The organism is Arthrobacter sp. M71 S08, from assembly GCF_059089725.1.
In genome coordinates this window covers 566,523-737,834 of record NZ_JBNHEY010000002.1, presented here as the reverse complement: position 1 = coordinate 737,834, position 171,312 = coordinate 566,523, and the positions used below count along the sequence as shown (strand labels likewise).

Sequence of the window (171,312 nt, the reverse complement as noted above, 5' to 3'; positions counted from 1 at the left end):
CCACCGGAACCCTCACCTACTACCCCTTCACCACCAACGGCTTCGGAACCGCCACCACCATCGGCACCGGCTGGACCACCTACACCCTCGCCGGAACGCCGTTCATCAGGTGACGATGTTCCGGTCGAGCGTTCACACACTGAAGCGCCGGATGCTTCGTCTTCGAGGCAACCCGGCTGGGGCGAAACGCCTTGGACTAACCCTGCTCTCTGCCGACAACCCGTCCATACAACTCCAGCAGCGATCGCACGCCGACCTTTACGTCGTGATGCTCGGCGATGAACTTCTTGCCTTCCTGCCGTCGGGAGCCCTGGCTCGGGTCGGCGAGGATGCGACCGACAGCTTGGGCCACCGATACGGGAGTCGGGTCGCTCAAGGAAACGAGGTCCGGGTAGAACTCGTGTGAAGCGCTGCTGACCAGCGGTACGCCGATCGACAGCGCTTCAAGCTCGCTTGTTGCAAGGATGGTTGTCATCTGGCCGACGACGACGGCGGCGCTTGCAAGCCACGCTTTGTACTCCACGTAGGGCATTTTGGGGAGCAGATCTACCCCTGCGCTGCGTGCCGCTTCCGCGTCCTTCCCCCAGTCCAGACCAAGCAGCTCAGCTCCGGGGCATTTGGTGCGAATCCGCCGCGCGACCTCGATCTGGGCTTCGCCGCCCTTCACCTCCTCCCAGCGGGAAGCAAAAATTACCCGGTTGGGGACCGGTGACCAGCGTGGCGCCCGGTCCAGCCGGACCGGAATCGGAAAGTAGCTGGCTTCCGAGCGCGGGTTGAGGTTACGAACGTGCGGCAGCAGGTCGGGTGTGGCATAAAGGATCGCAGCCGCGTGTTCGGCGCCAAAGCGCAGCCGTGGCGCCCATCCGTCGTACTGCCGGCTTCGGACATCGGAGCCATGCAGATGCAGTACCCACGGCCGCCGCACCCAGCGCATGTGGGGAGATAGCCCCCCGGTATGAAGGTGAATCACATCGGTCTGCATACTCTTCGCTGCCAGCGTGCCGTCCCACAGCACCGGGCGCGCCCGGATGGCAGGATGCTTCAAGGGGCCGGTCCATACCTTCCGGTAATACCAGGGTATGTCTGTGGTGCTCCAGTTTTGCCCGGTCTCGTTGGCATAGTCGACAAGATTACGCCCGACGCTCGCAGCATCGTGGACGTGAAGGGCGCGGATGCGGGGCATCGACTCAACCATTACTGACACCAGCAATCTTCCGGACGGCGTCGGGCCACGCACTGCTCGTCGATTCGGCGCTCAGTTCCCTTGCCGCCGCGTGCGAAGCTTCCTTCATCCGCGTCACTTCAGCTGCTGTCATACCGGTGAGTGCGACTGCGGCGGACTCACCGTCGAACCTCTCCGTTACGAGCCCAAGTCCGTGGCGCTCCACCAGGGCCTTCATTTCCGGGGAGGGGCCTATGAGGAGGGCAAGCCGCGCCTGAATGAATTCAAACAGCTTGTTGGGCAGCGCGTGTTCCATATTGAAGTTACTGGGCGGGCAAAGGTAAAACCCTATGTCGTAAGCCTGCAGCATAGGGACGATCTGCTCGAAAGGGACTGGAGCCTTCATACGCACGGCGCCGTCAGGCACGGTGGCAGCCTTCTGCGCCAATTCGTCAATGTACCGTTGTTCCCCCGGCACAAGGACCAGGTCCAGCGTCGCTGTGCCGGGACGTAGTTCGTTGGCGCGGCGGACGGCTTCTATCATCACTTCGATTCTACGTACACGACCCGCCGCGCCAGTGTGCACCACCCTGAGAGGTGATTGAACAGGAGTGGGGCCGGAACGATCCTCATAAGCGGAAGCATTCGGCACAACCGAGGGCTTCGGGATCCCGTATACGGAGGCGTATTCGTCCGCGATGCCGTCGGCCACTGTGGACACCGAATCCGCTTTCGTGACGTATTGCCGGCACGCCCAGTCCATGAACGGGCCCATCACCAGACGCCATTTCAGGTCCTCCTCCCCTTGTCTGGGCGCATACTCGTGAAGATCGGCGTGCACTCCCCTGCGCGGTTTCAGGGAAACAGCCAATGGGACAGACAGGACGTCATTCGCGACGACGACGTCCACACTGCCTGCAGGGATATGGTCCTGCACCAACCTGACCTTGTCGGCGCCGAAATAAAGGCGGTGATATCGGCGCGCGCCCAGGTAGAACCCGACACGGGATTTACTGGAGTGCCACGCGGGGAGGTTCTCGGGGATCTCAACGTGCCGGATCACACCACCAGGCGAGGGCCCGTAACCGCAGGAGATAACATCAGCGAACTCCTGGAATAGACGTATCTGCCGGAGCACGCGGGGGTCACGGGCTATCCGTGAAAACGAGAGGACAAGTACCAGGGGGCGGGTTGGGCCAGGAGCTTCATCGTGCGGCATATTTTTCACTCTATCGACGTCGGTGCAAGTCCACGCTGAATCGGACATTTCCACGACGCTAGCCCATAGCAGCTAGCTTTCGAACCGCGTGGATCCATGGGCGGGTCAGCTGTTCTGAGCTCAGTCGACTCGCAGCCCTGTGGGCGTTCTCCTTCAACTCGGCCACCCGCTCGTCCGTGAGGGACAGGAGGACCTGTGCCGTCGCCTCCGCGTCAAATCCCGCGGCTACGCATCCCACACCGTATTCGTGGATCAATCGGGCCATTTCCGGGGAGGGACCGATAACAATCGCGAGCCGGGCCTGAATGAATTCGAAGAACTTGTTCGGCAGTGTGTGTTCCAGGTTGAACGTGCTCGGTGGGCAGACGAAGACCCCGACATCGTAGCCCTGCAGCATAGGCACAATTTGTTCGAACGGTACTGGAGGTTTCATGCGGACTGCGCCGCCGGGCACGGAAGCTGCCCGGACTGTCAGCTCATCGATATATCGTTGCTCACCCGGCACGAGTACCAGGTCCATTGTCGCCGTCCCGGGACGGAGCTGGTTGACCCGCTGGACGGCGTCTATCATTACTTCAATTTTCCGTCCGCGGCCTGCTGCACCCGTGTGGACCAGACGCAGTGGTGACTGAACGGGGGTAGGCGCAAACCTGTCGTCGTACCCTGAGGCGTTAGGCACCACGGAAGGCTCGGGGATGCCGTATACCGAGGCATACTCCTCGGCAATCCGCTTGCCCACGGTTGATACCGAATCTGCTTTTGTCACGTACTCACGGCAGGCCCAGTCCATCAGGGGGCCCACAAGGAGCCGCCATTTCAGATCGTTTTCTCCCTGCCGTGGAGCGTACTCATGCAGGTCGGCATGCACGCCCATGCTCGGCCGTAGCGATAACGCCAGAGGGACGGCAAGCACGTCGTTCGCGACCACCACGTCCATGCTGCCCTCGGGGATTCGGTCCTGCACAAACCGGACGCGCTCCGCCCCGAAGTAGAGCCGCTTATGCCTGCGGGCGGCCAGGAGTGCCGCCACCTTCTTGTAACTGACGCGCCAGGATTTGAAACGCACCGGTATCTGGATGTGCTCGACGACTCCTTCTGGCGCCTCCCCGTAACCGCAGGAAATGACGTCGGCGAACTCACGGAAGAGACCGATCTGGCGCAACACCCGCGGGTCCCGAATAATGGGCGAGAACGACAGAACCAGTACACGCGGTCGAGATGAGTCACGCCGATCTTCAGTCATCATTTCCAAATCTCTGGTTCCGAGAGCAAGCCGTCAATGTTCAGACCAGTCCCACCAGTGCGGCCTTGGGCCGCCGGCTGCCCATCAGTGAAAAAGAAACACAACGTCGCTGTCCTTGATCGTGGACAACCGGCGAGCGACGGTGATCGTAGATATTCTACCGGCCAGTTTGAAAGTTCCAGGGAATGCGGATGTTCCCGAGCTCAGTGTTCGGCAGCAGCCCTGTAGATGGCGGCAAGCTGCGGAACGAGTGCCTCCGGCCCGTGGTTCCGGCGGACCCAGGAAGCACCGTTCGAAGATGTTGACGCTGATATGGAGTCCTCGAGAACCTCTCGGACGCGTTGTGTGATCCCTTCCGGATCCCCCTCGATCGGGAAGGGGCTTCCGGGATAGTACCCCGGCCGTACGCTCGTCACCGTGGGCGCCCCCATGGCTACCGCCTGAAGCTCGCTCGTTGCCAGGATTCCTGTGGTTTGCCCCACCACACAATGGGCTCCTGCCATCCACTGTAGGAATCTATCTTTGGGCATCCGGGGAACGAGCTGAACGCCCAGGTCACGAGCCTCCTCGGCTCGGTCACCCCAGTCCAGACCTTCGAAGAGAACGGTCTTGTCCAGACCCGATCTCAACTCGCGGAGGAGTGCCAGTTGGGTATCGCCGCCCTTTGACTCGTCCCACCGCGACGAGAACACGAGTTTGGGGGACCCGACCGGCTTCCACGACGGAAGTACCGAGAAATCAATCGGTATCGGCAGGTAAGTTGCGTCAGGTCGCGCTTTCACGGCGTGCTCACGCAGGTCGGGGGTCGCATAGAGCACATGAGCAGCCCTATCGGCCCCCCACTCGATCGCAGGCCTACTTTTCGATTGATAGAAGTAGGTCCGAATGTCTGTTCCGTGCCAGTGCATGACGAATGGGAGAACTGGCCGACTGTTGGCGACCCCCGTCCGAGTCCCGAAATGAATGTGCATGACGTCGCCTCGAACCGCTTCGGCCGTCCGCCGTATTACCCATTCCGCCCTCGCCAGTCGACGGATCCTCAAAGTCTTATCTTCGGGTCGAAGGCTTTCTGGCGCCCATGGCCGGTAGCGCCATCGATAGCCTGCCTCCTGCCCATACTTCACCAAAGTTCTGCCCACGTCAGCGCAGTCGAAGAAGTGAACTACTTTGGGATCGGATTTCCCGCTTGGCATGCACTCAATGTAGCGTCGTTCGGCTCTAGACGTTTGCCGGAGAGGAACTCGTTCCAACGTCGTCTGTGTCAACGCCTGCAATCGCCCCGATGGCCTGAGCCCAAGGCTGCACTGCGCGCTCCGCGGACAATGCCCACGCGGCTGCATGACTATTGGATTTGAATTCCTCGACTTTGGCGACCGTAAGCGACCGGATCGCTTCGCGGAAGGACTCCGCGGTGAAGTCTTCGGAAACAACGCCTAGATCATGTTCCCGAACAATCCGTGCCATTTCGGGCGATGGGCTGATCACCACGGCAAGACGGGCCTGCACGTATTCGAAGAGCTTGTTGGGCAGCGCCATCTCATAGTTGAAATTCGTCGGGGGAAGCAGAAACACGCCCACGTCATATTGCTGCAGCGTTGGTACCAGTTCGTCGAAGGGAACCGGATCACGGAAACGTACGTTCGAAACGGCTTTTGCGTGAGCTCGCAACGCCTCGACGGTTCCAGGTCCGGTCGACATCAGCATGAGATCGAGCGTCGCACCTTCGACACCGCGCATGGCATCGATCATCAATTCAATCTTGCGGGCCGGGTTTGCCCCTCCGCTATGGATCAGTCGAAGCGGTTCCCGCGTATCTGAAGGTTCCAGCTCCGCGTATGAGGATGCGTTCATAACGACGTCGGCGTCAATGGCGTAGTCATGTAGGTAACGGTCCGCGATGCCCCGGCATACGGTTGAAACAGAGCGAGCTGCTCGCACCTTTGTGAGCTGCCACCTCAAGTACGGAAGTCCCATGAGCTTCCAGTTGAAGCCCGATCCTGGAAGCCGGGGCTCCCACTCATGCAGATCCGCATGGAATCCCTTGACCGGTTCGAGCAGGGAAGCAAGTGGAACTGTATTGAGGTCATTCGCGATGACAACGTCGAATGCGCCTTTCGATATGAGGCTCAGAGCCGCCCGCACCCTCGGCTCACGGCGATAGAAGATTTCGAACTGCCGGCCCACGAGGAGAGCACCCGCGAATTTGAGATTAATAGGCCACCAGCCGCTTGCTTCCTCGGGGATCTCGAAGTGATCACTCACGCCGTCCGGAGCGGGCCCGAAGCCGCATGTCGACACCTCATAGGAATCCCTTAGGAGGGAGATCTGCCGGAGCACACGTGGGTCACGTCTCAGGGGTGAGAAGCACAAGATCAGCAAGCGGGGTTTCATGTCAACTAGCCTAGCTTCCCGACTGAGCACGTCCCTGCCACCATCGGTCGAGTATTCTGAACCCGGAATGAAAAACTTATTCACGATTCTTCGGCCGCTTTTGGCAACACTCCCCGCAGGCAGCAGACGCTTTCTACTCGGTTACGGTATCGCAAGTGCTTGCCTGGCTGTGCTCGACATGGTCGCGCTGGGCGCCATTGCTTTGATACTGCCGTCGCTCGTCAGCGGGAGGGCAGTAGTACTTCCGATGCTCGGCGATGTGTCCGATCTGGTCCTTCCGATCCTCATCGCGGTGTGTGCCTTGATCGTCCTCAAAGGCGTGCTTGCGGTGCTCCTCCTGCGAATGGCGACGGCTCGGTTCGCACAACATGAAGTCTCCATCGGGGATCGGCTTTTCGCCTCATATCTTGCTTCTCCCTGGGCGGAGCGCCTCAAGAAAAACTCAAGCGAGTTAGTACGCATGGTTGACGTGGGTGTGGGAATCACCGTCTCCGGCGTGCTTATCCCTGCAATGACCCTGTTCGGTGAATTGGGGACCCTCATCGCCGTCATTGTCGTCCTCTTCGTAGCCGAGCCGATTATTGCGGTGGTGACGCTCGTCTATCTCGGCCTTATCGCTCTCCTGCTCGCCCGCGTCATCTCTCCTCGTGCTGTTCAGGCTGGCCGCGACAACAGGCACTGGTCCGGCAAGACGGTCATGATGCTCACCGAGGCCATGAACACCCTCAAGGAGCTGACACTGGCAGGCCGGGCGCCCGACGTGCAGGAGAGGGTAAACCAGACACGGACCAAGAGTTCGAAGGCGCGCGCACAATCGATCTTCCTCAGCCAGGTCCCGCGTTATGTGCTCGAAACGGCGCTGATCGTCGGTTTCGCTCTGGTCGGCGGCGTCGGACTGGCGATAGGCGGCCCGGAGGGCGCGGTCAGTGCCGTGGGACTCTTCGCCGTAGCCGGGTTCCGGCTTGTCCCTTCATTGACCCGGCTCCAAGCCGTGCAGTCGCAGGCAAACTCCAGCGCATCCTTCGCCAACAATGTCATGAAGGACATTCGCACGGGAGATGAACTACTCGCGGCACGAAAGCGGGACCGACCCCAGCAGAAGCTCGGCGCAGACCGGATCGATATCCTGTTGAAGGACGTCAGCTTCACCTATCCCAACGCCGACTCGCCCGCCCTCGAGCGCGTGAACATCACTATTCCCGCTGGATCACACGTCGCTTTTGTAGGATCCTCGGGAGCCGGCAAATCCACACTCGTGGATCTGCTGCTCGGACTGCTCGAACCCACTGGCGGTTATTTGGAAGTCGGTGGAACGCGTATGGATTTCGTTCTGGATGACTGGCGCAAGCGAATCGGGTACGTCCCTCAGGAGGTGTCCCTTTTCGATGCAACCGTCGGGCAAAATGTAGCGCTGACATGGAACCCGTCGAACGTTGACACGGCTAAGGTGGAGACTGCCCTGCGCCGCGCCCAACTGCTGGAGACCATCAGGAGCCGGCCGGGTGGAATCGACGCCATGGTTGCAGAACGTGGCCTATCTCTCTCAGGCGGCCAGCGGCAGCGACTTGGTATAGCGCGTGCGCTGTACAACAACCCGAATGTCCTCGTGATGGATGAAGCCACAAGCGCATTGGACACCGCCACTGAAGCGGCCGTGACCACTGCGATAAGGGAGCTTCACGGCGAGGTCACTGTCATTACAGTGGCCCACAGACTTTCCACCATCAGGAACGCCGATATCGTCTTCTTCATGAAGGATGGACGCGTTGAGGCCCAGGGGTCATTCAATGAAGTAGTTGCCCAGGTTCCGGACTTCGCCCGGCAGGCCGCGCTAGCGGGACTAAGTTAGTCGCCGATAGATGGACGCGAGCTGATTCACAACATTGTCCGGCGAGTGATACATGTTTATCCATCTCTGAGCTTGAAGCCGGGCGGCCGTTGCCATCGGGTTCTCAAGAACTGAAGCCACTGCGAACGCGAGATCCGCGGTAGTTCCCCCGCCTAGAACGGGGACGGGTTCCGCGTAGTAACCGGGCTCGAGACGCGCGACGAGGGGAATACCGATCGCTATACTCTGCAACTCGCTCATCGCCAAGATCCCTGAAGTCTGGCCTACGACACAGTGAGCGCGGGAAAGCCACTGCAGGTACCGCTCTTTGGACATTTTGGGGACCAGGTCGGCACCCCGCTTCCGGGCCTCCGCCGCACCTTCACCCCAGTCCAGGCCTTCTATCCGGACGCGAGGCCCGAGAACGCGGCGGACCTCCGCCAGCAGTTCGAGTTGCTGCTCTCCGCCCTTCGAGCCGTCCCACCGTGAGGAAAAGACGACGAGAGGCTCATCGGACGGTTCCCACGCCGGCAACTCAGCGAGGTTGACCGGATTGGGCAGGTAGATGGCGTCGCTGCGCGCTGCTTCTGCGTGGGTCTTGAGATCTGGAGTCGAATACAGCACGGCGGCGGCGTTGTCCGCGCCCCACTGAATCTTGTCGCGCTGTGAAGGATCATAGTAAAAAGTTCTGATGTCGGTGCCGTGATAGTGGACGACGAAAGGTCGTCGCGGACGTCGCGTGACAACGTCCAGTCTGGTCCCAAAGTGAATATGAAGGAGATCTGACTCCATGGTTCGAAGCCAGCGCCGCGCAGTCCATTCCGCCACGCCCGCAACGCGCCTGACAGAACCGGAAACGTCGGTTCCATCGCGGTGTGTATTCCGCGCGGGAAGGTATCGCCACGGTCGTCCTGCGGCCTGGCCATACTGAACAAGAGTTGCTCCGACGTCGGCGCAGTCGTAGAGGTGTAGCGCTCGGGATTCTTTGGTGCCGGCAAACATACTTTGAACCTAGCAGAGCCTTTCGCGCCGTCGAACTTTCCCACTGTAGAGTGGCTAGCGGCCTAGCCCAAGGAGAGATTACTGGATGTCCGCTGAGAAACGCCCTCACCTGCTGTACGTCGCGTGGGGCTATCCGCCTTCTCGGGGCGCGGGCGTCTACCGGGCGCTTGCCACCGCAAACGCCTTCGTCCGGAACGGATGGGACGTCACTGTAGTGACAGCCAGTCGTGAGGTTTTTGAGTACCAAACCGGGACTGACACCGAACTGGAAAAGAGCATCGATCCTCGTATCGATGTGGTGCGGGTTCCGTTCAGCTGGATTCGGGGAGAACCTGACCTGTCCCGGTGGTCTCGCATGCGCGTCGCATCCAATCTTCTTTGGACATACCTGCGCGCTCAGAAAGACCGGATCCAGTTTCCGGAGCCGGTGTACGGCGGGTGGCGGCCGGCTCTTATCGCAACCACGGATCGCATCCATCAGGAGAAGCCCGTCGATCTGGTGATCGGCACAGCCAACCCAAACGTCGATTTTGTCCCAGGCTGGCACCTGTACAAAAAGGCGCGGGTCCCATATGTCATGGACTATCGGGACACGTGGCACTTGGATGTTTACGAAGACAAGCGGATCGGGTCCCCGCGCTCCCGCTCAGCTCGCATGGAGCGGCGACTGCTCACCCATGCTGCGGAAGCGTGGTTCGTGAACGCTCCTATCCGGGACTGGCACAAGCAGGAGTACTCGCCGGACACGGACACCTATCACGTTGTCGCGAATGCTTTCGAGGAGGAGTTCGCCGACCGGTTCAGCGGCATGCGGCCTTCACCCCGCGCCGAGAACAAGAGGGCGCTGGTATTCGGTTATCTCGGCACAATTTATGGGCCTATGCCACTGCGGGAGTCGTTGGACGGCTGGCGCGAGGCACGGGCAAAATCCGATCTGCTCCGAGCCTCGAAACTCGTTATCCGGGGGCGCCTGGGGCACTATTCAGAGCCTGATCCAAAGGTGCTCGCCATACTCGATGAGTATCGAAACGACGGTGTCTCGTATGAGGGTCCTGTCAGCAAGACGGACGTCGCATCCGTATACAAAACGTTCGATGCGCTTTTGCTGATCCTCGGTCGAAGCAAGTATGTCACCAGCGGGAAAGTGTTCGAATATGCAGCAACGGGTCTCCCCATAGCATCGCTGCACCACCCCGAAACCGCCGCTAGTGCCGTTCTTGAAGGCCGCCAGGACTGGTTCCCACTCAGCGAGGTCAACGCCGAAGCCGCGTGCGAAGTCTTCCTCCAGACTGCAGATTGCGCGAGCACGATGACGGCACAGGATTACGCCGAAAACCAGAAGTGGGCGTCACACCTTTCCCGGGAAAAACAGTTGCTCCCCCGGATTCATCATCTGCGCTCGCTCATCGGAAAGGACGGCGTGTAGTGAGTCCCTCACTTCGAGTAGTCGCCATCATCGGATCTCCCACTGACCCGGATCAACTGCTCCGTTCGGGGCTGGGCAACGAGTCGCTCGCCGAAGCATTGGGCAGGGCTTCCCTCAGAGAAGTGAACGTTGAGCTCGTCAGTTGGCTACCATCCCTGGATATCCCAGAGGGTGTGGTGGTCGGATCGATGGAACACAGGGCGGCTTTGGACCGAATACTCGCACGGATCGGTGCGAATCGCTTGCAGGGTTTCTTACAGAACTCCCCCGCCGGGCGCCTCATCAACTCGTTGGGGCCATTGGACCAGTCCCGGGTGTTCTGGCGAGCTGTGCGCAAGCATGAGAAAGCGATGCATAGTCTCCGTTCAGCCGACATCCTCCTGGCGGTCGACCTTCCGGCAGTGAGAACCGCTTGGGAGATGCGCCGACGCAGCAAGACAGCCGAAGCCTACTATGGTTTGGCCTCCACCTTGAAGGTTTTTGCCGCTCGGTTCGCTCAGACGACCTCGTCGTAATGGGTAGCAAGCTCAGCGCAGCTTTTGCGCAGGCTCCGCTCTTCCACGGCGAATGTACGCGCCGCTGAACTTAGGGTTGCGTATTCGGTCGGCCGGAGCCGGACCATCTGGTGAATCGCCTCCGCGAGCTCGACCGGTTCTCCTTCTTTAACCAAGATGCCGGTTTGGCCATCGACGACCATTTCACTGAGACCTCCGCAATCACTCGCGATGACCGGGGTACCGCAGGCAGCCGCCTCCAGGGCAACCAGTCCCGCTGCTTCGCGCCACCCGTTATGCGTTCGGCTTGGAACGACCAGTGCGCGTGCACTGCGCATCAGGGAGCGTATCCCGGCGCGGTCCAGCGACCCGACAAGCTCGGTGTGCGGACTGGAACCTGCGAGACCGCGGAGCTCGTCCTTGAGTTCTCCTTCTCCTGCAATAACAAGCCGGTGGGGACTACGAGGTTGCGCAGCCACTGAAGCTCGCAAAAGGTCCCGGATGCCCTTGCGCTCACTCAATCCACCCACGAACAGGATAATCGGCTCACCGTCGGGCTCATTGAGGTTGTCACCCGGCACGGTCGGGGTGAAGTAGTCGGTATCGATCCCCTGGTAATGCACCTCAATTTTTTGTGAGTCCAGTCCAGCAGCCACTGCCGCGCCCGCGAGGAAATTACTGACAGCCAGCAGTTTCCTGCTGTGCTTGTTCGCGGCGCCTATGTTTCGGTGATGCCATCTGGCCATGGCGGTCGACGGCTGACGGCTGAAGACGAAGACGTCCGCGCCGTGCAATGTGGTCACAAGCCCCGTACGGGAGCGCCTCGCGATGTGAGTGGCCGGCACGGACCAGGTGCCGAAATGCTGATGGATGACGTCAGGGTTGAACTTCCTGACGCCCCGCGCCATCAGGGGCATGAACGCTGGCATCGCTAGCTCGCGTCTACGGAATCCAAGGCGTTGCGCCGGCACGTAATCATGGACGGGGATCGATGTGCTGGTGCGGACCTCCGCGACGAGCGAGAACATTTCAAAATGATGCATCGCCCGCATCTGTTCCGCGTGTGCAAGTGCGAAATATGTGGGGGGAATCCGGAGGGTGCCTTTAGTTATCGCGATCTTCACGGTTGCTTCACGTCGTCGTCGGTGTAGCGCCGCTTATGACGGGGCTAGGCATTGGGACGCGTACGGCTGTTCGTAGGCTGACCGCTCTCCCATGGGCGCACCGCTTCATCTAACGCTACGCGGCGAGCCAACTTGGTGATTGATGATTCCATGTGGCGGAACCGCTGATGGGTCGTTGACATGTATACGAGGAAACTCACGATGAACGCGTAGAGGACAAGGTCTGTGCCGCGCCCGATCCCCAGTAGATGAGCCGCAGAGGTAAGCAGAGACGGGAAAAAGATGGAGAGAGCAGCAGTCAAGGCAAAGAGCAGCACCATAATCCGTCTGACAGCCATATGTTTGGCATTCGAACCACCACGGATGAGCACCAGCGAGACAAAAGCGACCGCGAGTACGAGCAGGATCTGTACAACAAATAGCACGTTAGATCACCTAAACAGGAGGTCAGCGATGATGTTGACCGAGTTGAGAAGAGACTGGCCTTTGGACTTTGAATATTCGGTATAAACGATTTGGACCGGGTGTTCAGTCCAACGCGGCTGCAGCACCGCAAGCAATTGCACAAGTTCGGAGGCATGCGCCATCCGGTTTTGTGTCAGATGGATGTTGGATGTCACATTGCGTGAAAAGGCACGAAGCCCATTATGTGCGTCCGTCAGGGGCATTCCAGTTGTTAGCCGGGTCTGGAGTGCTGCTGTGCGTAGGACCAACCGCTTCAGCCATCCGATGTTGGTGCGGCTATCGAGGAATCTCGATCCCAGAACGACGTCGGCTTCACCTGAGTTGAGACGAGCAACCATCGCCATGGCATCGTCGACCCGGTGCTGACCGTCGGCGTCGAACGTCACCACGTTGGTCATATCGGGGTCCGACAGCGCGTACTCAAATCCGGTCTGCAACGCCGCACCCTGGCCCAGGTTTACCGGGTGCTGAACCACTACAGCGCCTGCCTCACGAGCAGCCTCTGCGGATGTATCAGTACTGCCGTCGTCGACGCACACCACGTGCGGGAAGTACGGAAGCAGTCCCCTCACAACATCACCAATAACAGGCGCTTCGTTGTAAAGGGGAATGACGATCCAGGTGCGACTCACCAAGCAAGTATCCCATAGCGAGAGGCTTCGCCCGCTGCGCGACCGCGCCGAGACCATAACCATGCGGCGAGTTCGAGTCCGGGATCAAGGCCGCACGGGACACGAGGGTGACTTGCTATCAGGCGGCGATAAGGCGTGCTGACCCTGAGCTAAGGTCTTTCCTATGAATCGCGGGCCTATCTACCTCATCGGATCTTCGGGCAACCCAAACTTCGGTGACGAGTTCATCACTGCGTCTTGGTTGCGCTTCCTCGCCATTGAAAGGCCAGAAGCTGAGATCTGGCTTGACTGTCCTCGCCCGGGCACAGCACAGACACTCTTCGCTGATCTGCATCCCCGTCTGCACATCACGGATACCCTATGGCGCTGCGCATTCGAAAACCGCGATCTGAGCGGACCGGCACTCAAAGCCCAAATGGAGTCGCTCGTAGAGAACCTGGGCTCTCCTGACTACGACCTTGGATTGCTGAAACTCCGGCAGATGGGCTCGCTTCACCTGATTGGTGGAGGCTACATCAATGGGATGTGGGCCAACCACTCGGCTCTCGTTTATGCGATGCGTGCAGTGCACCGACTGACAGGCGCAGACCTGTTCGCGACGGGTCTTGGCTTGATGCCCGCCGTTGGGGACGAGTCGGTGAATCAGGATCTCTTCGCCGATTTCAATCACGCGACCGCGCGGGACCTCGCAAGCGCGCAAACCTACAGGATTGCACAAGCACCGGACGACGCGTTCCTCGGAGTGAAAGACGAATTGGAGAGAAATCCGCGTGATGGCGTTTTTGTATGCATCCAAAGTGACACTGCTGAACCTGCGCTCGTGGATTCCGCCGTCTCAGCGGCACGAAGCCTCCTGCAACCCATGGCGGATGCCGGACGTACCCTGCACTACGTAGAAGCTGTCCCAGGGGCCGACCGAGTTGCCTATGAGCAACTGGCGGACATCATCCCGGAAGCAAACTTTCTGCCCTTCACGGAGATATGGCGAAGCGGCCTCCCGCTGTCGCGCCGACAAACCTGGATCACAACACGATTTCACTTCCATCTTTTGGCTGCGGCTGCAGGCGCAGACGGTGTCGCTCTCCCGGTGAAGGCCGGTTACTACGATGTCAAGCATCAGTCCCTTCTGGACCTAGGTAGCGGCTGGGCGACCACCACAGCAGACAGTGCTGCGAGTACCGCCGCGGGCGCGGGGAGGCTCTCGGATAAATTAGGGGACCTCTCGGCCCTGAAGGAATCCGAAGCAAAACAGTTATATGGGCAGAAGAAGGCGACCGATCTGGCCCGCTCCCGCCCACTCGCCCGGCTGAGCCGTTCTGCCGGCAGGTCGCTCAACGCCCGACTACGCAAATGAGTACCAGCTTCTGATGCTCTCTGAGTTACCCGCTCTGGTAGCCCTCGTGCCGCTGGGGCTCTCGGCGCTGGCGATCCTCGTAGGACCCGGACTTCTGATACTGCTCCCGCTGCGGACTCCCTTTCCCGCAACTCTTGCACTCGCACCCGCGGTCGGGCTTGTTCCGTTGAGCGTGACGAGCATGGCTTTGTCAGCTTGTGGAATCCCCTGGAACCTTCCCTGGGCGCTGTGCGGAATCGCAATCAGTTCTGCCCTGTTGTGGATGCTCGGCCACCGGTTCAGGCTTAGGTTCCCGCATTCGGAGAAGGCGAAACTCGACCGTCTGTACGTTGTTGGTCTGGCAGGCTCTCTCATCGGGGGATCGCTGTTGACAGTGATCGCTCTCTATCGGGGCATGGGAGGCATTGAAGTTGCATCCCAGGGCTGGGATCCGATCTTCCACATGAATGCAGTCCAGTGGATTCGGGAGTCAGGGAACGCAACCCCCTGGAGCGTATCCCCCATATTCGGTGAGTCCGGCGCCAACTATTACCCCGTCGGATGGCACCTCATCGCTTCTCTCATTCCAGGCGACATCGTGGCGGCATCAAATGTTTTGACTCTGTTGATCGGTGCGGTCGTCTGGCCAATCGGCCTCACCTATCTCGCTTCGGCAGTCTTCCCGAAACGCCCAATCATCTGGTTACTCACACCCGTCCTTGCAGCTTCCTACATCAGCTTTCCCTACGCTCAGTTGGTTCGCAGCGGGCAATGGCCCAACGGCTTCGGGGCTTCCCTCGTTCCCGCTGTTCTTGCAATCCTGATCCTGGTCCTTCGTATGCTTTTCACACGCCGGGCAGGACGCCATCACTCGCGCGGACGAGGTCTTGGGGAGATGTCCTCCGCATTTCTGGTAAGCGCGTTGGCGCTGACGGGCACTGCTATTGCCCATCCCGGCGCCTTGATGGCGCTGGCCGTAGCCGCGATACCGTTTGCCGTCGCATATGGGCTGCCGTGGCTGCGGGAGGTTGTGCAGCGTCGAGAAAAGGCCGGCGTCATATCGTTGTTTGCCGGGGCAGGGCTTCTGACGATCGCTTTGACCGCGCTCTCACGTTCGCCTCTCTTAGAGGGGGTGATGCGCTATGAGCGCGCTGTGCGGGCGGAGCTTCCGGATTCGCTGTATCTAGCAATGTTTGATCTTGCAACCTTTCCTGCACTGCAAGCACCCGAGATGAGTGAATTCAATACCTATGTCGGACTGCTCGCGATAGCGGGCGCGTTGGTTGGGTTGCTTCGTGAAGGGCGCCGCGCGCTCGCAGTCGCGTGGATGTCGTTTGTGCTGCTCCACGTCTTGGCGGCAGGACCCGAAAATCCTGCGCGATGGCTCACCGGGTTCTGGTACAAGGACACCCAGCGCATCGCTCCCATGATCGCAATGACGGGTGTTCTTCTCGCGGGTTGGATGCTTGATACGTGTGCACGGAAGCTCTCTTCCGTGGTCCGTCGAACAATCCACCGCACGCCGGCTTCGAGAGAGTTTTCCCGCACGGCGGCGGTCGTTGCTCTCGCACTCGTGGCTGTTACCTACCTTGCTTCCGACAACTACCGCTCGGCGGAGCGAATCGCTGTCGCGGCAAAGAATTACCGGACCGATTCGGCGGGCACGGGTGTGCTTTCCGCCGGTGAGCAGGAATTCATATCCACGACGGCGGACCTCCTGCCTCAGGACGCTGTTGTGGTCGGTGACCCTTTCAATGGTGAAACTTTCTTCTACACCCTCGCGAAACGACGGGTCGTCTATACCCAACTTGGTTCCGCCACTTCCGGGCAGGAAGCCAAAGAATTCTTGCGGGTGGCCTTTAATCAGATTCACGCCGACCCCGCCGTATGCCAGGCGCTGGGACAGCTGGGCGCGACTCATTTCTACGAGGATCGTCCCGGTCTTTCTCACGCGAGTGACGCGCTTCGGACGTGGCCCGGCTTCTACGGCACGAACACGGAGCAAGGATTTGAAGTTGTGGCTACTAACAGCACTCACAGCCTGTACAGAATCACAGCGTGCTGATACCTGACGGCAGTGTTTCGACGGTTTGTTGAGAATGGAGCGTGATAATGTCGATGGGTTCGCCAGCCTAGGTTTTCTTCCTTGACGCTCGCGCTGACCTTTCTTGTCCGGATTCCGCAGGAGTAATAGATGTCCTGGTGGGCTGCCCTGCCGTCGATCGCGATAGCGATCGCTTTATTTTTGATACCCGGGACCATGTTATCTTTAGCACTCCGTGCTCGGGGTCCTCTGGCTGTGGGCTTGGTACCACTGTTCTCAGTCGGGCTTGCAGGGGTGAGCGGAGCGATAGCTCCATATCTAGGCGTCGACTGGTCGGTCTTTACCTTCTTGGTGTTGAGCCTCGTGCTCTCCGCGGTCGCTTTCGGAGTGAACAAACTGGTTGACTCAAGGTTTGAGCGGACGCCTACGCCAAGACTGGACCGATACTCCGTGGTGGCGGCAGCCGTCGGACTTGCCATCGGTGGCGCAGCGACGGTCTACAACCTCACCCGGGCTCTGGGCGCTCCTGACAATCTCGCGCAACGCTACGACAACGTCTATCACCTGAACGCAGTCAGATATGTGCTTGAAGAGGGTGAAGCTTCAAGTCTCACCCTCGGTCGCATGCTCAACCCAGATGCCGGCCTAGCAATCTATCCGGCCGCCTGGCACAGCTTCGCCTCGATCGTTGCACAGCTGACGGAACAACCGGTCCCGGTCGCAGTCAACGCATTGAACCTCGCTATTTGCGCCGTCGTCTGGCCGGTTAGCGCTGTCCTGCTGACTCGGGTCGTCCTCGGCCCGAAGCCAATCGCGCTTCTTTTTGCCGGAATACTCTCAGCAGCATTCCCGGCGTTCCCACTCGGCTTGCTCGACTTCGGCCCTCTCTACCCCAATCTTCTTTCGTACGCAGTCCTTCCAGCAGTACTGGCCATCGTCGTGTCCAGCCTGAGGATGGTCGTTCGAAGCGGACTCAGTCCCTTAGGTACCCTCATCGCGCTTGTCGCCGGTCTTGCTGCGCTGTTCACTGCTCAGCCGAACGGGTTCTCAGCATTACTGGCTCTCAGTCTGCCGATCATCTCCTGGAAGTGGTGGAGTTGGAGCCGCGAGAGGTACTACCGGACAGGTTCGTTCAAGAAGCTGTTGGTTCCCATTCTTGTCGCTGTCGTCTCAGCCGGCGCCTTTCTTGCGGTATGGCGGGCGCTGCTCATAACCGGATATAACAACTGGCTTCCCTTCAACGACAGCCGCTGGGACGCGATGGGTGAAGCGCTCACGAGTGCGCCACACGGAAGACAAGTGGCAGTGGTTCTCAGCATCGCCACCGCAGCCGGGATAGTCGGGATCGCGAAACGAAGGGCCCCCCGTTGGATGCTCGGCGTGTTCGCCGTCGCTGTTCTGCTCTACATAGTCGCCGCGAGCCAGCCCCGCGGCTTTATCCGGATGGCACTCACTGGATCCTGGTACCAGGACCCTCAACGGCTGGCATCCCTCCTGCCGATTCCCACCATCGTCATTGCGGCCTTCGGAGCCGCGTATCTGGTTGCCGGAAGTCGCCGTCTTCTGCAGCGAGCGTTCAATGCTCTAGGCGTCAATCGCACGACGACGGGAATTCTCGCCGGAGCTCTCACCGTGATCTTCGTGGTGCTGGGCGCTGTGTACAGCCAACGTGGATCGATCGATCAGATGGTAGCGGAAACCCATATAAACCACACTTATGACGGCAACCCCACGATTCTGTCCCCTGCCGAGCGTGAACTTCTCGAGCGTCTGGATGAGACCGTTCCGGGCGATGCCGTAGTAGCAGTCAACCCATGGAATGGCAGCGCTCTCGCCTACGCATTCAGCGGCATCAAGGTTACGCAGTACCACATGGGTTCGCTGTCGCCGGATTTGTCACTCGTCGCGCAGGATCTCAACAACGCCGAGGGCGGTTCGGAAACCTGTACGGTTGCTGCAGAGCTGGGAGTGGAGTACGTCCTGGATTTCGGGGACTACTACCTGCTTGACCGACCGCTGGCCCACTCATACCCGGCGTTCGATGACGTGGACAACCCCAGCAACTACCGACTCGTTGACCAGGAAGGCGACGCCAAGCTGTACGAGGTCACCAACTGCGGCTAAGTTTGGGGGGCCGTCCAGCGCGTCAGGAACCCCGGATGTGCGCTATGGCCTCCGCAACCGGTGCATCGTGGACGATTCGTCCCTTTTCCAGGACAACTCCACGGCGACAGATTTGACCTATCAAGTCCAGGTCATGACTCACCACAATCAACGTCTTTCCCGCATCGGCCAACTCTTTGATTTTGCCGATGCACTTTCGCTGGAACGGTTCGTCACCCACAGCAAGGATCTCGTCGATGAGGAAGACATTGGGATCGGTGTGGACGGCTACCGAAAACGCTAACCGCAGGTACATGCCAGACGAGTAGAACCGTACTTCCGTATCGATAAACTCACCGATTTCAGCAAAGTCGACGATCGAATCGAATTGCCTGTGAATGTCCTTTTCAGACATCCCGAGAATGGCACCGTTGAGGAATACGTTATCCCTGCCGCTGAGGTCAGGGTGAAACCCGGCCCCGACTTCGATGAGGCCTGCGACGCGTCCTCGAGTCCTCACCGTTCCTGAGTCCGGCAGCATGACCCCGGAAATGTGCTTCAGTAGCGTGGACTTTCCGGATCCGTTGAAACCGAGCAGTGCGACAGTCTCTCCCTCGTCTACAAGGAGAGACACATCGTCCAACGCCGGAAACGTGCGGGAAAGATCTCCTTTCCTGCCTTTCAGCAGCCACACGACCGTTTCTTTGAGGGACCGCGTGTGTCGGAGTGCGAAGCGCTTTCGGATTCCGCTGATCTCGATTGCCAGTGCCATCTTTACAACTCCTGTGCGAAGCGGCCCTCAAGGCGGCGGAAAAGGTACTGGCCGAAAATAACTGTCACGGAAGAAATGACCAGGGCGACGGGAAACCATACCGTAAAGAAGCCCGGAGGGAGGTCGAACTCTTGATCCGAAGTCGGCATCCAGAAGGCGTAGTGGAAAGTTTCTACGCTGACGGTCAAAGGGTTCAACATATAAATCGACAGAGCAGTGTCACCCAATTGCCGACGAACCATTTCCCATGAGTAGAGCACGGGCGACGCCCAGGTGGCGACCATCAGCAACATGTCTACGAGGTTCTCGGCGTCACGATAGTAGACGTTGATTGCGCCGAAGATAAGGCCGAGTCCCGTCGCAAGCAGGGCCGCGATGAGGAAGCCCACCACCGCCGCACCGAGCTGCAAGACGGATGGGGACCATCCAGTGATGAGACATGCCGCGGTCAGGATGACAATCTGCGGCAGGAAATGAACGGCCGACACCCATATTGCGGAAACGGGAAAAAGCTCACGGGGAAGATATATCTTCTTGATCAGTCCGCTATTTCCCACGATGGAGCGGGAAGCATTTCCCAGTGCTTCTGAGAAGAAGTTGATCAGGACTATTCCAGCGAAAAGGTAGATAGCGTAGTTTGGCAATCCATCCGGGTTTCGGTCGCTCTGTTCCAGGCCAAGGAAGACCCCGAGTGCTATATAGAACACGATGAATTGCACACCGGGCTTCACGTAGGACCAGATCAGGCCGAGTATGGAGCCCCGATACCGTACCTTGATCTCCTTGTCGACCAGGAGCTTGAGCAGGAAACGATGGCGCGCGACATCCCGTAAACCGGCGCCGCGACCGGGTATCTTCAGTTCCGCGTCCGCGGGCCGCCCGGACTCCCCTGAAACTGCTGTCATTCCGCCTTGTTTCCGGTTGCACCTGCGGCGTGGAACGTCTCGGCCCACGCCGTAGACGACGTGAATTGCGGCATAGCAGACCTGTAGCGCTCGGCAAGCTCATCCCATTGCGCATATAGACGTCGGTGGAGTGTTGCGCTGCGGAGCGCGAGCTCACGGGCCTTGTCGACGTCGCGCTTGTGCCAGGAAACGCCGGCACCGTCTGAGGACGTCACAAGAGCGGAGTCCAGCTGCGAGAGCCGCCACCAACGCGCGTCCATGGCAGCGATGTGCGCTTCGGGATGCTGCTTGGCTTCGGTTGGAACCGGCTTGACCTGATGTAGGACGCCGGTCGCGAGCTTGACGAGAGCGCCAGGGACGCTGCGGGCCGGGGTCGGTCCTTTGCCCTTCCGGGGCGGCTTGCTGGGCTTTACCGCGGGGAAGGAAGAAGGATCAGCTGCGATGCGCGCGTCATCGTGCTCTGCCCTGATCGCCCTGACCTCCGCAAGCTTCGAGCCAAGCGACTCGTGCAAATGGTCGGGGCCCTTCAACAGATCTTCAAGCGCCCGGAGCCGCAACTCGACCGAGGAGTACTGCATCGAGAGAAGATGGCGAACATCCACAGCGAAGCTGTCCCGCGGCATCCGGCCTCCACGCTTATAAGGCGAGTAGAGCAGGGTCGCGAGCCAACGGTTGCGCTGGTGATAGTAAGCCTGCCAGTCGATTGTGTCGTCTTTCTCGGTCCAGGGCATGTGCCAGACGGCCGCGCCCGGCAACGTCACTGTCCGATACCCCTTTGACTGTGCCCGAATCCCGTACTCGACGTCATCCCATTTGATGAAGACGGGAAGTGCCAGCCCGATGTCGTTGATGATCTGAGTGGGGATGAGGCACATCCACCAGCCGTTGTAATCAACGTCGATGCGGCGATGCATCCAGGGCGTATCGCGTAGATTGCTCGCGGCGAAGTCGTGAGCCTCCTCCGTATTCGGGGAGGACCCGTACCGGAAGCGGTATCGATCGACCGACTCTCCGAAGTGGTGCATCACGGAGCGCTCGAACAGGTTGAACATGTGTCCACCAACGATGGTCGGTTCCCTCGTGAAGTCAGCGAACTGCGCTGCCCTGAGGATGCCCTCTGTCTCCATCTCAACATCGTCGTCAAGCAGCATCACATAGCTGCTCTCGGAATCATTCACAGTCTCCAGCATGCCCCGGGCGAAGCCGCCTGAACCACCCAGATTTGGTTGGTTAACGACGGCGAGGCGTCCCTCCAACCTGGCTTCAGCATCCGAGAAACCTTCCTCGGCGGCCACTTTCTGAGTTCCCTGATCCGTCACGATGACACGATGAAGAATCTCCACCAGTTCATCCGAAGATGCGATTGTCGCGAGGTTTCGAACGCAGTAGTCCGGCCGGTTAAAGGTGGTTATCGCGATGGTCAGCTTCCCGGCGGCAAATTGGTCCGGTTCCGGCACGCTCCAGTGAGCATCCTGCAGAGTGACTCGCTCATCATGTGAAGACAGGTCGAACCAGTACCAGCCGCCGTCACCGAAATTGGTGAGTGGAAGCTCGACAGTCAACGAGTGGCCCTCCGCCGCGCTCACCCGGTGACTGCTGACCCTGTTGACGATCCCGCGAGCGGTAGAGCGGTATACAACAATGGTGGCTTCACCATCGAGCAGGACGTTCAGCCGTACCGTCCGTATGGCGGTATGGGCGCGCCAGTAGCTGGCGGGGAAAGCGTTGAAGTAAGTGCCCAGCGACACCCGTTCATGGGGCGGCAGTGCCAGTTGCCGACGATCGAGGACATAATCGGGGTGTAGATCGGCAGCGGGCAACGACACCGGGGCGGATTGATTATTCGGCGAACTGTTCTGATCACGCCGCACGCGCTTGGCGCCATTGAAGTCGACGTAGAGAGGCATAGTGTCGATGTCGCCGCCCTTGGGAAACACCACCCTGTGCACCGTCCGCCAAACAGGGTCCTGGCCGGATCGGCTCATCTGGTCATTCACGACGACAGAGGTACTCATGCGTCGATCCCTCCACTCTCGAGCTTTACGCCACCATTGAAATGAGGCTTGATTTTGTTGTCGAACATCGACAGCGCTGACCCGATGGCCATGTGCATATCGAGGTACTTATAGGTTCCTAGCCGACCGCCGAACAGGACCATTTGTTCGCCCCGAGCGAGATCACGATATGCAAGCAGCTTGGCACGGTCGGCCTCGGTGTTCACCGGGTAATACGGCTCATCGCCCTTCTCAGCGAACCGGGAGAACTCCCGCATGATGACGGTTGCATCCTTCGTGTATTCGCGCTCCGGGTGAAAATGACGGAACTCGTGGATGCGGGTGTATGGGGCATCCGCATCGGGGTAATTCATGACCGGGCAGCCCTGAAAGTCTTCGATCGGCAGTACCTCTTCTTCGAGGTCAATCGTGCGCCAGGACAGGTCTCCCTCGACGTAGTCGAAGTAACGATCGACCGCGCCCGTGTACACCACCGGGACCTGGCCCAGGGTTGCGTTCCGCGAGTAGGGATGTCCGTCGTCGAAAAAGTCGGTGTTCAGTTCCACAGTAATGTTCGGGTGCGCCGCCATGCGTTCGATCCACGCGGTGTATCCATTAACCGGCAAACCCTCGTACTTGTCGTTGAAGTACCGGTTGTCGTAGGTATAACGGACCGGCAGCCGCGAAATAATCTCCGCCGGGAGGTCCTTCGGGTCGGTCTGCCACTGCTTACCGGTGTAGTACTTGATGAAGGCCTCGTAAAGGGGACGCCCGATCAGCTGGATGCCCTTGTCATTGAGATTCTGGGGGTCCGTGCCAGCAAGCTCCCCGGCCTGCTCCTGGATGAGCGCACGCGCCTCGCTTGGGCCCATGGAAGCGCGAAAGAACTGGTTGATTGTTCCCAGGTTGATGGGCATTGGGTACACCTCGCCCTTATGGCTCGTGTATACCTTGTGCTGGTAGCTCGTGAAAGCGGTGAAACGGTTGACGTACTCCCACACTCGTTCGTTCGACGTGTGGAAAAGGTGCGCGCCATAACGGTGGACTTCGATGCCGGTTTGCTGCTCGTTCTCGCTGTAGGCATTGCCACCGATATGGTGTCGGCGATCCAGCACCGCGACCTTGAGTCCAAGCTCTTCGGCGGCCCGCTCTGCAATTGTCAGGCCAAAAAATCCGGAACCTACGACAATGAGGTCAGCGTTCACAAAGTCTCCTGTGTTGGATGGGCGGCAGCACGACGTGTATTCCTGCCCGGTCTAGGTTACCCGACCGATCATCGGCATGCTGACGGGACCCGAGCCGAACTACAGTGGTCCCATGCGCCCCAGGATTCTTTGCATTTCTTTTTCAGACATCCGTGCAGACGCGCGGGTACTGCGCCAGGTCGCGGTTCTCGCCGAGTTCGGTGACGTCACGACCGTCGGTTACGGGACCATACCGGAGGGTGCCTCAAATCACCTCGAGATCGAAGCGTCGCTGCCATCACTACCCCAGACCGTGCTCGGAGTAGCGCTTCTTGCCGCGCGGCGATACGACCGCGTGGAATTCCTCGCTCCTGCGGTCAGCCGTGCACTCGATCTTGTGAAAGGAGACTGGGACCTCGTCGTTGCGAACGAAGCTCGCGCCTTGCCGCTGGCACGCCGGATCGCGGGCACCCAGACACCAGTCTGGGGTGACATGCATGAGTGGGCCCCCGAAGAGCGTGTGCATGTCCTTTCGTGGAAGCTCCTCATCAAACCGTTCATGACCTGGATATGTGCCCGTCACCTTCCTCAGGTGGCGGCAGTATCTGTGGTGAACGACTCAATTGCGGCTCTATATCAGGCTGAGTTCGGGATAGAAACAGTGACCGTCCGAAATGCCCGCCGGCTAGTCGACCTGGAACCGTCCCCAATGCGAGCGCAGACAATCCGGCTCGTCCATAGCGGTGCCGCGGTACCCGGGCGCAACCTGGAAGGGATGATGCAAGCGGCTGGATTGCTTGGACCGAGCTACACGCTCGATCTCTACCTCGTGCCGGCCCGGGACGGTGGAAAATACAAAGATCATCTGGAGAAGCTGGCGCACGAGTTCGGCAATGTCCGGCTGCTGCCGCCGGTACCGCCGGACGATTTGCCACAGGTTCTCAACGATTATGACGTCGGGATCTTCAGTCTTCCCCCGCAAACTCGCAATCACGCTCTCATGCTGCCCAACAAGTTCTTCGATTTCGTCCAGGCCCGGCTTGCAATCGTCTTCAGTCCGTCTCCGGAAACGTCGCGGCTCATTGAGCAGTTCGAACTTGGCGCGATCGCGGCAGACTTTTCTTCCGAAGCGCTGGCTGAGGCGATCGCTTCGATGAGCCGGGAGGACATTGCGAAGTACAAGGAAAACGCACACCGCAGCGCGCGGGTCCTCAGTTCGGAAACTGACGAAGAGGTAGAACGGTCCCTGCTCAAGGCACTGCTGACTCCAGGATCCTGAGGGCAGGAACTAGAGTGGAAACCATGCGAATTCTCAGCGTTGTAGGCGCGCGCCCTCAGTTCGTGAAGCTGGCTCCCATCGCCTCTGCACTGCAGGGCAAGGCCGAGCACCTCATTGCCCATACCGGACAGCATTACGACGAGCTGATGTCCGACGTCTTCTTTCAGGATCTTGGCATCCCGGCCCCGGACTTCAATCTTGCCGTCGGATCCGGGCCCCATGGGCGACAGACGGGTGCAATGCTCGCCGGGATCGAAGAGGTGCTCGAGCAGGCTCGGCCGGACTGGGTGCTCGTCTATGGAGACACGAATTCAACGCTCGCTGCGGCCGTTGCTGCCGTGAAGATGCATATACCGGTAGCACATCTAGAAGCCGGTCTACGGTCATTCAATCGACGGATGCCGGAGGAACACAACCGCGTACTGACTGATCACGCGGCGGATCTCCTTCTTGCTCCGACCGAAGTGGCCATGAAGCATCTGGCAACCGAAGGTCTCGCTGAGCGCAGCGTCCTGGTCGGTGACGTCATGACAGACGTGCTGTATCTGACCAGAGATGCCGTCAGAGCGAAACAGGAGCCACTCCCGGAGGGATTCTCGGCGGGCGGCTACTACGTGAGCACCATTCATCGTCCGGACAATACCGACGATTCGGAACGCCTGTCCGCTATCGTGGCGCAGCTTTCGGCGCTGGACAAGCCGGTTCTCCTGCTGGCTCATCCGCGTCTGCGCTCGTTGGCACGGGAACACGGGATCCCCCTGAACCAGGGGTCCCTCAAATCGATCGACCCCCTTGCTTACCCACAACTCATCAACGCTGTTCAGGGCTCCGCGGGCGTTGTGACGGATTCAGGTGGGTTGCAGAAAGAAGCGTTCCTTCTGAGGGTTCCCTGCACGACTGTTAGACCGGAGACCGAGTGGGTGGAGACGGTCGAACTGGGCTGGAACACGCTCGTATCAACTGACCTGAGCCAACTGGGGGCTGCGGTCACCCGCCCGGCGCCCGCAGCCACTGACGCCGCGCCCTACGGATCGGGCGAGGCAGCACACCAGGTTGTTGCCGCCCTTCTTGACGCCGGAAGGCGTCGCTGAAATTTCCGTAAGCGGCTGCCCGCCCTTAGAGCCGGGCGGACAGGACGGCTGCGGCCGCGCGCTCGCCTGCGCTGCGCAGCGAGGCATTCTCGTTCACCCAGGTGATGCGCCGCTCTCGGTCATCAGCTTTGTCATGAAGGAGCCGGCGCATAGCGCCGGCGACGTGTAGCGGATCATAGGGAACGCTTTCGCCGAGATGATTCTCGCTCACCATGGCCGCGCTGTCCCCGACGCCCGCATAAATGACCGGCGTGCCACATGCTGCTGCCGCATAGATCTTTGTCGGCTTGGCAAAGTCGTAGCCTTTTCCAGGAACGATGCTTACCAGCGCGCCGGCAGCTCCGCGAATCCAGGAAGCAGTTTCTTCCGGTGACTTCACGCCCCCGAAGGTAACGCGACCGGGAACCACCTTCTCGGCCAACCCGCGAAGCTTTGTCTCCGAGGCTCCTTGCCCAAAGAAGTAAAGCCGGACGTTGGCCTCTTCGAGTTCTTTGAGTGCCTCGATGAAGATCTCGGCGCCCTGCCATTCGGACATCGTGCCGGTGTAGACGAAGTACGGGTGTCCGGGCTGTTCCTGCGGCCCGTTCGCGTCAAACGTGTCCGTATCTATGCCATTGCCTACGACGCTCACCCGATCGGGTGAAACTCCGAATTGAGATAGTTGCTGCGCGACGCCGTCAGATATCGCCAGAACCTGCGCAGCATTCCGGAGGGCCACACCTTCAACCCACCGCATGATCGAAATGACTGGTGCAGCGGCACCCATTGCGATCACTGCATCCGTCCAGATATCGGCAGCGTAATAAACGTAGGGGCGTCGTCGCAGCCAGGAAGACGCCGCGACAACGAGCCCTGTGGTGGGCGGAGGCTCCGATACGACCACATCCGCCCGGCTAAGAAGAAGGCGGAAGAAGAGAGGGAGGTCGAAGCTCAGATACTGAACGTACCCCCGAACATTTCCTCCACGATCACGCAGGACCGGCCATCGGGAAATCCCTTGCTCCGGCAAGTGCTGCGTAGGTGGAACGGTAGTCAGTACCTTCACCGACGTTTGCCCACGCTGCAGGGCGCCCACTAGCGCCTTCAGCCGGAAAGCGGCCGCACCTACTTCCGGTGGGAAGAGCCTGGTCGCAAGTATTACCCGCGAATTCACGCGGTGACGTCCACCATCTGCCCGACCTGGGCAGACTCGATCATCGCTTCAGCAACCCGCAGCGTGTTCAGGCCTTCCCGCATGGTCACGACGTCGTTGCGCTCACCACAAACCGCATCGCGGAACGCTTCGTGCTCAGCCTTCAGCGGCTCACGCTTGGTGAGCGCCAACCTAGTGATATTGCCTTCGCTGACACCGCGGAAGTTAGATACAGCTTCCCACTCAGTGTTGACAGTGCCGTTCTCATAGAACGTCAGATCAGCCGTGAGGGTGTCGGCCACGAAAGCGCCCTTCTCCCCCGTCACTACTGTCAACCGCTCCTTCATGGGAGAAAGCCAATTAACGAGGTGGGAAGTGATCACGCCGTTCGCCAACTGGCAGGACGCCGTCACCATATCCTCATGAGGACGCCCCGACCGGGTGCTCGTACGCGCCGAGACAGACTTATAGGGCGACTGCGCCAGCCAGGCTGTGAGATCGATATCGTGGGTACCAAGATCCTTCACCACGCCCACATCAGCGATACGCGAAGGGAACGGTCCCTGACGACGCGTAGCCAACTGGTACACATCACCCAGGTCGCCGTTCTCGATACGGGAACGCAGCGACTGCAGCGCGGGGTTGAACCGTTCGATATGCCCCACCGCCCCGACGAGGCCCGCGGCCTCGAAAGCTTCCGCCAGCTTGACTCCGCCTTCGATCGTCGAGGCGATCGGCTTCTCCACCATCGTGTGAACTCCGGCAGCGGCGAGAGCGAGACCGACTTCCTCGTGAAGACCGGTGGGGACAGCGCAGATGGCCATGTCAATCCCCTGCGAAATCAACTCATCCACGGATCCGCACAACGGCAAGTCCCCGGCGACACCGTGCGGGTCACCGTAGGCATCGGCAACCGCAACCAGCTGAACGCCATCGAGTTCGCGCACCACGCGGGCGTGATGGCGCCCCATCATTCCCAGACCGATCAGCCCTACCCGAAGGTCCCCCATTACGCGCCAGCTCCTGCCAGCTTGTTCACGGCTGTCACGATCCTGTCCAGGTCCTCGTCATCGAGAGACGGGTGCACAGGAAGGGAAAGCACTTCACGCGCGGCGATCTCAGTATTGGGAAGGTCCTCGGTACGGTCGAAGGACGGCAACCGGTGATTCGGGATCGGATAGTACACACCGCTGCCGATGTTGTATTCATCCTTCAGGGCAGCCGCGAAACCATCCCGGTCTCCCGAGATACGGATGGTGTACTGGTGGTACACGTGTTCAGCTCCCTCCGCTACCCCCGGAGTCCCCACGCCTTCAAGGTTGTCGGTCAGGAACTGGGCATTCGACTGGCGCTGCGCCGTCCAGCCGAGCACCTTCGTCAACTGGACGCGTCCGATAGCCGCATGAAGGTTAGTCATTCGCGCGTTGAAGCCCACCAGTTCGTTCTCGTACTGGCGCTCCATGCCCTGGTTCCGCAGGAGGCGAAGATTCCGCTCAACCGTTGCGTCTCCGGTTGACACCATGCCGCCCTCACCCGAGGTCATGTTCTTCGTCGGGTACAGCGAAAACATGGCGAAGTCACCGAACGTGCCGACCTTCTGTCCATTCAGCCCGGCACCATGCGCCTGGGCCGCGTCCTCGAACAATTTGATGCCGCGGGCGTCCGCCAACTCGCGGAACGCAGCCATATTGGCCGGATGACCGTACAGGTGAACCGGCATGATCGCCTTGGTCTTGTCGGAGATCAGCGACTCGACATGGCTGACGTCCAGGCAGTAATGGTCAAGCTCAATGTCGGCGAAGACCGGCGTCGCGCCGGCCAGAGCCACAGAATTCGCTGTCGCAGCGAACGTGAACGACGGGACAATCACTTCATCACCGGGCTTGATCCCGGCAGCCAACAGGCCCAGGTGCAATCCCGACGTACCCGAGTTCACGGCCACAGAGGCCCGACCGTCGAGAAGAACGTCCGAGAACTCCTTCTCGAATTCGGCTACCTCCGCGCCCTGAGCAAGCATGCCGGAGACGAGCACCGCGTCGACAGCGGCACGCTCCTCATCGCCTACGATGGGCTTCGCTGCCGGAATGAATCCTGTGCTCATTTCTGTTCCTCTACTGGTGCCAACGTTCCGTCTGCTTCGCTATACTTCTCACCGGTTTCAGGACACACCCACAACCCGTTCTGCTCCTTGAGCGGATGCCCGGATTTCCCAACCCACCCAAGACGGCGGGCAGGCACTCCCGCCACAAGCCCATAAGCGGGAACATCCTTCGTCACGACGGCGCCGGCTGCGACCGTAGCCCACGCGCCAATGGTGACCGGCGCGACGCAAACAGCCCGTGCGCCGATGGACGCCCCATCCTCGATGGTCACGCCGACGGGCGTCCAGTCGTGCGCGCTTTTCAGTGCGCCGTCCGGTGAGACGGACCGAGGGTAGGTGTCATTCGTCAGGACAACAGCGGGGCCGATGAAGACTCCCTTGCCCAGAGATGCCGGTTCGTAGACCAGGGCATAGTTCTGAACCTTGGTATTCTCCCCCATCGAGACACCCGTTCCGATGTACGCCCCGCGCCCGACGATGCAGTTGGATCCCAGTTTGGCGTTCTCGCGCACCTGCGCGAGATGCCAAACTTTGGTGCCCTCTCCCAGTTCTGCCTGATCGGAGACGTCAGCGCTATCCGCGATGTATGTCATTCGACTACCCTTCCGTTGAATCAGGCCTTGCCGATGACCCGGTAGGTGACTCCGGCCCACTTATCCGGCGTGCTCACCCGACGGCCGTCGATGAACGTCTTCACGCCGGGGAGGTCCGACGGCGTCAGATCTGCATACTTAGCGTGATTCGCCTGGACCACCGCGGCATCCGCCGGATCGCCGAGAGTGTAGGCATCGAAGCCCAGAGACGCGAGTTCTTCATCGGTGTACAGCGGGTCGTGCACCAGTACCTTCGCGCCGCGCTGCTTCAGTGCGTCAACGGTGGCAAAGACGCCGGAGAATGCCGTTTCCTTGACCTCGCCCCGGTAGGCAGCGCCGAGCACGACGACGGTGGCCCCGTCGAGATCCCCATGGGCGCCTTCCAGCAGTCCGACTGTGTACTCGGGCATCCCAGCGTTGGCTTCGCGGGCTGCTCGAACGACCGTCGCAGACGGATCATTCCACAGGTAGAGGCGCGGGTAAACGGGGATGCAGTGACCGCCGACGGCGATACCGGGCTGGTGAATGTGGCTGTAGGGCTGAGAGTTGGACGCCTCGATGACCTGGTAGATATCGATTCCCGCAGTCGCAGCAAAACGTGCGAACTGGTTGGCAAGGCCGATGTTGACATCGCGGTAGGTCGTCTCAGCAAGTTTGGCCAGTTCGGATGCTTCCGCTGATCCGAGGTCCCACACACCATTGCCACGGCCCAGATCGGGACGGTCATCGAAGTCGAGAACGGCCTCGTAGAACTCAATCGCGAGCTTCGCGCCGTCGTCGGACAGACCGCCAACCAGCTTGGGGTACTTGCGGAGATCTTCGAAGACCCGCCCGGTCAGCACGCGCTCCGGGGAGAAGACCAGATGGAAGTCCTTGCCTTCCTCCAGGCCGGAGCCTTCCTCCAGCATCGGCTTCCACCGGTTACGGGTAGTACCAACGGGAAGTGTCGTCTCGTAGGACACCAGTGTCCCCGGGGTGAGGTGCTTGGCAAGCTCCGCCGTCGCTCCGTCCATCCATCCAAAGTCCGGTTTGGCGTCAGCGTCGACGAACAGCGGCACAACCAACACCACGGCATCTGCGTTGGGCACAGCCTGTGCGTAGTCGGTTGTGGCCCGAAGTTTGCCCGAAGGTACCAGTTCGGACAGCTTCTCCTGCAGGTGCGCTTCGCCGGGGAACGGCTCCACCGCGTTGTTGATGGAATCGACAACCTGTGCGTTGACGTCGACGCCCACCACTTCATGACCCTTCGAGGCGAACTGGACCGCGAGGGGCAGGCCGATCTTTCCAAGGGCAATAACAGCAATTTTCACGACGAAGTAGACCTTTTCTGTATGGCTTGTGTTCGACCCAGCGATTCAGTGACCAAGACTATCGGATCACTCGCGGATATCCGCCCATCCGGTCTCTTCCCGGAACATGTTCCGGAACATGTCGTACATCGATTCGACGTAGGTCTCGGTGAGGTGGTTGTCATCAATATAGACGTGCATGTTTCCCACAACCGGGTCACAGGAACGCTCGGAGCAAATCAGGTCTGTTCCGTCGAGGAGGACAGTCCCGGGAGCGACGTCACGAATCTCCGGAAAGGGCGGTTCATCAACGAGCGTCGCACTTCGTTCCCGACCGCATCCTTCGATGTTTCCTCCCGACTGCTCCAGGCACGTCATCATGTTGGTGGAGTACCGCGGATTGTCGCGGATGCCGATCACCTCAATCCCCTGATCCTGTAGTTGAAGGGAGGCTTGGGGGAAACCCGGAACCACTGTGTCGCGCGCCGAATCCGCGTGGGCATTGGTCGCAACAGTGAATATCGCGTCCGGTCCAAGGTCCGTTATATAGGACAGAGCTGCCTCATTGAACGCGCGGCAACCGCCGTCCTGACCCTCGTAAGGTACGCCGAAGTCGCAGCCGCCATGGAGAAGCGCAATCAACGTCCAATTGTTCTCCGCCGCCAGAGGACGCATGACTCCAAGCCACTGCTCGGCGTGCGAGTCACCCACAACAACGAGTGTCCGATCGCTTGCCGAAGGATCGATGCCGTTGTCGCTGCAATGCCCGTCGAGCACGTCTTCGGTGGGAGCAAGTGTCGGGTTGCTGCAACGGGCAGTGAGGGAGGCCCACTCACCGTTGATATCGGCGGCGGAGGGCACGATGGGCGCCTCATAGCGAGAACTCGGAGGGGCAGTCCCTGTCAGGACCCTGGCACCAGGATTGTCGGCTACAGTCTGGGCGCTCAGCCGCTCCTCTTCAACTTTCAGTGCAATCTGCCATCCCGAGAGTGGCAACGCGACGGTGATACATGAGATGGCTACTGCGCCGGCTGCGAATCTACGAGTCGCGTGCGCGGTTCGCCGTATCGGGTTCTCGATGAAGCGGGTAGTCAGGTACGCGAGTACGAGTGACAGGATGATGATTGCCGCTCCGGACAGGGGGCCCGCTTCGGGACGATTCCTGAAAATGAGATAGACGACCAGAATCGGCCAGTGCCACAGATAGAGAGCGTAGGAGAAATCTCCTAGGCGCACGAGCGGTTTCCAGCTCAGGAAAGTGTCCGCCCCGAACCGGCTGCCCGTGTTGCCGGCGACCATTATGGTGCCAGCCGCGAGCAGTGGCCACAGAGCGATATACCCGGGGAATTCCCTCTCCACGTCGAGCAGGAAGCCGCCGCTCATCATCGCCAGCAGGGCAACCCAGCCGGCGATGACGCGTACCACCCTCGGAAGTGATACATAGGGCAGCGCCACGGCAAGAAGCGTGCCCAGGGCGAATTCCCAGAGCCTGGTCCGGGTGTCGAAGTAGGCGTAGGACTGATTGCTGTAGGTCTGTGCTACTGAGTAGGCAAGTGAGGCGCAGAACACGGACCCGAAGATGGCAACCACCACGAAGCGAAATCGCAGCTGCGCTACCTTCGCGAGCACCGCACACACGGAGAAAAGCAATGGCCAAAGAATGAAAATCTGTCCCTGGACCGAGAGGGACCAGAAGTGCTGGAGAGGACTTGCCAGACTGTCATCCGCTGCGTAGTAATCCACTGACCTCTCGGCCAGAAGCCAGTTCTGCACATAGAACAGTGACGCCCATGTTTGATCGAAGACCTCAGACCATCGGGACTGCGGAACGAACAGGAAGGTGGCGGCAAGCGTACCCAGCAGTACTACGACGACCGCGGGTAGAAGCCTTTTGAATAGGTGCAGCCAATAGCGCCCGAGGTTGAAATCCCCGCCTTCCTCGGCTTTCCGGATGAAAGTGAGGGTGAGCAGAAACGACGAGATAAGCAGGAAAACGTCGACGCCGCCGGACACACGATCGAACCAGATATGGTAGACCACGACCATCAGGACGGCGAGCGCGCGGAGCCCCTGAATCTCCGGTCTGTACGACACGGTCCTTGAGCTGCGGGACGATGCCTGATCCGGGCCGGTTAATGCAAGGACAGCCACGAAGCGTCTCCAGGAATCTGTCGGTCGAAAAGGCCTCTCTCCCGAGACCCGACGGCTTACATTACCGTGCATAATGCCGCGCCTTCGCGCACGACACCTCGACGACACGGCGTTATCCACAGGAAAACGACGACGCGATCGCGCTTGGTCTCGGCACCCCTAGGCTCGAACCATGGATCTGCACGTCACCCTCGCCGCAGGTCCCGGAGTGCGGCTCCCCGGAGGTGAAACTACCGAGGAGGTAGTCATTGTGAGGGCGCACCTGGTTACCGGTACACAGCTCCACGACCAGTTGGAAAAGCGAACCGGCGCCCAGCACCACTTCGTCAAGGGGAAACCGCTTCGCGAGCTCGAACCCGGCGTGCCACCCCTGACCTCCGGTGCCGTAATAATCGCTGCGGCGACTGCACACATGACTACGAGCCTGTCCCGTCCGGGGAGCTTATTTTTCCTCGTGCGGTCCGGCCCCGACGCCGGCAAGGCGGTTCCTCTTACCCGCGGAACCTACACGATCGGCCGAAGCGCCGCGGACATCACCATTCATGATCCCGAGCTCTCCCGGGTGCATGCCGTCCTCACGGTGACCAATGATTCCCTGGTCCTTCACGACCGGAACTCAGCCAACGGCGTCTGGGTGAACGGGCACCGGGTTGAGTTGACCCCGGTGACCACGGACTCCGACATCCGCATCGGGACCAGCCGATGCGCCCTCGTCCTTCCCGATACACCAGCCCAGCCGCCCCTCGCCGTCGACCTCAGCGAACCATGCAGCATCAGTGCACCTCCACCGGAGGAAGTCAATCGCTTGTTCTTATTTACGGCATTCCTGCCGCTTGTGCTCGGTGTCGTGTTGGCCGTAACGACCGGCATGTGGTTCTTCCTCGCTTTCAGCGCACTATCCGCTGTCACAGGGCTGGTGCCACTTATCAACGGGCGAAGAAAACGTCGCGCTTTCACGGCAGCGGTCACAGCTGCAGTGAACGCGGACAACGAACGACGACGGCGCGCAGCATCAGATCCGGGCAGGCTTACGCTGGCCACGCTTCGGCCAGGCTCGCCCGCAGCCGTTGGGCCTTGCCCACTGTTCACCGGTGGGAGATACCTGCGGCTCGGCACTGCCGACCAGCCCGCCAACGTCCGGCCCCAACCCGCACCGCCGGAGTGGCAGCCACCGGTAATCGCGGAAGCGCCAGTACTCGTCCCGCTGACTGAGGCGCGAAGTGAAGAGCCTGTCAACCTGCACGTCCGCGGCCCGGAGGAAGTTCTCATGCGTGTCGCCCACCTGCTGCTGCTTCAACTCTCCGCCCTTCTCGAATCCGGCGAGATCCTGTGTTACGGTCGTGCCTCAGAGCTGCCGGCGGCAGCACGGTTCCTGCCGCGGATGACCCTCGTCGCACACCGGGCACGTCTAGTCGAACTTCTCGCAAGCGGTCGGTACTCCTCGATCGTGCTGTTCGGCACAGGTCCCATTCCCGAGACTCCTCGTCTACGCATCTATCGTTTTTCCTCGTCCACAGGGCATGAGGATGAAAAATGGACGGCCGATTACTTCGGGTCGGATCCTGTGCTCCGAACTCCTGACGGCGTCATTTCCTTCCGCCCTGATCACCTGGGCACTGAGACGTTCAATGTGTTGGCCCGGTCAATCGGAGCCCGAGCAGAGCCCGCTGGGGACGGGGTGTCAGATACGTCAGTACCGGAGGCTGTTGCATTGCCGGACCTCCTAGCCTGTGACGTCGTAAGCATTGGTGAGAGGTGGCGTGCGCCCTCGAACGGAGCGCGTCTCGGGACTGTCATCGGCTCATCTGCTGCAGGACCCCTGGTCCTTGATCTCGTGGCGGCGGGGCCTCACGTGCTCATCGCCGGAACAACCGGGTCCGGCAAGTCGGAGTTTCTGCGGACGCTGGTCCTGGGCCTCGCCCTGAACTGCTCCCCCGCAGACCTCAATTTCCTCTTCGTCGATTTCAAAGGCGGCTCGGGGCTCGGTGCCCTATCACGTCTTCCTCATGTCGCTGGCATGCTCACCGACTTGTCTGCTGCCGCGGTCTCACGCGCCCTGATCTCCCTCAGTGCCGAGGTCAAACGGCGCGAAGCGATGTTTGCGGACGTTGGAGCTGCGGACTACCTGGAATACCGTCAGCGCACAGCGGTCCAACTGCCTCGCCTCGTCACCGTCATTGACGAGTTCCGGATGTTGAGCGAGGAGATCCCCGGCTCCGTGCACGAGCTGATGCGGATCGCGACCCTGGGCCGCTCGCTCGGCATGCATCTTGTCCTCGCAACCCAACGTCCGCAGGGTGCGATCACGTCCGAGATCCGCGCGAACATCACTGCAAGCGTCGCCCTCAGAATGCAGTCCGCAATGGAGTCCCAGGACGTCCTCGAATCAACCGCCGCTTCCTCGATTCCAGTCAACCTCCCTGGTCGCGGATATCTGCGCATCGGATCCGGCCCAGCCATCGAATTCCAGACGGCTACGACGGCAAGACACGGCTCGGGACCGGTCTCGGCCTCCATCACCTCCTTTGCTTCCCTACTGACTCGGGGTCCACATTCGGACTCCTCCGGAGGATCAGCAACGGGAGAAGGCGCATCAGACACCACGAACAACATTCAGACGCTTGTTGATTCTGCCAACAGCGCCGCACAGGCACTTCCGTTCCCCGTGTTGCGGGCACCGGTGTGTCCGTCCCTGCCCGCCACGCTGGCTCCGGTGACGGAGGCTCCGGCCGACACCCCACAGCTGGGCCTGCTCGACATCCCGGAGAAACAGGACCAGCGTCCCCTGGAGTGGGACCCCGCAGGCCATTCTCATCTCGCCCTCGTGGGTCAATCCGGAAGCGGGCTTGAGTCCGCCCTTACACACGTGGCGACAGAGCATCTCCGGACGGTGCCCGACCGGCACCTCTACCTTCTTGACGGCGACTCAAGGTTGCGTGCGGTCATGGACGCTCCCCAGGTCGGCGCACATGTGACCGCGTCCGAGGTCAAGCGGGCCGCTCGTGTGCTCGAACGCATCAGTGAGCTCGTGGCAGAGCGCCTCAACAATCCTGCAGGGTTTCGAGGAAGAACTCAGCTCCTCACTGTGTTTATCTCCGGCTGGGGCAGATGGGCGACGGCGTTCAGGAGCGGCCGCTTCGCCTGGGCGGAGGATGCTTTGCAGGATATCGTGCGCGACGGCGAAGCCGCGGGGATCACGCTTGTGATTGCGGGCGACCGGGAGCTCGTCGGGAGCAGGTTTTTCCCCATGGTGCCTAACCGGCTTTACCTGCCTCTGGGAGCCAGTCCTGAAACGCTTCTCAGCTGGCCGAAGCTACCCGCAATGGATGCCATAGCAGGCCGCGCCTACGTCCAGGGCCGCATCAGCGCGGACGCGGATGCCGTTGCACAACTCGTCACGGAAGGCAGCCCCGTACCGTCCATGCAACCCGCACAACGTCCTTTTGTTGTTGCCCGGCTTCCTCAAGCTGTCAGCGCCACCGAACTGAAACCAGCAGAGTCAGGCTCGGGTACGCTTCGGGTTCCCGTGGGATTGGGCGGAGACGATCCTGCCACCGTGCACCTCCCTCTGCCACAAGGCACTGCTGCACTGGTCGTGGGGGCCGCAGGAACAGGTAAGTCTCAAACGCTCGACCTGATCGCGCAGCTGGCCCCGCCACTACTCAAATGCCGCAGACCTCTCAGGGACGAAGATCCGGACGCCTTCTGGAAACGGGCGGCTGCCGAGGGTCCCGGCTCAGATGATCTGCTGCTGGTCGATGATGCCGACATGCTTCCCCGGGATACGCACCAGCGACTCGCTGCGATGCTTGCCGCAGGGGCTCGGGCAGTCTTTGCATCCTCGCCGTCCCCTTCACTTGCGACCAGTCCGGCTCTGGCGACCATGCGGATTAACCCGCTGGGAATCGTTCTCGGCCCACGGGCGGCGACCGACGGCGATATATTCGGCTTGCGCCTTGATGTGGACGGCACACCGCCGCCGGGACGAGGCATCCTGGTCGGTGCACGCCAGACCGTCGAGATTCAGGTAGCCCAGCGCGGAGACACCGCGCCGGTCAGCGACCTACGCGGCGAGACCGCATAGCCACCGGTCAGAGCATCGGGGTACCGTCGCCGACCCTGCTTGTGTACGCCACAACGGGACGGGTGAAAAGTTGGTGCACCACAACCACGGCGGGGACCAACATGAACAGGCCCACCCAGATCACTCCGCCGGTCAGCGTTGGGACGGCCACAACGATTGCGAACAACTGGAAGACGAGGGCAGCTGAACGAGTCCACCGGTAGCCGCGGAAAAAGAAATGAGCTACTGCTAGAAGCCATCCTGCGAAAAGCAGCAGAAGGACCAGCATGAAGACCGCGCCGCCGAGTGAAGTGGGAGTGCTTGTCATAAGCCCGAAAGCGAACCAGCCGGCGACCGCAAGCAGGACCGCGGCCTCACACAACAGGATCACCGCGATGACCGTCACGCCTCCCGGCCGGGTTGTTCCGTTGGGCTGGGGCAGCGGCGAGGGTCTTGACACAGTGGCACCCTACCGGACATAGTCGTTCACATCCACGATCGCTCTGGTGATGTCAACTGTGTGACGCATCCCTCACGTTCTGAGGCAATTACCTATTCGTTACCCCTTGTTTGCGTGTGCGTAACGTGACAGCCTTAATGAAGGAAAATGCGGGGGCCGTTGTGGCCCCCTTTACTATGACACCCCTCGTGAATGTTTTCACAAAGCTCTCACGAGTCGTAAGGAGAAAGTGATCAGCATGGACTGGCGTAGCCGCGCTGCCTGCCTAGACAAGGACCCGGAATTGTTCTTCCCGGTCGGCAATACAGGGCCCGCCCTGCTTCAGATCGAAGAAGCGAAGAGCGTCTGCCGCCGCTGCCAGGTCGTGGACACCTGCCTCCAGTGGGCCATCGAGTCCGGGCAGGACGCCGGGGTGTGGGGCGGCTTGAGTGAAGACGAGCGCCGCGCCCTCAAGCGTCGCGCAGCCCGCGCGAGGCGAGCATCCTGACCTAAACGCGTGTTGCTGAAGGGAGGGCATCTTCGGATGCCCTCCCTTCAGCGTGTCAGGACCGGTTGCGAGGGTCAGCTCCCCTGCGGAGTAGGCCTGGTTGCCCCGGTCTTGCGACGAGCTCCGGGGATGCCCATTTCAATGGTCACCACGGTGCCGCCGCCCTCGCGCGCCGTCCATTCAATTGTTCCGCCGAGTTCGCTCATGACGAGTGTCCTCACGATCTGCAGACCGAGTCCTTCGCTGTAGCCCTCGGCGGGCAGGCCAGCACCGTCATCCATGATGGACACTGTGAGCATTTCGCCGTCGTCATCCACGCTTCGGTTGGCCCTTAGCCACACCGTGCCGGGCTGGTCCGCAAGCCCGTGTTCGACGGCGTTGGTCACCAGCTCGTTGATCACCAGGGCAAGAGGAGTGGCAAAGTCGCTTGGCAGTTCGCCAAACTCGCCTGACCGCTCAGTCCTGACCGCCTGGTTTGGCGATGCGACCTCCGCCGACAGACGGAACTGGCGCGCAATCAGTTCGTCGAAGTCCACGCTCTGGGACAGACCTTGCGAAAGAGTCTCATGAACCAGGGCGATCGTCGCCACACGACGCATCGCCTGCTCAAGTCCCTGCTTCGCTTCATCGCTCACCATGCGCCGTGACTGCATCCTCAGCAGTGCAGCGACGGTCTGCAGATTATTCTTCACCCGGTGGTGAATCTCGCGGATGGTGGCGTCCTTGGAAACCAACTCCATCTCTCTTCGCCTGAGTTCAGAGACATCCCGGCAGAGTACAAGCGCACCGAAACGCTGCTTCTCGTCGCGCAGGGGAATTGCTCGCAATGACAGGCTCACGCTCCGCGACTCAATCTCGGTCCGCCAGGGCATCTTTCCCGTCAGCACCAGGGGAAGCGTCTCGTCGACCATCCTGCGGTCTTTGAGCAGAGACGTCACGATCTCAGCGAGCGGGCGGCCCTCGAGGGTTTCGACATCGCCCAACCTTCGGAACGCCGAGACGCCGTTAGGGCTGGCGTACTGCACGACGCCGTCAACATCGAGCCTGATTAGACCGTCTCCCACACGCGGTGCCCCACGCCTGGAACCGGTGGGAGTGGCAAAGTCGGGCCACAGCCCCAGGGTGCCCATGCGCAGCAGATCGTACGCGCACTGGCGGTAGGTGAGCTCCAGCCGCGAAGGCATGCGCGAACTGGAGAGGTCCATATGCGAAGTGACGACGGCGAGCGTCCGGCCGTTCCGCACCATGGGGACCGCTTCAACCCGCATGGCCATCTCTGTGGTCCAGTTGGTTTCCCCCGACCGTTCAATCTGCTGACTGTCCCAGGCCTTGTCAACCAGCGGCTGAAGGTCGGCTCGAATGCGCTCCCCCACAAAGTCGCTGTGGAAGACGGTATGGGAGGTGGACGGGCGCACGTGCGCCAAGGCGACGTATCCGCCGTCGTGCAGTGGGAACCACAGTGCCAGGTCCGCAAACGCGAGGTCCGCAACCATCTGCCAATCCCCCACCAGCAGGTGCAGCCACTCAGCATCTCCCGGGGCAAACCCTGAGTGTTCCCGGATCGGATCCGTGAAGATTGCCACCAATTACTCCCTTACTGCCGCACGATGGAACGCAGCAAGCGTAGTGCAACCGACAGCGATGCCATATCATCGCGTTCCAACTGGTTAACCTCGGCGAACATTTTCCTTGCCCGATCCAGATATTCAGCGTTGAGCTTCTCCCACTCCTGAAGTCTGCTCGACGCGTCCAACGATTCCAGATGTGACGAACTGTTCATGACTGACACAGTCATTTCCGACACCGTCGCGTAGAGGTCGTCACGCAGGGCTGCGCGTGCCAGCGCCTGCCAGCGGTCTTCCCTGGGCAGCGAGGTAATGCGCTCGAGCAGGTTATCCACGTTGAAGCGGTTGTAGATGGCGAAGTAGACCTCGGCAATGCGCTCCACCGGTTCGTCCACACGCCGCGAAATCAGTGCAACGTCGAGCAACCCGAACGATTCGAACTGCTCCGCCCAGTTTTGCGCGAGTGAATCGGGCAGGCCCCATTCCTCGGCGCGCTTGAACCCGGCCTGCACCCGTTCGAGGTCACCGCCCCGCACATAATTGATAAGCCTTGTGCGCAGCGGATCGATGAGCGGTTTGAAAGCCGCAATGTCTTCCTCCACTGTCGAGCCGCGCCCAACGTGGTTCACGAACCAGCGCACTGCACGGTCCAGCAGCCTTCGAACGTCGAGGTGGACGGTTGTCCAGTGCTCAGTCGGGAAGCTGGGTGGGAGCGCGGCGAGTGCTTCCACGGTCCGCTCTAGTTCGTAGATTTCCCGCAGCGCGACGAACGCACGCGCCACGATCGGCTCGCCGACCGACGTTTCCTCCATGACCCGGAAGACGAAGGTGATACCGCCCAGGTTGATCATGTCGTTCGCAACCACTGTGGAGATGATCTCGCGGCGGAGCGGATGAGTGTCGAGTTCCTGGTCAAACCGCTCGACGACCTGGCGTGGGAAGTAACTCCTCAGTGTGTCCTTAAACCACGGGTCGTCGGCGAGATCGCTCTTGGTGAGCGCCTTTGTCAGCTCAATCTTGGCGTAGGCGGCAATGACGGACAGTTCCGGCGACGTCAGACCCTGACCGCGCTCGGCCCGTGCGCGTAGCTCCTTCGTGGATGGAAGGGCTTCGAGTTCCCGGTTGAGGTCCGCATGTGACTCGAGCCAGTCCATCAGCCTTTCAAAGCTCGGGCTCCACTCCAGGACGCGCTGCCGGTCGTTGAGCAGCAGCATGTTCTGGTCGATGTTGTCCTGAAGCACAAGGTCAGCTACCTCGTCCGTCATCGAGTGCAGGAACTCAGTACGTTCCTCCGCGCGGAGTCGGCCGATGCGCACCATCCGGTCAACGAAAATCTTGATATTGACCTCGTGGTCGGAGCAATCGACGCCTGCTGAGTTGTCGATTGCATCCGTGTTGAGGAGCACTCCGTTCAACGCAGCCTCGATCCGGCCGCGCTGCGTCATTCCCAGATTGCCGCCCTCGCCGATGACGCGGGCCCGCAGCTGGTTCCCGTTGACCCGGATCGCGTCGTTTGCCTTGTCGCCAACATCGCTGTGGGTCTCGGTCGAAGCCTTCACATACGTCCCAATACCGCCGTTGTAGAGCAGGTCAACCGGCGCAGTGAGAATGGCGCGCAGAAGCTCCGGAGGACTCATGCTGGTGACGGACTCGTCGAGACCGAGCGCCGACCGTACCTGCTCACTGAGGGGGATGGACTTCACATGGCGCGCATACACGCCGCCGCCCTCGCTGATCAGCTCCGGGTTGTAATCCGCCCAGCTGGACCGCGGAAGCTCGAAGAGCCGCTTTCGCTCGACGAACGACGTCGCTGCGTCCGGGTTGGGATCAAGGAAGATGTGGCGATGGTCGAAAGCCGCGACGAGGCGGATATGTGTGGAGAGCATCATGCCGTTGCCAAACACATCTCCGCTCATGTCACCGACGCCCGCGACCGTAAAGTCCTCGTTCTGCGTGTCAATGCCGAACTCACTGAAGTGGCTCTTCACTGATTCCCAAGCGCCGCGCGCCGTGATACCCATCGCCTTGTGGTCGTACCCAACCGAGCCGCCCGAGGCGAAGGCATCGCCCAGCCAGAAGCCGTATTCAGCCGACAGTTCGTTGGCGATATCCGAGAAGGAAGCCGTTCCCTTGTCCGCTGCCACGACTAGGTAACTGTCGTCGCCGTCGTGCCGGACCACTCTCTCCGGCGGGACTACCTGCTCGCCGTTCTCTGTGGTCACGAGGTTATCCGTGATGTCCAGAAGCGCCCGGATGAACGTACGGTAACTGGCCTGGCCCTCCGCCATCCACGCGGCGCGGTCCTGCACGGGGTCGGGCAACTGCTTCGCATAGAAGCCACCCTTCGCGCCCGTGGGAACGATGACGGCGTTCTTGACCGTCTGTGCTTTCACAAGACCGAGGATCTCCGTGCGGAAGTCCTCACGCCGATCCGACCACCGCAGACCGCCGCGCGCAATGTCTCCGAAGCGCAGATGGACGCCTTCGATCTGCGGCGAATATACCCAGATCTCGAACTTCGGACGAGGATGCGGTGCGCCCTCGATCGCCGACGTATTCAGTTTGTAACTGATGTGGTGCTTGTCCTGGAAGTAGTTCGTGCGCAGGGTCGCTTCGATGACATTGGTCAACGTGCGCAGCACCCGGTCGGCGTCCAACGTGGGCACCTGCTCCAGAGCGCTATCCAGCTCCTGACGAACCCGGGCAGTCGTCTCTTCCCGCTGGCTGTCACGGAGGTCCGGGTCGAATCGGGCCTCAAAGAGCGCGACGAGCTTGCGCGTAACCGCAGGATTGCCCAGCAGGGTGTCGCTGATGAATCCGTAGGAATTCATGTTGCCCATCTGCCGCATGTACTTCGCATAGCTGCGAAGAACCGCGACCTGCCGCCAGCGGAGGTTCATCCTCAGAACGAGTCGATCGAAGGAATCCGACTCGCTGGCGTTGGCCATCGCAGCAGCGAACGCGTCCTCCAGCAGTTCGCCTGTACCTTCCGGATCGATTCCGTGTGGATAGCGCAGGCCGAGGTCGTAGAGGAAGAAGTCCCTGCCGTCGGAGCGTTCAATCTCAAAGGGCCGCTCGTCGAGCACCTCCAGACCGAGATTGTGCAGGAATGGCAATATCTGGCTGAGACTCTTCGGTTCAGTCAAATACAGCTTGAGACGCGCGTTCTCTTCCAGATGCTCGCCGGCTCCGGTAGGAACGTACACCTGCATGATCGGACCGGCACTATCAGTGCGGTCATAAATCGAGAATCGTTCGATGTCTTCGAGCGCATCCTCAACTTCATAGTCCACCCGGTATGCCGCGGGGAAAGCCTCGGCCCACAGGCGTGAGAACTGTTCGGCATCCTGGCGGCTGAACCTGGTACGGGCTACTTCATCGATGCCCTCTGACCAGGACCGGGCTGCCATGACGAGCCGCTGTTCGAGCTCGGCAACCTCCACCTTCGCCACTTCCGCGCCCTTCGGGAGCCGGATGCGGAAGAAAAGGCGGGCAAGCGCGGATTCGCTCATGCGCGCTTCGTAGTCGATCGACTCTGCATTGAAGGTGCGCCGCAGCTCGTCCTCGATGCGCAAACGCACGCTCGTCGTATAGCGGTCCCGCGGGAGGTAGACCAGCGCGGACATAAAGCGTCCGTAGGTGTCGGGACGGAGGAACAACCGGGTACGGCGCCTCTCCTGCAGCTTCAGGATCCCCATCGCTGTGTTGACCAGATCATCGACGTCTATCTGGAACAGTTCGTCACGGGGATACGTCTCGAGGATGGAGAGCAGGTCCTTGCCCGAGTGCGAATCCGACGGGAACCCGCAGCGGCGCAGGACCTCATTGACCTTCTCCCGAACGATCGGAACATTGCGTACCGACTCGGTGTACGCGCTGGTGGCGAACAGTCCAATGAACCGTTGCTCGCCGCAGACATTCCCCTGCTGATCGAACCGCTTGATGCCGATGTAGTCGAGGTAGGCGGCACGGTGAACCGTCGACCGGGAGTTTGCCTTGGTAATGACCAGAGGCTGCTTTTCCCGTGCTTTGGCGCGTCCTGCCTGGGTCAGATGCTGAATCGGCCGGCCGTCGATCGGGTGGCGAAGCAGGCCCAGCCCGCTGTCGTTGCGGATGCTGAGCACGTCCTCGCCGTCCACTGTCTCAAGGTCGTACTCCTTGTAACCGAGGAAGGTGAAGTTGCCCTGGTCCAGCCAGGACAGCAGGTCCCTGGCCTGCTCCAGCCCAACGACACCGGCGCTTGCCGGCACTGCCTGCAGGGTGTTCGCCACTTCACGCAACTTGGCGCGCATAGCAGCCCAGTCCTCTACTGCGACACGGACGTCGGAAAGAACACGCTGAAGACCGTCGATGATTTCCGTACGCCGCGCCTCATCACCGATCCGGCCGACTTCGACCGCTATCCATGACTCGATGTGAGCGCTGATATCCCCCTCGGCCACTAATTCAGCGAGGTTAGGGAGTGCCGCAGTATCTCCGCTTGATGAACCAGCGGAGGAGGGAACCCGCTGGAGCCTCCTCAGTTCAGCAGACGAACGATCCCGCACCGCAACGAACGTGGGGTGCACAACCAGCCGGATGGCCGCCTGCTGCCGCACGAGTTCCGCAGTAACGGAATCCACAAGAAATGGCATGTCGTCCGTGACGACCATGACGATGCTCGCATCGTCCTGGTCGAAGACTCGAACACGCGCCTCGCCCGTGGGCCGCGTCTCGGCCAGAGCACGGTGCTCCAGCGCCCGTTCGGTCAGCGCGTCCGGTGAGTAAACGCCGGCGTCGTCGTCCGAGAGGTGCTGGTAATAGTGCTGGATGAACTCGGTGAATGAAGTGTCAGAGCTGGACTGTTCCGTGATGCTGGATCCAGACGACATGAACCGCCTCCGTAACGAAATGAAAGGCCGCCCCTTTGCGACCCCCTTACTGTGAGAGCCTAACCCCGTTGGTGGAAAACTTCATTTCGTTGTGTCTTAGCCTAGAAGTTCTTCGTTTGCGTTGTTCATCCGGTGCACCGACCAGCGCGGCAATTGCGTGGCGAAGCGGGGAGGCTAAAGCAACCTCGGGAAGCGCCGAGCCTTTGAGCAAGGCATTATCGGCAGCGTCGAAATCAGCCGGAAGAAATGCCGAAATAGGCACCGACGGACCGAATCTTTCCCACGCCTCGCGAAGCTGACGCTCCGGCGATCGACCCACCGACGCCGCCCTCACCTTATTGAAGATGACGCGCGGCGAAGCGGTCGGCACTGCTTCATCAAGTTCTGCCAGCGTTCGAACCAGTCGTGGAACACCCACTGAGTCAGCCGAGCCGATGGCGTATACCTCATCCGCCAGTTCGAGGCACCGCAGCGTCGCCCCGTTACGGCGCGGTGCCAGGGTGTCGAAGCTCAGTTCCTCGTCGGCTTCGAGACCAAAAGCGCAGTCGATGACGACGGTGTCGAACATTGAGCGCGCTAGCGCAAGGACGCGGGTGAGCGCGGAAGGCCTCACTTCCGCCCACCGATCAGCCCGGGTGACACCGGTCAGTACGTGCAGTAGATGGCCGTCAATGGTGACCTCAGCACAGATGCGCTGCAGTGAAGTGGTGTCCAAAACTCCCTGGTCAGCGAGGCGGCAGGCTTGCGCAATTCCCGCTGATTCATCCAGGAGGCCCAGGAAGGCAGCAACACTGGCGCCGTAGGTGTCAGCGTCCATCAACAGGACCCGTATGCCCATCGCTGTCAATTCGGCCGCAACGTTGACGGCTACTGTGGTGCGGCCTGTTGCACCGGTAGGTCCCCACGCAACCACCACGGTTCCATCGCCCGGAGCCTCACCTTCTTCAGCCGGGGACGGCGCTTTGGGTGTCAGGGCGCGGGAAGTATCAGCAAATGCAGAGCTGGGCTTACCCTTTCGAAGCAACTCGAGGTCCGCCACGGCAGCGGCAACCTCGTCAGCTAGCGCTCCGGCCTCCACGGTGGTGGGTGTGTGCCGTATCTCCAGGGCGCGCAGGCGCTCCCGAGCATCGTCGTCGTCCGTCAACGCGACTACGGCGACATCGGACGCGCGCAAGCGCTCAACTAGAGACGACGTGAGATCGCCGGCGTCGAAAGCAATAATTGCAGCCCTGGCGATTCCGGTCTGGCATGCCACAATCATTTCTGCGAATTCATCGCAGCGGCGAACCACAGTAACCGGCCCGCGGAGTTGTTCCAGGCTAGTGACGCAGTCACTAGCGGCACGCCCGACGGTAACTACGGGAATACTCACTGCGCACCCGCGTTGACGACGACAGCGATCCTTGCCTCGTTCGACAGTGCGTCGAGGAGCGAAGGGAGAGTTTCATCACCGACCAGCACAAAGACCCGAGCGGACTGGGTGGCGCCCAGCGCAGAGTCCTCCTTCGTGTAGTCATAGATTTCCGCGCCTTCGAGGAGCAGCTCCGGCGCGCCGAACTCGTTGCCCTGTCCTCGCGGTGATACCCACACGTCCACCCGATCTCCCGTGGCAGTACCAGCCGGCAGGGGGTCCTCTATTGTGAGGCCCACCGGTTTACGGTCGAGGGCATCGGCTGTTCCCAGCCCGGAGGCGGGAAGTAGCTCCCCGGCGGATATCAGCCTCTGCGCAACTGCATTGTCCGGGACCCCTTCGCTGACTGTTCGGTACGAACCTTCGACCTCACCGAGCCGCACTGGAACGATGTGGAAATCATCTTCGGTGAGCTCAGCGCCTACCGGCAGGTCCTCGCGCGCGGCATAGACGCCGATCGTTTTGTCCGCACTTTCGACTAGGGCGATCACGCCGACAATGGAGACGCACACCAACAGTATGCCTATCAGCAGACGCGGGTCCTTCCACGACGGTTTGCGCAATCGGATCGGCGCATCCGTGCGCACCGGACTGTCGATCTTGAGACTCACGTGCTTTCCCCTGTTCCCCGCTGCTTTGCCCGTCATCTGCGTCGCGCAGTGAGACCTACGCGCCAGAAGCAATTCTCTTCCAGCGAATCGACAAATGGAAACCACTTGCGCGAATCGGCAACGAACTGTGGATATCGAAGCCGAACACCCCTTTGGGATGGCAAGATGGATGAAGCAGTTTCTTGCATGGAACGAAGGGAAAGGCGGCTTTCGTGGCACAGAAACGGTTCATGACGCTTGCCGATGTGGGAGAAGTGCTCAATATTTCCTCATCGCAGACTTATGCGCTGGTGCGCTCCGGTGAGCTACCGGCGATTCAGGTCGGCGGACGCGGACAATGGCGGGTGGAGACTCAGGTCCTCGAGGACTACATTGCCCGCGCCTACCAAAAGACGGCGGCAAGCGTGAAGGAAGGTCTACACGTTGAGCAGGATGTATAGCATCCTGCTTCAACGCTCCTGAGGTCGGTGCCTGCGGAGGTGCCGTCCTTTTGTTGTTTGCAGCCGCAACCGCTCCGATAGCTTCGAATCCTAGCGGGAGGAAACCGCAGCGATTCCTGAGAAGGGAACGGCGTAAACGGCAGACACCTTCGCCGAGCGCCGTGACTCCCCGGGCAACACCGCCGCAATCTCAAGGAAGTCCTTCCCGACGCGGTCGATGATTCCCTCAATCCGCGCTCCGCCTTCCACCCTGTACACGGTGACGGATGCGCGGTCCCTTGCCAGCGTTCGCACAGCAGATCCCAACCCTAGTGCCCCATGAACGCGGGACTTCTCGCTGGCCACGTTTCGACCCAGGCCCTCCACAAGTCGAACGGCAGTCAGCGGGACCACTACTTCCGCCGGCGCTTTGCTGAGCACCAGCCACTCTGATCCCACGTGGGTCAACTCTCCATCGAAAAGTTCGCCGCCGGACGTCCCCACCCTCAGGACGAGTCCAAGTTGCCCCCGAAGACGATCAGCGAGGGTAACGGTCCCCTGCTCCCGACGGACCCGGTCGGCTATTTCGGCATCTCCTGCCACCTGCTCAGCGGCCTCGAGTTGGGCCGCAATGTCCTCGAAAAGAGCTGTCCAGCGCATCGGCTCAGCCTATGATCCGGCGAATCCGGGGTCAACTAGTAGACATCTAGCTCCATTCAAGATAGACAAGTGTCATCAAATAACATCAAACGGGGTCAAAAGAGGTAAATGATGGAATCATGTAGAAAGGAAGCATGGTGGGCTTCTGCGGTGTTTCTGCTGGGAGGCATGCTCATCTTGACGGGCAGAGCCCTCGTAAAGAGTCAGGAACTGTCCTCAGCCGGTACTGGGCTGACGGCGATGGTTGGAGTGGGCGTCTCTGCCCTCGGCACGCTCGTCCTGGCTTGGTGGGGCCTCAGCTTCTGTTTTGCCATTGCCGCGGGGCTGCTCGTTTCGACGTGGTCGCCCGAACGCCGCGCAACGCGTCGGTGCCTTTGCTCCCGTATTCATGCGACGAGCTGCTTGCCTCGCCTTAGGCGTGAATCTGATTGCGGTTCCGTCCGCATACGCCGGAACTGGTGTTGTCGCCTCTTCCTCCCATCCGGAACGGGTTAACACCGGGGAGGAAACGGGCACCCTTAGCCCGCAGTGGATTCCGGTTGAAGCGCAGCGGGTACTCGAGCCGACCTGGCGGCCAACACCGTTGCCTTCCGGCGGAAGTCTGATGGTCAAGGAAACCCGTGAAAGCCGTCCACCGTCTGACACCGCACAGAACGAGGTCGTAGTGCAGCCCGGTGATTCTCTATGGACCATCACCGCACGGCATCTCAACCTGGACGCGTCAGACGCCAAGGTGGCCGAAACCTGGCCGCGATGGTATGAGACGAACAGGGATGTAATCGGGGAAAATCCCGAGTTGCTTCAGCCCGGACAGATACTCAGTCCGCCAGCCGGAACACCGACGGAATCACAATGAAGCGAGGAAATTCTGTGAGCGCTATTTCCCACCTGCCTGCCGCTGCCGATGCCGCTCCCCTGGCTGATGTCAGCGGTGCCCCAAGGCCCGTCCTGCACGGCGCCGCGGCTCATGTTCCGATCCTCAGGCACGAGTACGCCGCGGTACTGCCCCTGACCCGCCAGGCGGTGCCGATGCCGACACCGGAACCGGTCGTTCCGGAAGAACTGGAAGCGGTGGCGCGGAAAGTAGCACGGGGAGCGCTCGAAGTTCTTGGCGGAACAAGGCCCCTGCAGCAAATGGCGAGACTCCTCGACACGCGCAGTTACGAGCGTCTCCAGTTGCGCTCCAATCTGGTTCGCAGCATTGAACACGCCCCTGGATCCGCCTCTGGCGGAGGCGCCGCCGTCAATACCCGTCTCCATCGCAACGTCCTTATTCGAACGGTACGTATCTGCCCGATCACCCCGAGCATCTTCGAAGCTTCGGTGGTGGCGGCAGAACAAAAGCGCGCAAGGGCAATTGCACTCAGGATCGAACGCTGGCGTGGTCAGTGGCGCGTCACCGAACTCCAGATCGGGTGACGCGCTCCTTACGGCGGAGCGATATGACTACTTCCGACGCCGCTTCGCCGCCGCGCGCTGCTCGGCCCGGGTGCCGTTCCCGGCGTTACCGTCAGACTCGCTGCGACGGCGTTCAACCCTGGTCTCCACCCCACCCTGTGCATTGGGAGCTGTGAATGCCAAGCTGGCCGGGCGCTCGGGAGCCTCAAGTCCCGCGGCTTTGATAGTTGAGGTATCCACCAGTCCCCGGCCGTCAGCTACTCCTGGAAGCCCGGCCCGCTGTGCCGGAGCGACCTCAACCTCGAGGTTGAAGATGTAGCCGATACTCTCCTCGCGGATAGCTTCCATCATTGCCTGAAAGAGCACAAAACCCTCGCGCTGGTACTCCACAAGCGGGTCACGCTGTGCCATGGCGCGCAGTCCGATGCCTTCCTTGAGGTAATCCATCTCGTAGAGATGCTCCTGCCACTTGCGGCCGATCACCGACAACACCACGCGACGCTCAAGTTCCCTCATGGATTTCTCGCCGAGCGCCTCCTCACGCTGCTTGTAGGCGACCTTCGCATCCGAGAGGATCTCGGCGTGGAGGAAGTCACGAGTGATTTTCGACTTGCCGCCGGCTTCCTCGATTACCTCGTCGATCGTCAGGCTGATCGGATAAAGGGTTTTCAGATTGGACCACAGCAACTCGTAGTCCCAGTCATCTCCGTGTCCCTGGGCAGTCGCTTCATCCACCATGGCTGTGACCACGTCTTCGAGGAAGTGCTCGACCTTCTCGTGCAGGTCATCACCTTCGAGGATGCGCCGCCGATCGCTGTAGATCGCTTCGCGCTGCCTGTTGAGGACGTCGTCATACTTCAGGACGTTCTTGCGCTGCTCTGCATTGCGGCTCTCCACCTGCCCCTGAGCGTTCTCGATCGCCTTGGAAACCATCTTCGATTCCAGCGCCACGTCATCAGGCATGGAGGAACTGTTCATGATCCGTTCCGCCGCACCGGAATTGAACAGCCGCATGAGGTCGTCGGTGAGAGACAGGTAGAAGCGGGATGCACCCGGGTCCCCCTGACGACCGGAGCGGCCCCTCAACTGGTTGTCGATGCGCCGGGACTCGTGCCTTTCGGTACCCAGCACGTAGAGGCCGCCGAGCTGCCGGACTTCCTCCTGCTCGGTCTCCACTGCTTCCTTCGCCGCCGCAAGGGCATTCGGCCATTCGGCTTCGTATTCCTCGGCGTTTTCTGCCGGGTGAAGGCCTTTCTTCTCCATCGCGGCCACGGCATTGAACTCGGCATTTCCACCGAGCATGATGTCCGTACCACGGCCGGCCATGTTGGTTGCCACAGTGACCGCGCCCCGGCGCCCTGCCTGCGCGACAATCGCAGCCTCACGTGCATGGTTCTTGGCATTCAGCACTTCGTGACGGACGCCCGCCTTTGCGAGCTGCTTCGACAGGTATTCGCTCTTCTCGACCGAGGTGGTGCCCACAAGGACCGGCTGACCCTTTTCGTGCCGTTCCACGATGTCATTGACGACTGCCTCGAACTTGGCAACCTCGTTCTTGTAAATGAGGTCGGAGCGGTCCTCGCGAACCATCGGCCGGTTGGTGGGGATGGGAACGACGCCGAGCTTGTAGGTTCCCATGAACTCCGCCGCTTCCGTCTCAGCGGTACCGGTCATTCCGGACAGTTTCTCGTAGAGGCGGAAGTAGTTCTGGAGCGTGACGGTAGCGAGCGTCTGATTCTCGGCCTTGATCTCGACACCTTCCTTGGCCTCGATCGCCTGGTGCATTCCCTCGTTGTAGCGTCGACCGGCGAGGATGCGGCCCGTGTGCTCGTCGACGATCATCACCTCACCGTTGAGGACGACGTAGTCCTTGTCCCGCTTGAAGAGTTCCTTCGCCTTGATCGCGTTGTTGAGGAAGCCGATCAGCGGCGTGTTCGCGGACTCGTAGAGATTCTGGATGCCGAGATAGTCCTCAACCTTCTCGATGCCGCTCTCCAAAACACCAACGGTGCGCTTCTTCTCGTCGACTTCGTAGTCTGTTTCCCTGGTGAGGCGGGTGACTACCTTGGAGAATTCGGTGTACCAGCGGTTAACGTCACCGGATGCCTGACCGGAGATGATGAGCGGCGTGCGGGCCTCATCGATGAGGATGGAGTCAACCTCATCGACGATGGCGAAGTTGTGTCCGCGCTGTACCAGCTCGGCGGCGCTCCAGGCCATGTTGTCGCGAAGGTAGTCGAAGCCGAACTCGTTGTTTGTGCCGTAGGTGATGTCCGCCGCGTACTGCGCACGGCGTGTGGCCGGGTCCTGCTTCGACAGGATGCAGCCGCAGCTCAGACCGAGGAAGCGGAACACGCGGCCCATCAGGTCCGACTGGTATTCGGCCAGGTAGTCGTTCGTCGTGACAACGTGGACGCCCTTGCCCGTCAGCGCATTCAGGTAGGCCGGCGCGGTTGCGACAAGGGTTTTGCCTTCACCGGTTTTCATCTCAGCGATGTTGCCCAAATGCAGGGCGGCGCCACCCATCAGCTGCACGTCGAAGTGGCGAAGGCCCAGCGTGCGGCTGGCTGCTTCCCTCACCGCGGCGAATGCCTCCGGCAGCAGCGCATCGAGGGTCTCACCGTCCTGATAGCGCTTCTTCAGCTTGTCGGTCTCTCCACGGAGTTCCTCGTCGCTAAGGTCTCGAAACTCGTCCTCGAGCACGTTTATCGCGTCGGCGTAGTTGCGGAGTTGCTTCAGTGTCTTCTTATCGCCGGTACGAAGGACTCGTTCAAGAAGTGATGGCACTGGTTTTTGCTCCCAATCTAGGTACGCCGTTTCCTGGCGAATTCAGTCTACGTGAGAGACGTACTGTCCCCCGATTTAGTTCCCATCCGTACTCCTGCGCCAATTCTTCAGCCAGTTGCGCAGACAGGTTGCCTCGTGGTTCGACGACCACATGGTCAAGCCCCAGCCAACCGGCCATCAGGACCAGCTCCGCCGCAAGTTCGACGGCGGTGTCCGCCGGCATCGAAGGCTCACCGTGCGCAGCTCTTACGACAAGCCGTTTCTGCAATCGGTCCGCCTTGAGATCCACCCTTGCCGCCATGCAGTCGCGGAGGAGGAAAGGCAGTACGTAGTAGCCATAGGTGCGCTTTTCCGCCGGTGTGTAAATTTCGATGCGGTAATGAAAGTCGAACAGGGCTTCCAAGCGCCGGCGTTCGAAGACTACGGAGTCGAAGGGACTCAGCAAAGCACGCCCCTTGGCCGCCCGAGGAAGAACTGAACCGGCATAGCGGTACGCGGGCTGTCGCCATGATTCGACCGAGACAGGAACCAGTGTGCCGCGCTGCACCAGGACGTGAATGGCAGCGGCGGCTGCCTTCATGGGAAGACGGAAATAGTCGGCGATACAGCGCGTGGTTCCTACACCTACCGCTTTGGCTGCCCGTTCCGTGAGGTGCAGATAGGCTTCGGCAGCGGGAACTCGCAGGCGCGCGAGCGCCGGATCAGGAAGGACTTTTTCGGTGAGGGCGTACCGCCGCTCGAATTGTGCAGTCCTGCCCGCGGACGAGATGAGACCATGCTGGAAAAGATCCTCCAGAACTCTCTTCGCCGAGCTCCAGTTCCACCCCCACTGGTCTGTTTTCTTCTGTTCGGTGTGCCCGATCCGATCCTGCACTTGAGCGGCGGTCAGTGGTCGGCTTGTGGCCAGCAGGTCGAGTATGCGGCTCCTGAGGGCATGCCGCACCTCGTCGGGTAACGATGATGCGCTCGCCCACTTCCGGCTTTGAGTGGTGACGAGGTAGGGAAACAGTTCTGGCAGGACCAGGCTTGCCTCATGCGCCCAGTACTCCATCAGGCGGCGCGGCGCCCGCGACGAGAAGCGGTCGAGCAGCGTGCGGTCGTATGAACCCAACCGGGCGAAGAGGGGGAGGTAATGGCTGCGGGAGAGAACGTTCACCGAGTCAATCTGCAGGAGCTGCAGCTGCGCAAGGGTACGGCCCACCTCCCGGGTTCCCGGGGTCCTGGTGGGCCGCTCCCTTGCCAGTCCCTGCGCCTCCAACGCGATTCGGCGTGCCTGGAGGAGAGTCAGGGAATAGGTCATTGCTTGATCATAGGTTCCCGTTCAGGCGCTAGGCAGTCGCCGTTTCGCGGGCGCGGTAGGCAATCAGTTCCTCATGTGGGTCTTCAAGACCTTCCGCACACTTCGCGTCAAGAGTGATGACCCCGTAGGTCCATCCCTGGCGACGGTAAACGACCGACGGCGCCCCGGTCTGTGAATCTACAAAGAGGTAGAAATCGTGTCCGACGAGTTCCATATTGTCGACGGCGTCATCGAGGCTCATCGGGATCCCCGAGAAGACCTTCCTGCGGATCAGCACCGGCGAATCGCCCGCCGGGATCTCACTGTCGACTTCATAGCCGTTTTGATCGGCCGTGTCGGCGCCAGCACTGCCTGTGTGGTTGGAAGAAGCTGCGTAGATCGGTTGTTCCGTACTCGCGGGCTCCAAAGTAGCAGTCGCTTCACGGACTGCCACGGGTGTGTGCCTGCCGTGGTGGACCTTACGGCGGTCCCGGGCCCTGCGGAGCCGCTCCAGCAGCTTGCTGTAGGCCAGGTCGAAGGCTGCGAACTTGTCCGCAGCTGATGCTTCGGCCCGGATGACCGGACCTTTCTGCAACACCGTGAGCTCGACGGTGAGTGCGCTATCTGCCTGACGCGCGTTGGGCTCCTTTGTAACCTTCGCGTCAAGCCTCTGGACCTTGTCCCCCAGTTGTTCGATTTTGTCGATCTTCTCCTCCGCGTACTCCCGGAAGCGGTCAGAAACTGCGAGGTTCCGTCCGTTGATCATAAATTCCATAGTGCCCTCCAAAATCGCTCAGGTGACACAACAGCGGCCGAGGATCTGCTCCTTCCAGCCGCTGTCGATGGGTAACTGTCTTCGTTGTGATACCCATACTTCACGGTAGTTCACCCGCTGTTTGAATTCACCCCTACCCGTCGGTTTTTTTCCGTGTGTTCGCTGGGAGCGCCTTTATTACGTCTGGGAGCGCTACCGTCGTCATCTGCTTCTTCCCGCGCGGGGCGGGCGTGGCGGCAACGACGACGGCGCCGGCCACCACCGCTCCCTCTTCACGGAGTACACGCGCGGTTTCGGCGATGGTTGCTCCTGTGGTCAGGACGTCGTCGACGATGAGACACGGCCGGTTCCGGTCCATTGTGCGCATTGCCGGTGCTGCCTCCATGCTGCCGTGGAGATTGCGGCGCCTGCCCTGTCTACCAAGCGCCTTCTGTGACAACCCACCCGAGACAAGGTTCATGAGTGCAAGCGGCTGGCGGCGGAGCCGGACAACCCCGGCAACAGCTGTTCCTGCCGGCAACTCACCGCGTCGGGCCAATCCGACAAGCAGCAACATCAGAGGATCATAACCACGACGCCTGACCGATGCTCCCCGGGCAGGCACCGGAACCAGCAGTACCTCCGCAGGTTCCTCACAGAGCGTCCACCTGGCCTCATGCAACGCTCCGGCGAGTGCGGCCTGCAGCCAGCGCGTGATGTCGGTATGCCCGTGATTCTTGAACGCCAGAAGAACAGCCGACACGGCATTGGCATACTGGCCCGCCGCGACAACGGGAAGCGGTGACAGAACCTCGTCGTCTGTCAATGGGTGCTCTGTCGGCAACCATTCCTTCCCGGGCAGCCCTTCCGCGCCGTGTTCGGCCCGGAAGGGCCGAACGGTGGAGCGCCTGAAGGCTGCTGCGCAGGCCGAGCAGAGCGAGCTGTCAGCGATTTCGCACACCACGCATTCCGTCGGGAAGATCAGTGACCAAAACTCGCCCAAAGCTTCAGCGGCCCTTCTCCAGAACAAGTGGAGGCGAACCCGATCCAGAACTCGCTCCACGCTTTCCCGCCACATGGCTAAACCGTGTCACAACGGGGCAAAGCGCATCAGCAAGGGAGGCGAAATGTGGATAAGTTGCGTCCGGGAGCAGTTACCCGGCGAACGCCGGGTCGCGGGCAACGACGCCCTGGTCCGTCCAGGTGTTGCCGACAACGCCGTAGATGCTGTTCCCGCTCTGGGCAAACACATTGGAGCTGCCCGTTCCGGCGCTGAGGTGTTGCAGGCCTTTGAGGGGCACGAATTCGTCGGGGTCCGATGCAAAAGGGATCAGTGTGGCGATGACCGCGGCGTCCCGTGAGGTATCCGCCACGACAACGGAGGTTTCCGTGACCCACTTCGCGGTATCTATCGCACCGGCCGGGTTGAGTGATATCGGCTCGCTCAACGTCTGCGGCACACCGTCCTCGCTACGGCTGACCCCGGACAGCAGCAACTGGCTCTGTCCTGACTGCTGGGCCACGACTAGGGCCCTGGCTCCATCGCGGGAAATACGGATCTCGCTGATCGTGCGGTTCCCCAGCCACGGGGCAAGAACCTCAATCGCGTTGCTCGCGCTTCCGCCGGGCGGGATGGCTCGGACGTAGGAACGCCCCTCTGTGGTGCCCGCCGTCCAGATCCAGTTTGCAGGGTCGTAACTGGGAGCGGTCAGGTTTGACCCTGCGGTGACTGTCCGAACGTTTTGTCCCTCTCCCGTTGCCATGAGCTCGGTCCGTTCATCGTTCAGGAAGGCATAGTTTTTTCCGTCGTAGGACATTGCCGGGTCGACGGGGTCGAAATCCGCAATGGACGGCACATCATCGACAGGAGTCAACTGACCGCCTTCAAAGAAGGCCAGCTCATCCTCGCTGATCACGATCTGCCTGCTCGGAACAGCCGGATCCAGCTCCGGGAGCACGAGGTCGGGGTCGATTTCGAAGGGGATCGGCTGACCCGCCCGCAGTTCCACCGAGTTCACCGTGTTGAGTCCTGTCATGGTCACTCTGAGCTGCTGTTGCATCTGTTGACGGCGCAGGTTGTCGGTGCCGGTGAGAATGTCCTGTGTGAAGTCGATGGTCGCCGTCCCCGATTCAATGGGCACCGATTCAACTGCGAGGGCCGCGTTTTCGGGGAAGGCGCTTGTGACTGCACCCTGCAGGTACGGTGCCGGGCCATCGATGAGTGCCTTGACGATGTTCGTGGCGATTCCCTGGCGGGTGACGAACCAGCGAACATCGGGAACCCAGTAACGGTAACTGCTGCTGTAGAAGTAGAGCTCGTGAGATTGCAGGAGGTTCTTCGCGTCGGCGGTGGAGATCATGATCCCGCTCGGTATTTCCGCGACGCGCCACTCCCCCTGCACCTGTTCCATTTTGACCGTCATGGATTCTGTAGTGCCGGGCCCGACGTTACGTCGAATACCTGCGGCGTCAATGTAACCGGCAACCTCCAGCTGGAGCTGCAATTCGCCCTCTGTCGGAGTGGAGCTAATCTTGAAATCAGTCCGGTAGATAGTGATCTCTTCCTCCGGCTCCCACTCCTCCGCCAGCGCTGGAGTGAGATAGGACCGTGCCACACGGTAGTCTTCCGAAACGCCGATGCCCGCGACGAGGAACCCACTGAGAATTTCCCCTGCGCTGGCTCCCTCGCGCGGAGGCGGTGGGTTGTTGACGAATCGGGCACCTGTTTCGGCCTCGGCGGTCGCTTCGATCGTTCCGACCGGCCCGGCCGTGGGAATGGAGGAGCACGCGGTCAGCAGCGTGAGCAAAAGGATCAGGGCAACGACTGCCCGTGAGCGTGCACGCTTCATCAGTCCTCGCTCCCTGGCGCGCCGTGCATCGTGGGCACAGCGTCCGGCGTTGTGCTTGTCCCAGCCGGTCCCGGAGGGAGCGCCTCCTGCCGCGGCGGAAGCGGAAGCGGCGAAACCTTCAACACCGAGTCCCGGCGCTTGGGCAGTGTAAGCCGGAAGCAGGAGCCTTCCCCGGGCGAGCCCCAGGCCTGAAGCCATGCGCCGTGGAGTCGTGCGTCCTCGGTGGCGATCGACAACCCGAGACCGCTGCCGCCGGTGGTGCGCGCACGGGCAGGATCGGCACGCCAGAACCGGTCGAACACCCGGGCAGCCTCGAGTGGAGTCATCCCGATGCCGTGGTCCCGCACGGCTACGGCAACGGCATCCGGGTTGGACGCAATGTAGATGTTGATCGGTTTTCCTTCGCCGTGTTCCAAGGCGTTGACTACAAGGTTGCGGAGGATGCGGTCGATTCGTCGGGGGTCGACGTCAACCACGCACTCGGACTCCTTCGAGATCACCGTGACATCGGATTTGTGGCTCTCTGCCAGCGGACGCGTTCCTTCGATGACGTGGTGGACAAGCTGGAAGATATCGGTCGGCTCGGCATCCAGTACCGCCGCGCCCGCATCGAAGCGTGAGATCTCCAGGAGGTCCGCGAGCAGCGCCTGAAAGCGCTCCACCTGGTTGTACAGGATCTCCGCCGAGCGCCGGTTGACCGGGTCGAAATCCTGGCGCGCGTCGTGCAGGACCTCTGCAGCCATCCGGACAGTTGTCAGCGGCGTTCTCAGTTCGTGGGAGACGTCGGAGACAAAACGCTGCTGCATCTGCGACAGCCGGGCAAGCTGGGTGATCTGATCCTGGAGACTGGCCGCCATGTGATTGAAGGAGGCGCCCAGACGTGCAACCTCGTCTTCGCCCTGAGTCTCCATGCGCTCCTGAAGTTGGCCCGCCGCCAGCTTTTCCGACACCAGTGCGGCGTGGCTCACCGGCCCCACCACGCTCCTCGTGACAAGCCACACGATAGCCCCGATTGTCACCAGGAGAAGTGTTCCGCCTATCAAGGTCACGCCATGGATGTAATCCAGGGTCGCCTGCATGGATGAGAGGTCGTAGATGAGGTAAAGCGAATACTCCGTCTGCTCCGGAGGGAGGGTCACTTTCGTTCCGAAGGCAATACCCGGCACATTGAACTCGGCGCCGGACGCTGACGTCGCAAGGGCGATCGGTGACCAGTACTGATCGTCACCGTTCCGGACTGCTTCCGCGAGCGCTTCCGGAATAGCAGAAGATTCGGTCAAACCCGGACTCGCGAACGGCGAAACAAAGATGCTCTCCTGACCCGGAACACCCTTCAGCATGAACTGCCGCGGGGCGTCGGCTCCTCCGCCCTCCAGACTGGGCAGGGTGTCGCGCACGAGCTGCGCGGTTGACTCACGATCGGTCACCGACGTCTGGGCGAAGATCTGCTTGACCTCGCTCAGACCGGCGCTCGCCTCAGCCTTGAATTGCTCGAGCCTCTCCTGGTAGAGCCCGTTTGCTATCTGGCTGGAAAGAAACGCTCCGACTGCCAACAGCGCGACGGCGGTAAGCACCAGTGTGGAAGTGACAGTCCGAAACAGCAGCGATCGACGCCAATGGCGCGCAGTCTGCGCCATGGTGGACTGGACCCACTGCCACCCCCGCGCGGCGCCCGTGGACGCCGAGCTCAGGGACCGGCTTGCCCGCCTTTCCAAAATTACGCTTGTCCTGCCTTATATCCGACGCCACGAACGGTCAGTACGATTTCGGGGGCTTCAGGATCCCGTTCAATCTTGGATCGCAGCCGCTGTACGTGAACGTTAACGAGCCGGGTGTCGGCTGCGTGCCGGTATCCCCAGACCTGTTCCAGCAGTAGTTCACGCGTGAATACCTGCCACGGCTTCCGTGCCAGGGCAACGAGCAGATCGAATTCGAGCGGCGTCAGAGAGATAGGTTCGCCGGCCCGCGTGACAGAGTGACCCGCAACGTCAATGCTGACCTCGCCAATGCGCAGAGTTTCAGGTGCCTTCTGATCACCGGGGCGCAGTCGCGCCCGAACCCTGGCTACCAACTCTGCGGGCTTGAACGGTTTCGGCACGTAGTCATCGGCGCCGGACTCCAACCCGCGAACGACGTCGGACGTGTCCGACTTGGCGGTGAGCATGACGATGGGAAGGTCCGATTCGTTGCGGATCTGCCGGCAAACCTCGATTCCGTCAATGCCCGGGAGCATGAGGTCCAGGAGGACGAGATCCGGCTTGGTGCTCCTGAAGACATCCACCGCCTGCGCTCCATCGGCGCAGAACACAGGGTCGAAACCATCGTTGCGCAGGACGATACCGATCATCTCAGCCAGTGCTTCGTCGTCGTCTATGACCAGAATGCGTGCCTTCATATCCCCATAATCTCCCATTGCCCCATCAATGTCGCATCGGCGCGCGACCGGCATCTGCGGCCAGCATGCCTCTGTCATCCTAGAGGACGATTTGTCGGCGACTTCGCACGGAACGCCCGCCGGACGACGTGCGATGGAGAACAATGGAGGCATGGCCGCCTCCTCGGCCCCCGACACGGGCGGAAACGTCAGGGCAGGTAACTATAGTTCTAGATGTAGAGCCGGAACAGTCGCCTGTCGGGCGTGCGAAGAGTCGTGTACAGCACAACCAACGGTTCGCGTACAGCGGGCAGCACACCAGGTGTAAGGGGAAAATCATGAGCGGGAACTTCCCGGGAGGGAACCCGGAGGACCGTCCATGGCAGCCTCCTTCCGGACCGCAGCAGTGGGGGCAGAACCAGCAGCCGAAGTGGGGCCAAAACCAGCCCTGGCCTTCTGAGCAGCCGCCCGGCCTCGCGAACCCGGGATGGCCCGCCCCTCCGCCCGGCCAGTTCCACGGCTACCAGGCGCCGCCGAAACCCGGCATCATTCCGCTGCGCCCGCTCGGTCTGGGGGAAATTCTCGACGGCGCTTTCCAGGCCTGCCGCCGGAACCCCCTTGCGACATTCGGAACGGCCATCCTGTTTCAGGTGGTTGTGGCGGTCCTGACCGTTCTCCTGACGATCGGTCTGACCGGATCGCTCGCAACCTTCGACCCGTTCACCGCCTCCTCCGCGGAGGTCACCGGACTGGTCGCCTCCGTACTCTCCATCGGCTCGGTTCTGGTGCTGTTGACCTCGGTGGGTGTCCTCATCCTGCAGGGCGTCCTGATTATTCCGATCGCCCGCGCGGTACTCGACGAGCGCACCGGATTCACTGCGCTGTGGAAGCTTGCCGGACGCAGGATCCTCCCTCTGCTCGGACTGGGAGCGATCCTCTTCGCTCTCTGGACCGTTTCCGTTGTCGTGCTGGTGCTCATTCTTGTCGGCCTTTCCCTCGCTCTCGAGGACGCCGCAGTCGCGATTGTCGTGATCGGGATCCTGGCAGCAGTAGCACTTGCAATCTGGCTCAATATCAAATGGGTTATGGCCCCGGCCGCGCTGATGCTCGAGGGAGTCGGCCCCATCGCGGCGCTGCGCCGGTCCTGGTCCCTCACCACCGGTAACTGGTGGCGGACGTTCGGAATCCTGGTGCTCACCTCCATCATCGTTTCGATCATCACCCAGGTCGTGGCCGCGCCGGTGTCATTCCTTGCCTTCGGTTTTGGATCCTTCACTTCTGCGCCCGCTTCCACCGAGGCTGCGGTGCTCGAATCGCTGCCCGTGCTTCTGATCGTTCAGGCAGTGACAGCTGTATTTACCGCGATCGGCTTCGCCTTCCAGGCCGGCGTCACCGCGCTGCTCTACGTTGACCTTCGGATTCGGCGGGAGGGTTTCGACATCGTGCTCCTGCGGGAGAACGAAGCACGCGCGAAGGGCAGCTACTCTCCCATTCCCGGACAGTCGGGTCGCGGAGGAACAGGCCACCCGGGGCCGCAAAACCCGCAAAACTGGCCGGGAGCCTAACATTCATGCCCGCTGGACGAGCGACGTATCTGATGCCTTCCGAGGCGCCTGTTCAGCCGGACGACGACGAAGCCCGGCAAATGTTGCAGGAGGAGCTGGCGAAAGGTATCTACCGGGATGCCGAGCCATCGCTCCTTGAACGCGCCTGGACGGCCTTCCTCAACTGGCTGGGCGAGATTCTGGGCCAGATCAGAGGTGTAGACGCGGGTCTGGGAACCATCCTGCTGGCGATAGGCGCCGTCGTCGTCATCACGGTGGCCGTGCTCCTGATCAAACCGCGGCTCAACGCCAGGAAGCGTCCGGATCCCACGGTCTTTCAGGCCGCTGTCCAGCTTTCAGCACAGGCTCATCGCGATTATGCGGACGCTGCTGCCCGGACAGGAGACTGGGATGAGGCACTCACGGAACGCTTCCGGGCCATCACCCGCTCGGCGGAGGAACGCGTCATCCTGGATGAGCAGCCCGGACGTACCGCCGTCGAGGTTGCCCACCAGCTGCAGGCCCTGTTCGGCAGTCAGTCAATGGAACTCGACTGGTTGGCAACGCGCTTCAATGAAGTGCACTATGGCGCACGGCCTGCAAGCCAGGCCGACTATCAGCGGGCCGTGGACCTTGACCAGGGGTTGCAGCGGTTTCAGCCGCACCGGCAGACCGACAGTCAGCAATGGACGGCTCCAGTATGACCGGTGACATGAGTTCAACGCTGGCTGCAGAGAACGCGGCCGACGCCGTCGATCGCGAAAGCAGTGCCGGCAGTGAGGTAATCGGCGACGGAGGAAGCGCCCGCTCCACGCTCCTTGGCAGGCTGAAGCGGGCGCGCGGGTGGATTGCCCTTGCCGTCCTCCTTGCGATCGCCGTCGTCATCGGCGCGGTGGCCACGAGTGCCGGCCAAGGGAGACCGCTCTCTCCGGACAATGCTGCGCCGCAAGGGGCACGTGCAGCCGCGCAGGTGTTGAGCCGCAACGGCGTCGAAGTTGTTCACGCGGAGTCACTTGAAGACGCCGTCGCAGCGCTCCAGGGAAGTAATGACACCCTGCTCCTGCACGACCCTAATAATTGGCTCACATCAGAGCAGTTGGCGACTCTCGGCGGCGGCCTCGCCGACCGTACCCTCCTGATCGAGCCCAGCCTCACCATGCTGGCCGAACTGGCTGACGACATACGGTCCGCTGGAGTTGTCCCTGACGACGCTGAAGAAGCACTGCAGGCAGAATGTATCGATCCGGACGCTCAAGCCGCGGCAGCCGTGAGCGTTGGCGGGTTGTCCTACCGCGGCCCAGTCACCTGTTTTCCGCTTCCCCAGAGCGAGGACGGGAACCCTGCCGGAACCTTCGCTACCGCTGCCGACGGAACAGTGGCCGTTCTGGGTAACGGAGCGATCATGAGCAACGAGCTCATCGACGAGAATGGCAACGCTGCCCTTACGCTCCGAGTCCTTGGCAGCAACAGCACCCTCGTCTGGTACCAGCCCACTGAAGAAGATCTGGCGATTACATCCGGGCCGGCTGATGCCCTGAGCCTGCTTCCCGACTTCGTCAACCCGTTGATGTTCTGGTTGCTGGTCACGGCGCTGCTCGCGATGCTGTGGAGAGGCCGTCGGCTGGGCCCTCTGGTTACGGAGCCGCTGCCCGTCGTTGTCCGTTCGGCCGAGACCGCGGCCGGCAGGGCGCGTCTGTACCAGGACGCCGGTGCAGTGGAACACGCCGCCGGGACCCTCCGCGCGGGGACGCTGACCCGGCTGGCGACACAGCTGCGGATACCGCCCTCCAATACCCGCGCATCAGTTGTGGCGGTCGCCGCCCAAAAAACCAACCGCGAATTCGCCGACGTCGACCGGTTGCTCAACTCCTTCACGCCCCGCTCCGATGCCCAACTCGTGCAGTGGAGCCAGGAACTGGAAAAACTCGAACAGGAGATCCGTCGTTCATGAATAAGCACCACCAGCACCAGCCCGCTCCGCCCGCGCACCAAGCGTCAGACGGCGGTGCCTCATACCCGGCGGGAGCCTCGGCTGAGGGCACGTCGCCGGCGGATCCTTCCCGTCGCGCGCTCGTTGCAGTGCGTGACGAGGTGGCGAAGGCGGTCGTAGGGCAGGACGCAGCCGTGACCGGACTGCTCATCGCACTCCTCGCGAAGGGTCACGTACTTCTGGAAGGTGTACCCGGTGTGGCGAAGACGCTGCTGGTGCGCAGCATCTCGGCGGCCCTCAGCCTGGATACCAAGCGGGTCCAGTTCACGCCGGACCTCATGCCCGGTGACGTAACGGGATCGCTCATCTTTGAGTCCCGGACGGCTGAGTTCACCTTCCGGCAGGGCCCGGTCTTCACCAACATCCTGCTCGCCGATGAGATCAACCGAACGCCGCCTAAAACGCAGGCCGCCCTGCTGGAGGCCATGGAGGAGCGCCAGGTATCCGTCGACGGTGTGACAAGACCGCTGCCGGAGCCGTTCATTGTCGCCGCAACGCAGAACCCGGTGGAATACGAGGGCACCTACCCCCTTCCCGAAGCACAGCTGGACCGCTTCCTCCTCAAGCTCACCCTTCCGCTGCCTGAGCGGGACGACGAAATCGAGGTAATCCGCCGGCACAGTGTGGGATTCGATCCCCGGAACCTCGAAGCCGCCGGAGTGAGGGCCGTAGCGGGCGAAAGCGACCTTGCGGCCGCCAGGCAGGCGGTACAGCGGGTGGGTGTGGCTCCCGAAGTGCTGAGCTACATCGTCGACGTCGTGCGCGCAACGCGCAACGCGCCCTCGTTCCAGCTTGGCGTCTCTCCCCGCGGGGCCACCGCTCTGTTGAACACCTCGCGCGCCTGGGCTTGGCTTTCCGGCCGCGACTTCGTCACACCTGACGACGTGAAAGCTCTGGCTCTTCCGGCCCTGCGCCACCGGGTGGCACTGCGCCCGGAAGCCCAGATGGATGGTGTGAGCGTCGACAGCGTCCTGGGTAACATTCTGGCGACCGTTCCCGTGCCGAGGTAATTGTGGGCGCAGCAGCATGAGCATCACTGCCCGTCTCGTCATCCTTGCCTTGCTCGGAATCATCCCGGTGGTCCTCTACCCGGGCGCTTTGTCCATCGCGCTGTGGCTGGCCCTGCTGACTGTTGGTTGCGCCGTCGACCTTGCCCTCGCCGCATCTCCGCGAGCGATCGGTATTAAGCGGACGTTGCCTGAGACTGTCCGCCTCACGGAGGACGCCACAAGCATCCTCACTGTGCGGAATCACTCCAAGCGGGCCTTTCACGGCTGGATCCGCGAGGGTTGGCAACCATCGGCAGGTGCCCAGAACCCGGTGCACCGGCTGAGCGTTCCTGCCGGCGAGGGCCGTAACCTCAGGGTCCGGCTGGTTCCACGGCGTCGCGGTGACTTGTCCGTGCACCATGTGACAATCCGAAGTGGGGGTCCGCTCGGGCTCGCCGCCCGTCAGGTCACAATTCCAGCGCCAGGCACCCTGAGGGTGTTGCCGCCGTTCCACTCGAAGCGGCTACTGGCCTCGAAGCTGAGGCGTCTGAGGGAACTTGATGGGCGCGCGGCAGTGCAGATCCGTGGGGCGGGAACAGAATTCGACTCTCTGCGTGACTACGTCCGTGGAGATGATGTTCGTTCCATCGACTGGCGGGCATCCGCCCGACGGCGGGACACGGTTGTACGGACATGGCGGCCGGAACGCGACCGCCGTGTGGTCATTGTGCTCGACACGTCCCGCACTTCGGCGGTCCGGATCGAGGACGAACCCCGGCTGGATACCGGAATTGAGGCGTCACTCCTGCTGGCGGTGCTGGCCCAGCGGGGCGGTGACCGCGTCGATTTCCTCGCCTTCGACCGGCGTCCGCGTGCGAGGGTGGAATCCGCGGCCAAGGGCAATCTACTCGCATCCCTCGTCACAGCGATGGCTCCATTGGACTCAGAGCTGATCGAGGCTGACTTCTCAAGAATCCCGGCACAGGTGCGCTCGATCTCCGCGCACCGCAGCCTGGTAGTGCTCCTGACTGCTCTGGATGCCGGGGCCGTCGAGGAGGGCCTGTTGCCGATGCTGCCGTCGCTGACCGCGCAGCATGTCGTCGTGGTGGCGTCCGTCCGCGACCCGCACCTCGATGACCTGCGCCATCAGCGCAGCACTGCGGCGGAGACATACCGCGCGGCTGCTGCTGAGCGTGCTCTTCTCGACCGCGCCGCTATCAAGCAACGCCTCCACCAGCTTGGTGCGGAGGTCGTAGACGAGCCTCCGCACGAGCTCCCGTCCAAACTGGCAGACCTCTACATTCGCCTGAAGGCAGCGGGCCGGCTGTGACGGCGGCGGCCGTGACCGGAAGCTTCGACTATTCCAACACTGCTCGGCGGCAGGGATGGAATGATCTTCCGGCTGCCGTGCGGTCCGCCATCGAAGAGGAGACCGGCGCCCCAGTGCACTCGGTCCGTCTTGCCGGAGGTGGGTTCACCAACGGTTTCGCCGCGGTCGTTGGGGCCTCCGAAGCCACCCTGTTCGTGAAGGCCGCGCCGTCGTCGGACCAGTTCACCCATCCGGCCTACGTTCGTGAGGCTGAGGTACTGAAGTTCCTGCCGGACTGCCTGCCAATACCCCAGCTGCGCCGTTCGCTCATCCTGAATGAAACCCCAGACCAGTGGCAGGTTCTCTGCTTCGAGGCGGTCGACGGCTACATGCCGGGTGATCCCTGGACCACGGCCGATCTCGGTGCGATCCACGCCAGCCTGCTGACGGTACAGGACGCGCTCATCAGCTCGCCGCGTGAGTTGACGGGCGGGCCCATGTCGGCCGGTATCAGCGATGATCCGTTGGTCAGCACCGTCTTTTCACGTCTGGCCTCTGAAGGCGACGCGTTGCCGGGCTTCCTCCCCCATGGCACCTCCGCCAGGCTCGGCGAGCTGCAGCAGTTGCGCGACCGGAGCACGGAAGCGCTGCGGGGCGACTCCATCCTCCACAACGACCTGCGGGCGGATAACGTGCTGCTCCGCCACAGTGATGGCCGGGCATTCATCTGCGACTGGAATTTCCTGGCTCACGGACCTTCCTGGACGGACTGGGTAGGCGTCCTCATCTACGCCCGAAACGGCGGGATCGACCCCTCACCGTGGCTTGCCCAGTCACCGCTGTCTGCTGCGGCGAACGACGACGACGTCGACAGCTGGCTCGCAATCCTCGCCGCCTACATGACCCCCGGCATGCAGCCTGACATTGAGACCAGCCCCCGCCTGCGGGCCCACGCGCGATTCACAGCCGGCATCACAGTGGACTGGCTCATACAAAGGAGATGGTCATGACGTCCTCGGTCTACCAACGAGCACTTGGAGCGGAGTTCGGTCGCCTGCAACCACAGCTTCAGGAGTACTTCAGTCTGCATGAGGATTCACAGCAGTTCGGAACCGGACACGGAACTTTCGATGTGGCAGGCAGCCCTGCCCCACTCCTCAGTCCGTTCTTCGCGCTGGCCGCGAAGGATAACTCCTTCTTCCCGGAGTACGAGAACAACGTCGGCTTCACCGTGCGGAATTGGGCCCACCTGGACCCGTACGGCAGGCCTTCGCTCACCGCACGCCGCGACATTTCGTTCAATAACGTCTCGCGGGTCTTCGAGGACACCACATCATGGGCCGATGGCCGGCTGGTCGATTATCTGGGGCTTCACCGGCGTATGGCCACCGCCCTTACCTGCGAGGTGACGGCCAACGGTCATATGCGGATGATCTCTTCTGCCACCCGCATCTTCGCCGGTCCGCTCAGGCTGCCGCTGCCCGACATCGTCGGAGCCCAGGCCTACATGGAGCAGTGGTGGGACGAGGACGAGCACCGGTTCCGCATCCAGACCAATGTCCTCCACAGGCAGCTGGGGCCGGTCCTGGTGTACGCCGGCTGGTTCACCTATGAACTGACCGCGTACGACGGCGGCCTGCCCGCCGAGGCCGCACCGGCGCGCTGGGAACGACGCGCGTGACCGGTCAGGCGTCTGCGATGGCCTGATTGAGGGCGTCAGCGCTCTGGTGAAGATGCGCCAGCAACCTGCGGGCGTGGTCAGGCGAACGCTCCGCGAGGCTTTCGCCGGGGGCCAGCCGTATGGACCTCAGCGAGTGGATGGCCAGGCCGACTTCCCGCCAGGGACGCAGCAGCGCTTCGGCAGTCTCTTGCACCCGCAGCGGCCTGCTGCCCGGGACCTGGACACCTGCCCAGAGGGTGCGGCCTGCTTCGACGAGTTCCGCGAGCGCTTCCCAGTCTCGGTTGGACACGCCGCTCACCGGAACAGCGACACCCATGCCCGGCACTCGCTGGACAAGGGTCAGTTGCTCTGCGGTTCTGAAGGAAAGCACGACGGCGGCGGCACCGGCCTCGTGCGCTCCCTCCGCCAGCAGTGTCCAGGCTTCGATTGCTTCATGCTTCGGTACGGCGCGCAGCGTCCGGTATCCGCTGGCTGTAGGTATGCTGCCCTCGAGCACCCCTGTGATCTCCGGTTCGTCCAGCTGCAGCGTGAGCTCAGCACCGGGGCTCGCAGTGGCGGCGCGTCTCAGCAGCGAACTGACGCCCTCAATCAGCGCATCGCGGAGGTCCCGACGCGCACCATAATCAAGCAGCGCACGTTCGCCATTGTGCAGATGGAGATTCGCGGCAAGCGACATGGGTCCCCGACAGTGCACTTTGAGCGTGTCGGCGGGACGCTCTTCGGACCCCACCAGGTCCGCAAGGATGTTGAAGTCGGTAGACAGCGCGGAAATAGCGCGGCGAACATCTTTGCCGGGTCGGTCCACCAGCCTCCAGCCGTGCGGCTGCAGGTCGACGGGGAGTTCCGGGAGCAGAGCGGCGGTCCTGCCAATTTCGTCGCTGCCGACGCCACGGTCAGGCAGCGAAGGCAGGAAAGGCAGGTTCGGGCTCCCGAGCTCGCCGCGGATTATCCGGAGTGCTTCAACGGGGTCCTGGCCGGGCCAGTCACCCAGCGCAGTGACTGTCACCGCCGCGGTGTCAGGCACCGCTGCAGTGTCAGGCATCGCGCGACGAGTGGTTCTGCGAAATGTCCTGGTGGTGGCGGATGACCTCGGAAATGATGAAGTTCAGGAACTTCTCCGCGAAAGCGGGGTCCAGATTCGCTTCCTCGGCCAGGGCACGCAGCCGGGAAATCTGCGCGGCTTCCCGGGCGGGGTCCGCGGGCGGCAGCTTGTGCTCGGCTTTCAGGTGCCCCACGCGCTGGGTCGCCTTGAAGCGTTCAGCCAGCAGATACACCAGGGTGGCGTCAATGTTGTCGATGCTGCCCCGAACTGAGAGCAGTTCTTCCATGACGGCGGGGTCAACTTCGCCGGCGAGTGAGCTCGCTGCAGGGTCGAAACGCCGGGTCTTCTCAGTCATGCTTCCAGTTAAGCAGACCGCACGGGGGCACGGCGCATTGTGTCTGTGATCGGTCTGATGGTCAGCGTGCCGCAGCGAGGTCGGGGCGCTCCAGCGACCGGGCTGAATCCAGTGTCGCCTGCCCGAGCACCCGGGTGCCCTGGTAGATCACGACCGTTTGTCCGGGGGCGACGCCGCGCATCGGCTCGACGAGGCGCACCACGAGGCTCTGGCGGCCGTCGTCGTCGTGCTCGACGTGAGCGCGGGCGTCCACGGGATCACCGTGGGCACGCACCTGGGCCATGCACTCGAACTCCTCGCCGGACTCGACGGCGGGAATCGGAAGCCCCGCCCAGGAGACCTTGATTCCGCGCAGCTGATCGACCGCGAGCATGCGCTCCGGACCCACGACGACCGTGTTTTCCTTCGGGCGGATCTCAAGGACGAACCGGGGCTTGCCGTCGGGTGCGGGGCGCCCGAGCTTGAGGCCCTTCCGCTGGCCGACGGTGAATGCGTTGGCCCCGGGGTGCGTACCGATGGTCGCGCCTTCAACATCCACGATGTCGCCCTCGGTGAGCTCGATGCGCTCCTCGAGCCAGCCGCGGGTGTCGCCGTCGGGAATGAAGCAGATGTCGTGGCTATCGGGCTTGTTGGCGACCGACAGTCCCCGTCTTTCGGCCTCTGCGCGGACCTCTGCCTTGGAGGGGGTGTCGGCGAGCGGGAACATGGAGTGCTTCAGCTGCTCATGCGTGAGGACGCCGAGCACGTACGACTGGTCCTTGGCCCAGTCCGCCGCCCGGTGCAGTTCCCGGCTGCCGTCGGCGTTCTCGATGACCTTTGCATAGTGTCCGGTGCAGACCGCGTCGAAACCGAGCGCAAGGGCCTTCTCCAGCAGTGCAGCAAACTTGATGCGTTCGTTGCACCGCATGCACGGGTTGGGGGTGCGTCCGGCGGCGTACTCGGCGATGAAGTCATCCACCACGTCTTCCTTGAACCGCTCGGAGAAGTCCCAGACGTAGTAGGGAATGCCGAGGATGTCGCAGGCACGCCAGGCATCGCGGCTGTCCTCGATCGTGCAGCAGCCGCGGCTGCCGGTCCGCAGGGTCCCGGGCATGCGTGAGAGCGCGAGGTGAACCCCGACGACGTCGTGCCCCGCCTCTACTGCGCGGGCCGCCGCAACCGCCGAATCGACTCCGCCGCTCATCGCTGCGAGTACCTTCATGAACTGAAACCCGTTCCTGCTGTCTGGATGGATGATGCGTGGCCGGACATGCCCGCCTTCCGCGCACGTTCGTACGCTTCGGGCAGCGCGGCCACCAAAGCGTCAACGTCTTCGGGCGTCGATGTATGCCCGAGGCTGAAACGCTGGGAGCCGCGGGCTTCGGTCTCGCTCAGTCCCATGGCCAGGAGGACGTGCGATGGCCGGGGCACCCCGGCGGTGCAGGCCGACCCGGTGGACGTCTCCACACCCGCTACATCGAGCAGGAACAGCAGTGAGTCCCCCTCGCATCCGGGGAAAGTGAAGTGCGCGTTGCCTGGCAGCCGTTCGGTTCGCGGCCCCCTGAGGACCGCCTCCGGCACAACGCGTTCGACACCGGCAATCAGCTGGTCCCGCAGCCCCGCGATGCGTGCCGACTCCCCGGAGAGGGAACTGACGACGTCGTCCGCTGCTGCCGCAAACGCCGCTATACCCGCCGTATCAAGGGTGCCCGAGCGGATGTCGCGTTCCTGCCCGCCACCGTGCTGCACGGGCGTGAGCTTCACGGACCGCCCAACCAGCAGAGCGCCGACGCCCACCGGACCGCCGATCTTGTGCCCGCTGATTGCCATGGTGGCGAGCCCGGACTCGGCGAAGGAGACAGGCAGGGAGCCGAAGGCCTGGACAGCGTCGGAGTGCACCGGAACGCCGTGGCGGGCGGCCGCCGCGACGATGTCCGCCACAGGCTGGATGGCACCGACCTCATTGTTCGCCCACATTACGGTGACCAGCGCGATGTCATCGGCGCCCGCAGCGAGTTCCTCCTCGAGCACGTCCAGGCGAACGACTCCCTCCGCGGTGACCGGGAGCCAGGTGACCCGGGCTCCCTCATGCTGTTCAAGCCACTCGACGGTGTCCTGAACGGCGTGATGCTCGACGGCGCTGCACAGGATCCGTGTCCTCCGCGGCTCTGCTCCGCGGCGGGCCCAGAAAAGCCCCTTGACGGCCAGGTTGTCCGCTTCGGTCCCACCGGAGGTGAAGATGACTTCCGACGGGTGCGCTCCGGCTGCGCGTGCGAGGGTCTCGCGGCCGTCTTCAACAACCCTGCGGGCACGGCGGCCCGAGCCGTGCAGCGACGAAGGGTTACCGCTGCGGCTGAGTTCGGTGGTGAGTGCGGCGAGCGCGGGCGCCGAAAGGGGCGTGGTCGCCGCGTGATCAAGGTACACGGGCACCCCACGATTCTATCGTCGGGGCGTGCCAAAGCCGAACGGGCGGCCGTTCACGGCGGAAAATCGCTGTCAGGAGGGGCTGATAGAAATGAGCTGTGGAAGAAACGCCCGTGCAGACCGGTTCCCCGCTGTTCGTTCCCCGCCTGCTGCACGCCAGGCATGAATTCGGACAGCGCGTCCTCGACTTCGACCGACAGATCGCGCTGATGGCGATCATCAACCGCACTCCGGACTCCTTTTACGACGGCGGACGCACGTTCGCCCTGCAGGCTGCAGTGGACGCTTCCCTGCAGGCCGTGGCTGACGGCGCTGATTGGGTTGATATCGGCGGCGCGCCTTTTGCGCCCGGTCCCGCGATCCCGGCCGTCGAGGAAGCCGACCGCATTCTTCCGGTAATCCGGGCGGTCAGGGAAGAGTCCGACGTCGTCATCTCGGCCGACACGTTCCTGCCGGAGGTGGCGGAGCAAGCCATCCGTGCAGGAGCCAACGTCGTCAATGACACCACCGGACTGCGGAACCGCGATCTCGCCGCGGTGATCGCCGAGACCGGTGCGCACGTGGTCATCACCCACAGCCTCGCGGCACCGCGGACCGTTCTGGGACGCCCGACCTATACCGACGTGGTTGCGGAGGTTGCCGATTTCCTGGTTCGGCAGGTGGACCTTGCTGTAGCACTGGGCATCAGCGAGGACCGCATCCTGGTGGATCCGGGACATGACCTGAACAAGAACACGCTGCATTCGCTCGAAATCACGCGCCGGTTCTCGGAGATTGCGGGCCTGGGTTTCCCCACGCTCGCCGCAGTCTCCAACAAGGACTTCATCGGCGAGACGCTGGGCCTGCCGAAGCAGGCACGGGGGGAAGGATCCATTGCCGCCGCCGTCATGTGTGCTCTGGGCGGCGCCCGGGTCCTCCGGATGCACAACGTCGCTGCAGCCCGCTCAGCCATCAATGTGGTGGAGGCAGCCATGGGATGGCGCCGGCCTGCCTTCCTCAAACACAACATGGGAGATTTCAACAAACCATGATCAACGAGATCCTTCCCGCCCATGCCGCCGACCGTACCGATGAGGATCTGCTCGCTCTCTACGCCTACCCGGCCCAGCGCCCCTGGGTGCGGTTCAACTTCATCTCCAGCCTCGACGGATCGGCAACGCACCAGAGCGTCTCCGCGCCGCTGGGCAACGAGGGCGACCGCCGGTTGTTCGGGCTCATCCGCAGGCTCTGTGATGTCATCCTTGTGGGAGCAGGCACGGTGCGTGCTGAAGGCTATGCGGGGCCGCTGGTCAGTGATGAGGCCACCGCCTGGCGTGCTGCCCATGGGCTTCCCGAACACCCTGCGCTTGCAATGATCTCCCGCACGCTGGGCATCGAGCCGGACAGTGAGCTGTTCAGGCTCTCCCGGGTGCGTCCCATGATCTTCACGACGGCGGCGGCCGACCCGAAGCGGGTGCGGTCCCTCTCAGAGGTCGCCGACGTCGTCGTTGCGGGCGAAGAGGACGTTGAGGCGTATAGGTGCGCGGCCTGGCTTCAAGACCGCGGCCTGGGACGCATACTCTGCGAAGGTGGTCCAAGCATCTTCGGTGGTTTCATCGCCGAAGATGCTGTCGACGAGCTCTGCCTCTCGCTGAGCCCGTTGCTGACCGGCGGCGAGGGGGCCCACATCTCCGCCGGCGTCGATAGCCCGGCCCTCCGCCGGCTGACACTGGCGTCACTGCTCGAGTCCGATTCCGCTCTCTTCGGACGCTGGATACGGGCAGAAGCTGGGTGATGCTCGCTCAGGCCAGGACTCTGAGCGCGCCGGGCACTACGTCGATGCGTACCGGTGCAGCGCCGACCGGCTCCCCGTCGGCATACAGCAGGATGTCCGCTACCTCCAGCTCCACAGATTGCACGGTCCGGAGGTGAACCGCCCTCAGCCTCACGTGCCGACCGGAGAAGAGAAGCGGAAACAGCGCCAGTAACCGCAGGCGGGACATGGGATCCACCACCAGCAGATCCAGGCGGCCATCCACGGGCCGTGCGTCCGGTGTTATCAGCATTCCCCCGCCGATGGAGCGCATATTGGCAACGCAGACAAGCATCGCCTCAATCCCCGTCCGAGTACCATCGACGCTCATCCGGTAGTGCAGGGGTCGGAAGAAGGGCAGCTCCCGTAGTAAGGCGAGCACGTACCTGGCCCGGCCCCGCGGACGCGTCCACCTATTAGCCCGGGCGTTGACCACCGCGTCCAACCCCGCGGAACAGGCTGCTGCAAATAGGACGTCCGGCCTTTCCGGGCTCCTGATGCGCCCCAGGTCCACCTCGCGGGACCCGCTCTCCAGGGCGGACAGAAGAGCTGCAAGGGCTTCGGCTGGTGCGCGGAGCGGGAGACCCAGCGAGCGCGCGATGTCGTTCCCGGTGCCTACGGGGATGATGCCCAGCGGGACCGGCGTCCCGGCCAAGGCGTTGATAGCGATATGGGCTAGCCCGTCGCCGCCCACCGCCACCAGCGCCTCCGGATTCTTGGTAAGCGCCACCTCAAGCTCCGTCAGCAACCGGTCCGGACCCTGGAGTCCCACCACTTCGAGCTCGTGTCCCTGCTCTTCGAGCCTGCTCACTATCCCCGGCGCTGCACGTGCTCCTGCGCCTGCCCCTGCCAGCGGGTTCAGGGCAACGACGAGCCTCACCGGATCACCGCTCCGTGCGCCTCTGCTATCGCAAGCGCCTGGGCGACGTCGACGACGGCGCCGCGGACATTGAACTCCTCCCCCTCTATCCCCTCAAGGGCGCTTCCGCGCAGGTCAGCTTCTCGCAAGCGGGCGCCGCTCCACGCAATGTTGGCCAGGCGGCAATCGCGGAGCACGGCATTGCGAAGGTCTGCGTTGGTGAAGTCAGCCTCCGTGAAGTTCACGTCGGAAAAGGATCCACGCTGCAGGTCCGCACCCACCAACGAGACGAATGACCAGTTACAGCCCTTTAGCCGCACCGGTTTCAGGGTGGAGTCAATGAAGACGCTGCCCGCAAACTTGCACCCTTCAAACGTGGCGTCGAAGAAGTTGCAGTGCTCAAGGCGGCAATTGTCGAAGGCGCTGTTGATGTGGGTCGATACGTTGAACCGGACGTTGCGGAACACACAACCACTGAAGACGCTGCCCTCGGTACGCAGTTCAGTGAAGTCACAGTCGATGAAGCGCGCTCCGCTGTGATCTTCGCGCTCGCTCCGGACCGCATACCAGTCCAGCCCGCTCCATACCTCGTCGTTGCCCGCCATTCTCCTGATGCTAGCCGCCCATTTGCCGGAGGTGACGCCACCGTTTACAGTCAAGCGCGGAACCTGAACGACGTTTCTGATCCCGTTTCGGACGAAAGGCCACTATGGCAGCCCCCGACCGCACGTACTACGCCGTGCTTGGGGTGAGCAGAAGCGCCACTGCCAAAGAAATCAAAAGCGCGTACCGCAAAGCTGCCCGTTCAGCCCACCCTGATCAGGGCGGCAGCGCCGAACTGTTCCACGATGTCGCCGTCGCCTACGAAATGCTCTCTGATCCTGAGCGTCGGCGTCGTTACGACCGGACTCTGGGCATCGAGGATCCGTTACCTGGTGCGAGGCCTGCATCCGCCGCGAGGCGCCAGCCCGAGCCGCCCGCTCCCGAGGTCTACACGCAACCCCCCCGCTACGAACCCGGTTATGACGACGACGCCACAACGGCAGCGGTTCCCCTTACCCTGGCGCAACAGCAGGTTCACGGAACTGCCCGGCAGCCAGGCGGTTTCGCCAAGCTTCGACCGGGCACCACGGCGCGCTATGACGGTGAGCGCGCCACCGCGCGCCTGTTGGAGGCCAGTATGCTGCCCGGTTTCCCTGCAGCCCGGCTGGTCAATGGATTGACTTTCGGCCGGGGTGTGGATGTCGGCCACGCGCTGCTGGCGGGCTACCGCATTGCCATCATCGACTCGCTCGTGGCGCCCCCTGGAAATTACTCGTGGGACGGGCACCGCCTGCGGCACCGCGGACGGCATGCGGGAGACGTCAGAATCACCGAGACCGTGCGTCGGGTTCAGGACCTCTTTCCGGAGTGCAACGTGCGCGGCTGGCTGGTGCTGCACGGTCGGCAGGATAATCCGTTCGAGCCGATTGTGGACTACCCGCCCTCGCTCGACCGCTCCGCGCTGGTGTCCGTCCACGTTGCCAACCCCGGGACACTGCTCCGCGAGGTGCGGCGCTTCCTCTCGGAAGGCCCGCAAGCCAATACGGTGCAGGTACCTGTCCTCGGCCGCTTGCTGCGCGCGGCCGGGCGCTAGGATTACACAGTGTTTCGCATCCTCTTCTATACGCCCGAAATTCCCGGTAATACGGGCAACGCCATCAGGCTTGCTGCAGTCACCGGTGCGGAGCTTCACCTCGTTGAACCTCTGGGCTTCGACCTCGACGATACGAAGCTTCGAAGGGCCGGACTGGATTACCACGATCTGGCTGTCCTGACCGTGCACCCGGACCTGGAAGCCGCCCTGGCCGCTCTTCGACCTGAACGTCTCTTTGCCTACACCGCCGAAGGAACGGTCACGTACTCGGACATCGACTACCGCCCCGGCGACGTGCTCCTCTTTGGACCTGAGTCTGTGGGGCTACCGTCCGAAGTGAAGAATCATCCGGCCGTCACCTCACGCGTGCGGCTGCCCATGCTGCCCTCGCGGCGTTCACTCAACCTGGCCAACTCGGCATCCATCGTGCTCTACGAGGCCTGGCGTCAGCAGGGTTTCGAGGGCGCCAACCCAAGCCAGTCCATCATGGAGGAGCGTTCGTGACCGATGTAGGCAGCCTGTTCGACGACGGCGCGGAGCACTTCGAGCGCCTGGCCCCGGTTCTCTGGAACACCATGGGCAACGCGGTTGTTGCCGCGGCGGATCTTCACGTGGGCGAAAAAGTGCTCGACGCCTGCTGCGGAAGCGGCGCGAGCACTATCCCCGCAGCACAGCTGGTGGGCCCCGACGGACGGGTTGACGCCGTCGACCTGTCCGGCGAACTACTCTCGCTGGCGACCGCCAAGGCAGTCGCTCTGGCCCTCGACAACACCACGTTCACGGAGGCGGATGTGTCGGTATGGTCGTCCGGGCAGCAGTATGATGCGGTGCTCTGCTGCTACGGCCTCTTTTTCCTCCCTGACATGGCCACGGGGACGCGCCATCTGGCTTCCCAATTGCGCAGTGGAGGAAAGCTGGCCATGAGCACCTGGCAGGAACACGCCCACGAACCGTTCGCGACGCTCCTCCGCGAAGTGTGCCTCGAGGAACAGCCGCACCTGCGCGAAGCTCCGGTTCCGAACCCGACGCGGCAAATGGCAGAGATTTCATCAGTTGAAAAGCTGCATGCCTTCCTTGAGAAGGCGGGGTTTGCGTCCGTCGAGGTGCACGAAACGCCCCTGGAGGTGCCGTTGGACGCTGATCTTGCCTGGACCCTGGTGCTTGGTACCGGATACCGGTTCCTGCTGCCTACCGACCCTGAGGGCCAGGAGCGTATCCGCAGCCGGTTCATGGAGAAACTGGGCAGCGATCTGACCCTCAACGCCGACTCACTGATCGCCGTCGCCGTCCGTCAATAGCACGCACGCGAACCCATCCACCTTGTTCTCCGTGACGAACAAAAGATGTCATCGGTTGCAACTGATCGGGCATGCAGTTCTGGAGAAACGGCGGTAGGACATGGGCGCACGGCCAATTGGGCGAGACGTGCTCACACGCGCCGTCGGCCATGCTGTTAGAGATAGCCACCGCGGCGCTTTATGCTTGAAGCCTATGGATACGCCACGTGTGAGCCGGACGACCCCCGCTAGATCAGACTCTGATCAGGCGGCCGGTGAGTCCTCCGGCTCGGCATCTGATCTGTTTGGTCTTCTGGCGCGGATTGCCCAGCATGACCAAAGCGCCTTCGCGGAGTTTTACGCACAGACATCGCGCAGGGTCTACGGTCTTGCCCGACGCGTCCTGATCGACCCCGAGCTTAGCCAGGACACCACGCAGGAGGTTTACCTGCAGGTGTGGAACATGGCGGACCGGTTCAATCCGGACGCGGGGAGCCCGATGGCGTGGCTCATGACCCTGGCACACCGCCGGGCCGTGGATAGGGTGAGATCCGAACAAAGTTCCACGGACCGCGAAGCCCGGTACGGGGCAGCCATGCAGGTCAAGGACCATGACGATGTCGTCGACACGGTCACGCAGCGGATGGAAGCTGAAGCTGTAGTCAAGTGTTTGAAAACGTTGACTGAGACGCAGCAGGAATCGGTGCGGCTCGCTTATTACGGCGGGCTGACGTATCGGGAAGTGGCGGAGAAGCTTGGCGTGGCGGTACCGACCATCAAGTCAAGAATCCGAGACGGATTGATCCGATTGAAAACATGTTTGGGGGTGAACTGAGATGCAGGCCAAGGATATGAACAAAAATTTTTCAGGTGATCTTCGCCAGGACCTGGCCAACGGCCTCGCCACGGAATGGGCGGAGTTGTATGCCCTGGATGCCGTAAGCGAAGAGGAACGCACCACGCTCGAGGACTACATCTCAGATGCCGCTCCTGAGATCCGTCAGGCCTTCGACCGGCGGGTTCAATCGGCACGTGAGACGCTTGCACAGGCCTATGCCAACCACGAGGAAGAGCCGCCGGCTGACCTGTACACACGCATCCTGAGCAACCTGCGGGATGACACGGCCGCGGGCGCTCCTACTGCCGCGGCCGGGGACGAGCTGGCCGCACGCCGTTCCGCGCGTCGTGGTCACTCCCCCATGGGACGCTGGCTGCTGGCGGCCGCCGCTGCCGTCGTTGTTGCGGTCGGCGGTGTCACCGTGGCGCAGAACCTGCAGCCTTCCTCCATTCAGCAGCAGGTCCTTCAGGCGGATGACGTCCAACGTGAAGAGATCGAGATCGGCGACTCCGGCACCGCCGAACTCGCGTTCTCCGAGTCCAGGGACGCCGCCGTCGTCACCCTCGACAGTGTTCCGGCACCGCCGGAAGGGAAGGTTTACCAGATGTGGCGCATTCCCGCAGATGGAGCTTCCCCGGAATCGCTCGGAACCATGACCGGCGAGGACGTCGCCCACACTGAGCTGGCGATCGAAGGCATCAATTCATACAGCGGTCTGGCAATCACCGTTGAGCCGGAAGGCGGTTCAAATACGCCGACCCTTCCGATCGTGGTCGAGATTCCCTTCAACGCCTGACCGATCCGGCACGGTCCCGCCGTCGTTCACAGCATCCGGCTGTCGGCACGTCAATTCGCCTGCCGGCGGTCAGAACCCGGCGATCGTTGTATCGGTGTTGACCGGGACCACCTGGAAAACCTCGGCGCTGCGCCCCTCCGCTAGACCGCCGCGCTGGGCGTTGGCTGCGAGGAAACCACGGACGGTACTGTCCATCCGCTCGATGTCAGGATGCTGGCTCGCGTGAAAGCGGAGGGCACGCATCTTGTCTTCCACGTGGTCGGACACGTCGACGAAGTGGTTCTCAAGCTGGGTGGGGCCACCGAAGAACCACAGCCACGGAACGCGATATGCCTCCAGTCCGCGGGCGGCCAGTTCAGGGAAGGCATACGGGTTCTCGACAGCAGGGTAAATGGCGCGGGTGACGGCTTCCCCGCACGCCAGATGATCGGGGTGGCTCTTCTGGATCCGCTCCCAGTTCCGCTCCGGATGCATCGAGACGACTATCTGCGGGCGCACGCTCCTGATGAGCTCCACGACACCTGCCACCAACTCCAGTGTGGGTTCCAGATAACCGTCGCGGTGGCCAAGGAAATGCACTGTTTCGACGCCAACCAGCCTCGCAGCCGCGCGCTGTTCCTCCCGCCGCAGCTCCACGATGTCGGTGCGGTGTTCCTCGGAGAAGCCGCCCGCGTCGCCATCGGTCATGATGCAGTAGTCAACGACGACGCCGGCTGCGGTCCATTTCGCCACCGTCCCGGCAGCACCGAAATCGATGTCATCCGGGTGCGCTACGAAGCACAGGACCCGATTCACGCCGGCCTCGGTTTGTTCAGGAACTTCAGGCATGCTCAGCTCTTGCGCTTCCTGATCTCATCGGTCGCCTGGGGCAGCACGGTTGCCAGGTCTCCAACAACACCGAAGTCGGCGATCTCGAATACCGGAGCGTCGGGGTCCTTGTTGACCGCAACGATGACCTTCGCGGTCTGCATGCCGGCCTTCTGCTGGATGGCGCCGGAAATGCCGGCGGAGATGTACAGCTGTGGGGAGACCGTCTTGCCGGTCTGGCCGATCTGGGCAGAATGGTCAATCCACCCGGCGTCCGTTGCGGCTCTTGACGCACCGACGGCGCCACCCAGCACGTCCGCCAGATCCTCGACCGGCCCGAAGTCGCCATCGACTCCCCTGCCGCCGGCCACTACGACGCGTGCTTCATCCAGCGTCGGGCGGCCGCTCGCTGCCTTCTCCGAACGGCCGGTAATACGTGCTGCCGCGCCGGGCACCACCACGTCCACCGAACGGATCTCGGGATTAGAACCACCCTGCGGAGTAGCGACCTCCACGCTGTTCGACTTGACCGTGATGATTGGACGCCCCGTGGTCACCGTGGCGTTCACGGTGTAGGAGCCCGCGAATACCGACTTCGTCGCGGTGAAGTCGGCAGCGACCGCCACGGCATCCGTGATGACACCCGAGGACAGGCGGATACCTGTGCGGGCGGCGATCTCCTTGGCTTCGAAGGTGTTGCCAAGAAGTATGGCGTCAGCTTCTGCTTCTTCGGCGGCTGCCGCGAGAAAAGCGGCCTTGCCTGCGACGAGCAGTTCGCCGAGGCCGTCGGTCGACGGCTGGTAGACGGCGCCCGCGCCATGGGCGCCAAGCTCCGCTGAGACCTGGTCAGTCAGCTCTCCCAGCAGCGCGACCACTGGTTCGCCAAGGTTTCCCGCGAGGGTCAAGAGCTCACGGTCAGTCTTGTGCAGGTTCTCACCGGGCGTGTCAATGTAAACGAGGACTTTTGCCATTCCAAGGGCTCCTAGGGAAGTTGTTCGCAGGGTAGGCTGCGGCTAGAGCAGCTTCTGCTCGACGAGGAAATCAACCAGTCGACGCCCGGCGTCGCCTTCGTCGGTGATGATGACGCCCTGCGAGCGCGGAGGCCGCGGCTGCGCCTGTTCCACCCGGGTCCATGCGCCCCTGAGTCCAACCTCGGAGGCGTCCAGTCCGACGTCGGCGAGCGTGAGGGTAGTGATCGTCTTCTTCTTCGCCGCCATGATGCCCTTGAAGTTCGGGTACCGGGGTTCGTTGATCTGGTCGGTGACGGACACAACGGCGGGCAAATCGCTCTCCACCGTCTCAGCCACATTGTCGCTCTCCCGGCGCGCGGTGAGGTGCCACGCGCCGTCGTCCTGCTGCAGTTCCAGGCTGGACGCAAAGGTGACCTGCGGGAGATCCAGCAGCTCTGCGAGCTGGGCCGGGACAAGGGAAGTTTCGCCGTCTGTGGAAGCCATGCCCGTCAGCACGAGGTCGACGTTGCCAAGATGCCGTACGACGGCGGCGAGCGCCCGTGAGGTGCCCGACGCGTCGGAGCCGGCGAGCGCCTCGTCGCTGAGGTGAACACCTTCATGCGCGCCGATCTGCAGGGCCTTCTTCACGGCGTTCACTGCGGCCGGAGGACCCATGGTGACAGCTGTAACACGATGGCCGGCGCCGCCGTCGGCTTCGGCGAGTTGCAGGGCCGCTTCAAGAGCGTACTCATCCAGTTCCGACAAAATGCTTTCCGAGCGGTCGGTGGTGTAGTGCTCTCCGCGAAGGTGACGATCGAACTGGGCGTCCGGTACGTGCTTCACCAACACCGCGATATTCAGCGCGGGATTTGTCTCGTCCATTGCTGCCTTTCCTCCGGCTAGTAGCTGCCCGCACACAAGCTAACCACACAGGTGTGCCGTTTACCGCAGCCATATGACGAAGCAGCAGCCCCCCGGTGCGGTGGCTGCTGCTTCGACATTTTCCGTCGGTATCAGGCGGGCGCCAGACCGACCGTGACGTCAAGGGTAAGGGTTTCGTCACCGCGCACCAGTTCGACCTCTGTGGACTCCCCTTCAGCGAGCATCCGCACGGCGGCCGTGAGCGACTGTGGGTCCTCGATCGGGAAATTACCGACGCGGGTGATGATGTCGCCTTCCTGAAAACCTGCAGTTTCGGCCGGGCTGCCCGATTCGATGGACTGCACCTGCGCACCGACGGAAAAGGAACTGCTGCCCTGGGCGCCGCCGGACGCGGCGGCGCCGACGCTCACCCCCAGGAAACCGTGCGTGGCCTTGCCGTTGGCAATGATTTCCTCGGCGACGCGCTGAGCGTAGTTAATCGGAATGGAGAAGCCGACGCCGATGTTGCCGGCGCTCTCGCCGGTGCCGGCTGAGGCGATTGCCACGTTGACGCCGATGATCTCACCCTCGGAGTTGACCAGTGCACCGCCGGAGTTGCCCTGGTTGATGGCGGCATCCGTCTGTATCACGTTGAGGTAGATCGATCCCTGGCCGCCCTGCTGGGGGGCTTGGGATCCGTCCGGTGGGAGGAAGTTGAAGCCGTCGCCCGAATCCTGTTCCGGTGCGTCCGCCTGTTCCTCGGGAACGGCGGACGACTGCACACTGATGGTGCGGTTGAGGGTCGAAATGATGCCGTCAGTGACGGTGCCGCTGAGGCCCAGCGGGGCGCCGATCGCGATGGCGACATCACCAACGTTCAGCTCGGAGGAATCGGCGAGCGTTGCAGGTTGAAGATCGGGAGCATCAATCTTGATCACCGCGAGGTCGGAGAGTGGATCCGTGCCGACCACCTGCGCCTGGAAAACCCGCCCGTCATTGGTCCGCACTTCAACGGCAGGTTCGGCGACCTGACCACCCAGGGTGACAACGTGGGTATTGGTGACAATGTGCCCATCAGCATCAAGGATGATGCCGGAACCGGAGCCACCCGAGCCACCGCCGCTGACGGAGATGGTCACGACGCTGGGCGACGCTTTGGCCGCCGCGCCCGTGATCTCGTTGACGCTCTCCGTGTCATTGATCACGACGGACTGGGGCTGGGAGCCGCCGTTGGTCGAGATCGGGGCGCCCGACTCGAACAGTGCATCAGCGCCGGCAACTACACCGCCGCCGATGAGCCCCGCAACCAGCATGCCCGCAAGGAAAGTTCCTGTACCGACCCGCTTCTTCGGCTCACGCTGCTTCTTTCCGTATCCGTCATGGCCCGCATACGGGGCGGGTCCGAACGACGCGCCCGTGGACTGGGGGCTGCCCGCGAAGTGGTCCTCGTGCTCGGATCCGGGACCCTCAAACGGCGACGTGAAGGGATCGGCCTGATGCTGCTGCGTCGAGGGAAAGTTCGGGTTACGGCTGGGAGGATTCTGGGGCCGGGGCGGAAGCGGTCCGTCGTATGAACCGGGGGTGTTCTCGGTCATCGGTTGTCCTTTCAGTGGTGCTCCCTGAACTATGGCAAAACAGCCTGTAATAACGGCTGACGTTGCCTGTACGGCAGCTGTGAACCAGCCGAACGCGTTGGTGCCTTATGTCATTGTCCCGCACCGACGAATGGAGCGGTGAGCCGGAAGGTTTCGCTCGGGGCATAGCCTTCCCGGTGGACGGCCCCCAGAGCGCACCATAGAATCGCAATCAGGCGAACCCCCGGGATTTATGCCTTGCACAACGGCGGTTTGCCAGTTCCCGGACCGCCCGGCGGACACTGCTGAAGGGTCGTGAATGAAGTCGAGCATCACACGCATCTGCTCCGCCGCAGGTGTTGGAACATTGGCTCTGCTGAGCCCGCTGGTTGCCGCGCCGGCCTACGCAGTCGATCCTGTCGACTTCAGTTCGGAGACGGTGGTGGACCAGGCTGATGTCCTCACCGACGCTGAACAGCAACAGGTGGAGCAGTCCATCGAGCAGCTCCAGAGCGAGCATGGTTACACGCTGCACGTCGCCTACATTGACTCCTTCAGTAACCCGTCCAGTCCGCGTGAATGGGCCGCCGCGACTGCCGAACTCAGTGGGTTCCAGGCTGATGACGCAATTTTCGTGGTCGGCGTCGATGACCGCACCGGCGGTATCCTCGCGGACAGCTCGAGCGTGGTCGATGACGAATCCACCGCGATCTACCAAAGCTTTGCGATCCCTGAGTTAAGGGAAGACGATTGGGCAGGCGCAGCCATTGCAGCCACCACCGGCGTTGACCAGGTCCTTGACGGCGGCACACTGGGCACCGCTGGAGCCTCCGACGTCGGCGGTGGCGGCTCAGTCCTGTTCATCGGTGCACTTCTGGCTCTTGCCGGTGCAGGCGGCTACTTCTATCTCCGGTCGAAGAGCCGGAAACCCACTCCGCAGGATCAGCGCCAGCACCCCTCGGAGATAGAGTTCGGTCCGGGCCGTGGAGCCGACGGACAGGTGCTCGATCCTTTGGCCTCCCTCAGCGTGGAGGACTTGCGCCGTCGTGCGGGAAGCCTGCTGGTCGCCGCTGATGACGCCATCAAGTCCAGTGAACAGGAACTCGGTTTCGCGCAGGCCCAGTACGGCGATGAAGCAGTGAAGCCGTTCGCGGAGGACATCGCTGCCGCGAAGGCCCATATGAGCGAGTCGTTCAAACTTCAGCAGCAACTCGACGACCACATTCCGGACACGGAAGAGGACCAGAGAAAGTGGCTCGGCGACATCATTCGCCGCTGCGAGTCGGTGAACGTGAGCCTCCAGGAACACAAGACCGATTTCGACGCCCTGCGGAAGCTGGAACGCAACGCTCCGCGGGCGTTGGCGGACGCGCAGGCCGCTGCGGGCGATGTCGGAACCGGTCTGGCGGCAGCTGAGGGAACCTTGCGGCAACTCCAGAGGAAGTACGCCGCCTCGGCGACGTCACAGATCGAAGACAATGTTGACCAGGCGCGCGAGCGGCTGCAGTTCGTCGACAATGCCGCTTCCACGGCCCAGAGGCAACTGTCGGAAGGTAATACCAGTGCCGCCGTCGTTGCCGTTCGCGCCACGGAAGAGGGCGTCCACCAGACGAAGGTCCTTCTTGAAGCAATCGATCGCCGAGCAGCGGAACTGGACACGGCTGAACGTGAGATGCACAGGGCCGTCTCGGATACGACCCAGGACCTCGCCCAGGCGCAGGCCATGCTGGCTGCAGGATCGAATCCGGAACTCGCCGGTCCCGTGGCAGGGGCCAAGGCTGCGCTGGAGTCGGTGGAACGTGAGATCGGATCCGGAAAGATCGACCCTGTGTCGCTCCTCCAACGCGTCGAGAACACGCACATGCAGCTGGACTCCGCAATCGGCGGAGTCCGTGACCAAGCGGAACAGATCCGCAGAGCGCGAGAGACCCTGCAGCACACCATCATGGCTGCCCAGTCGCGCATTTCCGGAACGTCGGACTACATTCGCGCCCGCCGCGGCGGAGTGGGCAGCGAGGCCCGGACGCGTTTGGCGGAAGCAGAGCGCAACCTTGACTACGCGATGCGCATACAGACTGAGGACCCTGTGACCGCACTCTCCCATGCGCAGCAGGCCGCAGCCCTCGCGGAGCAGGCCGGCCAGATCGCGCAAAGCGACGTGGACGGCTTCGGCGGACGTATGGGCGGCTTCGGCGGAGGCGGCATGTTCGGCGGCCGTGGAGACGGCATGGGCGGTGCCCTCCTCGGAGGCATTCTCATTGGTTCCATCCTCAACGGGGGCGGCCACGGCGGCGGGATCTTCGGCGGCGGCGGTGGCGGGTTCAGCGGAGGCGGCGACGGCGGCGGCATGTTCGGCGGCGGTGGGTTCGGTGGGTTCGACGCCGGCGGCGGCGGATTCGGCGACTTCGGGGGCGGCTTCGGAGATTTCTAGGTGAGAGACCTCAAAAGGCAGTGAATTACTCAGGCAGATCGAAAGGTATCCCATGGTAAAGCAATCAATTTTCGGACGTATCGCAACACTGGCGAAAGCCAACATCAACGCACTGCTGGATCAGGCGGAAGACCCCCAGAAGTTGCTCGACCAGATGGTCCGTGATTACTCGAACAGCATCGCCGAGGCGGAGAGCGCGGTTGCGCAGACCATCGGCAACCTGCGCATGCTGCAGGAGGATTACAACGAGGACCGCGAGAACGCGCGTAACTGGGGCAACAAGGCGCTCGCAGCGTCGAAGAAGGCCGACGAGTACCGCGCATCAGGTGACGTTGCGGACGCTGAGAAGTTTGACAATCTTGCCAAGGTGGCCATTCAGCGCCAGATGACCGCCGAAAACGAGGCCAAGGGCGCCGAGCCGACCATCGCTTCGCAGACCGAGATCGTCGAGAAGCTCAAGACCGGGCTTAACCAGATGAAGGGCAAGCTCAACGAGCTGACGAGCAAGCGTGATGAACTCATTGCCCGCTCGCGCACCGCGGCGGCCCAATCGCAGGTGCACGACGCCATGAAGAGCATCGATTTCATGGATCCCACCAGCGAGGTCGGCCGCTTCGAGGAGAAAATCCGTCGCGAGGAAGCCCGTGTCCTCGGCCAGGCCGAACTGACCAACTCGAGTCTTGACGCGCAGTTCGAGAGCCTTGAGGACCTGGGCGAACAGAGCGAGATTGAGGCTCGCCTCGCCGCCCTCAAGTCAGGCGGTTCCGGTGCCGACTCGCCGTCTGCGATCGAGCAGGGCGAGGAAAGCCCGAAGTACTGACTGCAGCCCTCCTGGACGACGGCGGTTCCCCACGGGGCCGCCGTCGTTAGCGTTAACGGGTGGTCGTCCGCCGGAGCCCACACTGCAGACGCCGGCACACCGCTCGTATTCAGGGACCGGCGGTAGATTGGGCGGTATGGCCCTGACCGTGGTGTGGCTTCGTGATGATCTACGCATCGCAGATAACCCTGCCCTGCACGCGGCAGCGGAGCGCGGCGCCGTCGTCGTCTGTTATGTACTGGACGAGGTGAGCGAGGGAATACGGCCGCTCGGGAGTGCCTCCCGCTGGTGGCTTCACCACTCGCTGTCCTCGCTCGCCGCGGCCCTCGACCAGCGTGGGATCCCGCTGGTGCTGCGGTCAGGTCGGGCAGTGGAGGTGGTCCCCCGTCTCGTTGAAGAGTCAAGGGCCGACGCTGTCTTCTGGAACCGTCGATACACACTGGCTGAGCGGAACATCGACGCCGCGCTCAAAGCATCGCTGGGTGAGGACGGCTTCCAGGTACACAGCTTCCAGGCGAGCCTGCTGTTCGAACCCTGGGAAGTGACTACAGGCAGCGGTTCCCCGTACAGGGTGTTCGGCCCCTTCTGGCGCGCATGCCAGAACCGGCCGGCTCCCCGTGCACCCCTCGATGTGCCGCCGGTGCTGAGCGGCCCAGGGATCGCTTCGGAAGACCTCGACGCATGGCAGCTGCTTCCCGCTGCACCCGACTGGGCAGGCGGCCTCCGAGAGACCTGGGAACCCGGCGAGCAGAGAGCACAGGCGCTGCTCGGACGTTTCCTGACGGAGATTCTCGACGGTTACGCGCAGTCCCGGCAGCTGCCGAACGTTGAGGGAACCAGCCGCCTTTCGCCGCATCTGCGGTTCGGTGAGGTCAGCCCCTTCCAGGTGTGGCATTCCGCCCAGACCGGTTCGACAGCTGCGCCGGCGAAAGACCTGACCGTCTTCACCCAGGAACTCGGCTGGCGCGACTTCTGTTGGCAGCTGCTGTACCACCAACCGCACCTCGCCACGGAGAACTACCGCACGGAATTCAACGCCTTCCCCTGGCAGCAGCCGGACAGGCAGGAGCTCGACGCGTGGCGTTACGGTCGCACAGGATTTCCCCTGATCGACGCAGGCATGCGCCAGCTCTGGCACTCCGGATGGATGCACAATCGGGTGCGCATGGCCGTCGGTTCATTCCTCGTCAAGAACATGATGGTGGACTGGCGGGTGGGCGAGCAGTGGTTCTGGGACACCCTGGTGGACGCAGACCCGGCCAACAACGCTGCGAACTGGCAGTGGGTGGCCGGCTCGGGGGCGGACGCCGCACCCTACTTCCGCATCTTCAACCCGGTCACGCAGAGCAAGAAGTTCGACGCCGACGGGGGTTACCTCCGTCGGTGGGTGCCGGAACTGCGCTCCCTTGCGAACATTCACGAACCATGGAAGGAAGCGCCCGCAGGATATCCCCCGCCGCTACTGGACCTGAAAGCCTCGCGTGATCAGGCACTCACCGCGTATCAGGACCTCCGGCGGCGGTAGCTGCTTTCATTGACCGCCGCTTGAGTACGCGCGGCACAGCCACCCACAATGCGAGGATGACCGTGGCAAGACTTGCCGCAGTGATGGTCCCCGCCGTCCGGTTCAACACAATGTCGAAGATCAGACCCGTCGTCCCAATCAGAACCATCGCCACCAGCACCATGGTGATCCACAGAATTCGATGTGCGTTGGTAACCAGCGATTCCTTGATGCGCAATCGGAAGAACGTCCGATGCATGATCACCGTGCCCAGCAACAACGCTGTGATCAGTGCGGACAGCACCACCAGCCCCAGATAGATGACGATCTGGAAGGAATCCAGCTCACTGAACCGCGACTGGAACGGCAAGGTGAGCAGGAATCCAGTGAGGATCTGGATACCGGTCTGAAGTACCCGGAGTTCCTGCAGCAATTCCAGCCAGTTGCGGTCGACTCGCTGCAGAGCCGTCTCCCCGCGCTCCCTATCGCCCCCCACCATGCCGTGATCGATCATGGACATAGTGTAGGTGAGCCACGGTGCACGAGGGCGAAAGATCCGGGAATAACAATGGTCCTGGAAGCTGAGCTTCCAGGACCATTGTCTTCTTGTTGCGGGGGCAAGATTTGAACTTGCGACCTCTGGGTTATGAGCCCAGCGAGCTACCGAACTGCTCCACCCCGCGGCGTGATTACTACTCTACCCGCCGCGGGGCCGGATCCCAAATCGGGGCCGGAGTGGCTTATTCGGCGGCTCCTGAAAGGCGCGTTTCAGCATCCAGTGCCCGCTGCAGAGCCGCGCCCAGCCGCTCCTGAGCCTCGCCGTAGGCCGCGAAGTCACCCTCCGCGAGGGCTGCCTGGCCCTCCTGAATAGCAGCGTTCGCGTCCTCCAGCGCTGCCCGGAGGTCAGCTGCCGGATCGCCTGTGCCCGGGTCTGCGGGGGTGGTGGGCTCTTCGGTTGGTTCTTCTGTTGGCTCCGCCGGCTCCTCACCCGTAGGCGGCGCGGGATCATTCGGAGTCTCGCCCACGTTTTCGCTGTCTCCGGTAACCGCACCCGAATCACCCTGGAAGACCTGATCGAGCGCTTCCGCCAACGTCGGTGCGAACCCGACCTGTTCGCCGAAGCTCACCAGCACACGACGCAGGACCGGGAAGGACGAGTCGCCGGAGGACTGGACGTAGACCGGCTGAACATAGGCAATACCGCCACCGATGGGCAGCGTGAGCAGGTTGCCGCTGATCACTTCAGAGGCACCCTGGCGGAGCAGGTTCAGCTCCTGGGAGACCTCTGTGTCCGAGTTGAACAGGTTAGCCGCCTGGCCCGGTCCCACTGCCGAGTCCTGGCCGGAGGAATCGAGCAGACGCAACGCTCCGTAAGTCTCCGCCTTCACCCCGTCCTCGCCGGTGCCCGCGTCGCCGTCCGCCGCGAGGAATCCGTACAGAATGTTGCGCGGCTCCTGGCCCTCCGGCACAAACGGGATGAATGGAGTCGTAAGCGAGAAGCTGGCTGAATCCTGATCAGGCATCTGGAGCGAGAGGTAGAACGGAGGTTGCTTGACCGGCCGTTCGCCGTCCTCCAGTGTCGGGTCGACCGGCACCGCCCAAGCCTGGTTGTTGCTGTAGAACGGCTGCGTCTGGGTCACGTGGTACCGGGCCAACAGTTCACGCTGCACCTTGAAGAGATCCTCCGGGTACCGGACGTGCGCCATGAGGTCGGCCGACATCTCGCTGTACGGCTGCAGGGAGGAAGGATACACGTCCTGCCAGGCTTGGAGGATGGGATCCTGGTCATCCCACGCGTACAGGTCAACGGAACCGTCGTAGGCGTCAACCGTGGCCTTTACTGCGTTCCGGATGTAGTTCACCTGCTCAGCAGGCAAGGCAGTAGCCACGCCCTCCGCCGTCAGGGAATCAACCGTCGCTGACTGCAACTCCTGCCGGGTGGAGTACGGGTACTCGGCGGTAGTGGTGTAACCGTCGATGATCCACTTGACGCGACCATCCACAATCGCGGGATAGGTGTTGCTGTCCAGGGTGAGATACGGCGCTACCTTCTCCACGCGCTCAACCGGATCACGGTCGTACAGGATCTGCGAATCGTTGTTCACCTGGTCCGACAGCAACAGGTCGGTGGACTGGAACTTCAGGGCATAAACCAGCCGGTTGAAGAAGTTTCCGACCAGCGGCCCGCCGTCTCCCTGGAAGGTGCTCCGAGCCTCCTGGTCAGACTCCTCTGTCTGGGGGCGGTCGATTTCGAGGGGCGTAGCACCCTCGGGAGCGCCCACGATGGAGTATTCCGGAGATTCTTCCCCGAAGTAGATACGAGGTTCGAATGTGCTTTCATCACCGAGCACACCCGTGGAAGGGATGCCGGACTGGATGAACCGGGGGCGCCCATCCGGCTGGACTGTGGATCCGGCAGCCGCCACCACACCATAACCATGCGTGTAGTACACGTGCTCGTTGATCCAGCCGGCAGGTACACCGGCCGTGTTGAGCTCGCGTACGGCGATCACCGTATCCTCGATCTTGCCGTCGATCTCGTAGCGGTCGACGTTCAGGATTTCCGGGAACTGGTAGTACTGCCGGAACTGCTGCAGCTGACTGAAGGCATCACTGACGAGGTTCGGATCCAGCAAACGAATATTCGCCGTGGTCTCACCGTCTTCATTGAGGGCTCCCTCCTGGGGAACTTCCTCCGCGTTGTAGTCATTGACCTGCACCTGTTCGAGGCCGTAAGCCGCGCGAGTCAGCTCTATATTGCGCTCGATGAAAGGCTCTTCACGGCTGAATTCCGAGGGGACCACCTGGAATCGCTGGATCACCCACGGGTAGACACCGCCGGCCAGGATGGCAGTGATGACCAGCATCGCCGTGCCGATGACCGGAAGCCGCCAGCGGCCGATCACCGCAGAGACGATGAAGAGGATCGCCACGATGATTGCAGCAGCCGCCAGAATGGCCTTTGTCGGTATGACAGCGTTCACGTCCGTGTAGAGCGCGCCCGCCCACTTACCACTGCTGCTGGTGACCGTGGCGTATCGGTCCAGCCAGTAGTTGACTCCCTGCAGGATCAGGAAGAGCGCCGCGAGGACTGCGATATGGGTGCGGGCGGCCCTGCTGGTGAACAGCCCCTTTTCCTCGAGCCGTATGCCGCCGTACAGGTAGTGCGTGAGCACGCCCGCGATGCCGCTGATGACGACGACGCTTACAAGGAACCCGAGCAGGAAGTTCAGGAACGGCAGGGTGAACACATAGAACGCGATATCCAGCCCAAACTCCGGATCCCTTTCGCCGAACGGGACCGAGTTGAAGAACAGGAGCATTCGTTCCCATTGCGATGACGCGGCCGTCCCGGCGAAGGCTCCGAGCACAATCGGGATACCGATCATGAGCAGCCGGCGGATTGGCTCAAGTTGGGCCTGATAGCGGTTCAGGTTGTCCTGCACGCTGCTGTCGGGCGCATAGATAGGCCGGGAACGGTAAGCGATGCGCAGGCTCAGGTAAACACTGGCTCCCATAATCAGGAACGCAGTCACGAAGAGGCCTATCCGCGAGAGGTTCTCGGTGACAAACACCTCGAGGAACCCAAGCTGGTTGTACCAGAGCACATCGGCGTAAATCTGCGAGAAGTAAACGAAACCTACGACGAGCAGTCCGAGAACAATCAGGGTGGGAACCAGCGGTCCGCGCCGTCTGGTCGGGGACGAGTACGGTTGGCTAGGGCTGCTGCCAAATGGCCGGTCTGGTCCGGATGTCACTATTACCTCATCGTCGGGGGTACTGGAATGCTGGACACGCGCGTAGGCGCATGGATCCACTCATGTTCATTCTGCCTTGTGCACGTCTGGCCCACACAATCGAGTTCCGCCTGAACGGGAGCACCCATCAATCGTTTCCCAATCGTGTCCAAATAGGGTCAGGGCCGCACCGTTAGTCGTCGCAGGAAGGGAGCTTCGCGCCGTCGTCGTTGTCTTCTCCCAGCGTGCCGACAGCAGTGACAGCGTCCTCAAGGGTCTCGACGCGGATCACCCGCAACCCGTCCGGAACATGGCCGATCACTTCGCCGCAGTTCGCCGCCGGCGCGAGGAAGACCTCTGCGCCTGACTCCCGGGCGCCGGCCAGTTTCTGCCGGATCCCCCCGATCGGTCCGACGGCGCCGGAGGAGTCGATGGTCCCGGTTCCGGCGAAGTGCTTCCCGCCGGTCAGTTGCCCCTCGGTCAGTTTGTCCACGATTCCAAGCGCGAACATCATGCCGGCTGACGGGCCCCCTACATTGTTCAACGCAATCTGGACGTCGAAGGGGAACTGGAATTCGGACATCAGGAAAACCCCAAGCTGATAGTCGCCGGAGTCCCCCTTGCGCGGCTCCACCGATTCCACAACGGTCTCGCCGTCCCGGGTGACAGTGATTTCGACGATTTCTCCGCCCGCCGCATTCAATGCATCCTTCAGCGGCTGCAACGACTCGATCTCCTCATCCTCGATCCGGGTGAGAAGGTCCCCTTCCTGAAGGATGCCTTCGGCTGCCGACTCGGGCGCGAAGCCCACAACCGAGAGCGTTTCCTCGTACGGAATCTCCAGGTGCGAGAGCGCTGCTGCAACCGCCGTCTCCTGAGAGGACGTCATTGCTTCGGCGTTCTGCTGTTCGATGTCAGACTCCGAGACTTCGGGCGGGTAGACCAGTTCACGGGGCGTGACGGCCTGGGCCGGATCCGCCCAGGCGCGGAAGGCGTCAAAGATGCTGACCTGTTGCCCGGGCCCGCCCGCGACGAATACTGTGGTCAGGTCCAGCGCGCCGTCCGTCGGGTAGGTTTCTCGGCCTTCAACGGTGATCAGCGGTTCCTCGTTGATCTGCCCGATGGTGTTGAAGGTGGGACCGGGCGATTCGACCACGTAGGGAGAGGGCAACAGCACAGCCGCTGCTCCGAGACCCAGCGCGAGCAAACCCGAAACCGACATCACCGTGAAGCGGGGGTCCCGTTTCACGGCATCATGCTGTGGCCGGTTCGTCTCCCGGGAAAGGGGCTGGGTCAAGGGGTGTCACCTTCAGGTTAGGGGCGCCCGGTGCACCGCGGTGAAGCGGATGAAAGGGCATCACATCTCAAGCCTACAAGCGAATCATGCAGCCGACGCGGTGGCTGGTCGCATGTGCTTTGCCTAGAGCGAACTCCTGCACCGTGTGCAGGACAAGTGCAGGGGCTGAAGGTAACGTTTGAGAGATCGCGACGGGCCATAGCTGCACGCTCACTGGTGCGCCCTTCGCGCGGTTGCAGGACCGCTCCCGCGGCCGAAAAACTTTTTCGAGCAAGATTCGACCAAGGACCGGTGGTATCGATGAGTTCCAATCCGTCGAACAACGACGACGACACTCCCAAGGATCCTCTTTCCGAGATGCTCGAGCGCCTGATGGGCGGCAACATGCAGGGAATGAACCCGCAGGAAATCGCAAAGGCGGCCGGGCTTCCGAACGACCCGCAAGCTATGGCGATGATAATGCAGCAGGTGCAGGCCATGTTTTCGGCACAGTCGGAAGGTCCGGTGAACTGGACCCTCGCCCGTGATCAGGCGCGGCGCGCAGCTGCCACAGGCGGTGATCCTTCGGTGAGCAGCACTGCCAAGCGCGAGGTCGACGACGCCCTGCGGCTCGCGGAAATGTGGCTCGGGCCTGTCACCGACTTCCCCGCCACGGCGCTGCTCGGCAAGGCATGGTCCCGTGCCGAGTGGGTCGAGGCAACCATGGACACCTGGAAGCGACTCACTGAACCGGTAGCCACCAGCATTGCGCTCGCTCTCTCCAATGCCATCACGGAGCAGATGCCGGAAGAGATGAAGACCATGATGGGCGGCGCTACGTCCATGCTGCAGAACATGGGCGGCGCGATGTTCGGGATGCAACTTGGTCAGGCAGTTGGCGCGCTCTCGCGGGACGTCGTGAGTTCGACAGACATCGGTATACCGCTGGCGGAGAACAGCATGGCGCTCCTCCCTGCCAACGTTGCGGCTTTCGGGCAGGGGCTGGACGTCTCCGAGTACGACGTCCGGCTGTTCCTGGCCGTCCGCGAAGCGGCCCATGTACGGCTCTTCACCCAGGTGCCTTGGCTGACGGGTCACCTCCTCGGCGCGATCGAGAGCTATGCGCGCGGCATTCACATCGACATGTCGAAAATTGAGGAAGTCGCACGGGACATCGATCCGTCCAACCCGGAATCACTCCAGAGCGCACTCTCGGAGGGCGTCTTCATGCCTGAGCGTACCCCCGCGCAGGATGCCGCACTTGCCCGCCTGGAGACCACACTGGCGCTCGTGGAAGGCTGGGTCGATGAACTGACCGCTGCCGCTACCGCGAACCTCGAATCTTCGGTCGCCCTGCGTGAAATGGTCCGCCGCCGCCGCGCTACGGGCGGACCGGCGGAGAATGCCTTCGCTTCCCTTGTGGGTCTGGAGTTGCGCCCACGTCGGTTGCGGGATGCCGCAGCCCTATGGGAACAGCTGCGCCAGGAGCGGGGAATCGCCGGACGCGACGCGATCTGGCAGCACCCGGATCTGCTTCCTACGCCGGAGGACCTTGATGATCCGGCCGGCTTCAGCAAGAGGCGTCAGTTGGCCGAATCGGATGGCGCCGATGTTGACGCCGCTCTCGAGAAGCTGCTCGCCGGCGGATTCGAACCGGATGCTGATGAGGCGTCAGCGGAAACTGAACAGTCTGACCCGGACGACGGTGCGGCTGATTCCAGCGGGGAGGATGACAGCGCACGCTGATCTGCGGCTGTGCTGCGCTCTCACCGCCCGCTTAGGCCGTGGTCCGCAGCGTACGCCGCGCCGAGCAGGAACGCTTTGGCGGTTTCGGTATGCGGGTAGCTCGTCAATAGAGCCCAGAACGTACTGTTATGCGAAGGCTCGATCAGATGCGCCATCTCGTGCAGGATCACGTAATCGATGACCCAGTCCGGCATCCCCTGCAGTTTGTGGGACAGCCGGATCGCCCGGGAAGCAGGAGTCGCGGACCCCCAGCGAGAATTCTGGTTGGTTACCCAGCGGACGCTCGCAGGAACTGCCCTGCCGCCAAGGTACTGCGAGGAGAGCTCCGCCGCCCGCTCGCTCAGCGCGGCTTCGGAATGGGCCGGACGGACGGACGTTGCGTGGAGCTTTGCGATCATCCGTTCCACCCACTGCTTCTCCTGCCGGGCAGTGAAGGAAGCGGGTATCGAGACGACCGCGACGCCGTCGCGCAGATCGACGCTGACCGTCCGCCGGCGGCGGGCCGACCGGCGCACTTCCACCGGATAAGGCGCGCTATTCGACATCATGCCCCTTTTCTTCACTTCGGACGCTGCTGACCACTGGGCGTGCGCTGTCAGTTGCTCTGCGCGAGAACGTTCAGTACCGACTCTCCGTAGCGGTCCAGTTTGGCCGGCCCCACACCGGCAAGCTGTGCAAGCTTCTCCAGTGAGTCGGGGCGCGCTTCTGCAATGGCCACCAGGGTGGCGTCCGTGAAGACGACGAAGGCAGGGACGTCGGTCTCCCGTGCGGCCTGCAGGCGCCAGTTCCGCAGCGCTTCGAACGTCTCCTCGCTGTAATTAGGGGGGCATTCCTGGCAACGTCCGATCTTGCGTTCGGCGCCCGAGCCCAGTACCTTCCCGCAAGTGCGGCAGTGTGCAGGAGCCGAGACCTTGCGCTCACGCCGGACGGTGGGTTGGCGGAACGAACGGGTGCCGCCGGAATCCGGGCGAAGGCCGTCAAGGAATCTGGACGGCTTGCGCGATGCCCGGCCGCCCGGGGTGCGCGACGTGGACCAGGAAAGAGCCAAATGCTTACGGGCCCGGGTGATGCCGACGTAGAGGAGGCGGCGTTCCTCATCTACGTCGTCCGGAGTATCGGCGAACGAGATGGGCATCAGGCCCTCGCTCAGTCCCACGAGGAATACCGCCTCCCACTCCAGGCCTTTCGCCGAATGAAGCGACGCCAGCGTGATCCCCTGAACAGTGGGGGCGTGCTGTGCGGCCGCCCTCTCCTCCAGCTCCGCAACGAAGTCCTGGAGTGTGAACCCCTGCGCTGAACGCGCCTCGTGAAGCTCGTCAGCAAGCGACACCAGCGCGGCGAGCGACTCCCACTTCTCCCGGACGGCACCGGAGCTTTGCGGAGCCTCACGGGTATAACCGAGGGACGCAAGGACATCACGCACCAACTGCGGAACGTCGTCGTCTGTTGCGGCGCGGGCCGCGGCTCGAAGCTGCAGCAGACTCTCCCGCACTTCCCGCCGGGCAAAGAACCGCTCGGCTCCGCGAAGCTGGTATCCGATTCCCGCTGCTGCGAGGGCTTGCTCGTAAGCCTCGGACTGCCCGTTGGTCCGGTATAGGATCGCAATTTCGCTCGCCGGCACACCGTCATTGAGCAGCCCTGAGATGCGCCGGGCAACGTCAGCAGATTCAGCTTCGTCATCGCTACACTCGGTGAAGGTCGGCGCCGGGCCAGGAGGCCTCTGCGCGATGAGCTGCAGCGGTGTGGCCCAGGTGCCGACCCCACCGCGACGCTCCGCCTCGGCAGTGCGGGCGGCAAGCAATGAATTGGCGAGGTTGACAACCTGCGGCGTGGAGCGGTAGTCCCGGACGAGCTTGATGACCTGCGCCTGGCGGTACCTGCTGGTGAAATTCAGGAGGTGGGCGCTGGTGGCGCCAGTGAACGAGTAGATGGTCTGGCTGGCGTCGCCGACGACACAGAGCTCGTCCCGCTCCCCCAGCCAGAGATCCAGAAGCCGCTGTTGAAGCGGCGATACGTCCTGATATTCGTCCACGACGAAATGCCGGTATTGTGCACGGACAGTGGCTGCCACCTTGGGGTCTTCCTGCAGGATGCCCACGGTGATGAGCAGTACGTCCTCGAAGTCGATGACGTTTCGATCCACTTTGAGATCTTCATAGGCGCTGAACAGGCGGGCCACCGTTGTGGCGTCCATGCCTGCCGGTTCGACCCTGCCGATGGCTGCCTCAACATAGGTGTCCGGCGTCAACATGGATACCTTCGCCCATTCAACCTCCGCGGCGAGATCGCGGATTGTGGCGCGGTCGGTGCTTAGCCGCAGCCGCCGTGACGCTTCCGCGAGGAGCTGTGCCTTGTGATCGACGAGAGCCGGCAGCGTTCCCCCGACGGCCTGGGGCCAGAAGTATTGCAATTGCCGGAGGGCGGCCGCGTGGAAGGTGCGTGCCTGCACCCCCTGCGCTCCGAGGTCCCGAAGCCGCGTACGCATCTCTGCGGCAGCTCTCGCGGTGAAGGTCACTGCGAGGACCTGCTGGGGTTTATAAACGCCCGTGTGCACACCGTAGGCGATCCGGTGTGTGATTGCGCGCGTTTTTCCGGTTCCGGCTCCTGCAAGAACACAGAGAGGTCCGCTCAATTGGGATGCAACGGCTCGCTGTTCGTCATCCAGGCCGGCGAGGATCCGTTCTTCGACCGAAGACTCCACTACGGTCTCCCGGCGGACGGCTCTTCATCCAGGGGGCCGCCATACCAATGTTCAATGAGCGAACGAGCGATCGACGCACCGGATGCCACCGACAACCGTTCCTCCTTCAGGCCCACGAACAGTTCCTCCCTGGTGAACCAGCGCACCTCCCGGATCTCCACGCCGTCCGGAACAGGTACAGCGTGGGACGCCTTTGCGGTGAAACCCAGCATTAGTGACGCGGGGAAAGGCCAGGGCTGCGACCCAAGATAGGTGGGCGAGTGAACCACGATGCCCGACTCTTCCTCCACCTCACGTTTCACCGCTGCTTCCAGCGATTCACCGGGCTCGACGAAACCTGCAAGCGTGGAGTACCGGTTTTCCGCCCAGGTGGCAGACGAGCCAAGGAGCAGTCGGTCTTCCTCGTCCGTCACCGTTACGATGATCGCGGGATCGGTACGGGGGTAGTGCAGGCTCTCATCCGCCGGGCACCGCCGAACCCAGCCGCCGTCAATGGGTTCCGTGCGCTGTCCGCAGCGAGGGCAATGGGTGTGGGTGGCGTGCCAGTTCGAAATTGCCGCGGCCTCCACGAATAGCCCCGAGTCCTCTGCCGACAGACCTGCGGCTGCATCGCGCAGACCCAGCCACGATTCCTCAGGCGCCAGATCAGGCTGCACACCCTGATGTTCTACCAGCACGATATGTGTACCGGCAGGCATATCTGCCGTCGTTTCAACGGTGCTGCCGAGGTAAATGGGGTTTTCGGGGCGCTCCACCTCCGCAACAGGGCTCAGCAGTAGTCGGCTGCCCTGTACGGGAGACCGCTCCTGGGCGAGATGAAGAATGCGGGTTTCCGGTTGCGCCCACAAACGATCAAACAGATCCGGGGTTATGCGGAAAGTGGAGCCGCGATCAGCCGAGCCGCGTGCCAGGGGCAGGGATCCGAGTGGGGGGAGGTTGGCGATTCCGGCTGCTTGCATGCCGACTGCTTGGGTCATATTTCTACGGTACGGTCCCGCACCCCCAAAAGGACATTCGGAAGAGGATTTCTGGAGGATTAGTGAGGGCGAGCAGCGACTCGCCGCCCGGGACATTCGGGCGGGTGACCTCGCGCGCTTACGGTGGATGTGTGAAACGCTCACCAATGGAACTTGCGGCCCTTGCCAGCGCGGCCGTCCCGGGTCTCGCCCCGACGGGCGTCTCCAGTACGCCCGATGACCCGGCTGACTTCGAGTCTGCTCTGCTGATCGACAGCTCCGGCAAGCAGTGGCGCGTCCGTGCGCCGCGGCATGCAGAGGCCAGTATGCGGCTCGAAACGGAACTTCAGGTGCTGCGCGCGTTCTCCCCCGGTGTACGGGCAGAGCTTCCGTTCCTCGTTCCGCATGTTGCGGGCACCGTGCGGCTGGGGGACCTGCGCACATTTGTGTACTCCCACATCGAAGGATCCACCCGCTCGCTTGAGGAACTTGCCGCCGGCGGTCCTGAACTGGCACGTGAAATCGGCAGGGCAATCGCTGCCGTCCACGAGCTGCCCAGAACCCTGGTCAGCGAAGCTGACCTGCCTGTCTACGAAGCCAACGAGGTTCGGCAGCGGCGGCTCAATGAGTTGGACCAGGCTGCGATCACCGGCCGGATTCCGTCTGACCTGCTGCGGAGATGGGAGCATGCGCTGGAAGACGTTTCGCTCTGGCGGTTCAACCCCACCGTCATTCACGGCGATATCCACGAAGACAACCTGCTCCTTGCAGCCGGCCGGGTCTGCGCTGTGACGGGCTGGACCGACCTGTCAGTCGGAGACCCCGCAGACGATTTCGCCTGGCTTGCTGCGACGCAGGACACGCACTTCGCCGACGAGGTGCACGAGGCTTATCTCAGCGCGCGATCGGATGCGGCTGACGACCATCTGTTGCGGCGGGCTGCACTTGCCGCGGAGTTCGCCCTGGCGCAGTGGTTGGTGCGCGGGCTTGCCCTTGACGATGCCAATATGATCGCGGAGGCCGAAGAGATGATGGGGACTCTTTCCGCTGACCTCGCTGCGGAGGAGGCAGCACTGGCAGCCGAGACGGACGACGAGGGAACCGCCGGTCAGCATGGACTCGCCGAGGGGACCGGGGACGAGCCGGACCGTGCGTACAACGGGAATGCCGGCGGCGTCAGCGCTGGTGACGAGCCAACCCGTCCGAACGCCGACGCTGCGGAGGGCGAAGCAGGTGCAACAGCGATCAGTGCGCCGCAGGATCCGGAGGATCTCGAAACGTCCGCCCTGCCCGTTGTACGCCGCCCCTAGCCCCCATCCTCACGTGCGGTTGCCCGCCGAATGATGCTTTCGAGTTCGCCGCCATCTGCAAGGTCGTGTGGGCGAACCAGCAAGTCCTCACCTACGTAATAGAACGCCGCGCGAACCGACTCCAGAGGGACGTCAAGCAGGCGTGACCACGCCAGGCGGTAAACGGCCAGCTGCACGGATTTCGCTTCCCGGTCTCCCGGCGCGGGCGGTCTCCCGGTCTTCCAGTCAATGAGATCCCAGGCGCCGTCGTCGTCCTTGAAGACCGCGTCGATCCGGCCGCGGACGACAATCGATCCCACGCGTGTTTCCACGGGAATCTCAATGCCATAGGGTACGCGCCCGGCCCAAGTGGACTTCCTGAAAGTATCTGTGAGCTGCTCAAGCTGCAGCCCGTCGTCCACAAAGGAGTCGGCGGCCCCAGGGAACTCCCCCAGGTCGAGCATTCCGGTGGTGCCGTAATACTCTTCGATCCACGCATGGAAGGCAGTACCACGCCGGGCAGCCGAACCCGGACGCCGTGGCACGGGGCGTCGTAGTCGCCTTGCCACGCCCGCGCTGTCCTCGGAGAGTTCGACCATCAGGGAAGCGGAGATGTGGGTGGGAAGTTCGACCGGGGCGGGTCTGAACCTGTGTTGCTGCCTCGCGAGCGCCTTTCGGACCTCATCATCCCAGCGCCCGGACGGACCTACGTCCCTGGTGCCGGGTTCAGGGTTGGCATGTCGGCGTTCAGCCGCGGCAGCCAGGACAGCCGCTGCTGCCTTTTCGACCGGATCACGGCGCTGGCGCAGCGGATCAACCGGCCAGACGGCCCTGTCGCTTTGGGCGCGGGCGGGATTGACCTCCCCTACGGCGCTGTCCTCGATCCACGCGAGTTCCCGGTACCCGTGTTCACCTGCTGCGGCGAGTTCCCGCAGTTCCTCCAGGTATCGGGAGGGAGCAGTTGGTCTGGACCGCCCTCCTCCCCACGCTGACGACGTGCAGACGAGGACATGGCGGGCGCGGGTCAGCGCGACGTAGGCAAGCCTGCGTTCTTCACGTTCGGTATGAGTGAGAGCGTCTTCAGCAAACAGTTTCTCGCTTTCGAGCCAGGACTTCTGGTCGGGCTGGTCCCAGTCCCATTGCGGCAGTTCTACCGCGTCGCCGCGCAGCGGCCAGGGCACGGAGGAATCCCCTGAGCTCCAACGCGATCCCGTCCCGCTGGGAAATGAGCCCTCATTCATGCCCGGAACCAGTACGACGTCCCACTCCAGGCCCTTGGCCGCGTGAACAGTCAGCAATTGGACGGCTTCCCTGCTTGTCTCCAGAGCGGTCACGGGGAGGCCGTCCTCTTCAGCGTCTGCGGCTTCAAGCCAGGCGAGAAAAGCAGGCAGGTCGATGCGGTCGGAGGTTGAGACGAAGCTGCTGACTGCGTCCGCGAAAGCGTCAAGATTCCGTCTTGCCTCGTGGACGCTCACACCCGGCTTCGCAGCAAGCTCGATGTCCAGAAGGAGAGTCTGCTCAATCTCGCCGATCAGGGTGTGCAGATCGTCACCGACTGACTGGCGGAGCCCGCGCAGTTCGTCCCGCAGCAGGACAAGCCGCTCCCTCCCTGTATCCGACAGGCTACGGCCGTTCCCCGAGACCCACCCCACCGGGGGGAGATGATCGACGGCGTCGACGAGGCTCGCCGGTTCCGCATCCTCAGTGGGCGTGAGCTGCTGTTCCTGGTCGGGATTGTGTGCTTTCGATGCATCGGCCGGTTGTGCGGTGCTCGTCGAAGGCTCTCGCGCGTCCGTCCGTAGTTGACTCATCCGGACATCGCGATCGTAGGCTAGCTGGCGCGCCCAGTCACCGAGGGCCATGAGGTCCGCGCTGCCAAGGCGCCAGCGTGCTCCGGCGAGGAGGCGAAGCATAGCGTCGGACCGTTCCGGATCCCCGAGCACCCTCAGTACAGAGAGAATCTCGATGATCTCCGGCGTGCGCAGCAGCCCACCCAGTCCGATGATCTGCACCGGTATGCCTGCCGATTGAAGCTCCCGACGCAAGGGTTCAAACTGCCGCCGTCCACGGCAGAGGACGGCGATGGTGGGGCGGAGGGGCCGGCCGTCGTCGTCCACATCGAAGAATCGGCGCCGTTGCGCCTCGATGAGACGCGTCAGTGCTGCTGCCTCATTGGCCTGCGGGTCATCCGGCGCGGATAGGTCCGTCGGGTGAGCGGCGCTCTCGCTGAGATAACGCGCGAGGTACACCTCCCCCACGGGTGCCTTCGGTCGAGGAACCAGGGCGGGAACCTTCAACTGATTCTGTGGTCCCAGCCATGGCGGCGGGACATTGAGCGAGCCGGCCACAGCGTTTGCTGCCCCAAGAATGCTTGTGGAGTTCCGCCACGCCACGGAGAGATTGACCATCGGTGCAGGCTCCAGCGCAGCGCCGGCATGGACTGGGAACCGTGATCTGAATGTCCCGAGCTGACCGGCGGAGGCCCCGCGGAAGCCATAGATGGACTGGTGCGGATCCCCCACCGCCGTTACTGATCTGCCGTCACCGAAGAGTCGGGAAAAGAGCACCATCTGCGCGTGCGAGGTGTCCTGGAACTCGTCGAGGAGAACGACCGAGTACTTCTGTCGTTCGACGTCGACTGCCTGCGGCACGTCGCTGACGATACGTGCGGCCAAGGATACGAGGTCGCCGTAATCAAGTTGTCCAGATTGATGTTTGGAGGCTGTGTAGAGCTCTACCAGTTCCGTGACCGTGACACGGGTCCGCAGCTTGTCCAGAAGATCCTTTGTGCGCTGGGTGGCCGCCTTCGGCTTTCCCAGCTGGTAGGGACGTGCGCTCATCGCGTCGATCTGATCCAGCAACGTGGCCCTCACGGCGGCCGGATCAACGAGGTGCTCTGCGCATTCGGAGGCCATGGTGAGTACGGCGTTGGTCAATGTTGTTTTCGCTGCCGACAGGTGTTCCCATGGCCCCTGATAGGACTCCACGATCCTGGCAGCCAGCTGCCAGGACTGCGCCGTGCCCAGCATGACGGCGTCGCGCTCCACTCCGATACGCAACCCGTAGTCCTGGACTATGCCGTTGGCATAGGAATGATACGTGGAGATGGTGGGTTCCAGCCGGTCCTCGCCGGAGTCGAGGGTGACGCTCTCGCCCTGGGCACGGTAAAGCGCCAGCAGCTGCTGTCGGATGCGGGCAACCAGCTCGCCCGCCGCCTTCCGCGTGAAGGTGACGCCGAGTATCTGTTCGGGACGGACCAGTCCGTTGGCGACCAGCCACACTACGCGGTCGGCCATGGTCTTGGTCTTGCCCGAACCTGCACCTGCAATAACCAGTAGCGGCTGCAGCGGCGCTTCGATGATGCGGGTCTGTTCCCCGGTCGGGTACAGGACTTCCGCGTCGCCACTGCCGGCAAGCAGCCGTGCCAACGCCTCTGCCGAGAGCTGCGGCGCCGCATCTGCCTGGGCCTGCCCGTGTGCCGTCTCGATGCTCATTCGGTCACCTGTCTTCCTTCAATGCACAGCGGGCAGATTTCCGGGAGGCGGCAACCGGCCCCGCCGTATGACGACCGTTTGGGATCGTGAACGGCTTCAAATTCGGCAGCGGACATCAGCCCTGCTGCCTGCTCGATCATCTCGTGGGCCCAGGAATCTTCCTGTCCGAGCGCCGGCTGATCCTGTACCTTGGGAGATTTTGCGCTGGTACCGAGATGCACGAGAGCAGCTCCACCGACCGGCTGCCTCTGGCAGGATTCAGCGTCTGCCCCGGCGACGTCGGCCTCGGCAAAGCCCCCGGCAACCGCAGCCACCTGGTACGCGGCAAGTTGTGGATGGGCGGGCACCTCGGGGTCCGGTGGAGCAGACCTCCCGGTTTTGAGATCCACTATGAAAAGGCAACCATCATGGGTGATCTCAAGACGGTCGACCTGGCCGCGGAGACGTGCCTGTCGCTCAACTCCGTCGACCGTGACGGGAAGATCCACGCTGAAGCTCACCTCGGTGCTGGCCAGGGAACGCTCCGCTTTCCTCATTTCCACGAGGTAGGCCCCCAATTTTCTCACCATCTCTTCGGCCCTTCGAAGGTCCGCTTTGGATTCCCAGGTGTCCTTCATACCGAGCGTCGGCCAGCGGCGTATCAGTTCCGCGACGTATTGGTTCCCGGTGGCGTCGGGGATGTCCTGCGCAATCGAGTGGACGAGCGTTCCAAGTGACCGTGCAAAATCCGTGGGCCGTTCCCCTCCCGCCGCGGAGACGAACCAGTTCAGCGGTGAGGCGAGCACTGCCTCCACCTTCGAAGGCGAAACGGGGATGACAGCATCCGGAGGCACCACCGGCTCGATGGAGGAAAGTGCTGCGAGCCCCCACCACTGCGCGGGATCCGCGCCAGGCACGCGCGGCTGGTGCAGCACCATCGTCCCGAGATGCTGGACGGCTTCAAACGCTATATCCGGGCTCCGGTCGGGCTGCTGAGCATACTTTCGAAGCTCAGCAACAAGTGCGCGGAGGGTGAGTGGCCGTTTCACCTCGGTGCGTGGGCGCTCGTAAATGCCCTGCGGCAGTGGGTCGAGGATGTCGAGGAACGATGAAGGCTGCTGGTCCTCCGACGAGACCGCCACACAGACCAGCTCGTCCGAGGCCCTGCTCACCGCCGCAGAAAAGCTTCGCAGCTCATCTGCGCGGGTCAGTTGCATGAGGGAGAGCGGATCGCGATGACGGCGGAAGTCCCTGCCATGCTCAAGCAGCGCTAAGAGGTCGCCGGATCCCAGCAGTTCCCCCCTGATGCGCAGGTTGGGCCAGACTCCCTCCTGCACCCCCGCCACGATGACCACCGGCCACTGGCGTCCGGCTGCTGCGGCCGGTGTCATGATGGCGACGGCGGCGCCCTTCTGGGCGCGTGCCGCAAGCGTGTCCATCGGAAGTTCCTGGCTCAGCAGGTACTGGAGGAAACCGGTTGTTGGAGCACCCGGCATCTGGTCGACGTAGCGTTCAGCCGTCTGAAACAGCGCGACGACGGCGTCCAGATCGCGGTCCGCGCGCGCTGCCGAGGGTCCCTGTCTCAAGGCCGCTTCTTCCCACCGGGAAGAAAGCCCCGAAGCGGACCATACGGACCACAGCACTGTTTCGGGTGTGCTTGCCTCATGCTCCAATGCCTCACGTCCGGCGCTCAGCATCGCCTGCAGCCGACGGGCAGGACGGATCTGGGATCGAGGGTCATCGATCACAGTCTCCCCGAGCAGGTCCACGATCAGCTGATCGGAATCCCTTTCTCCCCCACCCAGCCGTTCCTCCTGCCTGAGCAGCTGGCGCATACGGCGAATCTCGAGGGGTCCAGCGCCGCCTACCCTGGACGTCATGATCGAAACGGCCAGCTCGGCATCGAGTTCCCTGACGCCGGTCACGACGGCGAGTATGTCCAGTAACGGCCGCACCGCGGGTTCGTCGCGGATTGCGCGCTCGGCAGGCGGAACGCTGACTGGGATGTCCTGGCCCGCCAGGTAGCGCTGGAGCTCCGTCACTTGCGCCCCGGTTCTGGTGATGACGGCGATGTCGTCGAAGCTCCGCCCCTGTTCCACATGGGCCTCAAGTATTCGTTGGGCGATGTAGCGCTGCTCGTGGTACCCGGAGTCCACCACATGAACGGACATGAGGCCGCTCGGGGTGGAGTCGGGAACGGTTGGAACGAGCAACCTGCGGTAGCCCAACGGTGTCCCGCTCACAGGAGTCCTTGAGGCCACCGACCCCCACCCCGAGGAGAGCTTCCCCTTCAGTCGATGGGAGGTGGTCAGCTGAACGGTGCGCACGTGGCCGAGTATCTCCGGCAGGCGTGCGGCCAGCTCGGGGCGGGCACCGCGGAAACCTTGCACTGCCGTGTCGGGGCAGGCTGTGATCAGCGTGTCCCTACCCTCCGCAAGGACGCCGCAGAGCGCATGCATGGCGGTGTTCGATTCCTGATAGTCATCGATCAGGATCAGCGCGTACTTGTCGCGTTCCTCAGCACAAAACCCGGGATTATTTTCGAGAATGCCGCGGGCGGCGGTGAGGATTCCGGCGGGATCGAAGGCTTCGGGCATCCTGAGGTCCAGGACATCCCGGTACTCGCTGTACAGCGCGGCCGCGGCCACCCAATCGGGGCGATCGAACCTCCGCCCGAGATCGGACAGTTCATCCGCATGCAGGCTGTATTCGCTGACCCGGTCGAAGAGCTCCCTTACCTCCTGGCGGAAACCCCTGGTTCCGAGGGCCAGCCTCAACCCCTCCGGCCAGCGGAACTCCAAGAGGCCCAGCTTGCGGTGACCTTCGAGGAGTTCCTTGATGATCAGATCCTGTTCTGCACCCGACAGGAGCCGCGGGGAACGCGTCAGCTCGGGCAGCAGCCCTGCCACGCGGGCTCGCCTGATGAGATCAAAAGCGTAGGACGACCACGTACGGGCAGGGGGTGCGCTCAGACTGCGGTCCAGCCGAGTTGTCACCTCATCGCGCAGGCGCGCTGCCGTACGGCGCGTCGGCGCGATAATCAGGATGCGGTCCGGCTCCACCTCTCCGTTTCGGATCCGGGTGACCGCCGTTTCGATGAGGAGTTGGGTTTTACCGGTTCCCGGTCCGCCGAGAACGAGCACCGGACCCGCCCCCACGCCCAGGGAAAGCACCTCCCGCTGGTCCCCGCTGAGGACCGGGCCCGGATAGGCCGCCGCTGCGTTGGCGGGCAACCGGAGAGTGGCCGGGGGCAGCGAAGCGGATCTGGCATGTGAGGAACTGCTCATGATTTCACTCCATCATCCGGCTCCGACAATCCCGAGAGACAGCCCGCTTCACCGGGAATGCCGCCAAGAGCAGTGCCGGGAACGTCCCTGTCCAAATTCGCACGGATGCGTTGCAACGCATCCTGCTCAGCGGGCGTTGGGGTCCAGCGGGACCTCGCAAGATCAACCCGCTGCTCCGCGGCCGCACCTGGGCGCCGGTTGCCGGAGGGCGCGCGCAGCGCAGTGAATTCCTTGCGATAGTGTTCGACGGCCACAGCTGCCAGTCCCTTCGGCGGCCTGCCATCGGCGCGAAGCACGCGCCACCACGGCACGTCGGCACTCCCCCGCGACATGACCGCTCCCACCTGACGCGGCCCGCCCTTCTCCAGGATTTCCGCTATGTCACCGTACGTGAGCACCTTCCCCACGGGTATCAGGCTGACGATGTCCAGGACCGCCTCTTCGTAGTCCAGAACCCTGTCGCGCACCCACCCAGCCTATCGAAGCTGACTCAGCATTCAGTCATGCCCGAGCCGGGTCCAATTCGGGGCCTAACCGGAATGTCGTACCTGACGGATACCGTCTGGACCATGAACAGCTGGCATATGCATCCCCGTGCGGCCTTTGATCTCGAAACCACCGGCCGTGATCCCCTCACAGCGCGTATCGTGACCGCTTCAATCATCCTCGTCGATGGGCGGGGAGAGATCTTGCAACATCACGAGTGGCTCGCCAACCCCGGAGTGGACATTCCTGCCGAGGCCATGGCCGTCCACGGCATCACCAACCACACAGCAAAGGAACAGGGGGCTCCTGTTGCCCAGGTGGTGAATCAGATTGCCGGGGTCCTGAATGGCTACTTCAGGACCCACGTCCCGGTTCTCGCATTCAACGCCCGCTATGACTTCACGGTCCTCGCCCGCGAGGGACACCGACATGGGATCCGCACCCCGAGTCCGTTCCCGGTATTGGACCCTTACGTGATGGACAAGCACGCAGACCGTTACCGTCCCGGGAAGAGGACGCTCACCGCCATGTGCGCGCACTATGGCGTTCCCCTGGAAAACGCTCACACCTCAGCGGCGGACGTCATGGCGACACTCGGGGTTGGGTCCGCTCTCGCCGACCGGTTTCATCAGCTTCGGCGATCGGCGTCCGAGCTTCATGAATTCCAGGTGACCTGGGCACGGGGCCAGGCAGCGAGCTTCCAGGAGTATCTCCGCCGCAGCGACTCCAGCGCGGTCGTGGAGGGGCGGTGGCCGGCTGTCGCCTCGTGAGCCAATAGTTGTCGCCGGTACGCCGCGTGCGCGTACCCATTGACTGGATGCTATTCGAAGATTCTTCGGCCAGGAAAGCGGAAAGCACCGGCCACGCGCCCACGCGTGATCCTGCGCACTAAATTTCAGCCGAATCTTTCGTTCGTGCCACAATTGCAGAGCATCGCCACGCGCCCGCTGCGGCCGTTTTCCGGGCGACTGAGGGCCTTCCGAACCTCACAAACAGCGTGCTGACCGATGCTTCATTCCTGCTCGCCGGAGTAGGACTTTCGCGGAAGACCCTGCGGACCCCAGACAGCATGAGGACCAATGATCACAGTCACCAACCTGCGCAAAACATACCGCCAGGGTGAGCGAACCGTTACAGCACTGGACGACGTCACCCTCTCGGTACCCAAGGGTTCAATTCACGGCATCGTCGGGCACTCCGGAGCGGGTAAATCGACTCTTGTCCGATGCCTGACCCTTCTCGACCGTCCAACCTCGGGTTCTGTCATCATCGACGGCCGCGAGTTGACCAGCGTCAAGGACTCCGAGGTCCGCACGGCCCGGCGCCGTATCGGAATGGTGTTCCAGCACGCCAATCTGATGGACTCACGGACGGCTGCCCAGAATGTCGCACATCCGCTTGAGTTGGTGAAGACGCCGAAAGGTGACATCAGCCGCAAGGTTGCCGAACTGCTCTCCCTCGTCGGCCTGACGGAGTTCGCAGACGCTTACCCCTCCCAACTCTCCGGCGGCCAGAAGCAGCGGGTGGGCATCGCGCGTGCGCTGGCATCGGATCCCGACGTGCTGCTGTGTGACGAGCCAACATCTGCCCTCGACCCTGCCACCACCGAGGACATCCTCACGCTGATTCGCAACCTCACCCACACCCTGAACCTCACGGTCCTGGTCATTACCCACGAGATGCACGTGGTGAAGCAAATCTGCGACTCAGTCTCCCTGCTTGACCGCGGACGCATCATCGAGCACGGTCCACTCCACGCGATCGTCGGTGACAGGTCCGGTTCCCTCGGCAAAGCCCTGATGCCGTTGCCCTCCAGTACCGCGAGCACCGCCCTGCCGGAACTGGAACTGCTGCTCGTCGGCGAGACCGCCTCAGCTCCCGTCCTCTCCGAACTGACGCGGCGTTTCGATGCCAACGTCAATGTGATCGCAGGGACTGTAGAGACGCTCGGAGGGTCCCGTTTCGGCCGGCTCCGGGTGGAAGTTGACTCCCCGAGACCGCTCAGCGAGATAACAGCCTACCTAGAAGGCGCCGGCGTACACGTGGAGGTAGCGGCATGAACATCCTCGACAACCTCTTCCAGAATCCAGGAATCACCCAAGCCCTCCCCGAGGAATTCCTCGCGACCCTCCAGATGATCGGCATCTCGGGATTCTTCACGCTGCTCGTCGGGCTTCCGCTTGGCATCTTCCTGCACGCCAGCAGCCCGGGCGGTCTACGCCCGATGCCTGTCACAAATCGCGTTGTCAGCGATGTAGTCGTGAACATCACGCGGTCCATTCCCTTCGCCATCCTCATGGTGTCGCTGATCCCGCTGGCCCGCTTCCTGACCGGATCCTCCATCGGGCCCGTCGCGGCCTCGGTGTCCCTGAGCATCGGAGCCATTCCGTTCTTCGCCCGCCTGGTTGAAACGAGTCTGCGCGATGTTTCCTCCGGCAAGATCGATGCTGCCCTGGTCATGGGTTCAACGCGTCTCCAGGTCATCACCAAGGTCATGATTGCGGAAGCCCTTCCGTCCCTCATCGCTGCATTCACCACCACGCTCGTTACGCTCGTCGGGTATTCAGCGATGGCCGGGATTATCGGCGGCGGCGGATTGGGCAGGCTCGCTTACAACTACGGTCTGCAGCGGTTTGACACAACGGTGATGGTGGTCATCATCGTGATCATCGTCGCCATCGTCCAGATCATCCAGATCCTCGGCGACCGGCTCGCGCAGCGTGTGGACCACCGGACAGCTGCCACCGCAGGAGCACGCCGCAGCAGGCGGGACCGTCGCCAGGCAGTAACCAACGACGTCGTCGGCGTCTAAAGCTCTCCAACCCTGCCCCGCCACGAACGGGGCCGACGACGGTCGGTAGCCGCCAGCCGTCACTCCCCCGGCGTCCCGGTTCCTCCCGACCGCCGGTACTACGAAAGGAACGCACCACACATGCGCAAGCAGTTTTCGCTGGCAGCCGCCGGGCTGGCCGCACTTCTCACCCTCTCAGCATGCGGCGCAAGCGACAGCGCTCCCGCGGCCGTCGAAACCCTCGACCCCACCACCCCGGCGACAGTCAAGGTTGGCGCCAGCCCCGTACCCCACGCGCAGATTCTGGAATTCGTCCGCGACAACCTGGCCGAGGGCAGCGGAATTGAGCTCGAGATCCAGGAGTTCGACGACTACACCACTCCCAACATCGCTCTGAGCGAGGGCGACCTGGACGCCAACTACTTCCAGCACCTGCCCTACTTCGAGAGCCAGGTTGAAAGCCAGGGCTACGAATTCGCCCACGGCGAGGGTGTGCACATCGAGCCATACGCTGCCTTCTCCGAGAAGCATGATGACGTCTCCGCCATCCCCGACAGCGGCCGCGTAGCAATCACCAATGACCCGTCCAACCAGGCGCGTGCCCTCACGCTGCTGCAGGAAGCCGGTCTGCTCGAGAACATCGAGGCTGATGCCTCCGTCCTGTCGCTGACCGAGGAGCAGAACCCCAAGGGCCTTGAGTTCGTGGAGAACCAGCCGGAGCTGCTGCTCAACGATCTGCAGGATCCCACAGTGGACCTTGCGATCATCAACGGAAACTACATCCTCGACGCTGGTCTCAGCACGGAGGATGCCCTCCTGGTTGAGTCTGTCGAGAACAACCCGTACGCGAACTTCCTCGCATGGAACACCTCCTCGGAGGGCGATGCCCGCATTGCCAAGCTCGAGGAACTGCTTCACTCCCCCGAGGTCAAGCAGTACATCGAGGAGACCTGGCCGAGCGGTGACGTAGCTCCCGCCTTCTAGGCTTCCTGGGGCGACCCGCAGCACAGTAAACAAACACAATGGCCGGCGCCCCCTCACGGGTAGCCGGCCATTTGCTGTCTTACACGCCCGGGGGTGTGGCTCCGGCGGCGGCAGCGGCGCGCGCGGCGGCGGGCAGCGCGGCCATGATGTGTTCCATGGCGGCGTCGTCGTGGGCGGAGGAGAGGAACCACGCCTCAAAGACCGACGGCGGCAGGTAGACACCTGCATCGAGCATGGAGTGGAAGAACGGCGCGTACCGGAAGGTTTCCTGTGCCTGGGCGTCGGCATAGTTGGCGACTCCCCGTTCGGAAGTCCCGAAGGCGATGCTGAACAGGTTTCCGGCTCGCTGGACGGAGTGGTCGACGCCGACCCGCGAAAGCTCCTCCGATACGGCTGCGGAAAGCTCCAGGGAACGGGAGTCGATGGAACGGTACACCTCGTCGGTGGCGTGGGTCAGCTGGGCAACACCTGCCGCCATGGCAAGCGGGTTACCGGAGAGCGTGCCCGCCTGATAAACAGGACCCAGCGGCGCCAGGTACTCCATGACGTCCGCCCGTCCACCGAGGGCCGCCGCCGGAAGTCCTCCACCGATCACCTTGCCGAAGGTCAGCAGGTCCGGAGTCCATCGTTCACCTTCGCCGGTCAGTGCCCAGTAGCCTCCCGGGCCGACCCTGAAACCGGTCAGAACCTCATCCACGATCAGCAGGGCGCCATGTTCGGTGGTGATCCGTGACAGTGCCGCATTGAATCCGGGAGCAGGCTCCACGACGCCCATGTTGGCGGGGGCAGCTTCCGTGATGACCGCCGCGATGGAGGCGCCATGCTCGGCGAACGCGGCTTCAACTGCGTCAACGTCGTTGTAGGGAAGGACGAGCGTCTCGGCAGCAGTCGCGTCCGTTACTCCCGCAGAACCCGGCAGGGCGAGCGTTGCCACTCCGGAGCCGGCTGCGGCAAGCAGTCCGTCGAGGTGGCCGTGGTAACAGCCGGCGAACTTCACGATGAGGTTGCGGCCAGTGTAACCGCGGGCGAGGCGGACTGCCGTCATGGTTGCTTCCGTGCCGGTGGATACCATGCGCAGGCGTTCGACGGCGGAGACCCGGTCCGTGACGATCTGCGCCAGTTCAGCTTCCGCAGGCGTGGACGCGCCGAAGGACAGTCCGCGGTCGGCGGCCTGGTGGACGGCGTCCAGTACCGCGGGGTGCGCATGTCCAAGTAGCGCCGGCCCCCAGGAGCACACCAGATCAACGTACTGGCGGCCGTCGGCATCGGTCACGTACGGTCCCTGTGCCGACACAAGGAACCGCGGGGTACCACCGACGGACCCGAAGGCCCGCACCGGTGAGTTCACGCCGCCGGGCATCAGTGTTTGCGCGCGGGCAAATAGGTCTTCGGATCGTGTCATTTACTTGCTCTCCTTCAGCCAGGTGGCCAGTTCCGTTGCCCAGTATGTGAGGATGATCTGCGCCCCGGCACGCTTGATCCCGAGCACAGATTCCTCGATGGAACGACGCCGGTCAATCCAGCCGTTCGCGGCAGCAGCCTCGATCATGGCGTACTCCCCCGAGATCTGGTATGCGGCGACCGGGACGGGCGACATGGCTGCGACGTCGGCGACGATGTCGAGGTAACTCATCGCCGGCTTGACCATCACCATATCCGCGCCTTCCTCGAGATCCAGCTGCACCTCAAGGAGCGCTTCACGGCGGTTGGCCGCATCCATCTGGTAGGTCCGTCGATCACCGATCAGCTGGGAATCCACCGCCTCCCGGAAGGGACCGTAGAACGCCGAAGCGTACTTCGCTGCGTAGGCCAGGACCGCGGCGTCCTGGTGCCCGGCTGCGTCAAGGGCTCGGCGGATGACCCCGACCTGGCCGTCCATCATCCCGGACGGACCCACCACATGGGCGCCGGCGTCGGCCTGGGCGACGGCCATCTGCGCATACAGTTCCAGCGTGGCGTCATTGTCCACCGCACCGTCTGCCGCCAGCACGCCGCAGTGGCCGTGGTCGGTGAACTCGTCGAGGCAGACGTCGCTCATCACGACCAGTGAGTCCCCCACTTCCGAGCGCACGTCGGCGATTGCCCTGTTCAGCACACCGTCGGGGTCGAGGCCCGCGCTTCCCGTGGCATCACGGTGTGCGGGTATGCCAAAGAGCATGATGCCGCCAACGCCCAGTTCGGCGGCTTGGGCCGCGGCACGTCTGAGGGTGTCCGTGCTGTGCTGGACCACTCCGGGCATCGAGCTGATGGGGACCGGCTCGCTCAACCCCTCCCGGATGAACGCCGGGAGGATCAGCTCAGCCGGGCTGATCCGGTTCTCTGCGGTCAGCCGGCGCATCGCCGGGGTTGACCGCAACCGACGGGGCCGGTGCTGCGGGAAGCTCATGCGTTAGTTCCTCTTCCGATGATTGACGACGGCGGCGCTCACCGCATCTGCGATTCCTGTTGGGCTCGGCGACGTCGCCGTGGCGTCGATCCGAATTCCCAGCGCGGACGCGTCCCGCTCCGTGCGCCGCCCGATGGCTATCGTCACCACCGTGTCGGGCAACGTTCCCATCATGGCATGCAGGCGGGCCGCGATGCTGGGTGAGGTGAGGACGACGGCGTCGATCCCGCCCTGCTCCAGCGCCTCGGACAATTCCTCCCGTGTGGCCGCGCCGGCAACATGGACGGAATCCTCCTCGCTTCCGCCTACCCGTCGTCCGGCGGCTGCCGGATAGTCGACCGTGAGGTAGGCGGTAACGGCATGAGCAGTCCATCCGCGCTCGGCGAGGCCGGCCCGTAGCGTGTCGACGGCGAGGTCAGATTGCGGAAGAAGCGCGCTTGCCCGCCCCGCAGGCAATTCGGCCAGAAGCCCCTCCGCGGACTGGTCCTCCGCGGGTGTCAGGTGGACCGGCACACCAACCTGGGTGAGCGCGCTCCGGGTAGCCGCTCCGACTGCCGCTACCCTGGCGGAACCGATGAGCGATGCCAGGGACAACTGCCGCGCCTCAGCCCATTGTGCGAGGACCCGCACGGTGGTAACGCTGGTGACCACGAGCCAGTCATAGGAGGGAACGGTATTCAGGAGCCGGTCCAGCTCACTCGTATCGGCCGGCAGTTCCCAGTCGACCATAGGGACCAACATGGTCTTCGCTCCCCGCTGCGCCAACTCCGCAGCCATCGCGGCACCCCGGTCAGGGCTGCGCAGCAATGCGACAGTAATCCCCGAGAGATCCCCGACCGCTGGAGCGGCGCTCATAAATCCGCGGTGAGCCCGGCAATCTCCGCCGCCCCCTGGGCAAGGAGTTCCTCGGCGAGCACGATGCCGACAGTGGCTGCGCCTTCCACCGAGAGGTCCGTCGTCGCCTGTGTGCGCCGAAGCAACCGGCTGCCGTCCGGACTGCACACCACAGCTTCGAGGGTCAGCTTCCCGCCGTCCGCCGCTGCATGGGCACCAATGGGCGCCGTGCAGCCGGCTTCAAGCCGGCGCAGGACGGCCCGCTCAGCCGTCACCGCGAGCCGGGTGGGAGCGTGATCATACTGTCGTAGTGCTTCTGCGAAGGCCGAGGAGCCTGCGTCGTTGCTGCGGCACTCAACAGCCAGCGCGCCCTGACCCGGCGCGGGCAGCATGAGCGACGGCTCAAAATACTCAGTGATGTGGTCATGGCGGCCAAGACGCTCAAGACCGGCGGCTGCCAGTACGACGGCGTCAAGGTCACCCGGCCCCCCGTCCACGAGGCCTGCCACGCGGGCCAGCCGGGTGTCGACGTTGCCCCGGATGTCGATGACCGACAGGTCAGGGCGCGCAGCCCTCAGCTGCGCGGCGCGACGGGGCGAGCCGGTTCCCACGCTGGCACCCACAGGCAGGTCCGCAAGTTTGAGGCCGTCCCGCGCACACAGGGCGTCCCGGATGTCGGCGCGTTCTGGCACTGCCGCAACCGTGAGTCCCTCGGCATCCCCGGTCGGGAGGTCCTTCAGCGAGTGCACGGCGACGTCGCAGGTGTCGTCAAGCAGCGCCTCGCGGAGCGCGGCGACGAAGACACCCGTTCCGCCGATCTGCGACAGTGAGGCACGGTTGACATCACCGGTTGTGCTCACCCGGACCAGTTCGTAGTCGAAGCCGCCCAGACGGGCAAGCGACTCAGCGACGGTCGTGGTCTGCGTCAGGGCGAGCGCACTGGCGCGCGTGCCTACCCGGACAGCCTGATTCATGCCTGCCCTGTCCCCGGGAGTCCAACGTTGGAGTCGGCACCCGCAACGGTGGGCTTCTCTCCGCGCCGGTTTGCACAGCAGTTGGGCCGGCAGACGTCGTACCAGGGACCGAGGTCAGTGGTGGCGGGGCGCTCGGAGACGGTGTTGTCAGCGGTGCGCTCACCCACGAGGTCGATGAGTCCCGAGATGAACTTCGCGTGCGTACCCGGCGTCGGGACCCGTTCTGCGACCAGGCCCAGCTCGGCGCAGGTCTCCATGGCCTCTGTGTCCAGATCCCAGACGACCTCCATGTGGTCGCTCACAAATCCGAGCGGCACAATGACTACCCCCTTGGCGCCGGCTGCTGCCAGGTCTCCGAGGGCATCGTTGATGTCCGGTTCCAGCCACGGGATGTGGGGTGCGCCGGACCGCGACTGGTACACCAGCGACCACTCGCACCCGGCCGCTTCGGGAACCCTGTCGAGCACGGCCTGCGCAGTGGCAAGGTGCTGGGCGACATACGCGCCGTCCTCGAGCGCGGGACCGCCGTCCCCGTCGCGGGGGCCGGCGGCGTCGGCGTCGGCGGTAGGAATCGAGTGCGTCGCAAACATGATGTGCACGGGCGCATCAGCGTCACCGTCCGCGGCCAGGCGTTCGCGCACGGACTTCAGCCCACTGGTGACACCCTCGACAAACGGCTCGACGAAGCCGGGGTGGTCGAAGTACTGGCGGACCTTGTCCACTTCGAGCTGGCCGGCCAAACCGGTTTCAACCAGCGCCGTACCCAGGTCTTCGCGGTACTGCCTGCAGCTGGAGTAGCAGGAGTAGGCACTCGTGGTGACGGCCAGGACGCGGCGGTGACCGGCGTCGTACGCGTCCTTCAGTGTGTCCGCGATGAACGGCGGCCAGTTCCTGTTGCCCCACAGCACCGGCAGGTCGATACCGCGCCGGGCGAGTTCTGCCTCCATGGCAGCCTTCAGATCGCGGTTCTGCTGGTTGATCGGGCTGATACCACCGAACGCGCGGTAATGGTGTGAGACTTCTTCGAGACGCTCATCCGGGATGCCCCGGCCGCGGGTCACGTTGCGCAGGAAGGGAATGACGTCGTCCTGGCCTTCGGGCCCGCCGAAGGACGCGAGCACGATCGCGTCGTACTCCTTCGGTGCCATGCGGCCGTTCTCGTCGACGCCGTCGAGCGGGTGGAACGTGGGAGTGCTCATCGGAGTACCTCTGCTACTTCCTGGGCGTTGATCCGCCGGCCTGTGTAGAACGGGACCTCTTCGCGGACATGCCGGCGCGCCTCGGTCTCCCGGAGGAAACGCATAAGGTCGACCAGGTCCACAAGTTCGGGAGCTTCGAGCGCCAAAATCCATTCCCAGTCGCCGAGCGCGAAAGAGGACACCGTATTGGAGATGACCTGGGGGTACTGGCGCCCCTTCATACCGTGGTCATACAGCATTTCGCGGCGTTCCTCGGTGGGGAGGATGTACCAGTCATACGAGCGCACGAAGGGGTAGACACACACCCACTCCTCCGGAGCGACCCCGCGGGAAAAGGCCGGCGAGTGGCTCTTGGAGAACTCTGCGTCACGGTGCACACCCATCGCCGACCATACGATTTCCGCACCGGCGAGGGTTGCCGTTCGCCGAAGCGTGCGGACGGCTGCCTGCAGATCTTCAGGTTTCGGGCCGTGAAGCCAGACCATGATGTCGGCCTCTGCCCGCATCGCGGAGACATCGTAGAAGCCACGGACGGTCACCCCGGCATCCTCAAGTTCCGACGCTGCAGACTCAAGCGCACCGCCATCATCCGGTGCGCCCGCGGACCTCTTGAAGACGGTCCAGAGCGTGTAGAACTGGGATGTCCCGGCCTCTTCGCCGCCCTGGAGAGTATCGACGGTGGAGGTGCTCTGCACGTGTTCGTAACCCGCATTCTCGCTCATGGATCCAGTCTGCTCCTGTCAACAGGCAAATGAAAATTGGTGGCTTCTACAGCTGGTAGAAGGTTATCAATCTCACAGCGTCCAGTGTTAGCGCCCAGCCTGAAGGCGCTTGGCGAGCGCGCCACCGCGCTCCCGCGCGTTATCGATCACCGCCACCAGGCCCGTTCCCGCGAGCCATGCCCCGGTAATTTCCAGTCCGCGCTCCTCAGCGGCAGCCGCCCGGATGCGCGCGACGCGGTCCCGGTGCCCCAGCGTGGCGTGCGGCAGTGCATTGTTCCAGCGGACCACATCCCAGTCGACGACGTCGGTTGGGCTGATTTCCACGCCGAGCAGCGACGAGGCGTCCTGCAGGGCAAGCTGGTAGAGATCGTTGTCGGGCAATTGCGCAGTGTCATCAACATCGGCACCGCGCCCGAAGGACAGGCGCAGGACGTGGCTCCCCGGGCCGGCGCGCTCCGCGAGCCAGGGCCACTTGGCTGTGGCGTGAGTGAGAGCCTTCGCCCGCACGCCCGGGGTATCGCGGGCTACCAGGACGCCTGTTCCGCGCGGCGCTGCATCCAGCTCCGGCACGTCCACCACCAGGCTGACAAGCGCCACCGCAGGCACCACCGCAGGCCGGTCATGCCGCAGCCGCGGCACGGCCGGAGCCAACAGATCGACGGCGGTTGGACCGTCGGTCGCGACCACCACCGCGTCGGCTTTCAGGGTTTGGGTCTGGGTGGTGACTGTCCAGCCGTCCGGAGTCCGTGCGAGCGCCTGCACCCTTTCCGAGGTACTCAGGACTGCGCCGTCGCGGTCCAGCTGCTGTGTGAGCGCGGCGGGAAGCTGATGCATCCCGCCCTCAAGACCCGCAACGGCCGTCCCTGCGGGAGCCGCCTTCCGCATGGCGCCGACCGCCGCACTGAGAGAGCCGTGCTTTCGCAACGATGCCCGCAATCCCGGAACAGCGGCGTCCACATCGAGGTCGTCCGGGTCAGCCGACAGGACGCCGCCGACGACGGGAGCGACCAGCCGCTTCAGCACCTCAGAGCCCATGCGTGCCCGCACCACTTGCCCCAAGCTGAGCTGCTCCTGGTTCAGCAGTCCGCCAAGGGGAAGAGCGCGGTCGAGGCTTGCCCGCACGCTCGCGGAACGGCCGATCAGCCTGGGCAGCTCAGGATCGCGCACATCGGCAGGGATGCCGAGCAGCCCGGACTGCGGAAGCGGAACGGCGATGGACCCGCCCTCATGTGACGGCAGGTTAAGCCACGCCCCGGAGGGATTCGGCGTGCAGATCAGGGAACCGAGCCCCAACTCGCGTGCCAGCGAAGGCACGGTGTCGGAGCGGGTGGAGAACGATTCGGCACCGGCGTCGAGCGTCAACCCGGCAAGTTCGTGACTGGTCACGTTGCCGCCGAAGGCCGCGGAGGATTCAAGCACGGTTACCCGCAGGCCCGCTGCGGTCAGCTCCCGCGCCGCGCACAGACCTGCAACGCCGCCTCCAATGACGACGACGGCGGGACCCGTGTCGACCTGCTTCCCGCGGCTCATCGGCTGGGCGGCACCGAGTGGACGAGTGAAACGACCCGCGTCAGCACTTCAGGGTCCGCTTCCGGCGGAACACCGTGACCCAGATTGACCACGTGGCCGGGAGCTGAGGAACCGGCGTCAAGCACTGCCCGCACGTGCGCTTCCAGGACCTCCCAGGGCGCCGAGAGCAGCGCCGGATCAATGTTGCCCTGGAGCGCCACTGTTCCGCCGAGCCGCTTGTTCGCCTCATCGAGCGGAAGGCGGTAGTCAACACCCACGACGTCCACGCCGACGTCCCGCATGGCTACCAGCAGTTCCGAGGTGCCCGTTCCGAAGTGAATCAGCGGCGCACCGAGGTCGCGGACATGGTCGAGCGCACGGGATGACGCCGGGGCAACATGCTGGACGTAGTCCGCCAGGCCCAGCGATCCCGCCCACGAATCGAATAGCTGGCCCGCGCTGGCACCGGCCTCAAGTTGCGCCCGGAGGAATTGACCGGAGGCGTCGGCCGCCCAGTCAGTGAGAGCCCGCCACGTGTCAGGGTCTGCGTGCATCATGGTGCGGGGGCCGAGGTGGTCGCGGGACGGCCTGCCCTCAACCATGTAGGCGGCAAGCGTGAAAGGCGCTCCGGCAAAGCCGATCAGCGGTGTACTCCCCAGTTCGGCGACGGTGCGCGCGACGGCCTCGCGAATCGGATCAAGGGCGCTGTCGGTGAGTTCAGGCAGTGCTGCGACATCCGCGGCGCTGCGAATGGGGCTTCCCAGCACCGGGCCGACGCCGGGCACGATGTCCACATCCACGCCGGCGAGTTTGAGCGGTATGACGATGTCGGAGAAGAAGATGGCGGCGTCGACGTCGTGCCGCCGGACGGGCTGGAGTGTGATTTCAGCGGCCATCACCGGGTCGAGGCATGCATCGAGCATTGCCGTGCCCTCCCGCAGCGCGCGGTACTCGGGCAGGGAACGTCCGGCCTGCCGCATGAACCAGACCGGGCGGCGGGACGGTGTGCGGCCGCGATAGGCCTGGATGAGCGGAGACTCCGACGTTGTGCCGTCCGTCAGGGGGTGTGTTGCGCTGAGGGTCATGACTCGATTCTGCCGAAGTTCGACCCGCTTGGATAACTGCACGGTTGGCTGGTGGTCGAAATCACCTTCCCTGGTGCGCATTCAGCGGCTGCCCTACTCCTCGGCTTCCGCTCAACCGCGCGGGTTTGCGGACATTGGAGGAAGGTTGGAACTTAGGCTTGCCTATTAGGGTTCGGGTGTCCGGTTTGGCTATGCTGAAGGGGCTGTGAACTACTTTTCCCTGGTTGCGACCCACTCGGATATCGACCTGGAGACCGTGGCCCGACTCAGCGTCGGAGCGTCCCAGGTCGCTTCGTCAGCGCTTCAGGACAGCCCGGCACTCAACGGAGCTGTAGCGCTGGCAACCTGCAACCGGTTCGAGATCTACGGCGAAGCCACCTCGGAAGCAGACATCGAGGCCGCCCGCTCCTCCATCATCACAGCAATTAGCAACCAGTCGGGGCTGCCCAAGAGCAAAGTGTCGGGATCCTTCACCACACTGACCGGACCGGACGTGCCGCGCCACCTCTTCAGCGTGAGCGCAGGGCTGGATTCCGCCGTCGTCGGTGAGCGGGAGATCGCGGGCCAGGTGCGCCGTGCACTCATTGAATCCCAGGGTGTCGGAACCGCCAGCGGCGGTCTCGTGCGACTCTTCCAGGCAGCCTCCCGTACCGCGCGTGACGTCGGCGCCCAGACCGCCCTCGGTGCGCGTGGCCGTTCAATTGTCTCGGTCGCACTTGATCTTGCCGCTGACCTCTCGAGCACCCGTGACCTCCGGGAGAAGGCCGTTGTTGTCTTCGGCACCGGTGCGTATGCAGGTGCCACCATGGCCCTGCTTCGCGAGCGAGGCTGCGCCGATATTTCGGTCTACTCACCGTCGGGACGTGCCCAGAGCTTTGTCGCCACCCGTGGTGGAACGGCGCTCACGGACGAGACACTGCACGCAGCGCTCATCCAGGCTGACATCGTCATCGGCTGCAGCGGCAGTGAGCGGCGCGTCGGTGCCGATGACATCCGTCAGCTCAGGGAAGGCGTGGAGCGCACCCTGGTGATCGTAGACCTCGCCCTGAGCCACGACTTCGACCCTGAAGTCGCCTCCGTGGAGAACGTGGAACTCATCACCCTGGAATCCGTTCGTCTCGCCGCACCCGACGAGCAGGCGGAATCACTGCGCCAGGCCAGTGAACTGGTATCCAACGCGGCGAATTCCTTCCAGGAACAGGTGAACTCCCGCTCCATGGACGCTGCGATCGTCGCACTGCGCAAGCACACGCAGCAGGTCCTCGATGCCGAGATGGCTCGCGTCCGCGCCCAGCATGGGTGCACCGCGGCCGCGGAGGAAGTCGAGTTTGCCCTCCGGCGGATGGTTCGTCAGCTGCTCCACGTCCCGACGGTTCGTGCGCGGCAGCTCGCAGCTGAAGGCCGACAGGAAGATTACACCGCGGCTCTCGAGGCGCTGTACGGAATCGAACCCGAGTTCCCGTCCGCAGCTCCACCCCAGCAGTCCTGCCCGGTTCATGAGGTCAACGAAGCGCGCACAGAGACCGCTTAGCGCCTCCCGCCACCAAACCCGCTCAATGGATCCGGCTCAGTAGACCGGCTTCTCCGGTTCGACGTCGCGGACCCACTGCAATATCCCGCCGTCCACGTTATAGACCTCCCGCGCGCCCTGCTCGCGCAGGTACCGGACGACGTTGGCGGAGCGGCTGCCGGCCTTGCAGTGAACGTAGATCTCCCGGGAGGGGTCAAGTTCGGTTTCCCCGGTGAGGATCCGGTTCTGCGGAACCAGGGTGGCTCCTTCAATCCGGACGATCTCGTACTCGCCCGGCTCCCGCACATCGACCAGGTCGAAGTCACGTGCGCCCGCGGCACGCTCCCGCAGCAGTTCCTCCAGGCGGGTGGCGGTGACGGAGGGAAGTTCATCCGAGGCTTCGTCGACGGCCGGCACGAGGCCGCAGAATGCTTCGTAGTCGGAGAGCTCGGTGATGGGTACGGCTGAGGGGTCCCGCCGCACCCGCAATTCCCGCCATGTCATATCGAGCGCGTTGAGGATCAGGACGCGCCCCAGAAGGGTTGAGCCGATGCCGGTGATCAGCTTGATCGCCTCATTAACCATCACCGAACCGATCTGGGCGCACAGCACTCCGAGCACCCCGCCCTCCGCGCAGGACGGAACAGCGCCGGGCGGTGGCGCTTCGGGGTACAGGTCGCGGTAGCTGGGTCCGCCGACGGAGGGCTTGGGCCAGAAGACGCTCACCTGGCCGTCGAAGCGAAGGATGGACCCCCAGACATACGGCTTGCCGAGAATTTCGGCCGCGTCGCTCACCAGGTACCGAGTAGCGAAGTTGTCCGTGCCGTCAAGGACAAGGTCATACCCGGCGAACAGATCCAGGACATTGCTCGTGTCGAGCCGGACCTCGTGTCGGATCACCTTCACGTGCGGGTTGAGATCCGTGATGCTCTGTTCCGCCGAGCTCGCCTTGCTCTGCCCTACGTTGCTCATTCCATGGATCACCTGCCGCTGCAGGTTGGAGACGTCGACGACGTCGTCATCCACGATGCCCAGCGTTCCCACGCCGGCCGCGGCCAGATACAGGAGCGCCGGCGAGCCGAGGCCGCCGGCACCGATGACGAGCACACGGGCGTTCTTCAGCCGCTTCTGGGCCTCCAGGCCGAATTCCGGAAGAATGAGGTGGCGGGAATACCGCTCCATCTCTTCCCTGCTGAGCTCGGCGTGGGGCTCCACCAGTGGGCCGGGGGCAGGAGTCAAAGAACTCATGCTTCAATGTATGCCCACCAGCGCGGTACCGCGCAAAATACGAAAACAACACACCGGCAGCGCAATCTCCCGACATCGTGCCCGCCGACGCCCGGATGCGCGGGTAGACTGGGAAACCCCGCTGTACCGGCGGGTGAATTGGAACGTACAACCGAAAGCCCAGACACGTGAGCTCAGAGGCACCGGCGAGCGGAAAGGCCACTCGGCTTCCGCGAGACGAGCGGCGACGACAGTTACTGAATGCCGCCCATGAGGTGTTCGTTGCCAACGGGTACCACGGCGCGGCGATGGACGAAATCGCCGAAGTGGCGCATGTCAGCAAGCCGGTGCTGTATCAGCACTTCCCCGGTAAGAGAGAGCTGTACCTCGCGCTGCTTGAGAGCCATCTGGCCTCGCTGACCGAACTGTTAGTCGACGCCCTGAAGTCGACGTCCGACAATAAGCTGCGCGTGCACGCAACCATGCGTGCATATTTCCAGTTCATCGCCCAGGACAGCCAGGCCCACCGGATCGTCTTCGAGTCGGACCTGAATAACGACCCTGACGTCAGCCGCCGGCTTGAGGCGTTCAACGCACACTTCGCGGACCAGATCGCGGGTGTGATCTCCGGAGACACCCGGCTCTCGCATCTTGAGGCAACCCTGTTGGGACGGGCGATGGCGGGCATGGCGCAGGTCAGCGCCCGGTACTGGCTCGAGACGGACGGCAGCCTGGATATCGATGCCGCCAGCGAGCTGATCTACCGTTTAGCTTGGCGCGGAATTAGTCGATTCCCCAAGGAAATCTGAGTTACATTTCCCTTAAGTTTGGTAGCGCTGATCGAGAGCGCAAACAAGTCCCCTGCTCGTAAACGAAAGGCCTTAGCTGTGGAGATCAAAATCGGCGTTCAGAACGTCAACCGTGAAATTGTCCTTGAGTCGAACCAGACGGCGGGCGAGGTGGCGGAGGTCGTAAGCAAGGCAATGAACGGCGGTGCTGAGCTGCGGCTTACGGATGCCAAGGGACGGCAGGTCATTGTTCCTTCCGGCGTTCTCGGCTACGTGGAAATTGGTGAGAGCGAGTCGCGTCGCATCGGATTCGGCGCTCTCTGACCGAGCAGGTGTTTCCCTATGGTCTCGCTGGTAGTCGTCACCGGCTTCGCGATCACCATTGGGTTCTTCGTCTGGCTCGCGGACCGGCGGCATCACCTGTACGGGGTCCTTCTGCTTCCTGGCATCAGTCTCTGCTCCGCCCTGGTCATCTGGATCATCCTGCAGTTTGCAGGCATTGGCTTTGATCCGGACCTGTTCTGGCTTGCGTGGCTCCTGCCGCCGGTTGCCGCCGCCGCTATTACGGTGGCGGCAGCCTGGTGGTTCGGCCGTCACCGTGAGAAGTCTGATGCCGACGCGATGACCTCGATCCTGAAACGGCGCTGACCGGTCCCGGTCTGGGCTGCCGGACCTGTTGGTCCGCCGCCCTGGAGGTCCTGCCCGCGCTTAGAGGTCCGCCCGGCCTTCGAACGATGACGATGCGAGCGCATGCTCCCGCCTCGGAATCCTTCCGGCCTGCGAAGCGAGGCGTCCGGCGATGACAGCGTGCCGGAACGCGGTGGCCATAGCGACCGGATCCTGCGCGCGGGTGACCGCCGTGGCAAGGAGGACGGCGTCGCATCCCAGCTCCATCGCGAGTGTCGCATCAGAGGCTGTCCCGATCCCTGCGTCCAGCACGATGGGAACGCCAGCCCTCGCAACAATGAGCTCAATGTTGTGCGGATTGAGGATGCCCAGTCCGGTGCCGATAGGAGCACCCAGCGGCATGACAACTGCCGCACCCAGTTGCTCGAGCCTGAGGGCCAGCACCGGGTCGTCGTTGGTATAGGCGAACACGGTGAATCCGCGGGCCACGAGTGCCTCGGTTGCCTCCACCAGTTCGACGGCGTCGGGAAGCAGCGTCTGCTCATCGGCAATGACCTCGAGCTTGACCCAGTTGGTCTCGAGCGCCTCACGGCCCAGCTCAGCAGTCAGGACGGCTTCGCGTGCCGTGAAGCATCCGGCGGTATTGGGCAGGACCCGCATGCCCTGCGAGTTCAGGAGCTGAAAGAGTGATGCTCCGGTCTGGGGGGTGTAGCGCCGCATTGCGACGGTGGTCAGTTCAGTTCCCGAGGCGGACAGCGCCTCCCCCAGTCCCTCGATGCTGGGGGCTCCCCCGGTTCCCATGATCAGCCGGGATGTCAGCGCGACATCATCGATCATCAATGGGTCGGCGTTCAAGGTAGTGCTCGATTGCATGTCATCCTCCCTGTACAGCGGTGACGAGTTCGATGTCGTCACCGTCGGTCAATGCGCGCCCAGCCCATTGGCTGCGTGGCACCACTGCCGCGTTGACTGCGACGGCCACTCCAAGTCGGGACCCGTCCAGCGGTTGTCCCGTCGGAGCCAGTTCCCTTCCGGTGAGCTCGGCGACCAGGTGCAGCAGGTCCGCGGCGGCGGTGGCTGACTGCGCACCGTTCACGGTGATGGTTGTTTGGTGCATGCTTGTCCTTCTTCGAATCGGTTGGGCCTGTAGCGGTCAAGGCCCGGTGGGGAGGGCTTGCCCTCCAGTAAGTCCACGCAAATGCCGGCCGCTGCCGGAGTCAGGAGCACGCCGTGGCGGAAGAATCCGGTGGCAATGACCAGCCCTTCAGTGCCGGCAACCTCACCGAGCAGGGGCGCGTTGTCGGGCGTACCCGGCCGCGCGCGGCACAGGATCTCCTCCAGCTCCAGCTCCGCAACGGCAGGAATGAGCTGCTGCGCGTCGCGCAACAGCTGATACACGCCTCCCGCGGACACCGCACTGCTGCCGTCCTCACGCATTGTTGCGCCAAGAACCACGGTTCCGTCCTCGCGCGGCACTATATAGACCGCATGACCGCGCACCAGCCCACGGACGGTATGCGTGAGCAGCGGCTGGAGCGCAACGGGAACCCGCAAGCGAAGGATGTCACCGTAGACTGGCCGTAGTGGAAGCTCACACGGCATTCCCGCAAGGTCCGCTGCGGCCAGGCCGTTCGCAACGATCGTGTGGCGTGCTTCCAGGAAGCGCCCGCCGTCGAGGGCCACGCCGGTTACGCGGCCGCCCACGTGCTCGATACCGGAAACCCGTTCCGATAGGAGTTGCCCGCGCGCTGACACTGCGGCCAGCAAGGACGCGGTCAGCTTCCGGGGATCCACCTGATGGTCTTCGGGCGCACGGAACGCCGCGGTCGCTGCCGGTCCAATCATCGGCTCCGACCGGCGCGCTTCCCGCAGGGAAACCTGTTCGACCGACAGGGAATGGTGGGTTTGAACCGCCTGCAGATCGGCCAGCGCCCGGCGGTCAGCGCCGTCGAACGCCAGCACCATGGTGCCTGTCTTGCGGTAACCGGGATCGATGCCCGTCCAGGCCAGGGATGCGAGAAATTCGGGGTACCGGGATGCCGAGTTGAGTGTGAGCTGGAGCAGGTGCTCCTCGCGGTAGTGCAGCTCACTGGCCGGGGCGATCATGCCCGCTGCCGCGTGGGTGGCTCCAGCTGCGGGCTCGGGGTCCACCACAGTGACCGTGTGGCCCCTGCGAATCGCTTCCCAGGCAATTCCGAGCCCGACAATCCCTCCGCCGACGACGGCGACATCCACGTCAGTTCCCATCAGGAGTCCTTCCCTACGCCGGCATGACCCGGATCAGGTTTGTTGTTCTCACAACGCGGTCGGCGCCGAACGCCCTCTCAGCCGATGGACTGCCCGGTGGACTCCCGGACGCGGAACGGCTCCCGCAGTACCCCCTTATTGTAGTGGGTATGCATCTCAGTACCGCCCGCCTTTACCTGTGCACGGATTCGCGTCAGCAACAGCAGGACTTCGGTGATTTCGTCGACGCCGCCTTTGCCGGTGGCGTCGACATCATCCAGTTGAGGGACAAGTCCCTGGAAGCCGCGCAGGAACTCGAACTGCTTCAGGTGCTGCGAGCTTCTGCCGTTTCACACGGCAAGTTATGGTCCGTCAACGACCGCGCGGACATCGCCGCCATCAGCGGCGCACCCGTGCTGCACGTGGGGCAGCGGGATCTCCCACCGGCGCTCGCGCGGCCCTTCCTCCAGACCGGCGGTGTTCTTGGCCTGTCGACACACTCACCTGAGCAGGTGGCGAACGCTGCCTCGAATGACGACGTCGGGTACTTCTGTACCGGTCCGATCTGGGCTACACCCACCAAACCGGGGAGGGCTGCAGTCGGGCTGGAGCTCGTCCGGGAGGCAGCCCGACTGGAAGCAGCCCAGGCGCAGAAGGGCCAGGCGTTGAAGCCGTGGTTCGCCATCGGCGGCATTGACCTGCAGAACGTGGACGAGGTGGTCGGTGCCGGGGCGGGGCGCGTCGTCGTCGTCCGCGCGATCACCGAAGCCGACGATCCGCAGGAAGCAGCAGCGAAGATCCGGGCGAAGCTCCCCGACTAGCGGCAGAGCGGCGGGCGGAGGCCGTCAGGCCGTCAGGCCGTCAGTCCCAGCGAACTCATCCGGCGCGAATGGTTTCGGGTGAGCTGCGCGAACAGCTGGGCCGTCTCGCGTTCCTGGTCAGCTGCCGGGCCCTCGAACAGCAGACCGCCGAGGAACTCACGTTCAATACCGACGCGCTGCGCCTGGGTGAGCGCCTCCCCCACCAGCCGGCGGCCCCACAGGGCGAGCCGGGAAGCCAGCCGCGGGTCGTCGGAAAGCGCGGATTTCAACCGCGACTGGAGCAGCCCGCCCTGCTCGGCAGTCGACTGGATGCGCGCGATGATGTTGCGGGTGTCCTCGTCGAGGTGCTCGGCGAGCGCAGTGTAGAAGTCTCCGGAGATCGCGTCGATGACGTAGGCCTTCATCAGGGACTCATACCAGTCGGCCGGACGGGTTCGTTCGTGGAAGGAGTCGATCGACGCCTGGAACGGGCTCATCGCATCTTCAACATCTACCCCGAGCTCGGCAAGGTGTGCGCTGACCATCTCGAAGTGCTCGAATTCCGTCACCGCCAGGCGCCCGAGCGTGGCCCGGTCCAGCAGCGTCGGCGAGAACCGAGCATCCGACGACAGACGCTCGAACGCGGAAAGCTCACCGTAGGCCATGACGCCGAACAGGTCGACGACGAATGTGTTCAGCGGGCCCGTGCCGGGAACAGGTCCGTTCGCCGGGGATGCTGGCGAATGGGTCGCCGGGGTTTGCGGGTGCAAGGCAGTCATGGGACAAGGTTACCCGCGTGCAGTTCGCGGAGGCGGTTCGTCACAGCTGTGTATTACGGTTGGCATTGTGCCGTATTCGCATCTGGATCTGAGCAACCGGGACTCCCAGGTCCAGCTCACTGCTGCGCTGGAGAGTCTGCGCCAGGAGCTGGAGCTGCGTGCCGAGTTCCCACCGGAGGTGCTGGCCGAGGCACATTCAGCGGTTCAAGCCCACATCCGGCCGGAGCGCGATCTCACCGGCCTTGGCTTCATCACCGTCGATCCTCCCGGATCGACGGATCTGGACCAGGCTTTCCACCTGGAGCGCGCAGGGTCCGGCTACCTGGTCTGGTACGCGATCGCCGATGTGCCCGCTTTCGTGACGCCGGGTGGCGCGATCGACGCCGAAGCCCGGTTGCGGGGCCAGACCATGTACGCGCCGGACGGCCGGATCTCCCTCCACCCTGAAGTGATCGCTGAAGACGCAGCCAGCCTGTTGCCCGGTCGGGAACGGTCGGCTTTCGTCTGGACATTCGAACTGGACGAGGACGCGCAGGTTGAATCCGTCGTCGTCGAACGGGCAGTGGTGAAGAGCCGCGCGCAGCTCACCTATGAGCAGGTGCAGGAGGACATCGACTCCGGCGGTGCAGCCGAGAACCTGACACTGTTGAAGGAGATCGGCACCAAGCGCATCGCGCTGGAGAAGGAGCGCGGCGGGGCGAGCCTCAACCTGCCGGAGCAGGAGATAGCGCACGACGGCGAGCGCTACTTCATCGTGACCCGGCCGCCTCTCGCGGCCGAAGACTGGAACGCCCAGCTGTCGCTGATGACCGGTATGGCAGCCGCGGAAATTATGCTGGAGGGCGGTGTCGGGATCCTCCGGACCATGCCGCCTCCCGATGAAACCTCGCTCGCCAGATTCCGCCACCAGGCCCGGGCACTCGGACGTTCGTGGCCGCATGATGTCCCGTACGGTGAGTTCCTGCGCAGCCTGGACACCACGGATCCCCGCCAGCTTTCCCTCATGCACGCGGCGGCGTCGCTGTTCCGTGGGGCCGGCTACACCGCATTCGACGGTGTTGTGCCGGATGCCGTGGAACAGGCCGCTATTGCGGCTCCGTACGCGCATGCCACCGCACCGCTGAGGCGCCTGGTCGACAGGTTCGTCCTGGTCATCTGTGAAGCATTGTGTGCAGGCAAGGAGGCTCCCGCATGGGTTCGCGCTGCGCTTCCCGATCTGAACTCGCTCATGTCCTCGTCCAACCAGCTTGCATCCCGGCTGGAGAGTGGCGCAATCGCCGCTGTGGAGGCTGCGCTGCTGAGCAACCGGGTCGGCGAGGAGTTTGACGCCGTCGTTATCACAGGGTCCAAGCCTACTCCCGACGAATCCGTGAGCACCTCCCCGTCCGGGTCTGTCGGCCCGTCAGGCGCCGCCGGCCCTATCCTCGCCGCCAGCCCTCAGGCGCCCCTCAGCCCCGCTGAGCCTTCCGGTCCGGCTGGGCAGCCGGCTCCCGTGGCAGCCACCGGTGGCGGGAACGGCGGGAACGGCCGCAACGGGAACGGCCGCAATGGGAATGGCCGCAATGGGAACGGCGTCCCGCACGGGGTCATCCAGGTCGCCGACCCGGCCGTAGAAGCACGGTGTGACGGCATCATGACCGCCGGCGATGAGGTCCGCGTCCGGCTGGTGACGGCGGACATCGCCCGGCGGGAGCTGCGCTTCGAACTGATCAAAAGCAAGCGGCAAGCGGCGTCGTCGTCGTCGTCGGAAAGTGAAAGCGCGGCAGGGTAGACTTGGGGGTGTAGTAATGGATGCCCGGTCGTTCTTATAGAACTTTTGTCGTTCTTATTGAACTTATGTTCCAGTTCTCCGAACGTGGTGGCCGCGGTTCAATGAACACGCAGCTTCCAACAATCGACCCGCAATACCTACGCGATCTTGAGTTTTTCCAGCTCGGAGCGGAACGTTCCGCTCCCGAGCCGCAGTTGATAGCCCGCGATCGGCTTCCACTGGACGCACTGCTTCGTCCTGCTCCGAGCGGACCTCCCGGTCCGGCGTTGAGCCCGGCGGCGGCAGTGCCTAATCGAAACGGTAGTAAGAGTGACCATAGACAACCACCACCTCCATGCGGACAACAGTGATGATGAGATCTTCGTAGAAGAAACCCTTGTCACCACCAAAGAACCGCACCAGGAAGCACCGGAAACCTTCGCTGACTTCAACGTCCGCGCCGACATCGTCGAGTCCCTCGCGGACGCGGGAATCGTGCATCCTTTCCCCATTCAGGCCATGACCCTCTCCATCGCCCTGGGCGGCCACGACATCATCGGCCAGGCGAAGACAGGAACTGGCAAGACGCTCGGCTTCGGCGTGCCCGCGCTGCAGCGCGTCGTCGGACCGTCGGATGAAGGCTACGACAAGCTCCCGGCGCCGGGTGCTCCGCAGGCACTCGTCGTCGTTCCGACGCGTGAACTCGCCGTCCAGGTTGCGGCTGACCTGACGAAAGCCTCGAAGAAGCGTAATGCGCGCATTGTCACGATCTACGGCGGCCGTGCCTACGAACCGCAGATCGAGGCGCTCAAACGTGGTACCGAAGTCGTCGTCGGCACGCCGGGCCGCCTGATTGACCTCTACCGCCAGAAGATCCTGTCGCTGAAGAACGTCCGCATCGTGGTGCTGGACGAGGCCGACGAGATGCTTGACCTCGGGTTCCTGCCCGATGTCGAGACCCTCATGGCCGCAACTCCCTCGGTTCGCCAGACGCTCCTGTTCTCGGCCACCATGCCTGGTCCCGTTGTGGCCATGGCCCGCCGCTACATGTCCCACCCGACCCACATCCGCGCAGCGGACCCCGAGGACGACGGCGCCACCAAGAAGGACATCCGCCAGGTCATCTACCGCGCACACAACCTGGACAAGGACGAAGTGGTCGCGCGGATCCTCCAGTCCCGCGGACGCGGACGCACCATCATCTTCACCAAGACCAAGCGCACGGCCGCCAAGCTGTCGGAAGAGCTGATCGACCGCGGTTTCGCCGCCGGTGCCATCCACGGTGACCTCGGGCAGGGAGCACGCGAGCAGGCACTCCGGGCTTTCCGCGGTGACAAGATCGACGTTCTGGTGGCAACCGAGGTTGCGGCCCGCGGAATCGACGTCGAAGACATCACCCATGTCATCAACTTCCAGTGCCCCGAGGATGAGAAGGCGTACCTGCACCGCGTGGGCCGTACCGGCCGGGCGGGCAAGAAGGGTACCGCCGTCACGTTCGTGGACTGGGACGATGTCCCCCGCTGGGGCCTGATCAACAAGGCACTCGGCCTCGAGCAGGCGGAACCGGTGGAAACCTACTCGTCCTCGCCGCACCTCTACACAGACCTCGACATCCCTGAAGGTACCAAGGGCCGGTTACCCCGCGCCCAGCGTACCCTCGCAGGAATCGGCGCCGAGAAGATCGAGGACCTAGGCGAAACCGGCAAGAAGAACCGCACCGCTGACCGCACCCGTTCAGGCGGGGGCGGCGGCCGGCAGGGCTCCGAGGGGAAGTCGGGCGGCCGTCGTCGTACCGGTGGATCCGCCTCGTCCGGTGAGGATCGCGGCGCTGCGGACAGCGGCGTCAAGCGCATCGAGCGGGCTGAACCGGCCAGGCGCAACCGGTCACGTACCCGTCGCCGTAACGGCGAAGTGGTCTCCAAGCCCGCCGCAGACAACTAGCAAACGCGTGGAAGATTTCCCGGTCCATCCGGCCTGGCGGCCGGATGGACCCAATCTTGTGGTGCATGCCGAGAATCTGGAGTACCTGGCCGAGCTCCCGGATAACTCCTTCACCGTGATCTACGTGGACCCTCCGTTCAACACCGGACGCTCACAGCGCCGGCAGCAGACGTCGATGGTCCGCAGCGCGCCGGGTGCCGGAGACCGCGTCGGGTTCAAGGGGCTCAGCTACTCCACGGTCAAGGGCATGCTGGCGAGCTACGACGATGCGTTCGAGGACTACTGGGAGTTCCTTGCCCCGCGCCTTGCCGAGGCGTGGCGGCTGCTGGCGGAAGACGGAACCCTGTACGTTCACCTCGACTACCGGGAAGTGCACTACGCGAAGGTGATGCTCGATGCCCTGTTCGGGCGTGAGTGTTTCCTCAACGAGATCATCTGGGCATATGACTACGGCGCCCGTGCCCGGCGCCGGTGGCCCGCCAAACACGACAACATCCTCGTCTACGTGAAGGACCCGGCGGGTTACCACTTCAACAGCGCAGAGGTGGACCGCGAGCCGTACATGGCTCCCGGCCTGGTGACCCCGGAGAAGGCAGCTCTCGGGAAGCTCCCGACCGACGTGTGGTGGCACACCATCGTCTCCCCTACGGGCAAGGAAAAGACCGGATACCCCACGCAGAAGCCCGAGGGTCTGGTACGCCGTGCCGTGGCAGCGAGCAGCAGGCCGGGCGACTGGGTGCTGGACTTCTTCGCCGGCTCGGGAACACTCGGGGCAGTCGCCGGAAAGCTGGAACGGCGCTTCGTCTGCGTGGACAGCAATCCGCAGTCCATCGACGTCATGTCCCGGCGCCTCGCGCTATGGCTGGAGCAGTCAGCAGAATCCGGCAACGGGGCCTCCGTCCGGGTCGATCCTCCCGCTGCTACCGGATGACGCTGCTCCCTGTGGCCAGGTCCTCGAGCCTGGCAAGCATTTCGGGCCTCGTGAGGTTCTCCCCCAGCCGGTTCGGCTTCCCCGTTCCGTGGTAATCGCTGGATCCGGTGACCAGCAGTTCATTCCGGGACGCGATCCGCTCAAGCTCCGCCCGTCCCTCCGGGGGGTTGTCACGGTGTTCGATCTCCAGTCCGAGCAGACCGGCGTCAATCATCTCCTCGGTCACGTCGCTGTCCACGATCCGGCCGCGTGAGGACGCCACCGGGTGGGCAAACACCGGAACGCCTCCTGCTTCCCGGACCAGTGCGACGGCGTCCGCCGGATGCGGTGCGTAGTGTCCCACCCAGTAGGGTGACCGGGCGCTGAGTATGCTGGCGAATGCTTCACTGCGCGTGCCGACAAGCTTCAGGGCCACGAGTGTGTCGGCAATGTGCGGGCGGCCTATGGTGGCGCCTTCGGCAACGTGCTCAAGCACGTGGGCCCAGGAGATCGGGTAGTCCGCGGATAGCTTCTCGACCATGCGCTCGGCCCTGGTAAACCTGGCATCGCGGGACCGTTCGATCTCGGCCAGCAGGCCCGGGTGGGCGGGGTTGTGCAGGTAGGACAGCACATGCACGCTGATGCCCTTGTCGGTTCGGCATGACACCTCCATACCGGGAACCAGCACCATGCCCAGGTTTTTGGCTTCCTCTCCAGCCTCTGCCCAACCCGCCGTTGAATCGTGGTCGGTCAGTGCAACGACGTCCAGCCCGGCCGCAGCAGCGGCTCGCATGACATCCGCGGGGCCTTCAGTGCCGTCCGACACGGTGGAGTGGGTGTGCAGGTCAATTCTCACCAAACAACTGTACGCCCGTCCGCGCTGGAAGCCGCAGCAGGACAGCACTGGAGTGTTTGGCTCACTCCACGCGCCGGTGAGACGATGGTCGGGTGAGTACAGCAGAGAACAACCCATCGGCAGGAACCATGAATCCGACCGGACCCGGCAGTGAGGCCACCCCGGTGACACCGGAAGACCAGCCACTTTCCAGCCGCAACGAGAACCGGTCACAAAGGCCCGATTCGGCTGCCTTCAAAACCTTCATGAGCTCGAACTGGGCCGCGAAAAGCACCGAGCTACCTGTGGAGGCAGAGGTTGCGCCGTACGCGGCGCAGCGCCGCCTGAAGATCTCCCTGCAGTTCCCGGGTGAGCGTCTGGTGATCCCCGCCGGTCCCTTGAAAGTACGCTCGAACGACACTGACTACCGCTTCCGCCCCCACTCCGGCTTCGCCCACCTCACCGGGCTCGGTCTGGACCACGAACCCGACGCGGTGCTGGTGATGGAACCCACCGAAGAAGGCAAGGGCGACGACGGCGGCAACCACCACGCCACCCTGTACTTCCGTGAGCTGGCCGGCCGGGACAGCGCCGAGTTCTACGCGAACGCGCGCTACGGCGAATTCTGGATCGGTTCGCGCCTGTCCCGCGCGGAGGTTCGCGCACTGCTCTCGCTGGAAACCGCTGACCTCGCCGACCTCGAAACGGCGATCACCAAGGACGCCGGTGCGGTCGAGATCGGCGGACTCCGGATCCGTCTGCTGCGCGAAGTTGATATGAACGCCGACGCCCTCGTGGACACCTCCCGCATCAACACCGGTGTGGATCTTGAAGCCTCCGACGAGCTTGATGCGAAGCTCGCAGAAGCCCTGTCCGAACTCCGCCTGATCAAGGACGAGTGGGAGATCGGGCAGATGCGCAAGGCTGTTGAGGCTACGGTGAACGGCTTCCACGAGGTCGTCAAGGAACTGCCGCGGGCTATCTCCCATCCTCGCGGCGAGCGTGTCGTAGAAGGAGCTTTCTTCACCCGCGCCCGGGAGGAGGGCAACGACCTCGGCTACGACACCATCGCAGCCTCCGGCAACAACGCCACCATCCTTCATTGGATCCGTAACAACGGGTCTGTGGACGCTTCGGACCTGCTGCTTCTTGACGCCGGAGTGGAGGCGGACAGCCTTTACACCGCGGACATCACCCGCACCCTGCCGGTCGGCGGCAAGTACTCCGACATACAGCGCAAGGTTTATCAGGCTGTGCTCGAGGCGGCCGACGCCGGTTTCGCGGCCGCAAAGGTCGGTGCGAAGTTCCGTGACGTGCACGCTGCCGCTGTGGCCGTCCTCGCAGAACGTCTGGATGAGTGGGGCTTTCTGCCGGTACCGCTGGAGGAGGCACTTTCCCCTGAGGGGCAGCATCACCGTCGCTGGATGCCGCACGGCACCAGTCACCACCTCGGCATGGACGTGCACGACTGCGCCGAGGCGAAGCGCGAGCTCTATCTGGACGGTGTCCTCACGGAGGGAATGGTTTTCACCATCGAGCCCGGCCTCTACTTCAAGGAAGAGGACCTCGCCGTTCCCGAGGAGTACCGCGGTATAGGAGTCCGTATCGAGGACGACATCCTGATCACGGCCGATGGGCCGGTCAACCTCAGTTCGGCGCTCCCCCGCGATCCCGACGACGTCGAGACGTGGATGGCCGGCATCTACAGTCCCACCGGCGAATAGGGGCAAGGACCGCACTCGCATAAGCGGTCGGCAAGCGCGCGGTCGGTAAGCATACGTAAGGAAGGCGGACAGCCATACGGCTGTCCGCCTTTCTTACGTTCTTGAGCCTGTGCTCCGGGGTCCGTTGCGGGACCGCTTACTCCCTGCTGGATTCCTCGCTGTGTTCGGCTGAGTCCGGCGATTCCTTGACGGGCTGGGGTTCAACGCGGACCCCGTACTGCGGCCGGCCGTCGGGTAGATCGGGGAACTGGCCGCGGGTGGAACGACGGGTAGCGGCTCGCTGTTCCTCGCCGGCTTCCGGGGAATCAGGGTCGTGCAGCTGGCTCGCCCCCTGAGGGCGTGGCTGCTCGGTCGGCGGCTGTCCCCACCCCTCGGGACGCTGAGGGACCTGGTTCTGCTCCTGCGGCTGATTCTGCTGCGGCGGCGTGCCCCAGGGCTGCGTCGGCGCACCAACGTTGTCCTGCGGCCGCGAGTTCATCGGAAGCTGCTGCAGCATCCTCCGGGCTTCACCCGCGGCGGCGGGATCCACAATGACGTCGTAGCTGGTGGCCACCACCTGGCTGGTGGAGGTGAAGTCCCGCTTCCCGCGCTGGAACGCATAGGCAATTACGCCGAACAACACCCAGAACACGGCACCGAGCGCCATGGAAGACAGAATCGGCAGGTACGTGGTGTCACCGCCGAACAGCGTCAGGATGAAGCCCACGAACAGACCGAACCACGCGCCGGTTGCTGCACTGGCAAGCGCAACCCTCGGATAACTCAGACGGCCGGTCACCCGTTCCACGGTTTTGAGGTCATTGCCGATGATCGAGACCTGCTGCACCGGGAATTTGCTGTCCGCGAGGTAATCCACCGCTTTCTGAGCATCCAGGTACGAGCTGTAGCGCCCAATGGTCTCGCCCTTAGGGAGGGTACGGCCCTCGTCGCGTGAGGCGGTTCGTCCAAGAACGTTTGACATACCCTCATTCTCGCCTACATGCGCTCCGCTGTGGCGCCGTATCGCTCGGGGTGAACTTCGGGCACACCCTCGGGTGCCTTCAGAGACGGGGCTGTGCTCTTCGCAAGCTGTGCGTGCTGTCACGCAATACGGCTGTAGTACCGCAACGGCAGTAGCCTAGGCATGTGAGCAGCAACCCAACGCGCGTATTTGTGGCACGTCTCTTGGGCCTGGACGTTTTCGACCCGCTCGGCGACCGTCTCGGGCGCCTTCGTGACGCCGTCGTGCTGGATCGCGGTCCCGCGGTTGCTCCGCAGGTGGTGGGTCTTGTGGTCGAAGTTCCGGGGAAGAAGCGGGTGTTCGTTCCAATGACTCGCGTAACCTCGATCGACGCCGCGCAGATCATCTGCACGGGGCTCGTCAACCTGCGCCGATTCGACCAGCGTGGAGCCGAGCAGCTCGTCGTCGCCGAGCTTTTCGACCGGAGGATCACACTCCGTGACGGGAGCGGCGAGGCGACAATAGAAGACGTCGCCATGGAGAAGGATCGCTCCGGCGACTGGCATGTCTCCCAGATTTTCGTCCGTCGCGGCGGCCCCCAGTCACGACTTCGCGGCCTGCGCCGGGGGGAACGGCTCATCATCGACTGGCTGGACGCCTACCACGGAGACGCGGACGAGCCGCAGGCGGCCACCTCGTTCGTCGCCCAGCACGATGACCTGAAGGCCGCAGACTTCGCAGACGCGCTCCACGAGATGAGCGACAAGCGCAGGATCGAGGTGGCCAGCGAGCTTCAGGACCAGCGCCTTGCCGACATCCTTCAGGAATTACCCGACGACGACCAGGTCCAGATTCTGTCTTCGCTTGACCGCGAGCGGGCAGCCGACGTGCTTGAGGAGATGGATCCTGACGACGCGGCCGACCTCCTCAATGAACTGCCGGAAGAGCAGAAGGAGGAACTGCTCCAGCTCATGGAGCCGGGTGACGCAAAAGATGTCCGCCGCTTGCTGCAGTATGAAGAGGACACCGCGGGTTCACTGATGACCCCGGTTCCGGTCATCCTGCCTCCCGAAGCGACGGTCGCTGAAGCGCTGGCCCACGTGCGCCGCGAAGAGCTCACACCGGCGCTGGCCTCCTCCATTTTTGTCTGCAGGCCACCGCTGGAGACTCCGACGGGTCGCTACCTCGGCGTGGTGCACATCCAGCAGCTGCTGCGCTTCCCGCCGCCGGAGCAATTGGGCAACATAGTAGACACGGACCTGGAGCCGGTCAGCGACCAGGCGAACATCAGCGAAGTTTCCCGGATTCTTGCTACCTACAACCTGAACTCGTTGCCGATCGTTAACGGGGATGGCCGATTGGTGGGGGCGGTGACCGTTGACGACGTTCTGGATCACCTGCTCCCGGAAGACTGGCGTGCCCAGGACGTCACGCCCGATACAACCCGGGGAGGCATAAATGGTTGAAAGAACCAGAACTGTAACGACCAGTGGTCTGGACACGCCACGGGAAAGCCGCGCGCGTTGGCTGCCGAGGTTGCGACCCAACCCGGACGCGTTCGGCAGCGCAACCGAGAACTTCGCGCGCTTCATGGGTACACCCCAGTTCCTCTTCTACATGACAGTGTTCGTTGCTGTGTGGTTGGCGTGGAACAGCTGGGCACCGGAAGAGTGGAGGTTCGACAGTGCGGCGATTGGATTCACCCTGCTCACCCTCATGCTGTCCCTGCAGGCTTCCTACGCCGCCCCGCTTCTGCTGCTGGCCCAGAACCGGCAGGATGACCGCGACCGTGTCTCGCTCCAGGAGGATCGGCAGCGTGCCGAACGGAACCTGTCCGACACCGAATACCTCACGCGGGAGATCGCGGAGCTCCGCATCGCGCTCCGAGAGGTCACCACACGTGACTTTGTCCGGTCCGAGCTGCGGTCCGTCATGGAGGAGCTGCTCGAGTCGGCAGACGGACAGGAGACACCACCCCAGCGCAAGTCCAAGCGCAGGGTATCGGATGCAACCGTTTCGCTCCCCCAGGTAGCGCCTGCCCGCAAGGACCGATAGTGGCGCTTGAATCCGCGGTCCGCACCGCGCTCGGGGAGGTTATCGATCCGGAGCTGAGGCGGCCCATTACTGAGCTGGGCATGGTGGAAGCCGTTGTCGTGGACGACGACGGCGCCGTCGTCGTTCGCGTGCTGCTCACCATCGCAGGGTGTCCGCTCCGCGACACCATCACCAGGGATGTAGACGCGGCCGTGCGTGACCTGCCGGGCGTAAGCGGCGTCTCCGTGGAATTGGGCGTCATGACACAGGAACAGCGTGATGCGCTCAAGGAGCGGTTGCGCGGGCCTGGTGCCAAGCGGGGAATTCCGTTCAATGAGCCAGGTTCCCTGACGCGGGTCCTCGCCGTAGCAAGCGGCAAGGGCGGAGTCGGCAAGTCGAGCGTCACCGTGAACCTTGCGGCGGCGATGGCCGCTCAGGGGCTGCGGGTGGGCATCGTCGATGCCGACGTCTACGGATTCTCCGTCCCGGCGCTGATGGGAATCAGTCAGTCACCCACCCGGGTGGACGAGATGATCCTGCCGCCGGTGGCTCACGGGGTCAAGGCGATCTCCATCGGCATGTTCGTGGCGGGCAACCAGGCTGTCGCCTGGCGAGGTCCCATGCTGCACCGTGCGCTGGAGCAGTTCCTGCAGGATGTGTATTTTGGGGATCTCGACGTACTCTTTCTCGACCTGCCGCCCGGGACGGGCGACATCGCTATCTCCGTGGCGCAGCTGCTGCCGGGCGCGGAACTGCTTATTGTCACCACCCCTCAGGCCGCGGCGGCGGACGTCGCCGAACGCGCCGGTTCCATGGCTGTGCAGACCGGGCAGAAAGTCGCGGGAGTCATTGAGAACATGTCGTGGCTTGAGCTTCCCTCCGGCGAGCGGATGGAGGTGTTCGGCAGTGGTGGCGGTGCCGAACTCGCGCGCCGGCTCACAGCGACTGTCGGTTACGACGTCGGGCTGCTCGGCAGCATCCCGCTGGAACCAGCATTGAGGGAAGGCGGGGACAGTGGACGACCTGTGGTCCTTCAGACAGGCTTCCGTGCCGCTGAGGAGCTTCGCCGGATCGCATCCACGCTCGCCCGCAGGCCGCGCGGGCTGGGGGACAAGCTGCTGAGGGTCACACCGAAGCGGGCCTGACCGCTCGCTGGATGGCCGGGGCCGGCCAGCTCCCGGCCGTTGATCCGTCAGGTTGCTTCGACGTCGAATGGAGCGGGCTGGCCGGCGCTCAGCCGCGAAGTGGTGCCGGGCGTAGGGACGGGTGTGGTACCGCCGGGCGGCTGCGATGCACTGCCTTGTGTGGAGTTGGAGGATGCACCCAGCGACCGGGATTCCGGGCGTGAACCGTTCTCGCTGACCGGTTTAATGGCGTCTTCGATGTCGTCAAGGAGCGCCTCCTTGATGATACGGCGAGGATCATATTGGCGGGGATCAAGCTTGCGCCAGTCGACGTCGTCGAACTCCGATCCAACCTCTTCGCGGAGCTGCTCGCGCGCTCCTGTGGCCATACGGCGCAAGCCCTTGACCAGCTGCGCGAGCTGGGACGCGTATTCGGGCAGGCGTTCGGGACCAAGGACGATCACAGCAATGAGCGCCAACAGGAGGAACTCGTATCCATTGATTCCAAACACTCTCGAAGCCTACCTCCCGGACAAGACCGAATCTATTTACGTCAGGGCGCCGGCTGCGCCAGCTTCGCGAGGCCTCGAAGGATGCGGCTCACTGGGTCGCCTGGTGCGTCCGGACGCGAGTGGGCAAGCTGCGAGTGTTCATTGAACATGAGCTGGCTGACCGCCCGTGGCATGTCCGCGACGGGAAGGGTGGAGACCACCGTGTACGTGGCGGAACCGGAATCGATCACCAGCTGCCAGGCGCGTCCGGGATGGAGCCAGACAGTCTGCTCCGTGCCCCCGATCTCCTCAAACCCGTCTTCCTGCACGGTGTTGCCGGTGGCCGCGTTGATGATGGCTGATTCCAAACCAGCCCCGCCCTCGCGCTGTTCGAAGATGGTCAACGAATGGCTGCCGTCGGAGAGGTCCAGCTGCAGGGTGGGCCGACCGTCCATTGTGAGCGCTTCGGCCCGTTCAAGCTGAAAGCCGAGCGCCTCAAGTTCCGGACAGAACCAGCCTTCGTTGCGCAGTTGATCGATCTGGGTGGAACTCAGGTTGGTGGGCGTGCCCGCCGCCACGGTCTGGAAACTCTCCGCAACCGAAACGGCACTGGCTCCCGCGACCGCGTCATTTGAATCGGCTTCGGAACCGAGCGCATAAGCGGCTGTCAGGGTCGCAACGGCCGCAACCGCCAGACCGCTGGCGACGGCAAGAACGGTCCGGTTCCTGTGTGCGAACGACTCGCCGACAGGTTCTTCGTCGAGACCATAGGGGACGCTTTTTGCGGCATCGGTTGGTCCGAGCGGTCTGCCCGGCCTGGCTGCGGACCTGCGCAGGATGCGCTCACACAAATCTTCGGATGGACCCGGTGTCCCGGAACTCTGCAGCCGGCGACGAATTGATTGTTCCTGTGCCACTACCTCGTGGCACCGGGCACACCGGAGAAGGTGCTGCTCGACTGCGCGCTGGCGAGTGGGGCTGAGTTCACCAGCCACGTAGTCGATCAGAAAACGGGTTGGATGACGCATGGAACTAGCGGGCACCTGCAATCCGAGGCAGGCTCAGGCGCGATGGGGCGGGGGCAGCCTGTCGGGGATCACGGTGGGCCAGCTTCTCACGGAGGAGCGTGCGACCTCGGTGAATCCTTGAGCGTACTGTGCCGAGCTTCACGCCGAGCGCCAGGGCCACCTCGTCGTATGGCAGTCCCTCAAGATCACACAACACGACGGCAGCGCGAAAGTCCGGCGGGAGTTCCTCCAGGGCAGCCTGTACGTCGAGGTCAAGGTTATTGAACTCGAAGCTGCGTTCGGGACTCGGGTGGGTGCTGGGCAACCTGCTCTCGGCATCTTCAGCGAGGCCATCGAAGCGGATGCGGTTTTTCCGGCGTGCCTGGTCCAGGAAGAGGTTGGTGGTAATCCGGTGGAGCCATCCGTCCAACGTTCCGGGCTTGAAATTGGCGAGGGACCGGAACACACGAACAAACACTTCCTGTGTGAGGTCCTCAGCATCGTACTTGTTGCCGGTCAGCCGATAAGCAAGCCTGTATACCTTTGGTGAGTGGTCCCTGACGACTTCCTCCCATGACGGCGGTGCCCAGTCGGCTACCCCCTGATCGTGCTCTCCGGTGGCGGCATTCCCCGTGGGTGCCACCGTATGCGAAGTAGACATCGACCTTCTCCTCTCGCCCTCGAATGAAATATGCGATGCCGCTTCGTCAAATGCTGGAAACGGACGCATTAGCTATTCGGGACTCCGCCTCTGTTGGATGCCTGATGTGGGATAACTTGTATTGCAGGTCCTGCATGTACATGTTGCCGGAGCTAGCTGTGAGCTCGCTGAAAAAGCGGAGGGAAACAACAGGGCAAAGCGCGCTGATACAGGGACGCGTGCCCATCCGCAGTAGGCTGAGAGAGGCGACGCCCCGCAACCCGGCTGGGACCGCCCGACCCTATTGAGCTCCTGGACAGAACGGAACATCATGAGCGCGCAGAAGCAGGCTAACTGGTCCTACACGGAAGGTCTGCCTGTTGAAGATGATGTTTTGCTCCGCGCGCGCGACCGGTCACATGAACTCGGGGTCGCGCCCGTCAGCACCGGCATCGCCGCAGCGCTGACCGTTCTCGCGGCAGCGTCCAAAGCCATGACTGTGGTGGAAGTTGGCGCCGGCGCAGGGGTTTCCGGCGTTTGCCTGCTGCGAGGAATGGGCCCGAATTCCGTCCTGACAACGATCGACTCGGATGTGGACCATCTCCGGGCTGCCCGGGAGGCGTACGCAGAGGCGGGAATCCCGGCGAACCGCACCCGCACCATTTCCGGGCGTGCAGCGGACGTACTCCCCCGCCTCACTGACGCTGCCTACGACCTGGTTTTCCTCGATGCGGACAAGACCAACCTTCCGCTGTACGCGGATCAGGCCGTACGTCTCCTGAAACGCGGAGGACTGCTCCTCATCAACGACGCGCTCGACGGCGGCAAGGTGCCCGATCCCGCGGTGCGTGATGCGTCGACGAACACGCTGCGGCAGGTTGGCAAGACTCTGCGTGCAAATGACCTGCTGGTCAGCACGCTGATGCCTGTGGGGAACGGCCTTCTGATGGCCGTAAAAATGCCCGGCTAGCCAGGCGCTGTACTTCTAGTCCGTTACCGTGAGCAGGCAGTCTTTGAGCTTGCCTGCTTCTTCAGCATTCAGTTCGACCACCAGGCGCCCGCCGCCGTCGATCGGTACCCGCATAATGAGGCTGCGTCCCTCTTTGGTGACTTCCATGGGTCCATCACCGGTACGGGGTTTCATCGCAGCCATCTAAGTAGTTTCCTTCCACGGTGCGCGGCCGGAAGTGGGCCGCGATCAACATTGCACGGCGGTTTTCCCCCGTATGCTCGTCCTCCCCTATTATCCCGTAGAAGTGCGCGGCTAGCTAATCGCCCGTGCGGCGCCCATCACCTCGTCACGGCGAATAGTCCCCTCCACTGAACAACGGAACCCACGCCCACAACCAGGAGACCCACACAATCTGCAAGCATGCACAGCTTGCCAGCGCAAGCCACCGGTACGCCCGCGATCGCGAAACAAGCACGGCTGCGAGAGCCAGGGGAAAGAGCGGAAGCAGGATTCGGAACGTGCTCGTCTGCGGGTTCCAGACGGCCGCCAGGTACAGCAGGTAGGCGGCAGACCACAGCTGGAGCGGCAACCCAAGTCTGCGGCCCGCCGGTGACAGCAGCAGAGCTGCGAACGCGGCGACCAATGCCGCCAGGGCCAACGGACCAAGCACCGGGCCGAGCAGACCTGACGCGGTACTGACCCAGGGCAGAAACAGTGTCAGCTCCGAACCGCGCCAGGCCATCTCTGTCTGCACGTAGGCATCAGGCACGCCGGTGACAAACCATGCGATCACCGGCCATGCGAGGGCTGCCATGCCTGCGATCCCGACCAGGGCCGCCAGCCGCCACCGTTTCCGCGCGGAGGAGAAGCCGGCGTCGGCAGCAGTGCCCCTCCCGGACAGTTCCAGCAGCAGGAGCAAACCAAGCGTCGCGGCGAAAGGCGCACCCGCAGGCCTGGCTAGGCACATCAGCACAGCTACCGGGACGGCAGACAGGTAACGCCCGGTCATCACCAGATACAGCGCGAGCGCCAGCAGCATGAGGTGCAGCGATTCAGCATAGGGGATCTGCAGGATCGGCGAGACGGGAAGGAAAGCGATCAGACCCACCGCCCACAGGGCATCGCGGTGCGGCGAGCGCAGCAGGAAGACGCGGTAAATGATGAGCGCGGCCACAAATCCGTACACCGTCGCAAGCAGGGCGGCGCCCGGGTTCCATCCGGTGCCGGTGATGATTGAGAAAAGGCGCACGCTGGCCGGGAAGAGCGGATAGAACGCCCACTGATTCTCAAGGACTGTTCCATCGTCACCGCGGGGCAGCTCGGTGGGATAACCGTCGTCGTGGATCCGGGCGTACCAGCCGCTGTCCCAGAAGTTGACGAAGTCCTCGTATCCCGGAGAGCCCTGCGCCCACGGACTGGGCATCTGGCGCCGGGCGACCGCCGTCAAAACGATGACGGAGTAGAGCCTCGCCGCCCCGTAGACCAGGATTACCTGCACCCACCAGGGCAGCGCAACCAGCCACACACGCAGGGAACGTGCCCGTGCGGCCAGGGACAGCCCAGGGAGCCTCAGCGACTCACGCAGTCTCAACGACATCCGCAGACTCGTCAACACTGGCAGATTCAACGACATAGGCTGACTTATCGACATCGTCACGCACCCAGCAGGAGGCCAGGTGGTCATTCACATACCCGGTCGCCTGTTGCATGGCATAGGCAGTTGTCGGGCCCACGAAGCGGAACCCGTGGGACCGCAATTCTCTCGCCAGCGCCGTTGACTCCGGCACGACGGCGGGGACGTCCTCAAGGGACGAGGGTGCAGGTTTTTGCGGCGGACGGTGAGCCTCCAGGATTCCCGAGAGCGTTATACCTTCAGGCAGCGCGAGCAGCGCCCGTGCATTCGCGATGGTCGCGAGGATCTTCGCCCGATTGCGCACTATGCCGGCGTCACCGAGCAAGCGTGCGACGTCGCCGTCGTCGAAAGCAGCAACGGCATGCGGATCGAAACCGGCAAACGCGGCCCTGAAGTTCTCCCGCTTGCGGAGGATGGTGATCCAGCTCAGCCCGGACTGGAAAGCCTCAAGGCTAATCCTTTCGAAAAGGGCGGCATCCCCTGCGACGGGACGGCCCCATTCACAGTCGTGGTAGGCCTCGTATTCGGTGCTCGACACTGCCCAGCCACACCTCAGGCGCCCGTCGCTGCCGGGGAGCGCGCTCACCGGGCGTTCCGATTCTGGTCCTGCAGCTCTGCGATGAGCTCGTCACGTTCCGCGAGCGCCGCAGCCAGCCGGTCCAGGACCTCGTCCACCTGGTCCATGCGATACCCGCGCAATCCCAGCGAGAACCGGATCCGGCCCACGTCCGAGGCAGTCGGGTGGTCGGGAAGCAGGACAGGCGGCAGCGTGGGTGTCGGTTCAACCAGTCCGGGGACAACCTGCGGATCTCGCCGTGGCCTCCGCTTCCCACCCTTCCAGCCGCGCCCGACCGCGAAAAACGCAGTGGCACCGACAGCCACAATCGCAATCAGCACGAGGAAGATCGTCATGGTTTAGGGTCCGGTGTGCCCGGCGGTGTCAGCGAGGACCGCGCGCACGGCGTCAGCCGGGTCATCGACCAAATGCACCAGGGACAAATCCTTCTCCGAGATCATCCCGTTCGACAGCAGTGTGTCACGCACCCAGTTCCACAGCGGACCCCAGAATTCGGAACCGATCAGCACGATCGGGAAGGACGTGACCTTCTGGGTCTGTACCAGCGTCATCGCCTCGAACAGCTCGTCCAGGGTTCCGAAGCCGCCGGGCAACACAATGAAGCCCTGAGCGTACTTGACGAACATGGTCTTCCGAGCGAAGAAGTACCGGAAATTGACGCCGAGGTCGACCCACTCGTTCATCCCCTGCTCGAAAGGGAGCTCGATACCAAGGCCCACCGAAACGCCGCCCGCCTCACAGGCTCCCTTGTTCGCCGCTTCCATCGCTCCGGGTCCGCCACCGGTGATCACGGCGTAGCCCGCCTCAACGAGGAGTCGTCCCACTTCCTCACCGACCGCGTAATACTGGGAGTCGCGCGGAGTCCGCGCGGAGCCGAAGACGCTGATCGCCCGTCCCAGCTCAGAGAGGGTGCCGAAGCCCTCCACGAACTCGCTCTGGATCCGCAGCACCCGCCACGGATCGGTCTTCGTGAAGGGGGTTTCCTCAACAGAATCGAGCAGGTACCGGTCAGACTGCATGGCCTGTGCCTGATCCCGGCGGAGCTCCACCTGTCCACGGCGCCTCGCCGGAGCCGTCGAATTACCGTCCTGCTGATCATCATTGCCGTTGTGGGGACTCATACCCCCAAGGCTAACTGCCGTGAGCGCCCTCCCGCTTTGGTTGCTCTTGAATCACGATTTCCACTTTCCGCAAGCCGATGTACCGCCGGTGAGCAATTCTTGGCTACATTTCTACTTATGACTCGTGACACACAGTCGAGCACGTCCACGTCCAATCCGTCAGCACAGCCTCTCGTCTCTCTCAGGAACGTCAACAAGCACTTTGGGGATCTCCATGTGCTCAAGGACATCAACCTGGAGATTTCGCGCGGCGAGGTAGTAGTGGTGATCGGCCCCTCCGGCTCCGGCAAGTCCACGCTCTGCCGGGCCATCAACCGCCTCGAGACGATCGACAGCGGCGAGATCCGTATCGATGGGAAGGAGATGCCGGCGGAAGGCAAGGCCCTGGCCAAACTGCGCGCCGACGTCGGCATGGTCTTTCAGTCGTTCAACCTGTTCGCTCACAAGTCGATCCTTGAGAACGTGACGCTCGGCCCCGTGAAGGTCAAGGGGATGAAGACCGGCGCTGCGAAGGAACTGGCCATGTCGCTGCTCAAGCGCGTGGGAGTGGACAACCAGGCGCAGAAGCTTCCCGCGCAGCTCTCCGGTGGACAGCAGCAGCGCGTTGCCATTGCACGGGCGCTGGCGATGCAGCCGAAGGTGATGCTCTTCGATGAGCCCACCTCTGCGCTGGACCCGGAAATGATCAACGAGGTTCTCGACGCCATGGTCGCCCTGGCCAAGGAGGGCATGACCATGATCGTCGTCACTCACGAAATGGGTTTCGCCCGGAAAGCTGCTGACCGGGTGATCTTCATGGCGGACGGCCAGATCGTCGAGGAGGCCAAGCCCGAAGATTTCTTCACCAATCCGCAGAGTGATCGTGCCAAGGACTTCCTCGGCAAGATCCTTGCCCACTAACTACCGACGAATTCCAATCAGGAAATAACGCGAGGAGAAATCATGCGAACAACACGATACGGCGCACTGGCCATGGCGGCGGCTGCCGCGCTGACCTTGTCCGCCTGCGGTGGTGGCGGCGGCGGTGGCGGTGAAACCGCCGGTGGCGGCGGTGAAGGTGGCGGTGAAGCTGCTGCCGAGTCCGTGCGGATCGGCATCAAGTTCGACCAGCCAGGTCTCGGCTTCGACGAGGGTGGATCCTATTCCGGATTCGATGTAGACGTCGCCAAGTACGTGGCAGGCGAGCTGGGTTACAGCGAAGACCAGATCGAGTGGGTGGAGGCCCCTTCGGCGAACCGCGAGAATTTGCTGTCCAATGAGCAGGTCGACATGATCTTCGCTACCTACTCGATCACTGATACCCGCAAGGAGACCGTGGACTTTGCCGGCCCCTACTTCATTGCCGGCCAGGATCTGCTGGTTCCGGTGGACAGCGACATCACCGGCCCGGAGGACCTGAACGGAAAGAACCTCTGCTCCGTCACGGGTTCCACCTCCGCACAGCGTGTGAAGGACGAGTTCGCGGAAGACGTCAACCTGATCGAACAGCCCGGCTACGCCGAGTGCGTCAGCTTGATGGGCGGCGGCCAGATCGACGCCGTCACCACGGATGACATCATTCTCGCCGGTCTTGCTGCACAGGAGACCAACCAGGGCCAGTTCAAGGTTGTGGGCAACCCGTTCTCCGAGGAGCGCTACGGTGTTGGCCTCACCAAGGGGAGCGAGCTGTGCTCCGACATCAATGCGGCCATCGAGAAGATGATCGAGGACGGAGCCTGGGAAGAAGCCCTTGCGAATAACCTCGAGGGCGTCGACTATGAGCCGAACTCGGAACTGAACCCGCCGACGCCGGAAGACTGCGCCTAACATTCCCTGAAGTTGTGTGGGGGCTGCCCGGCAGCCCCCACACAGCCGTTTGACGTACAACAAGAAAGGTTGCCGTGGACGGTTTCCTGTCGCTCTTTGAGCAGTACAACGTCGCAGGGGCCTTCTGGATAAATATCCAGTTGACGTTCTGGGCCGCTATCTGGTCGCTCCTCCTGGGAACCCTCCTGGCTCTGTTCAGGATCTCGCCCATCGCGAGCCTGCAGTGGTTCGGTGCCACCTACGTCAACATTTTCCGCAACACGCCGCTGACAATCATCATCGCCTTCGGTGTACTCGCTCTGTTCGGTCAACTCTTTGTGAGCTTGTCCGATGATTTCAACCTGAATTTCTTCCGGCTGGCGATTCTCGGCTTGAGTCTCTACCACGCCGCCTTCGTGTGCGAAGCGATCAGAAGTGGAGTGAACACTGTTCCGCTGGGCCAGGCCGAGGCGGCCCGCGCCATCGGACTGTCCTTCCTTCCGGCCGCCCGGCTCGTCATCCTTCCGCAGGCCTTTCGCGGAGCCATCGCGCCTCTGGGCAACGTGCTGATCGCACTCACCAAGAACTCCACCGTTGCCGCAGCAGGATCAGTGGCCGAGTCGGCCGGTCTGATGAAAACCATGATCGAGTTCCGTTCGGACATGGTGATCCCGATCTTCTTCACCTTCGCGATGGGCTTCGTAATCATCGTTATCCCAATCGGCCTGCTCACAACCTGGGCATCCAAGAAACTGGCGGTGTCACGATGAGCGCGCAGCAGGTACTTTTCGATGCTCCGGGCCCCAAGGCCAAGCGCAACATCCTGATCGGCAACATCGCCGGTGTTCTGTTCGTTGTCGGGCTACTGGCGTGGCTTCTTATCGTCCTTGCTGAGCGCGGTCAGTTGGAAGCGGGCAAGTGGACGCCCTTCCTCGAAGTCAGGACCTGGCAGTTCTTCCTGCTCCCCGGGCTCTGGGACACTCTCCGGGCAGCCGGCGTCGCAATCGTCACCTCGGTAGTCCTCGGACTCATTCTCGGCATTGGGCGGCTCTCCCATTTCCTGCCCATCCGCTGGCTCGCCGGCGTCATTGTAGAGTTCTTTCGCGCGGTACCCGTCCTGCTGATGATGATCTTCCTCTGGCTCGCTATCGGCGCGGCAGGCGTCATGCGTCCGCAGGACATCCCCTTCATGGCGGTGGTCATCGCACTGACCCTCTACAACGGTTCCGTCATCGCTGAACTTGTGCGCTCCGGCGTCGAGGGCCTTCCCAAGGGGCAGCGGGAAGCTGCGATGGCGATCGGCATGACGCGTGGTCAATCGCTGAGGAGCGTGGAGGTGCCCCAGGCGCTCACGGCCATGCTGCCCGCGCTTGTCAGCCAGTTCGTAGTGATCCTGAAGGATTCAGCACTCGGTTACATCATCACCTACACCGAACTGCTGCAGAATGCGCGCCGGCTGGGAGTAGGCGAAGGGAATCTGCTTCAGGCTCTCCTCATCGCCGCGGTCATTTTCATCATCATCAACTTCGCGCTGTCCTCACTGGCGAACCGGTTGTCGAAGCTGCTCAGCTTCCGTACCGCCGGAAAAGCGAAGAGGGAGAAGGAGCAGAAGGTACTGCTCCCCGACCCGACCAACGCAGGCTAAGAACGGTAGATCCCTATCACCGGCTCGCCTGGACCCACGGGTCTAGGCGAGCCAGTCGTTTAACGCCTTCAGGCAGGTTCGGACAGCATCCGCGTGCACGTGCTCGTCGTCCGAGTGGGCAAGCAGCGGATCGCCGGGTCCAAAGTTCACGGCGGGTATGCCAAGAGCGCTGAACCGTGCGACGTCGGTCCAGCCGTATTTCGGCTTCGGTTCCGCACCCACTGCCTGAACAAATGCAGCGGCGGCAGGATGGTTCAGTCCTGGGCGTGCGCCGGCTGCGGCGTCCGTCCGCTCCAGTTCGAAACCGTTGAGCAGTTCGCGTACGTACTTTTCGGCGTCTTCCGGGGACTTGTCCGGAGCGAAGCGGTAGTTCACCTCGACGACGGCGTGATCGGGGATGACGTTGCCGGCAAGCCCGCCGCTGACAAGAACCGCATTGAGGCTTTCCCGGAAGTCGAGACCGTCCACGGACACCGTTGCCGGCTCATGGTCCCGCAGGCGGACAAGCACCTCCGCCATCTTGTGAATGGCGTTCTCCCCCATCCATGCGCGCGCTGAGTGGGCGGCGCGCCCCCTGGTCGTGACGTTGAACCGTGCGGTTCCATTGCACCCGCCTTCCACAGTGCCGTCCGTGGGTTCAAGCAGGACCGCGAAGTCAGCTTCAAGCAATGAGGGGTAGCTGTCAACCAGCCTGCCCAGTCCGCTGAGCGCGGCCTCGACTTCCTCGTGGTCATAGAAGACATAGGTGATGTCCCGTGAAGGTTCTGTCAGCGCAACAGCCAAAGCGAGCTGCACCGCAACTCCGCCCTTCATGTCGGTGGCGCCACGACCGTACAGGACCTCCCCCGCCCACGAACTCGGGACGGTCCCGCGGGAGCCAGGTACGCGGGGCAGTGGGACCGTATCGAGATGGCCGGCGAGGATTACCCTCTCCCTTCGGCCCAGTGCCGTCCTTGCAATGAGGGAGTCGCCGTCCCGGACCACTTCCAGGTGCGGGCACGATAGAAGGATCTCCTCCACCGCGTCGGCGAGTGCACGCTCATTCCCCGAGACGCTGTCGATGTCGATGATGTCCGCGGTGAGTTGCGCCACGTCGGCTCTGGGATCAAGGCTGGGGAGTTCGGAAGCAGTCATGGGTCCAAGCCTACTGACCGAGGGCCCCGCGCCGAGCGAAGCGAGGGGTGGGAGGCCAGTAGGCGCTACTGACCGAGGGCCCCGCGCCGAGCGAAGCGAGGGGTGGGAGGCCAGTAGGCGCTACTGACCGAGGGCACCGCACCGAGCACCCGCGAGGCGGCGGAGGCTCCGGTCACGAATCGGTAGAATGGAAGCCATGACTGAGACGGCTTCTGCATCCCTGACCCCTTCCGCAACCGCACCCCGAACCGCTTTCGGAGTCGGGCTGGCAACGCTGGCCGAAGACGGAACCGTGCTGGATGTCTGGTATCCCCGGCCGGTTCTTGCCGAGACACAGGCCGATTCACCGTCGGACGCGCTGTACACCGAACTCGCCGCGATCGCGGCCCCCGACGCGTTGCGAGGCGTGACGCAGGAAGTAGTGACCACTACCTCCACGCTCGACGACGCCCCGACCGACGCAGCTGACGCCTACCTCCGCCTCCACCTCCTTTCGCACCGTCTCGTGCAGCCGAACAGCATCAATCTCGATGGCATCTTCGGCTTGCTCGCCAACGTGGTGTGGACGAACTTCGGGCCCTGTGCCGTCACTGCGTTTGAGACCACCCGCCTCCGCCTGCGCTCCCGCGGCACCGTAGTGGTGTACGGCGTGGACAAGTTCCCGCGCATGGTCGATTACGTAATGCCTTCCGGCGTCCGTATTGCCGATGCTGACCGGGTCCGGCTTGGTGCACACCTCGCCGAAGGCACCACCGTCATGCACGAGGGCTTCGTAAACTTCAACGCCGGAACTCTGGGCCATTCAATGGTTGAAGGACGCATTTCCGCCGGCGTGATTGTGGGCAACGGCTCGGACATCGGTGGCGGATCGTCAATCATGGGTACTCTCTCCGGTGGCGGCAAGGAACGCGTCAGCATCGGTGAGCGCTGCCTCCTGAGCGCCCAGGCCGGAATCGGCATCTCCCTCGGCGATGACTGCGTGGTCGAGGCCGGCCTGTACATCACGGCCGGGACCAAAGTCACCCTACCCGATGGTTCGATCGTCAAGGCTGCCGAGCTTTCCGGACAGTCGGGTGTGCTCTTCATTCGCAACTCCACCACCGGCGTTGTGGAAGCACGCCAGCGGTCAGGCCAGGGAATCGCGTTGAACGCGGCATTGCACGCCAACTAGGGACCGGCGTGCCCCAGACCAAGGCGCAAGCCCGACGACGGCGTCGGCTCCGTACGGCGGGCGTCCTCACCCTGTTGACGGCTGTGGTCGGCGGCGGAGCCTATTTTGCTGTTACGCAACTGAATTCGTCCGAGGTGCTTGTACGCGAACGGTGTAGTGCCGTCGTGGGAACTGACACCTACGAGTTGGCTCCGGAGCAGGCGGCATACGCCTCCACGATCGCGGGCGTCGCTGTGACCCGTGGCTTGCCGCCGCGGGCTGTTTCCATTGCGCTGGCTACCGCCGTGCAGGAGTCGGGTCTTCGCAACCTCGATTACGGGGATCAGGCAGGGCCGGACTCGCGCGGGTTGTTCCAGCAGCGCCCGTCGCAGGGTTGGGGCAGCGAGGAGCAGGTGCAGGATCCCATCTACGCGGCCGGCGCGTTCTATGACGCGCTGATCACCGTGCCGGGATATCAGGTTCTGCCCATCACCGAGGCTGCGCAGCTTGTCCAGCGAAGCGCGTACCCGGACGCGTACGCCGATCACGAGCCGGAGGCGCGCGCCTTCGCGTCGGCGTTGACGGGCCAGTCCCCCGCCTCGCTCAACTGTGTACTGCGCACGCCCGAGGAGTCCGGTGACGCGCCTGGGGCTGTGGAGCGCCTCTCCGCTGTCTTCCCCGCCCTCTCCGTTGCAACCACGGAGCAGGGCGTGGTGGCCAGCGCATCCGGCTCCACAGGGTGGGCCACGGCGCAGTTCGCAGTGGCGCATGCTCAGGAGTTCGGGATCACCTCGGTATCCCATGCAGGGCTGCAGTGGAACCGCGGCGACGGCGGCTGGAGCACCGCTGAAACGCAGACGGGCGAGGTACTGATTACAGTCGCCGAGGTTCCCGCCTAACAGGGGAACTCACGCGATGAACTCCACCACGGGCTGAACGTAGCTTCGAAATGCTGCCTCATCGTCGCAAAGGTCCTCGCTCATGATGAGCATATCCGGTTCAACAAACCAGGCCCGCGGCTCGCTCAACGGCAGTTCAACCACTTCCAGGCTGAAGTTCCGCGCAGACCTGCCCAGTTCGAGTTCACGTTCCTCAACGATCTCTGCGAATCCCGGCCGGTGGCCATTCGAAGCATTGCTCCGCGTGCGCTTCCGCCGGGCCTCTTCCCACCCCTGAACCCAGGCCAGGGCCGTGCCGAAGTGGGCGTGGGTAAACCGCTGAAGGGCCGGCATGGCTTGAAACTCGGGAAAATCAGGGGGTTTCGGGAACTCCCGGTTACGCCCGTGATCACACACAAGTTCGTACCACCAAGCCTCCCACTCAACCTTCAGGGCCGCCATCCCGCCCACCGCGTGAACGGTCTGCCGGGGGTCCGTGCAATGTACGGGGGGCTTCAGGGGTGAAACGGCGGGAATTCCGGCGATCCCGAGGCCGGCGCAGTCCCGCAGGTAGAGCGCAAAACACATCATCGGTGACCGGCGCGAGCTTACCTCCCAGGAGGGCGCTCCATTGACGTGCATGCGGTGTCCTTGGCCTCTCCGCCGGCGGTACCGGGCCGGCTCGCGCGTGGTCCTCCAAGGGTAGACCGATAGGGCAGGAAGTCTCCAGAGTCCACCGCTCCCACTCTGATCCGCTTAGGTGCGGCATATCGAATCTCTAAACGCCCCGACCTCCCAGGCCTCGCTTCGCTCGATCTGGTACCCGGTCGGTAGGCTTGAGCACATGAAGATACTCGTCACCGGCGGAAGCGGTTACATCGGCTCACACACCACACTGGCACTTCTGGAGGCGGGTCACGACGTCGTTGTTGTGGACAATCTCTACAACTCGAGCGAAATCGCCCTGAAGCGCGTTGAAGAGCTGGCAGGACGCGAACTGGCCTTCCGAAAGGTGGACCTGCTCGATGAGCATGCGCTCGACGATGTCTTCGAAACCGAAGCGGTTGACGCCGTCATTCATTTCGCCGGGCTGAAGGCCGTGGGTGAATCAGTGGACAAGCCGTTGTTCTACTACCACAACAACGTCGGCGGCACCCTGAACCTGCTGCGCACCATGGACCGCCACAACGTCCGCACGCTGGTCTTCAGTTCCTCGGCCACCGTGTACGGCGCCTCGGAACAGGTTCCGCTCATCGAGAAGATGCCGCTGGATGCCACCAACCCCTATGGGCGCACAAAAGAACAGATCGAAGACATCCTGAGCGACGTCGGTGCCTCGGACGGGCGCTGGAACATTGCCTTGCTGCGCTACTTCAACCCCGTCGGCGCCCACGAGTCAGGGCGTATCGGTGAGGACCCGACCGGGGTTCCGAACAATCTGCTCCCCTTCGTCGCGCAGGTTGCGGTCGGCAGACGCGAGAAGGTCATGGTCTTCGGCAACGATTACCCGACACCCGACGGCACTGGAATCCGCGATTACATCCATGTGGTCGACCTTGCCGACGGTCACGTCGCTGCACTGAACTACCTCACCACCCACTCAGGGGTTCACCGCTGGAACCTCGGAACCGGCAACGGATCGTCGGTGCTCGAGGTTCTCGCCGCGTTCTCGAAGGCCGCAGGCCACGAGATCCCGTACGAATTTGCTCCGCGCCGGCCCGGAGACGCGGCCGTCAGCTATGCCGATCCCTCTTCGGCCCTGGCCGACCTGGGCTGGTCCGCCCACCGTTCGCTCGACCAGATGTGTGAGGACCACTGGCGCTGGCAAAAGAACAACCCGCAGGGTTACGCCTCCTAGCCCTCCCCTCGAGACCTCAGGTACGACGACGGCCGGTCACCTTCGCTGCGAAGGTAACCGGCCGTCGTCGTAATCCAATACCGGGCGATTGCCCTAGCGTGCGGGGTAATTCCGCTCTCCGGCGCCCGTGTACAGCTGGCGGGGGCGGCCGATCTTGGTCTGGGGATCCTGCATCATTTCACGCCACTGCGCGATCCAGCCCGGCAGGCGTCCGATCGCGAAGAGCACCGTGAACATTTTCTCAGGGAACCCCATGGCCTTGTAGATCAGGCCGGTGTAGAAGTCTACGTTCGGGTAGAGCTTGCGTTCGATGAAATAGTCATCGGCGAGGGCCTTCTCCTCAAGGCGCAGGGCGATGTCGAGGAGTTCGTCGTTGCCGCCGAGCTTGGAGAGGATCTCGTGGGCGGTAGCCTTGACGATCTTCGCGCGCGGGTCATAGTTCTTGTAGACGCGGTGTCCGAAGCCCATGAGCTTCACGCCGTCTTCCTTGTTCTTGACCTTCTCCATGAAGTCCTCGGGCTGCATGCCCTTGGCCTGGATCTCGCGGAGCATGTTCAGCACTGCCTCGTTGGCGCCGCCGTGCAGCGGGCCGAACAGCGCGTTGATGCCGGCGGAAACCGACGCGAACATGTTCGCGTTGGAGCTTCCCACCAGGCGGACTGTCGAGGTTGAACAGTTCTGCTCGTGGTCGGCGTGGAGAATGAGCAGCAGGTCGAGAGCCTTGACCATCGTGGGATCGAGCTCGTAAGGCTCTGCCGGGAGGCCGAAGCACAGGCGCATGAAGTTCTCCACGAGATTCATGGAGTTGTCCGGGTACAGCATCGGCTGGCCGATGGACTTCTTGTGTGCGTAGGCAGCGATGACCGGGAGCTTCGCCATCAGGCGGAAGGTGGAGAGCTCCACCTGCTCGTCGTCGAACGGATCAAGCGAGTCCTGGTAGAACGTGGAGAGCGCGGAAACGGCCGAGGAGAGCACCGGCATGGGGTGCGCATCGCGCGGGAAGCCTCCGAAGAAGCCCTTGAGCTCCTCGTGCAGCAGCGTGTGGCGGCGGATGCGCTGATCGAAAGCGTCGAGTTCCGTCGGTGTCGGCAGTTCGCCGTAGATGAGCAGGTAGGAGACCTCGAGGAAGCTCGAGTGCTGCGCCAGCTGGTCGATCGGGTACCCGCGGTAGCGCAGGATTCCCTGGTCGCCGTCGATGTAGGTGATCGCTGAGGTTGTGGCCGCGGTGTTCATGAAACCGGGGTCGAAGGTAACGGAGCCGGTCTGCTTGAGAAGCTTCGAGACATCGTACCCGTGGTTGCCTTCTGCCGCTGGAATCAGCGGGAGGCTCAGGCTTCCTCCGTCATATTGGAGTGAGGCGCCGTTGTGCTCAGTCATTGACTCTCCTTGTGGAGCTATGTGAAAGCATGCGTGATTGGCTGGATCAGCTTAGTCAGCTAAAACGCTACCGGCACTAGCACCTCCAGCACTAATCCGTTGGCCCGTCGTTGTGCAATAGCAACATGGCGTCAGCGTCTCAGACGTGCGGCAGCAGCACCGACCCGTTCGTCCGAACCCGTGAGTGCCACGCGGACGTACCCGTTTCCGGCATCACCGTAGAACGTGCCGGGCCCGACAATGATCCCGAGCTCCGCGAACCGCTTCACCGTAATCCAGGTGTCCTCTCCGGCGGTCGCCCAGAGGTAGAGGCCTGCGTCGGAGTGGTGGATAGTCAGCCCGAAAGCCTCGAGGGCCGGTATCAACTGCTCCCGGCGCGCGCGGTAGAGGTCTTTCTGTGCGGCGACATGCGCGTCGTCGGCGAGGGCTGCCCGCATGGCTTCCTGCACCGGGAAGGGAACGATCATGCCCGCGTGCTTCCGCGAGTTGATGAGGTTCGGTAGTACGGCGCTGTCTCCGGCCACGAACGCCGCACGATACCCGGCGAGGTTCGACTGTTTGCTCAGCGAGTAGACGGACAACAGGAGGTCCGTGGACCCGCCGCTTACCCGCTGATCGAGGATGCTGGGCACCGGATTGCCGCCCTGCGCGCGGTCCCAGACGCCCCAGCCCAGTTCGGCATAGCATTCGTCGGACGCCACCATGGCACCGAGCGCACGGGCGTCCTCGACAATGCTTCGCAGCGTCTCCACATCATGTACCGCACCGGTCGGGTTGGACGGTGAGTTGACCCATACCAAACGCACCCTGGCGCGGGTATCAGCATCGAGCTCGGCAAGAGAATCTGCGGCTACCGGTGCTGCGCCGGCGAAGTGCGCGCCCATGTCATAGGTCGGGTAGGCGACCGTAGGGCGCACGACGACGTCGTCCGCTCCCAGCCCCAGCAGGGTGGGCAGCCAGGCGACAAGCTCCTTCGAGCCGACAGTCGGCAGGATGTCAGCCGAATCCAGACCCTCAACGCCACGACGGCGGCGGTACCACTCGCTGATTGCTTCCCTCAGCTCGGCGGTGCCGTGAGTCGTGGGATATCCGGGTGCGTCCGAAGCATCGCGGAGTGCGCGCTGGATGATCTCCGGCGTGGGGTCGACGGGCGTGCCGATCGAAAGGTTCACGGCGCCGTCCGGGTGCTGCTGGGCTTCCTGAACGTAGGGCGCCATGGCGTCCCACGGGTAATCCGGCAGATCGAGCCCGAAGGGCCGGTTCGGTGTCACGCTGCTGTCACGCTTCTTGGTTTTGCGGCGGCAGGGCGGCGATCATCGGGTGGTCCTTCCCGGTATTGCCCAGCTTTGCGGCACCGCCCGGCGAACCGAGGTCATCGAAGAACTCCACGTTCGCCTTGTAGTAGTCGGCCCATTCCTCCGGGGTGTCGTCCTCGTAGTAGATGGCCTCCACCGGGCACACCGGCTCGCACGCTCCGCAGTCCACGCACTCATCCGGATGGATGTACAAGGAGCGTTCACCTTCATAGATGCAATCGACCGGGCATTCCTCAATGCAGGCCTTGTCTTTCACATCCACGCACGGCTGTGCGATTACGTAGGTCACTTCCCACGCCTTCCCTAGGATTCTGGTGCCGCTATCGGCTCTTCGTCGCTGTCCCAGCTTAACGCAACAGGAGTTGGGATCGGCATCGGCCGGCACCCGCCGTAATATGACACGCTATGCGCATGACCAACCCGGCGGTAGAACTGTTGACGTCCCTGCCGCTGGGGACCCGCGTCGTGGTCCGGTATCGGATCGAGGGGGGCCTCAGCGACGCTGTCGGCGATCTGACTGCCCGGGACGATGTTTGCTGTACCGTCGCGGCGAGACGGGGTGACGTCGTCGTTCCCCTTGACGCGGTGACCGCCGCGAAGCCGGTGCCACCGCCGCCTCCACGGCGTGCTCCGCGCGGCGCGCCGCTTGAATGAGAGCGCCGCGGATGCGCGATTGACTAGATTCAATCAGTGTCCGTGTGCTGACGTATGCTTTTGATTATGGCAACAGATGAGGACGTCCAGGCCCGCGGCAGGGCGTTGAGCTCCCCCGTTCGGCTCAGGATCCTCCGGCTCTGCCTGCACAAGGCGCGCACCAACAAGGAGATTGCCGAGGTCCTGAATCTGAACCCTGCCACGGCTCTGCACCATGTACGGACCCTCCTCGCAACCGGCTTCCTGCGGGCTGAGGAACCACGCTCGGGCAACCGCGGAGCGAAGGAAATCCCCTACCGCGCAACCGGACTGTCCTGGGGAAGCCGGATGCCCAATGCGGCGCCCGTACTTGTCGAGACGTTCCTGCAGGAGATCGACGGCCTCAATCCCTCGGAGATCGATGTCTGGCGTCTCGGCGTGCGGCTCAACGACGCCAACCGCGCCGAAATGATGGAGAAGATCCGCAACGTGTTCGAGGAATACGCACAGCGCGAATCTGATGAAGACGGCACGGCGACCTCCATCATGCTGGCCCACCATCTGGACCGCACAGCCGACTGAGCAGGTCGGAGAAGTCTGTCTCCATTAAGCGCTAGGGTCGCTGCGAGGACCGCAGCGCCCACCAGGACACCGCCACGGCAATGATCGTCCCGACGGCCAGCCCCACCACCCACACGTAGCCGGCAACGGCAACCGGCGGGAGTTCGCCCTCCACTTCAACACCGGCGGCAATGACGTCACCAGCAGAAAACGACGCCGTGAGTCCCACCAGGGCGTACGCAACCATCCCGGTCAGGGCTGCGAAAAACACTCCGCGAGCCGAGAGCGCGACGAAGACGGCAATACTGATCGCCAGCACGACCGCAGCGAGCGCACCCATCGGGAGCCCGACCCCGCCCACGTACCAGATCTGGGCGTGAAGAGCCGTTCCCAAACCTGCGGCCATTACCCCACCAGTTACTGAAGCCAGCACGGCGCGCCACCGCAGACGGCGCGGGGTTGACGGAACGACGACGGCGGCCGGGTTGGCGCCGTCGTCGTCCTTATGCTTCTCCACGGATTCGCCGGAGACCGGCGACTACCGGCCGGTTTCTAGGCGCGGGCGCGTGAACGCGCGGCGCGCATACGCTCATTGGCGTCGAGGATGACCTTGCGGATACGGATGGCCTCGGGAGTCACCTCGACGCACTCGTCCTCGCGGGCGAACTCGAGCGACTCTTCAAGGGTGAGCTTGCGCGGAGGGGTGAGGTTCTCGAAGCTGTCCGAGGAAGCAGCACGCATGTTGGTGAGCTTCTTTTCCTTGGTGATGTTGACGTCCATGTCGTCAGCACGGGAGTTCTCGCCGACGATCATGCCCTCGTACACCTCGGAAGTGGGTTCAACGAAGAAGGAGCCGCGCTCCTGCAGGTTGATCATGGCGAACGGCGTTACCACGCCGGACCGGTCCGCGATCATCGACCCGTTGGTCCGGTACTCAATGTCGCCGGCCCAGGACTCGTAACCCTCGGAGTAGGAGGACGCAATGCCTGCACCGCGGGTGTCCGTGAGGAAGCGCGTGCGGAAACCGATGAGGCCGCGGGCGGGAACGATGAACTCCATCCGGACCCAGCCGGTGCCGTGGTTGGCCATGTTGGTCATACGGCCCTTGCGTGCCGCCATGAGCTGGGTGACTCCGCCGAGGTATTCCTCGGGAACGTCGATGGTCATGTGCTCCATCGGCTCGTGAATCTTGCCGTCAACGGTCCGGGTGACCACCTGCGGCTTGCCCACGGTCAACTCGAAGCCTTCACGGCGCATCTGCTCCACGAGGATAGCGAGGGCGAGCTCACCACGGCCCTGCACTTCCCAGGCATCCGGGCGCGCCGTGGGAAGGACCCGCAGCGACACGTTGCCGATGAGCTCCTTGTCCAGACGGTCCTTCACCTGGCGGGCGGTTACCTTGGCGCCCTTGACCTTTCCGGCGAGCGGAGAGGTGTTGATACCGATGGTGACGGAGATAGCGGGGTCATCCACGGTAATCAGCGGCAGTGGCTGCGGGTTGTCCACATCTGTCAGGGTTTCACCGATGGTGATGTCCTCGATGCCGGCGACGGCAACAATCTCACCGGGACCGGCGGAGTCAGCCGGCACACGCTCCAGCGCTTTGGTGGCGAGCAGTTCGGTGATTTTGACCGTCTTGAGCTCGCCGTTCTGGCGTGCCCAGGCCACGTGCTGGCCCTTGCGGAGCGTTCCGTTGAAGATACGCAGCAGCGCGAGACGCCCGAGGAAGGGCGAGGCATCCAGGTTGGTCACGTGGGCCTGCAGGACTCCGTTGGGGTCATAGCTCGGGGCCGGGATGTGCTCAATGATGGTCTTAAAAAGTGGCTCAAGGTTGTCATTGTCCGGTGCGCTGCCATCTGCGGGCTGCTCAAGCGATGCTGCTCCCACGCGTGCTGCGGCGTACACAACCGGGACGTTGAGGACAGAATCGAGGTCAAGGTCGGGCACCTCGTCCGACAGGTCCGACGCCAGGCCGAGGAGCAGGTCCATCGATTCACTGACAACCTCGTCGATGCGGGAGTCCGGGCGGTCGGTCTTGTTGACCAGCAGCACCACGGGCAACTTCGCCGCGAGGGCCTTGCGCAGCACGAACCGGGTCTGCGGCAGGGGACCTTCCGAAGCGTCCACCAGCAGGACGACACCGTCAACCATCGAGAGACCACGCTCGACCTCGCCACCGAAGTCGGCGTGCCCGGGGGTGTCGATCACGTTGATGGTGATGCGCTCACCGTTGGCGGACGGACCTTCGTAGAACACCGTGGTGTTCTTGGCGAGGATGGTGATGCCCTTTTCCCGCTCCAGGTCACCGGAATCCATGACGCGATCTGCAACTTCGCCGTGGCTGGCGAAGGAGTTGGTCTGCCTCAGCATCGCGTCAACGAGCGTCGTCTTGCCATGGTCGACGTGCGCCACGATGGCAACGTTACGGAGGTCACTGCGGATAGCAGTGTTGCTCGTGGAAACAGACATGCGTGATGACTCAATTCGTGTGTCAGGGAAAAAATGAAAGCGGGCGGCACAGCGCGCACTACTACCAGTCTAAGCGTTAGGCAAAAGATGGCCTAACGAGGATGCGCAGACCCTTCCAAGAACCTTCCACAGTCATGACCCAAACAACAAATTAAACGACGACGATGCCCTCCCCCATTGGAACCGCGGAGGAGGGCATCGCCGTCGTTCGGTGGATGGGTTACTCTGCCGAGGCCAGCAGCCGCGCGCGGAGCTCCCGCCGCTCGCGCTGCTTTTCAGGATCCGGCAACGGCACGGCTGCAAGCAGTCGCTGCGTGTACGGGTCCTGCGGGTTACGAAGGATCTGGTCCCGGGTTCCCTGCTCGACGATCTTCCCACGACGCATCACACAAATGTGGTCGGCCAGAACGTCGACCACTGCGAGGTCATGGGTCACGAACAGGCAGGCGAAGCCCATCTCCTGCTGCAGGTTCTGGAAAAGCTCCAAAACCTTCGCCTGCACGGAAACATCGAGTGCGGAGGTGGGCTCGTCGGCGACCATGAGCTTCGGCTTCAGCGACAGCGCACGGGCAATGCCCACGCGCTGCTTCTGTCCGCCCGAGAGTTCGTGCGGGTAGCGGTTGCGGTAAGAACGCGGCAGTTCCACCTGGTCCAGCAGCGTCTCGATCCGCTTTTGCAGCTCGTCGCCCTTTGCAACTCCCGCGAGGAACATCGGTTCTCCAATGCTTTCACCGATCGGCAGGCGCGGGTTCAGCGACGAGGAAGGATCCTGGAAGACCATGCCGACGTTGCGTCGTACCGCCCCGAGCTCGCGGGAGGTGGGCTTGAAACCGGAGATATCGGTGCCCACAACACGTAGCGACCCCTCCGCCACCGGGAGCAGCCCGACGGCCGCGCGCCCGATCGTGGTCTTGCCTGAACCGGACTCGCCCACCAGGCCCATGACTTCGCCGGGACGGATGCTCAGGGTGGCTTTTTCCACCGCCCGGAATGCCGGAACCCTGCCCTGCTTGGGGTATTCGATGGCTACGTTCACGAGTTCGAGAACTGCCTCGCCCCGGCTCTCCCGCTCCGCCTGAACTTCCTCTTCCAGACCCCGAAGCACGTCGCGTTCGCGGCGTTCGAGCTCTTCTGCGTCCACACCGGCGAGTTCCGACTTGGTGGCGGCCGCGAGTGCAGCCGTGATGTCGACGTCGTCGCCGCCGCCACCTGTGCCCTGGCCAAGGTGCGGCACGGCCGCCAGCAGGTCCTGGGTGTAGGGGTGTTCGGGCCGGCTGAAGATCTTTTCTGCCGTTCCGGTTTCCACGATGAGGCCCTTGCGCATGACAGCGATGCGGTCGGCAAGGTCAGCGACAACTCCCATGTCGTGGGTAATCAGGACAATGGCGCTATCGAGCTTGTTGCGCAGGTTGCGCATCAGGTCGAGGATTTCCGCCTGAACGGTGACGTCAAGAGCAGTGGTGGGTTCGTCAGCGATGAGGAGCTTCGGATCGCAGGAGAGCGACTGTGCGATCATTGCGCGCTGTCGCTGCCCGCCGGAAAGCTGATGCGGATAGGAACGGAACGCTTTCTCCGGATCGGGAAGCTCCACCATGTCCAGCAGCTTGATGGCACGCTGCCTCGCTTCATCGGGCGAAATGGCGTTGTGCAGCCGGAGTGTCTCGACGATCTGGAATCCGACCGTGTACACCGGGTTAAGTGCCGTCATCGGCTCCTGGAAGATCACCGCTACGTCGTTGCCACGGATCTCCCGGAGCTTGCCCGGCGACAGGTTGAGGATGGACCTTCCGTTAAGTATCACCTCTCCCGTGACCCGGCTGTTGCTGGGCAGGAGACCGAGCAGGGCCATCGAGCTGGCGCTCTTGCCGGAACCGGACTCGCCGACAATGGCAAGCACTTCACCAGCGTTGACGTGGTAATTGAGGTCGATGGCCGCTGGGACCCATTCCTTCTCGACGCCGAAATCGACGCTGAGATTCCTGACTTCGAGCACGGGACCGCGAACGGACGATCGCGATTCCTTGCTCCCGTCGCCGTCAATGATGTCGTGGGTCATAGTGCTGTCCTTCCACTGTGTGACCGTGCGAACGGCGCAGCCGAGCGGGCTGTTTGCCCGCAAATTACTGCGCTGATCCTGAATGTTGGAAATATGGGGGTATGAACTCGCCGACCGGCCCCACCAGGACCACAGTCTTCCGCCCGCGCAGCAGCCGCTGGATACTCGCGATTGCCGGCGTTGTTGTCGCTGTGGGTTTGGTGGCGTCCATCGTGACGTCCGGTCCGCAGGCGCTCGCTACCGCCGCTCCCCTGCTGGCTGTAGCAGCCATTGCATGGTGGCTCTTCTGGTACCCGGCTGTGGTTGTCGGACCGGTAGGCGTTGAACTGCGAAATCCGGTCCTGACCATCGATGTTCCCTGGGCCGGGCTGATCCACGTCGACACCAAGTACGCGCTGAAGCTGATCACTCCCGGAGGCAGTTACACGGCGTGGGCCGCGCCGGCTCCGGGGGTCCGTGGAACCCACGCCGGCAAGCCCGAGCACATGCAGAACCTGCCGGGAAGCAGCTACGGAGCAGGCGGAAGCGTTCGTCCAGGAGACCTGAGCAACACCGACTCCGGTCTGGCTGCCCTGCTGATCCGGTCCGAATGGCAGCGACGGATCGACAACGGACTGATCGACCTCGACACCACGGATTCCGCCCGTGTGGAACGCCGGATCAATTGGCAACCGCTCGGCGTGGTCGCCGTCCTGCTGCTTCTGAGCGTGCTTACCTTCGCCCTGCAGTGACAGCAGACCGGCGCCCCGCGGGCGGGTGACGCTGATAGGCGTCCGTGCCATAGGACGGGCCATCAGGCGGGCTTCCTCGGCTCTGCAGCCTTCTTGGCGTTGAACTTCTTCTGCCGTGGATCGAAGGCATCACGCAGACCGTCGCCGATGAAGTTGATCGACAGGCAGATGATCACGATGAAGAGGCCAGGCCACCAGAAGAGCCATGGGCGCGTGCTGAACGCAGCCTGGTTCGCGCTGATGAGGCTGCCCAGCGAGATGTCGGGAGCCCGGACACCGAGGCCAAGGAATGACAGCGCCGTCTCCAGCAGAATTGCGGACGCCATGACCAGGGTCGTGTTGACGATGATTACGCCTACTGCGTTGGGCACGATGTGTTTGAAGATGATTCGCGTGTTCGATGCTCCGGCAATCCGCGCCGCGTCGACGAATTCGCGTTCCCGGAGGCTGAGGAATTCACCGCGGACCAGACGCGCGAGGCCGGTCCAGATGACGAACCCGACAAACACTCCAAGCAGAATAACGCCGGCGCTGCCGCCGAAAATCGTGCCGAAGAAGGTTCCTGGCCCGGAAATGGAATTACCGAAGGTGCCCAGGACAGCCGCGATGATCACGAGCGGGATGATGATGATGACGTCGGTGAGACGCATCAGTACAGCTTCCACCCAGCCGCGGAAGTAGCCGGACACTCCGCCGATGACTACTCCGATGATGCCGCCGACGATTCCGATCAGGAACATCACGATCAGGGACAGCTGCGCACCACGCATGGTCATGGCGAAGAGGTCTCGCCCCACCCGATCCTGTCCGAAGGGATGGTCACCGAAATCGAACGGCAGCGTCCAGGTGGGAGCGCCGGTGGGGTTCGAAAGAGGAGGCGTCTGAATGTAGTTCCACTTCCACCAGCCCGGGATGCCGGCATAGCCGACGGACGTGAAGGCAAGGATGACGACACCGATGAAGACAATAAGGCTTGCCACCGCGGCAGTGTGTCCGAAGAACCTCTTGCGAACGATCTGGCCCTGGCTGAGGCCCTTGGCTTCTTCCGGCGTCGCCTGCGTTGTTTCTTGTGCTGTAGTGCTCATGCTTTCACCCTTACGCGCGGGTCAAGAACGGAGTAGACAAGGTCGGCTATCAGGTTGAACACCAGTGCGACGATGCCTGTGATCAGGAAGACGCCCATGACGGGGTTCAGATCCTGTCTTTGAAGTGCCTGTACGAACAGTTGGCCCATGCCGCTGAAAGCGAAGACCTGCTCGGTGATGATAGCGCCGCCGATGAGGGCACCAATGTCGAAAGCAACGAGGGTGGCCAGAGGAATCAGCGCGTTGCGGAACGCATGGCGCATGACGACCGTCCGCTCGCCCAGACCCTTCGCACGAGCGGTGCGGATGTAGTCCTGATTCATGATTTCGAGCATTGATGCGCGGGAGTAGCGGCTGTAGCCGGCAAGCGAGATGAGCATCAGCGCGATGGTCGGCAGCAATAGGTGCGTGTAGGTGTCCAGCCCCCGAATCCAGAAATCGCCGCTGAGGTTCGGAGTGGCCGAGCCGATGGTGGCAATGGGACGACCGTTGATGCGGTTGTGGTCGAAATAGGCGGGCCATGCCTGCATGAAGCGGTCGAGCAGAATCAGGAAGCCCATGAGGAACGCCGTCAGCCCGGCTGAGGTCATATTCTGGCGCCTGTCATAGCCACCCATGAAATATCCGACGGCGATGCCGATGAGGACTGTTGCAATTCCGAGCAGAACAATCATCAGCAGGGTAGCCCGGCTCAGCAGGGGCTGTACGGCGAAGTAGGCAACGACACCGATTCCAACAACAATCAGTGAGCTGTAAAGCGCCTTGCGGTTTTTCAGCCCGGCCGCGAGGAGCGTGACGCCGTAGGCAATGCCAATAGACAGTAAGGCGATGACAATCGGGCCGAAGCCGGGGGTGAGGAACCAACCTGTGAAATCAAGGAACCAGGCGAGGGCGGCCGCAAAGCCGAAACCGATGGCCGCCCACATCAGGCGTCGTTTGAGGGCTCCACCTGTGGTCAGGTAGAAGAGGAACGCTACAACGAGGCCGCAAAGCACTGTGGCGAACGGGCCGATTTGGGGCTCGCTCAGGAAGTTGTTGAAGCCGATTGCTCCGAACTCCTTCAGGAGCACCGCCACCCAGAAGACCGGAAGGGAGAAGAAGAGGAACGCCATGAACGTGACGCCGTAGTCCAGGCCACTGTACTGGCGAAGTGCTGTCACGATGCCGAGCGTGATCCCGATGACGATGGCGAGGATGGTTGCAGCAGTGACGAGGAGGATGGTCTGTCCCATCGCGCGACCCAGAAGTTGGGTCACTTCAATGCCTGTCACGCTGTTGCCGAGATCGCACGTCATGGCGAACGGTACGACGCAGCGGACGGCACCGGACAACCACGTGAAATACCGCAGGATGGGCGGAACATCGAGATTCAGCAGATCGGTCCGCTGCTGTATGAGCTGCTCACGGTTGGGGGCGTTGCTTTGGCGCAGATCCGCGAGTGGATCTCCTGAATATGCAGTCAGGATGTACACAAGGAACGAAGCGCCAAAAAGTATGAGTACAGCGGCGATCAGCCGCCTGACAATGTATGTCACCATGGTCTTTTTGGCCTCAAGGGGTTAGGTAACGGGTTGTGCCCGTATGTTGGATTTTGAGTGTAATCCACGTTACGTTTCGTAAATATTTGGTATTTGCCAATCACTGCGCGCTATACCTGAGCGCCCAAAAGCGCTGGGGCCAATGGTGCGACCCCAGCGCTTTCGATCATCTAGCGAAGGCGGGTAGTACGGGAGCTATCAGGCTACCGACCACTCCCAGAAGTTCCACCAGATCCCAACAAGGCCGGGGTTGAAGGTGAGACCCTGGACCTGCTCATCGGCCGCGTTGATGCCGATGGACTGGAAGAACGGCAGGCCGTAGCCGGTCTCGAAGAGACGGCGGTCAACGGTGATCTGCAGCTCCTGCTGTTCGGCAGGGTCTGTGGTGACAATCAGCTCGTCCATTGCCGCCTGAGCTTCTTCGTCACAGAATCCGCTGAAGTTCGAGGCCGAACCGCAACCGTAAAGCTGCGGTACGCCGCTCACACCGACGCCTGGGCTGACCCAGCCGAAGATTGTTGCGTCGTAGGTTCCGCCGCCTAGGGCTGCACCCCACTCGTTCCCGGGGAGGCCGCCGTTCACAATCTTGAAGCCGGCCTGCTCGGCGCTCTCCGCGATCAGCGTGTAAGCGTCAACACGGTTGGGGTTGTCCGCGTTGTACATAATGCGTACTTCAGGGGTTGCACCGGCGAGCAGTTCCTTGGCCTTTTCGATGTCAGGCTCAACGAACTCCTGCGCTCCGTTCTCCTGAACGGCGGCGTCGTAGCCCTCGGTACCAATGTCGAAGATCTGCGAGTTGCGTGGCTCAGCATCAGGATCCAGCGGGCCAATTACCGATTCAACGATGGACTGGCGTGGGATGGTGTACATGAACGCACGTCGTACGTCCTCTTCCTCAAAGACACCGGAGTAATTCAGGTCGATGTGGTCGAAGGAAAGTTCCTCGCCCTCCAGGATCTGAACCCCGTCGATGGCCTCGAGCGAGGCGAGGGTGTCTGCCGATGCCTGAGGCTGGATGATGTCAACCTCACCGTTCTGCAGTGCCTGAACCTGTGCGTTGGCGTCACCGATGTAGCGGATGGTGATCTCGTCCAGCGCGGGCTCGGGCCCCCAGGCGTAGTCATCGTTGCGGACCAGCGTCATGGACTGATCAGGGACCATGTCCTGAACGATGTACGGCCCGCTCGACAGGTACAGCGCCGGGTCGGACGGGAGGGTGGTGGTGTCGAACGCTGTGTTCCAGTACTCGGCTACGGACTGGAGCTCGGGACGATCCTCCGGGTTCTCCGGATCACCGGCGGGAGCAGTCTGGATGAGCTCGACGAGGGCGTCCTCATCGGCCAATCCACCACCGGTAGCAACAACGTGCGCCGGGGTGTCGAGGACGTCGAAGGCAATCTCGAAGTCAGCGTACGGCTCCGAGTATTCGAGGGTCATCGTGCGGCCGTCTTCGCTGATCTCGGGAAGCGAGGTCAGACCGAGACCACTCGTGTCGCCGGCGTATGCAAAGTAGGTGGTGCCCGTTTCAGCCTCGGAGTCTTCATCATCGAAGTATCCGGACTGGATGGCCCAGGAAAGAAGGAGGTCTCCGGCGTCGATGGGCTCGCCATCTGACCAGGCGACACCCTCATTTACTGTGTAGGCAACTGTGAGCGGATCCTCTGAGGTCACCTCATACGTGCCGAAATCTTCATTGCGGACGACCTCAAGCGCGTCATTCACATAATAGAAGCTGCCATGCGTCAGATAGCTGACCTTGCCGTTGATGTCGACGTTGCCGGTGGCACTGTCAGAGTTGAACGAGGTAAACGGGTTGACCTCGGCAACGGTTACTGCACCGCCAGATGCCTCGCCGCCGCCCCCCGTCCCAGGATCTTCGCCGCCGCCACTTTCGGCGCAGGCGCTCAGTGCAAGCGCAGCAATCGCAGCTACACCTACGGCTTTGGAAGTACGTCCGAAACGCATTCCGCCTCCTTGTTTCATGTTGTGGAAGATGTCCTTCGTGGTTTTACAAAGGACTGACACGCACTTTGATGATTCAAAGTGGCGTGCCTCACATGAAAAGAAGCATAAGCCGATTTTGTTACCGTCAGGTATCAAACACGAATGGCGAAGATGGTTGTTACCGAGATGCAACCAAAATTTTCCAACGGGGCACCGCGCAGCAAAAGCACCGCTCACGGCGTTTCGCAGCGCCGGCCGAGAGGGTTAAATTTCGGACCTAAACGTTGAAGCGGAACTCCACCACATCGCCGTCGGACATAACGTATTCCTTGCCCTCAATCCGGACCTTGCCGCGGGACTTGGCTTCCGCCATGGAGCCTGCCGCGACCAGATCCTCGAATGAGACAACTTCGGCCTTGATGAAGCCGCGCTGGAAGTCGGAGTGGATTACTCCGGCAGCTTCCGGTGCAGTTGCCCCCTTACGGATGGTCCAGGCGCGTGCCTCCTTCGGTCCGGCAGTGAGGTACGTCTGAAGTCCGAGGGTGTGGAAGCCAACACGGGCGAGCTGATCGAGGCCGGACTCTTCCTGTCCGTTCATCTCAAGCATCTCCCGCGCTTCCTCGGGATCCAACTCCACCAGATCGGCTTCGAGCTTGGCGTCGAGGAAGATGCAATCCGCGGGTGCCACGAGGGCTGCCAACTCGCTCTGACGCTCGGCGCTACCGAGTACCGAGTCATCGGCGTTGAAGACATAGATAAAAGGCTTGGCCGTGAGCAGGCTCAGCTCTCTGAGGTGTTCCATCTCAAGCTTGTCGCCGGCGGCCGACGAGAAGATGGTGTCGCCTCGTTCAAGAACTGCCTGCGCTGCCTGCATCGCGGAGAGCTGCGCAGCTTCGCGCTTCTTGATCTTCACTTCCTTCTCCACGCGCGGGATTGCCTTCTCCAGGGTCTGCAGGTCGGCCAGGATCAGTTCGGTGTTGATCGTCTCCATATCGGATACGGGATTGACTGCACCGTCGACGTGCACCACGTCGGGGTCGTCAAAGACGCGCACTACCTGGGCGATCGCTTCTGCTTCGCGGATATTGGCAAGGAACTGGTTGCCGAGACCCTCACCTTCCGAGGCTCCCTTGACGATACCGGCGATATCCACGAACGACACCGTTGCGGGCAGCACCCGCTGCGAGCTGAACAGCTCAGCCAGCTGCCCCAGCCGCGGGTCCGGCAGGTTTACGACCCCAACGTTGGGCTCAATCGTTGCGAACGGGTAGTTCGCGGCCAGGACGGTGTTCCTGGTGAGCGCGTTGAAGAGAGTTGATTTGCCGACGTTGGGCAGTCCGACGATGCCAATAGTAAGAGCCACGGGAGAACAGTCTACCGCCGCGTGGCGAAACCGCGGCGCGGGTGCCCGGCGAACGGCGTTGCCCGGAATTGTCAGAGGCACCTGACATGGTGGAGCCATGGACGGAAACACTCTTCTTCCCGTGGTGCTAGCCGCAGTGCTGGGCCTCGTCATCGGTGCGGGCATCGCTGCTGTGCTCCTGCGCCCGGTCCTCGCCGGACTACGGAGTGAACTGGACGACGCCGGTTCACGGCTGGGCACCGCGGTCTCTGCCCGCGCGGCCGCGGAGGCTGAGAATCGCCTCCTCCACACACAGAACCGGCAGCTCCTTGAACAGACAGGCCAGGACCAGTCGGTACTGCGCGCCATCGCACCGCTGGCCGACAAGCTCGGGCAGGTCCAGGCGCATGTGGGTCAGCTCGAACGGGAGCGGGCACAGCAGTTCGGGCAGCTCGCCCAGCAGTTGCAGGACGCTCAGCTTTCCGACTCGAAGCTCTTGTCGACCACCCATTCACTCGCTTCTGCCCTCCGCAGCACCACAACTCGCGGGCAGTGGGGAGAAGTGCAGTTGCGGCGGATCGTCGAGGCTGCGGGGATGCTCCCACGTGTGGACTTCTACGAGCAGGCGACCCTCACGATCGCATCCCGGGACGGCTCTTCGAACAGCGCACGCCCCGACATGATCATTCAGCTACCGGGAAACAAACAGATAGTCGTGGATTCGAAGGTGCCGCTGGACGCCTATCTGCAGGCTCAATCCTGTTCCTCGACGGAAGACAATGAGCGTGCTGGTCTGGAGGAGTCGCGCCGCAGGGAATTCCTGTCCCAGCATGTCAAGGCAGTTCGTGCCCATGTGGATGCGCTCGCGCGGAAGAAGTATTGGGAGGGTACGGACAACTCCCCCGACCTGGTGGTGTGCTTCATTCCACTGGAGTCCGTCCTGTCCAGTGCGCTGCAGACGGACCCCGCGTTGTTGGACTACGCCTTCGCGCGCAACGTGGTGCTCGCCTCCCCCGTGTCGCTGCTCGCCATCCTGAAAGGCGTCGCCTTCAGCTGGCGCCAGGACGTTCTCACGGAGAACGCGAAGGAACTGTACGACCTCTCGCGGGAGCTGTATGAACGGCTTGGCACCATGGGCTCGCATATCACCCGCCTTGGCAGTTCGCTCAAGAGCTCAGTGGAAAAGTACAACTCTTTCGTTGGCACTCTGGAATCCCGGGTACTTCCTACGGCCCGCCGGATCAATGCGTTCGAGACTGATGAGAACGATGCCGGGCTCACAACCAAGGCCGTCGAAACGACTCCCCGCCTGCTCAGTGCGCCGGAACTTATTGACGCCGAATCGGAAAGTGAGCCCGTGGAGAGGTCTGCGTGAGCGTATTCCCTCTCCAGGGCTAGTTCAGGAGGTCGGGCGCTGCCCGCGTCCGCCGAGTCCGCTGGAGGGATCTCCCATGGCCTTGAGCGCCGCACGGATTTCTTTCGGCAGCGAGAAGATGATGTCCTCTTCAGCCGTTACCACTTCTTCAACGTCTGCGTATCCGTAGTCGGCGAGCAGCCTCAAAACGTCCTGTACCAGGTTCTCAGGAACGGACGCGCCGGACGTGACGCCAACCGTTGAAACTCCTTCGAACCAGGATTCGTCCACCTCGTTGGCGAAATCCACCCGATGTGATGCCGATGCTCCGTACTCGAGCGCTACTTCGACCAGCCGCACTGAGTTGGAAGAGTTGGCCGACCCGACCACAATGACGAGGTCAGCGTCGGGTGCAATCTTCTTGATCGCCGCCTGCCGGTTGGAGGTGGCGTAACAGATGTCGTCGCTGGGAGGATCCTGCAGCGTCGGAAACCGCTCCTTCAGCAGCGCCACCGTCTCCATAGTTTCATCAACGCTGAGTGTGGTCTGCGAGAGCCAGATCACCCTGTCGGGATCACGGACAGTGACCTTGTCCACATCTTCGGGTCCGTTCACGATCTGGATATGGTCGGGGGCTTCCCCGGCGGTTCCCTCGACTTCCTCGTGTCCGTCGTGACCGATCAGCAGGATGTCGAAATCGTCCCGTGCGAATCGCACTGCCTCGCGGTGGACCTTAGTGACAAGCGGGCATGTGGCGTCGATGGTCCGCAGATTCCGCTCCTCCGCAGAACGAACCACTGCCGGGGAGACGCCGTGCGCAGAGAACACGACAAGTGCTCCCTCGGGAACTTCGTCGTTTTCTTCAACGAAGATCGCGCCCTTTTCTTCCAGCGTTGACACCACGTGGAGGTTATGGACGATCTGCTTGCGTACGTATACTGGCGGGCCGTAATGCGCCAGTGCCTTCTCGACAGCGATGACTGCGCGGTCAACCCCCGCGCAGTACCCCCGCGGCGCAGCCAGGAGAACCTTGCGCGGTCCGGCAACGGGCGCGACGGCGTGCACTTCTTCCGGTGAGCGACGCTTGCGGGGCACCAAGGGCATGGGTACCGATACAGCTGTGGTGGACATATCTCCATGCTAACGGCCCGGACAGGCCGGTTCGGCGGGGGCGGACAGCTGTCCGCTCAGAGCCGAGGGGTGCGAGGGTCCAGAAGGGTTGGTGTGACCTACTTGCGCGAACCGCTCAACAGCCTGCCTACGATGCCTGCAACCATCAGCAGTATCCCGCCTGCCAAAGCGGCGAGGCACCATTCCTGAAAGTCGCTGGCTGCGCGCGCAATGAACACGTCCCTGAAAGTCACCGCCACTTGGTCACCCGCAGCGCCCTGGTCCGCCAGTTCCGGCGCGAACCCGGCGGTGACCCACCATCCGGCGCCGACAAGCAGGACTCCGAGACCGAGGAAAGCGAGCGTAGTGCTACGACGGCGCGCCAGTGCGAGCGCAAGCAGGGCACCCACCGCGGAGGCAATCGTCAACGCCGGCCACAGCTCCGCGGCCGTTTCTGCCCGATCCACGATGTCGAACTGGTCCGTGTCGCCGACTTCCACGAGCGTCTGCTCGGATGCGGGGACATCGGTGCCCAATTGACCGCCAATCTCTGCAGCCATCAACTCTACGAGCGGCGCTACGTCGAAAACAAAAAGTGGGGATGGACCCGCCTCGATCGGTGGCTGCTCCCCTTCCGTGAAGTTGAGTGCATGCGAGCGTCGGAGCGTCTCCTGCCACGCCTCATCGAACTCGGGCTGTTCTGTGATGCCTTGCATCAGGTCCTTCAGGAGGGGCTGGACCATGTCCGTCATTCCAAAAGGCAGCTCGACCCCGGCTGCTGCCTCTTCGGACATGGTTTCAGCGAGCGCGCCGGTGAATTCCGTGTCATCGGCGAGAGGTGCGGCGAGTTCCACAAAGCCGTCTTCAGCGACCACGTTGAAAGCGAGCCAGGCACTGGGCAGGGCCACAGCACCGAGCACCAAGGCAAACAGGACGAAGAAGGCCGAGCCGGCTGTTCTCATCAGCTCCACCTCCCTTGATTGACGGTCCTACGATTATGCCTGCAGGACTTGTACCTGTGCCGGGACACTGGCCACACGTTTCCCGCGGTGGTCTGCTCCTGCACATCGGCACATCCGGTACCGCCGATGTCAGGGGCACCTGATAGACATTAACCAGTAGAGCAGGGCCATATCGGGAGGATGCGGTAACCAATGAACCACGACGGCGTGCAACTGAGCACCGTGGTCGCAGCTGACCCGCCGGTCCCAGGAGATCCCTCTACCCTTCCGGAGACGGCCGCTGAAACTTCCGCTGACCGTCCCTGGCCGCTTCACGTGCTCTCCGAGAAGCTGAAGGCCCACATCGAACGGGCGCCTGCTGCCTGGGTCGAAGGACAGGTCATCGAGCTCAATAAGCGGGGGACAATGTGCTTCGTCACCCTGCGTGATGTGGACGCCGAAATATCCCTGTCGTTGACCGTTTGGGGCAGCGTCATGGACCGTCTTGCTATGCCGCTGGAGCGTGGTTCCCGGGTCGTCGCCCGGCTGAAGGCGGACTTCTGGGTCAAGACCGGACGCCTGTCGATGCAGGCGTGGGACATCCGTCCCGTCGGTCTGGGTGATCTGCTCGCGAGGATCGAACGTCTTCGCCAGGCGCTGGCAGCTGAAGGGCTCTTTGCGCCGCACCGCAAGCGTCCGCTTCCGGCTCTGCCGCATCGGATCGGGCTCATTACGGGGCGCGAATCGGACGCCGAAAAAGACGTTCTCCGGAACGCACGCCTGCGCTGGCCCGCCGTGGAGTTTGAAATTCGCGAGGTCGCCGTTCAGGGAGTGAACGCTGTCTCACAGATCCGCTCGGCACTGGCGGAACTTGACCGGATGCCGGACGTTGACGTCATCATCATTGCCCGCGGCGGCGGGTCCCTGGAGG

149 protein-coding genes and 1 tRNA gene (1 of these 150 cut by a window edge) are annotated in these 171,312 nt (G+C 63.0%); 61 read left to right on the top strand and 89 right to left on the bottom strand.

Translation table 11 applies throughout. From position 1 onward, the window contains the following. Positions 1 to 196: 196 nt before the first annotated feature. The 5 genes from AC5RTB_RS07345 to AC5RTB_RS07325 all read right to left on the bottom strand — a co-directional run bounded on the left by AC5RTB_RS07345 (position 197) and on the right by AC5RTB_RS07325 (position 5,886). Complete coding sequence (locus AC5RTB_RS07345; RefSeq protein WP_494060398.1) at positions 197 to 1,195, bottom strand: glycosyltransferase family protein; 999 nt, start codon at positions 1,193 to 1,195, stop codon at positions 197 to 199. Continuing rightward, positions 1,188 to 2,381, bottom strand: coding sequence for a glycosyltransferase family protein (locus tag AC5RTB_RS07340; protein ID WP_494060397.1), 1,194 nt, complete (start codon positions 2,379 to 2,381; stop codon positions 1,188 to 1,190). The genes AC5RTB_RS07345 and AC5RTB_RS07340 overlap by 8 nt, the downstream gene beginning before the upstream one ends. A gap of 58 nt (positions 2,382 to 2,439) precedes the next feature. After that, positions 2,440 to 3,627 (bottom strand): glycosyltransferase family protein, encoded by a 1,188-nt coding sequence (locus AC5RTB_RS07335; protein ID WP_494060396.1) that lies wholly within the window; start codon positions 3,625 to 3,627, stop codon positions 2,440 to 2,442. A gap of 200 nt (positions 3,628 to 3,827) precedes the next feature. After that, complete coding sequence (locus AC5RTB_RS07330; protein ID WP_494060395.1) at positions 3,828 to 4,442, bottom strand: glycosyltransferase family protein; 615 nt, start codon at positions 4,440 to 4,442, stop codon at positions 3,828 to 3,830. 400 nt (positions 4,443 to 4,842) lie between these two features. Then, positions 4,843 to 5,886 carry a glycosyltransferase gene (locus AC5RTB_RS07325; RefSeq protein WP_494060394.1) on the bottom strand — a complete coding sequence of 348 codons (1,044 nt, stop codon included), beginning with the start codon at positions 5,884 to 5,886 and terminating at the stop codon, positions 4,843 to 4,845. A gap of 196 nt (positions 5,887 to 6,082) precedes the next feature. Here AC5RTB_RS07325 and AC5RTB_RS07320 point away from each other — a divergent pair, with 196 nt between their 5' ends. After that, on the top strand, positions 6,083 to 7,864 hold the full coding sequence (locus tag AC5RTB_RS07320; RefSeq protein WP_494060393.1) for an ABC transporter ATP-binding protein: 1,782 nt from the start codon (positions 6,083 to 6,085) through the stop codon (positions 7,862 to 7,864). Here AC5RTB_RS07320 and AC5RTB_RS07315 read toward each other — a convergent pair. Beyond that, positions 7,856 to 8,635, bottom strand: a complete 780-nt coding sequence (locus tag AC5RTB_RS07315; protein WP_494060392.1) for a glycosyltransferase family protein — start codon at positions 8,633 to 8,635, stop codon at positions 7,856 to 7,858. The genes AC5RTB_RS07320 and AC5RTB_RS07315 overlap by 9 nt on opposite strands. A gap of 295 nt (positions 8,636 to 8,930) precedes the next feature. Here AC5RTB_RS07315 and AC5RTB_RS07310 point away from each other — a divergent pair, with 295 nt between their 5' ends. Next, complete coding sequence (locus AC5RTB_RS07310) at positions 8,931 to 10,271, top strand: glycosyltransferase (protein WP_494060391.1); 1,341 nt, start codon at positions 8,931 to 8,933, stop codon at positions 10,269 to 10,271. Beyond that, positions 10,271 to 10,786, top strand: coding sequence for a hypothetical protein (locus AC5RTB_RS07305; RefSeq protein ID WP_494060390.1), 516 nt, complete (start codon positions 10,271 to 10,273; stop codon positions 10,784 to 10,786). The genes AC5RTB_RS07310 and AC5RTB_RS07305 overlap by 1 nt, the downstream gene beginning before the upstream one ends. Here the strand turns inward: AC5RTB_RS07305 and AC5RTB_RS07300 are convergent. The 3 genes from AC5RTB_RS07300 to AC5RTB_RS07290 all read right to left on the bottom strand — a co-directional run bounded on the left by AC5RTB_RS07300 (position 10,768) and on the right by AC5RTB_RS07290 (position 12,986). Continuing rightward, positions 10,768 to 11,817 carry a glycosyltransferase gene (locus AC5RTB_RS07300; RefSeq protein ID WP_494060416.1) on the bottom strand — a complete coding sequence of 350 codons (1,050 nt, stop codon included), beginning with the start codon at positions 11,815 to 11,817 and terminating at the stop codon, positions 10,768 to 10,770. The two genes, AC5RTB_RS07305 and AC5RTB_RS07300, sit on opposite strands and share 19 nt — an antisense overlap. Before the next feature lie 116 nt (positions 11,818 to 11,933). Then, the gene (locus AC5RTB_RS07295; RefSeq protein ID WP_494060389.1) at positions 11,934 to 12,314 is read right to left on the bottom strand and encodes a DUF2304 domain-containing protein; all 381 of its coding nucleotides are present in this window, start codon (positions 12,312 to 12,314) and stop codon (positions 11,934 to 11,936) included. Positions 12,315 to 12,320: 6 nt separating this feature from the next. Next, a complete protein-coding gene (locus AC5RTB_RS07290) occupies positions 12,321 to 12,986 on the bottom strand; it encodes a glycosyltransferase family 2 protein (RefSeq protein ID WP_494060388.1) in 666 nt (221 codons plus the stop codon). Between the two features lie 163 nt (positions 12,987 to 13,149). Between AC5RTB_RS07290 and AC5RTB_RS07285 the strand changes: the two genes are divergently transcribed. The 3 genes from AC5RTB_RS07285 to AC5RTB_RS07275 all read left to right on the top strand — a co-directional run bounded on the left by AC5RTB_RS07285 (position 13,150) and on the right by AC5RTB_RS07275 (position 18,487). After that, complete coding sequence (locus tag AC5RTB_RS07285; RefSeq protein ID WP_494060387.1) at positions 13,150 to 14,340, top strand: polysaccharide pyruvyl transferase family protein; 1,191 nt, start codon at positions 13,150 to 13,152, stop codon at positions 14,338 to 14,340. Positions 14,341 to 14,353: 13 nt separating this feature from the next. Further along, positions 14,354 to 16,384 (top strand): DUF6541 family protein, encoded by a 2,031-nt coding sequence (locus tag AC5RTB_RS07280; RefSeq protein WP_494060386.1) that lies wholly within the window; start codon positions 14,354 to 14,356, stop codon positions 16,382 to 16,384. A gap of 129 nt (positions 16,385 to 16,513) precedes the next feature. Further along, positions 16,514 to 18,487: a DUF6541 family protein gene (locus AC5RTB_RS07275; protein WP_494060385.1), complete on the top strand. Its 1,974-nt coding sequence runs from the start codon at positions 16,514 to 16,516 to the stop codon at positions 18,485 to 18,487. A gap of 22 nt (positions 18,488 to 18,509) precedes the next feature. Here the strand turns inward: AC5RTB_RS07275 and AC5RTB_RS07270 are convergent, their stop codons facing one another. From AC5RTB_RS07270 to glf, 4 genes are read right to left on the bottom strand one after another with little or no spacing between them, the layout of a single operon-like run. Beyond that, entirely contained in the window at positions 18,510 to 19,238 is a 729-nt protein-coding gene (locus AC5RTB_RS07270) for an ABC transporter ATP-binding protein (RefSeq protein WP_494060384.1), read from the bottom strand. A gap of 2 nt (positions 19,239 to 19,240) precedes the next feature. After that, the gene (locus AC5RTB_RS07265) at positions 19,241 to 20,143 is read right to left on the bottom strand and encodes an ABC transporter permease (RefSeq protein WP_494060383.1); all 903 of its coding nucleotides are present in this window, start codon (positions 20,141 to 20,143) and stop codon (positions 19,241 to 19,243) included. Further along, positions 20,140 to 22,158: a glycosyltransferase gene (locus AC5RTB_RS07260; RefSeq protein ID WP_494060382.1), complete on the bottom strand. Its 2,019-nt coding sequence runs from the start codon at positions 22,156 to 22,158 to the stop codon at positions 20,140 to 20,142. The genes AC5RTB_RS07265 and AC5RTB_RS07260 overlap by 4 nt, the downstream gene beginning before the upstream one ends. Next, a complete protein-coding gene (glf, locus tag AC5RTB_RS07255; protein ID WP_494060381.1) occupies positions 22,155 to 23,342 on the bottom strand; it encodes a UDP-galactopyranose mutase in 1,188 nt (395 codons plus the stop codon). The genes AC5RTB_RS07260 and glf overlap by 4 nt, the downstream gene beginning before the upstream one ends. A 112-nt stretch (positions 23,343 to 23,454) precedes the next feature. Between glf and AC5RTB_RS07250 the strand changes: the two genes are divergently transcribed. After that, positions 23,455 to 24,600, top strand: a complete 1,146-nt coding sequence (locus AC5RTB_RS07250; protein WP_494060380.1) for a glycosyltransferase family protein — start codon at positions 23,455 to 23,457, stop codon at positions 24,598 to 24,600. A gap of 23 nt (positions 24,601 to 24,623) precedes the next feature. After that, the gene (gene wecB, locus AC5RTB_RS07245; protein WP_494060379.1) at positions 24,624 to 25,691 is read left to right on the top strand and encodes a non-hydrolyzing UDP-N-acetylglucosamine 2-epimerase; all 1,068 of its coding nucleotides are present in this window, start codon (positions 24,624 to 24,626) and stop codon (positions 25,689 to 25,691) included. Between the two features lie 25 nt (positions 25,692 to 25,716). Here the strand turns inward: wecB and AC5RTB_RS07240 are convergent, their stop codons facing one another. The 6 genes from AC5RTB_RS07240 to AC5RTB_RS07215 form a co-directional block, all read right to left on the bottom strand. Beyond that, complete coding sequence (locus AC5RTB_RS07240) at positions 25,717 to 26,844, bottom strand: glycosyltransferase family 4 protein (RefSeq protein ID WP_494060378.1); 1,128 nt, start codon at positions 26,842 to 26,844, stop codon at positions 25,717 to 25,719. Further along, positions 26,841 to 27,833, bottom strand: a complete 993-nt coding sequence (locus tag AC5RTB_RS07235; RefSeq protein WP_494060377.1) for a Gfo/Idh/MocA family oxidoreductase — start codon at positions 27,831 to 27,833, stop codon at positions 26,841 to 26,843. The genes AC5RTB_RS07240 and AC5RTB_RS07235 overlap by 4 nt, the downstream gene beginning before the upstream one ends. Beyond that, a complete protein-coding gene (locus AC5RTB_RS07230) occupies positions 27,833 to 28,924 on the bottom strand; it encodes a DegT/DnrJ/EryC1/StrS family aminotransferase (protein WP_494060376.1) in 1,092 nt (363 codons plus the stop codon). The genes AC5RTB_RS07235 and AC5RTB_RS07230 overlap by 1 nt, the downstream gene beginning before the upstream one ends. Continuing rightward, a complete protein-coding gene (locus tag AC5RTB_RS07225) occupies positions 28,921 to 29,517 on the bottom strand; it encodes an acyltransferase (RefSeq protein WP_494060375.1) in 597 nt (198 codons plus the stop codon). The genes AC5RTB_RS07230 and AC5RTB_RS07225 overlap by 4 nt, the downstream gene beginning before the upstream one ends. A gap of 20 nt (positions 29,518 to 29,537) precedes the next feature. Next, positions 29,538 to 30,827 carry a nucleotide sugar dehydrogenase gene (locus AC5RTB_RS07220; protein ID WP_494060374.1) on the bottom strand — a complete coding sequence of 430 codons (1,290 nt, stop codon included), beginning with the start codon at positions 30,825 to 30,827 and terminating at the stop codon, positions 29,538 to 29,540. A gap of 66 nt (positions 30,828 to 30,893) precedes the next feature. Beyond that, the gene (locus AC5RTB_RS07215) at positions 30,894 to 32,900 is read right to left on the bottom strand and encodes an acyltransferase family protein (RefSeq protein ID WP_494060373.1); all 2,007 of its coding nucleotides are present in this window, start codon (positions 32,898 to 32,900) and stop codon (positions 30,894 to 30,896) included. Between the two features lie 229 nt (positions 32,901 to 33,129). Here AC5RTB_RS07215 and AC5RTB_RS07210 point away from each other — a divergent pair, with 229 nt between their 5' ends. Continuing rightward, the gene (locus tag AC5RTB_RS07210) at positions 33,130 to 37,041 is read left to right on the top strand and encodes a type VII secretion EssC family protein (RefSeq protein WP_494060372.1); all 3,912 of its coding nucleotides are present in this window, start codon (positions 33,130 to 33,132) and stop codon (positions 37,039 to 37,041) included. Between the two features lie 7 nt (positions 37,042 to 37,048). Here AC5RTB_RS07210 and AC5RTB_RS07205 read toward each other — a convergent pair whose 3' ends face one another. Continuing rightward, positions 37,049 to 37,480 carry a hypothetical protein gene (locus AC5RTB_RS07205; RefSeq protein WP_494060371.1) on the bottom strand — a complete coding sequence of 144 codons (432 nt, stop codon included), beginning with the start codon at positions 37,478 to 37,480 and terminating at the stop codon, positions 37,049 to 37,051. A 238-nt stretch (positions 37,481 to 37,718) separates the two neighbouring features. Here AC5RTB_RS07205 and AC5RTB_RS07200 point away from each other — a divergent pair, with 238 nt between their 5' ends. Then, the gene (locus AC5RTB_RS07200; RefSeq protein WP_019483052.1) at positions 37,719 to 37,967 is read left to right on the top strand and encodes a WhiB family transcriptional regulator; all 249 of its coding nucleotides are present in this window, start codon (positions 37,719 to 37,721) and stop codon (positions 37,965 to 37,967) included. Positions 37,968 to 38,041: 74 nt separating this feature from the next. Here the strand turns inward: AC5RTB_RS07200 and AC5RTB_RS07195 are convergent, their stop codons facing one another. The 4 genes from AC5RTB_RS07195 to AC5RTB_RS07180 form a co-directional block, all read right to left on the bottom strand. Next, positions 38,042 to 39,550 (bottom strand): sensor histidine kinase, encoded by a 1,509-nt coding sequence (locus tag AC5RTB_RS07195; protein WP_494060370.1) that lies wholly within the window; start codon positions 39,548 to 39,550, stop codon positions 38,042 to 38,044. An 11-nt stretch (positions 39,551 to 39,561) separates the two neighbouring features. Then, complete coding sequence (locus AC5RTB_RS07190; protein ID WP_494060369.1) at positions 39,562 to 44,403, bottom strand: NAD-glutamate dehydrogenase; 4,842 nt, start codon at positions 44,401 to 44,403, stop codon at positions 39,562 to 39,564. Between the two features lie 46 nt (positions 44,404 to 44,449). After that, positions 44,450 to 45,664, bottom strand: a complete 1,215-nt coding sequence (locus tag AC5RTB_RS07185) for a CpaE/TadZ family protein (protein WP_494060368.1) — start codon at positions 45,662 to 45,664, stop codon at positions 44,450 to 44,452. Between the two features lie 107 nt (positions 45,665 to 45,771). Then, the gene (locus AC5RTB_RS07180; RefSeq protein WP_494060367.1) at positions 45,772 to 46,425 is read right to left on the bottom strand and encodes a CpaB family protein; all 654 of its coding nucleotides are present in this window, start codon (positions 46,423 to 46,425) and stop codon (positions 45,772 to 45,774) included. Positions 46,426 to 46,637: 212 nt separating this feature from the next. On the opposite strand from AC5RTB_RS07180, the gene AC5RTB_RS07175 reads away from it, so the two are divergent. Beyond that, positions 46,638 to 46,865: a helix-turn-helix domain-containing protein gene (locus tag AC5RTB_RS07175; RefSeq protein ID WP_309071072.1), complete on the top strand. Its 228-nt coding sequence runs from the start codon at positions 46,638 to 46,640 to the stop codon at positions 46,863 to 46,865. 90 nt (positions 46,866 to 46,955) lie between these two features. Here the strand turns inward: AC5RTB_RS07175 and AC5RTB_RS07170 are convergent, their stop codons facing one another. Beyond that, the gene (locus AC5RTB_RS07170) at positions 46,956 to 47,504 is read right to left on the bottom strand and encodes a hypothetical protein (protein ID WP_494060366.1); all 549 of its coding nucleotides are present in this window, start codon (positions 47,502 to 47,504) and stop codon (positions 46,956 to 46,958) included. Positions 47,505 to 47,922: 418 nt separating this feature from the next. On the opposite strand from AC5RTB_RS07170, the gene AC5RTB_RS07165 reads away from it, so the two are divergent. Both AC5RTB_RS07165 and AC5RTB_RS07160 read left to right on the top strand, forming a co-directional pair. Then, positions 47,923 to 48,360 carry a LysM peptidoglycan-binding domain-containing protein gene (locus tag AC5RTB_RS07165; protein ID WP_494060365.1) on the top strand — a complete coding sequence of 146 codons (438 nt, stop codon included), beginning with the start codon at positions 47,923 to 47,925 and terminating at the stop codon, positions 48,358 to 48,360. A gap of 14 nt (positions 48,361 to 48,374) precedes the next feature. Then, positions 48,375 to 48,923 (top strand): Rv3235 family protein, encoded by a 549-nt coding sequence (locus tag AC5RTB_RS07160; protein WP_494060364.1) that lies wholly within the window; start codon positions 48,375 to 48,377, stop codon positions 48,921 to 48,923. A gap of 27 nt (positions 48,924 to 48,950) precedes the next feature. Here AC5RTB_RS07160 and secA read toward each other — a convergent pair whose 3' ends face one another. The 7 genes from secA to mtrA all read right to left on the bottom strand — a co-directional run bounded on the left by secA (position 48,951) and on the right by mtrA (position 58,966). Then, on the bottom strand, positions 48,951 to 51,689 hold the full coding sequence (secA, locus tag AC5RTB_RS07155; RefSeq protein WP_494060363.1) for a preprotein translocase subunit SecA: 2,739 nt from the start codon (positions 51,687 to 51,689) through the stop codon (positions 48,951 to 48,953). Beyond that, positions 51,673 to 52,989 (bottom strand): winged helix-turn-helix domain-containing protein, encoded by a 1,317-nt coding sequence (locus AC5RTB_RS07150; protein WP_494060362.1) that lies wholly within the window; start codon positions 52,987 to 52,989, stop codon positions 51,673 to 51,675. The genes secA and AC5RTB_RS07150 overlap by 17 nt, the downstream gene beginning before the upstream one ends. Before the next feature lie 28 nt (positions 52,990 to 53,017). After that, the gene (hpf, locus tag AC5RTB_RS07145; protein ID WP_494060361.1) at positions 53,018 to 53,743 is read right to left on the bottom strand and encodes a ribosome hibernation-promoting factor, HPF/YfiA family; all 726 of its coding nucleotides are present in this window, start codon (positions 53,741 to 53,743) and stop codon (positions 53,018 to 53,020) included. A 133-nt stretch (positions 53,744 to 53,876) separates the two neighbouring features. Next, complete coding sequence (locus AC5RTB_RS07140) at positions 53,877 to 54,683, bottom strand: ComF family protein (protein WP_494060360.1); 807 nt, start codon at positions 54,681 to 54,683, stop codon at positions 53,877 to 53,879. A gap of 193 nt (positions 54,684 to 54,876) precedes the next feature. Next, positions 54,877 to 56,571 carry an LpqB family beta-propeller domain-containing protein gene (locus tag AC5RTB_RS07135; RefSeq protein WP_494060359.1) on the bottom strand — a complete coding sequence of 565 codons (1,695 nt, stop codon included), beginning with the start codon at positions 56,569 to 56,571 and terminating at the stop codon, positions 54,877 to 54,879. Continuing rightward, positions 56,571 to 58,208 carry an MtrAB system histidine kinase MtrB gene (gene mtrB / locus AC5RTB_RS07130; protein WP_494060358.1) on the bottom strand — a complete coding sequence of 546 codons (1,638 nt, stop codon included), beginning with the start codon at positions 58,206 to 58,208 and terminating at the stop codon, positions 56,571 to 56,573. Before mtrB ends, AC5RTB_RS07135 begins: the two co-directional genes overlap by 1 nt. An 80-nt stretch (positions 58,209 to 58,288) precedes the next feature. After that, positions 58,289 to 58,966 (bottom strand): MtrAB system response regulator MtrA, encoded by a 678-nt coding sequence (mtrA, locus tag AC5RTB_RS07125; RefSeq protein WP_056549723.1) that lies wholly within the window; start codon positions 58,964 to 58,966, stop codon positions 58,289 to 58,291. 317 nt (positions 58,967 to 59,283) lie between these two features. Here mtrA and AC5RTB_RS07120 point away from each other — a divergent pair, with 317 nt between their 5' ends. Genes AC5RTB_RS07120 through AC5RTB_RS07090 form a run of 7 tightly spaced genes read left to right on the top strand, consistent with a single transcriptional unit; the run spans position 59,284 to position 66,458 of the window. Next, entirely contained in the window at positions 59,284 to 60,510 is a 1,227-nt protein-coding gene (locus tag AC5RTB_RS07120; RefSeq protein ID WP_494060357.1) for a DUF7847 domain-containing protein, read from the top strand. A 5-nt stretch (positions 60,511 to 60,515) separates the two neighbouring features. Beyond that, positions 60,516 to 61,193: a DUF4129 domain-containing protein gene (locus tag AC5RTB_RS07115; protein WP_494060356.1), complete on the top strand. Its 678-nt coding sequence runs from the start codon at positions 60,516 to 60,518 to the stop codon at positions 61,191 to 61,193. A gap of 8 nt (positions 61,194 to 61,201) precedes the next feature. After that, positions 61,202 to 62,440 carry a DUF4350 domain-containing protein gene (locus AC5RTB_RS07110; RefSeq protein ID WP_494060355.1) on the top strand — a complete coding sequence of 413 codons (1,239 nt, stop codon included), beginning with the start codon at positions 61,202 to 61,204 and terminating at the stop codon, positions 62,438 to 62,440. Then, positions 62,437 to 63,489: an AAA family ATPase gene (locus tag AC5RTB_RS07105; RefSeq protein ID WP_494060354.1), complete on the top strand. Its 1,053-nt coding sequence runs from the start codon at positions 62,437 to 62,439 to the stop codon at positions 63,487 to 63,489. The genes AC5RTB_RS07110 and AC5RTB_RS07105 overlap by 4 nt, the downstream gene beginning before the upstream one ends. A gap of 16 nt (positions 63,490 to 63,505) precedes the next feature. Further along, positions 63,506 to 64,798 carry a DUF58 domain-containing protein gene (locus tag AC5RTB_RS07100; RefSeq protein ID WP_494060353.1) on the top strand — a complete coding sequence of 431 codons (1,293 nt, stop codon included), beginning with the start codon at positions 63,506 to 63,508 and terminating at the stop codon, positions 64,796 to 64,798. Positions 64,799 to 64,809: 11 nt separating this feature from the next. Next, positions 64,810 to 65,787: a phosphotransferase gene (locus tag AC5RTB_RS07095; RefSeq protein ID WP_494060352.1), complete on the top strand. Its 978-nt coding sequence runs from the start codon at positions 64,810 to 64,812 to the stop codon at positions 65,785 to 65,787. Further along, positions 65,784 to 66,458, top strand: a complete 675-nt coding sequence (locus tag AC5RTB_RS07090) for a DUF4166 domain-containing protein (protein ID WP_494060351.1) — start codon at positions 65,784 to 65,786, stop codon at positions 66,456 to 66,458. The genes AC5RTB_RS07095 and AC5RTB_RS07090 overlap by 4 nt, the downstream gene beginning before the upstream one ends. Positions 66,459 to 66,462: 4 nt before the next feature. Here the strand turns inward: AC5RTB_RS07090 and AC5RTB_RS07085 are convergent, their stop codons facing one another. The 4 genes from AC5RTB_RS07085 to AC5RTB_RS07070 all read right to left on the bottom strand — a co-directional run bounded on the left by AC5RTB_RS07085 (position 66,463) and on the right by AC5RTB_RS07070 (position 70,264). Continuing rightward, positions 66,463 to 67,482 (bottom strand): uroporphyrinogen decarboxylase/cobalamine-independent methonine synthase family protein, encoded by a 1,020-nt coding sequence (locus tag AC5RTB_RS07085; protein ID WP_494060350.1) that lies wholly within the window; start codon positions 67,480 to 67,482, stop codon positions 66,463 to 66,465. A 10-nt stretch (positions 67,483 to 67,492) separates the two neighbouring features. Then, complete coding sequence (locus AC5RTB_RS07080) at positions 67,493 to 67,855, bottom strand: chorismate mutase (RefSeq protein WP_494060349.1); 363 nt, start codon at positions 67,853 to 67,855, stop codon at positions 67,493 to 67,495. A gap of 61 nt (positions 67,856 to 67,916) precedes the next feature. Continuing rightward, positions 67,917 to 69,056 carry a tRNA 2-thiouridine(34) synthase MnmA gene (mnmA, locus tag AC5RTB_RS07075; protein WP_494060348.1) on the bottom strand — a complete coding sequence of 380 codons (1,140 nt, stop codon included), beginning with the start codon at positions 69,054 to 69,056 and terminating at the stop codon, positions 67,917 to 67,919. After that, positions 69,053 to 70,264, bottom strand: a complete 1,212-nt coding sequence (locus AC5RTB_RS07070; protein WP_494060347.1) for a cysteine desulfurase family protein — start codon at positions 70,262 to 70,264, stop codon at positions 69,053 to 69,055. The genes mnmA and AC5RTB_RS07070 overlap by 4 nt, the downstream gene beginning before the upstream one ends. Positions 70,265 to 70,356: 92 nt before the next feature. Between AC5RTB_RS07070 and folP the strand changes: the two genes are divergently transcribed. After that, the gene (folP, locus tag AC5RTB_RS07065; protein WP_494060346.1) at positions 70,357 to 71,289 is read left to right on the top strand and encodes a dihydropteroate synthase; all 933 of its coding nucleotides are present in this window, start codon (positions 70,357 to 70,359) and stop codon (positions 71,287 to 71,289) included. Continuing rightward, positions 71,286 to 72,032 carry a pyrimidine reductase family protein gene (locus AC5RTB_RS07060; protein ID WP_494060345.1) on the top strand — a complete coding sequence of 249 codons (747 nt, stop codon included), beginning with the start codon at positions 71,286 to 71,288 and terminating at the stop codon, positions 72,030 to 72,032. Before folP ends, AC5RTB_RS07060 begins: the two co-directional genes overlap by 4 nt. A gap of 7 nt (positions 72,033 to 72,039) precedes the next feature. Here AC5RTB_RS07060 and AC5RTB_RS07055 read toward each other — a convergent pair whose 3' ends face one another. Together AC5RTB_RS07055 and AC5RTB_RS07050 are read right to left on the bottom strand one after the other, a co-directional pair. Next, positions 72,040 to 72,930 carry a diacylglycerol/lipid kinase family protein gene (locus tag AC5RTB_RS07055; RefSeq protein WP_494060344.1) on the bottom strand — a complete coding sequence of 297 codons (891 nt, stop codon included), beginning with the start codon at positions 72,928 to 72,930 and terminating at the stop codon, positions 72,040 to 72,042. Beyond that, positions 72,927 to 73,514, bottom strand: coding sequence for a pentapeptide repeat-containing protein (locus AC5RTB_RS07050; protein ID WP_494060343.1), 588 nt, complete (start codon positions 73,512 to 73,514; stop codon positions 72,927 to 72,929). The genes AC5RTB_RS07055 and AC5RTB_RS07050 overlap by 4 nt, the downstream gene beginning before the upstream one ends. Before the next feature lie 104 nt (positions 73,515 to 73,618). On the opposite strand from AC5RTB_RS07050, the gene AC5RTB_RS07045 reads away from it, so the two are divergent. The 5 genes from AC5RTB_RS07045 to AC5RTB_RS07025 all read left to right on the top strand — a co-directional run bounded on the left by AC5RTB_RS07045 (position 73,619) and on the right by AC5RTB_RS07025 (position 77,456). Next, entirely contained in the window at positions 73,619 to 74,545 is a 927-nt protein-coding gene (locus AC5RTB_RS07045) for a J domain-containing protein (RefSeq protein WP_494060342.1), read from the top strand. A 9-nt stretch (positions 74,546 to 74,554) separates the two neighbouring features. Beyond that, on the top strand, positions 74,555 to 75,049 hold the full coding sequence (locus tag AC5RTB_RS07040; protein WP_494060341.1) for a tRNA (cytidine(34)-2'-O)-methyltransferase: 495 nt from the start codon (positions 74,555 to 74,557) through the stop codon (positions 75,047 to 75,049). Beyond that, positions 75,046 to 75,843: a class I SAM-dependent methyltransferase gene (locus tag AC5RTB_RS07035; protein WP_494060340.1), complete on the top strand. Its 798-nt coding sequence runs from the start codon at positions 75,046 to 75,048 to the stop codon at positions 75,841 to 75,843. The genes AC5RTB_RS07040 and AC5RTB_RS07035 overlap by 4 nt, the downstream gene beginning before the upstream one ends. A gap of 193 nt (positions 75,844 to 76,036) precedes the next feature. Next, a complete protein-coding gene (gene sigK, locus AC5RTB_RS07030) occupies positions 76,037 to 76,657 on the top strand; it encodes an ECF RNA polymerase sigma factor SigK (RefSeq protein ID WP_494060339.1) in 621 nt (206 codons plus the stop codon). A gap of 16 nt (positions 76,658 to 76,673) precedes the next feature. Continuing rightward, on the top strand, positions 76,674 to 77,456 hold the full coding sequence (locus AC5RTB_RS07025; RefSeq protein ID WP_494060338.1) for an anti-sigma factor: 783 nt from the start codon (positions 76,674 to 76,676) through the stop codon (positions 77,454 to 77,456). A gap of 69 nt (positions 77,457 to 77,525) precedes the next feature. On the opposite strand, the gene AC5RTB_RS07020 is transcribed toward AC5RTB_RS07025, so the two are convergent. The 4 genes from AC5RTB_RS07020 to AC5RTB_RS07005 all read right to left on the bottom strand — a co-directional run bounded on the left by AC5RTB_RS07020 (position 77,526) and on the right by AC5RTB_RS07005 (position 81,669). Continuing rightward, a complete protein-coding gene (locus AC5RTB_RS07020; protein WP_494060337.1) occupies positions 77,526 to 78,284 on the bottom strand; it encodes a PIG-L deacetylase family protein in 759 nt (252 codons plus the stop codon). 2 nt (positions 78,285 to 78,286) lie between these two features. Next, a complete protein-coding gene (locus AC5RTB_RS07015) occupies positions 78,287 to 79,234 on the bottom strand; it encodes an electron transfer flavoprotein subunit alpha/FixB family protein (RefSeq protein WP_494060336.1) in 948 nt (315 codons plus the stop codon). A 42-nt stretch (positions 79,235 to 79,276) separates the two neighbouring features. Then, a complete protein-coding gene (locus tag AC5RTB_RS07010) occupies positions 79,277 to 80,095 on the bottom strand; it encodes an electron transfer flavoprotein subunit beta/FixA family protein (RefSeq protein ID WP_494060335.1) in 819 nt (272 codons plus the stop codon). 131 nt (positions 80,096 to 80,226) lie between these two features. Beyond that, positions 80,227 to 81,669, bottom strand: a complete 1,443-nt coding sequence (locus tag AC5RTB_RS07005) for a S1C family serine protease (RefSeq protein WP_494060334.1) — start codon at positions 81,667 to 81,669, stop codon at positions 80,227 to 80,229. 298 nt (positions 81,670 to 81,967) lie between these two features. Between AC5RTB_RS07005 and AC5RTB_RS07000 the strand changes: the two genes are divergently transcribed. The 3 genes from AC5RTB_RS07000 (at position 81,968) to AC5RTB_RS06990 (ending at position 86,424) form a co-directional block, all read left to right on the top strand. After that, positions 81,968 to 84,079: a TPM domain-containing protein gene (locus AC5RTB_RS07000; protein ID WP_494060333.1), complete on the top strand. Its 2,112-nt coding sequence runs from the start codon at positions 81,968 to 81,970 to the stop codon at positions 84,077 to 84,079. Between the two features lie 52 nt (positions 84,080 to 84,131). Continuing rightward, positions 84,132 to 84,899, top strand: a complete 768-nt coding sequence (locus AC5RTB_RS06995) for a PspA/IM30 family protein (protein ID WP_494060332.1) — start codon at positions 84,132 to 84,134, stop codon at positions 84,897 to 84,899. 136 nt (positions 84,900 to 85,035) lie between these two features. Beyond that, positions 85,036 to 86,424: a cryptochrome/photolyase family protein gene (locus AC5RTB_RS06990; RefSeq protein WP_494060331.1), complete on the top strand. Its 1,389-nt coding sequence runs from the start codon at positions 85,036 to 85,038 to the stop codon at positions 86,422 to 86,424. Here the strand turns inward: AC5RTB_RS06990 and AC5RTB_RS06985 are convergent. The 4 genes from AC5RTB_RS06985 to AC5RTB_RS06970 form a co-directional block, all read right to left on the bottom strand. Then, positions 86,393 to 86,917 carry a DUF6328 family protein gene (locus AC5RTB_RS06985; RefSeq protein WP_494060330.1) on the bottom strand — a complete coding sequence of 175 codons (525 nt, stop codon included), beginning with the start codon at positions 86,915 to 86,917 and terminating at the stop codon, positions 86,393 to 86,395. The two genes, AC5RTB_RS06990 and AC5RTB_RS06985, sit on opposite strands and share 32 nt — an antisense overlap. Positions 86,918 to 87,012: 95 nt before the next feature. Beyond that, a tRNA-Met gene (locus AC5RTB_RS06980) sits at positions 87,013 to 87,086 on the bottom strand. 57 nt (positions 87,087 to 87,143) lie between these two features. After that, positions 87,144 to 90,161 (bottom strand): UPF0182 family membrane protein, encoded by a 3,018-nt coding sequence (locus tag AC5RTB_RS06975; RefSeq protein WP_494060329.1) that lies wholly within the window; start codon positions 90,159 to 90,161, stop codon positions 87,144 to 87,146. Positions 90,162 to 90,333: 172 nt separating this feature from the next. Next, entirely contained in the window at positions 90,334 to 91,389 is a 1,056-nt protein-coding gene (locus AC5RTB_RS06970) for a YlbL family protein (protein ID WP_494060328.1), read from the bottom strand. 348 nt (positions 91,390 to 91,737) lie between these two features. Here AC5RTB_RS06970 and AC5RTB_RS06965 point away from each other — a divergent pair, with 348 nt between their 5' ends. Continuing rightward, positions 91,738 to 93,162, top strand: coding sequence for a zinc-dependent metalloprotease (locus AC5RTB_RS06965; RefSeq protein ID WP_494060327.1), 1,425 nt, complete (start codon positions 91,738 to 91,740; stop codon positions 93,160 to 93,162). A gap of 20 nt (positions 93,163 to 93,182) precedes the next feature. On the opposite strand, the gene AC5RTB_RS06960 is transcribed toward AC5RTB_RS06965, so the two are convergent. Genes AC5RTB_RS06960 through nudC form a run of 3 tightly spaced genes read right to left on the bottom strand, consistent with a single transcriptional unit; the run spans position 93,183 to position 96,840 of the window. Continuing rightward, a complete protein-coding gene (locus tag AC5RTB_RS06960; RefSeq protein WP_494060326.1) occupies positions 93,183 to 93,710 on the bottom strand; it encodes a M48 metallopeptidase family protein in 528 nt (175 codons plus the stop codon). 47 nt (positions 93,711 to 93,757) lie between these two features. After that, entirely contained in the window at positions 93,758 to 95,863 is a 2,106-nt protein-coding gene (locus AC5RTB_RS06955; RefSeq protein ID WP_494060325.1) for an ATP-dependent DNA helicase UvrD2, read from the bottom strand. Further along, a complete protein-coding gene (gene nudC / locus AC5RTB_RS06950; protein WP_494060324.1) occupies positions 95,863 to 96,840 on the bottom strand; it encodes an NAD(+) diphosphatase in 978 nt (325 codons plus the stop codon). Before nudC ends, AC5RTB_RS06955 begins: the two co-directional genes overlap by 1 nt. A 131-nt stretch (positions 96,841 to 96,971) precedes the next feature. Here nudC and AC5RTB_RS06945 point away from each other — a divergent pair, with 131 nt between their 5' ends. Continuing rightward, positions 96,972 to 98,129, top strand: a complete 1,158-nt coding sequence (locus AC5RTB_RS06945; RefSeq protein WP_494060323.1) for a macrolide 2'-phosphotransferase — start codon at positions 96,972 to 96,974, stop codon at positions 98,127 to 98,129. Here the strand turns inward: AC5RTB_RS06945 and AC5RTB_RS06940 are convergent. The 3 genes from AC5RTB_RS06940 to AC5RTB_RS06930 are packed head-to-tail and all read right to left on the bottom strand — an operon-like array spanning position 98,126 to position 105,335. After that, positions 98,126 to 101,602 (bottom strand): ATP-dependent helicase, encoded by a 3,477-nt coding sequence (locus tag AC5RTB_RS06940; protein ID WP_494060322.1) that lies wholly within the window; start codon positions 101,600 to 101,602, stop codon positions 98,126 to 98,128. The genes AC5RTB_RS06945 and AC5RTB_RS06940 overlap by 4 nt on opposite strands. After that, a complete protein-coding gene (locus AC5RTB_RS06935) occupies positions 101,599 to 104,868 on the bottom strand; it encodes an ATP-dependent helicase (protein WP_494060321.1) in 3,270 nt (1,089 codons plus the stop codon). Before AC5RTB_RS06935 ends, AC5RTB_RS06940 begins: the two co-directional genes overlap by 4 nt. Then, a complete protein-coding gene (locus tag AC5RTB_RS06930) occupies positions 104,865 to 105,335 on the bottom strand; it encodes an MGMT family protein (protein WP_494060320.1) in 471 nt (156 codons plus the stop codon). The genes AC5RTB_RS06935 and AC5RTB_RS06930 overlap by 4 nt, the downstream gene beginning before the upstream one ends. A gap of 102 nt (positions 105,336 to 105,437) precedes the next feature. On the opposite strand from AC5RTB_RS06930, the gene AC5RTB_RS06925 reads away from it, so the two are divergent. The 4 genes from AC5RTB_RS06925 to AC5RTB_RS06910 all read left to right on the top strand — a co-directional run bounded on the left by AC5RTB_RS06925 (position 105,438) and on the right by AC5RTB_RS06910 (position 109,129). Then, positions 105,438 to 106,124, top strand: coding sequence for a 3'-5' exonuclease (locus AC5RTB_RS06925; protein ID WP_494060319.1), 687 nt, complete (start codon positions 105,438 to 105,440; stop codon positions 106,122 to 106,124). A gap of 309 nt (positions 106,125 to 106,433) precedes the next feature. Beyond that, the gene (locus AC5RTB_RS06920) at positions 106,434 to 107,414 is read left to right on the top strand and encodes a methionine ABC transporter ATP-binding protein (RefSeq protein ID WP_494060318.1); all 981 of its coding nucleotides are present in this window, start codon (positions 106,434 to 106,436) and stop codon (positions 107,412 to 107,414) included. Continuing rightward, positions 107,411 to 108,166 carry a methionine ABC transporter permease gene (locus AC5RTB_RS06915; protein ID WP_494060317.1) on the top strand — a complete coding sequence of 252 codons (756 nt, stop codon included), beginning with the start codon at positions 107,411 to 107,413 and terminating at the stop codon, positions 108,164 to 108,166. Before AC5RTB_RS06920 ends, AC5RTB_RS06915 begins: the two co-directional genes overlap by 4 nt. A 120-nt stretch (positions 108,167 to 108,286) precedes the next feature. Then, positions 108,287 to 109,129, top strand: coding sequence for a MetQ/NlpA family ABC transporter substrate-binding protein (locus AC5RTB_RS06910; protein WP_494060316.1), 843 nt, complete (start codon positions 108,287 to 108,289; stop codon positions 109,127 to 109,129). A 79-nt stretch (positions 109,130 to 109,208) separates the two neighbouring features. Here the strand turns inward: AC5RTB_RS06910 and hemL are convergent, their stop codons facing one another. The 8 genes from hemL to hemE form a co-directional block, all read right to left on the bottom strand. Next, positions 109,209 to 110,531 (bottom strand): glutamate-1-semialdehyde 2,1-aminomutase, encoded by a 1,323-nt coding sequence (hemL, locus tag AC5RTB_RS06905; protein WP_494060315.1) that lies wholly within the window; start codon positions 110,529 to 110,531, stop codon positions 109,209 to 109,211. Further along, complete coding sequence (gene hemB, locus AC5RTB_RS06900) at positions 110,532 to 111,515, bottom strand: porphobilinogen synthase (protein WP_494060314.1); 984 nt, start codon at positions 111,513 to 111,515, stop codon at positions 110,532 to 110,534. 3 nt (positions 111,516 to 111,518) lie between these two features. Beyond that, positions 111,519 to 112,370: a uroporphyrinogen-III synthase gene (locus AC5RTB_RS06895; RefSeq protein ID WP_494060313.1), complete on the bottom strand. Its 852-nt coding sequence runs from the start codon at positions 112,368 to 112,370 to the stop codon at positions 111,519 to 111,521. Beyond that, positions 112,367 to 113,323 carry a hydroxymethylbilane synthase gene (gene hemC, locus AC5RTB_RS06890; RefSeq protein WP_494060312.1) on the bottom strand — a complete coding sequence of 319 codons (957 nt, stop codon included), beginning with the start codon at positions 113,321 to 113,323 and terminating at the stop codon, positions 112,367 to 112,369. The genes AC5RTB_RS06895 and hemC overlap by 4 nt, the downstream gene beginning before the upstream one ends. After that, the gene (locus AC5RTB_RS06885) at positions 113,320 to 114,522 is read right to left on the bottom strand and encodes a ferrochelatase (protein ID WP_494060311.1); all 1,203 of its coding nucleotides are present in this window, start codon (positions 114,520 to 114,522) and stop codon (positions 113,320 to 113,322) included. Before AC5RTB_RS06885 ends, hemC begins: the two co-directional genes overlap by 4 nt. Beyond that, entirely contained in the window at positions 114,519 to 115,244 is a 726-nt protein-coding gene (hemQ, locus tag AC5RTB_RS06880) for a hydrogen peroxide-dependent heme synthase (protein ID WP_494060310.1), read from the bottom strand. The genes AC5RTB_RS06885 and hemQ overlap by 4 nt, the downstream gene beginning before the upstream one ends. Positions 115,245 to 115,331: 87 nt before the next feature. Further along, positions 115,332 to 116,774, bottom strand: coding sequence for a protoporphyrinogen oxidase (gene hemG, locus AC5RTB_RS06875; RefSeq protein WP_494060309.1), 1,443 nt, complete (start codon positions 116,772 to 116,774; stop codon positions 115,332 to 115,334). Then, positions 116,771 to 117,838: a uroporphyrinogen decarboxylase gene (gene hemE, locus AC5RTB_RS06870; RefSeq protein WP_494060308.1), complete on the bottom strand. Its 1,068-nt coding sequence runs from the start codon at positions 117,836 to 117,838 to the stop codon at positions 116,771 to 116,773. Before hemE ends, hemG begins: the two co-directional genes overlap by 4 nt. Before the next feature lie 205 nt (positions 117,839 to 118,043). Here hemE and AC5RTB_RS06865 point away from each other — a divergent pair, with 205 nt between their 5' ends. Continuing rightward, a complete protein-coding gene (locus AC5RTB_RS06865) occupies positions 118,044 to 119,369 on the top strand; it encodes a glutamyl-tRNA reductase (protein WP_494060307.1) in 1,326 nt (441 codons plus the stop codon). A gap of 36 nt (positions 119,370 to 119,405) precedes the next feature. On the opposite strand, the gene moeB is transcribed toward AC5RTB_RS06865, so the two are convergent. Next, the gene (gene moeB, locus AC5RTB_RS06860) at positions 119,406 to 120,596 is read right to left on the bottom strand and encodes a molybdopterin-synthase adenylyltransferase MoeB (protein WP_494060306.1); all 1,191 of its coding nucleotides are present in this window, start codon (positions 120,594 to 120,596) and stop codon (positions 119,406 to 119,408) included. A 167-nt stretch (positions 120,597 to 120,763) separates the two neighbouring features. Between moeB and AC5RTB_RS06855 the strand changes: the two genes are divergently transcribed. The 3 genes from AC5RTB_RS06855 to AC5RTB_RS06845 all read left to right on the top strand — a co-directional run bounded on the left by AC5RTB_RS06855 (position 120,764) and on the right by AC5RTB_RS06845 (position 122,011). Next, positions 120,764 to 121,384: a TetR/AcrR family transcriptional regulator gene (locus AC5RTB_RS06855; RefSeq protein ID WP_494060305.1), complete on the top strand. Its 621-nt coding sequence runs from the start codon at positions 120,764 to 120,766 to the stop codon at positions 121,382 to 121,384. A gap of 78 nt (positions 121,385 to 121,462) precedes the next feature. Further along, positions 121,463 to 121,687, top strand: coding sequence for a DUF3107 domain-containing protein (locus tag AC5RTB_RS06850; protein ID WP_494060304.1), 225 nt, complete (start codon positions 121,463 to 121,465; stop codon positions 121,685 to 121,687). 18 nt (positions 121,688 to 121,705) lie between these two features. Continuing rightward, complete coding sequence (locus AC5RTB_RS06845) at positions 121,706 to 122,011, top strand: hypothetical protein (protein ID WP_494060303.1); 306 nt, start codon at positions 121,706 to 121,708, stop codon at positions 122,009 to 122,011. Between the two features lie 60 nt (positions 122,012 to 122,071). Here AC5RTB_RS06845 and AC5RTB_RS06840 read toward each other — a convergent pair whose 3' ends face one another. Genes AC5RTB_RS06840 through thiO form a run of 3 tightly spaced genes read right to left on the bottom strand, consistent with a single transcriptional unit; the run spans position 122,072 to position 124,237 of the window. After that, a complete protein-coding gene (locus AC5RTB_RS06840; RefSeq protein WP_494060302.1) occupies positions 122,072 to 122,863 on the bottom strand; it encodes a thiazole synthase in 792 nt (263 codons plus the stop codon). Between the two features lies 1 nt (position 122,864). After that, positions 122,865 to 123,107, bottom strand: a complete 243-nt coding sequence (gene thiS / locus AC5RTB_RS06835; protein ID WP_494060301.1) for a sulfur carrier protein ThiS — start codon at positions 123,105 to 123,107, stop codon at positions 122,865 to 122,867. After that, positions 123,083 to 124,237 carry a glycine oxidase ThiO gene (gene thiO / locus AC5RTB_RS06830; RefSeq protein ID WP_494060300.1) on the bottom strand — a complete coding sequence of 385 codons (1,155 nt, stop codon included), beginning with the start codon at positions 124,235 to 124,237 and terminating at the stop codon, positions 123,083 to 123,085. The genes thiS and thiO overlap by 25 nt, the downstream gene beginning before the upstream one ends. Positions 124,238 to 124,386: 149 nt before the next feature. Here thiO and thiE point away from each other — a divergent pair, with 149 nt between their 5' ends. Beyond that, positions 124,387 to 125,037 carry a thiamine phosphate synthase gene (gene thiE / locus AC5RTB_RS06825; RefSeq protein WP_494060299.1) on the top strand — a complete coding sequence of 217 codons (651 nt, stop codon included), beginning with the start codon at positions 124,387 to 124,389 and terminating at the stop codon, positions 125,035 to 125,037. 32 nt (positions 125,038 to 125,069) lie between these two features. Here thiE and AC5RTB_RS06820 read toward each other — a convergent pair whose 3' ends face one another. Beyond that, on the bottom strand, positions 125,070 to 125,681 hold the full coding sequence (locus tag AC5RTB_RS06820; RefSeq protein WP_494060415.1) for a ferritin-like fold-containing protein: 612 nt from the start codon (positions 125,679 to 125,681) through the stop codon (positions 125,070 to 125,072). Between the two features lie 181 nt (positions 125,682 to 125,862). Here AC5RTB_RS06820 and AC5RTB_RS06815 point away from each other — a divergent pair, with 181 nt between their 5' ends. From AC5RTB_RS06815 to AC5RTB_RS06805, 3 genes are all read left to right on the top strand, one after another. Then, the gene (locus AC5RTB_RS06815) at positions 125,863 to 127,566 is read left to right on the top strand and encodes an RNB domain-containing ribonuclease (RefSeq protein WP_494060298.1); all 1,704 of its coding nucleotides are present in this window, start codon (positions 125,863 to 125,865) and stop codon (positions 127,564 to 127,566) included. 309 nt (positions 127,567 to 127,875) lie between these two features. Beyond that, the gene (locus AC5RTB_RS06810; RefSeq protein WP_494060297.1) at positions 127,876 to 129,486 is read left to right on the top strand and encodes a DEAD/DEAH box helicase; all 1,611 of its coding nucleotides are present in this window, start codon (positions 127,876 to 127,878) and stop codon (positions 129,484 to 129,486) included. 7 nt (positions 129,487 to 129,493) lie between these two features. Beyond that, a complete protein-coding gene (locus AC5RTB_RS06805; protein ID WP_494060296.1) occupies positions 129,494 to 130,417 on the top strand; it encodes a DNA-methyltransferase in 924 nt (307 codons plus the stop codon). Here the strand turns inward: AC5RTB_RS06805 and AC5RTB_RS06800 are convergent. Beyond that, positions 130,407 to 131,252, bottom strand: coding sequence for a PHP domain-containing protein (locus AC5RTB_RS06800; RefSeq protein WP_494060295.1), 846 nt, complete (start codon positions 131,250 to 131,252; stop codon positions 130,407 to 130,409). The genes AC5RTB_RS06805 and AC5RTB_RS06800 overlap by 11 nt on opposite strands. Before the next feature lie 128 nt (positions 131,253 to 131,380). Between AC5RTB_RS06800 and AC5RTB_RS06795 the strand changes: the two genes are divergently transcribed. Then, positions 131,381 to 132,955 carry an aminopeptidase P family protein gene (locus AC5RTB_RS06795; protein ID WP_494060414.1) on the top strand — a complete coding sequence of 525 codons (1,575 nt, stop codon included), beginning with the start codon at positions 131,381 to 131,383 and terminating at the stop codon, positions 132,953 to 132,955. A gap of 136 nt (positions 132,956 to 133,091) precedes the next feature. Here AC5RTB_RS06795 and AC5RTB_RS06790 read toward each other — a convergent pair whose 3' ends face one another. Then, a complete protein-coding gene (locus AC5RTB_RS06790; protein ID WP_494060294.1) occupies positions 133,092 to 133,916 on the bottom strand; it encodes a YflT domain-containing protein in 825 nt (274 codons plus the stop codon). Positions 133,917 to 134,080: 164 nt separating this feature from the next. Between AC5RTB_RS06790 and AC5RTB_RS06785 the strand changes: the two genes are divergently transcribed. The 3 genes from AC5RTB_RS06785 to AC5RTB_RS06775 are packed head-to-tail and all read left to right on the top strand — an operon-like array spanning position 134,081 to position 137,074. Then, positions 134,081 to 135,361: a magnesium transporter MgtE N-terminal domain-containing protein gene (locus AC5RTB_RS06785; protein WP_494060293.1), complete on the top strand. Its 1,281-nt coding sequence runs from the start codon at positions 134,081 to 134,083 to the stop codon at positions 135,359 to 135,361. Beyond that, positions 135,354 to 135,950, top strand: coding sequence for a DUF1003 domain-containing protein (locus tag AC5RTB_RS06780; RefSeq protein ID WP_494060292.1), 597 nt, complete (start codon positions 135,354 to 135,356; stop codon positions 135,948 to 135,950). The genes AC5RTB_RS06785 and AC5RTB_RS06780 overlap by 8 nt, the downstream gene beginning before the upstream one ends. Continuing rightward, on the top strand, positions 135,947 to 137,074 hold the full coding sequence (locus AC5RTB_RS06775; protein WP_494060413.1) for an Mrp/NBP35 family ATP-binding protein: 1,128 nt from the start codon (positions 135,947 to 135,949) through the stop codon (positions 137,072 to 137,074). Before AC5RTB_RS06780 ends, AC5RTB_RS06775 begins: the two co-directional genes overlap by 4 nt. 47 nt (positions 137,075 to 137,121) lie before the next feature. On the opposite strand, the gene AC5RTB_RS06770 is transcribed toward AC5RTB_RS06775, so the two are convergent. Genes AC5RTB_RS06770 through sigE form a run of 3 tightly spaced genes read right to left on the bottom strand, consistent with a single transcriptional unit; the run spans position 137,122 to position 139,212 of the window. Next, the gene (locus tag AC5RTB_RS06770) at positions 137,122 to 137,565 is read right to left on the bottom strand and encodes a twin-arginine translocase TatA/TatE family subunit (RefSeq protein ID WP_494060291.1); all 444 of its coding nucleotides are present in this window, start codon (positions 137,563 to 137,565) and stop codon (positions 137,122 to 137,124) included. 41 nt (positions 137,566 to 137,606) lie between these two features. Then, positions 137,607 to 138,572, bottom strand: a complete 966-nt coding sequence (locus tag AC5RTB_RS06765; protein WP_494060290.1) for an anti-sigma factor family protein — start codon at positions 138,570 to 138,572, stop codon at positions 137,607 to 137,609. 4 nt (positions 138,573 to 138,576) lie between these two features. Beyond that, positions 138,577 to 139,212 carry an RNA polymerase sigma factor SigE gene (gene sigE, locus AC5RTB_RS06760; RefSeq protein ID WP_494060289.1) on the bottom strand — a complete coding sequence of 212 codons (636 nt, stop codon included), beginning with the start codon at positions 139,210 to 139,212 and terminating at the stop codon, positions 138,577 to 138,579. Between the two features lie 310 nt (positions 139,213 to 139,522). Here sigE and AC5RTB_RS06755 point away from each other — a divergent pair, with 310 nt between their 5' ends. After that, on the top strand, positions 139,523 to 140,161 hold the full coding sequence (locus AC5RTB_RS06755) for an O-methyltransferase (protein ID WP_494060288.1): 639 nt from the start codon (positions 139,523 to 139,525) through the stop codon (positions 140,159 to 140,161). Between the two features lie 15 nt (positions 140,162 to 140,176). Here the strand turns inward: AC5RTB_RS06755 and AC5RTB_RS06750 are convergent, their stop codons facing one another. From AC5RTB_RS06750 to AC5RTB_RS06730, 5 genes are all read right to left on the bottom strand, one after another. After that, positions 140,177 to 140,344, bottom strand: coding sequence for a DUF3117 domain-containing protein (locus tag AC5RTB_RS06750; RefSeq protein WP_084033880.1), 168 nt, complete (start codon positions 140,342 to 140,344; stop codon positions 140,177 to 140,179). Between the two features lie 145 nt (positions 140,345 to 140,489). Continuing rightward, positions 140,490 to 141,740 carry a hypothetical protein gene (locus tag AC5RTB_RS06745; RefSeq protein WP_494060287.1) on the bottom strand — a complete coding sequence of 417 codons (1,251 nt, stop codon included), beginning with the start codon at positions 141,738 to 141,740 and terminating at the stop codon, positions 140,490 to 140,492. Continuing rightward, positions 141,721 to 142,314 (bottom strand): DNA-3-methyladenine glycosylase I, encoded by a 594-nt coding sequence (locus AC5RTB_RS06740; protein ID WP_494060286.1) that lies wholly within the window; start codon positions 142,312 to 142,314, stop codon positions 141,721 to 141,723. Before AC5RTB_RS06740 ends, AC5RTB_RS06745 begins: the two co-directional genes overlap by 20 nt. Positions 142,315 to 142,358: 44 nt before the next feature. Further along, positions 142,359 to 142,688 (bottom strand): DivIVA domain-containing protein, encoded by a 330-nt coding sequence (locus AC5RTB_RS06735; protein ID WP_494060285.1) that lies wholly within the window; start codon positions 142,686 to 142,688, stop codon positions 142,359 to 142,361. Between the two features lie 3 nt (positions 142,689 to 142,691). Beyond that, positions 142,692 to 143,474, bottom strand: a complete 783-nt coding sequence (locus AC5RTB_RS06730) for an LOG family protein (RefSeq protein ID WP_494060284.1) — start codon at positions 143,472 to 143,474, stop codon at positions 142,692 to 142,694. 117 nt (positions 143,475 to 143,591) lie between these two features. Between AC5RTB_RS06730 and AC5RTB_RS06725 the strand changes: the two genes are divergently transcribed. The 4 genes from AC5RTB_RS06725 to AC5RTB_RS06710 all read left to right on the top strand — a co-directional run bounded on the left by AC5RTB_RS06725 (position 143,592) and on the right by AC5RTB_RS06710 (position 146,904). Further along, the gene (locus tag AC5RTB_RS06725) at positions 143,592 to 144,374 is read left to right on the top strand and encodes an amino acid ABC transporter ATP-binding protein (protein ID WP_494060283.1); all 783 of its coding nucleotides are present in this window, start codon (positions 143,592 to 143,594) and stop codon (positions 144,372 to 144,374) included. A gap of 42 nt (positions 144,375 to 144,416) precedes the next feature. Beyond that, a complete protein-coding gene (locus tag AC5RTB_RS06720; RefSeq protein ID WP_494060282.1) occupies positions 144,417 to 145,280 on the top strand; it encodes a glutamate ABC transporter substrate-binding protein in 864 nt (287 codons plus the stop codon). Positions 145,281 to 145,354: 74 nt separating this feature from the next. Further along, entirely contained in the window at positions 145,355 to 146,029 is a 675-nt protein-coding gene (locus tag AC5RTB_RS06715; protein WP_494060281.1) for an amino acid ABC transporter permease, read from the top strand. Continuing rightward, positions 146,026 to 146,904 carry an amino acid ABC transporter permease gene (locus AC5RTB_RS06710; RefSeq protein ID WP_494060280.1) on the top strand — a complete coding sequence of 293 codons (879 nt, stop codon included), beginning with the start codon at positions 146,026 to 146,028 and terminating at the stop codon, positions 146,902 to 146,904. The genes AC5RTB_RS06715 and AC5RTB_RS06710 overlap by 4 nt, the downstream gene beginning before the upstream one ends. Before the next feature lie 42 nt (positions 146,905 to 146,946). Here the strand turns inward: AC5RTB_RS06710 and dapE are convergent, their stop codons facing one another. After that, positions 146,947 to 148,038 (bottom strand): succinyl-diaminopimelate desuccinylase, encoded by a 1,092-nt coding sequence (gene dapE / locus AC5RTB_RS06705; protein ID WP_494060279.1) that lies wholly within the window; start codon positions 148,036 to 148,038, stop codon positions 146,947 to 146,949. Positions 148,039 to 148,234: 196 nt separating this feature from the next. Here dapE and dapD point away from each other — a divergent pair, with 196 nt between their 5' ends. After that, positions 148,235 to 149,209: a 2,3,4,5-tetrahydropyridine-2,6-dicarboxylate N-succinyltransferase gene (dapD, locus tag AC5RTB_RS06700; protein ID WP_494060278.1), complete on the top strand. Its 975-nt coding sequence runs from the start codon at positions 148,235 to 148,237 to the stop codon at positions 149,207 to 149,209. A gap of 8 nt (positions 149,210 to 149,217) precedes the next feature. Continuing rightward, the gene (locus AC5RTB_RS06695; protein ID WP_494060277.1) at positions 149,218 to 150,087 is read left to right on the top strand and encodes a hypothetical protein; all 870 of its coding nucleotides are present in this window, start codon (positions 149,218 to 149,220) and stop codon (positions 150,085 to 150,087) included. Between the two features lie 9 nt (positions 150,088 to 150,096). Here AC5RTB_RS06695 and AC5RTB_RS06690 read toward each other — a convergent pair whose 3' ends face one another. Then, positions 150,097 to 150,708 (bottom strand): hypothetical protein, encoded by a 612-nt coding sequence (locus tag AC5RTB_RS06690; RefSeq protein WP_494060276.1) that lies wholly within the window; start codon positions 150,706 to 150,708, stop codon positions 150,097 to 150,099. Between the two features lie 202 nt (positions 150,709 to 150,910). Here AC5RTB_RS06690 and galE point away from each other — a divergent pair, with 202 nt between their 5' ends. Beyond that, entirely contained in the window at positions 150,911 to 151,924 is a 1,014-nt protein-coding gene (gene galE, locus AC5RTB_RS06685) for a UDP-glucose 4-epimerase GalE (protein ID WP_494060275.1), read from the top strand. 93 nt (positions 151,925 to 152,017) lie between these two features. Here galE and AC5RTB_RS06680 read toward each other — a convergent pair whose 3' ends face one another. From AC5RTB_RS06680 to fdxA, 3 genes are all read right to left on the bottom strand, one after another. Beyond that, positions 152,018 to 153,301, bottom strand: a complete 1,284-nt coding sequence (locus tag AC5RTB_RS06680) for a citrate synthase (RefSeq protein ID WP_494060274.1) — start codon at positions 153,299 to 153,301, stop codon at positions 152,018 to 152,020. A gap of 131 nt (positions 153,302 to 153,432) precedes the next feature. Beyond that, positions 153,433 to 154,572 carry a succinyldiaminopimelate transaminase gene (dapC, locus tag AC5RTB_RS06675; protein WP_494060273.1) on the bottom strand — a complete coding sequence of 380 codons (1,140 nt, stop codon included), beginning with the start codon at positions 154,570 to 154,572 and terminating at the stop codon, positions 153,433 to 153,435. 7 nt (positions 154,573 to 154,579) lie between these two features. Continuing rightward, on the bottom strand, positions 154,580 to 154,906 hold the full coding sequence (fdxA, locus tag AC5RTB_RS06670) for a ferredoxin (RefSeq protein WP_309072692.1): 327 nt from the start codon (positions 154,904 to 154,906) through the stop codon (positions 154,580 to 154,582). 122 nt (positions 154,907 to 155,028) lie between these two features. Between fdxA and AC5RTB_RS06665 the strand changes: the two genes are divergently transcribed. Together AC5RTB_RS06665 and AC5RTB_RS06660 are read left to right on the top strand one after the other, a co-directional pair. After that, positions 155,029 to 155,271 carry a putative acetyltransferase gene (locus tag AC5RTB_RS06665; protein WP_494060272.1) on the top strand — a complete coding sequence of 81 codons (243 nt, stop codon included), beginning with the start codon at positions 155,029 to 155,031 and terminating at the stop codon, positions 155,269 to 155,271. A 66-nt stretch (positions 155,272 to 155,337) separates the two neighbouring features. Next, on the top strand, positions 155,338 to 155,832 hold the full coding sequence (locus AC5RTB_RS06660; protein ID WP_494060271.1) for an ArsR/SmtB family transcription factor: 495 nt from the start codon (positions 155,338 to 155,340) through the stop codon (positions 155,830 to 155,832). Between the two features lie 31 nt (positions 155,833 to 155,863). On the opposite strand, the gene AC5RTB_RS06655 is transcribed toward AC5RTB_RS06660, so the two are convergent. The 3 genes from AC5RTB_RS06655 to AC5RTB_RS06645 all read right to left on the bottom strand — a co-directional run bounded on the left by AC5RTB_RS06655 (position 155,864) and on the right by AC5RTB_RS06645 (position 160,336). Next, the gene (locus AC5RTB_RS06655; RefSeq protein WP_494060270.1) at positions 155,864 to 156,328 is read right to left on the bottom strand and encodes a hypothetical protein; all 465 of its coding nucleotides are present in this window, start codon (positions 156,326 to 156,328) and stop codon (positions 155,864 to 155,866) included. 35 nt (positions 156,329 to 156,363) lie between these two features. Further along, positions 156,364 to 158,280 (bottom strand): translational GTPase TypA, encoded by a 1,917-nt coding sequence (gene typA, locus AC5RTB_RS06650; protein ID WP_494060269.1) that lies wholly within the window; start codon positions 158,278 to 158,280, stop codon positions 156,364 to 156,366. 220 nt (positions 158,281 to 158,500) lie between these two features. Next, entirely contained in the window at positions 158,501 to 160,336 is a 1,836-nt protein-coding gene (locus AC5RTB_RS06645) for an ABC transporter ATP-binding protein (protein ID WP_494060268.1), read from the bottom strand. Positions 160,337 to 160,437: 101 nt separating this feature from the next. Here AC5RTB_RS06645 and AC5RTB_RS06640 point away from each other — a divergent pair, with 101 nt between their 5' ends. Continuing rightward, entirely contained in the window at positions 160,438 to 161,067 is a 630-nt protein-coding gene (locus AC5RTB_RS06640) for a PH domain-containing protein (protein WP_494060267.1), read from the top strand. A 62-nt stretch (positions 161,068 to 161,129) separates the two neighbouring features. On the opposite strand, the gene AC5RTB_RS06635 is transcribed toward AC5RTB_RS06640, so the two are convergent. The 4 genes from AC5RTB_RS06635 to ychF form a co-directional block, all read right to left on the bottom strand. After that, positions 161,130 to 162,152, bottom strand: coding sequence for an ABC transporter permease (locus tag AC5RTB_RS06635; RefSeq protein ID WP_494060266.1), 1,023 nt, complete (start codon positions 162,150 to 162,152; stop codon positions 161,130 to 161,132). Next, positions 162,149 to 163,690, bottom strand: a complete 1,542-nt coding sequence (locus tag AC5RTB_RS06630) for an ABC transporter permease (protein ID WP_494060265.1) — start codon at positions 163,688 to 163,690, stop codon at positions 162,149 to 162,151. The genes AC5RTB_RS06635 and AC5RTB_RS06630 overlap by 4 nt, the downstream gene beginning before the upstream one ends. A gap of 198 nt (positions 163,691 to 163,888) precedes the next feature. Then, entirely contained in the window at positions 163,889 to 165,655 is a 1,767-nt protein-coding gene (locus AC5RTB_RS06625; RefSeq protein WP_494060264.1) for an ABC transporter family substrate-binding protein, read from the bottom strand. Positions 165,656 to 165,911: 256 nt separating this feature from the next. Next, a complete protein-coding gene (gene ychF, locus AC5RTB_RS06620) occupies positions 165,912 to 166,997 on the bottom strand; it encodes a redox-regulated ATPase YchF (RefSeq protein WP_494060263.1) in 1,086 nt (361 codons plus the stop codon). 97 nt (positions 166,998 to 167,094) lie between these two features. Here ychF and AC5RTB_RS06615 point away from each other — a divergent pair, with 97 nt between their 5' ends. Continuing rightward, positions 167,095 to 168,351: a DNA recombination protein RmuC gene (locus AC5RTB_RS06615; RefSeq protein ID WP_494060262.1), complete on the top strand. Its 1,257-nt coding sequence runs from the start codon at positions 167,095 to 167,097 to the stop codon at positions 168,349 to 168,351. A 24-nt stretch (positions 168,352 to 168,375) separates the two neighbouring features. Here AC5RTB_RS06615 and AC5RTB_RS06610 read toward each other — a convergent pair whose 3' ends face one another. Continuing rightward, complete coding sequence (locus tag AC5RTB_RS06610; protein ID WP_494060261.1) at positions 168,376 to 169,461, bottom strand: 4-hydroxy-3-methylbut-2-enyl diphosphate reductase; 1,086 nt, start codon at positions 169,459 to 169,461, stop codon at positions 168,376 to 168,378. A 98-nt stretch (positions 169,462 to 169,559) separates the two neighbouring features. Further along, the gene (locus tag AC5RTB_RS06605; RefSeq protein WP_494060260.1) at positions 169,560 to 170,402 is read right to left on the bottom strand and encodes a hypothetical protein; all 843 of its coding nucleotides are present in this window, start codon (positions 170,400 to 170,402) and stop codon (positions 169,560 to 169,562) included. A 192-nt stretch (positions 170,403 to 170,594) separates the two neighbouring features. On the opposite strand from AC5RTB_RS06605, the gene xseA reads away from it, so the two are divergent. Further along, on the top strand, positions 170,595 to 171,312 hold the 5' portion of the coding sequence (xseA, locus tag AC5RTB_RS06600; RefSeq protein ID WP_494060259.1) for an exodeoxyribonuclease VII large subunit. It continues 599 nt past the right edge of the window; 718 of the gene's 1,317 nt are visible here — the first part of the coding sequence; it begins with the start codon at positions 170,595 to 170,597; its stop codon lies beyond the right edge, outside the window.

What these genes read in the sequence shown, in the direction of transcription:
- AC5RTB_RS07345 (WP_494060398.1), bottom strand. Translation starts at nt 1,195, where the DNA reads ATGGTTGAGTCGATGCCCCGCATCCGCGCCCTTCACGTCCACGATGCT.
- AC5RTB_RS07340 (WP_494060397.1), bottom strand. Translation starts at nt 2,381, where the DNA reads ATGCCGCACGATGAAGCTCCTGGCCCAACCCGCCCCCTGGTACTTGTC.
- AC5RTB_RS07335 (WP_494060396.1), bottom strand. Translation starts at nt 3,627, where the DNA reads ATGATGACTGAAGATCGGCGTGACTCATCTCGACCGCGTGTACTGGTT.
- AC5RTB_RS07320 (WP_494060393.1), top strand. Translation starts at nt 6,083, where the DNA reads ATGAAAAACTTATTCACGATTCTTCGGCCGCTTTTGGCAACACTCCCC.
- AC5RTB_RS07315 (WP_494060392.1), bottom strand. Translation starts at nt 8,635, where the DNA reads ATGGAGTCAGATCTCCTTCATATTCACTTTGGGACCAGACTGGACGTT.
- AC5RTB_RS07310 (WP_494060391.1), top strand. Translation starts at nt 8,931, where the DNA reads ATGTCCGCTGAGAAACGCCCTCACCTGCTGTACGTCGCGTGGGGCTAT.
- AC5RTB_RS07300 (WP_494060416.1), bottom strand. Translation starts at nt 11,817, where the DNA reads ATGCGGGCGATGCATCATTTTGAAATGTTCTCGCTCGTCGCGGAGGTC.
- AC5RTB_RS07285 (WP_494060387.1), top strand. Translation starts at nt 13,150, where the DNA reads ATGAATCGCGGGCCTATCTACCTCATCGGATCTTCGGGCAACCCAAAC.
- AC5RTB_RS07280 (WP_494060386.1), top strand. Translation starts at nt 14,354, where the DNA reads ATGCTCTCTGAGTTACCCGCTCTGGTAGCCCTCGTGCCGCTGGGGCTC.
- AC5RTB_RS07275 (WP_494060385.1), top strand. Translation starts at nt 16,514, where the DNA reads ATGTCCTGGTGGGCTGCCCTGCCGTCGATCGCGATAGCGATCGCTTTA.
- AC5RTB_RS07270 (WP_494060384.1), bottom strand. Translation starts at nt 19,238, where the DNA reads ATGGCACTGGCAATCGAGATCAGCGGAATCCGAAAGCGCTTCGCACTC.
- AC5RTB_RS07265 (WP_494060383.1), bottom strand. Translation starts at nt 20,143, where the DNA reads ATGACAGCAGTTTCAGGGGAGTCCGGGCGGCCCGCGGACGCGGAACTG.
- AC5RTB_RS07260 (WP_494060382.1), bottom strand. Translation starts at nt 22,158, where the DNA reads ATGAGTACCTCTGTCGTCGTGAATGACCAGATGAGCCGATCCGGCCAG.
- AC5RTB_RS07250 (WP_494060380.1), top strand. Translation starts at nt 23,455, where the DNA reads ATGCGCCCCAGGATTCTTTGCATTTCTTTTTCAGACATCCGTGCAGAC.
- wecB (WP_494060379.1), top strand. Translation starts at nt 24,624, where the DNA reads ATGCGAATTCTCAGCGTTGTAGGCGCGCGCCCTCAGTTCGTGAAGCTG.
- AC5RTB_RS07235 (WP_494060377.1), bottom strand. Translation starts at nt 27,833, where the DNA reads ATGGGGGACCTTCGGGTAGGGCTGATCGGTCTGGGAATGATGGGGCGC.
- AC5RTB_RS07230 (WP_494060376.1), bottom strand. Translation starts at nt 28,924, where the DNA reads ATGAGCACAGGATTCATTCCGGCAGCGAAGCCCATCGTAGGCGATGAG.
- AC5RTB_RS07225 (WP_494060375.1), bottom strand. Translation starts at nt 29,517, where the DNA reads ATGACATACATCGCGGATAGCGCTGACGTCTCCGATCAGGCAGAACTG.
- AC5RTB_RS07210 (WP_494060372.1), top strand. Translation starts at nt 33,130, where the DNA reads ATGGATCTGCACGTCACCCTCGCCGCAGGTCCCGGAGTGCGGCTCCCC.
- AC5RTB_RS07200 (WP_019483052.1), top strand. Translation starts at nt 37,719, where the DNA reads ATGGACTGGCGTAGCCGCGCTGCCTGCCTAGACAAGGACCCGGAATTG.
- AC5RTB_RS07190 (WP_494060369.1), bottom strand. Translation starts at nt 44,403, where the DNA reads ATGTCGTCTGGATCCAGCATCACGGAACAGTCCAGCTCTGACACTTCA.
- AC5RTB_RS07185 (WP_494060368.1), bottom strand. Translation starts at nt 45,664, where the DNA reads ATGATTGTGGCATGCCAGACCGGAATCGCCAGGGCTGCAATTATTGCT.
- AC5RTB_RS07170 (WP_494060366.1), bottom strand. Translation starts at nt 47,504, where the DNA reads ATGCGCTGGACAGCTCTTTTCGAGGACATTGCGGCCCAACTCGAGGCC.
- AC5RTB_RS07150 (WP_494060362.1), bottom strand. Translation starts at nt 52,989, where the DNA reads ATGACCTATTCCCTGACTCTCCTCCAGGCACGCCGAATCGCGTTGGAG.
- hpf (WP_494060361.1), bottom strand. Translation starts at nt 53,743, where the DNA reads ATGGAATTTATGATCAACGGACGGAACCTCGCAGTTTCTGACCGCTTC.
- AC5RTB_RS07135 (WP_494060359.1), bottom strand. Translation starts at nt 56,571, where the DNA reads ATGAAGCGTGCACGCTCACGGGCAGTCGTTGCCCTGATCCTTTTGCTC.
- mtrB (WP_494060358.1), bottom strand. Translation starts at nt 58,208, where the DNA reads ATGGCGCAGACTGCGCGCCATTGGCGTCGATCGCTGCTGTTTCGGACT.
- mtrA (WP_056549723.1), bottom strand. Translation starts at nt 58,966, where the DNA reads ATGAAGGCACGCATTCTGGTCATAGACGACGACGAAGCACTGGCTGAG.
- AC5RTB_RS07120 (WP_494060357.1), top strand. Translation starts at nt 59,284, where the DNA reads ATGAGCGGGAACTTCCCGGGAGGGAACCCGGAGGACCGTCCATGGCAG.
- AC5RTB_RS07115 (WP_494060356.1), top strand. Translation starts at nt 60,516, where the DNA reads ATGCCCGCTGGACGAGCGACGTATCTGATGCCTTCCGAGGCGCCTGTT.
- AC5RTB_RS07110 (WP_494060355.1), top strand. Translation starts at nt 61,202, where the DNA reads ATGAGTTCAACGCTGGCTGCAGAGAACGCGGCCGACGCCGTCGATCGC.
- AC5RTB_RS07105 (WP_494060354.1), top strand. Translation starts at nt 62,437, where the DNA reads ATGAATAAGCACCACCAGCACCAGCCCGCTCCGCCCGCGCACCAAGCG.
- AC5RTB_RS07100 (WP_494060353.1), top strand. Translation starts at nt 63,506, where the DNA reads ATGAGCATCACTGCCCGTCTCGTCATCCTTGCCTTGCTCGGAATCATC.
- AC5RTB_RS07090 (WP_494060351.1), top strand. Translation starts at nt 65,784, where the DNA reads ATGACGTCCTCGGTCTACCAACGAGCACTTGGAGCGGAGTTCGGTCGC.
- AC5RTB_RS07080 (WP_494060349.1), bottom strand. Translation starts at nt 67,855, where the DNA reads ATGACTGAGAAGACCCGGCGTTTCGACCCTGCAGCGAGCTCACTCGCC.
- mnmA (WP_494060348.1), bottom strand. Translation starts at nt 69,056, where the DNA reads ATGAAGGTACTCGCAGCGATGAGCGGCGGAGTCGATTCGGCGGTTGCG.
- AC5RTB_RS07060 (WP_494060345.1), top strand. Translation starts at nt 71,286, where the DNA reads ATGATCAACGAGATCCTTCCCGCCCATGCCGCCGACCGTACCGATGAG.
- AC5RTB_RS07050 (WP_494060343.1), bottom strand. Translation starts at nt 73,514, where the DNA reads ATGGCGGGCAACGACGAGGTATGGAGCGGGCTGGACTGGTATGCGGTC.
- AC5RTB_RS07045 (WP_494060342.1), top strand. Translation starts at nt 73,619, where the DNA reads ATGGCAGCCCCCGACCGCACGTACTACGCCGTGCTTGGGGTGAGCAGA.
- sigK (WP_494060339.1), top strand. Translation starts at nt 76,037, where the DNA reads ATGGATACGCCACGTGTGAGCCGGACGACCCCCGCTAGATCAGACTCT.
- AC5RTB_RS07025 (WP_494060338.1), top strand. Translation starts at nt 76,674, where the DNA reads ATGAACAAAAATTTTTCAGGTGATCTTCGCCAGGACCTGGCCAACGGC.
- AC5RTB_RS07020 (WP_494060337.1), bottom strand. Translation starts at nt 78,284, where the DNA reads ATGCCTGAAGTTCCTGAACAAACCGAGGCCGGCGTGAATCGGGTCCTG.
- AC5RTB_RS07015 (WP_494060336.1), bottom strand. Translation starts at nt 79,234, where the DNA reads ATGGCAAAAGTCCTCGTTTACATTGACACGCCCGGTGAGAACCTGCAC.
- AC5RTB_RS07010 (WP_494060335.1), bottom strand. Translation starts at nt 80,095, where the DNA reads ATGGACGAGACAAATCCCGCGCTGAATATCGCGGTGTTGGTGAAGCAC.
- AC5RTB_RS07005 (WP_494060334.1), bottom strand. Translation starts at nt 81,669, where the DNA reads ATGACCGAGAACACCCCCGGTTCATACGACGGACCGCTTCCGCCCCGG.
- AC5RTB_RS07000 (WP_494060333.1), top strand. Translation starts at nt 81,968, where the DNA reads ATGAAGTCGAGCATCACACGCATCTGCTCCGCCGCAGGTGTTGGAACA.
- AC5RTB_RS06995 (WP_494060332.1), top strand. Translation starts at nt 84,132, where the DNA reads ATGGTAAAGCAATCAATTTTCGGACGTATCGCAACACTGGCGAAAGCC.
- AC5RTB_RS06990 (WP_494060331.1), top strand. Translation starts at nt 85,036, where the DNA reads ATGGCCCTGACCGTGGTGTGGCTTCGTGATGATCTACGCATCGCAGAT.
- AC5RTB_RS06985 (WP_494060330.1), bottom strand. Translation starts at nt 86,917, where the DNA reads ATGATCGATCACGGCATGGTGGGGGGCGATAGGGAGCGCGGGGAGACG.
- AC5RTB_RS06965 (WP_494060327.1), top strand. Translation starts at nt 91,738, where the DNA reads ATGAGTTCCAATCCGTCGAACAACGACGACGACACTCCCAAGGATCCT.
- AC5RTB_RS06960 (WP_494060326.1), bottom strand. Translation starts at nt 93,710, where the DNA reads ATGATGTCGAATAGCGCGCCTTATCCGGTGGAAGTGCGCCGGTCGGCC.
- nudC (WP_494060324.1), bottom strand. Translation starts at nt 96,840, where the DNA reads ATGACCCAAGCAGTCGGCATGCAAGCAGCCGGAATCGCCAACCTCCCC.
- AC5RTB_RS06940 (WP_494060322.1), bottom strand. Translation starts at nt 101,602, where the DNA reads ATGAGCATCGAGACGGCACACGGGCAGGCCCAGGCAGATGCGGCGCCG.
- AC5RTB_RS06935 (WP_494060321.1), bottom strand. Translation starts at nt 104,868, where the DNA reads ATGAGCAGTTCCTCACATGCCAGATCCGCTTCGCTGCCCCCGGCCACT.
- AC5RTB_RS06925 (WP_494060319.1), top strand. Translation starts at nt 105,438, where the DNA reads ATGAACAGCTGGCATATGCATCCCCGTGCGGCCTTTGATCTCGAAACC.
- AC5RTB_RS06920 (WP_494060318.1), top strand. Translation starts at nt 106,434, where the DNA reads ATGATCACAGTCACCAACCTGCGCAAAACATACCGCCAGGGTGAGCGA.
- AC5RTB_RS06915 (WP_494060317.1), top strand. Translation starts at nt 107,411, where the DNA reads ATGAACATCCTCGACAACCTCTTCCAGAATCCAGGAATCACCCAAGCC.
- AC5RTB_RS06910 (WP_494060316.1), top strand. Translation starts at nt 108,287, where the DNA reads ATGCGCAAGCAGTTTTCGCTGGCAGCCGCCGGGCTGGCCGCACTTCTC.
- hemL (WP_494060315.1), bottom strand. Translation starts at nt 110,531, where the DNA reads ATGACACGATCCGAAGACCTATTTGCCCGCGCGCAAACACTGATGCCC.
- hemB (WP_494060314.1), bottom strand. Translation starts at nt 111,515, where the DNA reads ATGAGCTTCCCGCAGCACCGGCCCCGTCGGTTGCGGTCAACCCCGGCG.
- AC5RTB_RS06895 (WP_494060313.1), bottom strand. Translation starts at nt 112,370, where the DNA reads ATGAGCGCCGCTCCAGCGGTCGGGGATCTCTCGGGGATTACTGTCGCA.
- hemC (WP_494060312.1), bottom strand. Translation starts at nt 113,323, where the DNA reads ATGAATCAGGCTGTCCGGGTAGGCACGCGCGCCAGTGCGCTCGCCCTG.
- AC5RTB_RS06885 (WP_494060311.1), bottom strand. Translation starts at nt 114,522, where the DNA reads ATGAGCACTCCCACGTTCCACCCGCTCGACGGCGTCGACGAGAACGGC.
- hemQ (WP_494060310.1), bottom strand. Translation starts at nt 115,244, where the DNA reads ATGAGCGAGAATGCGGGTTACGAACACGTGCAGAGCACCTCCACCGTC.
- hemG (WP_494060309.1), bottom strand. Translation starts at nt 116,774, where the DNA reads ATGAGCCGCGGGAAGCAGGTCGACACGGGTCCCGCCGTCGTCGTCATT.
- hemE (WP_494060308.1), bottom strand. Translation starts at nt 117,838, where the DNA reads ATGACCCTCAGCGCAACACACCCCCTGACGGACGGCACAACGTCGGAG.
- moeB (WP_494060306.1), bottom strand. Translation starts at nt 120,596, where the DNA reads ATGAGTTCTTTGACTCCTGCCCCCGGCCCACTGGTGGAGCCCCACGCC.
- AC5RTB_RS06845 (WP_494060303.1), top strand. Translation starts at nt 121,706, where the DNA reads ATGGTCTCGCTGGTAGTCGTCACCGGCTTCGCGATCACCATTGGGTTC.
- AC5RTB_RS06840 (WP_494060302.1), bottom strand. Translation starts at nt 122,863, where the DNA reads ATGCAATCGAGCACTACCTTGAACGCCGACCCATTGATGATCGATGAT.
- thiS (WP_494060301.1), bottom strand. Translation starts at nt 123,107, where the DNA reads ATGCACCAAACAACCATCACCGTGAACGGTGCGCAGTCAGCCACCGCC.
- thiO (WP_494060300.1), bottom strand. Translation starts at nt 124,237, where the DNA reads ATGGGAACTGACGTGGATGTCGCCGTCGTCGGCGGAGGGATTGTCGGG.
- thiE (WP_494060299.1), top strand. Translation starts at nt 124,387, where the DNA reads ATGCATCTCAGTACCGCCCGCCTTTACCTGTGCACGGATTCGCGTCAG.
- AC5RTB_RS06820 (WP_494060415.1), bottom strand. Translation starts at nt 125,681, where the DNA reads ATGGCCTACGGTGAGCTTTCCGCGTTCGAGCGTCTGTCGTCGGATGCT.
- AC5RTB_RS06795 (WP_494060414.1), top strand. Translation starts at nt 131,381, where the DNA reads ATGAATCCGACCGGACCCGGCAGTGAGGCCACCCCGGTGACACCGGAA.
- AC5RTB_RS06790 (WP_494060294.1), bottom strand. Translation starts at nt 133,916, where the DNA reads ATGTCAAACGTTCTTGGACGAACCGCCTCACGCGACGAGGGCCGTACC.
- AC5RTB_RS06780 (WP_494060292.1), top strand. Translation starts at nt 135,354, where the DNA reads ATGGTTGAAAGAACCAGAACTGTAACGACCAGTGGTCTGGACACGCCA.
- AC5RTB_RS06765 (WP_494060290.1), bottom strand. Translation starts at nt 138,572, where the DNA reads ATGCGTCATCCAACCCGTTTTCTGATCGACTACGTGGCTGGTGAACTC.
- sigE (WP_494060289.1), bottom strand. Translation starts at nt 139,212, where the DNA reads ATGTCTACTTCGCATACGGTGGCACCCACGGGGAATGCCGCCACCGGA.
- AC5RTB_RS06755 (WP_494060288.1), top strand. Translation starts at nt 139,523, where the DNA reads ATGAGCGCGCAGAAGCAGGCTAACTGGTCCTACACGGAAGGTCTGCCT.
- AC5RTB_RS06750 (WP_084033880.1), bottom strand. Translation starts at nt 140,344, where the DNA reads ATGGCTGCGATGAAACCCCGTACCGGTGATGGACCCATGGAAGTCACC.
- AC5RTB_RS06745 (WP_494060287.1), bottom strand. Translation starts at nt 141,740, where the DNA reads ATGTCGTTGAGACTGCGTGAGTCGCTGAGGCTCCCTGGGCTGTCCCTG.
- AC5RTB_RS06735 (WP_494060285.1), bottom strand. Translation starts at nt 142,688, where the DNA reads ATGACGATCTTCCTCGTGCTGATTGCGATTGTGGCTGTCGGTGCCACT.
- AC5RTB_RS06730 (WP_494060284.1), bottom strand. Translation starts at nt 143,474, where the DNA reads ATGAGTCCCCACAACGGCAATGATGATCAGCAGGACGGTAATTCGACG.
- AC5RTB_RS06725 (WP_494060283.1), top strand. Translation starts at nt 143,592, where the DNA reads ATGACTCGTGACACACAGTCGAGCACGTCCACGTCCAATCCGTCAGCA.
- AC5RTB_RS06720 (WP_494060282.1), top strand. Translation starts at nt 144,417, where the DNA reads ATGCGAACAACACGATACGGCGCACTGGCCATGGCGGCGGCTGCCGCG.
- AC5RTB_RS06710 (WP_494060280.1), top strand. Translation starts at nt 146,026, where the DNA reads ATGAGCGCGCAGCAGGTACTTTTCGATGCTCCGGGCCCCAAGGCCAAG.
- dapE (WP_494060279.1), bottom strand. Translation starts at nt 148,038, where the DNA reads ATGACTGCTTCCGAACTCCCCAGCCTTGATCCCAGAGCCGACGTGGCG.
- dapD (WP_494060278.1), top strand. Translation starts at nt 148,235, where the DNA reads ATGACTGAGACGGCTTCTGCATCCCTGACCCCTTCCGCAACCGCACCC.
- AC5RTB_RS06690 (WP_494060276.1), bottom strand. Translation starts at nt 150,708, where the DNA reads ATGCACGTCAATGGAGCGCCCTCCTGGGAGGTAAGCTCGCGCCGGTCA.
- galE (WP_494060275.1), top strand. Translation starts at nt 150,911, where the DNA reads ATGAAGATACTCGTCACCGGCGGAAGCGGTTACATCGGCTCACACACC.
- AC5RTB_RS06680 (WP_494060274.1), bottom strand. Translation starts at nt 153,301, where the DNA reads ATGACTGAGCACAACGGCGCCTCACTCCAATATGACGGAGGAAGCCTG.
- AC5RTB_RS06665 (WP_494060272.1), top strand. Translation starts at nt 155,029, where the DNA reads ATGACCAACCCGGCGGTAGAACTGTTGACGTCCCTGCCGCTGGGGACC.
- AC5RTB_RS06660 (WP_494060271.1), top strand. Translation starts at nt 155,338, where the DNA reads ATGGCAACAGATGAGGACGTCCAGGCCCGCGGCAGGGCGTTGAGCTCC.
- typA (WP_494060269.1), bottom strand. Translation starts at nt 158,280, where the DNA reads ATGTCTGTTTCCACGAGCAACACTGCTATCCGCAGTGACCTCCGTAAC.
- AC5RTB_RS06645 (WP_494060268.1), bottom strand. Translation starts at nt 160,336, where the DNA reads ATGACCCACGACATCATTGACGGCGACGGGAGCAAGGAATCGCGATCG.
- AC5RTB_RS06640 (WP_494060267.1), top strand. Translation starts at nt 160,438, where the DNA reads ATGAACTCGCCGACCGGCCCCACCAGGACCACAGTCTTCCGCCCGCGC.
- AC5RTB_RS06635 (WP_494060266.1), bottom strand. Translation starts at nt 162,152, where the DNA reads ATGAGCACTACAGCACAAGAAACAACGCAGGCGACGCCGGAAGAAGCC.
- AC5RTB_RS06630 (WP_494060265.1), bottom strand. Translation starts at nt 163,690, where the DNA reads ATGGTGACATACATTGTCAGGCGGCTGATCGCCGCTGTACTCATACTT.
- AC5RTB_RS06625 (WP_494060264.1), bottom strand. Translation starts at nt 165,655, where the DNA reads ATGCGTTTCGGACGTACTTCCAAAGCCGTAGGTGTAGCTGCGATTGCT.
- AC5RTB_RS06615 (WP_494060262.1), top strand. Translation starts at nt 167,095, where the DNA reads ATGGACGGAAACACTCTTCTTCCCGTGGTGCTAGCCGCAGTGCTGGGC.
- AC5RTB_RS06610 (WP_494060261.1), bottom strand. Translation starts at nt 169,461, where the DNA reads ATGTCCACCACAGCTGTATCGGTACCCATGCCCTTGGTGCCCCGCAAG.
- AC5RTB_RS06605 (WP_494060260.1), bottom strand. Translation starts at nt 170,402, where the DNA reads ATGAGAACAGCCGGCTCGGCCTTCTTCGTCCTGTTTGCCTTGGTGCTC.